The 225835-nt window shown below is 57.4% G+C and carries 210 protein-coding genes, 2 tRNA genes, 2 pseudogenes and 1 riboswitch (2 of these 215 only partly in view); of the genes and pseudogenes, 102 read left to right on the top strand and 112 right to left on the bottom strand.

The annotated features are described in order from the left end of the window. From hemF to DNI29_RS17180, 3 genes are all read right to left on the bottom strand, one after another. Window positions 1-873, bottom strand: partial view of an oxygen-dependent coproporphyrinogen oxidase gene (hemF, locus tag DNI29_RS17190; RefSeq protein WP_110979445.1) — the 5' portion only. 84 nt of this gene lie to the left of the window's left edge; only the first 873 of its 957 coding nucleotides appear in the window; the start codon lies at window positions 871-873; its stop codon lies off the left edge, out of view. Window positions 874-1008: 135 nt separating this feature from the next. Continuing rightward, on the bottom strand, window positions 1009-1839 hold the full coding sequence (locus DNI29_RS17185; protein WP_110979360.1) for a hypothetical protein: 831 nt from the start codon (window positions 1837-1839) through the stop codon (window positions 1009-1011). 101 nt (window positions 1840-1940) lie between these two features. Beyond that, entirely contained in the window at window positions 1941-2474 is a 534-nt protein-coding gene (locus tag DNI29_RS17180) for a GNAT family N-acetyltransferase (protein WP_110979359.1), read from the bottom strand. 166 nt (window positions 2475-2640) lie between these two features. Between DNI29_RS17180 and DNI29_RS17175 the strand changes: the two genes are divergently transcribed. Further along, window positions 2641-4767 (top strand): alpha-ketoacid dehydrogenase subunit alpha/beta, encoded by a 2127-nt coding sequence (locus DNI29_RS17175; protein ID WP_110979358.1) that lies wholly within the window; start codon window positions 2641-2643, stop codon window positions 4765-4767. 83 nt (window positions 4768-4850) lie between these two features. Here the strand turns inward: DNI29_RS17175 and tamL are convergent, their stop codons facing one another. After that, the gene (tamL, locus tag DNI29_RS17170; protein ID WP_123823297.1) at window positions 4851-7526 is read right to left on the bottom strand and encodes a translocation and assembly module lipoprotein TamL; all 2676 of its coding nucleotides are present in this window, start codon (window positions 7524-7526) and stop codon (window positions 4851-4853) included. Here tamL and DNI29_RS17165 point away from each other — a divergent pair. Next, window positions 7517-8272, top strand: coding sequence for a TrmH family RNA methyltransferase (locus DNI29_RS17165; RefSeq protein ID WP_110979356.1), 756 nt, complete (start codon window positions 7517-7519; stop codon window positions 8270-8272). The two genes, tamL and DNI29_RS17165, sit on opposite strands and share 10 nt — an antisense overlap. A gap of 235 nt (window positions 8273-8507) precedes the next feature. On the opposite strand, the gene DNI29_RS17160 is transcribed toward DNI29_RS17165, so the two are convergent. The 7 genes from DNI29_RS17160 to DNI29_RS17130 form a co-directional block, all read right to left on the bottom strand. Next, complete coding sequence (locus DNI29_RS17160) at window positions 8508-9641, bottom strand: porin family protein (RefSeq protein WP_110979355.1); 1134 nt, start codon at window positions 9639-9641, stop codon at window positions 8508-8510. A gap of 26 nt (window positions 9642-9667) precedes the next feature. Further along, the gene (locus DNI29_RS17155; protein ID WP_110979354.1) at window positions 9668-10486 is read right to left on the bottom strand and encodes a hypothetical protein; all 819 of its coding nucleotides are present in this window, start codon (window positions 10484-10486) and stop codon (window positions 9668-9670) included. Next, entirely contained in the window at window positions 10467-11054 is a 588-nt protein-coding gene (locus DNI29_RS17150) for an RNA polymerase sigma factor (protein ID WP_110979353.1), read from the bottom strand. Before DNI29_RS17150 ends, DNI29_RS17155 begins: the two co-directional genes overlap by 20 nt. Before the next feature lie 278 nt (window positions 11055-11332). After that, entirely contained in the window at window positions 11333-11692 is a 360-nt protein-coding gene (locus DNI29_RS17145; protein ID WP_110979352.1) for a CoA-binding protein, read from the bottom strand. Between the two features lie 73 nt (window positions 11693-11765). Continuing rightward, window positions 11766-13346 (bottom strand): NAD(P)/FAD-dependent oxidoreductase, encoded by a 1581-nt coding sequence (locus DNI29_RS17140; protein WP_110979351.1) that lies wholly within the window; start codon window positions 13344-13346, stop codon window positions 11766-11768. Between the two features lie 153 nt (window positions 13347-13499). Further along, window positions 13500-13817: a hypothetical protein gene (locus tag DNI29_RS17135; protein WP_110979350.1), complete on the bottom strand. Its 318-nt coding sequence runs from the start codon at window positions 13815-13817 to the stop codon at window positions 13500-13502. Window positions 13818-13952: 135 nt separating this feature from the next. Then, window positions 13953-14360, bottom strand: a complete 408-nt coding sequence (locus DNI29_RS17130) for an acyl-CoA thioesterase (RefSeq protein WP_110979349.1) — start codon at window positions 14358-14360, stop codon at window positions 13953-13955. 188 nt (window positions 14361-14548) lie between these two features. Further along, window positions 14549-14758, bottom strand: a riboswitch (cobalamin riboswitch). Between the two features lie 97 nt (window positions 14759-14855). Between DNI29_RS17130 and DNI29_RS17125 the strand changes: the two genes are divergently transcribed. Next, a complete protein-coding gene (locus DNI29_RS17125; RefSeq protein ID WP_110979348.1) occupies window positions 14856-16178 on the top strand; it encodes an MFS transporter in 1323 nt (440 codons plus the stop codon). On the opposite strand, the gene DNI29_RS17120 is transcribed toward DNI29_RS17125, so the two are convergent. Beyond that, a complete protein-coding gene (locus DNI29_RS17120; RefSeq protein WP_110979347.1) occupies window positions 16172-16585 on the bottom strand; it encodes a hypothetical protein in 414 nt (137 codons plus the stop codon). The two genes, DNI29_RS17125 and DNI29_RS17120, sit on opposite strands and share 7 nt — an antisense overlap. A gap of 205 nt (window positions 16586-16790) precedes the next feature. Between DNI29_RS17120 and DNI29_RS17115 the strand changes: the two genes are divergently transcribed. Beyond that, the gene (locus tag DNI29_RS17115; RefSeq protein WP_110979346.1) at window positions 16791-17333 is read left to right on the top strand and encodes a DUF2911 domain-containing protein; all 543 of its coding nucleotides are present in this window, start codon (window positions 16791-16793) and stop codon (window positions 17331-17333) included. A gap of 124 nt (window positions 17334-17457) precedes the next feature. Here DNI29_RS17115 and DNI29_RS17110 read toward each other — a convergent pair whose 3' ends face one another. Further along, entirely contained in the window at window positions 17458-18435 is a 978-nt protein-coding gene (locus DNI29_RS17110) for a tryptophan 2,3-dioxygenase family protein (protein ID WP_110979345.1), read from the bottom strand. A gap of 193 nt (window positions 18436-18628) precedes the next feature. Between DNI29_RS17110 and sdaAB the strand changes: the two genes are divergently transcribed. The 6 genes from sdaAB to DNI29_RS17075 all read left to right on the top strand — a co-directional run bounded on the left by sdaAB (window position 18629) and on the right by DNI29_RS17075 (window position 25110). Continuing rightward, the gene (sdaAB, locus tag DNI29_RS17105) at window positions 18629-19309 is read left to right on the top strand and encodes an L-serine ammonia-lyase, iron-sulfur-dependent subunit beta (RefSeq protein ID WP_110979444.1); all 681 of its coding nucleotides are present in this window, start codon (window positions 18629-18631) and stop codon (window positions 19307-19309) included. 148 nt (window positions 19310-19457) lie between these two features. Continuing rightward, window positions 19458-20981 carry a TolC family protein gene (locus DNI29_RS17100; protein ID WP_110979344.1) on the top strand — a complete coding sequence of 508 codons (1524 nt, stop codon included), beginning with the start codon at window positions 19458-19460 and terminating at the stop codon, window positions 20979-20981. Between the two features lie 96 nt (window positions 20982-21077). Next, window positions 21078-22487, top strand: coding sequence for an efflux RND transporter periplasmic adaptor subunit (locus DNI29_RS17095; RefSeq protein ID WP_110979343.1), 1410 nt, complete (start codon window positions 21078-21080; stop codon window positions 22485-22487). Window positions 22488-22727: 240 nt separating this feature from the next. Continuing rightward, window positions 22728-23717: an NAD(P)H-dependent glycerol-3-phosphate dehydrogenase gene (locus DNI29_RS17090; protein ID WP_238388129.1), complete on the top strand. Its 990-nt coding sequence runs from the start codon at window positions 22728-22730 to the stop codon at window positions 23715-23717. A 567-nt stretch (window positions 23718-24284) separates the two neighbouring features. Beyond that, window positions 24285-24680, top strand: coding sequence for a DUF4259 domain-containing protein (locus DNI29_RS17080; protein WP_110979341.1), 396 nt, complete (start codon window positions 24285-24287; stop codon window positions 24678-24680). A gap of 1 nt (window position 24681) precedes the next feature. Beyond that, window positions 24682-25110 (top strand): EamA family transporter, encoded by a 429-nt coding sequence (locus DNI29_RS17075; RefSeq protein WP_110979340.1) that lies wholly within the window; start codon window positions 24682-24684, stop codon window positions 25108-25110. Between the two features lie 87 nt (window positions 25111-25197). Here DNI29_RS17075 and DNI29_RS17070 read toward each other — a convergent pair whose 3' ends face one another. Continuing rightward, entirely contained in the window at window positions 25198-25632 is a 435-nt protein-coding gene (locus DNI29_RS17070; protein ID WP_110979339.1) for a Fur family transcriptional regulator, read from the bottom strand. 569 nt (window positions 25633-26201) lie between these two features. Further along, window positions 26202-28268, bottom strand: a complete 2067-nt coding sequence (locus tag DNI29_RS17065) for a tetratricopeptide repeat-containing sensor histidine kinase (RefSeq protein ID WP_110979338.1) — start codon at window positions 28266-28268, stop codon at window positions 26202-26204. A gap of 228 nt (window positions 28269-28496) precedes the next feature. Here DNI29_RS17065 and DNI29_RS17060 point away from each other — a divergent pair, with 228 nt between their 5' ends. Further along, window positions 28497-28871, top strand: coding sequence for a 4-fold beta flower protein (locus DNI29_RS17060; RefSeq protein ID WP_110979337.1), 375 nt, complete (start codon window positions 28497-28499; stop codon window positions 28869-28871). Window positions 28872-28941: 70 nt separating this feature from the next. Here the strand turns inward: DNI29_RS17060 and DNI29_RS17055 are convergent, their stop codons facing one another. Continuing rightward, entirely contained in the window at window positions 28942-29166 is a 225-nt protein-coding gene (locus DNI29_RS17055) for a hypothetical protein (RefSeq protein ID WP_110979336.1), read from the bottom strand. Window positions 29167-29629: 463 nt separating this feature from the next. On the opposite strand from DNI29_RS17055, the gene DNI29_RS17050 reads away from it, so the two are divergent. Further along, a complete protein-coding gene (locus DNI29_RS17050) occupies window positions 29630-29836 on the top strand; it encodes a hypothetical protein (protein WP_110979335.1) in 207 nt (68 codons plus the stop codon). A gap of 69 nt (window positions 29837-29905) precedes the next feature. Here DNI29_RS17050 and DNI29_RS17045 read toward each other — a convergent pair whose 3' ends face one another. Then, window positions 29906-30343, bottom strand: coding sequence for a VOC family protein (locus DNI29_RS17045; RefSeq protein ID WP_110979334.1), 438 nt, complete (start codon window positions 30341-30343; stop codon window positions 29906-29908). Window positions 30344-30942: 599 nt separating this feature from the next. On the opposite strand from DNI29_RS17045, the gene DNI29_RS17035 reads away from it, so the two are divergent. Next, complete coding sequence (locus tag DNI29_RS17035) at window positions 30943-31182, top strand: hypothetical protein (RefSeq protein ID WP_110979332.1); 240 nt, start codon at window positions 30943-30945, stop codon at window positions 31180-31182. 384 nt (window positions 31183-31566) lie between these two features. Here DNI29_RS17035 and DNI29_RS17030 read toward each other — a convergent pair whose 3' ends face one another. Both DNI29_RS17030 and DNI29_RS25155 read right to left on the bottom strand, forming a co-directional pair. Next, entirely contained in the window at window positions 31567-31974 is a 408-nt protein-coding gene (locus DNI29_RS17030) for a tyrosine-type recombinase/integrase (protein ID WP_110979331.1), read from the bottom strand. A 223-nt stretch (window positions 31975-32197) separates the two neighbouring features. Continuing rightward, window positions 32198-32332 (bottom strand): hypothetical protein, encoded by a 135-nt coding sequence (locus tag DNI29_RS25155; protein WP_262510231.1) that lies wholly within the window; start codon window positions 32330-32332, stop codon window positions 32198-32200. A 215-nt stretch (window positions 32333-32547) separates the two neighbouring features. On the opposite strand from DNI29_RS25155, the gene DNI29_RS17025 reads away from it, so the two are divergent. Continuing rightward, a complete protein-coding gene (locus DNI29_RS17025; RefSeq protein WP_110979330.1) occupies window positions 32548-33165 on the top strand; it encodes a DUF6624 domain-containing protein in 618 nt (205 codons plus the stop codon). A 132-nt stretch (window positions 33166-33297) separates the two neighbouring features. Here DNI29_RS17025 and DNI29_RS17020 read toward each other — a convergent pair whose 3' ends face one another. Then, the gene (locus tag DNI29_RS17020; protein ID WP_110979329.1) at window positions 33298-33636 is read right to left on the bottom strand and encodes a hypothetical protein; all 339 of its coding nucleotides are present in this window, start codon (window positions 33634-33636) and stop codon (window positions 33298-33300) included. 274 nt (window positions 33637-33910) lie between these two features. Between DNI29_RS17020 and DNI29_RS17015 the strand changes: the two genes are divergently transcribed. Genes DNI29_RS17015 through DNI29_RS17005 form a run of 3 tightly spaced genes read left to right on the top strand, consistent with a single transcriptional unit; the run spans window position 33911 to window position 38003 of the window. Then, window positions 33911-35152: an acyltransferase family protein gene (locus DNI29_RS17015; RefSeq protein WP_110979328.1), complete on the top strand. Its 1242-nt coding sequence runs from the start codon at window positions 33911-33913 to the stop codon at window positions 35150-35152. A gap of 33 nt (window positions 35153-35185) precedes the next feature. Continuing rightward, a complete protein-coding gene (locus tag DNI29_RS17010; RefSeq protein WP_110979327.1) occupies window positions 35186-36949 on the top strand; it encodes a class I adenylate-forming enzyme family protein in 1764 nt (587 codons plus the stop codon). Next, window positions 36942-38003: an acyltransferase family protein gene (locus DNI29_RS17005; protein WP_123823296.1), complete on the top strand. Its 1062-nt coding sequence runs from the start codon at window positions 36942-36944 to the stop codon at window positions 38001-38003. Before DNI29_RS17010 ends, DNI29_RS17005 begins: the two co-directional genes overlap by 8 nt. Before the next feature lie 203 nt (window positions 38004-38206). On the opposite strand, the gene DNI29_RS17000 is transcribed toward DNI29_RS17005, so the two are convergent. Next, window positions 38207-38461 (bottom strand): SHOCT domain-containing protein, encoded by a 255-nt coding sequence (locus DNI29_RS17000; RefSeq protein WP_110979325.1) that lies wholly within the window; start codon window positions 38459-38461, stop codon window positions 38207-38209. A 26-nt stretch (window positions 38462-38487) separates the two neighbouring features. Further along, entirely contained in the window at window positions 38488-38829 is a 342-nt protein-coding gene (locus tag DNI29_RS25360) for an SH3 domain-containing protein (protein WP_110979324.1), read from the bottom strand. Between the two features lie 122 nt (window positions 38830-38951). On the opposite strand from DNI29_RS25360, the gene DNI29_RS16990 reads away from it, so the two are divergent. The 8 genes from DNI29_RS16990 to DNI29_RS16965 all read left to right on the top strand — a co-directional run bounded on the left by DNI29_RS16990 (window position 38952) and on the right by DNI29_RS16965 (window position 41902). Then, window positions 38952-39635: a recombinase family protein gene (locus tag DNI29_RS16990; protein ID WP_110979323.1), complete on the top strand. Its 684-nt coding sequence runs from the start codon at window positions 38952-38954 to the stop codon at window positions 39633-39635. 206 nt (window positions 39636-39841) lie between these two features. Further along, window positions 39842-40357 carry a hypothetical protein gene (locus DNI29_RS16985; protein ID WP_110979322.1) on the top strand — a complete coding sequence of 172 codons (516 nt, stop codon included), beginning with the start codon at window positions 39842-39844 and terminating at the stop codon, window positions 40355-40357. After that, window positions 40323-40805, top strand: a complete 483-nt coding sequence (locus DNI29_RS25485; protein WP_498366056.1) for a phage replication initiator YdaU family protein — start codon at window positions 40323-40325, stop codon at window positions 40803-40805. Before DNI29_RS16985 ends, DNI29_RS25485 begins: the two co-directional genes overlap by 35 nt. A 134-nt stretch (window positions 40806-40939) precedes the next feature. After that, the gene (locus DNI29_RS16970; RefSeq protein WP_110979319.1) at window positions 40940-41266 is read left to right on the top strand and encodes a hypothetical protein; all 327 of its coding nucleotides are present in this window, start codon (window positions 40940-40942) and stop codon (window positions 41264-41266) included. A 3-nt stretch (window positions 41267-41269) separates the two neighbouring features. Beyond that, the gene (locus tag DNI29_RS24545) at window positions 41270-41425 is read left to right on the top strand and encodes a hypothetical protein (protein WP_162303650.1); all 156 of its coding nucleotides are present in this window, start codon (window positions 41270-41272) and stop codon (window positions 41423-41425) included. Then, window positions 41422-41586: a hypothetical protein gene (locus DNI29_RS24540; RefSeq protein ID WP_162303649.1), complete on the top strand. Its 165-nt coding sequence runs from the start codon at window positions 41422-41424 to the stop codon at window positions 41584-41586. The genes DNI29_RS24545 and DNI29_RS24540 overlap by 4 nt, the downstream gene beginning before the upstream one ends. After that, complete coding sequence (locus DNI29_RS25150) at window positions 41586-41711, top strand: hypothetical protein (protein ID WP_262510230.1); 126 nt, start codon at window positions 41586-41588, stop codon at window positions 41709-41711. The genes DNI29_RS24540 and DNI29_RS25150 overlap by 1 nt, the downstream gene beginning before the upstream one ends. A gap of 2 nt (window positions 41712-41713) precedes the next feature. Then, window positions 41714-41902 carry a hypothetical protein gene (locus DNI29_RS16965; protein WP_110979318.1) on the top strand — a complete coding sequence of 63 codons (189 nt, stop codon included), beginning with the start codon at window positions 41714-41716 and terminating at the stop codon, window positions 41900-41902. 283 nt (window positions 41903-42185) lie between these two features. Here the strand turns inward: DNI29_RS16965 and DNI29_RS16955 are convergent, their stop codons facing one another. The 4 genes from DNI29_RS16955 to DNI29_RS16940 all read right to left on the bottom strand — a co-directional run bounded on the left by DNI29_RS16955 (window position 42186) and on the right by DNI29_RS16940 (window position 43431). After that, window positions 42186-42521, bottom strand: coding sequence for a hypothetical protein (locus tag DNI29_RS16955; RefSeq protein ID WP_110979317.1), 336 nt, complete (start codon window positions 42519-42521; stop codon window positions 42186-42188). 4 nt (window positions 42522-42525) lie between these two features. Beyond that, window positions 42526-42846: a hypothetical protein gene (locus DNI29_RS16950; RefSeq protein ID WP_110979316.1), complete on the bottom strand. Its 321-nt coding sequence runs from the start codon at window positions 42844-42846 to the stop codon at window positions 42526-42528. A gap of 4 nt (window positions 42847-42850) precedes the next feature. After that, a complete protein-coding gene (locus tag DNI29_RS16945) occupies window positions 42851-43171 on the bottom strand; it encodes a hypothetical protein (RefSeq protein ID WP_110979315.1) in 321 nt (106 codons plus the stop codon). A 62-nt stretch (window positions 43172-43233) separates the two neighbouring features. Next, complete coding sequence (locus tag DNI29_RS16940; RefSeq protein WP_110979314.1) at window positions 43234-43431, bottom strand: hypothetical protein; 198 nt, start codon at window positions 43429-43431, stop codon at window positions 43234-43236. A gap of 67 nt (window positions 43432-43498) precedes the next feature. Between DNI29_RS16940 and DNI29_RS16935 the strand changes: the two genes are divergently transcribed. The 4 genes from DNI29_RS16935 to DNI29_RS16925 are packed head-to-tail and all read left to right on the top strand — an operon-like array spanning window position 43499 to window position 46211. Continuing rightward, on the top strand, window positions 43499-43882 hold the full coding sequence (locus tag DNI29_RS16935; RefSeq protein ID WP_110979313.1) for a hypothetical protein: 384 nt from the start codon (window positions 43499-43501) through the stop codon (window positions 43880-43882). Window positions 43883-43911: 29 nt separating this feature from the next. Next, window positions 43912-44247, top strand: coding sequence for a terminase small subunit-like protein (locus tag DNI29_RS16930; protein WP_110979312.1), 336 nt, complete (start codon window positions 43912-43914; stop codon window positions 44245-44247). A 1-nt stretch (window position 44248) separates the two neighbouring features. Next, window positions 44249-44419, top strand: coding sequence for a terminase small subunit-like protein (locus DNI29_RS24535; protein ID WP_162303648.1), 171 nt, complete (start codon window positions 44249-44251; stop codon window positions 44417-44419). Then, window positions 44412-46211 carry a PBSX family phage terminase large subunit gene (locus DNI29_RS16925; protein ID WP_110979311.1) on the top strand — a complete coding sequence of 600 codons (1800 nt, stop codon included), beginning with the start codon at window positions 44412-44414 and terminating at the stop codon, window positions 46209-46211. Before DNI29_RS24535 ends, DNI29_RS16925 begins: the two co-directional genes overlap by 8 nt. Before the next feature lie 159 nt (window positions 46212-46370). Here the strand turns inward: DNI29_RS16925 and DNI29_RS24530 are convergent, their stop codons facing one another. After that, window positions 46371-46580 (bottom strand): hypothetical protein, encoded by a 210-nt coding sequence (locus DNI29_RS24530; RefSeq protein ID WP_110979310.1) that lies wholly within the window; start codon window positions 46578-46580, stop codon window positions 46371-46373. 32 nt (window positions 46581-46612) lie between these two features. On the opposite strand from DNI29_RS24530, the gene DNI29_RS16915 reads away from it, so the two are divergent. The 9 genes from DNI29_RS16915 (at window position 46613) to DNI29_RS24520 (ending at window position 52744) form a co-directional block, all read left to right on the top strand. Continuing rightward, complete coding sequence (locus tag DNI29_RS16915; RefSeq protein ID WP_110979309.1) at window positions 46613-46816, top strand: hypothetical protein; 204 nt, start codon at window positions 46613-46615, stop codon at window positions 46814-46816. A gap of 173 nt (window positions 46817-46989) precedes the next feature. Beyond that, window positions 46990-47841 (top strand): hypothetical protein, encoded by an 852-nt coding sequence (locus DNI29_RS16910; protein ID WP_110979308.1) that lies wholly within the window; start codon window positions 46990-46992, stop codon window positions 47839-47841. A gap of 2 nt (window positions 47842-47843) precedes the next feature. Next, window positions 47844-48068 (top strand): hypothetical protein, encoded by a 225-nt coding sequence (locus DNI29_RS16905; RefSeq protein ID WP_110979307.1) that lies wholly within the window; start codon window positions 47844-47846, stop codon window positions 48066-48068. Beyond that, window positions 48065-48241, top strand: a complete 177-nt coding sequence (locus DNI29_RS24525) for a hypothetical protein (RefSeq protein ID WP_162303647.1) — start codon at window positions 48065-48067, stop codon at window positions 48239-48241. Before DNI29_RS16905 ends, DNI29_RS24525 begins: the two co-directional genes overlap by 4 nt. A gap of 18 nt (window positions 48242-48259) precedes the next feature. Continuing rightward, complete coding sequence (locus tag DNI29_RS16900) at window positions 48260-49171, top strand: hypothetical protein (protein WP_110979306.1); 912 nt, start codon at window positions 48260-48262, stop codon at window positions 49169-49171. Between the two features lie 144 nt (window positions 49172-49315). Beyond that, window positions 49316-50197 carry a hypothetical protein gene (locus DNI29_RS16895; RefSeq protein WP_110979305.1) on the top strand — a complete coding sequence of 294 codons (882 nt, stop codon included), beginning with the start codon at window positions 49316-49318 and terminating at the stop codon, window positions 50195-50197. A gap of 60 nt (window positions 50198-50257) precedes the next feature. Next, complete coding sequence (locus DNI29_RS16890) at window positions 50258-50974, top strand: phage tail-like protein (RefSeq protein WP_123823295.1); 717 nt, start codon at window positions 50258-50260, stop codon at window positions 50972-50974. Between the two features lie 159 nt (window positions 50975-51133). Continuing rightward, the gene (locus DNI29_RS16885) at window positions 51134-51676 is read left to right on the top strand and encodes a hypothetical protein (RefSeq protein WP_110979303.1); all 543 of its coding nucleotides are present in this window, start codon (window positions 51134-51136) and stop codon (window positions 51674-51676) included. Window positions 51677-52567: 891 nt separating this feature from the next. Continuing rightward, entirely contained in the window at window positions 52568-52744 is a 177-nt protein-coding gene (locus tag DNI29_RS24520) for a hypothetical protein (protein WP_162303646.1), read from the top strand. Between the two features lie 122 nt (window positions 52745-52866). On the opposite strand, the gene DNI29_RS16875 is transcribed toward DNI29_RS24520, so the two are convergent. From DNI29_RS16875 to DNI29_RS16865, 3 genes are all read right to left on the bottom strand, one after another. Then, window positions 52867-52939 (bottom strand) — tRNA-Thr (locus tag DNI29_RS16875). Between the two features lie 157 nt (window positions 52940-53096). Beyond that, window positions 53097-55358 carry a DUF349 domain-containing protein gene (locus tag DNI29_RS16870; RefSeq protein WP_110979301.1) on the bottom strand — a complete coding sequence of 754 codons (2262 nt, stop codon included), beginning with the start codon at window positions 55356-55358 and terminating at the stop codon, window positions 53097-53099. 45 nt (window positions 55359-55403) lie between these two features. After that, on the bottom strand, window positions 55404-55970 hold the full coding sequence (locus DNI29_RS16865) for a YqgE/AlgH family protein (RefSeq protein WP_110979300.1): 567 nt from the start codon (window positions 55968-55970) through the stop codon (window positions 55404-55406). Between the two features lie 262 nt (window positions 55971-56232). Here DNI29_RS16865 and pdxH point away from each other — a divergent pair, with 262 nt between their 5' ends. The 7 genes from pdxH to DNI29_RS16830 all read left to right on the top strand — a co-directional run bounded on the left by pdxH (window position 56233) and on the right by DNI29_RS16830 (window position 63662). Further along, window positions 56233-56883 carry a pyridoxamine 5'-phosphate oxidase gene (pdxH, locus tag DNI29_RS16860; RefSeq protein WP_110979299.1) on the top strand — a complete coding sequence of 217 codons (651 nt, stop codon included), beginning with the start codon at window positions 56233-56235 and terminating at the stop codon, window positions 56881-56883. A 136-nt stretch (window positions 56884-57019) separates the two neighbouring features. Continuing rightward, window positions 57020-58342: a DUF1015 domain-containing protein gene (locus tag DNI29_RS16855; RefSeq protein ID WP_110979298.1), complete on the top strand. Its 1323-nt coding sequence runs from the start codon at window positions 57020-57022 to the stop codon at window positions 58340-58342. Further along, window positions 58323-58946, top strand: a complete 624-nt coding sequence (locus DNI29_RS16850) for a Maf family nucleotide pyrophosphatase (RefSeq protein ID WP_110979297.1) — start codon at window positions 58323-58325, stop codon at window positions 58944-58946. The genes DNI29_RS16855 and DNI29_RS16850 overlap by 20 nt, the downstream gene beginning before the upstream one ends. 122 nt (window positions 58947-59068) lie before the next feature. Continuing rightward, complete coding sequence (locus DNI29_RS16845; protein ID WP_110979296.1) at window positions 59069-59638, top strand: biliverdin-producing heme oxygenase; 570 nt, start codon at window positions 59069-59071, stop codon at window positions 59636-59638. Then, on the top strand, window positions 59617-61932 hold the full coding sequence (locus DNI29_RS16840) for an ATP-binding protein (protein ID WP_110979295.1): 2316 nt from the start codon (window positions 59617-59619) through the stop codon (window positions 61930-61932). Before DNI29_RS16845 ends, DNI29_RS16840 begins: the two co-directional genes overlap by 22 nt. Further along, window positions 61933-62379, top strand: coding sequence for a response regulator (locus DNI29_RS16835; protein WP_110979294.1), 447 nt, complete (start codon window positions 61933-61935; stop codon window positions 62377-62379). 11 nt (window positions 62380-62390) lie between these two features. Further along, entirely contained in the window at window positions 62391-63662 is a 1272-nt protein-coding gene (locus DNI29_RS16830) for a hybrid sensor histidine kinase/response regulator (protein WP_162303645.1), read from the top strand. Here the strand turns inward: DNI29_RS16830 and DNI29_RS16825 are convergent. The 3 genes from DNI29_RS16825 to DNI29_RS25145 all read right to left on the bottom strand — a co-directional run bounded on the left by DNI29_RS16825 (window position 63656) and on the right by DNI29_RS25145 (window position 65623). Further along, window positions 63656-64303: a flavin reductase family protein gene (locus DNI29_RS16825; protein WP_110979292.1), complete on the bottom strand. Its 648-nt coding sequence runs from the start codon at window positions 64301-64303 to the stop codon at window positions 63656-63658. The genes DNI29_RS16830 and DNI29_RS16825 overlap by 7 nt on opposite strands. Before the next feature lie 187 nt (window positions 64304-64490). Continuing rightward, window positions 64491-65063, bottom strand: coding sequence for a fasciclin domain-containing protein (locus DNI29_RS16820; protein WP_110979291.1), 573 nt, complete (start codon window positions 65061-65063; stop codon window positions 64491-64493). Window positions 65064-65491: 428 nt separating this feature from the next. Beyond that, a complete protein-coding gene (locus DNI29_RS25145; RefSeq protein WP_262510229.1) occupies window positions 65492-65623 on the bottom strand; it encodes a hypothetical protein in 132 nt (43 codons plus the stop codon). Window positions 65624-65884: 261 nt separating this feature from the next. Between DNI29_RS25145 and DNI29_RS16815 the strand changes: the two genes are divergently transcribed. The 5 genes from DNI29_RS16815 to DNI29_RS16795 all read left to right on the top strand — a co-directional run bounded on the left by DNI29_RS16815 (window position 65885) and on the right by DNI29_RS16795 (window position 72938). Further along, window positions 65885-66556, top strand: a complete 672-nt coding sequence (locus DNI29_RS16815; protein WP_110979290.1) for an HD domain-containing protein — start codon at window positions 65885-65887, stop codon at window positions 66554-66556. A 16-nt stretch (window positions 66557-66572) separates the two neighbouring features. Beyond that, window positions 66573-66815, top strand: coding sequence for a hypothetical protein (locus DNI29_RS16810; RefSeq protein WP_123823294.1), 243 nt, complete (start codon window positions 66573-66575; stop codon window positions 66813-66815). A 128-nt stretch (window positions 66816-66943) separates the two neighbouring features. Beyond that, window positions 66944-69529: a DNA gyrase subunit A gene (gyrA, locus tag DNI29_RS16805; protein ID WP_110979288.1), complete on the top strand. Its 2586-nt coding sequence runs from the start codon at window positions 66944-66946 to the stop codon at window positions 69527-69529. Between the two features lie 87 nt (window positions 69530-69616). Next, window positions 69617-70759, top strand: coding sequence for a tetratricopeptide repeat protein (locus tag DNI29_RS16800; RefSeq protein WP_110979287.1), 1143 nt, complete (start codon window positions 69617-69619; stop codon window positions 70757-70759). A gap of 1123 nt (window positions 70760-71882) precedes the next feature. Beyond that, complete coding sequence (locus tag DNI29_RS16795; protein WP_110979286.1) at window positions 71883-72938, top strand: hypothetical protein; 1056 nt, start codon at window positions 71883-71885, stop codon at window positions 72936-72938. A gap of 148 nt (window positions 72939-73086) precedes the next feature. On the opposite strand, the gene DNI29_RS16790 is transcribed toward DNI29_RS16795, so the two are convergent. Both DNI29_RS16790 and DNI29_RS16785 read right to left on the bottom strand, forming a co-directional pair. Then, the gene (locus tag DNI29_RS16790) at window positions 73087-74766 is read right to left on the bottom strand and encodes an ArnT family glycosyltransferase (protein ID WP_110979285.1); all 1680 of its coding nucleotides are present in this window, start codon (window positions 74764-74766) and stop codon (window positions 73087-73089) included. Window positions 74767-74842: 76 nt separating this feature from the next. Next, a complete protein-coding gene (locus DNI29_RS16785; protein WP_110979284.1) occupies window positions 74843-75742 on the bottom strand; it encodes a glycerophosphodiester phosphodiesterase in 900 nt (299 codons plus the stop codon). 194 nt (window positions 75743-75936) lie between these two features. On the opposite strand from DNI29_RS16785, the gene DNI29_RS16780 reads away from it, so the two are divergent. Then, entirely contained in the window at window positions 75937-76911 is a 975-nt protein-coding gene (locus tag DNI29_RS16780; RefSeq protein ID WP_110979283.1) for a GDP-mannose 4,6-dehydratase, read from the top strand. Between the two features lie 87 nt (window positions 76912-76998). On the opposite strand, the gene DNI29_RS16775 is transcribed toward DNI29_RS16780, so the two are convergent. From DNI29_RS16775 to hisG, 11 genes are all read right to left on the bottom strand, one after another. After that, window positions 76999-77649 carry a lipid-A-disaccharide synthase N-terminal domain-containing protein gene (locus tag DNI29_RS16775; protein ID WP_110979282.1) on the bottom strand — a complete coding sequence of 217 codons (651 nt, stop codon included), beginning with the start codon at window positions 77647-77649 and terminating at the stop codon, window positions 76999-77001. A 15-nt stretch (window positions 77650-77664) separates the two neighbouring features. Beyond that, entirely contained in the window at window positions 77665-78453 is a 789-nt protein-coding gene (locus DNI29_RS16770) for a glycosyltransferase (RefSeq protein WP_110979281.1), read from the bottom strand. Between the two features lie 101 nt (window positions 78454-78554). Further along, window positions 78555-78833: a hypothetical protein gene (locus DNI29_RS16765; protein ID WP_110979280.1), complete on the bottom strand. Its 279-nt coding sequence runs from the start codon at window positions 78831-78833 to the stop codon at window positions 78555-78557. A 249-nt stretch (window positions 78834-79082) separates the two neighbouring features. Beyond that, entirely contained in the window at window positions 79083-79721 is a 639-nt protein-coding gene (hisIE, locus tag DNI29_RS16760) for a bifunctional phosphoribosyl-AMP cyclohydrolase/phosphoribosyl-ATP diphosphatase HisIE (protein ID WP_110979279.1), read from the bottom strand. Window positions 79722-79869: 148 nt separating this feature from the next. Further along, the gene (gene hisF, locus DNI29_RS16755; protein WP_110979278.1) at window positions 79870-80628 is read right to left on the bottom strand and encodes an imidazole glycerol phosphate synthase subunit HisF; all 759 of its coding nucleotides are present in this window, start codon (window positions 80626-80628) and stop codon (window positions 79870-79872) included. A gap of 95 nt (window positions 80629-80723) precedes the next feature. Continuing rightward, window positions 80724-81440 carry a 1-(5-phosphoribosyl)-5-[(5-phosphoribosylamino)methylideneamino]imidazole-4-carboxamide isomerase gene (hisA, locus tag DNI29_RS16750; protein WP_110979277.1) on the bottom strand — a complete coding sequence of 239 codons (717 nt, stop codon included), beginning with the start codon at window positions 81438-81440 and terminating at the stop codon, window positions 80724-80726. Window positions 81441-81543: 103 nt separating this feature from the next. Further along, a complete protein-coding gene (gene hisH / locus DNI29_RS16745; protein ID WP_110979276.1) occupies window positions 81544-82134 on the bottom strand; it encodes an imidazole glycerol phosphate synthase subunit HisH in 591 nt (196 codons plus the stop codon). 167 nt (window positions 82135-82301) lie between these two features. Then, window positions 82302-83414 (bottom strand): bifunctional histidinol-phosphatase/imidazoleglycerol-phosphate dehydratase HisB, encoded by a 1113-nt coding sequence (gene hisB, locus DNI29_RS16740; RefSeq protein ID WP_110979275.1) that lies wholly within the window; start codon window positions 83412-83414, stop codon window positions 82302-82304. A 62-nt stretch (window positions 83415-83476) separates the two neighbouring features. Then, a complete protein-coding gene (gene hisC / locus DNI29_RS16735; protein WP_110979274.1) occupies window positions 83477-84526 on the bottom strand; it encodes a histidinol-phosphate transaminase in 1050 nt (349 codons plus the stop codon). Between the two features lie 48 nt (window positions 84527-84574). Beyond that, the gene (gene hisD, locus DNI29_RS16730; protein WP_110979273.1) at window positions 84575-85867 is read right to left on the bottom strand and encodes a histidinol dehydrogenase; all 1293 of its coding nucleotides are present in this window, start codon (window positions 85865-85867) and stop codon (window positions 84575-84577) included. A gap of 113 nt (window positions 85868-85980) precedes the next feature. Next, the gene (hisG, locus tag DNI29_RS16725) at window positions 85981-86832 is read right to left on the bottom strand and encodes an ATP phosphoribosyltransferase (protein WP_110979272.1); all 852 of its coding nucleotides are present in this window, start codon (window positions 86830-86832) and stop codon (window positions 85981-85983) included. Between the two features lie 514 nt (window positions 86833-87346). On the opposite strand from hisG, the gene DNI29_RS16720 reads away from it, so the two are divergent. From DNI29_RS16720 to DNI29_RS16705, 4 genes are all read left to right on the top strand, one after another. Beyond that, window positions 87347-88345: a DUF2911 domain-containing protein gene (locus DNI29_RS16720; protein WP_162303644.1), complete on the top strand. Its 999-nt coding sequence runs from the start codon at window positions 87347-87349 to the stop codon at window positions 88343-88345. Between the two features lie 91 nt (window positions 88346-88436). Beyond that, a complete protein-coding gene (locus DNI29_RS16715) occupies window positions 88437-89003 on the top strand; it encodes a Crp/Fnr family transcriptional regulator (RefSeq protein WP_110979270.1) in 567 nt (188 codons plus the stop codon). A gap of 71 nt (window positions 89004-89074) precedes the next feature. Next, a complete protein-coding gene (locus tag DNI29_RS16710) occupies window positions 89075-89905 on the top strand; it encodes a sterol desaturase family protein (RefSeq protein WP_317048759.1) in 831 nt (276 codons plus the stop codon). Next, a complete protein-coding gene (locus DNI29_RS16705; protein WP_110979268.1) occupies window positions 89902-90357 on the top strand; it encodes a hypothetical protein in 456 nt (151 codons plus the stop codon). Before DNI29_RS16710 ends, DNI29_RS16705 begins: the two co-directional genes overlap by 4 nt. Before the next feature lie 8 nt (window positions 90358-90365). Here DNI29_RS16705 and DNI29_RS16700 read toward each other — a convergent pair whose 3' ends face one another. The 6 genes from DNI29_RS16700 to mnmA form a co-directional block, all read right to left on the bottom strand. Further along, window positions 90366-92921, bottom strand: coding sequence for a TonB-dependent receptor (locus DNI29_RS16700; protein WP_110979267.1), 2556 nt, complete (start codon window positions 92919-92921; stop codon window positions 90366-90368). Window positions 92922-92930: 9 nt separating this feature from the next. After that, the gene (gene rpe / locus DNI29_RS16695; RefSeq protein ID WP_110979266.1) at window positions 92931-93614 is read right to left on the bottom strand and encodes a ribulose-phosphate 3-epimerase; all 684 of its coding nucleotides are present in this window, start codon (window positions 93612-93614) and stop codon (window positions 92931-92933) included. A gap of 205 nt (window positions 93615-93819) precedes the next feature. After that, the gene (locus DNI29_RS16690) at window positions 93820-94140 is read right to left on the bottom strand and encodes a hypothetical protein (protein ID WP_123823293.1); all 321 of its coding nucleotides are present in this window, start codon (window positions 94138-94140) and stop codon (window positions 93820-93822) included. A gap of 191 nt (window positions 94141-94331) precedes the next feature. Next, complete coding sequence (locus DNI29_RS16685) at window positions 94332-96038, bottom strand: S8 family serine peptidase (protein WP_110979264.1); 1707 nt, start codon at window positions 96036-96038, stop codon at window positions 94332-94334. A gap of 154 nt (window positions 96039-96192) precedes the next feature. Then, a complete protein-coding gene (locus tag DNI29_RS16680) occupies window positions 96193-96948 on the bottom strand; it encodes a hypothetical protein (protein WP_110979263.1) in 756 nt (251 codons plus the stop codon). A 165-nt stretch (window positions 96949-97113) separates the two neighbouring features. Further along, on the bottom strand, window positions 97114-98268 hold the full coding sequence (gene mnmA, locus DNI29_RS16675) for a tRNA 2-thiouridine(34) synthase MnmA (protein WP_110979262.1): 1155 nt from the start codon (window positions 98266-98268) through the stop codon (window positions 97114-97116). Between the two features lie 317 nt (window positions 98269-98585). Between mnmA and trpF the strand changes: the two genes are divergently transcribed. Further along, a complete protein-coding gene (trpF, locus tag DNI29_RS16670; protein ID WP_110979261.1) occupies window positions 98586-99206 on the top strand; it encodes a phosphoribosylanthranilate isomerase in 621 nt (206 codons plus the stop codon). Window positions 99207-99291: 85 nt separating this feature from the next. On the opposite strand, the gene DNI29_RS16665 is transcribed toward trpF, so the two are convergent. From DNI29_RS16665 to DNI29_RS16620, 9 genes are all read right to left on the bottom strand, one after another. Continuing rightward, window positions 99292-100134, bottom strand: coding sequence for a maleylpyruvate isomerase family mycothiol-dependent enzyme (locus DNI29_RS16665; RefSeq protein WP_110979260.1), 843 nt, complete (start codon window positions 100132-100134; stop codon window positions 99292-99294). Between the two features lie 54 nt (window positions 100135-100188). After that, window positions 100189-100851, bottom strand: a complete 663-nt coding sequence (gene trmB, locus DNI29_RS16660; protein ID WP_110979259.1) for a tRNA (guanosine(46)-N7)-methyltransferase TrmB — start codon at window positions 100849-100851, stop codon at window positions 100189-100191. A gap of 142 nt (window positions 100852-100993) precedes the next feature. After that, window positions 100994-102295 (bottom strand): bifunctional folylpolyglutamate synthase/dihydrofolate synthase, encoded by a 1302-nt coding sequence (locus DNI29_RS16655; RefSeq protein WP_110979258.1) that lies wholly within the window; start codon window positions 102293-102295, stop codon window positions 100994-100996. A gap of 168 nt (window positions 102296-102463) precedes the next feature. Then, window positions 102464-103354, bottom strand: coding sequence for a hypothetical protein (locus DNI29_RS16650; protein WP_123823292.1), 891 nt, complete (start codon window positions 103352-103354; stop codon window positions 102464-102466). Window positions 103355-103518: 164 nt separating this feature from the next. Further along, window positions 103519-103929, bottom strand: a complete 411-nt coding sequence (locus DNI29_RS16645) for an ExbD/TolR family protein (RefSeq protein WP_110979256.1) — start codon at window positions 103927-103929, stop codon at window positions 103519-103521. A 92-nt stretch (window positions 103930-104021) separates the two neighbouring features. Beyond that, window positions 104022-104756 (bottom strand): MotA/TolQ/ExbB proton channel family protein, encoded by a 735-nt coding sequence (locus DNI29_RS16640; protein WP_110979255.1) that lies wholly within the window; start codon window positions 104754-104756, stop codon window positions 104022-104024. Window positions 104757-104866: 110 nt separating this feature from the next. Next, window positions 104867-106129, bottom strand: a complete 1263-nt coding sequence (locus tag DNI29_RS16635; RefSeq protein ID WP_110979254.1) for an HU domain-containing protein — start codon at window positions 106127-106129, stop codon at window positions 104867-104869. A gap of 188 nt (window positions 106130-106317) precedes the next feature. Further along, a complete protein-coding gene (locus tag DNI29_RS16630) occupies window positions 106318-108012 on the bottom strand; it encodes a TonB-dependent receptor (RefSeq protein ID WP_110979253.1) in 1695 nt (564 codons plus the stop codon). 187 nt (window positions 108013-108199) lie between these two features. Next, window positions 108200-111460: a tetratricopeptide repeat protein gene (locus tag DNI29_RS16620; protein ID WP_238388128.1), complete on the bottom strand. Its 3261-nt coding sequence runs from the start codon at window positions 111458-111460 to the stop codon at window positions 108200-108202. Between the two features lie 326 nt (window positions 111461-111786). Between DNI29_RS16620 and DNI29_RS16615 the strand changes: the two genes are divergently transcribed. Next, window positions 111787-112470, top strand: a complete 684-nt coding sequence (locus DNI29_RS16615) for a hypothetical protein (RefSeq protein ID WP_123823291.1) — start codon at window positions 111787-111789, stop codon at window positions 112468-112470. 80 nt (window positions 112471-112550) lie between these two features. Further along, window positions 112551-114245 (top strand): alpha/beta fold hydrolase, encoded by a 1695-nt coding sequence (locus DNI29_RS16610; protein WP_110979251.1) that lies wholly within the window; start codon window positions 112551-112553, stop codon window positions 114243-114245. A gap of 200 nt (window positions 114246-114445) precedes the next feature. Here the strand turns inward: DNI29_RS16610 and DNI29_RS16605 are convergent, their stop codons facing one another. The 4 genes from DNI29_RS16605 to DNI29_RS16590 all read right to left on the bottom strand — a co-directional run bounded on the left by DNI29_RS16605 (window position 114446) and on the right by DNI29_RS16590 (window position 119381). Beyond that, on the bottom strand, window positions 114446-114727 hold the full coding sequence (locus DNI29_RS16605; RefSeq protein ID WP_110979250.1) for a hypothetical protein: 282 nt from the start codon (window positions 114725-114727) through the stop codon (window positions 114446-114448). 155 nt (window positions 114728-114882) lie between these two features. Next, window positions 114883-118236 carry a DEAD/DEAH box helicase gene (locus DNI29_RS16600; RefSeq protein ID WP_110979249.1) on the bottom strand — a complete coding sequence of 1118 codons (3354 nt, stop codon included), beginning with the start codon at window positions 118234-118236 and terminating at the stop codon, window positions 114883-114885. A gap of 212 nt (window positions 118237-118448) precedes the next feature. Then, window positions 118449-118910 carry an RES family NAD+ phosphorylase gene (locus DNI29_RS16595; protein ID WP_110979248.1) on the bottom strand — a complete coding sequence of 154 codons (462 nt, stop codon included), beginning with the start codon at window positions 118908-118910 and terminating at the stop codon, window positions 118449-118451. A gap of 9 nt (window positions 118911-118919) precedes the next feature. After that, complete coding sequence (locus DNI29_RS16590; RefSeq protein ID WP_238388127.1) at window positions 118920-119381, bottom strand: Xre family toxin-antitoxin system antitoxin; 462 nt, start codon at window positions 119379-119381, stop codon at window positions 118920-118922. Between the two features lie 185 nt (window positions 119382-119566). Between DNI29_RS16590 and DNI29_RS16585 the strand changes: the two genes are divergently transcribed. Continuing rightward, window positions 119567-120079 (top strand): hypothetical protein, encoded by a 513-nt coding sequence (locus DNI29_RS16585; protein WP_110979247.1) that lies wholly within the window; start codon window positions 119567-119569, stop codon window positions 120077-120079. Between the two features lie 6 nt (window positions 120080-120085). Here DNI29_RS16585 and holA read toward each other — a convergent pair whose 3' ends face one another. After that, complete coding sequence (gene holA, locus DNI29_RS16580) at window positions 120086-121162, bottom strand: DNA polymerase III subunit delta (RefSeq protein WP_110979246.1); 1077 nt, start codon at window positions 121160-121162, stop codon at window positions 120086-120088. A gap of 232 nt (window positions 121163-121394) precedes the next feature. Between holA and tyrS the strand changes: the two genes are divergently transcribed. Continuing rightward, a complete protein-coding gene (gene tyrS, locus DNI29_RS16575; RefSeq protein ID WP_110979245.1) occupies window positions 121395-122693 on the top strand; it encodes a tyrosine--tRNA ligase in 1299 nt (432 codons plus the stop codon). 328 nt (window positions 122694-123021) lie between these two features. Here tyrS and DNI29_RS25265 read toward each other — a convergent pair. Both DNI29_RS25265 and DNI29_RS16565 read right to left on the bottom strand, forming a co-directional pair. Beyond that, window positions 123022-123195, bottom strand: a pseudogene (locus DNI29_RS25265) (BF3379 family histone-like protein); the annotation flags it as partial. A 241-nt stretch (window positions 123196-123436) separates the two neighbouring features. Continuing rightward, entirely contained in the window at window positions 123437-124687 is a 1251-nt protein-coding gene (locus tag DNI29_RS16565) for an aminotransferase class I/II-fold pyridoxal phosphate-dependent enzyme (protein ID WP_110979243.1), read from the bottom strand. Window positions 124688-125019: 332 nt separating this feature from the next. On the opposite strand from DNI29_RS16565, the gene accC reads away from it, so the two are divergent. Continuing rightward, window positions 125020-126528 (top strand): acetyl-CoA carboxylase biotin carboxylase subunit, encoded by a 1509-nt coding sequence (gene accC / locus DNI29_RS16560; protein WP_110979242.1) that lies wholly within the window; start codon window positions 125020-125022, stop codon window positions 126526-126528. A 655-nt stretch (window positions 126529-127183) separates the two neighbouring features. Here the strand turns inward: accC and DNI29_RS16555 are convergent. Both DNI29_RS16555 and bshB1 read right to left on the bottom strand, forming a co-directional pair. Continuing rightward, on the bottom strand, window positions 127184-127876 hold the full coding sequence (locus DNI29_RS16555) for a membrane-associated protein (protein WP_202910495.1): 693 nt from the start codon (window positions 127874-127876) through the stop codon (window positions 127184-127186). 259 nt (window positions 127877-128135) lie between these two features. Next, entirely contained in the window at window positions 128136-128855 is a 720-nt protein-coding gene (bshB1, locus tag DNI29_RS16550; protein ID WP_110979241.1) for a bacillithiol biosynthesis deacetylase BshB1, read from the bottom strand. A 242-nt stretch (window positions 128856-129097) separates the two neighbouring features. Here bshB1 and DNI29_RS16545 point away from each other — a divergent pair, with 242 nt between their 5' ends. Beyond that, the gene (locus tag DNI29_RS16545) at window positions 129098-130123 is read left to right on the top strand and encodes an aldo/keto reductase (protein WP_110979240.1); all 1026 of its coding nucleotides are present in this window, start codon (window positions 129098-129100) and stop codon (window positions 130121-130123) included. Between the two features lie 108 nt (window positions 130124-130231). Here DNI29_RS16545 and DNI29_RS16540 read toward each other — a convergent pair whose 3' ends face one another. The 7 genes from DNI29_RS16540 to DNI29_RS16510 all read right to left on the bottom strand — a co-directional run bounded on the left by DNI29_RS16540 (window position 130232) and on the right by DNI29_RS16510 (window position 138377). After that, window positions 130232-131383 (bottom strand): peptidoglycan DD-metalloendopeptidase family protein, encoded by a 1152-nt coding sequence (locus DNI29_RS16540; RefSeq protein ID WP_238388126.1) that lies wholly within the window; start codon window positions 131381-131383, stop codon window positions 130232-130234. 134 nt (window positions 131384-131517) lie between these two features. Further along, entirely contained in the window at window positions 131518-132465 is a 948-nt protein-coding gene (gene trxB / locus DNI29_RS16535) for a thioredoxin-disulfide reductase (protein ID WP_110979239.1), read from the bottom strand. 168 nt (window positions 132466-132633) lie between these two features. Then, window positions 132634-133497: a sigma-70 family RNA polymerase sigma factor gene (locus tag DNI29_RS16530; protein WP_022823752.1), complete on the bottom strand. Its 864-nt coding sequence runs from the start codon at window positions 133495-133497 to the stop codon at window positions 132634-132636. 138 nt (window positions 133498-133635) lie between these two features. After that, window positions 133636-135795: a polyribonucleotide nucleotidyltransferase gene (gene pnp / locus DNI29_RS16525; RefSeq protein ID WP_110979238.1), complete on the bottom strand. Its 2160-nt coding sequence runs from the start codon at window positions 135793-135795 to the stop codon at window positions 133636-133638. A gap of 200 nt (window positions 135796-135995) precedes the next feature. Then, window positions 135996-136271, bottom strand: a complete 276-nt coding sequence (gene rpsO / locus DNI29_RS16520; RefSeq protein ID WP_110979237.1) for a 30S ribosomal protein S15 — start codon at window positions 136269-136271, stop codon at window positions 135996-135998. 143 nt (window positions 136272-136414) lie between these two features. Then, the gene (locus DNI29_RS16515) at window positions 136415-137848 is read right to left on the bottom strand and encodes an LptF/LptG family permease (RefSeq protein ID WP_110979236.1); all 1434 of its coding nucleotides are present in this window, start codon (window positions 137846-137848) and stop codon (window positions 136415-136417) included. Between the two features lie 118 nt (window positions 137849-137966). Further along, complete coding sequence (locus DNI29_RS16510; protein WP_110979235.1) at window positions 137967-138377, bottom strand: START-like domain-containing protein; 411 nt, start codon at window positions 138375-138377, stop codon at window positions 137967-137969. 134 nt (window positions 138378-138511) lie between these two features. Here DNI29_RS16510 and DNI29_RS16505 point away from each other — a divergent pair. The 5 genes from DNI29_RS16505 to DNI29_RS16490 all read left to right on the top strand — a co-directional run bounded on the left by DNI29_RS16505 (window position 138512) and on the right by DNI29_RS16490 (window position 140403). Next, a tRNA-Met gene (locus DNI29_RS16505) sits at window positions 138512-138585 on the top strand. A 208-nt stretch (window positions 138586-138793) separates the two neighbouring features. Beyond that, window positions 138794-139231 carry a hypothetical protein gene (locus tag DNI29_RS16500; protein ID WP_110979234.1) on the top strand — a complete coding sequence of 146 codons (438 nt, stop codon included), beginning with the start codon at window positions 138794-138796 and terminating at the stop codon, window positions 139229-139231. Window positions 139232-139387: 156 nt separating this feature from the next. Then, window positions 139388-139522, top strand: coding sequence for a hypothetical protein (locus DNI29_RS25140; RefSeq protein ID WP_262510228.1), 135 nt, complete (start codon window positions 139388-139390; stop codon window positions 139520-139522). A 71-nt stretch (window positions 139523-139593) separates the two neighbouring features. Further along, window positions 139594-139761: a hypothetical protein gene (locus DNI29_RS24515; protein ID WP_162303643.1), complete on the top strand. Its 168-nt coding sequence runs from the start codon at window positions 139594-139596 to the stop codon at window positions 139759-139761. Between the two features lie 189 nt (window positions 139762-139950). Next, entirely contained in the window at window positions 139951-140403 is a 453-nt protein-coding gene (locus DNI29_RS16490) for a hypothetical protein (RefSeq protein ID WP_110979232.1), read from the top strand. Window positions 140404-140570: 167 nt separating this feature from the next. Here DNI29_RS16490 and DNI29_RS16485 read toward each other — a convergent pair whose 3' ends face one another. The 11 genes from DNI29_RS16485 to DNI29_RS16435 form a co-directional block, all read right to left on the bottom strand. Continuing rightward, complete coding sequence (locus DNI29_RS16485) at window positions 140571-140909, bottom strand: recombinase family protein (RefSeq protein ID WP_162303642.1); 339 nt, start codon at window positions 140907-140909, stop codon at window positions 140571-140573. A gap of 417 nt (window positions 140910-141326) precedes the next feature. Next, on the bottom strand, window positions 141327-142361 hold the full coding sequence (locus DNI29_RS16480; protein WP_162303641.1) for a cytochrome-c peroxidase: 1035 nt from the start codon (window positions 142359-142361) through the stop codon (window positions 141327-141329). Window positions 142362-142387: 26 nt separating this feature from the next. Then, window positions 142388-143119 (bottom strand): MbnP family protein, encoded by a 732-nt coding sequence (locus tag DNI29_RS16475; RefSeq protein WP_123823290.1) that lies wholly within the window; start codon window positions 143117-143119, stop codon window positions 142388-142390. A 166-nt stretch (window positions 143120-143285) separates the two neighbouring features. After that, window positions 143286-143747 (bottom strand): hypothetical protein, encoded by a 462-nt coding sequence (locus DNI29_RS16470; protein ID WP_110979228.1) that lies wholly within the window; start codon window positions 143745-143747, stop codon window positions 143286-143288. Between the two features lie 222 nt (window positions 143748-143969). Further along, window positions 143970-144932, bottom strand: a complete 963-nt coding sequence (locus DNI29_RS16465; protein ID WP_110979227.1) for a phosphatidylinositol-specific phospholipase C — start codon at window positions 144930-144932, stop codon at window positions 143970-143972. Window positions 144933-145059: 127 nt separating this feature from the next. Beyond that, on the bottom strand, window positions 145060-146280 hold the full coding sequence (locus DNI29_RS16460) for an alkaline phosphatase (protein ID WP_110979226.1): 1221 nt from the start codon (window positions 146278-146280) through the stop codon (window positions 145060-145062). A 2-nt stretch (window positions 146281-146282) separates the two neighbouring features. After that, window positions 146283-147818 (bottom strand): calcineurin-like phosphoesterase C-terminal domain-containing protein, encoded by a 1536-nt coding sequence (locus DNI29_RS16455; RefSeq protein ID WP_110979225.1) that lies wholly within the window; start codon window positions 147816-147818, stop codon window positions 146283-146285. Continuing rightward, on the bottom strand, window positions 147808-148614 hold the full coding sequence (locus tag DNI29_RS16450; protein WP_110979224.1) for a PI-PLC domain-containing protein: 807 nt from the start codon (window positions 148612-148614) through the stop codon (window positions 147808-147810). Before DNI29_RS16450 ends, DNI29_RS16455 begins: the two co-directional genes overlap by 11 nt. Window positions 148615-148683: 69 nt before the next feature. Then, entirely contained in the window at window positions 148684-150240 is a 1557-nt protein-coding gene (locus DNI29_RS16445; protein WP_110979223.1) for a RagB/SusD family nutrient uptake outer membrane protein, read from the bottom strand. Window positions 150241-150264: 24 nt separating this feature from the next. After that, window positions 150265-153414: a SusC/RagA family TonB-linked outer membrane protein gene (locus DNI29_RS16440; protein ID WP_110979222.1), complete on the bottom strand. Its 3150-nt coding sequence runs from the start codon at window positions 153412-153414 to the stop codon at window positions 150265-150267. Window positions 153415-154120: 706 nt separating this feature from the next. Next, a complete protein-coding gene (locus DNI29_RS16435) occupies window positions 154121-155872 on the bottom strand; it encodes a sensor histidine kinase (RefSeq protein WP_110979221.1) in 1752 nt (583 codons plus the stop codon). A 447-nt stretch (window positions 155873-156319) separates the two neighbouring features. On the opposite strand from DNI29_RS16435, the gene DNI29_RS16430 reads away from it, so the two are divergent. After that, complete coding sequence (locus tag DNI29_RS16430; RefSeq protein ID WP_262510232.1) at window positions 156320-156571, top strand: DMT family transporter; 252 nt, start codon at window positions 156320-156322, stop codon at window positions 156569-156571. Continuing rightward, on the top strand, window positions 156525-156806 hold the full coding sequence (locus tag DNI29_RS25355; RefSeq protein WP_110979220.1) for a GNAT family N-acetyltransferase: 282 nt from the start codon (window positions 156525-156527) through the stop codon (window positions 156804-156806). Before DNI29_RS16430 ends, DNI29_RS25355 begins: the two co-directional genes overlap by 47 nt. 170 nt (window positions 156807-156976) lie before the next feature. On the opposite strand, the gene DNI29_RS16420 is transcribed toward DNI29_RS25355, so the two are convergent. Next, complete coding sequence (locus DNI29_RS16420; RefSeq protein WP_162303639.1) at window positions 156977-157252, bottom strand: hypothetical protein; 276 nt, start codon at window positions 157250-157252, stop codon at window positions 156977-156979. A gap of 271 nt (window positions 157253-157523) precedes the next feature. Between DNI29_RS16420 and DNI29_RS16415 the strand changes: the two genes are divergently transcribed. The 13 genes from DNI29_RS16415 to DNI29_RS16355 all read left to right on the top strand — a co-directional run bounded on the left by DNI29_RS16415 (window position 157524) and on the right by DNI29_RS16355 (window position 169836). Further along, on the top strand, window positions 157524-157712 hold the full coding sequence (locus tag DNI29_RS16415) for a hypothetical protein (protein ID WP_110979218.1): 189 nt from the start codon (window positions 157524-157526) through the stop codon (window positions 157710-157712). Continuing rightward, window positions 157713-158570, top strand: a complete 858-nt coding sequence (locus DNI29_RS16410; protein ID WP_110979217.1) for a UDP-2,3-diacylglucosamine diphosphatase — start codon at window positions 157713-157715, stop codon at window positions 158568-158570. Window positions 158571-158598: 28 nt separating this feature from the next. Next, window positions 158599-159618 carry a glycosyltransferase family protein gene (locus DNI29_RS16405; protein WP_110979216.1) on the top strand — a complete coding sequence of 340 codons (1020 nt, stop codon included), beginning with the start codon at window positions 158599-158601 and terminating at the stop codon, window positions 159616-159618. Between the two features lie 182 nt (window positions 159619-159800). Beyond that, a complete protein-coding gene (locus DNI29_RS16400; RefSeq protein WP_110979215.1) occupies window positions 159801-161246 on the top strand; it encodes a GH1 family beta-glucosidase in 1446 nt (481 codons plus the stop codon). Window positions 161247-161344: 98 nt separating this feature from the next. Next, entirely contained in the window at window positions 161345-163573 is a 2229-nt protein-coding gene (locus DNI29_RS16395) for a choice-of-anchor I family protein (RefSeq protein WP_110979214.1), read from the top strand. A 206-nt stretch (window positions 163574-163779) separates the two neighbouring features. Beyond that, window positions 163780-164340, top strand: a complete 561-nt coding sequence (locus tag DNI29_RS16390) for a Crp/Fnr family transcriptional regulator (protein ID WP_110979440.1) — start codon at window positions 163780-163782, stop codon at window positions 164338-164340. Window positions 164341-164496: 156 nt separating this feature from the next. Next, window positions 164497-164886 (top strand): RidA family protein, encoded by a 390-nt coding sequence (locus tag DNI29_RS16385; protein WP_110979213.1) that lies wholly within the window; start codon window positions 164497-164499, stop codon window positions 164884-164886. Between the two features lie 98 nt (window positions 164887-164984). Beyond that, entirely contained in the window at window positions 164985-165848 is an 864-nt protein-coding gene (locus DNI29_RS16380; RefSeq protein ID WP_110979212.1) for an AraC family transcriptional regulator, read from the top strand. Between the two features lie 81 nt (window positions 165849-165929). Beyond that, window positions 165930-166736 (top strand): inositol monophosphatase family protein, encoded by an 807-nt coding sequence (locus DNI29_RS16375; protein ID WP_110979211.1) that lies wholly within the window; start codon window positions 165930-165932, stop codon window positions 166734-166736. Window positions 166737-166747: 11 nt separating this feature from the next. Then, window positions 166748-167371: an NAD(P)-dependent oxidoreductase gene (locus tag DNI29_RS16370; RefSeq protein ID WP_110979210.1), complete on the top strand. Its 624-nt coding sequence runs from the start codon at window positions 166748-166750 to the stop codon at window positions 167369-167371. Window positions 167372-167451: 80 nt separating this feature from the next. After that, window positions 167452-168021, top strand: a complete 570-nt coding sequence (locus tag DNI29_RS16365) for a Crp/Fnr family transcriptional regulator (protein WP_110979209.1) — start codon at window positions 167452-167454, stop codon at window positions 168019-168021. Between the two features lie 77 nt (window positions 168022-168098). Next, the gene (locus tag DNI29_RS16360) at window positions 168099-168836 is read left to right on the top strand and encodes an SDR family oxidoreductase (RefSeq protein WP_110979208.1); all 738 of its coding nucleotides are present in this window, start codon (window positions 168099-168101) and stop codon (window positions 168834-168836) included. Window positions 168837-168885: 49 nt separating this feature from the next. After that, a complete protein-coding gene (locus tag DNI29_RS16355) occupies window positions 168886-169836 on the top strand; it encodes a quinone oxidoreductase family protein (protein WP_110979207.1) in 951 nt (316 codons plus the stop codon). A gap of 204 nt (window positions 169837-170040) precedes the next feature. Here DNI29_RS16355 and DNI29_RS16350 read toward each other — a convergent pair whose 3' ends face one another. The 3 genes from DNI29_RS16350 to DNI29_RS16340 all read right to left on the bottom strand — a co-directional run bounded on the left by DNI29_RS16350 (window position 170041) and on the right by DNI29_RS16340 (window position 171559). Continuing rightward, window positions 170041-170433 carry a DUF4260 domain-containing protein gene (locus tag DNI29_RS16350; protein ID WP_110979206.1) on the bottom strand — a complete coding sequence of 131 codons (393 nt, stop codon included), beginning with the start codon at window positions 170431-170433 and terminating at the stop codon, window positions 170041-170043. Window positions 170434-170548: 115 nt separating this feature from the next. Further along, window positions 170549-171145, bottom strand: coding sequence for a Crp/Fnr family transcriptional regulator (locus DNI29_RS16345; RefSeq protein ID WP_110979205.1), 597 nt, complete (start codon window positions 171143-171145; stop codon window positions 170549-170551). A 51-nt stretch (window positions 171146-171196) separates the two neighbouring features. Next, a complete protein-coding gene (locus DNI29_RS16340; RefSeq protein ID WP_110979204.1) occupies window positions 171197-171559 on the bottom strand; it encodes a winged helix-turn-helix transcriptional regulator in 363 nt (120 codons plus the stop codon). Window positions 171560-171795: 236 nt separating this feature from the next. Here DNI29_RS16340 and DNI29_RS16335 point away from each other — a divergent pair, with 236 nt between their 5' ends. Next, window positions 171796-172431, top strand: a complete 636-nt coding sequence (locus tag DNI29_RS16335) for an FMN-dependent NADH-azoreductase (protein WP_110979203.1) — start codon at window positions 171796-171798, stop codon at window positions 172429-172431. A gap of 192 nt (window positions 172432-172623) precedes the next feature. Here DNI29_RS16335 and DNI29_RS16330 read toward each other — a convergent pair whose 3' ends face one another. Further along, window positions 172624-174552: a PAS domain-containing sensor histidine kinase gene (locus tag DNI29_RS16330; protein ID WP_110979202.1), complete on the bottom strand. Its 1929-nt coding sequence runs from the start codon at window positions 174550-174552 to the stop codon at window positions 172624-172626. Between the two features lie 290 nt (window positions 174553-174842). Between DNI29_RS16330 and DNI29_RS16325 the strand changes: the two genes are divergently transcribed. The 3 genes from DNI29_RS16325 to DNI29_RS16315 all read left to right on the top strand — a co-directional run bounded on the left by DNI29_RS16325 (window position 174843) and on the right by DNI29_RS16315 (window position 176705). After that, the gene (locus DNI29_RS16325) at window positions 174843-175376 is read left to right on the top strand and encodes a YbhB/YbcL family Raf kinase inhibitor-like protein (protein ID WP_238388124.1); all 534 of its coding nucleotides are present in this window, start codon (window positions 174843-174845) and stop codon (window positions 175374-175376) included. A 214-nt stretch (window positions 175377-175590) separates the two neighbouring features. Further along, complete coding sequence (locus DNI29_RS16320) at window positions 175591-176466, top strand: helix-turn-helix transcriptional regulator (RefSeq protein ID WP_110979200.1); 876 nt, start codon at window positions 175591-175593, stop codon at window positions 176464-176466. Between the two features lie 26 nt (window positions 176467-176492). Next, a complete protein-coding gene (locus tag DNI29_RS16315) occupies window positions 176493-176705 on the top strand; it encodes a hypothetical protein (protein WP_110979199.1) in 213 nt (70 codons plus the stop codon). Window positions 176706-176841: 136 nt separating this feature from the next. On the opposite strand, the gene DNI29_RS16310 is transcribed toward DNI29_RS16315, so the two are convergent. The 4 genes from DNI29_RS16310 to DNI29_RS16295 all read right to left on the bottom strand — a co-directional run bounded on the left by DNI29_RS16310 (window position 176842) and on the right by DNI29_RS16295 (window position 182247). Next, window positions 176842-178461, bottom strand: a complete 1620-nt coding sequence (locus DNI29_RS16310; protein ID WP_110979198.1) for a DHA2 family efflux MFS transporter permease subunit — start codon at window positions 178459-178461, stop codon at window positions 176842-176844. Window positions 178462-178483: 22 nt separating this feature from the next. Next, entirely contained in the window at window positions 178484-179092 is a 609-nt protein-coding gene (locus DNI29_RS16305; protein ID WP_110979197.1) for a hypothetical protein, read from the bottom strand. A 52-nt stretch (window positions 179093-179144) separates the two neighbouring features. Continuing rightward, window positions 179145-180446, bottom strand: a complete 1302-nt coding sequence (locus tag DNI29_RS16300) for an HlyD family secretion protein (protein WP_110979196.1) — start codon at window positions 180444-180446, stop codon at window positions 179145-179147. Window positions 180447-180546: 100 nt separating this feature from the next. Beyond that, complete coding sequence (locus tag DNI29_RS16295; protein WP_162303638.1) at window positions 180547-182247, bottom strand: TolC family protein; 1701 nt, start codon at window positions 182245-182247, stop codon at window positions 180547-180549. Between the two features lie 496 nt (window positions 182248-182743). Here DNI29_RS16295 and DNI29_RS16290 point away from each other — a divergent pair, with 496 nt between their 5' ends. Together DNI29_RS16290 and DNI29_RS16285 are read left to right on the top strand one after the other, a co-directional pair. Beyond that, on the top strand, window positions 182744-185020 hold the full coding sequence (locus DNI29_RS16290; RefSeq protein WP_110979194.1) for a PAS domain-containing sensor histidine kinase: 2277 nt from the start codon (window positions 182744-182746) through the stop codon (window positions 185018-185020). Window positions 185021-185300: 280 nt separating this feature from the next. After that, window positions 185301-187604 carry a GH92 family glycosyl hydrolase gene (locus tag DNI29_RS16285; protein WP_110979193.1) on the top strand — a complete coding sequence of 768 codons (2304 nt, stop codon included), beginning with the start codon at window positions 185301-185303 and terminating at the stop codon, window positions 187602-187604. Between the two features lie 113 nt (window positions 187605-187717). Here DNI29_RS16285 and DNI29_RS16280 read toward each other — a convergent pair whose 3' ends face one another. Both DNI29_RS16280 and DNI29_RS16275 read right to left on the bottom strand, forming a co-directional pair. Next, window positions 187718-188056 (bottom strand): Dabb family protein, encoded by a 339-nt coding sequence (locus DNI29_RS16280; protein WP_110979192.1) that lies wholly within the window; start codon window positions 188054-188056, stop codon window positions 187718-187720. A gap of 243 nt (window positions 188057-188299) precedes the next feature. Next, the gene (locus tag DNI29_RS16275; RefSeq protein WP_110979191.1) at window positions 188300-189373 is read right to left on the bottom strand and encodes a LacI family DNA-binding transcriptional regulator; all 1074 of its coding nucleotides are present in this window, start codon (window positions 189371-189373) and stop codon (window positions 188300-188302) included. Between the two features lie 621 nt (window positions 189374-189994). Here DNI29_RS16275 and nagB point away from each other — a divergent pair. From nagB to DNI29_RS16250, 5 genes are all read left to right on the top strand, one after another. Beyond that, on the top strand, window positions 189995-191911 hold the full coding sequence (gene nagB / locus DNI29_RS16270; RefSeq protein ID WP_110979190.1) for a glucosamine-6-phosphate deaminase: 1917 nt from the start codon (window positions 189995-189997) through the stop codon (window positions 191909-191911). Between the two features lie 93 nt (window positions 191912-192004). Further along, entirely contained in the window at window positions 192005-192940 is a 936-nt protein-coding gene (locus DNI29_RS16265; protein ID WP_110979189.1) for a glycosyl hydrolase family 18 protein, read from the top strand. A gap of 247 nt (window positions 192941-193187) precedes the next feature. Further along, the gene (locus DNI29_RS16260) at window positions 193188-196256 is read left to right on the top strand and encodes a SusC/RagA family TonB-linked outer membrane protein (RefSeq protein WP_110979188.1); all 3069 of its coding nucleotides are present in this window, start codon (window positions 193188-193190) and stop codon (window positions 196254-196256) included. 36 nt (window positions 196257-196292) lie between these two features. Further along, complete coding sequence (locus DNI29_RS16255) at window positions 196293-197870, top strand: SusD/RagB family nutrient-binding outer membrane lipoprotein (protein ID WP_110979187.1); 1578 nt, start codon at window positions 196293-196295, stop codon at window positions 197868-197870. Between the two features lie 134 nt (window positions 197871-198004). Next, entirely contained in the window at window positions 198005-199879 is a 1875-nt protein-coding gene (locus DNI29_RS16250; protein WP_162303637.1) for a beta-N-acetylhexosaminidase, read from the top strand. A gap of 758 nt (window positions 199880-200637) precedes the next feature. Here DNI29_RS16250 and rplT read toward each other — a convergent pair. From rplT to DNI29_RS16210, 8 genes and pseudogenes are all read right to left on the bottom strand, one after another. Beyond that, window positions 200638-200982: a 50S ribosomal protein L20 gene (gene rplT, locus DNI29_RS16245; RefSeq protein WP_110979439.1), complete on the bottom strand. Its 345-nt coding sequence runs from the start codon at window positions 200980-200982 to the stop codon at window positions 200638-200640. 151 nt (window positions 200983-201133) lie between these two features. Then, window positions 201134-201328, bottom strand: coding sequence for a 50S ribosomal protein L35 (gene rpmI, locus DNI29_RS16240; protein WP_110979185.1), 195 nt, complete (start codon window positions 201326-201328; stop codon window positions 201134-201136). A gap of 169 nt (window positions 201329-201497) precedes the next feature. After that, a pseudogene (gene infC / locus DNI29_RS16235) lies at window positions 201498-202055 on the bottom strand (translation initiation factor IF-3); the annotation flags it as partial. A 291-nt stretch (window positions 202056-202346) separates the two neighbouring features. Then, window positions 202347-204290: a threonine--tRNA ligase gene (thrS, locus tag DNI29_RS16230; RefSeq protein ID WP_110979183.1), complete on the bottom strand. Its 1944-nt coding sequence runs from the start codon at window positions 204288-204290 to the stop codon at window positions 202347-202349. 109 nt (window positions 204291-204399) lie between these two features. Continuing rightward, window positions 204400-205527: a tetratricopeptide repeat protein gene (locus DNI29_RS16225; protein ID WP_110979182.1), complete on the bottom strand. Its 1128-nt coding sequence runs from the start codon at window positions 205525-205527 to the stop codon at window positions 204400-204402. Window positions 205528-205598: 71 nt separating this feature from the next. Then, on the bottom strand, window positions 205599-206456 hold the full coding sequence (locus DNI29_RS16220; protein WP_123823288.1) for a tetratricopeptide repeat protein: 858 nt from the start codon (window positions 206454-206456) through the stop codon (window positions 205599-205601). A gap of 170 nt (window positions 206457-206626) precedes the next feature. Further along, window positions 206627-209404 (bottom strand): DNA gyrase/topoisomerase IV subunit A, encoded by a 2778-nt coding sequence (locus DNI29_RS16215; RefSeq protein ID WP_438834630.1) that lies wholly within the window; start codon window positions 209402-209404, stop codon window positions 206627-206629. Window positions 209405-209722: 318 nt separating this feature from the next. Next, window positions 209723-211642, bottom strand: coding sequence for a DNA topoisomerase IV subunit B (locus tag DNI29_RS16210; protein ID WP_110979180.1), 1920 nt, complete (start codon window positions 211640-211642; stop codon window positions 209723-209725). Between the two features lie 192 nt (window positions 211643-211834). On the opposite strand from DNI29_RS16210, the gene DNI29_RS16205 reads away from it, so the two are divergent. The 4 genes from DNI29_RS16205 to DNI29_RS16190 all read left to right on the top strand — a co-directional run bounded on the left by DNI29_RS16205 (window position 211835) and on the right by DNI29_RS16190 (window position 215945). Beyond that, complete coding sequence (locus DNI29_RS16205; RefSeq protein ID WP_110979179.1) at window positions 211835-213019, top strand: AI-2E family transporter; 1185 nt, start codon at window positions 211835-211837, stop codon at window positions 213017-213019. Between the two features lie 212 nt (window positions 213020-213231). After that, window positions 213232-213702, top strand: a complete 471-nt coding sequence (locus DNI29_RS16200) for a ferritin-like domain-containing protein (RefSeq protein WP_110979178.1) — start codon at window positions 213232-213234, stop codon at window positions 213700-213702. Window positions 213703-213874: 172 nt separating this feature from the next. Further along, entirely contained in the window at window positions 213875-215386 is a 1512-nt protein-coding gene (locus DNI29_RS16195) for an exonuclease domain-containing protein (protein ID WP_110979177.1), read from the top strand. A gap of 106 nt (window positions 215387-215492) precedes the next feature. Beyond that, on the top strand, window positions 215493-215945 hold the full coding sequence (locus DNI29_RS16190) for a hypothetical protein (protein WP_110979176.1): 453 nt from the start codon (window positions 215493-215495) through the stop codon (window positions 215943-215945). Window positions 215946-215947: 2 nt separating this feature from the next. On the opposite strand, the gene DNI29_RS16185 is transcribed toward DNI29_RS16190, so the two are convergent. Further along, window positions 215948-216379, bottom strand: coding sequence for a hypothetical protein (locus DNI29_RS16185; RefSeq protein ID WP_110979175.1), 432 nt, complete (start codon window positions 216377-216379; stop codon window positions 215948-215950). A 212-nt stretch (window positions 216380-216591) separates the two neighbouring features. On the opposite strand from DNI29_RS16185, the gene DNI29_RS16180 reads away from it, so the two are divergent. Further along, window positions 216592-216960, top strand: a complete 369-nt coding sequence (locus DNI29_RS16180; protein ID WP_110979174.1) for a hypothetical protein — start codon at window positions 216592-216594, stop codon at window positions 216958-216960. A 37-nt stretch (window positions 216961-216997) separates the two neighbouring features. Here the strand turns inward: DNI29_RS16180 and DNI29_RS16175 are convergent, their stop codons facing one another. After that, a complete protein-coding gene (locus DNI29_RS16175; protein WP_110979173.1) occupies window positions 216998-218533 on the bottom strand; it encodes a hypothetical protein in 1536 nt (511 codons plus the stop codon). Window positions 218534-218751: 218 nt separating this feature from the next. Between DNI29_RS16175 and DNI29_RS16170 the strand changes: the two genes are divergently transcribed. Beyond that, window positions 218752-220347, top strand: coding sequence for a hypothetical protein (locus DNI29_RS16170; RefSeq protein WP_110979172.1), 1596 nt, complete (start codon window positions 218752-218754; stop codon window positions 220345-220347). Window positions 220348-220501: 154 nt separating this feature from the next. Here the strand turns inward: DNI29_RS16170 and DNI29_RS16165 are convergent, their stop codons facing one another. Continuing rightward, window positions 220502-221626: a DNA topoisomerase IB gene (locus tag DNI29_RS16165; protein WP_110979171.1), complete on the bottom strand. Its 1125-nt coding sequence runs from the start codon at window positions 221624-221626 to the stop codon at window positions 220502-220504. A gap of 370 nt (window positions 221627-221996) precedes the next feature. Between DNI29_RS16165 and DNI29_RS16160 the strand changes: the two genes are divergently transcribed. Next, window positions 221997-222806 carry a M48 family metalloprotease gene (locus DNI29_RS16160; protein ID WP_110979170.1) on the top strand — a complete coding sequence of 270 codons (810 nt, stop codon included), beginning with the start codon at window positions 221997-221999 and terminating at the stop codon, window positions 222804-222806. Between the two features lie 145 nt (window positions 222807-222951). Beyond that, a complete protein-coding gene (locus DNI29_RS16155) occupies window positions 222952-224133 on the top strand; it encodes an App1 family protein phosphatidate phosphatase (RefSeq protein ID WP_110979169.1) in 1182 nt (393 codons plus the stop codon). A gap of 191 nt (window positions 224134-224324) precedes the next feature. Here DNI29_RS16155 and DNI29_RS16150 read toward each other — a convergent pair whose 3' ends face one another. Together DNI29_RS16150 and mtgA are read right to left on the bottom strand one after the other, a co-directional pair. Continuing rightward, window positions 224325-224786: a YybH family protein gene (locus tag DNI29_RS16150; protein WP_110979168.1), complete on the bottom strand. Its 462-nt coding sequence runs from the start codon at window positions 224784-224786 to the stop codon at window positions 224325-224327. Window positions 224787-224861: 75 nt separating this feature from the next. Then, a complete protein-coding gene (mtgA, locus tag DNI29_RS16145) occupies window positions 224862-225605 on the bottom strand; it encodes a monofunctional biosynthetic peptidoglycan transglycosylase (RefSeq protein ID WP_110979167.1) in 744 nt (247 codons plus the stop codon). Window positions 225606-225736: 131 nt separating this feature from the next. Between mtgA and DNI29_RS16140 the strand changes: the two genes are divergently transcribed. Continuing rightward, on the top strand, window positions 225737-225835 hold the 5' portion of the coding sequence (locus DNI29_RS16140) for an LON peptidase substrate-binding domain-containing protein (protein WP_110979166.1). It continues 537 nt past the right edge of the window; only the first 99 of its 636 coding nucleotides appear in the window; the start codon lies at window positions 225737-225739; its stop codon lies off the right edge, out of view.

Raw genomic sequence — 225835 nt, 5'->3', positions numbered from 1 at the left:
GGGTTGCAGGTTGTAGTGCCACTCGGCCTGGGGCGGCAGACTCATCAGGATGCTCTCGGTGCGGCCTCCGGTTTCTAGGCCAAAGCGAGTGCCCCGATCGAAGGCCAGATTAAACTCAGCGTAGCGGCCGCGGCGCACCAGCTGCCACTGCTTTTGGGCCTCAGTGTAGGGTAGGGCCGCGTTTTGGCGCATCAGCGTTACGTACGTGCGGCCATACACTTCGCCCACAGCACGCACAAAGGCGAAAAGCTCATCGAAGGAACCCTCCTTACCCACGGCAAGGCGGTCGAAGAACAGCCCTCCAACACCGCGGGTTTCCTGGCGGTGGGGCAGGAAGAAGTACTCATCGGCCCATTGCTTAAAGCGAGGGTAGTAGGTAGCATCGTGCTGGGCACAGACCTCCGCAATCTGCTCATGAAACCAGCGGGCCTGCTCTACATTCACGTAAATAGGAGTTAGGTCCAGCCCGCCTCCAAACCAGGCCTCGCCGTTGGCAGCCTCGAAGTAGCGCACGTTCATGTGGGAAATGGGCACCAGGGGGCTGCGTGGGTGCTGCACCACCGATACACCGGTGGCAAAATAGCTGGGGTCGGGCATGAGCAGCACGCGGGCCGCCTGCTCACTCATGGTGCCTTCCACGGCCGAGAAGTTGACGCCGCCTTTCTCGATAATCCGGCCCCCCGTTAGTACGCGGGAGCGGCCCCCGCCTCCGCTGTGGTGCTGCCAAGCATCTTCCTGGAAGCGGCCCATTCCGTCGGCAGCTTCTAGCTGCTGGCATAGCCAGTCCTGAAACTGGCGCATCCAGTGCTCCACCGTGTCGCGGTGGCGGGGCTGGGTATCCGCAACGGGAAAATCAGAAGGAGAAGTAGTCATGCTGAAGAGTTCAGGCACCAACACGGCACTACAGCGAGCGAACGGAAAGCGCCAGACAGTGCCGCAAAAATTCAAGAGGCGCAAAGGTAAGGGTTCTGTCGGGGGTTGAAACACGTTGGCGAACTGGGTGCTACCTTACCAATGCTGCAGAGCTTTCCGTGCTTCCTCCCCGCTGGTTGCCAGGTGGCTTTTAGCTACCCCAATTTCCTCCAGTTGTTTTGCTGCCTCAACCGATGGTAGCCACATCACGCGGTGGTTGCGCGTAAGCAAGCTGCGGAATAAGGGATAAAACATGGTTCCCATGCCCTCAAAGTTGGTCATGTCAACTAGGATGGGCACGTCGGAGGGCAACGCCTGCACAAACCTGGTTAGGACGGCCTCCTCGTTAGAAGACAAGTTGCCGTAAATTCTAACCTCGTAAGGGTCTGTGCTTGTTACCCGACAGGGAAGACCAAAATCGAAATACTGCTCCAATCGCTCAAAGTACTCCTGCTGCTGTACAGTAGTAAAACTGTGGCGAGCCACCCCTAGAACGGCTTCCACTACCCGATGCTCCCGCGGGTAATTTGCCTTGCGCGGCGACCAGAAATTAACTGTATGATGGGCCTTATCCTGCGCTATCTGGTTTACAACAGTTATACCATCAGTGCCAGTTTGCGGAACTCGCGTCATGGTGAGCACCGCCGCACTATCGAGCGCACCGTAGAACCGTCGCATCTGCTGCTCCGACAAGAACGCACTATCCGCAAAAACAACTGGTTGTAGCGTATCGGTGCGGTTGTATACCGTGAGGTGTATCCGGCCTATGCCCTGCCTGTTAATGCGGACGCTGATTGTGGCCGGCGAAAGAAAAGAAGGATAGAACTTTCCTTGGTAGCTAAAGGAGCGAAAAGGAGGGTTCGTAAAGTATTCTGCCTGTTGAACCTGCGCTTTTTGCTGGGGGGTAGCACTCGCTGCTTCCGCCACCTTTCAGACTTAGTTGAGCAGGATGCTGTACCGAGAAGTAGCGGAAGTAGTAGCTGATACTTCATGGATTGATAAATACTTCTTCCTGAAACTGTGTTTTTCTATTTATACTTTACTAACTCTTTCCTTAACAACAACAGCTCCAGCTGCTGGCGCGGAATGCCAAAGCGAGTATCGGTGGGGAAGGCCGCCGTTTCGCCGGTGCGCCGGAAGCCGTGGCGCTCGTACCAGGCCAGCAGCTCCGCCCGCACCGAAATAACTGAAATCAGGATGCTGGTGCAGCCCAGCTGCCGGGCGTGGGCTTCGGCCGCGGCCAGCAGGTGCTTGCCCAGGCCCTGGGCTTGCTGCATGGGCTCCACGGAGAGCATACCTAGGTAAAGATCGGGCGACTGGTTTTTCAGATAGACGCTGCCCAACAGTTGGCCGGCCGGGTTGCGGGCCAGCAGGAAGGTAGTGCCCGGCGCGTGGAGCAGTTCCCGCAAATCGTCGGGGTCAGTGCGCTGTCCGTCCAGGAGGTGGGCTTCCGTGGTCCAGCCCTGGCGGGAAGCATCGCCGCGGTAGGCGCGGTTTACCAGGGGTAGTAACTCGGGCAGGTCGGCCTCGGTGGCGGCGGAGAGGAGGGGAGCAGGGAGCATGAGGCGAAGGTAAGACGAATAAGAAGATGGAAGAAAAAGTGGGTCCAAGGGAAGCAGAATTGAGGTTTGATGGTTTGTGCCCACAGAAAGTCTTGTGGCCCGCAAGCTCCTACCCCTTACTTACCGCCGAACCCGTAATTTCGCCGGACCAACCCACCCACCATCCATGTTCACGCAACCCGCCCCGACCCTGGAACCCGACTTTGCTACCTCCCGCCCCAACCGCGAAACCCTGCGCCGAGCTTACCAGCTGATGCGCACGGCCGACGAGCTGGCGCGTCTCTACGAAGAAAACAAGGCCGTTACGGCTCGCTACGTGCACGCCACGGCCCGTGGCCACGAGGCCATTCAGCTGGCCGCCGCTTTCCACCTCACGCCCCACGACTACGCTGCTCCTTACTACCGCGATGATGCCTTGCTGCTGGGTATGGGGGTAGCCCCTTACGAGCTGATGCTACAGCTTATGGCGAAGCGCGACGACCCTTTCTCGGGTGGCCGTACGTACTATAGTCACCCCTCGCTGCGGCGGCCAGGGCAGCCTACTATTCCGCACCAAAGCTCGGCCACCGGCATGCAGGCCATTCCGGCCACTGGCGTAGCCCACGGCATTAAGTACCTGGAAGGGCAGGGGCTGACGCCCAAAGGCTCGGGTGCGCCCGTTGCTACCCCCCCGGTACCACCAGTAGTGCTCTGTTCCATCGGCGACGGGGCCATGACCGAAGGCGAAGTGGCCGAAGCCCTGCAGATGGCCGTGCTGCACCAGCTGCCCATTATCTACCTGGTGCAGGACAACGACTGGGGCATTTCAGCTACCAGCCGGGAGATGCGCGCCATGGATGCCTATGAGTTTGCAGCTGGCTTCAAAGGCCTGCACCGTCTGCAGTTCGATGGGGCCGATTTCCTGGCCAGCTACGCTGGTATGCAGCAAGCCACCGAGTACGTGCGCCAGCGGCGCGGCCCGGTGCTGGTGCACGCCAAATGCCCTTTGCTGGGTCACCACACCAGCGGCGTGCGGCGCGAGTGGTACCGCGGCGACAATCTGGCCCAACACACCCTGCAAGACCCGCTGCCCCGCTTTCATCAGCAGCTCCTGGAGCTAGGTTTCGAGGAAGCCGATCTGGAGGAATTGGGCGCCCAGGCCCGTGCCACCGTGCTGGCCGACTATGAGCGCGCCTTGGCTGCCCCCAACCCCGACCCGGCCACCTTTGCCGACCACGAGTTTGCACCCCCGGCCGTAACCGAGGAAACCGGCGAGCGGAGCCCCGCCGGCGCTGATAAAGCGTTGATGGTGGATGCGGCCCTGCACGCCGTGGATGATATCCTGCGTGAGTTTCCAGAGGCTTTGTTCTACGGCCAGGACGTAGGCGGGGAGCTGGGCGGCGTGTTCCGCGAAGCAGCCTTGCTGGCCAAAAAGTACGGCGACGCCCGCGTGTTCAATACGCCCATCCAGGAAGCCTATATTGTGGGCAGCACGGCCGGCATGAGTGCCGTGGGCGCCAAGGCCATTGTCGAAATTCAGTTTGCCGACTACATCTGGCCCGGCCTCAACCAGCTGGTAGAGGAACTGAGCAAATCGTGTTACCTCTCCAACGGCAAGTTCCCGGTGCAAAGCCTGATTCGGGTGCCAGTGGGCGCCTACGGGGGCGGCGGGCCCTACCACTCAGGTTCCGTAGAAAGCACTTTGCTCACCATCCGGGGCATTAAGGTGGTGTACCCCAGCAATGCCGCCGATATGAAAGGCCTATTACGCTCGGCCTTCCTTGACCCCAATCCCGTGGTGCTGCTGGAACACAAAGGCCTGTACTGGAGCAAAGTGCCTGGCACCGAAGACGCCAAAACCATCGAGCCAGCCCCTGGCTACGTTATTCCGCTGGGCAAAGCCGCCGTAGCGCAGCAGGCCGATGCCACCAAGCTGCGCAACGGCGAGACCTGCGTGGTTATCACCTACGGTATGGGCGTGCACTGGGCCAAAACGGCCAGCCGGCAGTTCCCCGGCCAGGTAGAAGTTCTGGACCTGCGTACTCTCAATCCGCTCGACTGGGAAGCTGTGCAGGCCGCCGTGCGCCGCCACGGCAAAGCCCTGGTGCTCACCGAGGAGCCCCTGCTGAATTCATTTGCTGAAAGCTTGGCTGGCCGTATTCAGCGCCACTGCTTCCGCCAGCTTGATGCGCCAGTATTTACGCTGGGCGCCGCCAACCTTCCCGCCATTGCCCTCAACGTGGAGTTGGAAAAGCAGATGCTTCCCAACCCTGAGAAGGTGAGTACTGCCCTGCAGGAATTGCTAGCTTATTAATTCAAAATCAGCTCCTATCATGGAAAGAGCCGCAACACTGCAGTGTTGCGGCTCTTTCCATGATAGGAGCTGATTTTGAATTGTTAGAAGGGGTAGCCGATGCCCAGGTTGAACGCCGTCTGGTCTTCGGCCAGGCTGAACTTACGGATGACCCATTTGCTGTCCGGTGCGGTCGGATCATAGATTTTTGTTGCCACATCGAGGCGCAGAATCAGGAAGGTGAAATCGAAGCGGAAGCCGATGCCCGAGCCTATCGCGAATTTCCGGTAGAAGTTGTTGAAACGGAAAGTAGATTCTCGCTGTCGCTGCTGCTGCTGATCCCGTTGGGTTTGGGTCTGGTTGGGGTCAATAGGCTGATTGCGAATAATCCAGACGTTGCCAAAATCTGTGAACACCGCACCCTTGAGGAAGCTATACACCGGAAACCGAAACTCTAGGTTGCCTTCAAGCAGCAGCTCGCCAGGCTGCTCCAAGTCATAGTCACGTATTTTTTTATCGTTTTCGTCCAGCAGCTCTTGTGAAGGATCATCTGGGTTCAGCTTATACTGGGTGAAAGACCCAACTCCTAGGCGGCGGGGCTTCCAGGCCCGCACGCTGGAGCTACCCCCAGCGAACAGGTACTTATCGTAGGGAATCAGGTAGGACTTGTCAATCTGTTTTGTTACCTCGTTTTGAATGCGCGTAGAGGTAAGCGCCGCCGCTACGCCCCCGGCCAAACGGTACACAAAGTACGTTTCGGGCCCTAGCTTATGATAGCGGCGGTAGTCGGCCGTGAGCTTGGCGAAATCGTAGATTTTCAGCTTATTATTTCTCAGGTTCTCCGGATCATTCTCCAATGTGTTCGGCTGATAAAATCTACGAGTCAAGCCGCCTACCTCCGCGAACAGGCGCAGGTAGCGCGCATCGCGGGTTTCGTTGAAATCGTTAGAGTTGTAGAGGGAGGTAGCGTTAAAGCTGGGAACAAATAAGTTATCGAAGCTGCGGTAGAGCGGAGAGCCCTGGCGGATCAGCAGCTGTTGGAGGTAGCCCGCAAAATCGGGGTCAATCTTAGCCGTGCGAATTACGCTGACATCAAAGGGGGTGAGTACGTACTGGTGAAAGGCCGAGCGTTGCCAGATGTAGTCGAGCGTACCCTCCACGTTCGTGCGGGTGTAGTCCGGGCGCTGCACGTAGGTGTAGGTAGCATTAAAGCGGGTGCGCGGGTTGTATTGGCTTAGGAAACGGCCCGAGCGCCAAGGCAGCAGAAACTGCGGCAGAATCAGGTTCATGTTGGCTCCCAGCTGGGTAGTGAGCTCACTGCGCCTGGTTACATCGCCTACATTGCCCACCACGCTATACTGCCCTTCAAAGCCGGCCCGCACGCCAAACTCCAGCAGCTCGGCCCCGCCAAATACGTTCCGAATCTTGAGCCGGACGTTGCCAAAGGGGCCTACCTGCTGGGCCACGTAGGTGCCTCCAAACTCCGAGGTTTCCTGGAATTTCTTGGCCGGCGAAGCATTAACGGTAGCATCCAGCAGGCCACGAGTGGAGTCAGCTGGTGCTTCGGCCCCGCGCACGCGCCGGTACGTGACGGTATTAAACCGGAACATGTCCAGGTTCGAGAGCTGGCGCTGGGTCAGCTGGGTGTTCGTGACGCTGTAGGCGCTACCGGGACGCACGGCCAGCTTGCGGTCCAGGGTCCGGGTACTGAACTTGTGCTTGTAGGCTAGGTAGTAAACTGAGTCGCGGATGATGGTGTCGCGCTGCTGCCCGAAGCGCACAAGGCCGGCATCGGTAATGAAGCTCACCCGGCGCACCGTATAGAGGCGATGCTGTTCCCCGCGCGTGGGCTTGGAAATGATAGTCCGCAACCGCACGCTGGTGGGCGCAAAGCTGGTATCGGCCTCCAGGGTAATGTATTGCTGACGGAAATCAAAGTAGCCCTGGTTTTTCAGCAGGTCCTCAATCCGGTTGCGTTCGGCTCCAATCTGCTCCTCATCGTACTGGCTACCCACCCGGAGCAGGCTCTGGGGCTGCGAGGCCAGTACCCGCCGCGAAATAGCGGTGTCGGCAATGTCGTAGTCGAGCTGGGAGTAGTGGAAGGCCGGTCCCTCGTGGATACGGTATACCACCGTTACCCGCTGCGAATCGGCGTGGAAAGGCGAGCGAAGGGTAAAGATGCGGAAGGGCGCGAACTGCCGGGTAGGCACGGTATCAGTAGCGGAAACTGTGCTCCGGAAAAAGCCCTTCGATTTCAGAAAAGTACCCAGCTGCTCTACGGAGGTAGCTGTTAGCGACGAATCGTAGATAACCGGAGGCTCACCCAAGCGCATGATGGCGTTGCCCTTGTCGAGAGCCAGCTGGTGGCGCTGCACGTGCCGCTCGCGCTTCGAGAGCAGCTTGCCTACCTCCGCCGAGTCGGTGCCGGCGGTTTTAATCAGCTGGTCAAACTCAGTGCGCTCCTCATCCAGCTTGCGTTGCAGGCGCTCGGGGTTATAAAACGAGCGGCCTAGCTGGTAGATGGCTACCTTTGGCAGCGGAAAGGTGCTGTTGGGCTTTTGCTGGACCAATGCCTGCAGGCGCTCGGCATCGGCCTTTTTGGTGCCTTCTACCTTCACGCGGCTGAGCAGGCGCTGGCCTGGCTTGAGCAGGCGTAGGGGCGAGCAGCTGCTGAGGCTGCCTGCTAGCAAGAGGCTGCCCAGCGCTACACGCGCCACGTTTTTATCTGAAAAAAGGCCCTGGATGGGCCCCTGACCGTTAATTGGCGAATATGGTTTCAAAAGCAGTAGCGAAATACGTGCACGCGCTGCACCTGAAGAAGTACCGAATCCGGCACGGTGCCTTCCTCGTGGAAGGCGGCAAAAGCGTCCGGGAGCTGCTAAGTTCCGGGATTCTAACGGAACGCCTCATCGTTACGTCTGAATTCGGTGAGAAAATCCGGCAGGAAATTCCGGCGGGCCTACCAGTTGATGTCGTATCGGAGGACGAACTGACCCGCCTGGGCACGCTCAGTACCAACAACACAGCCCTGGCCGTGGCCCGCCTACCCCAGGAAAAGCCCCTAACCCCTACGGCTGGACAGCTTTTTCTGGCCCTGGATGAAGTTCGGGACCCCGGCAACGTGGGCACCCTGATCCGACTGGCCGACTGGTACGGGCTGGCTGGCGTAATCTGCTCGGATACCTGCGCCGACCCCTGGGCTCCTAAAACCGTGTCAGCGACTATGGGCTCCTTCACCCGCGTGCCCGTGTGGCAGCGTGAGTTGCCGGCTTGGCTGAGCTCCCTACCCCCCGAACTACCCGTGTATGGCGCCGACCTGCACGGCGACAACGTGCACCGCCTAACCCTTCAGCCTACCGGCGTACTGGTAATGGGTAGCGAAAGCCACGGTCTCACGCCCCCCGTAGAAGCCTGCCTGACCCAGCGCCTGCACATTCCCGGTCGCGGCCAGGCCGAAAGCTTGAACGTAGCTGTTTCGGCGGCTATCCTGCTGGACAACTTCTACCGGCACGTGGTGAATGAGTAAGTGAGTGAAGTGGTGAGTTGCTGTTCAGGCGGTCCTTATGAGGATGCAGGACATTCCGCGTATCAAACAGTGTCAATCCGTCCCGGGCAATGTACTACCCCTTCTAAAGCGACAAGCCCTTACTTCCAGCACGGAAGTAAGGGCTTGTCGCTTATCTAGGCTTGTTACAGAGTGAGGAAAGGTCTCTTCGTGTTGCGTCCTCGCCATGACACTCACCGCCTCACTATTTCACCACTTATTGCAGCAAGGAGATGCCGAAGCTCAGGGTTTGGGCCTGGGGGCCGCGGTTTTCCTTGAACGTGTCGTTGAGGTTGTACTTAGCGAAGAGGTCGATGCGGCGGATGCCGATAGTGCCTTGCAGGCCGTACTGGAAGTCGGCCAGGTTGTAGCTGCCGCGGTCCTTGTCTTTCTTGGTGTTGCCCTCCTCCTCGTACTTGATTTTGGTGTGGGAGCCCAAGCGGTAGCCTACAAACCCGCCGGCACCGATGCGGAAAGCGTCGCGGCCTTTTTTGTTTTTAAAGTCCAGTACGGGCATCAGGGGCAGGTTGATGCTGGAAACAGCCAGCTTGCTCTTTTGCAGCTCTCGGTTGGGGGTTTCCAGGTTCTTGCGGATGATGGTGCGGCCATCTACATCAAAGAACTGGTTGTTTTTGTCCAGCATGTAGTTGTTGAAGGAGAGCTCGGGACCTGTAACCAAGTGGAAAGGCGAACCTTTTTTGCCTACCCGAATATCGTAGTGCCAGTTCAGGCTGAGGTAGCGGGAGCCGATGGGTCGCAGGTCGAAGTTCTCGCCACCCACGGGCGTTTCACGGTTTACCAGCGTGTTCAGGCCCAGGTCAATGTTGAAGTTGCTGCGCACGGCCCGGTTAGCGCGTTGTTCGTCGCGGGCTTTGCGCTGGGCTTGGCGAGCCGAGTCAGAAACGGAGCTGGTCGTGACGGTGATGTGGCCATCTTCCCCTTCTTTCTTTTCCACCACCGATACCCCGAAGGCACGGCCTAGCACTACATCAACGCGTTCTGTTGATTTGGTTTGGGTGCCATTCTCATTGCGTACTGTAATGCGAATCTGCTCGGGTACTTTTTTGCCGGGCTGCTCCTTGGCAGGGTAGAACTCCATGGTCACCTGCTCCGATTTGGAGTTTTTACCGGCCGCCTCAGCCTGGGTTATGTAGGCATCAAGCAGCACCAATAGTGAGTCGAGCTTGTACTGGCGCATCTGCCGGAGCTGGGCTTTATCCTTGACGTAGAGCGTCATGGTGGCCTGGTTGGGGAGCTTCACCAGAATGGTGTCATCGTTGCCGGGGCGCGAGGCAGCCTGCGAGGCCAAACCCATCAGCAGAAAGGCGAGGAGAGCGAAAATGCGTTTCATGATAAAAAGCGCGTAAAGCGGGAGAGTTAGAGTTGGATGGTTTTGGTGAGCGTGCGGCCCGCTACGTGGGCCTGTACCGTCACCGATTCCGGCAGCCCGGCCTCCGTGAGGCTTACCCGCTCGCCCTTCACGGCGTTACGGGCCTGCCGGAGCAGCGAAGTCAGGCGGGGCCGACGAGCCGGCTCAGCAGCCAGCGCGGCGGCTTCCGTACCGGGGCGTACTTCCACCTCAATTGGACCCGTAAGGGCCACGGTAGCGGTGGGCAGCTCCGTTGGGCGGGCTAGCTCCGGATCGGGCGTACGCTCCGGAAGCGTAGCGCGGGCGGGGGTAGTAGCGGTAGGGGCAGGCTGCGTAGCGGCGGGGGCGCTGGCCAGGGCTAGCTGGCGGGGCGCCGGCACCGAAGCCTGGGGCCGGGCGGGCCGGCGGCTCTCCAAAACGGGGTCTGGTTGTACACCCGCAGACCGGGTTTCGGGAGAAGGTGCCGTAGTGGCCACTACGGCGGCTGGCTTATTGGCCTGGGCTTCTGGGAGGCTAGATGAAGAAGCGGGGGTAGGAGTTGCCTGAGGATTAGAAATATTTTCTGTAGAGGCCTTAGGTGCAGAGCGGGCCGTGTTGGCTGCCATTTCGGTGGTGCCAGGGCGGCTGGGGTTGCTACCCGTCAGCACCCACCACGCGCCGCCCAGCAGCGTGAGCAGGGCCACGGCCGCCGCGGCCAGCCACAGCACGGGGCGTTTGCGGCGGGGCTGAATCTCGGCTTCAATTTCGGACCAGAGGAAGGCGGGCGGGGTAGGCGCGTGGCCCTGCAGCCGCTCGCGGAACAGCTTATCAATATCTTCCGGTTGCATACAGTTCTTTCGGGGTGTGGGTGGAGGAGGCCGGCTGGGCTTGGGCGTTGGCTACCGCGAGGCGGCGCTGGAGCATGGCCCGGGCCTTGCTGAGCTGCGACTTACTGGTGCCCTCCGAAATACCGAGCAGCTCGCCGATTTCGGGGTGGGTGTAGCCCTCCAGGGCGTACAGGTTAAAAACGGTCCGGTAGCCGGCCGGCAGCTCAGCCAGCAGGGCCAGCATATCGTCGGCGTTCAGGCGGCTTTCGGCTTCGGCTGGGGTAGCGGGCGTTTCGTAGGTCAAGTCCTCAATGGCCAGATGCAGGGGCTCTTTACGCCGCAGCATGCCCAGGGCTTCATTCACTACAATCCGCCGAATCCAGCCCTCAAAGGAGCCCTCGTGCCGGTACTGATCCAGGGCCCGGAATACTTTGGTGAACCCTACAATCAGGGCTTCTTCCGCGTCTTCGCGCCGCCGCAGATAGCGCATGCACACGGAGAGCATCAGCCCGGCAAACCGCTCATAGAGCAGCTTCTGGGCCCGACTGCTCCCTTGGCGGCAGGCGGCTATGAGGTCAGCATCAGTCACGGAAGGAGGAGTAAGGTTCAGATCAAATCAGGGCGTTTGAGGGGCTAGATGGAAAGCGAGGGGTAGGGGTTGCCTGGGAAGTGAAAAAATGTTCTTGTTACTCCAAAGAAGCTGGAATAATGCTGATAATCAGCAAAGAAAATTGTGTAATTCAGTCCGGCATGTGCAGCTAAAACCCGAAGGCTGTCTGAAATAGATGATTGAAAGCCGTACTGCAAAAAAGCCCCGATACCCAAGGTACCGGGGCTTTAGCTAAAACCGGGGGTAGGGAACCCTACCTAGTAATTACCTACGGAGAGCATGACCAACGTGCAGGCTTCCTCCGTACGAATTCCGCGCTGCTGGGCCAGTTCCTCCAATTCCGGGTTTTCGGTGCCGGGGTTGAAGATAATGCGCTTGGGGTTCAGGTCCAGGATGTAGTCGTACCAGCCGGGCTGGTTTTGCGGACCTACGTAGAGGGTTACGGTGTCAATGCCTTCGGCCGTAGGGCGGTCCGTGTGAATATCGAGGCCGGCTACCTGGCCTTTGCGGATGCCCACGGGCACTACCTCGTGGCCGTGGCTTTTGAGCTGATGAACGGCACGGTAGGCGTAGCGGGAGGGGTTATCGGTGGCCCCCAACACAAGGGTCTTTTTCATAGGAAGGAAGTTTGCCCTTCTTCTCCAGAAGCGGAGCGAAGAAAAGCAGAAGAATGATTTCTCCTTATAACGATTATTTCGCACCGATGGCTGCAAAAGCCGCTTCCGCGCACCGCTCGCCATCCATGGCCGCCGACACGATGCCACCCGCGTAGCCTGCGCCTTCCCCGCACGGGAACAAGCCCTGTACCTCCGGGTGCTGCAAGGTGTCACGGTCGCGGGGGATGCGAACGGGGGAGGAGGTGCGGCTTTCTACCCCCACTATCTGGGCCAGGTTGGTGGCGTAGCCCGGAATTTTGCGGCCGAAGTTCTGGAAACCTTGGCGCAAACGTTCTGCCAGCGCCGGCCCCAATACCTTGTCCATGGGCACCGACACAAGGCCTGGCTGGTAGCTGGTTTCCAGCAGCTCCGGCGACACTTTGCTTTTTAGGAAGTCGCCGAGGCGCTGAGCGGGAGCCAGCTGGGTGTTGCCGGCCAAGCGGCAGGCACGCTGCTCTATTTCCTGCTGAAACTTCAGGCCCGCTAGCGCCCCGTGCTGGCGTACGTCCATGTCTTCCAGCTCCACAGCGGCTACAATGCCGGAGTTGGCAAAGCGCGAGTCGCGGCGACTGGGGCTCATGCCGTTCACTACCACCTCGCCGGGCGAGGTAGCGGCCGGCACAATAAAGCCGCCCGGGCACATGCAGAACGAGAAAACACCGCGCTGCTGGTTTTTCCACTGCGTCTGGTGCACCAGTGAGTACGAGGCCGCCGGCAGCAGGCCCCGGTCCTGGCGGCGGTACTGGGCCTGGTCGATAAGGGCCTGCGGATGCTCTACCCGCACGCCAAGAGCAAACGGCTTGGCCTCAATGAGCACGCCCCGGCGGTGCAGTAGCTCGTAAATGTCGCGGGCAGAGTGGCCAGTAGCCAAAATTACAGCATCAGCTTCCAGAGCCTCGCCGGTAGCCGTTACTACCCCGCGCAGGCGGTTATTTTCCAGAATGAGGTCATCGACTCGGGTATCGAAAAGGACTTCGCCACCAGCCTGGCGCACACTCTCGCGCAGGGCCGCCACTACATAAGGCAGCTTGTTGGTACCGATGTGCGGGTGGGCATCCACCAGAATATCGGGGGTAGCACCGTGCTGCACGAAAATGCGCAAGATGCGCTGAATGTCGCCGCGCTTACTGGAGCGGGTGTATAGTTTGCCATCGGAGTAGGTACCCGCGCCGCCTTCGCCGAAGCAATAGTTGGAATCGGGGTTTACGAGGTGCTCTTTGTTGAGGGCAGCCAGGTCGCGGCGGCGGGTGCGTACGTCTTTGCCACGCTCTACCACAATAGGCTTGATACCTAGCTCAATAGCGCGCAGAGCCGCAAACAAACCGGCCGGACCCGCGCCTACGATCAGCACCGAGCGGCGGGCGCGGCTAACATCAGGGTACTGAAACCAGGGGCCAAATAGGTCAGTAGGCGGGGGCGTCTGATAGATATCGGCCCGCAGGCGAACCAGGGGTTGGCGGCCGCGCGCATCAATGGAGCGCTTGCGCAGATGCACAAAATCGGCCTGGCCGGGCACCATACCGGCGGCGTCTAGCAGGGCCCGGTAGCGCGCTAATTCATCGTAGGCTACCTCCGGCGGGAGCAGTAGCTCAATTTCTTGTTTCTGAGACGACATAAAAGAGGTGAAAGGGAGTTAGCCTTTGAACCGGTAACGGGGTTACGGAGCTGCAAAGATACGCAGCCAAAAACAGCGTCTGGCCTCAGCAGGCCTAATAAAAGACCACTGAAGCCAGACGCGGCTACTTAAAAGCGAGTAAAGCAGCGGAGGTTATTCGCCCTTGGGCTGAGACGAACCGCTTTGCAGACGGGGCCAGAATTTCTCCATGGACTCGTTGAACAAGGTCAGGGCTTGCGTACGCACTTCCCCGGAAGGATGGCGCAGGAGCTGACCCAGCAGATGACGGTACATTTCCGTCGTAATTTCCAGCCCTTTGGCGCTTACAAGGCCGTGGTGGAGTAGGTCGCAGTTAGCGGCCACAGAGTTTGCCATAGAGTCAGTGAGTTCTTCGCGGGCGAGGTCCGCTTCCCGGAACGATTGTTCCAAGCGGGCGTTCATTTCGGGAGTGTAGTGCTGGTCGGTTGCCATATCTGCTCAGATAGGGGAATGGCCTGTCTAACCTGGAACTGGAACAGAAAGGTTCAGTTTCCTAACGGAAAAATCCGAGTCTGTCAGTAACCCGCACAAAGCAAGTTTGTTAAACCAGCAAAAAGTTGTACTCGTCTATACTGCTGCGGTATCGGTCCCGAGGATGCGTACGGGGCGTTTTTGTTCATCAATGGCTACAAACGTAAACAGGCCCGATACGGCCCGGTGACGGTCCTCGGAATACATCTGTTCCACAAACAGCTCCACGCGCACCTTCAGGCTGGTATTGCCAACGTGCTCCACGCGTCCAATCAGCTCTACCAAGGTGCCACCGGGAATGGGGTGGGTAAAGTCCACCTTATCGGAGGAAACAGTTACCATTTTAAGGCGACTGAACCGGGTAGCGGTAATAAACGCTACCTCGTCCATGAGGTGCAAGGTGGTGCCGCCGAATAGGGTGTCGTAGTGGTTGGTGGTATTAGGAAATACAGCTTTGAAGATCCGGGTTTCGGCGTGGCTGATTTTCTCTTCGAGGGTACGCATGGGTAGCAAAAGTGAAAAGTGAATGTCTTTTCGCTTTGGCCGTAGTGCACGGCTCCTTCCCTCAGTTTGGGCCTATATCGGGTTGCTGCGCACCGCCGTTGGCGGGCCCCGGACACACGCATCCCTACCCGCCGCCACCGGCCCCACGCTGCAGAACCCGACAAGGCCCTCAAGTCGCGAAGGAGCCTTATCAACAAGAGCGGCGGGCAGGTCTCCTGACTTGTACCCTGCTTTCCGCCCTTCTCACCCGGTAGGGCAATGGGCTTTATTGGGGAAGCAGATGCTGGCACACGGGGTGCTGGCGGGTAGTTACAGTAGCGCGTCTGTCCGGGAGTTGCACCCGGTTCCCTTTTCATGCTGGCCTGGGTAGGCCGGCAACCTGCCGCTCGTCTGATTGTACTAACAGACAAAGAACGAAAGGCCAAAGGTAGCAGAACCGGCGGCATCCGGGCACTTTCGCTAGTTTGCGGCCTGCTCCATTTCCTGCTGCTTCTTATGCCTCAGCTTCCGCCCGCCGCCCCGCGTACCATGGCCTCCCGCGTCCAATCCATCTTCAGCGGCTCGGTAGGCAACCTGGTAGAATGGTACGACTGGTACGTGTACTCGGCTTTTGCCCTGTATTTCGCGCCGGCTTTCTTTCCGAAAGGCGACCTGACGGCCCAGCTGCTTAACTCAGCAGCCATCTTCGCGGTGGGCTTTCTGATGCGGCCCCTGGGCGGCTGGCTGATGGGAGTGTATGCCGACCGCGCCGGGCGCAAGGCAGCCCTGCTAGCCTCGGTGCTGCTGATGTGCGGCGGCTCCCTGCTGATTGCCCTCACGCCTTCGTACCAGCAGATAGGGGTAGCCGCGCCGGTGCTGCTGGTAGTGGCGCGCCTGCTGCAGGGGTTAAGTGTGGGGGGCGAATACGGTACCTCCGCCACCTACCTCAGCGAAATGGCTGACCAGCGCAACCGCGGCTTCTTTTCCAGCTTTCAGTACGTGACGCTTATTGCGGGCCAGTTGCTGGCGCTGCTGGTACAATTGGGGCTGCAGCAGTGGCTTACTACCCCCGAAATGTACAGCTGGGGCTGGCGGGTGCCCTTTGGCATTGGGGCGGTGGCTGCTTTGGTGGCGCTTTACCTTCGGCGGAGCATGGAGGAAACCGATGCCTTTACCCGCCAGGCTACCCCCTCCGCGGGCCCTAAACCCTCCCAGATGCGCCTGCTGCTTCAGCACCCGCGCGAGGTGCTAACCGTGGTAGGCCTGACACTGGGTGGCACGGTAGTGTTCTACACCTTCACAACCTACGTGCAGAAGTTTCTGGTGAATACAACTGGCTTCACCAAGGATCAGGCTACGCTGGTGTCGTTCGGGGCGCTGGGGGTAGCTATGTTGCTGCAACCCATAGTGGGTGCCATTTCCGACCGGGTAGGGAGGCGGCCGGTGCTGCTGTTTTTCGGGGTAGGCGCCACCTTGCTGACGGTGCCACTGCTCCGGGCCCTGGAGCAGGCCGCAGGGCCCGGCGTAGCCTTTGGGCTGCTGCTGGTGGCCCTGGTTATTGTGAGCGGCTACACCTCCATCAACGCCGTGGTAAAGGCCGAGCTGTTCCCGACGGAAATCCGGGCCCTGGGCGTAGGATTGCCCTACGCCCTGACCGTGGCCATCTTCGGGGGCTCCGCCGAGTACATTGCCCTGCTGGCCAAAGACTACGGCGTGGAGGAATGGTTTTACTGGTACGTGACGGCCTGCGCGGCCTTTTCTCTGCTGGTGTATAGCCGGATGCCCGATACCCGCACTACCTCCCGCCTGCATGAGGAAGAGCAGCGCCGGGGCTACTGAACCGTAAGCGTATCAGTCAGTATTGTGTTATCGAGCTTGAGGAAGTGAAACACGTATTTGCCCGGCGTAGGCGCAGTAAACTTAAAGGAACCGGTGTAGTCAGAGGCTATCTGGGGGCAGCTGCAGCCCTCGTAGCTCACCAAGGGGCTGAGGTAAATATTGTTGCCATTGCGCTGCTCCGTGAGAGACTTGAATTGGCCGCAGCTATTGGCAATCTGGATGGTATAGCGCACCTCTACGGGCGTATTTACCGTGCCGGTTTTGGGGCTGACTACCGCCAGGGTAGGAGCTAGCGCATCAGAGGAGCAGCTAGGCTCTTTGTCATCAAGGCAGCTGGTCAGAAGGGTAGAGGAAAGGAGAGCCGCCAGGGTCAGGCGCAGCGGAGCAGATACTAGAAAACGTGTCATGAATGAAGTGATGCTTGACCCCAAAGATGCAGAAACCCGCCTGGATGGTTGCAAGCCCGTGGCGGCAGAGGCTACTATTTTCGGTACCCAGGTAACCTGTAGTTTACAGTTAAGGTATAATTCTTGCTTTGGGCCATTCTGCCACCGGTTACTACCCCTGCCCAGCCGGTAAAGCCCCTAGCCTCTGTTTTCTTTTCCCACCCGTATGCCCCAGTTTTATCCGCCCGTGCGGTTGTGTTTCCTGCTGACGCTCCTGCTTTTAGTAGTGGCCGCGGCGTGCACGCAAAAGAAAAATCCCGATGAAAAACCGGCCCGCCCAAGCCCAGCGGCGGTAGTAACGGCCACCACAGGCAGAGCCACGTTCCGCATCAGCTATAGCCGCCCTTCCGCCAAGGAGCGCAAAATATTCGGGGGGCTGGTGCCCTATGGGCAGGTGTGGCGCACGGGCGCTAATGAAGCCACTACCTTCTCGGTTGACCAGGATGTGACTGTGCAGGGCAAGCCGCTGCCCGCCGGCAAATATGCCTTGTTCACCATCCCTGGCCCCAAGGAATGGACCATTATTTTCAACAAAACCCCTAACCAGTGGGGCGCCTACGAGTACCAAGAAGCTGATGACGTACTGCGGGTAAAAGCTACCCCCACCACGGCCTTTCAATCCCTGGAGCAGTTTCTCATTACTGCCGATAAGAGCGGCCGCGTTACCCTGGCTTGGGAAAATACCCAGGTAAGCTTTCAGGTGAAATAGATATAAACAAGCCAAATAAGCCCTACAGCACCACGCCTTACTCCTTACTCAGGAGCAACATGGTGCTGTAGGGCTTATTTGTATTTTAGTCTAGTTAAGAAAGCTGCTGGTTTGCGACCGTCGTTTACTCGCCGCCCAGTACGCTTTCTACCCAGCCTTTGCCCCAGTCCTCTAAATCCTGCTCGGTCCAGAGCTGGGGGTAAAAGATGCGGCGCTGAAACTTGGGAGGCAGGTACTGCTTCCAGTTGGTACCTCCGGTAGCGGCAATGGCATCGGGGCGGCGCTCCAGGTAGCGCACCGCCGATTTGTAGTGCATCAGGGGCCAATTCACGTTCACGCACACATCCAGCTGCTTCAGTTGGCGCAGCAGGCGCGGGTGTTCCTGGCCGGTGGGGCCGGGAGGCAGGCGCTGCACCACGGCCCACACGTTGCGCCCCTCAAAATGGCGGGCGTGTTCCAGCAGCTTATCGGCGTACTTCTTTTCGAACTCAACCAGCGTGAGGGCCTTCGCCCCGGTTTCTACCACCGTAGCCCCCGATTTCCAGTAAATGCAGCCCATCAGCTCGTCGTGGGCGGCAGCCTCGCCCAGCAGGCGGCGGCGCTCCTCGGGTACGAGGTTGCTGAGGCTGGTACTGGCCAGCTCAATCATGCGGTACTGTACGCTTTGGAAGCCGGAGGCCGGCATCAGGGCCATTCGGAACTCCAGAAACTGCTGCTTGTCCATGCCGTCCACCATCACATCAAACGAGTCGATCAGGTTTTCGAAGTAACGGTTGATGCGGCCCACACGCAGCACTATTTCGTCTACGGTGGGAGTAGTGAGGTTGCCCAGCTGCTCGTACTCACAGAGGCAAAGCTGGAAATATAGCTCCGTTATCTGATGGTAGATGATGAAAATCTTCTCATCAGGAATATTGGTTAGAGGACGCTGCAGGCTCAGCAGGGCATCCAGCTGGATATAGTCCCAGTAACCCAGGTAGCGGGTATGGTAGAGGCCTTCGAGGTAGGCGGCCAGGTCCTGGTCATCGGCAGAGTAACGCTCTTGCAGGCGGCGCAGCTGGGCCAGCACCGCGGGCGAGAATTCAGATTCCGGAGAGGTCATGGGGTAGGGCGGATGGGTACTACGCTGCAAAGATGGTGAAAAGGTGAGAGGTGAATGATGGCAGGTGGTGGGGTGATTCATAACGGGTAAAGGCCCTTTGCTCCGGCCTAGGATGACGGGCATTTTCACCTGCCATCATTTACCTGTCGCCTCTCACCTCGTCACCATTCACCCCATCACCTATATTTACGCAATGGCAGAGAAATCCAGTATTTTCGACATGATTGGGCCGGTGATGATTGGGCCGAGTTCCTCGCACACGGCCGGGGTAGTGCGCATTGCCCGCGCCGCCATCCGCATCCTGGGCAGCACGCCCACCCATGCAACCATCACCTTTTATAATTCCTTTGCCCGCACCTACGAAGGCCACGGCTCCGACCGCGCCATTGTAGCCGGGCTGCTAGGCATGCCCACAGACGACGTGCGCATCCGCGAGGCCTTCGACCACGCTAAGGAGGCCGGGCTGCAGTACACTTTTCAGGGGGTAGGTAATGCCTCCACCATGCATCCTAACACCATCCGGTTGCAGCTGCGCGATGAGCGTACAGGACAGGCCGTAGAGGTAATCGGGCAGAGTCGGGGTGGGGGCGTTATCCGGATTGTGGAGGTGGATGGCTTCCCCTCAGACTTCTCCGCTTCGCTGCACACGCTCATTATTGATGCCGACGACGTGCCAGGCTCCATTGCCTTCATTGCCTCTGTCATTGCGCATGATGAGTGCAATATTGCCACCATGTTCGTGTCGCGGAAGGGCAAAAACGACGCGGCGCGGCAGTTTATAGAAATCGACTCAGGTTTGCGCGACATCACTCTGGAGTACCTTCGCCAGTTGCGCTGGGTGCACCGGGTAACCTACATTCCTACCATCGACTAAGCACCTGCACGTTCCGGTTAACGGAAAATTTTGCCGGGTTCGTTGATTTTCTACTATCCCGCATTGGCAGACTGATACCTTTGGTGGCCTAGGCCACCGTGCTCAGGCTCGGCGCTAACCCTTCCTATCTGCCCAATCTCCTTTCACTATGAAGCGTTTCTACTGGCTGCTCATGAGTATGTCGGCCGGATTGCTGGCCGGAGCCCCGGTACTGGCCCAAACCCCGGTGCCCACGGCGCCGGCCCAACCGCCGGCCGGTGCGCTGCCCGCAGCTACCCCCACCGGTCCTTGGAGCCTGCAGCGCGCCATCGATTACGCCTTGCAGAACAACCTGACGGTGCGCGGGCAGCAGCTCACCTCGGAGCTCCAGAACGCAACCCTGCGCCAGAGCCGGGCCGCGCTGCTCCCCACGGCCAACCTTTCCGGCACCCAGGCCTGGAACTACGGCACCAGCCTTGACCCGCTGACCAACGACTTCGTAAGTCAGACGATCCGCTCCAATAACTTCTCCGCCAACTCCCAGATTACGCTGTTTTCGGGGTTTCAGCTGCGCAATACCGTGAAGCGCAATGCCCTCGACTCTAAAGCCAGTGTGCTGGATATTGAGCAGGCGCGCAACGATTTGTCGTTGAACGTGGCCTCTGCATTTCTGCAGCTGGTGCTGGCCGAGGAGCTGGTTCGCACCAATGAGGTGCGCCTGAGCAGCACCCGCTCCCAGGTGGAGCGTACTCAGAAACTGCTGCGGGCGGGCTCGGTGCCGGAAAGCAACCTGCTGGATATTCAAGCCCAACAGGCCAGCGACGAGCTGAACGTGATTACGGCTCAGAACCAGCGCAACCTCGCCCGCCTGACCCTGACGCAGCTGCTGAATCTGCCTTCGCCCGCGGGTTTTCAGATTGAGGTGCCGCCCCTGGCTGACCCCGACGACGAGCCCTTGCTGGAAGCCGACCCCGACGGTACCTACCAAACGGCGCAAAGCCTGTTGCCCGAGATTAAGGCCGCCGACCTGCGGGTGCGCTCAGCCCAGTACAGCCTCGATATTGCCCGCGGCGGCTACTACCCCCGTCTGGCCTTTGGAGCCGGTATTTTCACTGGTTTTTCTTCCTCGCGGCTAGCGCGGGTGTTCAGCGGCGACTCCACGGAAGCAGTGCAGATTCCAATATTTCAGCCTGACTTATCGGGGCGGCCCGTACCGTCCCAGTATTTCCTGCTCCAGCCCGGCCAGCCGAACTCCGAGTTTTTGCCCTCCAAATTCTCGAATCAGCTAAAGGACAACTTGGGTAAAAGCCTGCAGTTCTCGCTGCAAATCCCGATTCTGAACGGGCTGCAAACCCGCACCAGCGTGCAGCGTGCTCAAATCAACATTCAGCAGCAGGAGCTGCGGGCCGAGCAAACCCGCCTGACGCTCCGCCAGAGCATTCAGCAGGCCTACGCCGATGCCATTGCGGCCCAGCGCCGCTACCTCTCTTCGCGCCGCCAGGTGGAGGCCCTCACGGCGGCCTACCGCAATGCTGAAATCCGCTTTAATAATGGCCTGCTTAACGGCACGGAGTTCAACATTGCCAAAAACAACCTGACGGCCGCCGAATCGACGATGATTCAGGCCAAGTATGAGTTCATTTTCCGCCGTAAGGTGCTGGATTTCTACCAGGGTCGTCCTATTTCTTTGTAAATGAGCGGATAAGTAGAATGGCTGCAGTGCTTCCCGGAAGCTTCCGCTATTCCCTCCCTCACTCATTCGCTCATTCATCCATTCACTCATTGATTTATGCGAAATAACCGCACCCTGTACATTCTGCTGGCAGTATTGCTGGTACTGATTGGCGGCATCGTGGTGGCGAAAAAACAGGGCTGGATTGGCAAACCAGCCGGCACTGAGGTACTGGCCGCCAAAGCAGCGCCGGCTACCATTGTGGAGAAGGTAAGTGCCTCGGGTAAAGTACAGCCCGAAACCGAAGTGAAAATCTCGCCCGACGTATCCGGCGAAATCACGGAACTGTACGTGGAGGAAGGCGACTCGGTGCAGAAAGGCCAGCTGCTGCTGCGTATTCGCCCCGATAACTACCAAGCTGTGGTGAGCCAGCAGAGCGCTGTAGTGGGCACCCAGCAAGCCAACGTAGCCCAGAGCCAGGCCCGCCTGCAACAATTGATAGCTACCGCTCGCCAGACCGAGCTGACCTATCGCCGCAACGCCTCCCTGTTTAAGCAAAAGGTGATTTCGCAGGCTGATTACGAAGCCAGCAAGGCCGCCTATGATGCCTCGCAGGAAGAAATTAACTCGGCCCGCCAGAACATTCGGGCGGCCCAGAGCAGCGTGCGCAGCGCCCAGGCCGGCCTAGAGGAAGCTCGCAAAAACCTGAATAAAACCACCATTTACGCGCCCGTAAGCGGCACAGTGAGCAAGCTCAACGTGAAAAAGGGCGAGCGGGTAGTAGGTACCTCCCAGATGGCTGGTACCGAAATCATGCGCATTGCCAACCTCAACAACATGGAGGTGCGGGTAAGCGTGAATGAAAACGACATCATCAACGTAGACCTGGGCGACTCAGCTGAGGTAGAAGTGGATTCCTACGCTAGCCAGGAGCAGAAATTCCGGGGTATCGTAACGGCCATTGCCAACACGGCCAAGGATGCCCTCACCGCCGAAGCAGTTACCGAGTTTGAAGTGCGTATCCGCCTGCTGCCGGAGTCCTATCGCAGCCTGACCCGCACTATCAAGGGCCGCACCGTGGTGCCGTTCCGCCCCGGCATGACGGCCTCCGTGGACATTATCACCAACCGCAAAGCTAACGTGCTGAGCGTGCCCCTAGCCGCCGTCACGACCCGCTCCGACAGCGCCCGCACCGCCAATGACGACCAAAAATCGACCCCAACGGTGCGCGTGGGCCGGGGCGGTAGCGGCGGTGCTACCCCCGCGCCAGCCGCCGGCCCCAAGGATGATGTGCAAGAAGTGGTGTTCCTCATTCGCAACGGCAAGGCCATCCTGACGCCCGTAAAAACCGGTATTAGCGACTTCCAGAACATGGAAATCGTGAGCGGTATTCAGGCTGGCGACCAAGTAGTGAGCGGGCCATTCCGGGCCGTATCCAAAACCCTCAAAGACGGCTCCCTCGTTGTTATCAAGGATGTCAAGACGCTTGATAAGGCCGCTCTGAAGGAAGATGGTGGGGGCGAGTAAGCAAACCCGTAGAAAAGTTACTGGCTCAGCTTGAGCCGCTAACCCTTGCCGGAGGGCCGCTCTTGCAGCACGCAGGGGCGGCCTTCCGTTTTTTTTACCTAAGATTGACGTAGCGGTGAAATGATGAAGTGGTGAAATGGTGAGTTGTTTCGTTCGGGCCGCGCTGCCTGAACGACAAATCTACCAACGACGACCACCTCACTATTTCACCATTTCACCACCTTCCCACTTTCCCACCCCTTGGAAAAAATAGCCATGCTTGGCGGCGGCTCCTGGGCCACCGCGCTGACCAAAATTCTCTCTGAAAATGGCAGCCGCGTCCACTGGTGGATGCGCAGCAAGGACGACGTGCAGCACCTGCTGCGCACCCGCCACAATCCGCGCTACCTCTCCTCCGTCGCCCACGACCTGAACCGGGTATTCCCCACCAATGATCTGGAAGATGCTGTGCGCGAAGCCGATTGGCTGGTATTGGCCGTGCCGGCCGCGTTCGTGCAAAGCACCTTGGATAAGCTAGACCGCGACGCACTCAAGCACAAGCGGATTATTTCGGCCATTAAGGGCATGATTCCGGGTAAAAATGTGCTGGTGACGGATTACGTAGCCGAGCGGTTTCGGCTTCCGCACACCCGCCTGGGGGTAGTAGCTGGTCCCTGCCACGCCGAGGAGGTGGCTCTGGAAAAGCAAAGCTACCTCACCATTGGCTCTCCCGACGGTGACTTGGCCGAAGACTTCAGCCGCCTGCTGCGCAACCGCTACGTAAAGGCCAACCCCGCCCAGGACCTGGATGGTATTGAGTACTGCGCCGTGATGAAAAACATCATTGCCCTGACCTGCGGCATTGCCCACGGCCTGGGCTACGGCGACAATTTCCAGGCCGTGCTGGTTAGCAACGCGGTGCAAGAAATCCGCCGCTTCGTGCACGCCGTGAACCCCCAGCCCCGCGACCTGTCGGCCTCCGCCTACCTCGGCGACCTGCTTGTTACGGCCTATTCGCAGTTTTCGCGCAACCGCACCTTCGGCAGCATGGTAGGCCGGGGCTACTCCGTGAAATCGGCCCAACTGGAAATGAACATGATTGCCGAGGGCTACTACGCCGTGAAAAGCATTTATGAGATGAACCGCAAGCTGCAGGTGAACATGCCCATTACGGCGGCCGCCTACCACATCCTCTACGAGAAGATTTCACCCGCTATTGAGGTAGAATTGCTCAAGGAGAAGTTTAAGTAGAATGGAAACAAGGGGTACTGGAGAATCCTGGCGCACAAGCTGGTATTTTGCGTTGGGCGCTGGCTGGTGCGGTTTTCTGTTACTAGCTGGTTCCTGGCTGCTGGCCGGCAAGCCGTATTGGCTGCAGCTTATGGATGGCACGAGCGGATGGACTATTTACCCGCCTTTATCCGCTCTGCCTCAGGCCATTCCAGGAGGAGAAGAAACTGTGCGGAGCTTGCTGGAAACAATAGGGTGCGGTGGTCTCTTTCTGGCGGCGTGGCTGCGAGCATGGTGGCAGCGGCGAACTCAGCAGGCCGTATCGCACAGCCCCTGGTTCAAGTGGTCTTTCCTGTTGTTAGTGCCGATGGTAATCCAGATAGGGGGCATCCTGTACACCGTCCGACTAATACGTGCCGCCGAAGCTGATGTATTGTGGCAAATGCGCAATATGCCGTCTGATACGACTGCTGTGGACTAGTTGCCTGACCCTGGGTCAGAGAAACCTAACGCATTTTGAAGGGGTATAGGAACAATTCAGCGGTTTTTCCGTCTGCTAGCCAACATCTCTCGCCTAACAGTTATCACATGGCCACCTGGGACTACCATAATTTCGACAACGACGCCGCGGCCGACCTGGCCGAGGAATTCCGCAGTAACCCCAACGAAGCGCTACTTTACGAAGTGCTGGCCACCGCCGCCGAGGCCGAGGAAGAGCTGGACGAGGAAGAAGCCAGTCAGGCTCTGGCTGCCGCCGAAATCGTAGCGGCTATCCAAGGGCATCCTACCCCTGATTTTCTGCCGGGCCTTACCCTGGCCGTAAACGGTATGGAAGCCGATGAAGACCTGGCAGAACTGGCTCAGGAAGCGGTAGAGGCCGTGCTAAACAGTTCGGCGCTGCAGGCACGCTGGGCCGAATCGGCAGATTATGAGAACTGGCAGCAGTTGCAGCAGGAACTGCTGGCTCGCTTAGCGGCGGAGTAGTATGCACTGGCTTGTATTAGCCCTGCTTACGGCGTTGTGCCTAGCCTTTTACAACTTCTTTATCAAGCTGGCCGCCGACCATGTTTCAGCGGCGGCAGGCGCGGTGATTCTGCAGTTGGTTGCGGCCGGTTTAGGCGGGCTGTGGCTGATCTGGCTGCGCCTGAAAGGACAGCCTCTGGAGCTAAGCGGTAAGGGCGTAGGCCTGGCTATTGCGGCCGGGCTAGGGGTAGGCCTGGCCGAAATCCTGACGTTTGTGGTGTTTAGCCGGGGTGTGCCCTCCTCGGTAGGTACGCCGGTTATTGTGGGCGGCTCCGTGCTCCTGACGGCCGTCTTAGGGCTGGTAGTATTGCGAGAGGCCCTATCGTGGCCGCAGGCTTTGGGCCTAGTGAGCATTGTGGTAGGCATAGCCTTGCTGGCCCGAGGGCACTAGTAGGGGTAGGCCCATTATATAAAGACAAGCAGGCCCGCCGGACAATCCGGCGGGCCTGCCTCGTTTTCGATGCACGTAGAGGAGTTACTATGCCTCGGTCTGGCACTGCTGGCAAACCCCGGCCAGCAGGTAGTCGCGCGACTCAACCTGAAACCCATGGGGTAGCAGCACGGGCGGAATCGTGACGTGGTCGAGGCAGTAGGTGTGCTGGCATTGGGTGCATTTGAAGTGCACATGGTCGTCGGAGTGGGCGTGCTCGCTGCAGTGGTCAGAGCAGGCCGCGTACCGGATAACATCGGTATTGTCGATAACCCGGTGAATCAGACCTTTCTCCTCGAACGTCTTGAGGGTTCGATAGAGGGTAATCCGGTCCGTATCGGCGCCCAGGGCCTGTTCCAACTCGTGGCTGGTAAGCGCAAAAGGAGAGCCGGTCAGTAGCCGCAGTACCCCACGCCGGACGGGGGTCTGGCGCAGCCCGTGCTGGGCCAGCATAGAAGTAAGGGAATCAGCAGAAGCTTTCATGATACCACAAAGATACTGCGCATTTTGCCGCCTTCAGTGCATACCACATAAACCTGTGGGCTCATAAATGCCCAAAGGCCAGAGCGGGGTAGCTCTAGCCTTCGCGTAGTGGTTGTGGAAAAGGAACGGGAACGGTTTCGGTGAGGAAAGGAAGATGCCCTTATCACCGGAGGGATGTACAAATGTGCTATAGTATGGTGCGTTTGCCAAGGCCAGTTCTCTATCAATTGTGACATGCCTAAAAAGTGATTCTGCTCACTTAGTAGGCAATATTTAAGAGGCTGAGCTGACTTTATGCTAGCCTAATGACCAAGGAAATAAGCAGAAAGTAGCAGGCTTGTGACATAGGCTCCTGTCAATAAAGAAATCTAAGCCGCACTGAACCCGTGTTATGGTAAAACCGCCAGCCCGGCACGCTTGCTTATTGGGGGCCGGTTTGCTCTGGTTAAAGGGGGTAGGAATTTTCAGCAAAGCCACCAAAGCAAGCTTTGTCCAGTGTTGAGAGGGTAGGCATACTTGAGGCTGTAGGTGCCGAGCAGAAAAAACAGCACCCGCAAAAGCGGCCGACATTACGAAGCTGAGTGCACCGGAAGCATCAGGGTCAGAACGTATTCGGTTCCTCGGTTTAGCTCACTGGTGGCTACTAGCTGGCCCCCGAGTCCTTTGGTCACTAAGTCATAGCTCAAGGATAAGCCAAGGTCAGCGGAAACATCGGGCCCGGGGAAGCGCTGAAACAGCACGGCTATAGCTTCGGGTGCAAGCCCCGGGCCATTGTCGCGCACCCGCAGCTCAACAGATTCGCCCGTCCGGTGCGTGTGCAACTCCACCTGCGGAATATAGCCCTCGTCGGGGTCAGCGTCTGCCTGGCGCTGCAGCACGGCCTGCAGTGCTGCGTTGAATATACCGATTAGCGCCCGACCAATATCTTGCCGCACAATCTGAACGGTGCCCACGGCCGGGTCCAGGCGCAGCAGCAGCGCCGCGTTGAAATAGCGGTTCTTGGCCTTTAGGTCGTGGTACGTCAGCCTCATATACTCTTCGGCCAGCGCGTTCAGGTTGGTTGACTGGCGTGGCCCGCTGCCATCCTGCGAGTATTCCAGCATGCCCCGCACAATGGAATCGGCCCGCTGGGCAAACTGTAGGATGCGGGTTTGATTCTGTATTAAATTCTGGAGCAACTCATCCAGCATTTCTTGGTCGTAGGGGCGCCCCAGCAGCTTGCCGACTTCCTGCCGCAGTTCGGCGCACAACTCGGTGCTGCTGGCGGCAAACTTGCGCACGGAACTTACCGGCCCCTGTATTTCGTAGGCTACTCCGGCCATTAGCTCCCCTAATGAAGCCATTTTCTCGCGTAGCACCAGTTGGCTCTGGGCAATTTTCAGCTCCTGCAAGGTGCGGGCCAAGTTGTCGCGCTGAGCCGTCAGCTGGTGGGCCTGGTGGGTTATCTGTTCGTTGAGGCTCTGTAAATGACGGTTGGCACGTTTCTGCTGGCGGTTGCTACGTCCAAGTAATATAGAAGCCAGTAGCAGCACGCCCAGGCCAGCTAGTAGCGCGGCCATGCGCACCTGCTGGGTAAGCTCCTGCCGCTCCCGCTCCAGCTGGCGCAGGCGCTGCTGCTCCCGAAACTCAATCACGTTGAGCTGCTTAACGCGGGTAGGGTCGTAGAGGCTGTCTTGGGCTGTGAGCAGTAGCCGCATGTATTTGAGTGTGCTATCAGGCTGCCGCTGCTGCTCAAATGCTCCGGTAAGCAGCTTGCTGTTGCGCACAATGCCCACCATAAACGGGAGCGAGCGGCCCAACACTAGAGATTTACGAGCGTAGTAAATGCAGGAATCGGGCTGGCGCAGGTTCTGGTACAGCTCGGCCATGTACTGATACGAGCGGCTGGCGCTTCGCCGGTCGTTTTCCGGAACGGCCGCCCGTACGCTCCGCCAGTAGAACGCAAGAGCCGATTGGGGTTTTCCCTGAGCCGCTTCCAGCAGGCCTAACTCGCGTAGCACGTAGGGGGCCGGGTTGCCCCAGCAACTACGGTTTAAGTTGTGAGCCTGGGTAGTAAGCCGCCAGGCTCGCTGCAGAAAAAACGCAGCAGAATCGTAGCGGCGCAGGCCTTCGTAGCTCGCGCCCACGTTGGTAAGCACGCTCACTAGCTGAGAGGTATCCCGGTTGGGTAAGTGCTGATAGAGGCGCCAGGCCCGAAAAAAGTACTGCAAAGCCGGACGGTAGTCATCCAGGGCGAAGTACAGCAGCCCGGTTTGGTTGAGCGTGCGCGCCTGGCCTTCCCGGTCCTGACTGGCCTCGTTAAGGTGCAGAGCCTGCAGATCAATCCGCAAGGCCTGGGGCAGGTTGCCACGCTCACCTAACAGCAAGGCAATACGGGAGAGGCAGCGCCCCTCGCCCTTCCGGTAGCCAATCTGCCGGGCTAAATCCAGTCCTTGCCGGGCATACCACTGCACAGAGTCGAAGCGGGAATAGCGGAAGGTGGCCGCCATATCCGCCAGCAGGAGCACACGGGTTGTATCGGTGGGCGCTTGGCGTAGCGCCAGCCGCAAGGCATGCGTTTGCGGACTTTGAGCCCTCCCAACCGAAATGCCCAGTCCCATCACCACGAACAGCAGCCCCAGTAAGCGTTTTATCATAAGGGGAAGGTACGCAGGGAACCCGGCCCCGAAAAATTACTGAGCCCAGCTCTCATCAGGTGTAGCAGCACCTCGCCACAAAGCAGGGGGTAGAAAAAGCATCATCCATATCTAGCTAGGCCTGCCTATGAGTAGGATGCAATAGAAAATGCTCGTTGGCTGGCTGCTGTCTAAATCCGACAGGAACGGTAGGCTCGTTTATACCGGCATACCCGACGTTGCTACCCCATGATTCCGCTATATACCATGGCCGGTGAGCCGGTTGCGTACGCCGATGATGCGTGCCAAGTCATTTATGATGGCAAAGGTGCCCTAGTGGCTTGGTTTGAACAGAAACTGCTGTATTCAGCCCAAGGCCGATATTTAGGATGGGCACACCAGGGCTGGTTATATGACCGTCACGGCCGGCCCGCTTTGTTTGCCGAGAATGCCATCGGCGGCCCCAGTCGGCCGGCACTTCCCAAGCAACTGCCCACGCTGCCCGCCCGCACCAGACTGGCTCGGCTGCCGCAGCCGCTCCCCCGCCTTCAGCCCCGGCCGGCCCGTCGGAGCCGTACTACCGAATGGTCATCTGTGTCTGGCTTGGCGTATTTTGGCCAGTAGCCGATAGTATTCTTGTGCGGTTAAGGCAAAAAGAGGGGGTAGGACCTTTTTATTTGGGCTGTAAATACGCCTAAATCTCCCATTGAGTAGCCACTTGTAGGAGGGCATCGGCCCCAGGTACGGAGCGCTGCGTTAGCAGGTCCAGGCATTTCCGTTGCAACTGAATATCCTGTACCAACGTCAGCGGGCGTTGCTGTCCGTAGCGCGCCGACATAAGTTGGGCCAGTAGCACGGCAGCGGTGGCAAACTGTTCGTCGTGCAGTGCGGCACGAAAAGCTACTTCGGTATCAGACATGGAGCAATAAGTTGTGATGCTCCACAAAAGGCAAGAAACATACCAAAGTACAACCCATAGGCTGCGTCTATGGGTGTATTGGCCTGGGTGATTAGTTGTTCCAACCAGGTGGGTAATGCTCAACGAGTTGGGCAATCAAGTGAAGAAGTCTTGTAGTATACGCAACACCCTTGGGCGTTGGGCTGATGCTCTGCAAGTGTAGCGGGTTATTTTGGTCACTGCTCGGCTAGGCTGTTTATCAGCCCTTGGTAAGGGGCGCCGGACTTTGCGCCAAGCCATTTCGATGAGTTGACCAACTGCTTGCTTAAACTTGATTGGATAGGACAGCAGAATTGGAGATGTAACCCGCCCTTTTAACAGATAAAAAGAGCCCCTCCGGTGCGGAGGGGCTCTTTACGAAATATAGCTGCGTGTAGCTGAATGCCCGATGGACCCTTTCCGCTGCCCACCGCGTTGCCCCCTTATGTCAAGTTCAAGTAAACGCCCCCGCAAAGCCAGCGAAGAAGCTGTGCCTGCTCTCTCTCATGCCGATCAGCTTCAGGCCCTGCACCAGCGGGAAGCCGGCAAAACGGTCATGTACAAGCACGATGCCTGGGGGCATATGGAAACGCGCTTTGTGCGCACACAGAACGTAGCAGCCTGGGAAGCCAAAGGGTTTCTGAGACGCTAAGCGCTAATAGTTTACCTTATACAAACAGTAAGCCTCTCCGGTGTGGAGGGGCTTTTTTGTTGGTTCTAGTTATTGTGCGGCAGCTTCTGGAGTGGCTGTCTGCTGGGCGCAGGCCATGTCCATATATAGGATATTCCAGAGGTGGCCGTCGAGGTCCTGGAAGTTACGGTCGTACATGAACTCCATTTCGTTTTGCGGCTGCTGCGGCACGGAGTGTCCCCCAGCAGTCAGGGCCGCATCAACGAGGCGGTCTACCTCGGCACGGCTGTCAACCGACACACATAGAATCATTTCGTTGGCCTGGTGCGCATTTACCAGCGGCTTGGCTGTAAACGACTGGAAGAACTCTTCCACCAGTAGCATCACGAAGATGGTGTCGCTAACGACCATACAGGTGCCTCTTTCGTCACTCATCTTCGAATCGAAGCTAAAGCCCAGCTGGGTGAAGAAGGCGACCGAGGCACTGAGGTCTTTGACCGGTAGGTTGATAAAAATGTTAGTTGCCATGTGCGCGATGATTAAGTGGGTACAGGGCAAAAGTATAGGCTAAAACGCTCTGATACGGTCACTGAATGCGACAACCTACAGGGGCGTTTGCGACAAATATTTTAGCAGTTATGAGCCAGCTTGCAGCCGGGGCTGGTATTGCAACGAAGGCAATACGGGGAGTGGGGGCGGACGTGACGGGGCCGGCGTGCACCTGCTGCTACGGGCCAACTAGGAATTTCACGCGGCCGCTAACTGGCTAGACTAATGCGCTACCTTATACTCCTCCTATGCTACCTGCTTCTACTGGATGTGCAGGCCGGCTCCATTAACCCGACGGTGCGGCGGCATGAGCCAAAGCGGCACCAGCTCAGCTACTGGTACGGCAAGCCGCCGGTGGCCCCCCGCACCAAGAAGTGGGGTTGTCGTACCGCTATAACCTTTAACGCATGCGCTACTTATTTCTACTCGCTTCCGTGGCGGTGCTGGGCTGCAAAAGCGTTCAAACCACCATTAACCGATACCGGAAACACGGCCACCACGGCTACGGCTGAGAAGCCTGATGTATGGCAACGGGCGCCGATGCTACTGCTGTAGAAGCCGATAAGCCCTAAGCCCTGGTGCAGGTCGTTACGGGCAACCAGCAACATACATCTGTCAACACGAAGGATGGCCAGAAGGGCGGGACCTCGGCTACGGCACCGCATGCTCAGGCTGCGGCTACCACCGAAAAAGAAAGTTGGCTACGGGCCGTGTTACCCTACGCGGCCGGCGTAGTAGCCTTGGGTCTGCTCTATTCCCTGATACCCCTCGGGCTCAGCGGCTCGGGCTGGCTGCTGGCTCTGCTGCGACGTGGGTGAAGCCGAGAACCAGAAACGAGCTTGCCTCGTATCTTCGGGCCTATACACCTTTTGCCCTATAACCAGAAATATAACCAGAAAGCCCTGGCAGCTAGCACCTGTTGGGGCTTTCACTGTTTTAGCTTCTTGAGGAGTAAACAGGGTAGAAGAGGCTTTTCGAGCAAAAGGGCATACCAAGAAAAAACCCGTTGCAAATCATTGATTTACAACGGGTTTTAAAAACTATGAACCTCCTGTCGGAAGCCTCTATTCTCTGGTCCCTACTGCTATCGTGCTCTGCCACCCCTTAGAAGCCGATTTATACCCGCCTAGTCCCGACTGCAAATAGTAAGGTCTGGTGTCAACCTGCTCCCAAACGGGCACACCAGACGGGCACACCGCTTTCTAGTGTGTCCGTTCTTCTTCCCGCTCCCGTAATTTATCGAAAGCCGTCAGCGTAGAGCTCAGGCGCTCCTTCATGCGGGTCTTGAGGTATTTGCGCGTGGTCGTCAGGCTGGCGTGGCCCACGCTGTCCTGAATGAAGACGATGTCGGTACCGCCCTCGTACTGCAGCGTGACGAAGGTATAGCGGGCCGTGTGGCAACTGACGGCCTGCCACAGGGGAATCGTGTTTTCCAAGCGTTCGGCCCCGCTGCCGCGCACGTGCGTTACTTGGCGCTTGAGGCCAGCGGCCCGGCACAGAGCCTTGAACTGCGCGTTCATGGTCTGGTTGGCTGGTACCGTGAGCTTGCCTTCGTAGCGCTGCCAGTTTTCGTAGGCCACCGGGTCCAGGGCCACGCGGATCTTGCGCAACTGGCGTCACGACGGCCTCTGCTGCTCTCGTCTTAACCGGCGCTGGCTTGAGCAGAGCGGCCAACTGCTCGGGCGTGTAAGTCACGCCGTCGAGCTCGGCTTTCTCCAGCAGGGTGGTGGCCAGCAGTTACAGCTCCGATAGCTTGCGGTTCATCTTGGCGTAGCTAAGCTCGGCCGACTTGATGCGCTGCTTGTCCTCGCGCCAGTTGCCGGGCTGGTAGCTCTAGCCCGTGCCCAGGCGCAGGCGCGATTCGCCTTGCCTGCCCGCGGCCTTGCTGCGGCCCCAGCGGGCATCGAGGTAAATCGGGCGGCGGCCGTCCGAGTAGACTTTGGTATGGAGGTGGAAACGGATGGGCATAGGGGAGGATAGCGGAATGGATAACCAAGGTAGCAAAACGCTAATTAGAGTAGTTAACTACCTTGGGGGCGGTATGTCACAATTCCGGGCAGAGTGGCCTGTACACGACGCACGGGCACCGATATCTTGGGTGCAGCCTTACACTCATATCCTACTTCTTCTTTGTGGGGTGTAGAACAAATCCATAATTGGTACGGATTTGCTAGTTTGCGGGGATGAAAAGACTTGCCGTACTTGCCGCCCTGTGGGGCCTGAACCTGGGGGCCGCGACGGCCCAGACCAACCCGGTGCTGTACCCAAAATTGAGCAAGACGCTGGACAGTCTGGCCTACGTCGACCAGTGGCCCATGCAGCAGATATTCAAGCAGCAGCCCGACAGCGCCGGCCGGCACCTGGTCGAGGTGGAGAAGGAGAACTACGCCCGTCACCAGCCGGTGCTGGAAAAGATCGTGCGGCAGGTCGGATACCCGGGCTTCCGGCAGGTGGGCGAGAAAAGCTCCAACAACTTCTGGCTGCTGGTGCAGCACGCCGACGCGCACCCGGCCTTCCAGCGGCAGGTGCTCAAACTAATGCTGCCCGAGGTGAAGCGCAAGAATGCCAGCGCCGCCAACTACGCCTACCTGATCGACCGGGTAGCCCTGAATGCGGGGCAGCCGTTGGAGTATGGCACGCAGGTGGAGTACAAAGGCCCAGGACTGGGGAAGGCCGTACCCCGGTCATTGCGCGACCCGAAGAACGTGGACAAGCGCCGCGCTGCGATGGGCATGGAGCCGCTGCAGCAGTACCTGGACTGGATGACTTCGTCGCACGAGCAGATGAACAAGCCTAAGTAAGCGGCATTGCAGAAGTAGATACAACCTACAAGCCCTTCTGGTGTGGAGGGGCTTGTAGGTTGATCATATACCCTAGCGCAACCGCTACTTCTACTCTTCTAACTACTGGGCCTATAAGCACACCCTGATTTACTAGAGCCACTTAGCCAGCCAACTCAGCCCTACTACCAGATACGTCAGCACACCTGAGAAAAACAAGAGCACAAAGGTGGTTCTTCCCGCCGGCGGATGAGCCGGGTTACGCCACCGTTGCCAAGCGTGGGAGAGGTAGGCTAATGCCCCGAAGCCGGTAGCTACAAAGAGTATATAGGCGGGAATAACGATGAGAAAGGTGGCCTCACCCTTGCAGCTATGTCTGGTCCGCTCGGCTTGTTCCGCCTGCCACTGGCTGTCGAGCAGCATCCACCCGAGGGTTGCCAAAGCCAGGAGTAGAGCATAGCGGAACTCGGGCAAGGAGGTGAAGGCCTTCATAGAAGCGACGGGTGTGGTTGCCTATAATGCAATGCAGTGCTCGGGAGTAACCTAAAGGGTAGAAATAGACAGCTCCAACTTGTCAAAGGCTGAGGCTGCTGCTCAAGAAAACATAGCTCTACCGCAGCACCCGCCGCTTTTGCTCCTCGAACGCCTGCTCAATCAGCATACCCTGGTAAGGCAGCTGCCACACACCTTACTTAGTCAAGGGTAGAAAGTTACTATTTGAATATACCTATCTTTAGGTTCGAAAAAACCAGTTTTTACAAATTTAATGCCTTCTGTACTATTCAAAGAACGTTACTTCGCGCTGGACGGCCTGCGTGCTGTCATGATGTTACTCGGTGTTGTACTTCACTCTGCTCTGCCGTATGCTACGTGGACCTTTAGTGTATATAGTGCCTACCATGACAGCGCACACACAACCCTGTTGAGTGGGGTTGCCTTTTTAATTCACTTGTTTCGAATGCCCGTTTTTTTTGTAATGGCGGGTTTCTTTGGAGGGCTTACGTGGCATGCGCATGGTGCACGAGGGTTGGTACGAAATCGGTTAAAGCGTGTGTTGCTGCCCTTAGGCGTGAGTTGGGTCGCCCTTTTTCCACTAACGGTTTTATGCGCTGCATTTACCATGCTAGGTGGTCCTAGTGGAGTTACTCGAGTAGTGCAACAACTGCATTCGGGCGCATTGTTGGCTCAAAATAACCTCACTTTGCCTCAGCTCGTGATGCAGCTAGGGCTCATTCATCTGTGGTTCCTGTACTTCCTACTGCTATTTTATGGCGCTATTACCTTACTGGTAATAGGCGTGCGCCGTCTGCCGCAGAAAAGCAAGAACTGGATCGATACTGCTTTTCAATGGGTAGTGGCCCAGCCTGCCGGTGTTCTGCTGCTAGCTGCCGTTACGCTGGCTACCATGCTAGTTATGCGTCCTGCCTATAAGGATGTAACCGGAATAGAAGGCACAAACGCCTTCCTGCCGCCACTGGCCATACCCCTAACCTATTTTGTGTTTTTTGTATTTGGCTGGCTTCTGTTTCGTCACAAGCATCTGCTTACCCGTTTTCGTAACCACGCGTGGTCGTATACTGGCTTCGGTTTGATAACAGCTGGGCTGTACGCCTTTTTAATTGTTTATCCTGTTTCTGTATCGGCTCATTTAGTACAGGTAGCGGTCGCCGCGCCAGCTATCTGGCTGCTATCACTGGGTGTAATAGGGTTGGCTATTCGTTATTTAAGCCAGCCTACTGAGTTGTTTCGATACCTTTCCGAGGCTTCTTACTGGGTGTACCTAGTTCACTTGCCCCTAACTTTATTGCTTCCTGGCCTACTGATAGGGGTGCCTCTTCCCGCACTGCTTAAGTTTATACTGATCTGCGCCAGTACAACGGTCTTTTCCTTACTGACCTATCAGTACTGGGTCCGCACTACCCGCTTGGGCGTCCTGCTAAACGGACGACGTCTGGCTCCTTACGCTTTTTTAGGCCGCTTCAAAAAAATGAACAAACGGCAACTGTAGCGTGAAGGCTACCAGTGCACTTGACACGCCCTCATGCTTACCTTAGGAACGCTTCAATTTAAGCTTAATACCATTCCAGGTATGCTGCATCAGCGTGCCCTAGAATTTCCGGACACCCCCTGCTACTTGTTTCCGGAAAGGGGGCAAACCTGCACTTGGCGCTCCTTATGGCAAGAAGTGAAAGCTGTTGCTGTTGGCTTGAGGCAGCTAGGCATACAACGAGGCGACCGAATTGCCATCTTGATGGAAGGGTGCGCCGAGCAACTCATTTGTATTTATGCCGCCATTGCGGCGGGTGGAGTGGCCGTTCCCCTAAGCACCTATCTCACTAAAGAAGAACTAAGAGGGTGCCTACTGGAGGCTAGGCCGGCTGTCTTTATCATAGGATCGGCTGAACAGCACATTGCATACACTCAACTGCAGGGTGTAGTCGCCGACCGGCCCGGAACGGAAGCTCTGTCAGATACCCATTGGATCCCACACCATGCGTTTGTGCTGGGTAGCGCGGTTGACTCCAGCTCCTTTTTCCGCAACTATAAAACCCTCAAGTCGGAGCCTAAGCCAGAATACCGTCCGGCAATAGATTCGCTTCCTGTGACTGTCCACACCCCAGCCTTCCTGCTTTTCAGCAGTGGTACGACCGGCAAGCCAAAAGGTATTTTGCGGTCAGCCGCTTCCTTTATGGCAAAGAAACCTACTGATGAAATCGTAAAGGCACCGGCTTTTCTTTCATTCTTTGCGCGCAAGGGAAACGTTTATGTAAATCGATTTGCCGGGCTTAGCTTGTTGCCCTTATATCACTTGGCGGGCATTGGGATACTGCTTACCCCACTTCAGGTGTGCAACATACGCCTGGCGATGCTCACCCGGTTCAACCCGGTTCGAGCCTTGCAGTCAATTGCTCAGACAAAAGCTCGTTTTCTGATGGGTACCCCCCATATGCTCCAAGCCATGATGGCTCTGGAGCCGGCTACTACGCAGCTGGAAAGTGTGTTAGGGATAATCTTTGCGTCGGCGGCCGTCAGGCCCCATGTGGTGAAGCAAGCCATACAAAGTTGTAAGAATCTGTATTTCTTCTCCGTCAGTTACGGCTCCACTGAAACTGGGGCAGTAGCAAATGGGACCTGTTTTTTACCCAACAACCGTCATGTAGCGGTATCGTTACTGCTGCGCGTGATGCGACGCTTGAACTATTTGGACGGTGAAATTGCCTTGGAAGCATTTTTCCAAACGACCGCTAGTATAGGTGGGAAGGTTGCCCGACAAGTAGAAGTGGGAATTTTAAGCCCTCATACTGGAGCATGGCTACCAGTAGGGCAGGAGGGCGAAATTCTGGTTCGCAGTCATCGGATTATGCCGTACCAACATACGGGCACTATGGACGCGCAGCAGGAGGAAGGCTGGTTTAAAACCGGTGATTTAGGCTACGTGGATGCACGCAACTGCATTATGATCACTGACCGCTTGAAGCACATCATTTCCAGGGGTGGGGAAAAGATATCTCCGGCGGAGATAGAGAAGATTATGCAACAGCAGCCTGGCATTGAAGAAGCAGTAGTGGTCGGCGTACCCGATGTGCTGTATGGCGAAGTGATAGGAGCGGCATTCACCGAAAAAACGGGAGGCGCCGTCTCTATTGAGGTGCTTCGCGAAACGTTGCAAGCGTCGCTTTCCTCTTTTAAAGTGCCTCAGTATTTCCTCCGGCTGTCCGCACTTCCACTGAATGCGAACGGTAAAATTGCGGTAGCAGAGGTCCGCAGTGAATTGCAGCACATGATTCAAGTGCAACATGCGTAAATATTACCCAGGTATTACCCTGTTTAAATTTGCCGGAGCCGTTATGATCGTGCTGGCGCACATCAAACCATTCCCGTTGAATGCAGTGCTTAACACCTACATTCCGAGCTTTAGCGTGCTCTGCTCTGTCGTTGTGTCGGGCTTCTACGTGATGGCAGGCTTTCTGGCCTGCAAAGGCTGGATGCACGCTGCGCAACCTAAGAAGTACATCCGCCAATATGTGATGTGGATAGGCAGAGTGTATGCACTATTCTGTCTCTTATCATTTTTCACCGATCCGCATTCGGTGGTACGGACTGGCAGTTTTGCCTACCGCAGCCTGCAATTCTATATAGAGCCTTTTTTGGTTGTGGGGCCCTATCGTCAACTATGGTTTATTCCGCCCTTAATAGTAGCAATAGTATTAGGGTATTGGGCCGAAAGAGGCCGCCGGCTGGTGGCTGCCGGAGCACTTGCCCTGCTGGGCTTCCTAGTAGCAGCTAGTGTGATTGGGCCATTACAAATTATAGTCAAACACATGCTGGGCGACCTGACCATCTACCGCTATAAGCATTGGATGCTAGTTCAGATCCTGGTCTATAATTATCTGGCATATGGATTCCCCTTCGTATTTGCGGGCATTTTCATCGCTAAATGGGAGAAACGGTTTGTAGAGCTTAACAAGTGGTGGTTACTAGCGCCAGCCCTGCTCTGGAGCATCGCAGAATTGGCGGTAATCATGGTTCTATACCCCGGAGGGTATCCTCATCAAATGATGCTCGCGCACCTGCCATTGACCCTCTTATTGTTTTATGGCCTGTTGAATGTAACCAGCCAGTGGGTGCAGCCTTATCATGGGTATCTTCGGCGGCTGAGCATAGTTCTGTTTTTTGCGCACTGGCCGCTCATCCATTTCAACGCCTGGCTTTTGGGCTTCCCTCTGACTCTGTTATCGCCCGGACAAACAGTACTGTGCATAGGGTTAACCTTTGGCCAGATAATATTACTCGAAAGAGTCATTGTGTGGCTGCAGCGAAAGTATATACCTAGTAGAGGCATTGCCCTCAACTCATAGGAGGTTCCATTAATTGGAACTACCGGGGCTGTTTTGTTGGGTCTACTGTACACCACCTTTGCTATAGGACGAAAGACTTACTGCAGTTGGGTAGCTATGGAAGGCTAGGCACGTGAGAAACACAGTATAGTATGCTGGCTATTAAGACCACAGCCCCGACCATTGGCCGGGGCTGTGGTCTTAATAGAGAAAGAGGCTCGGTGCTACCGCAACAACCGCCGCTTCTGCTCCTCGAACTCGGTAGTTGAGAGTACACCTTGCTGGTGCAGCTGCTGGAGCTTGAGCAACTCATCCGCTACAGATACAGGACCGCTAGGCTGTTGCACGATGACGGTCGGCTTGGCCGGGCGAAGTAGGCGCCAGATGCCAGCCAAGACCAACACCAATAGTAGGCACATGATGATGAGTAACTTAGTACCACCGATACCACCCATTAATAAGAGTAGGGTTAAGAGCATATGAGAGATTAAGTAAAACGTAATGATTATAGCAGAGCGGCTTTAGTAGAGTCTGACATTGATAGGAAGGACAACTGAATATAGCCCGGTATCCCTGGATACCCTATCACTCTAGTACCCGGAAGCGTGACTTGGCACCAACCGTTAGCCTGTAGCGAGTGGACTTCTACGGTGTCGCCAAGCGTGACCGTGCCTACCACGTGAGAGCTGGTATCGGTCGTGCTGGCCTTTGAATAGACCGGCACATTCGGATGATTCACGGCAGCGACATGCCGTAGCTGATGGCTGGACAGGTAAATGAGCAGCAATGTGATAACGATATTTAGTAGAAAGACCCACCTACAAGGGGCAGCCAGTTCACTTTCCATTCCCCGTTCTCGGAGCGAAGGGGAGAAATACTGAAGGACATTTAAGTTGTTTGGTTAGTGTATCGCCACACACAGTCTCAATCAGGCATTCTCACATAACCCGATTAACAGACGCAAACATAATGGATAATCAGAAAACAGAGTCCCAGCGCGATAAGCTGAATTGCCTATTCAAAGAATACGGCTTGCTGAGCGAAGATGTCCACAAGCACCAGCACTATACCATTATCCGCCGCACCGGTATCGAGAAGATAGCCGCGGCTGTCGGCATCCGCATTACCTACGAAATCTGTGCTGCCCAGGCCGATTACTCGGCCGTGAAGGCCATTGCCAAGAAGCCCGTAGGCCAGAAGTTCACCACTATCGAAACCTTCGGCTCTGCCAGCAAGGACACCAGCCAGAATAAGTATTATCTGGAAATGGCCGAAAAGCGGGCCATGAGCCGGGCCGTGCTTAAGCTCTCGAACCTGTACGCCGCCGGCGCCTACGGGGAAGATGAGGCCGATGACTTTGACCGCAAACGAAATCCGGAGCCGCAGGCCACTGAGCCGCGCCCTACTCCGCCGGCCGCATCCGTGCCCACCGCGCCGGCTTCGCAACCCCAGGTAGTACCCGCTGGTGCCGACCCAAGCAAAGAGGATGAGCCGCTAGAAAAAGCCTACGTGCTGGACTTGCTCAAAGAAGCCAATACGCTCGATGAGCTGCGCAATGTGTGGCAGGGAAAGGCCTGCCCCTGGCAGTTGATACAGATGTACTCTCCGCCAAAGAGGCCCGCAAAAACTACCTCCAGCTCAATTAGCAGCTAGTCGCCTAAGCCTACCCGCCCCGCTGCGACTTGTAGCGGGGCTCTTTCGGCTCTATCTCAACGCATTGTACTTATGGGGGAACATAGTAATCCCGAAATACAAGCCGCCTTCTTACCAAATCCCGTCGCCACACCATGAACGCCGCACCGAACCGCTTCCTACACGCCGATAGCCCCGGCGTTTACCGCTAACCCACCCTGCGCACCATGGACTTCTTCGCCCTTCAAAATCGGTTTTGGCAGCTCGAAGCTGAACAGCCCTTTCCCCCAGCGGCGGCGAAGTTCTATTTCTATTGGCTCAATCGCTTCAACGCAGCCCGCTGGAGCAAGACCCTGCGCCGGTTTACCAAGCAGGTAGCCGCCGACCTGAGCATGGATGAGAAGACGGTTTTCAAAATGGCTGTCTGCCTGCAAGAGCGCGGCCTGCTGCGCTACACGGCAGGTACCCGCCTTCAGTCGGCTATCTGGGAATTATACTCTTCTGAGGAGCTATTCACGAACGACGACCGGAAAACTTCCGGTCGTCAACCGGCTCCAACTCCGCTACTTGACCGGAAAAATTCCGGTCAAGTAGCGGAGTTCGCGCTTCGAACTTCCCACGACGACCGAAATTTTTCCGGTGCCTATAAAGAAGAAGAAGAAAAGAATAGTGCTTTAGGAAAAGAAGAAAACCAAAAAGGGGGCGCGGCTGACGCCGGCCCGCTGGCCGCGAAAAAAAAATGAGGGGGCCTCGTCCAATTCAATTTTTGAGGTAGTCCCTGAAGACCCGACCGCGTCGGCTTCGCACACCAGGGGGGCGGGTGCCGCGCCGCTCCAGTTTCCGGCCTGGGCTACCGATACCTTCCGCGCCGACTGGGATGAGTGGCTCGCCCACCGCCAAAGCAAGCTTGACAAGCTCAAGCCCCTGTCCCAGCAAAAGCTGCACGACAAGCTGGCCGCCTTCGACGAAGGCTTCTGCCACCTACTCTTCGACAAAGCCATCAGCAACGGCTACACCGGCCTGGTCTTCGACGACACGCCGGCCAAGTACGAAGTCTACAAACGCAATCAGTCCACTCCCTATGCCCCTACCGGACATGGAAATCCGCCCCGCTCTGGCCACAAAGCCGAATCCCTCTCCGACCTTGGAGCAACTGTTGATCAGTACTTTGAGAGCAAGTACGGCCATTAGCCTAGCCACCGGACAAGGCGAGCTGGGTAAGATGAAGCTGCTGCTGGTCGATATCCAGTCGGGTCTGACCCGCACCATGGCCTACGCCTCACCGAAGCTGTTTCAGGTGCGCCGCAGCCTGGGGAAAAGAGCTGATGAAGCTGCTGGTTTTCACCCTGAAGGCGTTTCAGGGCTCGCTCAAGGTGAAAGAAGGCATGGAGGCCGCGGACCTGATTGAAACGGCCGAAATGATTTTGGCCAAATACAGCCACGACAGCCTGAAGGATATCATGCTGGCCCTGAAGGAAGCCAAGTGGAACGGCCGCGTTTTCTACAACGCCCTCTCAGGTACCGTGGTCATGGACATTCTCGACAAGTACTTCGCGGTCAAGGCCGTGGAGCTGGAGGCTGAGCACCGGCAGCAGAAGGCTACCCCTGCCCCGGATATGCTCTCGCAGATGCCGGCGGAAATGGCTCAGTAGTTCGTGGCGGCGGTGAAGGAAGCGGCCCCCTCCTTTGAGGAAGAGGCTTACCAGCGCGAGAAGCTGGCTTGGCTGGAGAGCCGCACGGCCGAGCGCAATGCTCTGGAAGAAGCCGAGAAGGCCACACACCAGCAGCTGCCAGCAGCGCCCGCCGCGTGAGAGTCACGTCCCACGAAATCAGGGACCGCCTGCGCACCGAGTCCCTTGCTCGGCTCAGGAAGCTCGAGCGGCTCTACCCCAACGATCAGCAAGCGCTGCCCCTCATCAAAGCCGAAATCAAGGCCCGCAAACAATCCAACAATCCCCATACCGCTACCTGATGAGCACTACCTCCAAACCGCTGTACACCCCTGAATCTGTTGATGAAGCCCTGTTGGTGCTGGAAGATGCCCTTGTCTCCAGCCGTGCGGGGGTACTCCCCATGATGATCTGGAAGCCCTGGTAGACATGGCCGCCCAGAAGCTGCGCCCGGTGCCCACGCCCGGCCATGATGCCAAGGCTGGCGTGCTGCTGGCCCGGAAGCACCCGATTGATCTGCCCTGGATGCAGCCGGTAGTAGCTGCGGGCATTCCCAGCCAGCCGCCCTGTAGCCCGCTAAGCTGTGATGGGTGCGCCGCTTGCCAGAAAGCAGAGTAGTTAGCATGGGCTTACGCACTGCTTCCCGCGTCGATGCCAACCAGCCCGCAGTCGTGAAAGCGCTGCGGGCTGGTTGGCTATTCTATCCTCTACACCTACCAGCTCAAGAACTGCTTCGATCTGCTTGTCGGCTACCGCGGCTGCACCTTCCTCATCGAAGTAAAGGACCCCAGCCAGCCGCCGAGCAAACGCCAGCTCACGGCAGGGGAGGAGCGCTTCCGGGCCCAGTGGCGGGGCTCCCCCTACCACGTCGTGGATACGGTAGAGGAAGCCCTGCGCGTAGTTACGGCTTCGGGGCCTTAATGAAGATGAGGGTGTGCAGCTTCCAACTCTCACTCTGCATTCCTTCCAGGCTCTGTTGTAGCACATAGCCCTGAGCATAGAGCTTAGAGAGAACTTCTTGGTAGCCTGTACCTGCCGCAGCCATGTCTTTTGTACTGATGCCGCTCTCAAACTTGTAATACTCGGGCTGACCAGTACCCCGCACAACGGTGAACTCCAGAATTGCCCTGCTTTCAAAGATGCGCACCACGACCACTGCCGGATCATCTGCCACAGCCATTACTGGATAGCTGCTCAGCACCAGCAGGCAACCCAGCATGAAGAATAGCTTTTTCATAGGGTTACGGCTTTGGGGCCTTGACGAAGAGCAGCGTGGAAGCCGACTCACTTGCATTGAGCCGCTCTTTCAGCACATAGCCCTCCTGCTGGAGCTTCTTCAGGGTGGCGTAGTAAACTTCGTTTACCTGCACCGCTCTCTTCTCTACCGCAAAGTTCGACAGAGAGAGGTCCGTGACCTCGCTTTTCCCTTCTCCTCGAGTAATGATCACTTTAGCCGCATATACATCGATCCGCACCACGGCAATTTCTGGCTCTCCTTGCGCTAAGACTGGTGAGCTGCTCAGCAGCAACAGGAAGCCCACTACATAGGATAGTTTTTTCATCGTGTTAGGGTCTTGGGGCCTTGATGAAGATAAATGTATGGCCAGGATACGGTGCGCTCGCCATACTCTGCAGCACAAAGCCTTGCTCCAGGTAAGAGGCAATGAGCTGTTGATACTTGGCTGTCACCTGCTCAGAGTACTCCTTGTAAGTAAACTTAAACTCTTCCATCACTGGTTTATCTTCTCCACGAGCGGTCGTAATAAAGAGCTTGAGGTTCGACTCCGAAGTGCGCACCACAATCACACTGGGCTTATCTCCCTGTGCCCACGCAGGTGAATTGTTTAACAGCACCAGACACCCCATCACACAGAATAGCTTTTTCATACGCTTTTGGAATAAGGACAACAGATCAGCGGCCTCGCGCCAACTCCGTGCCACGAACTCCGCTACTGCTCGCTCCCGTCGCTCTGTGCCCCTCTCAGAGGCGGATGCTCCAGCTCATCCAACTCATCCAGTTCCTGCACGATGCGCTCTGGATTAAATAAGCCCGTCAACGCCGCCAAGTCTTCCAGCTTGGGCAGGAAGGAAGAATCTTCCTCCATAGCATCCGGCTGTCCTACTCCCTCTTGTTCTTCTAACATCATCCTATAAGCAGTTAAGTACGCCTTCAATATCCGGATTTATTTCTCCAACTACGTCTCCCTGTCTCACATGCCCCGGAACCCTAACGCTGTCTACTTACCCACCTTATCTGTTTCCGAAAACCGTCGCGTCCTGCTATCGAAAGAACTCTGCACCCAGCTCGGCATCAAAGCCGGTCACCAAGTAGACCTGATTCCGCCACCGCGCCGGGGCGGCATGTGGTACCTCGATATCCGGCCCCGTGTGGGCAAGCCGCTTACCTATACCCCCAACACCCGCCCGGCCTTCATCACCACCCACCACATCACCAAAGATGCCATGCACGATGGCACCCAGATACGTAAGCGGGTAAAGCTGCTGCTGGGCCAGGAAGTAGCCGCTACACCTGGGCTGTATCAACTCCAAGAGGTAGTGGGGGTACTGAAAACAAAGGGGTGTACTTTACCGGGATAGCTGCACTACACTGGGAGTAGCTTTGGGCTATGCCCACCTCACCTGGCCCCGTTACGAAGCTCACCCCAGAACTCGCTCAGCGCATCTGGCTGCTGCTGATGGAGGGCATGAGCCTGCGCCGTATTTGCGAGATGAAAGGCCTGCCCGCCAAGGGCACGGTGATGTCCTGGTTGGCCAAGGAGGATGAAGAGAACGGGCCTTACGCCGCATTTCAAGACCAGTACGCGCGTGCGCGAAAGGTGCAGGCCGAAACCCTGGTGGATGAGATCATGGACATAGCCGATGACGGCAGCAATGACTACATGACCATCACCAAGGGGGATAAGGAATACAATGTGGAGGAAGGAGGTAACCAGCCGCTCTAAAATGCGCATCGATGCGCGCAAATGGTACGCCTCGAAGGTGCTGCCTAAGAAATACGGGGAGAAGCTGGCGCTTACGGATGGCGATGGTAAGCCGCTGCCAGTACCCGAGATCTGCATATTCACAGGAGCGCCACCGCTGAGCAATTTAGAAAAGGAGGTGCAGGATGTTTGACGCTGGCCCCCTCTACCTAGCCAACCTAAACGCACCCGAGAAGGTGCTCGTCAACCAAGGCGGCACCAGCAGCGGCAAGACTTATACCATCTGCCAGCTGCTGCTCTGGTTCGCCATCACCATGCCGGGCTTCATGATTACGGTAGTAGGGGAATCCATCCCCAACCTCAAGCGCGGGGCGTATCGGGATATGGAGACCATTCATGCCCGCACGCCGGCACTCAAGCCTTATATCGCTTCTTGGAACCAGACCGAGCGCGTCATCCGCTTCCACAATGGAAGCCTGATTGAGTTCACTAGCTACGAAACGGAGCAGGGTGCCAAGAACGGTAAGCGGGATGTGCTCTTTGTAAACGAGGCCAACGGCATCAGCTATCAGATTTACTGGCAGCTGGCCCAGCGTACTCGCTTCAAGGTGCTACTCGATTACAACCCGACCTCCGAGTTCTGGGCGCACGAGAAGCTGATCGGCAAACCGGGTGTGCGCCTCATTATCTCCGACCACCGGCATAACCTGTGGCTCAGCGAGGCAGAGCATGCCGAAATCGAGTCCATCAAGCAGGAAGATGAGGAGCTATGGCGAGTGTATGCCCGCGGCCTAACCGGCAAGATTGAAGGCATCATCTACCGCAAGACTAGCCTGGTAGATGCCATTCCAGTCGATGCCAAGTTCCTGGCCCGGGGCCTGGACTTTGGCTTTACCAACGACCCGACCACTGCGATAGACCTCTACACGCAAGACGGAGAATTGTGGGTGCAGGAAATGCTCTGGGACACAGGCTTGGAGAATACCGACATCTATCGGGAGTTACTGGCAGTCGATCCCCAAAGCCGCCGCAAGCGCACTGTAGCCGACTCGGCTGAGCCGAAAAGCATCAAGCAACTGCAGGGGCTAGGGCTACCGGTGGAAGCTGCCGCAAAAGGCCCGGACTCTATTCGGGTAGGCATCAGCAGCCTCAAGCGCTACCAGATCAATATCACCCGGGCCAGCACCAACCTGCGCAAGGAATTCAACAGCTACAAGTGGAAGGTGGATAAGGCAACGGGCCTGGCTACCAACGTGCCCATCGACAAGTTCAACCACGGCATGGATGACCTGCGCTGCCCTGGCCACGCTGCCCGCTCTTTCACTGCCCTGTCGCCGCTCGGCTCAACCCTCTATCGTTCGCTAATGCACTATCCTCTTACCCTCACCACCGCTGACGGCGCCGAAGTCATCACCCTGCAGGTGCCGACCTCGTGGATGGACGTGAGCCTGCAGCAGTACATCGACTACCAGTGCTCTGATGAGCCTGCGGTATGCGTGCTCGCAGACATCACCCCGCAGCAGCTAGACAGGCTTGTCTGGACCGATGCCCAGTACCTGATGAACCTGCTGGCCTTCACGGCGGAAACGCCGGAGCCCCCGGTGTCGCTTGATCTGGGTGACCCTGGAGCCGCGACCTACGGGCAGCTGGTGCTGGCCAATCAGTATTTTGAGGAGCACCCGGGCAAGCCCGACATCTGGTATGAGCCCTACATCTATGCCCTCTACCGGTGCCGGGAGGTGTACAGCCGCAATGACCAGGGCAAGGAAGAGATGATGCGGCAGGCCATCCTGCAGGAGCCTGTAGGCCAGTGCCTGAGCGACGTGCTTTTTATGTACGCGGCGTGGCTGACTTCCATCAGCGCCACGCCGCAGACCCCGAAGACGCTGCCGAGCCCGACGATGAAGAGGTCGAAGCCGGGCTGGAGGAGCTTTCTGAGCGGTTTGGGCAAACCCTCACCACGGACGCCCTCGCAAGCAGCTTGAGGCTAAGCTGGGCGCAGGTCTATGAGCTCGATGCCGAGACCGTGTACCGCAAGCTTCGCTTAGAGCAGGCCCGCGCTGCCTACCAAAAGCGCCTCACAGCCATTCGCCGAGAGAAAGTCAAGTAGAGTTCTACAGAATGTATTACCCCAATCAATAGCGTTACGCTTTAGGCTTTTTATCCAACCACTTCTTCAGAGCTACCAGCACTATAATTGGAACATAAATCGGGTAGCCATATACAAGGAAGTAGCTGAACACGGTAAGCAGGCCCCTAAAGCTGGTGATCCGCTCCACTATACCCACAAGAAATAGGATAGCAACCAGCCCTAGCAGCGGGTACACAATCAGAAACCGCAGAAACCGAAGCATGCCCCAAGGTAGCAGCCAACACGAACTAAACTATGACCCACGCCGAAATTGTCGCCTACCTCGAAACCCAGGCCAACATCAACTACAACGCCCCCTTTCCGCAGGCCCACCTGTTTCTGATGCCTTCCCGCCTGAAGGGCAGCAGCATCACCACGCAGGAAGCCATGTGCTTCTACGGCAAGGACGAGCACGAAAACGGCTCCGATGACAGGTACTGGCAATCCGCCCTCAGGTAATCAGATTGATTCGTTTGAGCCTGCAGGCGGGGTAACAGTAGACGTGTACTATCATGCGGCTACTCGCACACTGAGAGAGTATGTGCTTCCCGCTGGTACCAATTTGGTTAACCCGTTGCCGGCCAACCAGCGCCAGCGCGCCGGACGAGCCGATCAGCCAGCGGTGTGAAGGCATGACGCAGGTAAGGTTTTACGCCACGCTGGAGCCGCCCTATGCCCGGTTGGAAACCGTACCCAACAGTGTTGACTGTGGCTACGTGCCTCCCGGCGGTGGTGGCGGTGAAGAGCCCGACCCTGATCCGGACCCAGAGCCCGAGGTAATCTGGGCGGGGCTTTGGGCGCCGGGCGGCATTCCCGTAACTGTTAGCCCCCAAGCAGAAGAAGCCCCTGCCTTCGTGGAAGCCGACCTGTACGCGGGCTTTCCCGAGGGGCACCCGTTGGCTGCCAACAGGCCGCTCACGTTCGTATCGGCCGTGCGGGCAACCGTTGCCCCCTCCGGTGTAGCGACGCTTAACCTAGCACCGTATTTGCGCTCGGAAGTGGGGGCGCTGCTGAGCAGTGGCAGCCGGCGGCTTGACCTGAACAGCCTCACGGCGCAAACCGAAGATGTGTACGTGGGCTACCAGCTCACAATGGGCGGGCAGATTATTGCCCAGGGGTATGCGCTGAACTCGGTACTCAGCACCGAGCAGCTGGTAGCGTATGTTGCCGGACGCAAGCTCAGCCCGTTTGGCAACGTTCTACCACTGTGGCCGGGCTATGAGTACCAGGTATCTCGACTACGGGCAGACTTTACGGTAGAAGCGGTAAAAGGTGGGCCTGGCTTGTCTGGAGGTGGGGCGTACATCTATATGCCCTGCCCTCGCTATGGCTTGCCCGTGGCCTGGCTCTCGCCGGAAGGGGGCTTTGGCTACTGGGTGTTTAGTGGGCAGCCCGTGCACGGCGACGAGGTGGGCGAAGGCCAAGGTACAATGAAGCCCAAACCCAGGAGCTGCGCTACAGCAGCCGGGCAGCCTCGCAGGTAACAGTGGAAGCCTATTCGGGCGTGTTTTCGGAAAAAGCCTTTGTGGAAGGCTTGCGCACCCTGCGCCGCGCTGTGCAGGCCTGGTACCAGCCGGAAGGCCCTGGTACCGAGTGGGTAGCCATTGTGCTGAAGGCCGGGACATTCCCCGCTTACCGCGAAGGGCGCCGGCGCTATGAGGCTACTATTTCGTTCACCGAGGCCCGGCCTCAGCTCGTGCAGGGACAATGAATCAACTTCTTATCAACGGCGTAGCCGTAGGCCTGAGTCCTGATACGGCCCTATTGCCCTCGTTTAAGGCCTCCGACCTGCTCAAGCCCGATACCATCCAGTCGGATTACTCGCCGGAAGTGTCGGTGCCCGGCACCAGCCACAATCATCAGCTACTTGGCCAAGCGGCATGAGATAGTAGCACGAAGCGCATGCCTTACAAGTCGCTAGCAAACGTGACCCTGCTCAGTGAAGGCGTGGAAATCATGCCCCGCGCGCGGTTGATCCTGAAGGGCTACGAGGGCGGCAATTATCAGCTGCAACTGGTAGCCGGCAACAAGCGCTTTGTCGAGGCTTTGGGGGATAAGAAGCTCTCGGAGCTGGACTTTTCGCGCTTCACCCACGCCCGCACCCTGGACAATATTGCCCAGCGGGCTACGACGGCGTGGGCCGAAGCCAATGGCTGGTTTTATGAGCTGCTGGACCGAGGCAAGCCGCTGGATTTGCAAAGCGTTTCGCCTTATGATCTGTGGCCGACGCTCTCGGCCCGTTTGGTGCTGGAGCAACTAGCCACTGAGGCGGGCTTTGTGGTAGAGTATCCGTATAATGGGCCACTGCTTAAGATGTTGATGCCGGCCGTAGAGCCAGCTAGGTACAACGAGGCATTTATCAAGGCTTGTCAACTGCGTGTGGGCTTGGGGCCAGACCACTACGATGATGGAGCGCCAGACAGCAACCGCTCCGATGTAGTGAAAACCATCCCCTTTGATGACTACACGCGCGATATAGGTACTGTGACGCCCATTTCGCCTACAATTCCCGGTATCTATGACCCTGCTACGTATGCCTTCGTTGCCGATCAGGTGATGCAGGTGCAAGTAGAGGCCCGTACCGTCGTGCAGCTGGTGTACTCCAGCATCCATCTGGGCAAAGCGCAGGCCCGGGTAGAGCTGCATGTGAATGGCAAGCGCGTAGTCGAGGGGGCTGCATCCGTAGAAATGAGCGACTTTGAGGATGGGGTAACGAATCCGTTCTCGGTCAGCGTGAATGCGGATAGGCTGCTTAAAGCCGGCGACCGGCTGACGGCCGTGCTGTGCTTAGCGGCGTGGGCTCGGCCCCAATAGACAAGTGGGGCTACCAGATTTTTCAGGATCAGGTGTTTCGGGTAAAGGGGCAAAGCATTACAGTCGATAAGTTCGAGGTGACAGTATTGCCAGAGCAACCACTGGGTGCCGATGTGAACCTCTCGGATTGGCTACCCCCAGGACATGAAGCAGCTCGACTTCTTCAAAGACCTGGTGCAGGTCAGTGGGTTTTCGGTGAAAACCGATGCTTATGAGGACCGCATTACGCTGAGCCCGTCGCGGGCCGTGCTGGATAAGGCAAGGTATGCTCGCGACTGGACTAGCAAACGGGATGCTCCGGACTCGCCCCAAGGCCAGCCCCGTAGTGTGGCCTACCGCTACGGGAGCTTCGGGCAACAGAACCTACTGAAGTGGGCGGAAGATGAGAGCGTGAAGAAAGGCTATGGTGATGGGGTGCTACGCATCGAGGACGAAACCTTGCCCGCTACCTACACCATGGCCACACTGCCGTTTGCTGCTACCGAACGCAGTGCCAGCCTGCCGGGCCTGCTACACGTTGCCTCCTATAAGCTGCGGGAAAACGAAGACCCGTTTGCCGAACCTGAATATGATGAGGGTAGCCCGCGGCCTCGGCTGACGCTGGCCAGTGAGCAAACGCAGCGCTTCACGTTAGAGGAAAGCATGCATCGGCGCACGGTGACCGGCCCCATCAGCTATTTCGGGGAAGCGGAGAAGGGGCTGAGCCTGCATGCGCAGGCATACATCCTGCCCGTGGCCTGGGCGGGCCTGGGAGCGATGCTCACCGAGACGCGCTTTCTGAAAGAGCGGTACCGGCTGAGTGCTCGGGACATTACCGACTTCCTAGCCGAGCCCACTATTCCAGCATGGGATGAGGTACTGCAGGGCTACTTCAGCATCAGCAAGATTTCGGAGTTCACCTCGGTGCGCAGTGTGGAGGTGGAAATGCTGCGGCTGCATCCGTCCTTCCTGATAGCTCCGGAGCCAGGGGCAACAGGGCGCGAATGGTATGAGCAGGAGTTATACACACAGCCCACTACACCTTAGTTCTTTTAAGCTCGTGCGTACATATATGCGTAGTTTTGTCACGGTTATACCTATGCTTTAATGAAACACCTTTACCTAATGGCCGCCTTTACTGGCATTTATCTGCCCTCTCGTGCTCAATCGGTAGAGATTGGCACCACCAACCCAAACCGTAGCGCCGCATTGGACGTCCAGAATACTACCCAAGGGCTGCTACTGCCGCGACTAACGACGGCGCAGATACAGGTTCTTGGAGGAGGTGAACTAGGGCAGCTGGTTTTTAACACTACAACGAATACTGTTTACAGGTATCGAAGCGCTAGCCTTGCCGCTAGTATTGACCAGCCTAGCCAAAATAGCCAAACAACATACTTCGATGGTACCTCGGGGATAAGGCAAAGCTTTACGGCTCCAGCTAATGGGGTGCTGAATAAAGTCACGCTGTATCTCGGCTTAAATACTGGCAGCGCTGTTACCGATGATCTAACCGTACTGGTGTACACGGGTCGTGGAACGGCTGGTATGTTGCTAGGCAGCGTGACACAGGCGGTTAGACTCACGACAGACTACCCCAGCCCCGCCATTACCTTTAGACTTCCGCCAGGCATTGTACTGACAGCCAATCAGGTCTATACATTTGAGGTGAAACGCACCAGTAGTGGGCAACTCGCGGCTATGCAGCAAAACACAAACCCTTATGCAGGTGGCCAAGTTGAAGGTGCTGCACCCGTTTCCCCCGATGATCTACAATTTCGATTAGCCTACACGCAAACGGGTAAATGGGTGCCACTGCATTAAGCAGTAGCCATATGTACGTTATCGGGAGGTAAAACCAAAAGCCCCGGCCTACAGTAGGTCGGGGCTTTTTCGTATCGTTGTGGCTATAGGTGGTTGAGTGCTGAAGGTACGCTTTCTACTCGGCCAGGCTATTTTGTTCTTTCCTTTTGCTGGTTCGCTATGGAATTTCGGTATAAAGCTGTCGAAAAATTTGGCCCATATGATGAAGAGGCATGGGCGAATTACACAGAGTGGAGCAAGCTATTTCATCTGGAAGAAGTTATCTCCATAGACCCTTTACTATGCCCTTCAGTAACAGATTTCGACTATGAGAAAGACGTAGATTATATTGTTTGGGAAGATGACGGCCCAGACGGATATAACAGTCTTCAGTACTTAAAGGAAAAGATAGCAGAAGCAAATCCTACAGATTATCGTGTGCTGGCAATGGTTAAGGAACCTGTGGATGAATGTGAAAAAATCCAATTGCCTAACTTCAATTTCGTAGGATACGATTTAGTAGCAACACAAGGTTATATAAGTGCTCTCACCAATTGTGGAGGATTTGATGAAACGTTTCTGCCAGCCGACCTTAACAAGTATGGACTAATTGAAACATACCAGAAGGCGTACACAATCAAGGACGAACTACTTAAAAACAATCCAAATCAGGAGCATGCAGAATGCTATGTGTGGGCAATTTGGAGTATGAATTCAACTTGAACTCGTTCTGCTAGGGGCGATAACACCCGGTGCGTGGACGCTCCACATTTATCCGTATCTATGCCCTACTCTTTTGAGACATTAATATAAAACTATGCAGGAGCTAAAGGACCTAGCTGAGACAGTAAAGACAAACTTAAAAATATCTTATAACGCCGAAGGAGTAAGGTTTTTAGAGGGGTTCATTGAACGCAACAAGCCGCACATCCCTCAAGAACAATGGGAGGGGCTTATAAACTCTTGTGCTGCCTTCCTTGGGCAGAGTATCATTGAGCAGTATGGTGGTCAGTGAATGAGAGATGACGACGGGCAGGTCGCCGTAGCGTTTGACGATGGAAATAGGGTATACCCATATGCCAAAGTCAGCAAACAGTTTGATAATGGCCTTGAAGACTCGGTTTACTCGTTGTATGCTTGTATTCCTATCGTTTTCAATAGGCCTCCTAAACCTAAGAAGAAGTGGTGGCACTTCTAATTTGTCCTGATCACATATTGGTTGGTGCAGCGCGGGCTACGGGGCTTTTTGCTGCTGGGAAGTTGGGCCCTGGTTTGCTAGCTTCGGGGCTGTGAAGCGCCTACTCTATCTGACTTTTTGCTGGCTTTTTGTGGCAGGACCGAACGCAGGTTTGATCACCCCGTCCGAGTCATGGCGGATGCCGATATCTATCGGGATTTAGTCTACCCTAACATTCCCTATGACCTGGTAAGAGCGGGGGACACCGTAGGATTAGAAGTCGGCATGCCCCATACCGCGGGCTGGACGCCCATCGTGCTACGGAATGGGCACCGAGGATATATTGAAAGCAAGTATCCCCTCGAGAGTGATTGTCTATGGTCTGCGTAAAGTTGCTGTGTAACCTGCTGCACCTCAATGCCTAGATCGGGCTAGTCGTGTTCGAGGGTACGTATCTGGCCACGCGCCTGGGAGAGGAATGTGACTACATTAACCTCTACCACATGGGCAGCTTCTTTGCCGAGCTCTACTATGATGCCGAGATGAACCTGGTGCACAGCTGCCACACCTTCCGCAGCAGCTCCCAGCTGGAAGCATATGCCGAGCTAATTTAATTGCCTGAGCGGTAAACAGGGTAGGGTAGGAGAGGCTTTTTGAGCAAAAGGGCACACTAACGGGCACACCAAGAAAAAACCCGTTGCAAATCATTGATTTACAACGGGTTTTAAATCCTGTGAGCCTCCTGTCGGGATCGAACCAACGACCTACTGATTACAAGTCAGTTGCTCTACCAGCTGAGCTAAGGAGGCATTGAGGTGGCACAAAAGTAGTAGTCTGATCTAAAGTGGCAAAAAAATCTAACAGTATTTTTAGTTGAAATAAAGTAAGTGGCTGAGCCATCGATAAATAAAAAAAGCCCTCAGTCTTCTGCTGAGGGCTTTTTTATTCTTCCGTGATAAATATGGGCTAGCTCCGGATGATGCGAAGTTGCTTTTTCAAGCTGTCAATTCGGCTTTGAGCTTCCGTGATACGGCCTTGATATTCCTCGCGCAATTGGTTGGCATTCTTAGAACGGGCGAAGAACTCCAAGTTGGTTTTTAGAGTGGAAATATCGTTTTCCAGCTCATTGATTTCGCGTCGTAGAGTTTGTTCCTTTTTGTACAGATGCTGCTGAGCATCGGGGCCGGTTTTCAGGCGCTCTATCTGTAGGTTAAAGAGCAAATCAGTGCGCTCAGAGTAGGAGAGGCCCGGTACGGCATCCAGATATTTGCCCATTAGCGCCTGAAACTTCTCTTCGGCCCGATCAGCGTGACGAGTGGCGCCATCAAAGGCGCGCCACCGGCTAATCTGCTCGCGGAAGCCCTCCAGGGTGCCAGGCTGGTCGGCCGAGAGCGAGGCTATTACCTCCGCCACTTGGTTTAAGTGCTGGCTCTGTTCCTGGCTGAGCTGGTGGGCCTGCTGCTCTCGCTGCCGGGTTTCCTCCTTCTTCCGATCAAAGAAAGAGTCGCAAGCGGAGCGGAAGCGGTTCCAGACTTTATCTGACTGCTTTTCGGGTACGCGGCCAATTAACTTCCACTCTTTCTGCAGGCGAATAACGGTTTCCCGTGCTTCCTCCCAGTTTGGGTTTTGCAGTGCAGCTTCGGCCTGCTCGCAAAGCTCAAGCTTGCGCTTAAGATTAGCATTTTTCTCTTCATCAAGGGCCTTGAAGAACTGGTTTTTGCGCTGGAAAAAGCCCTTATAGGCGCTCCAGAACTGTTTGTTCATAGCCTCTGCCTTCTCGCGCGGTACCAGGCCAGCGGCATCCCAGGCTTCCTTTAGCTTCTGTAGCTCATCGGTTTTAGCGCGCCACTCGTTTACGCGCTCTGTCTGGAATTCTGCAAAGGGGCGTAGCTGCTCTAAAAGAGCGGTTTTCTGCTCCAAATTGGCGTTTTCCTGCGTTTGCCGGGCCGTCAGGAATTCCTTTTTACGATCATGGATTTGCTCGGAGGCCTGCAGAAAACGCTGCCATAAGGTTTCGCGTTGCTCGTTCGGAACCGGGCCGATGTGCTTCCACTCTTCGTGCAGCTGGCGCAGCTCTTGCAAGGCCTTATTAATGCTGGACTGCTGCTGCAGGGCTTCTGCCCGGACAATCAGTGCTTCCTTGGCTTCCAGGTTGCGCCGCCGGTCCAGCTCTTTCATTTCGAAGAACAGGCCCCGGTTGTTGTAGTAAATATCCAGCAAGGCGTGGTAGTTATTCCACAGTTCTTGGGCTTCTTTCTGCGGCACTGGCCCCGTGGCCTTCCAGTCATTTTGCAGGGCCTTGATGCGAGCCGAGCTATCCTTGGTTTCGGCTGATTCTACCAGTTGGCGCAGTTGGCCCAGGAGGTATTGCTTGTGTACCAAATTTTTGGCGCGCTGCTCATCCTCATTTTTGGCCTCACGGGCGCGGCTCTCACGGAAATCCTGTAAGGCTTTGGTGAGTTCCTGATGGCCAGCTGGGGTAGCGTAGCTGAACTCTTCGGTTGGCTGCCCACCGTCTGCAAACTGCTGACGGGCGGTAGTCCGGTCAGTTTGCAAAGCTGTTTCGTACTGGCGGTGCAAATCAAATATTTGCTTGCGGTTTTGGCGAGCATCGGACCGCTGCAGCAGGGCGCTCAAATGTGCGGCTTGCTCCGATAAAGTGAGGGTAGCAAAGTCGGTGGCTGGCTGCTCGGGCACGTATTCCTCGTCGTCCTCGGTGGTTGCCGGCGCATCAGAGGAGGTAGGCAACGAGCCCACCGTAGGGGCCTGCTCTAGGGCGGCTTCTACGGTCTCTGTAGGCGCAATGTCTACAACTGGAGTAACATGCGGGGTTTCCGTTTCAGCCGAGGTGGGCTCTTCAGGCTGGCTTTCAGGGGTAGTAGTTTCCGTAGGCGTTGTTGTGCCATAATGGGCCGCCGAGCGGACCTCGCCGGCCGAAGGAGCGGCTTCAGCGGAAACTTCGGGGGTAGGAGCAGGGGGCGAAACGGGCTCAGGAGTAGCCGCTGCCTCAGAGGCGGAAGCCGCTTGTGCAGGAGCTTCCGCCGTTCCGGCCCCAACGGGCTCGTGAGCCGGAGGGGCACTTACTTGCGCCGGCCGTTCCGTAATATCACTGGGGGTAGGCGACTGCCGAGCTTGTATTTCGGCCAGCCGGCGCTCCAGAATGCTCTGAGGCGATTCGGTATCGTTGCCGGAATCGGTGGGGGTAGGGGCGTCTTGTTCGGGTAGCATAGAAGTCAGCAGAAGAACCCCTGTCAGCAGGGGTGCGTGGGGCGCTTAGTTTAGGCGGGGGTCAGTGGGGTAATTTGACAGCACACGGTAGCGGCCGCCTTTTTCGCGCAAAATGGATTGCCAGAAGGCATCCGTGTCCAAAGTAAATACTTTCCCGGCAGCATTGGGATGCACAATCCAGACATTTTCCCGGACCTCTTCGGCCAGTTGCCCGGCCGTCCAGCCGGAGTAGCCTACGTAAAGGCGCACCAGTTCGGGCGAAATGTTGCCGGCCAGTAGATGATCCAGCAAGTGCGTAAACTCGCCGCCCCAGTACACGCCCTGTCCCAAACTCTCGGCTTGGGGTAGCTCCGGCACCTGGTGCAGGTAGTGCAGCGTATCGGGCTGCACGGGCCCGCCAATGCTAAGTGGAATGCGTGCAGCGGGCAGTACATTGCCGCCGGGTAGTTCCAGCACGTCGCCGAGTTGCAGGGTAGCCGGACGGTTCAGCACCAAGCCGAAGGAGCCTTCCTCCTCCGAGTGGCTGCATAGGAGCACCACAGTGCGCTCGAAGTTGGGGTCACCCAGGTACGGCTGGGAGATAAGTAAGCTACCAGGACGAAGACGAGGCATGATACACGGAGGATTGGTGAAGGAGGGCGCGTTGAGGAAACAAAAGCGGGATGGCACCAGGGAAAGATACCTGTTGGCCCGAAAGGCGCGGCTGCCTTCCTGGTAGGAGAAAGTACGCGAAGCAGGGGGGCAGAGGTTCCGCGGCCCGGGCGTATTATGCTACCTTGCGCCCGAAATGGTTGTTTTAGGGTAACTCCGGCTGCTGCAAAGCGGCGGCTATGCCCTTGCCGGCCGTTGTCTTGTGCTCAATTCCTACCCTGCCATGACTGACCAGCAACTGGCCGACCTGCGCCAGACCTACTCGCAGCGTACCCTCACCGAAACCGATGTGCATCCTAATGCTGTGAGCCAGTTTCGGGCCTGGCTGGATGAAGCCATTGCTGCTCAGGTAGAGGAACCCACGGCCATGACCCTAGCCACGGTGAATGAAGCCGGGCAGCCCGCCGCCCGCGTGGTGTTGCTTAAGGGCCTGCCCAACGACGAGGGGTTTCTGTTTTTCACCAACTACGACTCGCGCAAGGGGCAGGAGCTGGCCACCTCGCCGCTGGCGGCTCTGACTTTCTTCTGGCCGGGGTTAGAGCGGCAGGTGCGGGTAGAAGGCCGGGTAGAAAAAGCGCCGGAATCGGTATCCACGGAGTATTTTCAGAGCCGGCCCCGCAGCAGCCAAGTAGGCGCCTGGGCCTCGCCCCAAAGCCAGCCCATCCGGAGCCGCGAGGAACTGGCGGAGCGGGAGCAGGAGGTAGCTAGCCGGTTTGCCGATCAGGAGCCGCTACCCCGGCCCCCACACTGGGGAGGCTACTTACTGCTGCCTCAGCGCGTGGAGTTCTGGCAGGGCCGCCCTTCCCGTCTCCACGACCGGATTGTGTTTGAGCGGGTAGGCCTGGAGTGGCGGCTGAGCCGTTTGGCGCCCTGAGGCAAAGTGTCTGTCAAGAGGGTTAGGGCAGGAAGAAGGGGTAGGGAAAGCACCGTGCCCGCTCTCATCGCCTACCCTCTGGGCGCTACGAAGTCTTCTGCCTCCTGATCTGCTCGTTTGTTTATTCCTTAAAGATTTGGCTGAAATTCAACCTGTGCGGGGCTGGCGCTACAATGCTGCGCTGAGTCTGCAGATTGACGAATACGTTTCGCCCCTGTTCGACGTAGTGTCGCCGAAGCAGCGGGAGGCACTGTACCGCAATCCGTTCAATAGTATCCACTTGTCGGTGCCCCGGGGCGAAAACCCGGGGGAAGCCGCCCGCCAGCGCTTGCGTGAGTGGCAGGAGCAGGGCGTGCTGGTGCAGGACGAGCTGCCGGGCATCTATGCCTACTACCAGTATTTCCGCCTGCCGGGTAGCTCCCGCGAGTATTGCCGCAAAGGCTTCATGTGCCATATCCGGGCCACTGACTGGAGCGAAAACGTGGTTCTGCGCCACGAGAACACCCTGCCAGCTTCCGTGAACGACCGGGCCGAACTGCTGGCCTGCACCGAGTTTCAAACCAGTGCTACCCACGGCCTCTACCGCGACGACGACTTCGAACTGGAGCGCTACCTAGATGAGGCCATGCTAAATCCCCTCTACCAGACGGAGGAAGATTACCAGGGAGCCCGCGACGTGCTGGCCGTAATTCAGGATGTGCGCATCATCCGGCGGTTTCAGCAAGTGTTAGCCGCCCGCGAGGTTATTCTGGCGGATGGTCATCACCGCTACGAAGGCTCTTTGGCGTACCGGCAAGCCCGGCGTGCCGCCGCCGGCGACGGATACACGGGGCAGGAAGCCTGGAACTTCCACCTGATGTACCTGACCAACGCCGCCGCCGATGATTTGCGCATTCTGCCTACCCACCGTCTGCTGCTGGACCTTCCCGGCGACCTGAGCCCTGAAGAGTTGCTGGAGCGCTTGGCTCCTTACTTTACATTGCTACCCCTCGACGACCCGTATGACCTACCCGAGCGCATTGCAGGCAAGCCCTGGGCGTTTGGTCTGTACTTAGGGCAGGGGCAAAGCTACAAGCTCCGGCTGCGGCCCGAAGTGCACGCCCAGCTCGAGTGGGACACCACCCCCGAAGTAAAAGCCCTCGACCTGACGGTGCTACACTATTTCGTGCTGGAAAAAGCGCTGGGCATCGTGGGGCCGGAAGCCCAGCGGCAATGGCCCGGCGTGGCGTACGTGCGCGCCTTTTCCGAGTGCTTAAGTCGGGTGGATCGGGGAGAAGCCCGCGCGGCCCTGATTACCAACGAGGTGACCATGGCCGAGGTGGAGCGCGTATGTCACTCCGGGGCCGTCATGCCCCCTAAGTCCACATTCTTCTATCCTAAAACCATTGGTGGGTTTTTGTTTAGCAGCATCCGCGACGAAGAATCTGCCGCCCCCTTTTATGCCGCTTTCCGCTCCTAACGCTTCCTTGCAGCCTTCCGCCCGCCCTCGGCTAGTGCTGGCTTCCAACTCGCCGCGCCGCCGCCAACTGCTCCTGGATATGGGGCTGGCTTATGAAGTGCGCCTGCGGGAAGTGGATGAAAGCTTTCCGCCCCAGCTGGTGCGGGCAGAAGTAGCCGAATACTTGGCCGCACACAAAGCCGCCGCCTACGCCCCTGACCTAGCCCCGGATGAACTGGTAATTACCGCCGATACCATTGTGTGCCTGGATGATGCCGTGCTGAATAAGCCCGCTGATGCCGCCGAAGCTGTACAGATGCTGCAGCGCCTGCAGGGCCGGGCCCATGAAGTGTACACGGGCGTGTGCCTGCTTCACGGCGACGGCCGCCGGGTGGTCTTCTCTGACCAGACGCGGGTGTACTTCCGTCCGCTTAGCCTGGCGGAAATCGAGCATTATGTTGCTACCTATTCCCCTTTGGACAAAGCCGGCGCCTACGGGGCTCAGGACTGGATTGGCATGGTGGCGGTTACCCGCCTGGAAGGCTCGTACTTCAATGTGATGGGCCTGCCGGTGCACCGGGTATGGGAGGAGCTGGAAAAGTTGGGAGCCGTGGGGGTAGGGTAGTCGGGGTAAAAAAATTTTGGAACGAAAACCTGCACTAACACTGCCGGACGATGCCTGTTGATAGGGCATTTTGCGCAAGAATAGCGTAATTCGTGGTTTCGTTTCCGGCTTCCTCTCCCTGTATGGTTCCTGTTTCTGATAACGCCTCTATTTTGCCCCGCTTGCGCCTCGAAACGCAGCCCTATCACGAAGCGCTGGAACAGAATGCCTTCAACCAGGCCCTGTCGGCCGGTAACGTTACCCCACAGGCTACAGAGTTTTTCCTGAGCAAGCTGTATGGGTTTCTGAAGCCCTACGAGGCCGCTTTGGACGCGTACCCCTTCCCGGCAGAATGGGAGGTAGCCACCCGCCACCGGGCCCACTTAATTGCGCAGGATCTACCCGCGGTAGCCGACCTGCCGCTTTGCCCCGATATGCCGCCGCTACGCACTTGGCCTCAACTGCTGGGCGCCATGTACGTGCTGGAAGGCTCTACGCTGGGCGGACAAGTGATTACCCGGCAACTGGCTAAATCCGGCATTTCAACCCGCACGTACTTTACTGGCTATGCTGAGCGTACGGGCTCCATGTGGAAACAATTCTGTGGGCTGCTGACGGCCGCCGCAACCCACCCCGATGATCAGGCTGAAATCGTGCACTCGGCCGTTGTTACCTTTCAAAAGCTACACGCGTGGATCGAGCAGCCCTATTAAACACCGATGAGCGTCTGATTAATGCGCCCGTTACCCTAACTAACTGCGACCGGGAGCCCATTCATATTCCCGGCTCGGTGCAGCCGTACGGGTTTCTGTTGTGCCTCGCAGAGAGTACGGGCCGCATTGTGCACGCCAGCCAGAACACGGGTGATTTGTTGGGAATGCCGGCCCAACAGCTGCTGGGCGGCGGCCTGGAGCAGTTGCTTAGCTTGGAGCAGGTAGCCGACATCCGTGAGCAGTTTCCTACCCTCACGGAAACTGCCAAGCTGCTGGGTGTCCGCCTCGATCAGGTGCCGGGTCAACCGTTTTACAAGCTGATTCTGCACCGCTTCGACGAGTTGCTGTGGCTGGAGTTTGAGCCCGTAGCTGAAACGGCGACCAGCGTGCTCGATTTACCCTCTCTGAATGTGGCCCTGGGGCAGATGCTGACGGCTACCTCGGTGCTGGAGTTTTGCCAGCGCGCCGCAGATGAGATTCGCTCCATCACGGGCTTCGACCGGGTGCTGATATATCGCTTTGCCGAAGACGCCAGCGGAGAAGTAGTAGCCGAGGCTGTGCGCGAGGATCTGGAGCCTTTCTTGGGACTTCACTATCCGGCTACCGATATTCCGCAGCAGGCCCGGGCTCTCTACCTCAAAAACTGGCTGCGTTTTATTCCGGATGTAGATTACGTGCCTTCGCCGCTCGTGCCCGTGCTGCACCCCACGGCCGCCCGCCCGCCCGACATGACCCACGCCGTGCTGCGCAGCGTGTCGCCCATTCACTTGCAGTACTTGCGCAACATGGGGGTAGCGGCCACCATGACCATCTCCATTATTCAGGAGGGTAAGTTGTGGGGGCTGATGACCTGCCACCACCTTACTCCGCGCCTGATCAGCTATGAACTGCGCGAGCTGTGCCTATTTATTGGCAAAACGTTTTCGGCTCTGCTGGCTACCAAGCAGCAGCACGATGACTATGCCTACCAGCTGCACATCCGTGAAACCCAGGTCCGTTTGTTCGAGCAGATCAGCCGGCAGACCAACTTCATAGAAGGGCTCTACAAGCACACGCCTACCATTCAGGATGTGCTGAACTGTGGCGGGGCAGCCATCTGCTTCGAGGGCTCTACTATTACCCTGGGGGCTACCCCCACTATTAACCAGATTCAGGAACTGACCCAGTGGCTGCAGGAAAACGTGGCGGAAGACGTATTCCACACTAACTCCTACGTGCAGCACAATCCCGCGGGGGTAGCTTTGCGCGGCACGGCCAGCGGCATTCTGGCTATTTCTCTCTCGCAAGACCCCGGAGACTACATCATCTGGTTTCGGCCCGAGTTGGTGCAAACCGTAACGTGGGCTGGCAAAACCCAGAAGGCGGAAGTCATGAAGGATGGGGAGCTGTTCCTCTCGCCCCGACAGTCGTTCGAGGCCTGGCGGCAGCTCGTGGATAATACGTCGGCGCCCTGGCGGCCCCTGGAGCTGGCTGCTGCCGAAGAAATTCGCCTGCACCTCTCCGATGTTCGCCTCAAAATATTCAATGAGCTCCAAACCCGGGCGGCTACCCTGAGCCGGCTCAACTCAGAGCTGGAGCGCAGCAACGATGAACTCGATTCCTTTGCCTACGTGGCCTCCCACGACCTGAAGGAGCCGTTGCGCGGGATTCACAACTACTCCATCTTCTTGCTGGAAGATTACGCTGACCAGCTGGATGCCGAAGGCGTAAACAAGCTGGAAACCCTGGTGCGTCTTAGCCAGCGCATGGAGTCCCTAATTGAGTCATTGCTGCAGCTTTCACGGGTAGGGCGCCAAGAGCTGAGCGTTGAGCGGACAGACCTGAACGGGGTAGTAGCCGAAGTGCTGGAGCTACTGCAACCCCGCTTAGAGCAGCTGCAAACCACCGTTACCATTGCGGAGCCGCTGCCCGTAATGCGGTGCGACAAAGTGCGGGTGCAGGAAATTATTTCCAACCTGCTGACCAACGCCATGCGTTATCATGACGCGCCCGAAGGGCAGGTAACGATTGGGATAGCCCCGGCCGCAACCCGAGGTCCGCGCGGTACTGGGAACCCCCAGGACTACTTTGTGTTATACATGCGCGACAATGGCATCGGAATTGATCCGCGCCATCACCATACCATTTTCCGGATTTTCAAGCGCCTACACGCGCAGGACAAATACGGCGGTGGTACCGGAGCCGGGCTGGCCATTGCTCGCAAAATGGTTGAGCGCCACGACGGCGAATTGTGGGTGGAATCCGTACCAGGTCATGGATCCACCTTTTATTTCTCTCTTTCAAAGCATTTATAAGTGATAACCTCATCTCTCAAGCCCATCCTAGTGGTGGAAGACAGCGTAGAGGATTTTACCGCGCTGGGTCGTGCTTTCCGCAAGCAGGCTCTGGCCAATCCGCTGCTGCGTTGCGAAGATGGCGACCAGGCCCTGGAGTATCTGCAGGGTTATGGAAAACGTGCGGGCTGGCCCCTGACCCTGCCTGCATTTGTGCTGCTTGACCTCAACCTGCCCGGCACCGATGGCCGGACGGTACTTGGAATATTGAAACAGGATCCACAGCTACAGTCGATTCCGGTTATCATTTTCAGTACTTCGTCCAACACCCGCGATATTGAGGAGTGCTACCGGTTGGGCGCCAACAGCTACCTGACCAAGCCTATTGAGTACGCTTCCCTGGAAGAGAAAGCGCGCCTGCTGGTCAACTACTGGCTGGGAACTTCAGAGCTGCCCCCGTTGAGCTAAGGATGAGTGGGGTGAAGAAAATCTTAGTAGTTGACGACAACGAGCAAGACCGCATGCTCTACAAACGCTACCTGCGCAAGTATGCCGGGCAGGAGCCGTTTGAGCTTTATGAAGCATCCTCGGGCGAAGAGGGGGTAGCCGCATTCCGCACCTACCAGCCCGACTGTGTGCTGCTGGACTACAACCTGCCCGATACCGATGGGCTGACCTTACTGCTGGAACTGCAGCAGCAGGCGCCGGCCGATACGCTGTGCGTGGTGATGATTACGGGCGGCGGCAGTGAGCAGCTGGCCGTGCGCGCCCTTAACAATGGCGCCCTTGATTATCTGGTAAAGCAGCAATTTGATCAGGAGCTGCTGAGCAAAACGGTGCTGCACGCCATCGAAAAAAATGAGTGGCGGCAGTACGTGGCCCGGCACCATACCGCGTTGGAGGCCGTAAACCAGCAGCTCCGTGAGTCACTGCAGGAGCTAACGGATGCCCGCCTGCAAATACAGCTATCCAATACGCAGTTGCAGCAAGCCTACCAAGATGTAGAAGCGCGTAACCAGGCTCTGGATTCAGCTAATCAGAAACTGGCCCGCACCAACGCCGATCTGGATAACTTCGTGTACGCCGCTTCCCACGATTTGCGTCAGCCCGTGAATAACTTACAGGGGCTGTTTGATGAACTGCGGCGTTCGGCTACCTTCCATGACCCTGAGCAGGGCTACGTGCTGCGCTTGGTGGATGAATCATTGCGCGACCTCTCTACCACCATTAATGGCTTGGCCGCCGTGGTGCAGGAGGAGCGCCAACCACGGGAACAGTTAGCTGAACCCGTGGACTTGGCCGACTTGACAGCCGACGTGCTTCAGACCCTACGTCCTCAGCTGCTGGAAACCCAGGCCAACGTCTGCAGCGACTTTAAGCCCGCACCGGAGGTAGTACTTGTGCGGTCCAATTTGCGCACTATTCTGCTGAATCTGCTTTCCAATGCGCTAAAGTACCGCCACCCCAACCGGCTGCCGCAGGTAACATTGCAGAGCTGGCCAACTTCCGGGCAAGTGGTACTGCAGGTATCAGATAACGGCTTGGGTATTGATCTGCAGCGCCACGGCTCGGAGTTGTTCAAGCTGTTTCGGCGGTTCCACCACCAGGCAAGTGAGGGCACCGGTGTAGGACTGTTCTTGGTGAACCGGTTGGTTCAGGGCCAGGGGGGCTATATCGAAGTTGACAGCGAGCCAGACCAGGGTACCACTTTTCGGGTATTTCTGCCGAATGAACTTTCGGTGAGCTATTGATCATCCAACGGTAGTTCGGGTACGGGCTGTCCGGGACGGGCATACCCGTACCGGGCTACGGCCGTGGCCGTGTAGTATGTATCGAGGCCGCTCAGGGCTACTGTGTCAGCCGCCGGCAGGTTCAGGGAGCCATCGGGGCGTAGTGCTTCGTCCGGAAGGTAGAGGTGCTGTACGCGGCCAATGAGCAGCACGGTGCCGTTGGCTTCAATGGGTAGCTCCTGAACCAGTTCCAGTCCAATCTGCAACCGACTTTCCTGAACGTAGGGTGCTAAAAAGCCGTCGCGGTACTCGGGCGTGAGTCCGCAGGCGTCGAACTCCGATACCTCGCGCTCAAAGTTGGCCGAGGTGCCGTGTGCTTCCTCAATAATGCCCGTATGCACGTGGTTGAGGGTGTAGTAGCGGGTAGCCCGGATGTTATCATAGGAGTGGCGGGGCACGCTGGGCGGACGCATGACTAGGCCCAGCAAGGCCGGTTGAGAGCCTAAGTGCACAACCGAACTGATAATAGCCAGGTTCGTGCGGCCTTCCGCATCGGTGGTGCCCAGCAGATTAGCCGGCTTAAACCCGGTAATGGCATTGACCAGATTCAGCCGGAAAACCTTTTCCAGGTCGGCAAGATCAGCAGCCGTAAAGTGAGGCATAAAGACTAGGGTTATAAGAGTACCCTTCTATAACCGTCAGGTCTCAAAAAAGTATGAAGCCTTAAGCTCTTTTTTGGATAAAGTGTTTGTGGGAAATTAAATATTCATAAAATAAAAGCCTTCCTGTTCTACTAATTAATATTAGTGGAACAGGAAGGCTTTTATTAATTAAAGTGATGGTGCCTAGTTACGGCATTAATACTTTGTCAATTACGTGAATTACGCCATTGCTTTGAATTACGTCGTAGGTTGAAATAGTGGATATATTTCCTTTCTCATCCTGCAGTACCACGTTTTTTGGGCCGTTCATCATTGCCTTCAGCGTGCCACCACTTACTGTTTTCAGGGTAGCGGTGCCTTTGCCGGCCTTAATGGCTGACATAATCTTGTCCGCCGTCATGTTGCCCGCCACTACGTGGTAAGTCAGGATTTTAGTGAGGGTGGCTTTGTTTTCGGGCTTTACCAGCGTTTCAACGGTGCCAGCTGGCAGGGCGCTGAAAGCAGCGTTAGTAGGGGCGAATACCGTGAAAGGGCCCTTGCCCTGTAAGGTTTCTACCAGGCCTGCGGCCTTCACGGCGGCTACCAGGGTAGTGTGGTCTTTGGAGTTGACGGCGTTTTCAACAATGTTCTTGTTGGGGTACATGGCTTGGCCGCCTACGGATACTGTGCCTGGGGTCAGTTGGGCCTGGGCCATAGCGGAATTGATAGAGGCAATGCCTAGCAGAGCCGCGCCGGCAAAAGAAAGCAGGTGCTTTTTCATGAAATTATGAAAAGAGAAAGGGGTGAGATAAGTAGATTTGTCTGCACTTACGCCCTTGCTCTTTTATTCGGATTTACTTGCTTGTAAAAATAGTTTTATGTAACTGAATAATGCGGTTGTTTTTGCTTGATAAAAAGGTAATTAGTGCTGATTGAACAATGAAATAATATGATCTGATTTATCGCCTTGCAGTCAATTATTAAGTGCTATAAATAATAAAAAGGGTTACTGCTAGCTAGGGGTAGTAAAAGGTAAGCCCGGCAGAGAAAGGGCATAAGTCCGGAACAGGAGCGAGTTGCGGATTTGGCGAAAACCCCTCTATATTTGTCTGCTGGTTTGCTGCAAGGAGGCTGCCACGCCGAAGGCAGCCGGCCTCCGGAAACAAATAACGGGATAAGCCCGTAAGCTTACCCCGTTACCGTGTTCTATCAGTGGCGTTCCAGGATAAAGGAAACCACCGCGCGAACAATTCCTCCTAGAGCAGCTTTGCCGAGCTCGAGGAGGACGCGGGCGAAACCAAGTTGCTCGGTTTTTTCCGCTTTCACACGTACCTTCTTCATTGGAGTCAGAAGTTAGGTGTTTGCCCACCTGCTTCTTGAAACCCCGGTTGCGCCAACAGCCGGGGTTTTCGCTTTTCTAAAGCGACCCGCGTTGGTGAGATGGTGTAACCGTGCGTTTGGGACAAATATACCGGTGGTCGGTTCAGGGCCCGTGCTTCAACTGAGATTTTGCCCGGTCAGAGGGGTAGGGGGGATTCAAAGGCGGCGAGCCACGCAAGATTCCGGTGTACTTTTGCCGGCTCATCTTTACCCCTGTTCCGTATGCTGCCCCCTGAGGTACTTATTGCGCGCACTGCCGACTTTATCCGCGAGAAGTTTCTGCACGAAGGTTCCGGCCACGACTGGGAGCACATCCGTCGGGTGTGGCAAGTGGCCCGGGCCCTGGCCCATCAAACCCCCGAAGCCGATGCCCTGGTGACGGAGCTGGGTGCTCTGCTCCATGATGTGGCCGACTGGAAATTCCACGGCGGCGATGAAGAGGCTGGCCCCCAGGCCGCCCGGGAGTGGTTGGAAAGTCAGCAGACGCCGGAAGCCGTTATTAAGAGGGTAGAAGCCATTATCCGGGAAATTAGCTTTAAGGGCCTCGGAGTGGCTACCCCCATGAGCAGCGTAGAAGGTGAACTGGTGCAGGATGCCGACCGGCTGGACGCCATTGGTGCTATTGGGGTAGCGCGGGCTTTTGCCTACGGCGGCCATAAAAATCGCCCCCTGCACGATCCGGCTGTGCCCCCCGTCCAGCACGAGAGCTTCGCGAGCTATAAGCAGAACACGGCTCCCACCATCAATCATTTCTACGAGAAGCTGCTGCACCTGCGGGAGCGGCTGAATACGCCGGCCGCACGGCGGGTGGCTAAGGAGCGGCACGCCTTTATGGAGCAGTTCCTGGCTCAGTTTCTGCGTGAGTGGGAAGGCCAGGATGTGGAGGAGTTGTAATTCCTATCTTTACCCCATGTCATTTTTACCATCTCTTTCCCGCTGCTTGCTCCCGCTGCTGGTGCTCGTGCTGGCGGTTTCGTGTCGCACCTGTCCCATCGTTTCGTGCCACACCCGCAAGGTGCACTTGCACAACGGTACAAAGTACCGCGGGCAGCCGCTGTTCAAGAAACAGAACCCCGCTATTGGGGAGAAAATCAAGGTGCATAAGCAGGAAACGGGTAAGCATAAAAACGACCGGAGCAAGAGCTTGAAATAGCCGGTAAATCGGGCTTCTAGCTAGGTAAAACGGGTTTTTTTGACTATCTTGCAGGCTTAAAGAAGTTCACTCTCACGGGCCGGCAAGCTCCACTATTCGGGGCTGCTCCGGCCGACTACACTCTCCCTATGGCGGAAGGCGAAAAGATCATTCCGATAAACATTGAAGATGAGATGCGTGGGGCCTACATCGACTACTCGATGTCGGTTATCATCTCCCGGGCTCTACCTGACGTACGCGACGGCCTCAAACCCGTGCACCGCCGTGTACTCTACGGCATGTCGGAACTGGGCGTATCCTACAACAAATCCTATAAGAAGAGTGCCCGTATTGTGGGGGAGGTGCTCGGTAAGTATCACCCCCACGGCGACTCCTCGGTTTACGATACCATGGTGCGCATGGCCCAGGACTGGAGCCTGCGCTACCCCCTCGTGGATGGCCAAGGTAACTTCGGTAGCATCGACGGCGACTCGCCGGCGGCTATGCGTTACACCGAAGCCCGTCTGAAGCGCCTGGCTGATGAAATGCTCGGTGACCTGGACAAAGACACGGTAGATTTCCAGCCCAACTTCGATGACTCCTTGGAGGAGCCGTCGGTGATGCCGGCGAAGTTCCCGAACCTGCTGGTAAACGGTACCACCGGTATTGCGGTGGGTATGGCCACCAACATGGCCCCGCACAACCTGACGGAGGTAGTGGACGGCATTGTGGCCTACCTGGCTAACCCCGACATTACTATTGCCGAGTTGATGGAGCACATCACGGCTCCTGACTTCCCGACCGGCGGTATCATCTACGGCTATGAGGGTGTAAAGCAGGCCTTCGAAACTGGCCGGGGCCGCGTAGTGATGCGGGCTAAAGCGCACTTCGAAACTACGCCTTCAGGTAAGGAGCAAATTGTCGTGACCGAGATTCCCTATATGGTGAACAAGGCCTCGATGATTGAGAAGACGGCCGCACTCATCAATGAGAAGAAAATTGAGGGTATTGCCGACCTGCGCGACGAATCGGACCGCGACGGTATGCGCATCGTGTATGACCTGAAGCGCGACGCTATGCCGACGGTGGTACTGAACAACCTGTTCAAGTACACCCAACTGCAATCGTCGTTCGGGGTTAACAATGTGGCGCTGGTGAAGGGCCGTCCGATGACGCTCAACCTGAAGAATCTGATTCAGTACTTCGTGGAGCACCGGGCCGATGTGGTGGTGCGCCGGACCCGCTATGAGCTGGCCGAAGCCCAGAAGCGTGCGCACATCCTGGAAGGCTTGCTGATTGCCCTCGACCACCTCGATGAGGTGATTGCCCTGATCCGAGCCTCCCGCGACGGTGACGCGGCCCGCATGCAGCTGATCGAGCGATTCTCGCTGAGCGAAGTACAGGCCCGCGCCATCCTGGATATGCGTCTGCAGCGCCTTACGGGTCTGGAGCGCGACAAGCTGGTACAGGAATACAACGAGCTGATGAGCCTGATTGACCATCTGAAGGCCGTACTGGCCTCTGATGAGATGCAGCGCGATATTATCCGTCAGGAGCTTGTTGATATTCGGGAGCGGTACGGTGATGCTCGCCGGACAACCATTGAGTACGCCGGTGGTGACTTCTCGATGGAAGACATGATTGCCGACGAGAGCATGGTAATTACCATCTCCCGCGAAGGTTACATCAAGCGGACTGCCCTCGATGAATACCGGGCGCAGGGTCGGGGAGGGGTAGGAGCCCGCGGGGCTGCCTCCAAGCAGGATGACTTTACTGAGCACCTGTTTGTAGCTACCACTCACGAGTACCTGCTGTTCTTCACGGAGCTGGGCCGCGTATTCTGGCTGAAAGTGTACGAAGTGCCAGAAGGTGGCAAGAACACCAAAGGCCGTCCGATTCAGAACCTGATTGAGATTCCGCGTGAGGACAGCGTGCGTTCCGTACTAAACGTGCGCGGCCTGCGCGACCCGGATTACCTCGACAATACCTTCCTGATGTTCTGCACCGAGCAGGGCACCGTGAAGAAAACACCTCTCGAAGCGTATTCGCGTCCGCGTGCCGCCGGTATCAATGCCATTACGATCAACGAAGGCGACCGACTGCTGGATGTACAGTTGCTCAACGGCAACTCTGAGGTAGTATTGGCCTTGCGCTCTGGTCGGGCCGTACGTTTCCCCGAAGAGAAAGTGCGTTCCATGGGCCGCACGGCTGCCGGGGTACGTGGTATCACGCTGGCCGAGGACATGACCGACGACCGGGTGGTAGGTATGGTGTGCATCGACAAAGACAGCCAGGATGAGCTGCTGGTAGTGTCGGAAAACGGCTACGGTAAGCGTAGCCCGTTAGAAGAGTACCGTATCACCAACCGCGGGGGTAAGGGTGTGCGCGCTATGAAACTGACGGAAAAAACCGGGCAACTGGTAACCATCAAGGCCGTCAGCGACTCCGATGATCTGATGATCATCAACAAGTCCGGTATTACTATTCGTCTGCGGATGAATGAGCTGCGCAGTATTGGCCGGGCAACTCAAGGCGTCCGACTACTGAAAATCAGCCAAGGCGATGAAATATCGTCGGTGGCAAAAGTTGCTGCCGAAGAGAAAGATGTTGAGGCGGAAGAGGCCGAGCTGCAGGGGCTGCTACCCAATGGCAGCCCGGACGGGGAGGGGCAACCCGCTACCCCGGATGCGGGCCTCGACGACCTTACGGACCCAGATTCCATCAGCGCTAATTAACTTGCAACGGCAGAACTCATCGGTGAGTTCTGCCGTTTGCGTTGCAATTCCTTTCACTAACCCTGCTCATTCTTCAGCAAACCTCCCATGAAGAAGATTATTTTGACCCTAGTGGCTGCGGCCGCCCTCCACACGGCTTCGGCTCAAAACTCGGCTGTTACCAACGCTATCCTGTTCCAGAAGCAGGGTACGCTGGATAAAGCGCGCACCGAAATTGATAAAGCCATTACCAACGAAAAAACCCAGGGCAAGGCCAAGACGTGGTATACCCGGGGTGAAATCTATGAAGGCATCTTAGCTAGCCCGATTTACGGTAAGACGGTTCCCGTTGCTGAGGCTACTAAAACGGCTTATGAATCCTATTCGAAAGCTGTAAGCCTGGAAGGCAAAGACAGCGAATATGGCAAAATGGCCACTCAGAAACTGGACGGCCTGTATGGCTTGGCACTGAACTCTGGGGTAGAAAGCTATAACAGCAAGGATTTCGCAAAGGCTATTGAGTCGTACCGCATGGCCCAGCAGATCCGTCCGCAGGATTCAACGGCGTACCTGTACGCTGCCTACGCGGCTGCGGCTAACCAGGACCTCGGTGGCGCAAAGGAAATGTACGCTAAGCTGCAAGGCATTGGCTATAAGTCGCCGCAGATGTACGTTAGCCTGTTGCAAATTGCGCGTCAGGAGAAAGATGATGCTGCTGCTCGGAAAGTTGTGCAGGATGCGCTGGCCGCTTATCCAAACAACAAAAGCTTTATGCTGGAAGACCTCAACATGGAGTTGAGCGCTGGCCGTGGTAAGGAAGCCATCAGCAAAATTGAGCGGGCAATTGCTGCCGATCCGAAGAACTCAAACCTGTATGCCGTGCTTGGTTCGGTATATGACCAGGATAAGCAGCCAGCCAAAGCGCTGGAGGCATACAAGAAAGCAGTAGAAGTAGACCCTAATAACTTCGATGCCAACTTTAACCTGGGGGTTTATAACTACAATAAAGCAGCCGACCTGTACACTCGCGCCAGCAAAATGAGCTTGGCTGAATATCAGAAGTCGGGTAAGAAGTATGAGGCTGATGGCAAGAAGTTCTTCCAGGAGTCTATCCCATATTTCGAGAAGGCTCTGCAGGTTCAGCCAGACGACCGTTCGACTATCTCTTCTTTGCAGAAAGCTTACCTGCGGGTAGGCCGCACTGCTGATTCAGAGAAAATGTCGGCAAAGCTGGAAGCAGCTAAAAAATAACAAGACTGGATCCTGCAGGTAGCAGGGGAGCCACTAAATCAGCCCGGAGAGCACTTCGGGCTGATTATTTAAATAACTACTTAACATAATATAAATTATAAGACAAATGAGTATTTGTGTGTTCGGGCATATTTGCACCCTGCTTTTGGCTGTATAGTTGAGATGCATGGTATCGTAGAAGCACTGGAACGTGATCCACTAGATCTGCATATCACCTATTTGTTGCTCTCGAAGTGTGCACTGAGTTTTCAAGGAATACATAGCACCATTACCATATGTATTAAGTACTTCTTTCCAATCTGTAGATCTTGTGCGCCTTGATTAGTTTAGGTGCAATTGAAGTGTAAATGTTCCAGTTCATTAAACAACGACCTACATCATTTGGCTTGGTCAATCCCTTCGTTCATTGCTTGTAACTGAAGCCAGCCAGAAGCCCGCGATGAAGATTCGATGCGGTTGAAAATATGTTAGCCAGTTTGTTCTAGTCGAGCTTCCGAAAGTATGTAGTACTCAGTTAAGACTAGTTTGCGTGCTTAGCCTAACTAGGCTCGGGGTTTTATAGCGCGTTTTTTAAGCGACTTAAACTGCTGGATCCAGCAACGGAAGGCATTTAGCCTAAGAGCATGTTTTGCATGCTTGTTCAAGGTGTGTACTCCTTTCTTTTGAGTTCTCTCCTCTCCTACTATTTACATTCTTACTCTGATTTGGTGCGGATTCTATGAATTGCAGGGGCTGAAGGCCGGTTTAGTGGGGCTATAAGGCATCTTAAATAGCGAGGGCGTCTTGTGAGGCTTGAGCTGTTGTAGGGCTGCTAGGGCGAGGCTAAACGGATAATTGAAGGACTCCCCTGCTAGATCCCCCTCCCAGGCCCGTTATGTAAGAGGGTAATAAAATTTAAAAGATATAAATCCATACAAGATGATTATAGCTGCACATATAATGGGTGAGTGAGTATGAAAATAGCTAATAAAGTATATAAAAGCACAAAAAGTATAAGAAAGTAATACTTTTATATATTATTTTGTACTTTTAATGCCTTTTATACACTGCTTGAAATAATGTTTATGTCTTATACCTCGTATATTTACTACCCATCTTACCGTCTCTCTTTGCTTTTACCATTATGCCTAAAACCATCGATTACCCCCGCACAAGTTATAGTGGTGCTTGGGAGGTAGCTGAAATTGTAGATGATACTGGAGGAAAGTGCGCCATTGAAACTGCCGCACGCAAACTAAACCGAAAAGTGAGCGGCTCATTCAAAGCTATTATTGGCTCAGCTGTAAAGTTCGGTCTGCTTACCAGCAAACGTGAGTTACTGACGACCACAAACCTGTTCCGACGCATCAAACATGCCTACGACAAACAGGAAGAGAAAATCTACCACCGTGAGGCCTTCCTCCACCCTCCACTATTCACACAGATATGTAGGAAGTTTCGCAATCGGGAGCTTCCAGTCCACATGTTTGACGTTATGCTGATTCGGGAATTCGGCGTAGAGGAAATAAATGCTCAGGGTGTGGCCAAGGCGTTTGTTGATGGAGCAAGAATGGCCGGTATCCTGGATGAGCGCAACGTCATAGTGGATATAGATCAATTAGCAGCTCAACAAACGCCCCGAAGAGAACTTGCCAGCTCTGAGATGCCCTTAAACATATTCCGGGCCGATGCAGCTACCCCTTCTAAGTCTAATGCAGAACGTACAACCACGCAGATACCAGATACCTCCACACCGACGCCTAGTATATCCGGTACTCCTGCCTTTGTACCAACCTCCCGTATTCCCGACGCCGTATCTAGCTTATTCGGCCTCGATACGACAGGAATAGACAGTACTATAAGCAACCAGGCTAACGCACCTATAGGCGACGGAGCAGGACCAGAAGCGGTGTTTATACCTGCTCCTGAGACAAGCATAGAAAAGCCTTCTGTTACTATAAACGCTCCAGCCACTAGCGAACTACCAGTAACCGCGCATACCACCCGTACCGAAGAGGCATCCCACTCAGTCAATAACCAAAACCTACTACCGGTACCACCTCGATCCAACGATTCTCCAGTTTATAGCATTCACATCAGTGGCCCTGGCCTTGATACCCAGCTCTCGGTACAGGAACTGGCTGATCTGGATATCGTGGGGATGTTGCTAGAGAAGATAAGAAGACGTTTAAGTAATTAACCCTACCCCCCTACCTAATATATCAGCCCGTAATAGCTTCCTTTGCTATTACGGGCTGTTTTGTGGTAAATTACTTTTGGTTATTTATTATGTTAATTAGTGATATGCTGTAACTAAATGTAAGCCTGATGGATCATTAAAGTAGCCATCACTTATGAATTGGATCAAGCCGGTAGATAAACCAATAGCCCGACTTACGGTCGCGGCCGAGATAAAAGCTATCTAAAGAGGAAACCCGGACGTGCCCTTCCCACCCCAGAGGTAAGCGCTTGGCCGGCGTGGTGGCACTCACAACCACAACTGACCGATTGAGGGCAGCCAAAGAATCGGGTGATGGGTGCCATATCCGAACCGCCCGCCCGGCAGTCCAGACCTGCTTTACATGAACTGTATCCAGACTGCGCCAGGTGGTCACCGCTGCTACCTGAGGCAATGCACGCACATCATGCATGCGGGACAGTCCAGGTTCCTGCCTCCGAGCTTCCCAGGCGGGGTAGGCAGGCATCAGCAAAAAGATAACCGCCCCTACCCCTACTAGCGTGGTCAATATCAGGGAGCGGGCGTTTCTCTGCCGTATTCCCTGATATATAGCCACGGCGGCCAGGCCCAGGAAAACAACCCCACCCACTACCAACCGAATGGAACCGGCCCCAAACCCGGGCAGATTGGTTTGTAGCATCGCCAACGGCAATCCTAAAAACACTACCCCTAATAGAGCCCCCCAAATGCGCACAATCCAGCCATCAGGGCCAGTAAGGGGTTGTGTGGAGGTTTCCCAATGCCGAAGCATACCGGCCACCAATAAAGCCAGCGGAGGCATTAGGGGGAGCATATACCGCTCCTTCTTCTCAGGAACCAAACTGAGTAGCACCAAGCCTGCTAGGACCCACCCTAACGCAACGGCATACGGAATAAACCGACCCGCTCTAACTTTCGCATACGGCTTAATCAAACTAACCAATGCTACCAGAGCCCACAACCCCGTAAAAGCAAAGAAGGGCCAGTAGTACCACGGGGGTTGCACATGCCGCTCGCCCCAGGAGGAAATTTCGGTTTGTGCTACTTTTAAAGCCACCGGCGCAACTTTCAGCCAGATGTACACTGGCCAGCTTCCTCCAATCAGCAGGGCTACTACCACCGCCATTAGCGTACCCCACCTCTGCTGCTTCAGGTTACGGCGGGGTTCGGGGGCTTGCAGGAGGTAGGCCCCCAGAAAGGGCAACAGCAACGCATAGATGGCCACCGGGCCCTTGCTCAGGATAGAAAGCCCAGCCAGTACCCCTGCCCCCAACAACGGCAGCCACGATCGTTCTGGCCGCTGCCAGCCCCGGACCAGCAGCCACAGGCACCCTACCATCAGACTATTAGCAAAGATGTCCCACTGCCCTTCGCGGCCTGTAGTAAGCACTAGCAGACTACTACCCAACACCAGCGCGGCTAGCCAGGCCGTTCGGCCGGGCGCCTGGGTTTCTGACGTGGCCGTGCGGGTAAGCTCCTGGACCAGCCCCCAGAAGAACAGCACCAGCAGCGTAGCGGCCAGCGCAGCCGGTACCCGCAGCAGTCCCAAATCTTCGGTGGGACCAATGAGCTGCTGCCAAGCGGCTACGGCCCAGGTAGGCAAGGGGGGTTTAGCCAGGCGCAGCTCCCCGTTCATGGTCGGAATTAACCAGGAGCCGCCGGCTACCATTTCACGGGCTGCTACAAAGTTGCGAGCCTCCATCAGACTTACGTCGGGCGCGCTACCGTGCACAAAGAAATTCACCCCACATACTGCCAACACTGCTGCCAGGCGGCCCCACCAGGACTTGCTGGCCGTTGAAATCTGCATATAGACTATTCTGTTCTGTCTGAATTAATAGTTAGAATCCGAAATACGGGATGCTTCTGAGGTTTACTGCAAAAAGTTAGCGGCGACGCAAGGTGGCTTGCAGCCGCCGGACATTATCCACCTGATAGGCATCGGGGCCTACCCCTACCACCCTCCTTACGGCCCGGGCAGAGCGGCCGCCAAATAGCACGACTTGCTTGCCCAGCGCATGCAGCTGCGTAGCGCGCTGAAGGGTAATGTCGTCTTTGTGTAGCACAACGGCCTGCACAGTGGATAAACCATCCAATTCAGCCAGACCAGCATCGAACTCCCCAGTGAACTCATAGCCCAGGGGCACGGCCGGTAACAGTTGGCGCAGATACCGCAGGGTAGCCGGCCGGTTCGTGAGAATCAGGACCCGAGCCGGCGGTACCTGATAGCGCGTCAGGAGTTCTGCCAAGCGTTGGGCCAGCGCCTGACTGCGGGCGGCGTCACCACTGGAACAGGCATCATCTTCGTGCAGATCCAGGTGCAGGTAGGGAAATGTGGGGTACTGGGTCAATTCCCTTAACAGTGTTTCCAAGGTCGTTAGCTGCTCGTGCTGCAGCCAGTCGTGGGGCCAGCCCACCTGGTAGCGCAGCTGCGTAAGCCGGGCGGCCGGAGTCTGACTAACGCACCCCCTCCCATTCGTCATAGAGTTCAGGGTGTGGTCGTGGTAAAGAACCGGAATGCTGTCCTGGCTGAGGCGCACATCGGCTTCCACCCCGTCGGCCCCGTGGCGCAGGGCCCGGCGCAGGCTTCGCAGACTGCTGGGGGGTAGGGAATTGAATAAGTGTACAAAGCCCGAACCCGCGTGCCCTATAACCAGCGGCTGGGGAGGCGCCTGGCCTGGGCCGGGCATAGCCCCAACAACCCCGGGTGGCAGCTGGCTTAGGAGCGCGCCTCCTATCCCCAGTAAGGTCCGCAACCAGGCTACCCCACGCGTACGGTTGTTCATATACCCTTCATCAATACTAGTACTACTTGGTGGCAAGGTGGCAAACAAGACGAAGCCGAACCGGGTAAGGGCCCGCCGCCGGGCCCGACCGCCCTATACGCAACATAACTGTAGAAGGGCATTTCCGGTTACATTTGCGCCCCGCCCTTCCCAAGGGCTTAGCTCTCCTCTTCACTCTCCCCTGCTCTTCACGCATGGCTTCTATTCTGGTTACAGGCTGTGCGGGCTTCATTGGCTCGCACCTTGCCGAGCGGCTGCTCCACGATGGGCACCGCGTGGTAGGCCTGGATAATTTCGACCCCTTCTATGACCGCGCCCGCAAGCAGCAGAATCTGAAGAGCTGCCTCCAGTATCCGCGCTTTACCTTTCATGAAGCCGACCTGCGCCAGGGAATGGATGCGCTGGTTGATGCCCTGCCCGCCGACCCGATAGAAGTAGTGGTACACCTGGCGGCCAAGGCGGGGGTAGGCCCTTCGGTGCGGGAGCCAATTGCCTACCTGGAAAACAATGTGGTCGGGACAACGCACCTGCTGGAATGGATGCGCCTGCGGGATATCCGGAAGCTATTTTTTGCTTCTTCCTCCTCGGTGTACGGCAACACCCCGGAGCGCCCTTTCCGCGAGGATATGAACCTGCTGGCCTCCTGCATTTCGCCCTACGCGGCCTCCAAGCTCAGCGGCGAACAGCTCACCTACACCTACCACCATCTCTACGGGTTAGATGTGCTCAATGCCCGTTTCTTCACCGTATATGGCCCGCGCCAGCGTCCTGACCTGGCCATTCATAAGTTTGTGCGGCTGCTGCGGGCCGGCGAGCCTATTCCGGTATTCGGCGACGGTACCACGGCCCGCGACTATACGTTTGTGCTCGACACGGTAGACGGTATTGCCCGGGGCGTGGCCTACCTGCTGACCCACGACCACGTTTATGAAACAATTAACCTGGGCAACAACCGCCCGGTAGCCTTGCTGGAGCTGATTGAAGCCGTCGGGCAGGCCGTGCACACTACCCCCCAGCTGGCCTTCCAACCCATGCAGGCCGGCGACGTGGACGTCACGTATGCCGACATCAGCAAAGCCCAGCGCCTACTAGGTTATGCCCCCCAAACTACCTTGGCAGACGGGCTACAGGCCTTTGTGCAGTGGATGGACCAAATGGAACGTATCTAACGTCTCCGGTACTCTACCACATCCTATCAAACAACAAAGGCCCGCCAGATACATTCTGGCGGGCCTTTGTTATGCTTTCAGGTGAAGTTAGAGGGTAGGCGTCCGGGCCATGCGGGCTTCCTCCCGGCGCAGCAGCACAATGTTGCGGGCATACACCACCGTGCCGAAGATATTACCGATTAACAGCACCGCATCCCGCCGCAGAATAGCGTAAACGAGAATAAGGACAGAGCCCACGAAGCTAATCAGCCAGAAACTCAGGGGCAACGACGATTCGCCTTTCCGCTCCGAATACAGCCATTGGTACACGAAACGAAGTAGAAAAATGGTTTGTCCTACGGCACCCAGCATCAGCACCCCGCGCGGAATACGGCTGCCCAGCATGGCTCGCAGGCTGAAGTGCTGGTTGCCGGCCACAAACCATCCCAGCATCAGCACCGGAAACACATAAGCCCCCACCCGAAACAAGGGGTTCAGCTTGTTCCACTCGCCTAGTAGCTGCAGGTTGCGGATATAGATGGCGTAGCTGATGAGCTGAGCGGCCAGGATGATGGGGTCGTGGCGCAGGATGCCGTAGACAATCATCAAAAACGAGGAAACCAGACTAATCTGCCAGAACAAGGTAGGCACCAGCACCCGCTTGGCCCGCTCGCTTTGGATCCACTGCAGCACAATCCGGCTGGAAAACAGCAGCTGCGACACCAGCCCAATGCCCAGCGCTAGGGTTTGCGTGCTCATATCCAGGGACCCCACTTAGCGGCTTACGTTACGGAGGCTATCCACCGAAGCTTCTGAGACCGACTGGCGGTGGTGCTCCCCGATTTCATAGTTTTTCCAGCGGGAGCGAATCCAGCGGAACCCAAACGTATCGACCAAGGGCTTCCAGGCCCGGTTCCAGAGGTTGTACTTGGCCGTGCCCGCAAAGCGCGGAAAATGGCGCACCGGCAGCTGCTTTACTTTGCCGCCCTGCAGCTGCACCAGCGCCCCCAGGAAGCGGTGCATGCCGTGAAACAGCGGAATCCGACGGGCATACTCAATCTTGATAATTTTCAGCGGGCAGCCCGTATCCTGAATGCCGTCGTTGATGAGCGTGCGCCGCACCCCGTTGGCAATCTTGGAGGAAAGCTTCTTGACAAACGTATCCTGGCGCTTGGCCCGGATGCCGTTCACCATGTCATACTCCGGGAAAAACGGCAGAAACTCCAGGAAATCCAGTGGGGTGGTTTGAATGTCAGAGTCAATGTAGCCAATCAGGGTGGTGCGGGCGTAGTCAACGCCGGCTTTGATGGCCGTGCTCAGCCCCCGGTTCTGGCTTAGGCTGATAAACTCGTAGTGAGCATCCCGGCCGCACACCTCACGCAGGATAGCCAGGGAGCCGTCGGTGGAGCCATCATTGACGAACAGAACGGTGGTAGCCACGGGCGTTACGGCCAGAAACTTGTCCATCTCCACCACAAACTGCCCCAGGCTTTCTTCTTCGTTATAAACGGGTACCAGCACAGTCAGACTTTGCTGCGCTAAATAGGAGGCATTATCGGGCATACAGGAAGGTATCTGAGGGAAAGGCCTGCAAGGTAACACAGATTTAATGTGTGCTCTTCCCTACGCAAAAGCGCCCTACCGGGTAGATAGGGCGCTTGCAGTTAATTCAGCCGAAGTTGCGACAGTGGCACCGCGTGCCATTTGGCAAACGCCTGCCACTGCCGTCGCCAGTAGGTATATTCGCCCAGCACACAAATCACTTTGTCGCCTTTAAAGTAGATGCGGGTTTTAACCTGCTGGTTTTTCCAGTCTATGGGCCCGGCTTCATCGGGTTCCATATCTTCTACATTCTCCCAGAGAAAGGAGCGGGGCGTTTCGTGTTCCTGGCCTAGCATATCCTGCCAGAGCCGCATAGCGTGGGCAACGGGTGAGGGAAACATACGAGCTGAAAAGTAAATCAAACGGGCGCCAGGCTCCACACAGCAAGCCCGACAGTTCAGCTAATATAGTTATAAAAACTACATTCTAATCAGCTCCAGCCTTACCAAGGCAAAATTATCTTATTTCAGCTATAATACTCTCATACCCCGGCGAAACACGCTACAAGGCGTATCAAAAGTATAGTATATTCCAGTTGGAAGATCAGCCCTACTATACTCATTGTTTAATGGAATAATACAGATACCTGTTTATTCCCGCCGAACTCCCGCCGCAATGGTAGTGTGGCGCTGACGCAGTACCTGCACAATGTCTTCCAACGACAAACCTGAGGCCGTCAGGAGTACCAGCACGTGGTAGAGCAGGTCCGCTGCCTCCCCTTTCAGGCCTTCGAGGTTTCCGCCTACGGCATCAATTACCGTTTCTACGGCCTCCTCTCCTACTTTCTGGGCAATCTTCGGCATTCCCTTGCGCAGCAGCGAAACAGTATAGGACTTGGGGTCTTCGTCGGGGAACTGCTGACGGCGCTGCACCAGCCGCTCCAGCTCCGCAATAAAGCTGACGGCCGGGGCTGGGTAAGCCGTTTGATCGGGCTGCTCGAAGCAGCTGATGGTACCACGGTGGCAGGTTGGCCCGTCCGGTATGGCCCGGATCAGCAAAGCGTCCTGGTCGCAGTCGGGGTGCTGGCTGACCACAGTAAGGTAGTTGCCTGAGGTTTCGCCCTTGGTCCAGAGACGCTGCTTGGAGCGGGAGTAAAAGGTCACGCGGCCCGTTTGCTCGGTAACGCGCTGGGCTTCCTCGTTCTGATAGCCCAGCATCAGCACCTGGCCCGTGTGAGCATCCTGCACAATCACGGGAATCAGCCCGTCGGGCATTTTGGCAAAGTCCATTCGATTAGAAGGAATGAGGTGAAGAGGTACATGGTGACAGGTGAATGGGAAAGAGGGTGACAGGAATACGGGCTGATGGCCTGGTAGGCTAGCCTACCCCTCTTACTACCCGTCACCATGTACTTCCTCACCTCTTCACCTGAAAAAATTACAGCCGCACCGGAATACCATCGGCCCGCAGATGCTCTTTCAGCTCCCGGATGCCAATTTCGCCGAAGTGAAAAATGCTGGCCGCCAGCCCGGCGTCGGCGTGGGCTTGTTGGAATACGTTGGTAAAGTCCTGCTTGGAACCGGCCCCGCCAGAGGCTACCACCGGCACCGACACGGCCCGGCTGACGGCCCCGGTAATATCCAGCGCGAAGCCATCCTTGGTGCCATCGTTGCTCATAGAAGTCAGCAGAATCTCGCCGGCGCCCCGATCAGCCGCCTCCCGACACCACTGCACCGCGTCGCGGCCGGTGTTGTGGGTGCCAGCGCGGGTATAGATTTGCCAGCCATCCGGCTCGTGAAAGCGGGCATCGGCCGCCACCACAATGCACTGCGACCCGAAACGAGCGGCCAACTCGTCAATCAGCTCAGGCCGGGCCAGCGCCGCGGAGTTGATGCTGACCTTGTCGGCCCCGTTCAGCAGCAGGGCTTCCACGTCGGCTACCGTGCCAATGCCGCCGCCTACGGTGAAGGGAATATCCAGCTCACGCGCTACGTCGCGTACCAGCGCCACCAGGGTTGCGCGCTTCTGGTTGGTCGCAGTGATATCCAGGAACACTAGCTCATCGGCGCCTTCGCGGGCGTAGCGGGCGGCCAGGGCCACGGGGTCACCGGCGTCGCGCAGCCCTTCAAACCGGACGCCCTTCACGGTGCGACCATCCTTTACGTCGAGGCAGGGTATAATTCGTTTAGTTAGCATCAGGTGGTTTTGTTTGGGGTAGTGGCTTTCTGGAAGCTGCTACCCCTCCGGTGGGTTCAATGCCCACCGGAGGGGTAGCAACGCACACCAGCGGCTTACAACCAGGGCTGAAGCTCAGCCAGGGTAATGGTGCCTTCATAAATGGCTTTGCCAATGATAGCGCCGTGCATGCCAATTGCCGCCAGCGCTTCCACATCGGCCAGGGTCGTGACGCCGCCACTGGCCACCAGCTGAGCTGCGGGCAGTTGCTCGCGTAGCTCCTGATAGGTAGCCAGAGCGGGGCCCTGCAGCTTGCCATCCTTGCTGACATCGGTGCAGATAAAGGTGCTGGCGCCTGCCGTCAGGTAGTCGGCCACGAACTCACGCAGGGTCCGCTCGCTTTGTTCGGCCCAAGCATTGATGGAAATAAAGTTGGCGCGGAAATCCGCCCCCACAATGATGCGCTCAGCACCGAAGGTGCGCAGCCAACCAGCCACCGTTTCGGGTTCCCGCACGGCAATGCTGCCGGCTGTAATCTGGCCCGCACCTGCCTCAAAGGCCTGGCGCACGGCCTGCTCGCTTTGTAGCCCCCCGCCAAAGTCAATTTCCAGGGCGGTGTGCCGGGCAATGCGCTCCAGCACCGGCAGGTTCACCGGCTGCTTGGCCCGGGCCCCATCGAGGTCTACCAGGTGCAGGCGCTTCACCCCGTTCTGCTCGAAGCGTTGGGCCACGGCCAGGGGGTCGGAGTCGTAAGTAGTCTGCTGGGAGAAGTCGCCCTCGGTGAGGCGTACGCACTGGCCATTGATCAGGTCAATAGCGGGAATGATTTCCATGGGTGTCTGCTAGAATGATGAGGGAAGAAAGCGCCGCGGCACTTAGGGCTGCCGGCAGAGGTAGCAGAATAATCCCCTACCCCTGCCAGCGGCTCCAAGGCTGCTACAGCTTCAGAAAGTTTTCCAGAATCCGCGTCCCGACTGGTCCGCTTTTCTCGGTGTGAAACTGCACGGCGTAGAAGTTCTTGTACTGCACGGCGGCACTAAAGGGCGCGGGATACTCCGCCTGGGCAATGGTGTAGTCGCCTACCGGAGCATAATAGCTGTGCACAAAGTACACGTAGTCTTCTTCGCGCAGTCCTTCAAAGAGTGGGGACCGAAGCACCTGCAGGTTATTCCAGCCCATGTGCGGCACTTTATACTCTGGAGCATTTGGGAAGCGAATCACGTTAAAAGGCAAAATCCCGAGTAGGTCTGTACCGCCACCTTCTTCACTATGCTGACCCAGTAGTTGCATGCCCAGGCAGATGCCGAGGAAGGGTTGGGTAAGGGTAGGCAACAACTCATCGAGGCCCTGAGCCCGCAACTCACGCATGGCCGAGGCCGCTTCTCCTTCGCCCGGAAACAGCACCTTATCAGCACGCCGAATCACTTCGGGCTCCGAGGTCAGGGTAGCCTGTACCCCCAGCCGTTCCAGCGCAAACAACACGGACTGTACGTTGCCGCCTTTGTAATCAATTACTGCTATTTCCATTTGAGGATTTTAGAGCAAATCATGTCTTTATTCATTTGTTTAAACATATGGTGCAACGCTTCCTCTCTTGCATCTCTGACTTGACTTATGAGATATGCCCATACTAGAGACCAGTGGCAAGAGATAAAGAATGAATGCTTTACCATATGTTTAAACAAATGTTTAAACTACAAAACCCCTTTCGTGCTGGGAATCTCCATCCGGCCAGCATCACGTACCAGAGCCATTTTAATGGACTTAGCTACAGCCTTGAAGATGGCTTCTATCTTATGATGTTCGTTCTGACCCTCAGCCTTAATATTCAGGTTGCAACGAGCCGCATCAGAGAAGCTTTTAAAGAAATGGTAAAACATTTCTGTCGGCATATCCCCTATTTTTTCCCGCTTAAACTCCGCCTCCCACACCATCCAGGGGCGGCCGGAAAAGTCGATGGCAGCCTGGGCCAGCACGTCGTCCATGGGGAGCAGGAAACCATACCGCGACAGGCCGCGCTTGTCGCCGAGGGCCTGAGTAAAGGCTTCGCCTAGAGCAATGGCCGTGTCTTCGATGGTGTGGTGCTCATCGATATGCAAATCGCCTTGTACCGAAATTTTCATATCCACGCCCGAGTGCTTGCTGAGCTGATCAAGCATATGATCGAAGAAGCCAAGCCCGGTATGCATCTGCGGACGACCGTTGCCATCGAGGTTTATTTCGATGCTGATTTTGGTTTCGTTCGTGTCGCGTTGTACTACCGCCGTGCGGGCGGGCAACCGCAGGAATTGGTATATTTTTTCCCAGTTGGTAGTCGTCAGAGCAGCGCGGTCGTCGGCCTCCCCTTCCGGCCGGATCAGAATAGACTGGCAACCTAAGTTCTGAGCCAACTCCACATCGGTGAGCCGGTCGCCGATAACGAAGGAGCCGGCCAGGTCGTAGCCGCTGCCTTCCCCAAGGTATTGCTGCAGCATCCCGATGCCGGGCTTGCGGGTCGGGAGGTTTTCGTGCGGGAAGCTCCGGTCGATATGCTCGCGGGCAAACTCCACTCCTTCCGAACGCAGAATGTCGAGCATCATGGTGTGGGCCGGCCAGAAGGTGTCTTCCGGAAAGCTATCGGTGCCCAGCCCATCCTGGTTGCTCACCAATATCAGCTCATAATCCAGCTCGCGGGCAATGCGCGCCAACCCGGTGATGGAGCCCGGCACAAACTGAAATTTTTCCCGGCTCAGCGAGTCAACCTGAAAATCGGTGGGCGGCTCAATGAGGATGGTGCCGTCCCGGTCAATGAAAAGAACTTTCTTCATGATGGAGAAATGCCCCCGCGGGGTCAGGTAAAATCTAAATGTCGTGCTGTCGTCGTGCTGACTTACTCGAACTTCTGGAGAGCTTCCAGCAACTGCTCATTTTCCTGGGGCGAGCCCACGGTGAGGCGGAGCGTGCCAGCGCAGCCGGGCTGGGTAGTGCGGTTGCGCACAATGATGCCCCGGCTTACCAGGAAGTCATACACGGCTGTGGCATCGGGGCGAAAGCGCACCAGCAGAAAGTTGGCATCCGAAGGAAACACGGTTTCCACGATGGGCACGGCCGGCAGGCGCTCAGCCAGCCAGTCGCGGCCCTGCAGCAGTTGCTGGCGCATATCCTCGAAACGAGCCGCGTCGCGCAGGGCCTGCAGGGCGTGCTGCTGCGTAGCCTCCGACACATTATAGGGCGGCTTGATTTTGTTGAGGTAGCCGATGATTTCCGGACTGGCAAAGGCCATGCCCAGGCGCAGGCCCGCCAGGCCCCAGGCCTTGGAGAAGGTCTGCAGAATTACCAGGTTCGGGAACTCCTGCAGGCGCGTGGTCCAGCTCGGAGCCCCCGCGAAATCGGCATAGGCCTCGTCCACTACCACCAGCCCCCGGAAGCCCCGCAGCACTTGCTCGATGGCTTCGGCGTGAAGCAGATTGCCGGTGGGGTTGTTGGGCGAGCACAAAAAAACCAGCTTGGCCTCGGAAGCTACTACCCCCGCCACCGTTTCGGGCGAGAGCTGAAAGTCAGCGGTGAGTGGCAGCCGCTCGATGCGCACGTCATTCAGATTAGCGGCTACCTCATACATACCATAAGTAGGCGGCAGAATCAGAATGCTGTCCTGACCCGGAGTGCAGGTCAGGCGCACCAGCAGGTCAATGGCTTCGTCGGAGCCGTTGCCCAGAAAGATTTGCTCCGTCCGCACACCTTTCAGTGGGGCCAGTTCGGCTTTCACGGCCCGCTGCACGGGGTCGGGGTAGCGGTTGAACCGCTCGGGGCCGGCGCTGCCCAGGCTGTTCTCGTTGGCGTCGAGCATCACATGCGCCTCTCCCTGAAATTCGTCGCGGGCCGAAGAATAGGGTTTCATGGCCCGAATATTGGGCCGCACGAGGCTATTGAGGTTAAACATGAATCTGAAGATTAGGATGACCGCGCCGTTAGCGCGGATTCTGTTCTGTTACTCACCGAGCGACTCCAGCCGCAGCGTGATGGCGCGGGCGTGGGCCCGCAGTCCTTCGGCTTCGGCCATCAGCTCTACTACCGGCCCCACCTGGCGCAACCCTTCAGTGGAAAGCCGCTGGAACGTTATCTTTTTCAAAAACGAATCCAGGGATACCCCGCTATAGTTGCGAGCGTAGCCGTTGGTCGGCAGCGTGTGGTTGGTGCCGGAAGCGTAGTCACCGGCGGCTTCCGGGGTCAGGTGGCCCAGAAATACGGAGCCAGCGCTGGTGACGCCTTCAGCCAGTTGTTCCGGGTTCTGCACGGCCAGAATAAGGTGTTCCGGCGCGTACTGGTTCGAGAAGTAGAGCATTTCCTCTGGGGTGCGGAGCAGAATGGCCCGGCTTTCCTGCAGGGCCTGGGCGGCTACCTCGGCCCGGGGCAACTCCTGTAGTTGGCGGGTTACTTCGGCCTGAGTAGCTTCCAGGATGCTCAAGGAATCTGATAATAGAATTACCTGCGAATCGGGTCCGTGCTCGGCCTGGCTCAACAAATCGGCGGCGACGAATGCGGGGTTCGCCGAGGCGTCGGCAATAACCAGCACTTCCGACGGACCGGCCGGCATGTCAATGGCTACCCCGTAGCGCGTGGCCAACTGCTTGGCCGCCGTCACGTAGCGGTTGCCTGGGCCGAAGATCTTATCAACAGCGGGCACTGAGGCGGTGCCGCCGGTAAGGGCGGCAACAGCTTGGGCGCCGCCGGCTTTAATAATCGTGGTGATGCCCAGCAGCTGCGCCGTGAACAGAATCACTGGGTTCACGGAGCCGTCGCGCTGGGGCGGAGTGCACAATACTACCTCCGGGCAGGCTGCCAACCGAGCCGGGACGCCCAGCATCAATAGGGTGCTGAACAACGGCGCCGTGCCGCCCGGGATGTAAAGGCCCACCCGCTGCACGGGCACCGCCCGGCGCCAGCAGTGTACGCCCGGCATGGTTTCTACCTGTTCTGGCTGCGGCACCTGCGCCTCGTGAAACCCCAAAATGTTTGCATAGGCCTGCCGAATGGCCGCCTGCAGATCGGCCGGGACCTGAGCCGCGGCCGCCGTTAGCTCATCGAGGCTGACGCGCAAGCCGCCCGTTAGGTCGGCGCCATCGAAGCGCTGGGCGTAGTCGAGCAGGGCCGCGTCGCCGCGTTGGCGCACATCCTCAAAAATCTGCTGTACCCGCTGGTCGATGTCCTGAGCCTGCTGGGCAGCGGCCCGCTGCTGCAGGGCGGGCCAGTCCGTTTGGGCGGGGTAGGAAAAGAATTGCATGAAGTTGTCTGGCTGACGTTTGGTAGTGATTTTACAAATGGCCTCAGGCAGGTGGCGGCGCGAGTGTACTCCTATATATAAGGAGTAGCTGCTCGCTGCCTACCCCCGCCGGCTCAGGCAATCATCTTCTCAATCGGCAGCACCAGAATCCCCTCGGCGCCTACGGCTTTCAGCTGCCCGGTAATGTGCCAGAAATCATCCTCATTGATGACCGACTGCACCGACACCCAGCCTTCTTCCGCCAGCTTGGTAACGGTTGGCGACTTGATGCCGGGTAGTAACGCCTTCACCGCATCCAGCGAGGCCACCGGAGCGTTCAGCAGAATGTACTTGTTGCGGCGGGCCCGGCGCACGGCCTGCATCCGGAACTGCAGCTGTTCCAACAACTCCTTTTTCTCGGCACTCAGCTGCTGGTTGGCAATCAGCACGGCTTCGGAGCGAAACACAGTTTCTACCTCCCGTAGCCCGTTGCCCAGCAGCGTAGAACCGCTGCTCACTATATCACAGATAGCCTCGGCCAGGCCAATGCTGGGGGCAATTTCCACCGAGCCGCTAATGGTGTGCAGGTTGGCCGTTACGCCCCGCTCCTGCAGGTAGCTGCCCAAAATCCGGGGGTAGGACGTGGCAATGTTCTTGCCCGCCAGGTCGGCAACGGAGTCGTAGCCGGCGGCGCGGGGCACGGCCAGGCTCAGGCGGCACTTGCTGAAACCCAGCCCTTCGATTTCCAGCTGGGGTAGGCCAGCTTCTACCAGCACGTTTTGCCCCACAATGCCCAAGTCGGCTACGCCATCCTGCACGTAGCCAGGAATATCGTCGTCGCGGAGGTAGAGGATTTCGAGGGGGAAGTTGGTGGCTTCCGTTTTCAGCTTGTACGAGGAGCTGAGGAAGCTGATACCGCACTCCCGAATCAGGTTCAGGGAGTCTTCGCTAAGGCGGCCCGATTTCTGGATAGCCAGACGGAGCATATCGTTAAGTTAAGGGGTGGGACTAAAAACCAGCCATAGGGCAGTTTCTAGTGGTACTTCAATGAAATTCGGGGAGGGAATTTGGACCCAGGTCGTTGGAAAATGGCAATAAGCTGCCGGGGCCACCTGTTTGCGGGGGCCGGGGAACCAAGTGCGGTTCGCCCAACGGGGTCAATATGATGCGTGCATTCCTCTAGAAAGAGGAATGATGCCCGTGATGATGATGGTGCTGCTGCGACGCGCTGGACCCGGCCCGGCGGCCCAAAAAGCGGGCGGCCACAGTACGGCAAGGGGTCAAAAACAACGCGGAGAAAAGCATACGGGGCTGGTAGTAGCGGAACAAATGTACGGGCCAACGGGTAGGATGAAAACTTTTCAGTAAAAATTTTACATGAAAGCCGGACCTTTACGTTCTCCGTGCTTCTGCAACCTGATTTCTGGCATCATTGTTTCAGGAAAATCTGTTCATGAATGCCCGCTTGGGTTTCGCTCCTTCCACCTACTGCTCTTTTGTATGTATCGTGTCCGGCTTCTGGCTCTTCGTCTGGGATTAGGAATCAGCCTGTTTGGGGCCGCTTCTCTGGCGCAGGCCCAAACGGCGGCCCCTACTCCCGCCGCTGCACCTGAACAGCCTACTGCTACCCCTGCTCCGGCTACAAATCCGCCAACCGTTACTAGTCCGGCCCCTACTCCTGCTACCGGCACTCAACCCGTTCAGCTGCCCTTGCCCCAGGCCAGCCCCCGGGCCGCAGTTACCCAAAGCTTTGGCCTTACCGAAGTAACCGTAGACTACCATGCTCCTGCCGTGCGGGGCCGGGCTGTGTGGGGCGGCCTCGTTCCCTACGACCAGATTTGGCGGGCCGGAGCCAATGAAAACACTCTGATTAAGTTTTCGACGCCGGTGCTGCTGCGCGGCCAGACGGTGCCGGCCGGGCAATACTCCTTTTATGTTATGCCTCACCAGGACCGGGACTGGGAGCTGGTGCTCAACCGCGTGACCACCCATTGGGGCGCCGAGGGCTATGACCAGCGCGACGATATCATTCGGGTGCCGGTGATACCCGAAACGGCTCCCTTCCACGAAAACCTGCTATACTGGTTTTCCGACATCAAATCGACCGGGGCTCACCTCAACCTTACCTGGGAAAAGCGCACGCTCACTCTCCCCATCGAGACAGAAGTACACAAGCAAGTGCTCAGCGGCATCGAGCAGGTGCTGCAGCAAAAGCCCGGCGACTGGCAGCTGCTGGCTCAGGCCGCCGATTATCTGGTGCAAAATAACATTGAAGCCGAACGCGCCCTGACGTATATCAACGAGTCCTTACGCCTACAGGATGCGGCCACCAATAACTGGATCAAGGCCCGACTGCTGGCCCAGCAACAGGATTTTGGAACGGCCATTGTGTACGCTCGTAAGGCCATCAAGCTCGGCGACAAGGAAGATAGCGCCTTCAAAAACCAGCTACCCAGCATGCGCATTGCCCTTACGGAGTGGCAGGCCAAGGCGTATTAAAGAGAACCGAACCAAGAATACTCCCTTGCAAAAGCAGCCCTGATGAGGGCTGCTTTTTTGTTGCTTTCCGGAGGAGTCCTTATTTCACAATATGGAGGAGTTTTTAGCGCTTTGTCACGCTATTCAGGCTTTGTCGCCTGGGTTGGAACTAGCCCTGCGCCAGCAGGTACGGCAGGAAACTGTTGCCCAGCGGCAGCTCTTGCTCCAACCCGGCCAGATTGCTCACCGGCTCTACTTTCTGCAGGCCGGCCTAGTGCGGGGTTTCTACCTGAAAGACGGCAAAGAAGTAACCGCTTGGTTTATGCGGGAGGGCGACTTTGTCATCTCCATCTTAAGCTTCTTTTCCCGGCAGCCCTCGCACGAGTACCTGCAGGCCCTGACACCCTGCACGCTGTGGTCGTTGAGCTACGAGCAACTGCAACACCTGTATCAACAGTTTCCGGAGTTCAACTACATCGGCCGCGTACTCACGGAGAAGTACTACGTGCTCAGCGAACAACGGGCTCTACACCTGCGCATGCTCTCGGCCACGGAGCGCTACGAAAAGCTCCTAATCGACTTTCCGGATATTTTTCAGCGTGTTCCCCTTAAGTTATTGGCGTCTCACCTGGGCCTCACCCCCGAAACGCTCAGCCGATTACGCGCTCGTCGTTCTTGATAAATGTCAAGAGTTGCCAGAAGCTGAACCCTCACCTTTGAGCATGGTTTCACCCTCTTATCTGGCACTGTATGTACGCCCACTTTCTCGCCCTATTTTCTGGTAGCTCCGTCCTGTCTTTCGCCCTACCCTCATGGAGTGCACCACCCATGCTGGTTGTTATTTTCGTAGCCTTTGCTTTCTGCTTTGTGCTGGAACGGCTTATTCCGGGCTGGAAGCTCCCATGGGTGCCCACCTGGCCCGTACGGGTGCTGACCGTAAATCTGGCGCAACTGCTGGTGGTCGTCGTGGCCGGGCTGACATGGGAAACTTGGTTTTCGGCTTACTCCATTTTTCACGTATCACGCCACGTTCATCCTGTAGCGGCGGGTTTACTGGCGTACGTCATTGCCACCTTTATTTTCTATTGGTGGCACCGCTGGCGCCACACGCAGGATTTTTTGTGGCTGCACTTTCACCAGATTCATCACAGCCCCCAGCGCATTGAGGTAATTACCTCCTTTTACAAACACCCGCTGGAAATGACGGTTAACTCCCTGATTGGTGGCCTGCTCGTATACACCCTACTTGGGCTGAGCCCGGCGGCCGGGGCGGTTTACACTCTCTGCACTGCGCTGGGTGAGTTTTTCTACCATACCAATGTACGCACGCCCCGCTGGGTAGGCTATATTTTTCAGCGGCCGGAAATGCACCGGGTGCATCATCAGTATCAGCAGCACAGCCATAACTACGGTGACTTGGTAATCTGGGACTGGCTTTTCGGTACTTACCGCAACCCCGCAGAGTTTCAGGCCACTTGCGGCTTCGATGCGGATAAGGAAGAGCAGTTGCTGGCTATGCTCCGTTTTGAGGATGTACACCAGGAAAAGGATCTGAGTCAGCCTACCCCCAACAAGGCATGAATATCCTAACGGCCACCTTGCTTTCGGCTCTTTTGCTGGGTAGCAACGTCCTGCTGGGGTATTATGCTGCGCCGTGGGAAATTCTGCTGACCCCACTTGTCATAGTAGCCGCTACCCTACTCCTGCTTACTGCCCACAGTTCGCGGCCTACCCCCATACTCCGCACGCTACTGCTAGCTGTGCTAATTTGCGGACATGATATAGGGGTGAAGCTCTACGGCGGTGGCAGCCACGATGCGGAAGGCCAGGGGTTGATCCATGCCTTTCTATTTATGGGCCTGTTGCCGGCCTACGGCTTGCTTATCCTGAGAGTAAGTCAGCTGAAAGGTGTAGTGCCTTGGCACACCCGATTGGGGGCCTGCCTGCTGTTTCCGCTGGTGCTGGCAATTCACCTTTTCTTTTTTGGCGAGCTAGGATACGGCCTTTCGAATGATTGCCGGTATGGCTGCTGACAAGCTTTTTAAAACCGGGCAATAATGCGCAGGTTCACGAGGCGGCGCGACAAAAAATTAGGAATGGCGTAAGTACGGCCGTTCAGATCCTGAACGTAGTTGTAGCCAGCCAGGTTATCTGCCCCGAGAATGTTCAGCACTTCCAGACTGGCCCACAAGGATTTCAGCTGCACAGCGCGCCCACCTGCTTCTTCCACGGCCGTGCGCAGGGTCAGCACTTTGGTAAAACCCAAATCCGCACGTTTGTAGCTCCGGGTTAGCTTGCTGGTTCCGCGCAAGTCGGGGTCATCGGGTGGGCTAAAGGGTAGGCCGGTTCCAAATACCAGGTTCACGTAGCCCTTCAGGGAGGGGTTGCCCGGCAGGTTATCCTGCAGAAACACGCCCAAGTTCAGCCGCTGGTCTGAGGGTCGCCGAATATAGCCCTTGGGCTGGCGCCCGATGATGGCCGTCTGGGCTTCGTTATAGATATTAAGGGAGTCGCCGGTCAGGTTTTCGCGGGTCGTGAGTAGGCCTAGGCTGAACCAGGACTCGGTGCCCGGAATAAACTCCCCACTTACGCGGGCATCGAGGCCGGCAGCGTAAGCCTTGGCATTGTTCTGGGCGTAGTAGCGCAGGCGTACATTGTCGATGTCGTAAGGCACTACGTCGGTGAGGTACTTGTAATAAGCCTCGCCGGTGAAGCGGAAGGGTCGTCCCCACTTCGTGAATTGCAGTTCATTGCCTACAATAAAGTGCAGGGAGCGTTGGGCGCGCAACTCCGGGTTCAGGGCACCTTGCTGGGCCTGGGGTGCCCCCGACTGGTAGCGCAACTCCCGATAGAACGGGGGCTGGTAGTACACCCCAGCGGCAGCCTTCCAGGATAGCCGCGGGTTGCGGGCGCTGGTAAAGGCATACTGCACCCGCGGGCTGAAGGTGAGCTGCTGGTTTACCGACCAATGATTCAGCCGGAGCCCGTAGGTCAGGGTTTTCAGCGAATCGAAGCGGTAGGTATGCTGCAGATAGCCTTGCAGACGGGTACTTTCCAGGCGCAGGTCGGATACCAGACGGGTACGCCGGGCATCCAGCACGTAGTCAGCTGAGTCAGTGAAGCTGTACTCGTTGAGCTCGTCCTGAATTCGCTCCCGGCTTGCCTTCAGCCCCCAGCGCACGGCGCTCCGCTCACCGGGAGTCCAGGTGCCGCGGGTTTCCAGGGTAGCAATGCGGGCGGTGAGGTTGTTGCGGGAGTGGTCGAAGCGGGAGCCGGCACCACGGCGGTTTATATCGGAGTTGTAGTCTTCGGATTTTGGGTCGCGGTTGATTTCGGCAATGCTGTAAGCGGCTTCCACGTCGCGGTACTCGAACTCGCGCGAGTAAAGCAGCCCTCCTAGCAACTCTATTTGCAAGTTCGGTCGCAACTGGTGGCGCAGGTTCAGGCCCCCTTGGTAGGTATCATACTGCATCCGTTCCCTACCCCCATAGACAATGTAAAGGCGGGAAAGCTGATTAGCGCCCGTGCTAAAGGTACTTTCTCCACTTTCCGGATTGAAGCGGAAGTCATTGTGGGCAATGGTGTTGAAAATACCCAGGGAAGTCCGGTCAAGGTTGTCCTTCGGCCCCAGGGCCACGGTAATCAGACTTTGTCCGTCGTAGAAGGTAGGGTTGTAGCGGCCCTGCTGCTGTTGCAGGGAGTTGAAGACGTAGGTTGCGTTCTTATAGCGCACCCCGGCCAGGTAGCTGACGCGCTTATTAGGCGAGGCCGCTTCTACGTGGGCCGTGCCGCCAACCAGACTCACCGTAGCCGAAGCGCCAAACTTTACGGGCTGCTTGTACTCAATATTCAGCACCGAGGACAGCTTGTCGCCGAACTTCGGCTGCCAGCCCCCGGTTGAAAACTCGACCCGATTTACCAGATCTGGGTTGATAAAGCTTAGCCCCTCTTGCGTGGCCGCCGTTACCAGAAACGGCCGGTACACCTCGAAGCCGTTGACATACACCAGGTTTTCCTCGTAGTTACCACCCCGCACCGAGTAGGTACTGGTCAGCTCGTTGGTGCTAGCTACCCCCGGTAGGGTTTTGAGCACGGCACTGAAGTCGCCGAAAGGCGAGGGAATTTCCTTGGCTGTGCGAGGCTCCAGCTGGATAATGCTGACTTGCTCGCGGGTGTCGGCGGCATCGGTACGGCCCCGCACAGTTACGTTCCCCAGGGCGCGCGAATCCTCGGCCAGCGTGAAGGTCAGCTCTTGGGTTTCCTGCAGTTCAAGGGGTAGGCGCTGGGTCTGGTAGCCCAGGCGGCGCACCACCAGCACAGGCGCCTTGCCGCTGGCTGGTCGTAGCACACTCAGCACAAACCGGCCCTCATCGTCGGTGTTCGTGCCCCCGGCCATGCCCTCCACTCCTACCGATACCTGCTCCACCGGCCGGCCCGCCGCATCGCGCACGGTACCCCGCACCAGCACCCGCGCCGTTTGCTGAGCCTGCACTACCACCAGAGGGCTGCCCACCAACAGCAGGGTAGCACAAATGGGCAGCGGCCGCAGCAGCAAGGGCAACCACAGACCCGGACGAGAGCGGAAAGGTTTGGGCATTCGGGGGACTTAGTTGTAGTCTTCGGTATTGGTGGTAGCAGCCAACTGTTGCCGCATTTGAGCCAGGGTAGCTACCGGGTCGGGCGAGTTAAAGACAAAGGATCCGGCCACCAGCACATCGGCCCCGGCTTCTACCAGTGCCCCTGCGTTATCGAGCGTCACGCCACCATCCACTTCAATCAAGGCCGCCGAGCCGCTGTCCACGAGCAGTTCCTTCAAGGCCGTTACTTTGCGCAGGGTGTTCGGAATAAACGTTTGCCCCCCGAAACCAGGGTTCACCGACATCACGCACACTAGGTCCAAATCCGCTGCAATTTCTTCGAGCACCCACACCGGCGTGTGCGGGTTCAGGGCTACCCCTGCCCGGCAGCCCAACTGCTTGATCTGCTGTACTACCCGGTGCAGGTGGGGGCAAGCTTCGTAATGCACGGTAATGTTGGCAGCACCGGCGTCGCGGAAGGCACTGAGGTAATGCTGGGGCTCCTCTATCATCAGGTGCACATCAATGGGCTGCTTGGCGTGGCGGTGCACGGCCTGCAGCACCGGCAGGCCAAAGGAAATATTCGGCACGAAGCGCCCGTCCATCACGTCGAAGTGCAGCCAGTCGGCGGCAGAGCCAGCTAGGCGCTCGGTTTCAGATTGCAGATTGCCAAAATCAGCGGCGAGAAGCGAAGGAGCCAGCAATGGGGCCATACGACGGATTGGGTTCATAGCACGAAAGTAGCGGATTGCACGGAGCCGCGAACAAGGCCTGAACCGGATAAACACGGAAATAACATAAACTAGGGGCTGACCAGGCCGAAACTATCGGGCCGAAATCAACATAAACAACGAAGCGCCGGAGCAGCTATTGCTCCGGCGCTTCAGGATTGGGTTATGAAATGAGTAGTGCAAGAGGCTAGCTGGGCTTTTCCCAAGCGCGCCAATCGAGCTTGCCATCCTCAGTTTTGCGCAGAAAAACTGTCTGGTCATCATCCTGGCGCTTCCCAAAGGTAACGTCGCCGCGGCAGTCAAGGCACTTGACAGAGGTGTACTTGAACTTGTCCTGGGCTACCCGGGCGGTCAGGTCCAGGTTATCGGAACCACAGAGGCCGCACTTGGGTACATCCGGGAAGCTTAGCCGGTCATACTCCGACACCACTTCGTGGAAGTTTGGGCCTTGCACCGTGAAGTGAAACTGGCGTCGTCCGATGCGCTTGGAGACCATCATTTGTAACATACTGGAAGAGAATTGGGAAGTGTAAAATAGACCACGGGGTCGTTCTATTCAACAAAGCGGGCAACCGGATAAGTGCCCCTTTGACTAATTAAATTTGCATAAAGCTAACATAAATAGCAAGCTGAAATCTGCCTTTTCAGCCAGCATACTGACTTTCAGAGCCTTTTACTTGGAAATTCTTGCGCGGCAAACTACAGTTTCACAAATCGAACCGAACGCTGCTCCCGTCCGCTACTAATGGTGCAGGTATACACCCCTTTCACCAGCCCTGCTGACTGCAGCCGAACTGCTGCCGCCGACGTAGGCGCTACCCGCTGCTCAGCCACCAGCTTGCCCCGGGAATCATAAATCCGGACCTGCAGCGGGACGGCCTGAAAGCCGGCGGCCAGCTGCAGGTACAGCTCCGTATCGTTGGTTGGATTTGGATAGATAAACAGGTCCTGGCGAGCGGCAGCGGCGGTGGCAGCCAGGGGCGTGCCGGGGTTGGCCAGGTTATAGGCTCGCGCGAAGTTGGGAATACCGTAGCCCAACGCATTATCGGGGGTAGCTGCCTGGGTGCCTGAGCGCTGCAACAGGCTAATAATCTGCTGAGCCGTCAGGGTAGGATTGGCTTGCCAGAAACCAGCCGCCATGCCCGCCAGCACTGGGCACGAGTACGAGGTACCATTCCCACGAGTAACGTTTCCGCTGGGGCTGACAATGGCCGTCTGGAACCCCATAGTAGACAGGTTGGGCTTGATACGACCGTCAGCGGTGGGGCCAAACGAGCTAAAGGAAGCTCGCACCAGCAACGAGTCAACGGCTCCTACAGTGAGGATGGAGTCGGCATCGGCGGGAGCCGTGATGTTGCGCCAGGAGCTATTTCCCTCGTTGCCGGCACTGTTTACTACCAGCATTCCTACCCGGGCAGCTATGGTAGCGGCTCGGGTAGATATGGCCGTACGCCCGTTCAGATCGGCGTAGGTATAGTCCCGGGAAGGGGAATCAAAAGTGTTGTAGCCCAATGAGGAGCTAATAACATCTACCCCGGCGGAATCAGCCTGCTCGGCGGCTAGCAGCCAGTTAACCTCTTCCACCGGATGCTCGGAGTAAATATCCTCCGTAATAAAGAGGTGGTAGCTGGCCTTGGGCGCCGTGCCAATGTATACACCCGACTCGTTGGCTGCCATTGTGGACAGGCAATGGGTACCGTGGTTATTGCGCTGGTACACGGCCGGGGTTTTTTCCACGAAGTTAAATGTGCTAACCAGCCGCTGCTCATTACGCAGCGCCGCAAAGGCCGGAGCCGTATCTACGCCCGGGAAACCGGCATCGAACACAGCAATCTGCATGCCTTCGCCCCGAAAACCAGCGTCGTGCATTTGCACGGCTCCAATCATCTGAGCTTGGGTGTAGGCGATGCCATACTGGCTGCGAGTGCCTTTCGCCTGAGTGGCAGGGGTAGTCCCCCCTTCTACGCGTTTGGGGGGGGTAGGCAGGCTGCGGTTCAAGGTACGGGCAGAGCGCACGAAGGGCAGCGCTTGTACCTGCTGCAGCGTCGCCGAGTCGCAGGCTACGACGGCCGCGTTAAACCAACGGGAGGTGTACCAGAGCTGGGCACCCGGCACGGCCTTCACCTGCTGCACATAGGTAGGGTTCACGGGCAAATCGCGCGGCAACACCGGGATATTCTGGCGCTGCCGCCGCTGCACAGCCCGCGCCGAAAGAAACGTTTGGGGCTGAGCCGTACTGTGGGGCGTGCCGGCCTTGTCCTTGAAATAAATCAGGTGCTTACGCACGGTGCCGGCGGCCGGGGTGGTGGGCCTGGCAGGGTCGGTTTCGTTTGCCGCGGCACCTAGCCCTGTCGCGGTTAAACCAACCGTAAGCACCCAACGGAAATAGAGACGAGATAGAACCATGCGGATGGGATTTTGACTTGGCGGAAGATACAAAGGAAACCTGTAGCTTATCTTTTTCCGGGACCGTTGCACTTGCAGCCCGCAGTGAACAGAACACAAAAAAAGCCGGAGTGAAAACCACTCCGGCCTTGTACGCTTTTGCTGGCGTTACTGACTACTTACCCGAAGCAACCAGCACCTCGCTGCGCGACTGGCCCTGCTGCTTGAAGTCGGGGTTGCAGCCTGCCGCGTCGCAGCGGCTGATAAAGCTGCGCCGCACCCGGTACACTGGCCCAATTCCCTTAGCAAACGTGGTACGCTGTACTACGGCGTAGGCAGCATTTACATCTGTCTCCACGTCATTGATAGTCGTTACAGTTTGCTCGTAGCGGTAAGTTTGGCCGTTACGTGTGACACTGAAGGCCTCGCCTGCCCTAACATAGAAGCGGTTTTCGGCGGGCAGGGTATCGAGTGCATTAAAAGCGTTCAGATTCCATTTACGGTTTGGCTGCACCGGAAACACCAGCTCCACCGTACGGCGGTTGTTGCGCTGCTCCGTTAGGGCCTGGCTGCTTACGGCCACCGTTATTACGGAATCTACCTGCCAAGCATCGGTCGGCAGGGTGCGGCGCGAGCGAACCACGCGGTACACCGCCTGCCCGGTGGCGTCGGTTTCCTGGCCGTTCTCTACCTGCTCCCGGAACTGGAAGCGGCGCACGGTGGGTACGTTGGCCTGGTAGGAGGTGTCGATGACATCATACACCCGGTATCCCCCTGCTTCCAAGGGGTAATAATCCAACCCCTGGTCCGGCAAAGCCTCCGTTTCGTTTTCGCAGCCGGTAAGCCCAGCCGCAGCCACCAACATCAGAAAGGTCAGATAGCTGCCTAGGCGGCCGCTCAGACGGTGCAATAAGGAATACGACTTTTTCATACAAGGTTAATAGAGTCGAAAAATAGTACAGGATTCTGATTCCGATGCTGGCTGGCCGCTGAAACTGCTATTCTTCCCGACCAGTTCCACACTTTGCCTACCCCATTGAAACAAACGGGGCGCAAACTCTCGCTTGCGCCCCTACAATTACCTTAACCACAAGTTTCAGCTTTCGCTCACAGCTACGGCCGCAGCAGAAGGCTCAGGGATTTCGCCAATAGTGTGGCGCTCAATCCAGCCGCCGCCCAGCACATCTTGCCCTTCATAGAAAACAGCGGCCTGACCAGGGGTCACGGCGTGTACGGCTTCCTCGAAGTAGATATAAATCTTGTCGCCCTTCTGCTCCAGAAAAGCCGGGGAGCCGTCGTGGTTGTAGCGGATTTTGGTGATGCTCGGTACCAGCCCACGGCCTTCCAGAGACGCAAACTTGCCCATGTTGAGCTTGCCAACTACCGTGCGGGTGCTCGCCAGATCATCGAAGTTGCCCAGCACGACCCGATTGGTTTCGGGGTCGATGGCCGTAACGTAGGCCGGGAAGCCCAGAGCCACGCCCAGCCCTTTGCGCTGCCCAATGGTGTAGAAGGGGTAGCCTTCGTGCTTGCCCACCACTGTACCGTCGCGCAGCACAAACTCGCCGCCAGCTACGCGCTCCTCCAGGCCCGGTACGCGGCGGCGCAGGAAGCCGCGGTAGTCGTTGTCAGGAATAAAGCAGATTTCGTAGCTCTCGGGCTTGTTCACCAGCTCCGTAAAGCCCCGCTCGCGGGCAAAGTCGTAGATGGCGGTTTTGCGCAGCTGGCCCAGCGGAAACAAAGTACGAGCCAGGCTTTCCTGGGTCACGCCCCACAGCGCGTAGCTCTGGTCCTTATTTTCGTCGATGCCTTTGCTGATGACGTAGCGGCCGTTTTCTTCACGCACCTGAGCATAGTGGCCCGTGGCAATGAACTCGCAGCCCAGCTGGTCGGCCCGGCGGAGCAGCGCGTCCCACTTGATGTGGGTGTTGCAAAGCACGCAGGGATTAGGCGTGCGGCCCGCCAGGTATTCTTCGGTGAAATTGCTGATAACAAAGTCGCCGAACTCGTCGCGGATATCAATGATATAATGCGGGAAGCCCAACTCCACGGCAATCTGCCGGGCATCGTTGATGCTGTCGAGGGAGCAGCAGCCAGTTTCTTTCTTGCTACCACCCGCCGAAGCGTAATCCCAGGTTTTCATGGTCATACCCACCACTTCGTAGCCCTGCTCGTGCAGCAGCACGGCGGCCACGGAGCTGTCGATGCCGCCGCTCATGGCAACCAGCACCCGTCCTTTCGTTGTGTTCATACTGAATCAAATTGCGCCCGAAGCGTGAAAGGTTCCGGCCGAATAGGCAAAGGTACGTCAATTGCCAGTTTTGCTGGTTGCCAGGGCGCGCGTTTCTGCATGAAGCCGATTTTTCGCTTGCCAAAAAGTTATTCCTGCGGAAAAAGGAAAACTCTTTTACCTGCATAACATCATCATTATGAGCTATTTATTCAGTTATCAGACAGCCAGTTCATGATACGCACATAAAAATCCCCGAATATTGCACTCAAATACCGCTACCATCTGCCCGCAGGCTGTAGCCTTTCGATTCTTAAGCCACTGACCTCCCTTTTCGTATGCCTTTGATTGTTCCCGTGATGGTGCGCGGCATTAATAACCTGTCGGATGCCCGGTACTGCGCCGGCATGGGCGCAGATTCGCTCACCTTCCGCCTCGACCCAGCCTTCGCCGACGCCCTCACCCCCGAAACGGTGCAGGAGCTCAGCAGCTGGGTAGCAGGCGTACAGCTCATCGGCGAGTTTGATACCCTTCCCATCGACCAGATTAATGTAGTGGCCCAGCAGTGCGGACTGCACGCGGTGTTGCTTCACCGCCGCCACACTCCTGATGAGCTGGCCGAGCTAGGTATTCCGGCTTTGCGCTTTATCAGCTGGGTTCCGGATATGCTGCCCGAAGACGTAGACCTGCTTCTGCGGGAGCAAGCGCCGCACTACGCTGGCTTCGTTATTGCTACTGCCCCCAATCCGCTACCAAACCCAGCCGAAGTAACCCGCCTCACGGAGCATGCCCGGATGTATAATATCTGGCTGGGTGCTGGCTTCGCGCCTGACAATCTGCGCAACTATGTGGGGTCCGTAAACCCGGCCGGCATTGTGCTGCAGGGCGGCGACGAAATCAAGCCCGGCCTGCGCGACTTTGATGAAATGGAAGCTGTCTTCGAGCAACTAGAAGACTAAGTTTAGCGAGCCATACATACATAAACCGGGGCCCTTCTCTTCGCGGAGAAGGGCCCCGGTTTACGTATAGGGGTGCCAGTACGCCCTAAGCCATTACTGTAAGCAACGAATAAACGGGGTCCGTTAATGGCTGCGGGCCACGTAGCTTCAGGCGCCTTTGGGCTTCGGCGGGGGGTAAGCTTTTAGTGAGCAGCCGCCAGGCTACCTCGCCGGGCAGCTCAACCTCGGCTGCCACGGGGCCCTCGGCGTAGTGTTGCCCCAGGGTCCAGCCCGCCGACGTCCAGAGCAGAAACCATGTATCGCCGCCCTCACCAGAAACGTGAAAGCGTACTACCGTACCCTCCGGCGCCGCCACGGACCGGTAATGATAAGGCAAGGCCTGCAGGCTGGTAGCCAGGAAAGGCCGGTAGAGCGGCGGGCTGAGCAGCGGGGCCTCCTGCCCTACTGCCTGCCGAATTTGCTGCTGATGATGCCACTTCTCGGTGTACTCGCGGGCCACATGAAAGTGGTTGGTTGACTGCGCCTCTCCAGCCCACGCCACCGAAAACATGGCCGGCGCGGCCGGATCCAGCGAGGTCAGAAAGGAGTTGTACTCGGGCCCTACTCCTTCCAGCAGCCCCATCAGCACCGCCGGGCTGAGCCGTTGTCCCACCTGTACCCAGGAGTTGTTCAACTCGTTGAGGTAGCGCACCACGTCGGGGTACTCGCCGCTGGCGGGGCCGGGCCCAGCGAAGTGGCCGTCGCGGAGCATGGAGAGGCTGCGCAGGCTGCCATCGAGCAAGTGCAGGGCTACGTCGCGCACTGTCCAGGCGGGCGCCAGCGTGGGCCGCTCCCAATCGGCCGCAGACAGGCTGCGGAGCATTTCCAGCAGCAGGCGGTCCAACTCCGGGAACAGCGGCAGGGTATCGGGGATAGAAGCAGGTGTCATGCCGCTAAACTAGCAGTTCCGGGCTTTTCTCCTACCCCTCTACCAGGCCGCAACCTAACTCAGCTGAAACTGCAGATACTTGATGGGTACGCCCAGAGTGCGGTATTTCCGCTCAAAGGTCGTCTGTATGTCCTCGGCGTGCGGGAGCAATTCGGGCGTCTCGTAGAGGTCTTTGGTGTGGGCGAGGATGGTAGCACCGGCCCGCTGCTGCAGGGTTTCGAGGGTGAAATCGAACAGCCCTTCGTTATCGGTTTTCAGGTGCACGAGGCCGCCGGGGCGCAGCACCTGCTGGTAGAGGTCCAGGAAGCGCGGGGCCGTGAGGCGGCGCTTAATGTCCCGGTCGCGGGGGCGCGGATCGGGGAAGGTAATCCAGATTTCGTGCAGCTCGCCGGGCGCAAAATGCGTGAGTAAATCGTGGGCGCGAGTGCGCAGGAAACCCACGTTGGTCAGGCCCAGGGCCTCGGCGCGGGTGCTACCCCGCCAGATTCGTTCCCCCTTGATGTCGAGGCCCAGGAAGTTGCGCTCGGGGTAGCGCTCGGCCAGCCCCACAGTGTACTCGCCCTTGCCGCAGCCTACCTCCAGGGTAATGGGGTTGGAGTTGCGAAAGAACTCTTCGTGCCAGCGCCCGCCTAGCTGCTGATACGTGGCTTTACCGGGCTCAATTACATCAGGGCGCTCGGCATTATCGGCGAAGCGCTTCAGTTTTACTCGACTCAAAACGGAGAGATGGTGAAATAGTGAAAGGGTGAGTTTGAGCAGCCGATAGGGGTAGCAACACTCCGCTCGTGCTCAGATTGGGGAAAGCAGCACCGAAAATAGGGCAACCTTCTCGTGCGAAGACGTAGAAGCGCCAGAGCCGCTACAGCTCCTCTATTTCGGCCACCACAAAAGTACTACCCCCAATGAAGACCACATCATCGGGCGCGGCGGCGGCGCGGGCGGCGGCTACGGCAGCCGACACGGGTCCGTACGCCTGGCCGTGCAGTCCCACGGCGGCGGCCCGCTCGGCCAGCTCGGCAGCCGGCAATGCCCGCGGAATAGTAGCCTGGCAGAAATAGTAGGTAGCGTGCTTGGGCAGCAGGCTCAGCATTTTGCTCACGTCCTTGTCATTTACTACCCCCAGCACAATGTGCAACTGCCGCTGCGGCAGCCGCGCCAGCTGCGCGGTGATAAAACGGATACCGGCTTCGTTGTGGCCCGTGTCGCAGACCACCAGGGGCCAGCGGCCCAGGATGGTCCAGCGGCCCCTGAAACCAGTGAGGCGACCCACCTCCCGCAGCCCTTCGCGCACAGCGGCTTCGGGTATCACAAAGCCTTGGCGGCGTAGCTCATCCAGCACGGCCAGCACGCCGGGCAGGTTCAGCCGTTGGTAGTCGCCTACCAGCCCCAGGTCCACATCTTCCAGATAGGGCGCATTCTGGTAGGTCAGGCGTAGGCGTTGGGTGTCGTCCTCGGGGCTAGGCTCCTGCAGCAGTTCGGCGCGGTAGTGGTTGTCGGCAAACAGCAGCGGGGCACCTTCTAGCTGGGCTTTCTGCTCGAACACCGGGGCTACTTCGGGCTGGGTTTGGCTGATGATGGCCGGTACGCCGGGTTTAATAATGCCGGCCTTTTCGCTGGCAATCTGGGGTAGCGTGTTGCCCAGCAGGTTCTGGTGGTCGAAGCTGATATTGGTAATCAGGGACACCAGGGGCCGGATGATATTGGTAGAATCAAGGCGCCCGCCCAGACCAACTTCCACCACGGCAATGTCCACTTGCTGCTCGGCGAAGTAATCGAAGGCCAGCGCCACGCACATTTCAAAGAACGAGGGCTCCACCTGCTCGAAATAGCCGCGCCAGCGCTCCACCCAGGCCACCAGGTAGTCGGGGGCCAGGTCTTGACCATTTATTTTGATGCGCTCGGTAAACTCCTTGAGGTGGGGCGAGGTGTAGAGGCCGACCTTGTAGCCGGCCGCCTGCAGCACGGCCGCCAGTAGGTTCGAGGAACTCCCCTTGCCGTTGGTCCCTGCTATGTGCACGCTCTTAAATTTCTGCTCGGGGTTGCCCGTAGCCGCCGCCAGGGCCTCCGTGCGCTCCAACCCCGGCTTGTACCCCGCTTCCCCTACCCGCTGAAACATGGGCAACTGCTGGTAGAGGTAGTCGAGGGTTTGCTGGTAGGTCATGGGTAGCGAAGCGGATATTCAGGCTGCAAAGGTAAGTGGCTACATCTGCTTTGTGTTTGCCAATAAAAGCACGAAGCGCCGCCCTACGTGGTAGAGCGGCGCTTTCGGTTGTCATTCCGAGCTTAAGCGAGTAACCTATATTCCTTACTTAAGCTCTGGATGAAAAATTTACTGAACGGTAAAGCGGAACGTGTAGAACCCGGTAGCTCCGCCCTCGGCCGAGCTGGTGCGGCGGAACTCCACATTTTCCAGAGCGTCGCGGCAGACCTTTTCCTGAGCTGGCGTCACGTTGCCCGAAACTTTGGTCACGGACTCTACCTCGCCATCGGCGTTAATCTTGATTTTGAAGCGCACGAAGCCGGAGTTGTTGTCCAAGAACTGCGGATTCGGCTTGCTGACCACGGCCCAGCCGGCCATTTCCAGGCCGCCGCTGCCGGGGCTGGTGCCGCGGCCGCCTTTGCCCGGCTCGCCGGAGTAAGCGGTGCCGCCGTACGTACCGCGCGGGTCGCCTTTGTCACCCACGGTGCCGGGGTTGTCGCCGTTGTTGTTGCCGGTGGGTGCGTTGCTGGTGCCGTTTACTCCGTTACCGCCGCCATCGGCGCGGTTGGCGCGGGGCGTAAACACGGCCCGCTGATCCACCTTCGGGCGCGGGGGCTCAGGCTTTACTTCTTCCTTGGGCGCCTCGGCTACTTTTTTCGCGGGCGGCACCGTTACGGGGCTTTCCTCGGCCTCACTGGTGACTACCCGCTGCTCGGTGGGCGGTGTGGGGTCAGGTTGCGCCACGGGCCGGGGCGGCGTGGGGTCGGGCTGCGAGGCCGGCGGACGGCTGTCCTCCCGGTTCTTCGACTCGTTGGCCGGGGCCTGGCTCTGAATGTCGCCGGAGCCTACCTCATCCACCCCGTAGTTGAGCTCTACCCCGTCGCCACCGGCCAGCTCCTCCAGGGGCGGATCGGGGCCTTTGAACACGGTAAAGAAGAACAGAGCAGCCAGCGCCGCATTTATCATCACCGTGCCCAGAAGGGCTTCCCGCCGATGCTCTTCCCGATATTCGGTTGCCATGGGACTTGTCGTTTAAGGGGGCTACCCCGCCGGTTACAGCCGGCTGGCAGCTTCTGGTAATCAATACGCCCCGCTCCGAAAAACGGCAGACGGGGCGCTGTGTTGCTATATGTAACGGCCGAACCCGCCGGGCAGGTTCACGAGCCGCTGGCGGAGGTATCAGCCTACTTACCCGACGCTTGCTGAGCCTGGGTAGCCATCACCATCTTTATCTTGAGGCGGTTGCCTACCTCCAGAATATCCACCAGCTTCTGCACGTTCAGCGAGGCATCCACGCGAAGCACGGCCGTGGGGCTTTCTAGGCCCTGCACGCGGCGGGCCAGTTCGGGCTCCAGCTGATCGGGGGTGATGTTCTGGCGGTCGATGAAGTACTTACCGGCCGCATCCACGGAAACCGTGATGGGCTGCTTCATGGCCTGCTTGCCCGAGCGAGCGTTAGGCAGCATGAGCTTGATGACGTTGGGGTTCACCATGGTCGAGACAATCAGGAAGAACAGCATCAGGAAGAACATGATGTCGTTCATCGAGCTGGTCTCGACGTGGGAGGAAACTTTACGGCGCCGGCTTAAATCCATTGTGAGTTGTCAGTTGCCTGTTATCCGTTGTCCGTTGCCTGTTATTGACTGTCACCACTGCAGGGTATCTTGTGCCGGCAACGGATAACTGATTAGTTGTCCTGAAGAATGTCCATGAACTCGATGGCAGAGTTTTCCATGCGGAACACCATGCGCTCCACCATAATGCTGAGCCAGTGGTAGCCGATGTGGGCCACGATACCCACGATAAGGCCCGCCGCCGAAGTTACCATTTTGGTGTACAGACCGCCCGATATCTGGGCAATGCCGAAGTCGCCGGTGGAGCTGATGGCGTAAAAGATTTTGATTACGCCAATAATCGTACCCACGAAGCCGAGCATGGGCGCAATACCGGCCACAATGCCCAGCACGTTGATGTTCTTCTCGAGGCGGGCAATTTCAATCTTCCCCACGTTTTCCACGCTGGTTTCGATTTCCTTGAGGGGTAGGCCAATGCGGCGGATACCCTTCTCAATCATGCGGGCCAGCGGCGTAGGGTTCTGGGCGCACAGCATTTTGGCTCCCTGCAAATCACCTTTCACCATCAGCCCCCGGATGCCCGGCATAAACGACTCGGGCACGGCGCCGGCCTTGCGGATGGTCAGGTAGCGCTCCAGAATGATGTAGACAGAAACGAAGAAGAGCAGGAACAGCGGCACCATAATCCAGCCCCCGGCCAGAATCAGGTCGATAAGCGAGAGGCCGGGCGCGGCATTGGCGGCCGCGTTGGCAGCGGTAGCAGCCGAGTCGGCAGCGGCGGGCGAAGCGGCGGGAGCCGCGTCGCTGCCTACCTGGAGTTGCAGCAGCAGGGAGAGCAGGTGCGTCATGCGTGGGATACGGTGAGAAGCAAAAGAATAGCTAAAACACCCGAGGCTTATAATGCTTTGCCTGAGCGTTTTAGCTATTCAAAATTTCGAGTTATTGATTCAAGTTCTGGTTAGTAGTTTTTGATCCACAGGTCGCCCATGCGCTTGCGCAGGATGCTGGCCTGGCGGTCAGCCGAAGCCCGGTCGGGATAGTCGGCTACGGACAGCATGTACTGGCGGCTACCGGGCGCGGGCAGAATCACGCGGGCCGGATGACCGAGGCGCACCAGGGCTTGGCGGCCCTTTTCAGCGTTGGCCAGGCTGGTGTACGAGCCCGCTACGATGTAGTAACGGCCCGTCCGGCTTTTAATTGTCGCGGCCGAGGCCCCAGCGGTTGCATTGGTAGCGGCAGCTTTTTCCCAGCCCGGTGCTTTGGGCTTAGCGGCAGGCTTGCCTTTTACGGTTTGTACCGGGGCGCCGGTTACCGTCACGGCGGGCTTAATGGCCGAGGCCGGCACCGTGGCTTTCGCAGCCGGTTTAACTGCCTTGGCGGGGGTAGTAACGGGCTTAGCGGCTGGCTTCAGGGCTACTGCTTTAGGAGCGGCAGCCGGGGTAGCAGCTTTCTCCCACTCGTCGTTGGCAGCGGCTTCGGCGGCCGTGATGGCCGGCGTAGGCGTAGCGGCCAGCTCCGAGGGCTGGGCGGTATTCACCAGGTCTGCCTGCTGGCGCAATACGGGTTTGGTGGCCAAGGCGGGGGTAGCCGCCGGAGCCTCTGCCGTAGTAGCCGACAGCGCGTTCACCCGCAGGGTTTCGGGGAGGTAGCCGAACATATCGGCAAAGATGTAATTGGCCGACAGCACCAGCCCGGCAATAGCCACCGAGCCGATAACCCGGAAGACGCGGGCTGCCCGCGCCGAGCGGTTCGAAGCGAGCAAGGGCGCTGCCACAGGCCGTTCGCGGGCCAGCAGGGCGTCCGTCGCGCGCACGGGGCGCGAAACCAGCTCGGGCAGCCCGAAGCTGGCGTTGAGCAGGTTCTGGCCGCCGGTGTATTCGAAATCCAGACCGCGGCCTGGTGCCCGGCGGAACACGCCTACTCCCTGCAGCTCGGTGCGCTGCCCGGTTTCCAGCTCGGTTTCCATCCGCACCACGGCTTCGCGCACCAGTTGGCGGGCCTGGGCCGTGCTCACGTTCAGCTCCCGGCTCAGGGCATCTACCAGCAGCCCGTCGTTGCGGGTCAGGGACTGGTTGAAAGCTACGCGCTTGGCCGGCGGAGCCAGCGTGTGCCGCACCGGATGAATCTGGGCGGGCGCATAATCGGCAATCAGGCCGCCAAAATCGGGGATGATGACGCAGTCATGGTCCCGGAGCAAGGTGCGGATATGGTCAGATAGCATTCTGGAGGATTAGGCGAGGTGGGAAGAAGTTGAGGCGCAGAGAGGAGGTAACAGCCCAGGCACGGCAAAGGACCTCTTCGCGCCCCCGGAAAGCGTTTCTATGCTTTCGAGGAGCAGAAAAAGGTCCTTGGCTGTACTCAGCAGGCAGCGGGGTTAGCGGTCCATTCCTGCATCAATTTCAGATCAGATTAAAAGTCGTAGGTGACACCGGCCAGAACGTTGATTCCTTTCACGGGGTAGTTGAGGAATCTTTCGTATTTCTTGCCGATGAGGTTGTTGCCCAGAGCAAATATGGACAGATTTTCCATAATGCGGTAATCCCCGCGCAGATTCAGGTCGATGACGGCATCCGTCGGCCGGGAGCCACGGATCTTGTGCGAGAAGCCTGGATCAATGGGAGAAGCGGCCACCAAACCTGTTCCGTAGCTCGAACTATAGGTATACAACTCGGCTCCTAGCAGGAGCTTGTCGTAGAGGTTATACGTGCCGAACAGCACCGACTGGAAGGCCGGGCGGTGAAAGGCTTTGTCCAGCGTTTTCACGTTGTAGCCGTTGTAATCGGCCTTGAAACCGAGGCGAAATTGTTCGGCGGCGTTGTAAATAATTTCGCCGTGCACGTTGATCAGCTGAGTGGCCTTGGGGTCGTACACCAGGTCAAACTTGCTGGAGTCGCGGCGGGAGTTGTTGTAGAAGTACAGGTTCCGGTCGTTAGACAGGGTCACGCGGGCGTTTACCTGCAGGGCCCGGGCCGGGGTAGCATTGAAACCGAAGTAGAGGGTAGGCCCGCGGCGGGTGTCGGCCACGCGCACGTTGGGAGCCAGCCAGGGGTTCTCGGTGGTCAGGTCGTACATCGTCACGCGCTGGATGGCGCCGCCGAGGCCCGCAAAGGCTACGAACTTATCCTCCGTTACGGTGTAGGCGACGCGTACGGCCGGGTAGGCGTTGAACTGCCGGGCCTTGCCAATGGTGTCGCCGGTGTAGCCCAGGGTAGCGCCCACCGACAAAGCCAGCCGGTTCAGGGTCACCTCGTAGGCGGGCGTTACCTGCACGAAGGGCCGGCTCACGGTCAGAGAATCCTTGTGGGACAGGAACGACACGTCGCCGTTGATGCTCACGCGGCTGGTTTCGCCCAGGCGGTAGCCCGAGCGCAGGGTAGCGTACACGTTGCTTTCCCGGGCCTGGTAGTAGTCGCTCCAGTAGTTGAAGCCCAGCCCGAAGTCGTACTGGAAGGCCGCGTCCTGGGCGCGGTTGCGGGCGTACACCTTGATGGCCGCACGCTTAAACACCTGCTTGATGCTGTCCTGGGTAGGCAAATCGGCTACGTTGCGGTTGTAGCCATAGAAGTTGTACCGCTCCCGCCCCAGGTCGATTTTGGCGCCGAGCGCGACGGGGCCGCTGTAGGTTTCCCCGTTGAGGCCCAGGCTGGTTTGGGCCTGGCTGGAGTTCTTCTTGTCAACTGGCCCGCGGGAAGACGATAGGTGCTGGAAGTCGAGGCCGTAGGAGGCTGTTTCGGAGCGGGTGTTGTGCAGGTAGGCCCGGCCGTAGGCCGTGCCGTAGTTGCCCAGGGCGGCCTTGAGGTAGTTGCCCGTGAGCGGGGCCAATTCTTCCTGCCGAATGGTGAGCACCCGCACCGAAGGGTTGAGCTTATCGGCGGGCAGGCGGAAGTCGGGGTAGGTGTAGCCGACAGCCTCGCCGGTTTTGGCCGGGGCTTCAATCTTTACTTTCTCGAAGTTGCGGGTAGCCTCGGGCAGCTCGTTTACCCGCTCCTTCACAATCTCAATTTCGGCGTCCTCAATCTTGCCGCGCGTCTTCTGCGCCCAAGCATCCGTAGCCGGAACGGTGGTAGTCAGCAGGGCCGCGGCGGCCAGTAGTTTATGCTTCATATAGGGTCTTGGGGACTTGGGGGCTGGGGCTAGAATGACGGTCTAAAACGCATTCTTTCTTGCCGCCCCCTCTCCTATTATTTTCTGATGGTAAACGATTTACAACCTGTCACCCGAATACTTGCTTCAGGTGCTTGCCCAGCTACAACCCGGCGCGCAAAGGGCGGACCGGGTTGCACCTGAGCGGTTATTCTTCCTGGGGGGAAGCCGTGGAGTTGGTTGTAGAATCGGTGGGCACGGCGTCGCTCGGCACCAGGGAACTGCGCACCGACGTTTTGCCGGTAGCAGGCTTGGTGGTGGTTTTACCGGTGGCTGGTTTGGTAGCCGGCGTGGTGGCTTTGGGCGCGGCCTTGGGGGTAGCGGGCGGGGTCTTGCCCGGCTGGGTTTTGGGCGCGCTCGAGGCCGGCGTAGCCGCCGGGTCGGCGGGCAGGGCGGCCAGGCGCTGCTTGGCGCCCTCCACGATTTCGGCTACCGGAAATTTGTTGTCGATGATGGAGTTGAGCGTGGCGCGGGCCTGGAAGATTTCGTTCTGCTCCTTGTACACGTCGGCAATCAGCAGGAAGGCCCGGCCCAGCCATAAATCGTAGTTGGCGAAGTCGGAGTTGCTCTTGTAAGCGGCGTCCAGGGCTTCGGGGTATTTCTTCTGCTGATAGAGCGCGCTGGCAATGAGGTACTGGGCTTCGGCCCCGCTTTCATCCTTGGCCGTGTTGGCGGCCGTGGTCAGCTCGCCGATGGCCTGCTCTAGGCTGCCGGCTTTGTAGCTGGCCTTGCCCAGATACAGCAGGGCCAGGTTGGTGGCGTTGAGGGACGCTCCGCCCTGGGCCTGCAGCTCCTGCGCTACCCGACGGGTGCCTTCCAGGTCGCCGGCCTCGTAGTAGCTCTTCATCAGCCCGATGCCCGCGTTGGCTACCTCCCGCTTGTTCTGGGACACTTCGCGCAGACGGCTGTAGTAGCGGGCCGCTTCGGAGTAGTTCTTGTTTTCAAACTCCAGGTCGGCCACCCGGCCCACGGCCCGGTTCACGAACTCGCTTTTGCCTTCCTCTACCACGGCTTTCAAGCGAGGTAGGGCGTCGGCTTTGCGGCCGGTGCGCAGGTAGGCATCGGCCAGGAAGTAGCGGCCGTCGGCTGCCAGGGTGGTGTTGGGGTATTGCTGCAGGTAGCTTTCCAGGCGCGGAATGGCCTGGGCGTACTTCTCCGCCAGGTACAAGGACTTTGCCGCCTCAAACTCCACGCTTTCGGTGGCCTTGCTGTCGGGGTTCTGCTGCTTGAACTGGGCCAGGTACTGATCGAACTCCTCGGTTTTGCCCTGGGCCGACAGGCTTTCCTGCAGGCTGTAGATGGCACTGCCGGCCGCCTTGGTGCGCGGATACTGGCTGAGCACACGCTTGAAGTCCTCGGCGGCCTTTGCGTGCTGCTCCAGGTTCTGGTAGGCCACGCCGCGCTTCTGCAGGGCCTGCGGAATCAGGGGGGAGTTGGGGCGGTTGGTTATTAGGCGGGAGAAGCCCTCCACGGCGGGCTGGAACGAGCCGGCCTCGAAGTCGAGCTGGGCCTGCTGGTACACCGCATCGTCGGCGTAGCGCGAGGTAGGCGAGGTTTTCAGCAAAGTGCTCAGGGTGCTGCTGGCTTCCTCACGCCGGCCCATCAGCCCCAGGGTCACGCTCTTCTGGTAGTAGGCGTAGTCCTTGTCGGCGGCGTTGGCCTGAATGACTTTGTTGTACTGATCCAGCGCCTGCTGGTACTGCTTGGCCACGTAATAGGTGTCGCCCAGGCGCAGGGTCACGTCGTAGTAGTTCGGGTCGGCGGGCTTGGCTACCGGGTCCTGAAGCCAGGCCTGGAACTGCTGACGGGCCCGGTCGTACTGCTTGGTGTTGTAGTAAGCATAACCCAGGCCATAGCGGGCTTTTTGGTCGAAGTCAGTTTCCGAAGCCGAGCCGGTGCGGGCCGTACGCGCGGCGGCGGTGTAGGCCGTAATGGCAGGCTGGTACTGCTGGCCGTAGCTATAGATTTCGCCTTTCAGCACCTGAGCCGCGGCGCGCAGGGCCTCGTCCTGGGGGTACTTCAGGCTCTTATCCAGCACGGGCAGCGCGTCCTGGTAGCGGTTGTTGTTGTAGAGGGTAGCGGCCTGCAGGTAGGCCACGCGCTGGTAGGTAGCGTTGAGCTTGGTGCTCCGCTCGTCGAGGTTATCGAGGTAGTTGAGGGCCTGGGCGTAGTCGGAGGAGTTCAGGAAACTCTCGCTCAGAATGTCGTCGGCGGCCGCCTGGTTTTTGGAGCGTGGGAACCGCTTTGAGAAGTCGCGCAGGGCGGCAATAACTTCCTGGGTGTTGCCCAGCTCGTAGTTTACCTGGGCATACTTCAGGGTCGCGTTTTCGGTGATGACCTTATCGAACGTCACCTTCCGGGCCGCATCGAAGGAGTTCAGCGCCAGCGGCTTCTGGTTGGTTTTCAGGTAGCTCAAACCCAGATGGTAGGCCGCGTTTTGGCCCAGGGAGTCGCGGCGGGCCGCTACTCCCTTCAGGCTACCAATAGCGCCTTTGAAGTCGCCCTGCTTGAAGTTGGCGTACCCGATTTTGTACTGCACCTTAGGGTCGATGTTCTTGCGGCCGGCGGCGTACTTATCGAAGTACTCGGCGGCCTGCTTGAAATCCTCCTTCTGGTAGTAGGCGTCGCCCACCAGCAGCTGAATCTCGTCGGCGCTCTGGGGTGGCGGGGTTTGCTGCAGGGCCTGGGTGCCGTAGGTAATCAGGCCTTCGTAGTCGCCCTCCTTGTAGTAAATCTGCGACATCACGGCCGGCACCACGGGCTTGTAGGCGTCGTTCTGTTCGGCCACGGCCAAGTCCTTGCGGGCCCCGGCGTAGTCGCCGGCGCGGTAGGCCAGGTAGCCGGCGTAGTAGGAGCTGGCGTAGCGGTACTCGCTGGCCCCGGCCTTGTTGCGGTCGAACTGCAGCTTGGCCTTGTCGAACTCCTTCTGAGCGAAATAGGCGTAGCCGAGCTTGAATTCGGCCTCGGCCCGCTGGTCGTCACTGAGGTTGTCGGGCCCTACCTTCTGCAGGTAGTCGATGGCCTTCACATAGTCCTTCTTATCGAAGTAGAACTTGCCCAGCTCGAAATAGGCCTGGGCGGCTTTGGGGTGGGCCGGGTTGTTGGTGGCAAAAGCCAGAATGCGCGACTCCGAATCGGGGTGGAACAGGTACAGGCCCGACACGGCGTAGTAGTACTCGGCATCGGTGGTGCGGCCGGGGGCCAGCTCACCGGTGCGGCGCTGGGTTTGGTCGAGGTAGCGCTGGAAGGCTTGCTGGGCCGCGCCGTACTTGCCGCGGTCGAAGAGCTCGAGGCCTTCCTGGTAGTGGCGTTCGTCGGCGGTGAACACCTGCGTTTGCTGGGCCTGCGCGGCCAGGGGGGCGGCAGCGGAAAGGGAGGCGGCCAGCGCCAGGCGGGGGAATAGTTTCATCAGAAAGCGTTACGCACAAGGGAGGCCGGCGCCGCCAGGGCACCGGGAATCAGCCAAAAGTAGCGAAAAGTTCGGCCGAGGTTGCCCGGAAACGGCCCTTTTTGCCGGTGGTAACGCGGTGCGCGGCCGGTTTGGTGTAGAAAACCCGAGGATTCTGCCGTGCTTGAGGAGTCTGTTTCCTGTATACCTCTATGCAACGGTTCTATTCTGCTTTGTTCGCCGGGCTTACCGGCCTCTGCTTCGTTGGGGCCTCTGCTCCTATTTCTCCTACCCCCGCCTACCCACAAAACCCCGCCATTTCCGATGCGCAGGGCCGGCCCCGGGATATGACCACGTTTTATTTTCCGGCAGCTTTACCATCTGTTGATCAGTTGACGGACAAAATGCAGTATTCGCAGACCGCTTATTGTCAGATGGGGTTGGCATCTGCCTCGGCCAATCTGTTTTTCTTTAAGGCTCCAGTACTATCGAACTATTACCTGGGCAACGATACCTACCGGTTTCTGTGGCTGCGCTCCTTCCACCGGCCCGTACTGCTGACGCTAACTCAGCAGGCCGGCGGCGCCACGTTATGGACCCAGTTTCTCACTAAATCGGCTACAGCGCCCAGGCTTGAGCAAATTCTGTTCGTCCCGCCTACCGCCTCGCAAGCTGAAGCTGCACGACTACAGAGGGAATTCGATGCAAAACGCAAAAACCCAAAGGTGCAGCGCGAACTAGCCGAGCATAACTGTCCAGCGGAGCCGCTACCTCAGCTAGAGACTGTTCATTCTATTACGCCGCGGCAGTGGCAACAGGTCGAACAGCTGCTAGCGACTAGTAGCTTTCAGCAATTGCCGCCTTGCGAGTTATCTCCCGCAACGGATGGGGCTTATTGGGTATTCGAATCCCACCAAGCCAACGGCTACCACATGGTTTTTCGCCATAGCCCAGATAAGCGGGATGGTTTCCGCAAAGCCTGCGAATATCTTATCGAGTTGAGCTCGGCACGCAACGAGGAGCGTTACTAAGCCAAACCGGGCACTTAGGTGGTTCAAGGCAACCTTCCGCCTGCCGGGCGGCTCCCTTAGCCAACTCCCTCCTTCTTTCCATGCGTCTGTTCCCGTACCTGCTCTGCCTGCTGAGTTTAGTTACTACCCCCCATTTACTTGCCCAAACCCTGCTGCAAGGCACCGTGCTGGATGCGCAGACCCAGGTGCCGGTGCCCTTTGCCTCGGTGGGCGTAGTGGGCAAACCCCTAGGGACGGTGGCCGATGAGCAGGGGCGTTTCCAGTTTACTACCCCCACCGACCTAGCCGAACCCGTAGTTGTTTCGTGCGTGGGCTACCAGTCGGCCACCTTGCCCGCAGCCACGCTGCAGGCCACCGGTCAGGTAGTGCGCTTGCGCCCCAGCGGCGTTAGTCTGGCGGCCGTGACGGTGCGGCCGGGCAAGGTGAAAACCAAGACGTTTGGCCGCACCAGCAGCTCCTCGCTGATGGGGGCCAACATGTACACCGAGGCCGGGTTGGTGAGCGATGCCCTGGCCAAAGAGCAGGGCACCATCATCGGCATTGACAAGGATTGCCGTCTGCGCGACTTCAACATGCATGTGGCCTTCAACCGCTTCAAATCCGTGAAGTTCCGGCTAAACCTGTACAGCGTAAAAGCCGGCCTGCCCGACCAGCCCCTGCTCCGCCAAGATGTACGCTTCGACGTGACCCAGCCCCGCGGCTGGGTGCGGGTGGATCTGTCGCCCTACCAGGTGCAGTTGCAGGGCCAGCGGGAGGTAGCCGTAACCATTCAGTGGCTGCAGAGCGAGGCCCAGGAAGGCGCCCCGAAGGCTTTTGGGATATCGGCTGTACCCGCGCCGGGCCATAGCATCCTGACCCGCAACAAAAGCCAAGCGGCCTGGCAGCAACTGAAGGCCAGCTACCTCAGCTTCTACCTCACTGCCGACTCCTACGGTGCCAGCAAATCCGCACCCACTTCCCCTGCTGCCGACTACGAACTACCCGACAGCCTGCGGTATCTGCGCTACCTCGCGGCGCCTACCCTGCCCAATCTTACCAACCACAATCACTACGGCGAAAATGCGCAAGCGGGCCGCTACGTAGCCGTGAAGGGCGGACAGCTGTACTACGAGCGGTACGGGAAGGGTACCCCACTCCTGCTTCTGCACGGCAACGGTCAATCCATTGCCGCCTTCCAGCGGCAGATCGGCGAGCTGGCTCAACACTTCGAGGTTTTTGCCGTGGACACCCGCGCCCAGGGCCGCAGCCAGGACCACACCAGCGCCGACTTCACCTACGACCTGTTTGCGGATGACACGCGCCAGCTACTCGACTCGCTGGGCCTGCGCCAGGTAGATATTCTGGGCTGGAGCGACGGGGGCAACACGGCCCTGACGCTGGCGCTCCGCCACCCCGCGTACGTGCGCCGCCTGGCCGTCATGGGCGCTAACCTGTTTCCCACGCCCGAGGCCATTGAGGCCGATTTCCTAGCGCTTCTGCGCCGGCAGCTGCGGGAAGAACAGCAGCTCCCCACCCCTGATCTGAACCGTACGCGCTTACTGCGCATCCTGCTGCAAGAGCCCCTGCTGACGTTTGCCGAGCTGCAAGGGGTAGCGGCTCCTACCCTGGTCATGGCCGGTCAGCACGACGTAATTCTGGAAGCGCATACCCGGGCCCTGGCGAAGGCCTTGCCCCAAAGCGAGCTAGTCATCTTTCCCAACACCACCCACTACGCTCCCCAAGAGGCCCCGGAGGCATTCAATAAAGCCGTGCTGCGGTTTCTGCAACAACGCTAGCGGCTTATCCAGTCAGACTGCTTGAATAGCGTATAAACAAGGTCATGCTTAATCCAACTACTTCGTGTCATGCTGAGCTTGGCGAAGCATCTCTACCTCTGGCTAACTTCCGCTGTGAGGACGAAGCGGTAGAGATGCTTCGCCAAGCTCAGCATGACACATTCTCTATCTATTACGGTCTGTATAGCCTTGGCGCTGCCCTACACTTGGCGCACCAGCGTCACCTCATCGCGGGTGAAGTCGAAGCGGCTTTTCTCAACGGACGTGCGGCTGACGGCTACACGGGGCGGCTGGAGTTTAGCCTTACGGCCGGCTTCAATCTGGGCCTCGCCGGTAATGTCCAGGGTAGCTACTACCTCCTCATTCAGGCGCAACTCCCACGGGCCGGGCTTCATGGGCCCGTCGAGCCGGCCCACGAGAAAGGTTTCCTTCGGCGACATAACAATGATGTCGAGCACTTGCATGGTGGGGGCTTCGGGCATGGGATGGGATAGGAAAAATAATGGAGAGCGGATAACCGGTAGGGCCAAGTTACGGGCCTGATGCCAAACCAGCTGTCATTCCGAGCGAAGCGAGGAATCTGGGTCAAGCATTAAGAGACTAACCCAGATTCCTCGCTTCGCTCGGAATGACAAGATTACGCAAACAACTCAAGCAGCTCTTGCTTCGAGAGGGTTTTCAGCAGGGCGGCGTCGGTGCGGATGAGGTCCTGGGCCAGCTCGCGCTTGGTTTGCTGGAGCTGCATGATTTTCTCCTCCACGGTGCGCGGGCAGATGAGGCGCACGGCTACTACCTTCTTGGTCTGCCCGATACGGTAGGCGCGGTCGATGGCCTGGTTTTCTACGGCGGGGTTCCACCAGGGATCCACCAAGTACACGTAGTCGGCCTCGGTGAGGTTGAGGCCGGTGCCGCCGGCTTTTAGGCTGATGAGAAACACGCGCACCTGCTCGTTCTGCTGAAACTCCTGCACGGCTGCGGCCCGGTGGCGGGTTTGGCCGGTAAGCTGCTGGTAGGGAATGTCATGTGCTTCCAGCATGGGCCGGATCAGGTCGAGCATGCCCACGAACTGGGAGAAGATGAGGATTTTGTGCTGGGGCGCGTGGTTTTGTAGCTCTTCTAACAGCACTTCCAGCTTGGCCGAGGCCGCGCCGTAATCGGGACCGTCGGTAAGCAAGGCGGGTGAGTTACAGATTTGCCGGAGCCGGGTCAGCCCCTGTAGCAGGTGCATGTGGTCTTTCCCGAGTACGTCTTCGCGGCGGCCTAGCAGCAGGTTACGGTAGTCCTCTTTGCAGGCCTCGTACACCCGGCGCTGCTCGGGGCCCATGTCGCAGTAGAGCACCATTTCGGTTTTGTCGGGCAGCTCGGGGGCTACCTGGGCTTTGGTGCGGCGCAGCACAAAGGGCCGGATTTTCTGCTGCAAGGCCCGGGCTTGGCTGTCATCCTTAAACTTGTCGGTGCGGGTCGCGAAGTGGGCCTTGAAATGGGCCCGGCTGCCCAGCAAGCCCGGACAGGCAAAGGACAGCAGCCCGTAGATGTCGTAGGTATTGTTCTCCAGGGGCGTGCCCGTGAGCACCAGCCGGTTGCGGGCCTGCAGCCGACGCGCCGCCTTGTAGCGCTGCGAGTCGGGGTTTTTAATGGCCTGGGCCTCGTCCAGAATCACATAGTTGAACTGGTAGCTCTGCAGGGCGCGTACGTCGGCTACCAGCGTGCCGTAGGTTGTCAGCACGATATCGTAGCCGTCAAACTCGGTGGCGTGCCTGATCCGGCTGGCTCCGTGTAGGGTATGCACCCGCAGCGTGGGCGCGAACTTCGCTACCTCGGCCTGCCAGTTAAACACCAGGGAAGTGGGCACTACGACTAAACTGGCGGCCCGCTCCCCTTTCTCGCGCTGGAGCAGCAGAAACGCCAGCACTTGCAGGGTTTTGCCTAGGCCCATATCATCGGCCAGGCAGCCCCCAAACTGAAAGGTATCCAGGAAATTCAGCCAGTTCAGCCCTTGGCGCTGGTAGTCACGGAGGGTAGCCTGCAGCCCAGCTGGCACGGGCGCGGCCTGAATGCCGCCAAAATCGGCCAGGGCTGCCCGGTAGTCGGCGAGCTGGGCGCGGGCCTCGGGGGTGAGTTCTTCGGGCTGATACAGCTCTTCCACGGCCGCGAAATTGACAGCGGGAGTGCGGAGCTGCTCCTCCACAACTTCGGCGGCGGCAAAGTAGCGGGTGAACTTATCGAGCCACTCCTGGGGTAGGATGCCGCGGGTGCCGTCGTCGAGGGTGACGTAACGGCGCTGGTTGCGCACGGCCTGGTAGAGCTGGGGCAGGGAGGCCTGCTGCTTGCCGAAGCGCACGCCCAGCTTGGTGTCAAACCAGTTCGTTTCCCGGCTCACCTGCACCGTAATGTGGGCCTTGTGCGGGTTGAGGTTGTTGCCTTTGAGCTGGTTGAAGCCCAGAATGGTGATGCCCTGGGTGCGCCAGTCCTTAAACGCCTCCAGAAACCAGTCCTCATCCAGAAACTGCTTTTTGGGTACGTACAAGGCGTCGAGGTGAAGCTGCTCCTCGAAGTGGGGGTAGTGGCGCATCAAGGCTTTTAATAGCCGGGTTTCGGCCGCCGCGTCGCGGGTCACGGCAAAGGTCTGGCCCAGCGCGTCCGTGTCCTGGAGCTGCTTGCGCGAGAGCACCGACACTTCCCGCTCGCCGTAGCGCATCACGGGCAGCACCTCTACGTGCGCCCCGGCCTCGGAGAGGTAGAGCAGCGGCGTGGGTTCTTCCTGGTACCCGCCCAGAGCCAACTGCTGAGGCGTGGCGGGCCGCACGTAGGTGTAGTGAATGTGGAGCTTGTCTTCAAGGCCGGCTAGCACGTCCTGCTGAAACTCCGGGAACTTGCTTTGGTGCAGCAGCAAGGTGTTGCTGCGCTTCTTGAAAAACTCCACCACCCGCCACACATCTAGGTCATCAAGCAAATATAGGTCGTTGTGCAGGGCCACGAAGTAGTCGTAGCGAATGGTCACATCCTGCAAAGCCAGCAGCTGATCCAGCACGCTGAGCTGGCCCGACACCCGGTAAAACTCGCCCTGCTCGGTCACCAGCAGGCGCAACTCCAGCCGGGCCCGGTGCACCCGCACCGCCGCTACCGACTGGGCCGTAGGCTTCTCGCCCTGAGCAGCCTGGTGGGCATACACGGGTAATTCCAAGGGGTTTTTCACTACCGCCCGCAGCGCCTCAAGAGCCTGGGCGGAGCGCTCCTCTTCGTAATTGTGCTGGAAGCGCGCCAGTCCGGTGTAGAACTTGAGCACCTCGGGGTCCGACACGCTCCAGATGCCATCCAGCGGGTTCAGCACCGTCAGGGGGTTGCGAAGTTTGCCCGCGGCGGTAGTTTCTGCCTCGATGAGTTGCAGCGTCAGGTGGCCGTAGTAGCGGTGGCGAGTCAGCAGTACGGCGCGCGTGGCGGCGGGCTCGGCCGGGAGTAGCTGCCGTTTCTCGGGCAGGAGTTGGCGCACCAGTTCCTGCTTAGTAGCCGCCGTGAGGGGTAGCAGCTCCGGCTGCCGGGGCGTAATACTGGTTTGACCTTCGGTATAGATTAGCTGAAAATGCTCGTCGAGGTTGGGTTGCTGCTCCAGCCCGTAGTCCCGCGCCACGGCCCGGAGCCGACTCTGGCGCAACGGGGCATCGAAGAAAATCCGCAGCTCCCGGCGCTGCACCAGGGCTAGCAGCACCAAGGCCTCGTGCCCACACAACCGCCCAGTGGGCTCCGCGCAGGTGCATTGCACCACCAAGTCCGTATTCTGGTCTACGGTAACCTCAGGCACTACCCCTCCGCCCAGGCTAAACCTCCCGTAGTTTATCCTCAAGTCTTCAGGAAGCACCGCATTCAGGGCCCGGCCCTCCGGCAGTATATCGGCGCCGTGGTGCTGCTCGATGATGGCGCTGGTCAGGTCGGGAATGGTAAGCCCGGGGAAGGTGAACTGATGGTCGTAAGGTAGTTCCGGCGTGTTGGGCATTGCTCCGGCTTCGGTGGTCGGTGTAGAGACGGGACACTTCGCGTCTGGTCGTTGGTGTGGTTAGTTCTTTTGTCATTCCGACGCAGGAGGAATCTGGGTCAAGCCATTGGGAGACTAACCCAGATTCCTCCTGCGTCGGAATGACAGCTATTATCGGTTGTTCTGGCGCTAAGACATGAATACGCGTCTTTACAAATCAGCACCAGTGATTCCTACCCCACATCGGCAGCCTTAATACGGGCGTCAAAGCTGAATTCTTCCCGCCCCACTATCTGAATGCGCTTGAACTCGGGGTGGCGGCTGTTGAGGATGTAGTTATGCTCCTGCGGAATGATGGACGAGGGCACCCGCAGCACCGCCGATTGGCGCGCTGTGTACCAAGCCGCGCCCAGGGGCTGACAGAGGGCGTAGCGGCTGGCTTTTTCCCAGTTTTTAGGCAGTTGGGCGAGGCCGATTTCTTTGATTGCTAAGTCATCGGGCACGTCAATCACCAGCACCCGGAACTGGTCGTTAAGGCCTTCCCCACTCCGGTGCACCACGTTCTCCAGGCAGGCCAAGGCCCGCGACGAAGCCGTATAAATCACGAATTGGTCTTTGTAATTCCAGCGGGCCCGGTAGCCGGAGGCAAACAGGTCATCGGCGTATTTGGCCAGGCAGATGCGGTATACCAGCATACCCCGGGGCTACGATAAGTCGCCGTAGGCAATGCGGGTCAGCTCCTCGGCCACCAAATCAATGCCGCCGCTGGTTTCCAGCAGCCGCAGCGGCACCTCTTGGTCGAGGCCGTGGGCGGGCTTGTCCAGCCACCGCAGAAAAGCCGCCGCCTCCCCGAATACCTCCAGCCCCAGGTTATAGAGGCTGATAATCTTCAGGGTCTTCTCGCTGCTAGCTGCGCTCAGGGTTTTCTTTTCCTGCGAGTATGTGCGCAGGGTTTTTGTGGAAAGCTCGTAGATGGCTTCCAGCTCGTTGGCTTGCAGCTGAAACGCCTCGGCTACCTCAAACGCCGTGGCGGCCGGCACCCCTTTGCGCGCTTCCATTACCAACGTAAACGCATCTTGGCCAGCTTGGCCCCAGGCCGCCCACTTCTTGCGCAGAGCGGCGGGCATGGTAGCGGTAATTTTGGGAGGATGAGCAGCGGCAGCCATAGGTGTGGTAGTTTGACAGGTCGAACTTAGAGAAATTTTTCCGATTAACGCGGAAATTTTTCTTTGGGTTCGATTACGCAGTTCAGCTCTTAAGACACCTTTGAAACATTGCGCTCTTACAAAGCATGTTTAATAACTAATATGTCGATATCTAACTTTGAATAGCTTAACTCAATAATATACCCATGGAAATGACAACCAAAACGTTGTTACTTCTGACGCTTGCTTTCATCTCGTGCAATAGAATATCACCCGCAGGGTTTTGGAGCAATTACAGAGCCGACTTACTAGCGAAGAATATTGGCGACCAAGGCCCTTACGGTGGGCACAAGGCACTTTATTGGAAATCCGACAAGCCATATACTTTCTCAGCAGCTACTATTCTTGACTTTGCAAGTAAGAATGGCTGGGCACTTACTGATAGCGTAGAGTTCAACCAAGATCAGACAAGTCAATGGACCCACAACAACCGGGCAGTTTTTCCATTAACGAGTGCAGGTTTTACTATCCCAGTTTTGAATGACACCCAACTAGAACGCTTTCCAAGGTGGTTTGATGGACCGCTACAGGTGTACAAGTTCAGAACCAGTTGGGTACTGATTGAGCCAGGAACAGATAATTCTACCGAGGGAAATGGTTTTGTTATAATGAACAGAAACAGAACCCAAATGGCAGTTTATCACTCGTGGGGTGAGTGAAAAGTGCTACATCCCTACCACGGCGTGCAGGGGCACGGGATGTAGAATCAGCCACACCAACTCCCGCAGGATTTCGCCGTCGGTCATGGAGCCCGAGTCGATGCCTTTGCTTTGGGCGTCGGCGCGGCGGATGAGGTGGACGATGTCGCGGGTGCGCTCGAAGGAAAAGACTTTCAGGCCAGTTTGGTAGTCGCGGCGGGCGTAGGCGTTGGCGAGGTTCAGGCGCTTCCAGTCGGCTTCGGTGGGGTTGGGCAACTGGTGCAGGGCCAGCAACCGCGAGAAGTAGTTGAACAGCAGCGTCAGGTTCGGGATGAGCGGGTTGTTCTTGGGGTTAGCTTCGAAATAAAGCAGAATGCGGTTGGCCTTGAGCACGTCGCGCCGAATAAGCGCCGACTGCAGCTCGAAGATGTTGTACTCTTTGCTGATGCCCACCATGCGCTGCACCAGGTCCTCGTCAATGATGTGGCCCGGCAGCAGGTTGATGAGCATCTTATCGACCTCGTTCGTGAGCCTACCCAGTTCGGCCCCGATGTACTCGGCCAGCATGTTGGTAGCCTGGGACGTAATCTGCTGGCCCTTTGAGCGCACATAGTTCGTGAGCCAGGGCGCCACCTGGTTGTCGTAGAGCTTTTTGCTGGTGAGCAGCACCGTGCCAGCAGGTGCAGGGTTGTTTTTGTCGCCGGTGAGCAGCTTGCCCAGCTTCTTGCGGGCATCCAGGGTTTTGTGCTTGTAGCAGAAGACCAGCACCGTGCTTTGCAACGGATTTTTGAGGTAGGCCTCCAGAAACGGCCACGCCTTTTCAGCTTCCAAATCGGCCACGGCCTGGGCTTCCTTCACGATAACGACCGAGCGCTCGGCCATCATGGGGAAGCGCTTGGCCTGGTTCAGGATACCGGCCACGTCAGTATCCTTGCCGTAGAGCACCACCTGGTTAAAGCCCTTCTCGTGCTCCTGCAGCACCGTTTTTTCCAGCAGCTCGGCTACCAGATCAATATAGTACGGCTCCTCCCCTTGCAGAAAGTACACGGGCGCAAACTGCCGCTGCTGGAGCTGCTTCAGAATTTCGTCGGCGGTGAGGGTCACGGAGCGAAGGCGTAAAAGAGTGGATGAGTGAAGTGGGCACTGGTTGGCGCTAGGCGTACTGGCAACGGAAGCAACCGGTGATTTTCACTCTCAAAAAGCAAAGGTACTGCTACCTTTGTCCAGTTGTAATAGGCTTCAGCTGGTTTCTCAAGGAGTGCTGGCGGGGCTCACTGGCGGCCTTCGTGGTTTGCCAGGGCCAACTCACGTATTCACTCATTCACCCATTTACTCAGTGGATTTAATAGAAGAACTGCGCTGGCGGGGCATGTTTCACGACATGATGCCGGGTACCGACGAGCACCTGCGCCAGAACGCGCCCATCACCGGCTACATCGGCTTCGATCCTACGGCGCCTTCCCTGCACATCGGCAATCTGGCTACCATTATGCTGCTGGTGCACCTGCAGCGTGCCGGCCACCGGCCCCTGGCCCTGGTGGGCGGCGCCACCGGTATGATTGGCGACCCCTCGGGCAAGTCAGCGGAGCGCAATTTGCTGGATGAAGAGGCCCTGCGCCGCAACCAGGCCGGCATCCGGGCTCAGTTGGAGAAGTTTCTGGTGTTCGACGACTCGCCTACCGGCGCCCGCGTGGTGAACAACTACGACTGGTTCAAGGAGTTTGGCTTCCTGCAGTTCCTGCGTGAGGTAGGCAAGCACCTCACCGTGAACTACATGATGGCTAAGGACTCCGTCAAGCGTCGCATCAGCGGCAACGAAGAGTCGGGCGCCGAGGGTCTGAGCTACACCGAGTTCAGCTACCAGCTGCTGCAGGGCTACGACTTTTACCACCTCTACAAAGAGCTGGGCACCACTCTGCAAATGGGAGCCTCGGACCAGTGGGGCAACATCACCACGGGCACCGAGCTGATCCGGCGCATGTCGGGCGGCGAGGGCAAAGCCTACGCCCTCACCGGCCAGCTCATCACCAAAGCCGACGGCACCAAATACGGCAAGAGCGAAACCGGTACCGTGTGGCTGGATGGCTCCATGACCTCGCCCTACCAGTTCTACCAGTTCTTCCTCAACGCCGCCGACGCCGACGTGCCCCGCCTCATCCGGGTGTTCACGCTCCTACCCCAGGCAGAAATCGAAGCCCTGGAAGCGGAGCACGCTCAGGCCCCCCACCTGCGCACCCTGCAAAAAGCCTTGGCCAAGGACGTCACCATCCGGGTGCACGGCGAAGCAGCCTACGAGGCGGCACTGGCAGCTTCCCAAGTACTCTTCGGGGGTGGCGACCTGGCTACACTTGATGAGGCAACGCTACTGGATGTATTTGCCGGCGTGCCGCGCGTAGAGGTGTCCCGCGATACACTGTCCGAGCAGAACGTTATTGGCCTGCTCAGCGAAGCCACTAACAGCGTCATCTTCCCCTCCAAGGGCGAAGCCAAAAAGATGATCCAACAGGGCGGCGTGAGCCTCAACCGCAGCAAAGCTACCCTAGAGCAGCAGGCCACGGAAGTACCGCTGTTGCTAAACCAGTACATTGTGGCGCAGAAGGGCAAGAAGAATTACTACCTCATAAAGGTAGTATAACCCCTACCCCCTTAAAACACTCAACCCCCTGGTGCCGGCCGGCACTAGGGGGTTGAGTGTTTTAAGGGGGTAGGAAATAATAAGCAAAGAGCCCGACTACAGATAATGGCTCAAGCCAAGCGGCCTTCACTGCTACTGCCTGTAGAAGCAGTTCCTACCCCACCACAAACAGTAAGGCCTCACCAATAGCTGGTGAGGCCTTAGATGAAGCTATTGCTACCGCAGGCTCTGCGGTGCCGAATTACTTCTTTTTAGCAGGAGCAGCTTTCTTAGCGGCCGGAGCGGCAGCTTTCTTAGCCGGAGCAGCTTTGGCCGGAGCAGCCTCACCACCTTCGTTCTTCTTGTTTTGCACCTCGGTGCGGATGGTCTGGGCCATGTTCTTCAGCTCCTGCATGCCCTTGCGCACGCGGGTGCCAGCAGCCGAGTTGTTCTTGTCGTAGAACTTTTCGAAGTCAGCTTCCAGCGACATCACGAGGTCCTTCAGTTGGCTAAAATTGCTCATTTGGGAGGGGTTGTTTGGTGTGGAAAAATGTGTTTAACCGGCCCTAATATACAGGGATTTCAAATACAAGCAAGTTGCCAAGTTTTTTTATCAAAGGCCTTTTCCAGCCTTATAGGGCACTTTTTATAGATGAACTACCTATAACCAAGCTGAACACTCCCCAACCCACCCACAGAATAATCCTAAAACAAAAAGCCAGCCCTCTTACGAGAGCTGGCTTTTGTACTTAGCGAAGCCGTGTTTAGCTCTGCAGGCCGGCAGGCACTTCAGCCTTGGAGTATAGCCCGTTGCGGAGCTTCTCCTGCACGGCCTCAAAGGCCTTAATGGTAGTGGCTACGTCTTCGAGCGTGTGCACTGCCGTTGGGATGATGCGGAGCATAATCACGCCCTTCGGAACTACCGGGTACACCACAATAGAGCAGAAAATACCGTGATTCTCACGCAGATCGAAGGTTACTTGGGTAGCATCGGGGATTTGACCTTCCAGCAGCACCGGCGTTACGGGCGAGGTGGTAGTACCAATGTTGAAGCCTTTTTCGCGCAGACCGCTCTGCAGGGCCCGTACAATGGTCCAGAGGTTTTCCTTCAGCTCGGGGCGAGTACGCAGCAGCTCCAAACGCTTCAAAGCGCCCACTACAAGCGGCATGGGCAGGCTTTTCGCGAAAATCTGGCTGCGCATGTTGTAGCGCAAATATTCAATTACGTTCTCGGGACCAGCTACGAAAGCACCAATGCTGGCCATGGACTTCGCAAACGTCGAAAAATAAAGGTCAATGCCATCTTGCACGCCCTGTTCTTCGCCGGTTCCGGCGCCGGTAGCGCCCATGGTGCCGAAGCCATGAGCATCGTCCACGAACAGGCGGAACTGGTATTTCTCCTTCAGGGCTACTACCCCCTTGAGGTCGCCCTGGTTGCCCGACATGCCGAACACGCCCTCGGTAATTACCAGAATGCCGCCGCCGGTTTCGTCAATGATGCGCTGAGCGCGCTCCAACTGCTTCTCCAAGCTAGCCATATCGTTGTGCACGTACACGAAGCGCTTGCCCGCGTGCAGGCGTACCCCGTCGATAATGCAGGCGTGCGACTCGGCGTCGTACACAATCACGTCGTGGCGGCCTACCATGGCATCAATAATCGATACCACGCCCTGGTAACCGAAGTTGAGCAGCATGCAGTCTGGCTTTTGCACGAACTCGGCCAGCTCATTCTCCAGCTGCTCGTGCAGGTTGGAGTTGCCCGACATCATGCGTGCGCCCATGGGTAGGGCCATGCCATATTCAGCAGCCGCATCGGCGTCGGCTTTACGTACTTCAGGGTGGTTAGCCAGGCCTAAATAGTTATTCAGGCTCCAGGTGAGAACCTCTTTACCGCGGAAAATCATGCGCGGCTTAATCTCACCTTCCAGCTTGGGGAAAGTGAAATAGCCGTGCGCGTAATGTGAATGGCTACCCAGCGGGCCGCGGTTGGCGGCAATCTTCTCAAATAGATCCACGAGGGAACGGGTTGAATGTGAAACGAAAACGAGCGGTTATGCCCAAGGACCTAACGCCCGAGTAATGTACAAAGTTATGGCAATCCGCAAAGGTAGCCGCTTTCGGGCTGCATCCAACCTCCAGGAAAATGCCCGGCAGCGTTTTCTGGTGCGCCCGGAATGGCGTTTCTTTGAGAGTGCAAAGCCAACATCACCTGTCATCCTGACCGGGAGCAAAGGACTTCTACGGCTTCGTTGCCGCCGGAATTACTAACGGTAAGGGTCTTTGCTCCCGCTCAGGATAACAACATATTTGACTTCTCTCCCACCCGCCCACTCGCCTACCCTCTCACATGAAGAAAATCACCAAGCTGCTCGTTGCCAACCGGGGCGAAATTGCGCTGCGCGTGCTGCGCTCGGCCAAGGAAATGGGCCTGCAAACCGTAGCCATTTACTCCGAGGCCGACCGCAACGCCCTGCACGTCCGTTATGCCGATGAGGCCGTGTGCGTAGGCCCGCCGGCCAGCAAAGACAGCTACTTGCGCGGCGACAAAATTCTGGAAGTCTGCCGCCAGCTAGGCGTCGATGCTATTCACCCTGGCTACGGCTTCCTCTCCGAAAACGCCGAGTTTGCCCGCATGGTGAAGGAAGCCGGGCTGATTTTCGTGGGCCCTTCGGCCGAGGCCATGGATATCATGGGCGACAAGCTTTCGGCCAAGCAAGCCGTGAAAGCCTACAACATTCCGCTGGTGCCAGGCCTCGATGAAGCCATTACCGACGTGCAGGAAGCCAAGCAGGTAGCCCAGCAGGTAGGCTTCCCGGTGTTGATCAAGGCTTCGGCTGGCGGCGGCGGTAAGGGCATGCGCCTGGTGCACCAGCCCGAGGAGTTTGAGGAGCAGATGCAGCTGGCGGTAAACGAGGCTACTTCAGCTTTCGGCGACGGGTCAGTTTTTATTGAGAAGTTCGTGACCGGACCGCGCCACATCGAAATTCAGGTGCTGGGCGACGAGCACGGCAACATCGTGCACCTCTTCGAGCGGGAATGCTCTATTCAGCGCCGCCACCAGAAGGTGATTGAGGAAGCGCCTTCGTCGGTGCTCACGCCGGAACTGCGCGCCGAAATGGGCCGCTGCGCCGTGGACGTGGCCCGCGCCTGCAACTACACCGGGGCTGGCACCGTGGAGTTTTTGCTCGATGACCAGCGCAACTTCTACTTCCTGGAGATGAACACCCGCCTGCAGGTAGAGCACCCCGTAACGGAGCAAATCACCGGCCTCGACCTGGTAAAGGAGCAGATCAAGGTAGCCCAGGGCCTACCCCTCGCCTTCCGCCAAGACGACCTACAGATTCAGGGCCACGCCCTGGAGCTGCGCGTGTACGCCGAGGATCCGCAGAACAACTTCCTGCCCGACATCGGGAACCTGACCACCTACGTGCGGCCCCAGGGCCCTGGTGTGCGGGTAGATGATGGCTTTGAGCAGGGCATGGATATCCCGATTTACTACGACCCCATGATTGCCAAGCTCGTCACCTTCGGGGCTACCCGCCAGGAGGCCATCGAGCGGATGCTGCGCGCCATCGACGAGTACCAGATTACGGGCATTGAAACCACCCTGGGCTTCGGCCGCTACGTGCTGCAGCACCCTGCCTTCGTGAGCGGCAACTTCGATACCAACTTCATCAAGGACCACTTCACACCCGAGTCTTTGAAACCCGCTGCCCCGGACGAGGCTACCGCCAAGCTCGCTGCCGTACTCACGGCCATGCTCCTGACGGAAAAGAAAGCGCCGGTAGCAGCTTCGGATGCTCCAGCCACCACTGCTGGCTCAACCTGGAAGCGGAACCGGTTGGGCGTGCGGTAAGCTACTCTATGCCATAGGCAAAAAGAAAGCGCGGCTGCTGTGGCCGCGCTTTCTTTTTGCCTATGCTTTACACCAGAGGCATTTCGTCAGGACAGAGCGAAATACAGCCCAAAGGATAACAGCAGCCTCCGATAAAAGCGACAACGCCCGCCAGAATGCGCAGCTTGGTGATGCCAAGCGCAAAGACCCTACCCCTCCCAGAATCAGCAACCCTAACCCAATCAGGATGATTGTTCAGACACTTTTATAGGAATTGACTTCATGAGCGGGCGCCGTGTTTTGCCGGTGCATGCCAACTCGGCCCTTGGGCAATCTTTTGCCAGCCTTGGCAATGGCAGTTGTGGGCAAAATGAGCCGAGAAAGCTTGTCGGATAGTTTGATAGGTTGGTCGCGGTGACGTAACGAATGAGTGTACCGACAGCAGCTGATTCGCAACGCGGGCTGGGCTGTTCGCCCGTTGTGGCTTGGCATCCTGGGATAGCGCCAGCATCTGCGGCGCCATTGCGTCGCGTTGACTTGGGTTACTGGGGTAAGCGGCGGAAGCAGGAAGTTTCATGTAAGCAGCTCGATTGCAGAAGAGAGCACCGAACACCAGCGCGTAGCCGAGACTCCGCCCAAATAGCAAGAATCTGACTTCTTAGATATAGATGACAGCTTACCGGGCGCGCTGCAATGCAAGGGTGCTTTCAACAGGATGTGCCTTTTGTTTAGGTTGCCTGCCTCCTACCCACTTGCGCAACACCCAATGGGTAGGCAGGTACACAGCAACCAGCAGAGTCAAAAGCCAGCCTACCAAGTAGAGCGGAGCCGGCAGCCAGGTTTGCGGATGCGCGTCGTCGAAGCCGAAGACGTAGTTGATGTTGACAGGAATTTTAGGATCGGCAAGAATGGTTCCGGCCGGTGGCAAGCAGAAGTAGGCCACCAGGCAGAGCGCCCAGGCCAGCAGCGTCCAGGCGGGCAGGGCGCGCCAGTCATACCCCAGGCGCTTAACCAAAAACAGGATCAGGAAGGGCAGCCAGCCATGAAAAAAGGAAAGCCCCCGCAGAAAGAAGGACCGGTTCGGGTCGAACATGTAAGACGTCAGGCCCACCAGATGAAAGCCGAACAGCTCGCCCAGAAAGTCGGCGCACCACAGCACTTGGGGTAACAGAATGCCCACCGCCGCCATGGAGGACGGCAGCCGATGCTCCGTCCACACACTGATAAAGCACAGCAGCAGCGCCACATCGCAGAAATACAGAAAGTTAGTTGGGCCGTAGTTTACCCAATACACCGGCACCATTACGACTAGGAAGGCGCTAAAACTCAGCTTTAGACCCAGGGGCAGAGAGGATTTTACAGTGGTCATACTACGTAAAGAGGTTACCAGATTTCGGGCATTGGCAGGGCCACCCGAGCCCTACCGCGAAACATGGCACCAAGTAGCATATAGCTTCTCCGAAAGCAGCACAAATAGAAAGCCGCATCAGACTTTTGCTTAAGCTCAAAAACAGCTATTTAATAATGTGCAGCTTACTTTACACATAACAATCAGACTTTACATATAACTTACTACACGCGAAAAAAGGAGCCAACCTGATGGATTGGCTCCTTTTTTCTCGCTGCTTTTAAATCAACTCTGTCACGTCCCGCACGCCTAGGGGCCGCTCGCGGGTGAAGCCTTCCCCAAACTCTACCCCAATCAGGTGGCCGAACTCGCGGGCGCGGGCTTCCATGAAATTGCTAAACACGGGCGTAGAAAGGTAGGTGGTGGGCTCGGTGCTAGTGGGGTCATGAAACTGGGTGCGGTAGGCCTGAATGCTTTCCCACTTCTTAGGCCAGTGAGCCGAAATGTCCACCACGAAATCGGCTGGAATTTGGCGGTCCTGGATGTAGTGGAACACTAGCCGGGGGCGCCAGGGCTCCTGAGGTTGCCCATTGTCGCCGAGGGTTTCAATCATGCGCAGGCCCGCAAGAAAGCAGGATTCTGATACGAGTTGGGAGCCGCGGCCATGGTCAGGGTGCCGGTCGTGGATGGCGTTGCAGAGCACGATGTCGGGCTGGTAGCGGCGCAAGGCGGCAATAACGGGCAACTGGTGCTCCCGGTCGTTGCGGAAGAAACCGTCGGGTAAGCCTAGGTTCTCGCGGGCACTCAACCCCAGGATGCGGCTGGCAGCTTCGGCTTCCTGGGCGCGGGTAGCGGGCGTGCCGCGGGTGCCCAGCTCGCCCCGGGTCAGGTCGACAATGCCGATTTTCTTACCAGCCGCGGCAGCGGCCAGCAACGTGCCCGAGCACGACATTTCTACATCATCGGGGTGGGAGCCAACGGCCAGGATATCAAGTTTCATGGAAATAAGGAAGGGTCAAAGAAAATCTGCCGACACTGCGGCCGTCATGACAAGACCAATACGGAGCTGGCAGAGGCGGCAAAAGTACTAGGTTACGGGGCTTTTACGGGGTAGTTCGTCCTTGAGGAGCGGTCCAGAAAAAACCCAAGGGCATGCCCGGGAGTTATTCAACCCGATTTACGACCGGTTCTCCGGCCCACAACTTCCACCAGAGGCGCAATTGCACCCTACCCCCTCATCTTATGGAATACAGACAGCTTGGCCGCTCCGGCTTGCGCATCCCGGTCCTGAGTTTCGGCACGGCCACTTTTGGCGGCGGCAATGAATTTTTTAAAGCCTGGGGCAGCACCCAGGTCGAGGAGGCCCGTCGGCTTATCGACATCTGCCTGGAAGCGGGCGTCACGTTGTTTGATACGGCTAACGTGTACTCCCAAGGCATGTCGGAGGAAATTCTAGGGAAAGCGCTGGAAGGGCGGCGCAGCGAGGTGCTGATTTCCACCAAAGCTACCTTCCCTATGGGCGAAGACCCGAACGGCTACGGCTCCTCCCGGCAGAACTTGGTGCGGGCCTGCGAGGACAGCCTGCGTCGCCTCGGCACCGACCATATCGACATCTACCACATGCACGGCTTCGATTCCCACACCCCTGTGGAGGAGACTTTGCGCGCCCTCGATGACCTGGTGCAGAGCGGCAAGGTGCGTTACATTGCCTGCTCCAACTTTTCAGGCTGGCACCTGATGAAGTCCTTGTCGGTATCGGAGCGTTACGGATGGGCCCGCTACGTGGGTCACCAGGCCTACTACTCCCTGGCCAACCGCGAGTTTGAGTGGGAGCTCCTACCTCTCGGCCTCGACCAAGGGGTAGGCACCATCGTCTGGAGCCCCTTGTCGGCGGGTCTGCTGAGCGGTAAAATCCGCCGCGGCCAGCCCATCCCAGAAAGCAGCCGCCTGGCCCAGGGTGGCGGCCAGGGCCCCAAGGTGCCCGACGAGTTGCTGTTCAACATCATTGATGCCTTAGATGAGGTAGCTGCTGAAACCGGCAAATCAGTAGCTCAAGTAGCCCTGAACTGGCTTCTGCAGCGTCCGACGGTGGTCAACCTCGTCATTGGGGCCCGCAACGAGGAGCAGCTCCGCCAGAACCTGGATGCCGTAGGCTGGAATCTTACACCTGAGCAGGTTGCCAAGCTTGATGCCGCCAGCGACACGCCGCCCATTTACCCCTACTGGCATCAGCGCAGCTTCCCTATGCTGCACCCAAAGCTGGTCTAAAGTATCGGCTAACAACCGCACTGGCTTTGCATCTCGTACCACTCGCACATAAAAAAGCCCCGCCTAGATTAGATCCAGGCGGGGCTTTTTTATGTGCGAATAGCCATTTTATTTAATCCGCAGCGTCCGGCCGGGCCGGAGGGTGCCTACGTTGCCGTTAAGACGGCGCAGTTGACTTTGCGATACGCCATACTTCTCAGCAATTTCCGAGAGTGTATCCCCAGAGCGAATACGGTGCGTGACCGTTCGTCGGGCTTGGGTCGGCTTGCCGCTGCTACTACTACGGGTACCTCCGCTGCCACTGCCGGCGCCTGGTACACTACCCCCTCTGTAACGCAAAGCCTTGCTGTAGTAAGCAAATAGGCTGGAGGTAATCTGGAAGTTGTCCTTGATGAGGCGGTAATCAGGAAAGTCGTATAAGTTTTCCGGGTCAATCGGGTTGCCTTCGTAGCGCACTTCAAAGTGCAGGTGGGAGCCACTGCTACGCCCGGTGTTGCCACCCCGGCCAATCAATTGCCCTGCCTTTACGAACGTGCCCGGTGTTACCAAAGACTTCTGCAAGTGGCCGTACAGGGTTTCGATGCCGTTGTAGTGGCGCACCAGAATGTAGTTGCCGTAACCCGAGCCGTCCCATTTTACAATGCGCACTACTCCATCAAAAGCCGCTTTTACTGAGTCGCCCGTTTCCAGGTCTAGGTCGGTGCCGTAGTGCCAGCGGTACCCCCGGAAACCAAAGTCAGAAGTAATAGGCGTGCGGTTCAGGGGCATTTTGGCGAAGCGCTGCCGCTCCGGCTCTGTCAGCTTCAGATTCAGCGTGTCCTTAATACGGCGGCCGTCCACCCGGTACGGGTTGATGTTATGCGTATCCCAGATGGCATAATAGCCCGCCACCTGAATCCAGCTGGAGTCGATTTGCACCTCCTCCTTCACTTCCACAATATGTTGGCCACCCTCATTAAGCGTGCTGGTATCCTCACTAACGATAGAAAGCTTTTTCGCAGGATTGAAGAAGATGGATTTCGCTGCGTCAGATCCTTCATCAGGCAGCTCCTCCGTTTCAATAAGAATGGTTGTATCGGGCCGCACGTAGCGGATAGTCGGGGATTTGATGCGGAAGAAATCTTTCCGCTTGCCTGCCGAGCCGGCTTTTGCTTTTGGCTCCGGCACTTTCCGCCGCTGGGCCAGCAGCTGGCCGGGCAAGCCAAGAAACAGCCCGATCAGTAGCAGCGGCAGCAGCCAGGGTTTTAAACTATTCAGCAAGAGCAAAAATTTAATGAGTGAATAAGTAAATGAGCCGATGAGTGAAGGAGAGAAGTTGCAGGCTCAACGTTTCACCGTTTCGGCTAGTGTATTGCCTGATCAATTCGCGCCTTCACTCATCTGCTCATTTACTGTTAATGGTCGCCTAGGGCGGCGAGATAACGCTCTGCGTCCAAGGCAGCCATGCAACCCGAGCCGGCGGCCGTTACGGCCTGGCGATACGTAAAGTCCTGCACGTCGCCGCAGGCAAACACGCCATCTACGTTAGTTTTAGCCGTACCCGGAATGGTTTTCAGGTAACCTTGCTCGTCGTGATGGAGGTAGGGCTGAAAGATTTTGGAGTTGGGCTCGTGGCCAATAGCTACGAAGAATCCTTCAACAGCAATGTCGCGGGTAGTGCCGTCCACTACATTCTTTAGGCGGGCGCCTTCTACGCCGTGTTCACCCAAGATTTCGTCGGTTACCGTGTTCCAGAGCACTTCAATTTTGGGGTTATCGAGTACACGCTTCTGCATAATTTTCGAAGCACGCATCTCTCCTTTCCGCACAATCATGTACACCTTGGAGCACAGGTTAGCCAAATAGGTCGCCTCCTCAGCGGCAGTATCGCCGGCACCCACAATGGCAACGTCTTTGCCGCGGTAGAAGAATCCATCGCACACGGCGCAGGCCGATACACCCGAACCGTTCAGGCGCTGCTCGGAGGGTAGGCCTAGCCACTTAGCCGAAGCACCGGTAGCAATAATGACAGTGTCCGCCGTCAGCTCCAGCGTTTCGTCAATGGTCACGCGGTGCGGGTGCCCCGAGAAGTCCACGGCGGTGGCAATGCCGTAGCGAATATCAGTACCGAAGCGGGCAGCCTGCTTTTTCAAATCTTCCATCATCTCCGGCCCCATGATGCCATCGGGGTAGCCGGGAAAGTTCTCCACGTCGTTGGTGATGGTAAGCTGACCGCCAGGTTGCAGGCCCTGGTACATCACAGGCTTTAGGCCTGCCCGTGAAGCATAAATAGCTGCAGTATAGCCTGCTGGACCTGAGCCTATAATCAAACACTTGATGTGTTCCGGGGTGGTAGTCTCCATGAGAAAATAAGGCCCTGACCAAAGGCAGGTGCCATGAGGGTTAAGGTAACGGGATGCAAAGGTAACAGGACTACCCGCCTCAGGGAAGCAATTGGCCCTCTTACCTCCATAGTACAACAAAAAACCCCAACACAAGGCCGGGGTTTTTTAGAGTGGGGTAAAACTAGTCTACCCCAGGTAAGGCTTCAACGCTTTGCTGCGCGAAGTATGGCGCAGGCGGCGAATTGCTTTTTCCTTGATCTGACGAACCCGCTCGCGGGTCAGGTTAAACTTCTCCCCGATTTCCTCCAGCGTGAGCGAGTGCTCTCCGTTCAGGCCGAAATAAAGGGTGATAACGTCAGCTTCGCGCTTGGTGAGCGTGCTCAGGGCGCGCTGCACTTCCTTGCGGAGCGAGTCGTTCATCAGTCCCGTATCAGGCGACTCTTCATCCTCGTTTTCGAGTACGTCGAGCAGGCGGTTTTCTTCACCCTGCACGAAGGGAGCATCCACGGATACGTGGCGACCTGAAATTTTCAGAGTGTCTACAACCTCCGAAGTCGTCAGCTCCAGCACCTCGGCAATTTCTTCAGGCGAGGGCTCCCGCTCGAATTTTTGCTCCAGTTCGGAGAAGGACTTGGAAATCTTGTTCAGCGAGCCTACGCGGTTCAGGGGCAGACGCACAATACGCGACTGTTCGGCCAAGGCCTGCAGAATGGATTGGCGAATCCACCATACAGCGTAGGAGATGAACTTAAAGCCGCGGGTTTCGTCGAAGCGCTTGGCGGCTTTAATCAGGCCGAGGTTGCCCTCGTTGATCAAGTCGCCCAACGACAAACCTTGGTTCTGGTATTGCTTAGCCACCGACACCACGAAGCGCAGGTTAGCTTTGGTCAGTTTTTCCAGCGCCTGCTGGTCACCTTCCTTGATGCGTTGCGCCAGCGTTACCTCCTCATCGGGGGTCAGCAGATCCACCTTGCCAATCTCCTGGAGGTATTTGTCCAGCGACTGACTTTCGCGGTTGGTGATCTGCTTGCTGATTTTTAGCTGTCTCATTGCGGGCGCGTGAGAATTGAGTTATGGTTGCTTGTAAACGTCGTTGTCAAGTCCGATGTACGGAAGATACCCAAACGCGGGTACCGGCATTGATTCTGTGCAACACACCGGTACCCGCGAAAGTTCGGAAAGATTGGGTTACGCGGCGCCGTTCGAGTCGGCGGCGCGCTCGGGCTTAGGCAGAAGCACCTTGCGCGAGAGACGATATTTGCCCGTTTTCTTATCGATATCGAGCAGTTTCACGTCAATCTCCTGTCCTACCTCCAGCACACCGTCTAGCGAAGCCAGACGCTCGTGGGCTACCTCCGAAATGTGCAACAGACCGTCTTTGCCCGGCATGATTTCTACGAAAGCACCGTAGGGCTGAATCGAGCGAACCTTGCCTTTGTACGTCTCGCCTACCTCGGGTACAGCTGCAATAGCACGGATCCGGCCGATGGCTGCCTCCATGTCTTCCTGGTTGGAAGCGAAGATGCTTACGTGGCCTTTCTCGTCCTTTTCCTCGATGATAACCGTAGCATTGGTATCCTTCTGAATCTGCTGGATTACCTTGCCGCCGGGCCCGATTACCGCACCAATGAACTCCTTATCGATGAGCATCTTGTGCGAGCGAGGAGTGTGAGGCTTCAGATCAGCAGCGGGGGCAGCAATGGTCTTGGCCATTTCACCCAAGATGTGCAAACGACCCTCACGGGCTTGGTGCAGCGCCTTGGTCAGAATTTCGTTGCTCAGGCCCTGAATTTTGATGTCCATCTGGCAAGCCACGATGCCCTTCTCAGTGCCGGTTACTTTGAAGTCCATGTCACCGAGGTGGTCTTCGTCACCCAGGATATCCGAAAGCACGGCATAGTCGCCGGTTTCTTTATCCTGCACAAGGCCCATGGCAATACCCGATACAGCCGCACGCAGCTTAATACCAGCATCCATCAGAGCCATCGACGAAGCGCAGACTGTCGCCATCGACGACGAGCCGTTCGACTCCAGAATATCCGACACAACCCGGATGGTATAAGGGTTTTCGTCTTCTGAAGGCAGCACTTTCTTGATAGAGCGCATGGCCAAGTTGCCGTGACCTACCTCCCGGCGACCAGGGCCGCGGTTGGGTTTTACTTCACCGGTCGAGAAGGCCGGGAAGTTGTAGTGCAGCATAAACTTATTGTAGCCCGACACCATGGCCGAGTCCACAATCTGCTCGTCGAGCTTGGTACCTAGGGCTACCGAAGTCAAAGACTGAGTTTCACCGCGGGTGAACAAGGCAGAGCCGTGAGCGCCGGGCAAGTAGTTTACCTCCGACCAAATGGGACGGATTTCCGTCAGCTGACGACCATCGAGGCGAGTACGCTCCTTGATCATCATGTCGCGGATGGCTTTCTTCTCAGCCGAGCCGTAGTAGCGGCCGAACATCTTCATGTCAAGCTCAGGATTTTCTGCCTGCAGCTCTTCTACCAGTGCTTTTTTGATAGCACCGAAGCCCTCTTTACGCCCCGACTTGCTGGTATTACCCGACTTGGCTACTTCGTAGGCCTTCTGGTAAACCGCCTCCGTGATGCGCTGCTTTAGCTCGTCGTTTTCTTCGTACTTGGGATAGTCGCGCTTTACGTGCGACTTCTCTACGGCAGCGGCCAGTTCCTGCTGCACGCGCACTTGCTCCTTAATGGCTTCGTGAGCGTAGGCAATGGCTTCTACCATTTCCTCTTCGCTCACTTCGTCCATCTCCCCTTCTACCATGGCTACTGAGTCTGCCGTGGCTCCTACTATAAGGTCGATGTCAGCGCGCTCGATGTCGGCAGTGAGAGGGTTAATCTGCAGTTTACCGTCGATTCGGGCTACACGCACCTCCGAAATCGGGCCGGCAAACGGAATATCGGAAACCGACAGAGCCGCCGAAGCAGCTAGAGCGGCCAGCGCATCTGGCTGCACGTCCTTGTCGGCAGAAATTAGCGAAATCATCACCTGCACCTCATAGTGATAATCTTTAGGGAACATCGGGCGCAGGATACGGTCTACAAGACGAGAGACCAGTACTTCGTAGTCGGAGAGGCGGCCTTCACGACGCTGGAACGAGCCAGGGATTTTACCGGCACCGCCGAATTTCTCTTGGTAATCTACCGAGAGGGGTAGGAAATCCACGTCGCCCCGGGCGCTAGGTTGTGATACCACCGTAGCCAGCAGCATAGCATCCCCCAATCGCACCACGACGGAGCCGTCAGCGAATTTGGCCAGTTTGCCGGTTTCGATGGAAATCTGCCGCCCATCAGGCAGCGTAATGTGTTTGGTAACCGCGGTGTAATTGGGCATCTTCTAGGGTTGCTTTTTAGAAAGCGTGCAGCGGGCGAGCAGCCATAAAAACAGGGCCGCCAATGGCCCTGCTTTGCTCTGGGGAATGATTCTTCTGGGGGAGTAAACAACGAAACCGGCAGAATAATGCGGCCGGCTTCGGATAAAAAAAGAGCAGGGAACCTCCCCAGTGGAAAGGCTCCCTGCTCCGGAGCGTGAGCTTACTTACGAATGCCCAGTTCCTTGATGATAGCGCGGTAGCGGTTGATGTCGCGGTGCTGGAGGTAATCCAGCATACGACGGCGCTTACCAACGAGCTTCAGCAGACCCAGACGGGTCGAGTAGTCCTTCTTATTCACCTTCAGGTGCTCGGTCAGGTGAGAGATGCGGTGCGTGAACAGCGCAATCTGCGACTCGGCCGAACCGGTGTCGTTAGAGGACTTCTGCAGGCTGTTTTTTTCGAAAATAGCCTGTTTTGCTTCAGTTGTAAGTTGCATCGGCAGATAGGTTTCCCCGTCTTAGATTAAAAATGAGAAAATTCACCCCGCACTTCGGGGTGGCCGCAAAGGTAGGGATTTACTATGAGAAATGGACGGAAAACTGTCGGGCATCTTTTACTCCGCACCTTCTAACGCATTTCTCACACTGACTTCTTATATCCCCGCAAGGGCCAGCGGAACCGGGCGGGCACTAGCTGCCCCCAGTTAAGATCGAACAAGCCGGAGTCGTGGCGAGCTTGGTAGAGGAAGAAGAGGCCAATGGGAAGAAGAACCGCCGTGGCCATCCACATCCCGATTCCAACGGGCATCACCATTTCCCGCCCATACTTCTCTCCCATGATTGACACTACATAGTACACGATAAAGAAGACAATAGACACCAGAATGGGTATTCCAAGGCCTCCTTTCTTGATAATAGCGCCGAGTGGAGCTCCTATCAAAAACATCAACAGAATAGCCGCCGACTGCGTGTACTTCCGAAAGGTTTCTATACGGTAGTTAGCTATATCCTTCGTTGAGTTCGTGAGCCGCTCTGACGAAGAGCCCAAGAAAGATCGCACGTTGCGGGCCCGATTCGCGGCCTGCTGGGTTACATTGAGGTTTACGGGCTGTAGCCGGGTAGCAGGCACCTGCCACTGTGCTACCCGTTGCATGGCACTTTGGCCAGTAGTATCAAACCGCAAGTAGGTGTAGTAGGGATGTAACTGCATCACCAACTGGGAGCGTTCTTTTCGCAGCCGCTGGTGCAGGGAGTCGGTATAGTGATTCAGCTGATTTAGGTTCAGCATCATCTTATTATCCTTGAATAGCTCTGTTTTCGTGCGGGCTAGCCCGAAAGAGGCCAGCGAGAACGTAATCAGGTTGCGGCTGAAGTTCTGACGTATGAAGTTGGCACCGGGCTGATTGTTGGTATTGGGCTGCTCGATGTACATCCGTCCCCGAAACAACTCAAGCCCTAGATACTGCCCGCCATAGAGCGTGGACATCCGTCCGGAATCCGCCAGAATAACCCGCATGGAGCCTGAGCTTTGAGTATGATCATAAATCATAACTCCCTTCAGAATATCCCCGTTTTCGCCCATTTTCTCATTTACCTTGATAGTATAGCCGGGAATACCATTGTAAAATACCCCCTCACGGATATCCAGGGCCAATTTCTGCTGGCGCACATCCCAGAGCAAACTGAATGCTTGTAGGTTTGCCATGGGCACGATGGTATTGTTAAACCACAAGCCAACGCCCGCCAGCAGCAAGCTAAACAGCATCACCGGGCGTAGAATCCGGGTTAGAGAAATGCCTGCCGTTTTGATGGCCGTTAGCTCGTGATGTTCGCCCAGCGTCCCAAAGGTCATTAGGGAGGATAGGAGTACGGCCAGAGGTAGGGAAATAGGAGCCAACAGTACCGCGAAATAGAACAACAGCTGCGCTATTACCCCAAAGCCCAAGTCCTTCCCTACCAGATCATCCATGTACTTAAGCATGTACTGCGTAAGGAAGATGAACTGCACTACCGCGAAGGTGAGCAGAAAAGGCCCGGCGAAGGCACGCAGGATAAGCTTATCGAGTTTTTTCATACATACGTGAAGCCCCTGCAACGCGCAAAGGGCTTCCTGACAAAAGAAAAGGGAGCAAACGGGAAACGAAGATACGGCTCGTTTCGCGTCTGCTCCCCGGCTATAAGCCAAACACTGGCTACCCGCCTACCTGTTCCCGCAGCTTCTGCACTAGGCTGTCCCACATTTCCTGCAACTCAATTGTATCTGTTTCCTCCGAATAATCTACAATTCTTAGGTACACTTCCTGGGTTAGTTGCGATTCATCTACCTGAAAGTCGAGGTAGTTAGCGTCGGGGGTGTGTCGTTTATTTTCATCGAGGAAGACAAAGCGCACAGAGCGGTTTGTACGGTGCGAGGCCATTTCAGCGTAATGGGGCTGATTATCCCAGATGAAGTTGTAGCGCCCTTCGTCAACCCGAACGTCCTGACAAAACCAGTGCGAAAGGCCGGAAGCCGATGCTAGGTAGGGATACAGAATCTTGGGAGAGGCATTAATGGGGTACTCGACCGTAAATCGGTGTTTGAGGCGAGTGGCAGACAGGGGCATAAGCAAAACAGTGTAAAGAATTTAGCAAACCATCTTCCTCGAAAAGCGGCTCAGCTGCCAATATACACGGGTTTTTTTTTGCTTGACACTTGCATTAGAATAAAACTTGTTCCTACATTTGCACCACCAAACAGGGCGGGGTAGCTCAGTTGGTTAGAGCACAGGATTCATAACCCTGAGGTCACGAGTTCAACTCTCGTCCCCGCTACATTTAAAAAACGGCCTCTCCATTGCGGAGAGGCCGTTTTTTGTTGCTTGTTATTTTTTTATCACAGAATTATCACAACTCCATATTTTCGCCTGAACATGAACCCCTCCTATTCGACGCGGATGGCGACATGTTCAAGCGGTGATATATCGACTACCGAATCTGGGATACAGACAAGTAAGCCTTCGTCCACAAGCAGTATACGGGCATGAAAAAGTACACTACCCTGCGGGACGGGCGGAGGGTGTACAAGGGAAATCTGGCTGAAATCCGGCAGTTGCTCCAGAAGGGCTACATGGCTGGCGAGGCACCGACTGTGACGATGGAGCTGGAAGCTATGGAATGGGTTGTGGAACGCAAAGCCGCGCTGGACGTGGGCACAGAGTTCTACAACGTGGCCCTGCGCCGCATTCGAGAGTACTCGCCCTTTGCCACGCTGCCTTTGAAGTTTCTGGCTCTAGCCCACATCACCAACTTTCTCGACCAGCAGAGCAAGCGTGGCATTGAAGCCAAAACGTACAATAACTACCGCAACAGCCTCAACGCCTCATTTAACTACTTAGTTAAGCAGAAACTTCTTGCGCGCAATCCCTGCAAGCACACGGAACTGCGCAAGGTAGAGCTCTCTCCTATCCATGTGCCTTAAACGGAGGCCGAGCGCCAGCGCATCACATCCGAGATTTAGGCGCGCGACGATGAGCAGCAACACCTTAATATAAGCCTAATCTGCTACAGCTTTATTCGTTCAGGCAGTGAGCTGCGCCTGTTACGGGTAAAGGATCTGCAGGAGAGCACGGCGCTGGTGCCTACGGACCGGGCCAAGAACGGCAAAGCCGAACACGTAGCTATCATGCCACAGTTGGCCGCGCTAATCGGAAATTACGGCCTGCGCAACTACCCGTCCGACCACTACATCATCACCAAGGAGCAGAAGTAGGGCCTGGCCCCTAAGCAATAACTGATTTGCCATGCACCACCGCAAAATCCTGGTGGCCGCAGGCCTGAACGATGGAGATTATACTAGTCACGGCTACAGATAAGCATACGGATCCCGTCAACCTATATGGAGTCGTGCGGCGCCACTGCTGGCACGCCCTCGCCGACATTACGGCCACCTATCTGCGCAAGCTGGGTATGTTCGATGATGATCAACTGGCTAAGATGCCAGACTTCTAATCTAAATGTGTAAAACTGGTAAAAGCAGTCCCCACTCAGATTCACTGAAACCTTGAATTTAGGCTGTAAATGCACCTTTTTCATACATATAGGCAGATGTTTATGCTTAGCCCTACATCTACGCTAAGCGAAAGCAACCTTTTTCTGGTGATAAGGCTCCTAGTCGTACACCCCTACTCTTTACTTGTGATGAGAAATATACTGCTATCCCTTCTTTCCCTTGCTACGCTCGTTTCTTGCCAAAAAGAAGACTCGGCAGAGTTGAAAGTTGGCGATTATCCCCAAACCTGGCAATTCGTCAAACTAAAATCCCCTTGGACAAACGTGGTCTTGACGGGCGCTGAGCTTCCTTATCAAGAAAAGTACGTCTTTCAAGCCGATAGCACCTTTATTAAGACGCGCCAAACAGGCAATCAGACAACCCAGGCCAGCGGTACGTTTTCCGTGCGGTCCTACAGCGGTAGGCAGTACACTATTCTCACTTACAGCGCGACCAATGACCTGATTGGCTCTTGTTACTCGACCTCGCTGCGGGAGGATCTCGGCTTAATAGCCACAGATACGCTTCGGAACACATGGGAGGCCTGTGATGGGCCCCGACTCGAATACAAGAGAGTGAAACCATCACCGGTGGTGGATTAGCTAGTGACTCAGTAGGCGCTTGTAGTGTTTGACGGTTCTCTCGCTGATGCCGGTCACTTCTACGATCTAATGCATGGATAGCCCAGTGGCAAGGGATGTCTTTACTTCTCGGAGCTTTTCCTCGTCAACGCCCGAGGGCCGACCTAGGTGCTTGCCCTGAACCTAGGCTAGCTCAATGCCAGCCTAGCGCCGCTGCCCATTGCTCTCCCGATCGAACTCGTTAGAGCCGCAAACACGGTCACGACCATGCTGCCCGCCGACGTACTCCTGTCGATGCCTAAGTCTAGGGAGACAAACCACACATATTTCTTGCTAAAGTCAGCCAACAGTTGAATCACATGGTCTGTGTTGCGGCCCAAGCGCGAGAGCCGGTTCACCGTGACCGTGTCCTCCGGGCGCAGCAGGCAGTTCAGCTTGTCCAGTTCCAAGCGGCTAATACTGGAGCCCAATATTTTCTCCTGAAAGATGCGCTTTACCCCGGAGCCTGCAGCTGCCGAAAGTCTCACTACAGGCTTTGCTCTGTTTTGCCCGGTATATAAGTCAACAGCAGCAATGCTCCGCGATTCAGCCTAAGAGTACCTAAATCCAGTTACCCAATAGATGTGACGGCTCACGGAAAGTCTTATCAAAACATCTCTACCTCCGTATCCAGTCGCGCCGGAGAAAAGCAAAGATACTTTCCTCCGGCGCAGCCTTCGTTTATAAGAGCACTGTAAGATATAGGATAACAGCTACATAGCCTCCCACGATCTAAGGGCACCCATTGCTAATATCAAGGCCATCTTGCTGGCTCTGGCAGTTCCCTTGGTACCTAAAGTTCAGGCCGATGCAATCATCTCCTAGCTGTTGGCCCTTCTTGGCAGCATACTGGAACGCTTCAAGCGCACGATTACGCAACTTACTGATGTTACTCACCTCCTGCCCTACTGAGGTTTGGCTAGCCGTGGATCAGACAGGAAGGACGTGTCGGTGAGTGTCCTTAAAAAGGCCTCAAGATCTTTTTGCTGCTTGGCCGTGAGTGGAATACCCAGTCGGCCATCAGCCTGGCGGAGCTGCGGGTCAAGGGTAGCGGAGGCCACCACTCCGTGGTCGTAATGCGCCAGCACCTGCCCGAGGGTCGCAAACCGTCCATCGTGCATATAAGGGGCTGTGTGGGCTACGTTGCGCAAGCTAGGAACCTTGAATTTGCCCCGGTCGCGCGGAGTATCGGTAATGTGTGCCCGACCGGAATCAGACGCAAAAGAGGCATCCAATCCATTATTGCGGAAAGACTCGTCCGTGAACAGGTCGGTGGCATGACAACCAGCACAGGACTTCCGAAATAGCTGAAGCCCGCGCACCTCTTGGATACTCAGCGTGCCTCCACGCTCCCCATGCACATAATGATCGTAGCGGCTGTTAGCGGAGGTGAGGCTGGCCGTGAATTGTGCGAGGGCCCTTAGAAACTGCTGCGAGGTGATGGGGCCAGCCCCGTAAACGGCTGCAAACCGCTGCGAGTAGGTGGCGTCAGCGTTGAGCTTGACCAGCACGTTGTCCAGCGATTCGTCCATTTCCACCGGGTTGGTCAGGGGAGCCAGCGGCAGCATCTCCAAGTTCGAAACGCCCCCATCCCAGAGCAGGGAGTGGCGCCAGCGCAGGTTTTGCAGCGCTGGTGCATTGCGCACGCCCAAGCGGTTGTTTACGCCGCGGCTAAACGACTGATTGGCTTGAGCAAAGGCCGCTTCCTGCCGATGGCACGATCCACATGAAACGCTGCCGTCGCGGGAGAGTTTAACTTCGTAGAACAGCTGTTTACCCAACTCGAATGCCGCTTGGTTGGGCGGGTTCTGGTTCAGAGCGTACCAGGGGGTAGGAAAGTTGCCGGGCAATGCATTACCTGGCACGGCTTCCGGCGGCTGGGTGGTTGGGCGGCAGGCTATTGTAAGCAGTCCGGCCAGTCCAACTACCAGTAAAACCACGGGGGAAGGCAACAGGGCCGCCACGCTTACTTAACGTAGTCAATGCGAAACATGCCCGCTGCGTAGTTATCGGCTAGCCGAACGGCTTCCCTACCTCCCATTACATCATAAAGCGTGCGAAAATCGATGTTGTCGTTGGGCGTAGGACCGTTAAACATTCCTAACACATCTACTTTCAGGTGCACCTGTAGGTCGTGACTCGCCTGCACTTGCAATGGCGCATTACCAGGTAGGGCGGGAGAAATTGTGCGAATAGTATTGTTGGGCGCCTTAAACCCACCAATATGAAAAATTAGGGCCTTATTACCGGGGGCCTGCTCAGAGCGCCCTTCCAGCTTAGTAAAGATATAGCCTGAGTTCCAGGTCCAGAACATACCATTGCGGGGTTCCAATGCCCCCGCTTGCGCACCAGCCACGTTGCGGGCACTGTCAACGCCAATGGTAAAAGTAAGGCGGGTATACTTGCCGGCGGGCACTTGCTGAAGGGTAACCTGCTGGGAGCTTGCGTCGCTTTCTTTGACAAGGTGGTAGCTCTCCGTTTCCGACCATACCGTCCCGTCGGCCTGGGTGAGCTTGATATTAGAGATATAGTAGTTGAAGGTGTTGACTGTAAAAGGGTTGCCGGCTGCGTTGGTATAGGTTGTTGTCTCAAGATCTAGGGCTTGGTTTCCAACCACATGGTCGAATTCTAAGACAACTTTGCCTGTCGGCGGAGCTAGGACCTCATCCTGTTGCGTGTCCTTACAGGACACAAGCATGCACAAAGCAAAACCAAGCTGGCAGAACCGCGAGGCGGTAGCAAAAGCTTTCATAATTCCAGAAAAAAAGCAACTGACAAAACACTAGAACGCCTCTCTCCTAGCCTTATTCTAAGAAGTTCAGGAGGGGGCTTCGCGCATCTGGTCAAATGCGCGAGGAATGGAGTCAGGCTTTAAGGGCTGGCGGATGAAATATGCTGTGCGCTGAGGAAAAAGCGTAGCATGAGGCCAGATAGCCCGCGAAGGAATCGGCCTTTGCAGGAGCTTCTCGCTTAACTATGGGCAGACGGTAGGCCGGGCAGAGAAGCACCTCGTATTTCAGCTTGGCATAGCCGGCAGCAGGGGCTTTGCTTTCTTGCCGGGCGGCCTTGCGTAGCAGCTTTACTAAGTGGCACTTTCCATTGCAGTGCAGTTGAGGCCTGTTCTTATTGACGCAAAAAAGCCGCGTGATTTGCGCGCGACGGACCTGATAGTCTATTACCTGCAGCTCCCGACTAAAGGTCTGAAGCAGGAAAAGCAAGCACAGAAACCAGGCGAAAAGACGCGTCACAGCAGGAAAACCATCGGGCGGGAAGTATAAATAAAGATAAGCATACTTGGTAAACCAACCCGCCAAGCCCTGTTGCAAACATAGTGGCTACCCCACTACAGAGAGCAATAGAGTCAATCGTAGACCTGCGTCAGCTCACCCAATTCCCAATAAGTCGGTAGGGCCAATCAGGAGAAGTTGCCTTGCATGCAGCGGGCAACCTTGCCGTATACACAAAAAACGCAGAGTAATAAGCGAGGTTATTCGCCTATCACTCTGCGTTCTGATACTATTATTTCTTGGCTTCTGCAGGGCCGGATATTAGAAGTTAGTCTTCACAATCAGGCTGTTGCGGGAAGCCTCAGCAAAATCCATGGGGATGATGCCAAAGCGACCCTTGCCCTGGGCCGTGAAGAAGGTAGTCAGGCGCGGATTGATGTTGTTGGAAACGGTAGTAATGCTGGGGATACCGAACAGACCGGGCTTATAGCCGCTGGCATAGTTAAGAATAAGGCGGTTATTCGTGCTGGCCTTGGCCTCGGTGAGCAGCGTGTTCATCGCCGTCCACTTTGCGTTGTTGTCCGATACTTTGTACTGGTCCTGTACTTTGAGCTGCGCGGCAGACGTATTGATTTCAAACGAGGTGTTGTCGGCCCAGTTAGTGGCATCAACACCCTTCGGAGTGGTAGCGGCATAGCGCCGCAGCAGGACAATCTTGCCGCGCACTTGGCCCAGTGTCGGCACCGATTCGCCTACGTACCACTTATCAGGGTTTTCCTGCAAAAAGGCGTTAAGCGTCTGCTCGAAAGTGCGGGTATTGTTGCTAGGCGTGTGCTCCTCCTTGATGGACATGATAATGCACTCGGTAGGATTAGCACGCAAAAACTCCAGGCAGGCCGCGCGAACATCGGAGAAGTTCAGATTCTGATATACGGCGCCGTGGTGGATAGTAAAGGAATTGTCGATGTGACGGCAACGCACGTCTAGGAAACGTACGCCCGCGTTGAGCTGCTCGCCGATGGTTAGGTTCTGGCACTTAGCCGTACCTGAAATGGACTCAAAGCGGGCACCGGAATCGTGGGTACCCGGAATGCTGAGTTGAGCCAAGGACAAGGTCGCATCAACAGAGCCCATCCAGTTAGCTAAGGTATAAGCGGCCACGGCATCCTGCGAGCTTGTAGCAGTGGCTCCTGCTGGGCTTACTGTTTCTTTTTGGTCGCAGGAAGTGAACAGCAGGCTGGCTGCAATGGTAAGAGGAGCGAGCAGGTTAATGGTTGGTTTCATACGTAGGTAGAAAGAGGGTTTAGGTTGTGAGAAGGGTGCCCAAAACTCTTTCTTTTTGTCCTGTCAGCCGTTAAGAAACAATTACCTATATATTATATAATCACCTTAAAGTCATATTATTACATTGTTAATTATGCTTATCCATGGCCTGTTTGATCCGCTGGTAGATTTCCGTATTCTGGTACATGCCCGTGAACAGCTCGCTGCCATTACCATAGGCAAAGACGGGCACAACCACCGCCGAATGGTGGGTTGTGGTGAAGCGGCCGGCGAGCTTGCCGGTCTGGCTGCTTCCGCCCACCACGCTGTACCCGCCGGTTTCGTGGTCGGCCGTAACGACTACCAGGGTTTCCCCGTTCTGGGCCGCGAACCGGAAGGCCTTGCCTACCTGCTGGTCGAAGTCCAGGACTTCCTGCACGTTGTAGGAGGTGTCGTTGAAGTGCCCCGCATCATCAATCTGGGAGCCTTCCACCATCAGGAAAAAACCCTTCTCGTTTTTGCCGAGCAGCTCCAGGGCTTTGTCAAACCCCAGCTCCATGTAGGCGGCCGTGCGGGTGGGCATGCGGGCCGGGCCATTGTCGGCAAGCAGGGCCACTGCCTTGGGGCTGGTCAGGTTACGGGCCTGCTGGGGGGTAGTGGCCACCTGGTAGCCCTTGGCGCGCCACTGGGCCAGCAGATCTGCCTGGTCCTGGCGCTGGGTAAAGAACTTCAGCCCGCCGCCGTACATGAAGTCGATGGGGGCGTCGAGGTACTTGCGGGCAATACCTTCCAGGTCCTGGCGGTTGGTATGGTTCACGGCGAAGCAGGCGGGCGTAGCATCGGGCAGCTCGCAGGCCACTACCAAACCGGTGGATTTGCCCTGCTCGCGCGCATCCCACATGATGGAGCGAAACGAATGCCCCAGCGAGTCCATACTGATGGCGCCGTTGTAGGTTTTGTGGCCGGTAGCCATGGCCGTGGCGCTGGCCGCCGAATCGGTGATCTTGCCGTACTGGTTGGCCGTGATGGAAAGCCCCGTGGCCTGGGCCTGCTGCAGATAGAGCTGCCCGCGGTTAGCGATTAGACCGCCCGTCACCTGGGCCGGGCCCATCCCGTCCCCGATCAACAGAATAATGTTTTTCAGGGGCTTGCGCGGCCCAGCGTATGGCGTTAGCGTTGGTACCGCGTACGGGTTGCCCGGCCCGTACTCCCGCTTTTCGAGGGGTACTTCAGTCGCCACGGCATCGGGCTGTTGCTTAACGGCCTCAATCACCACGCTACGAGTCGGGGCAGACGCCTGGGGACGGGCGCAGGACAGCAGACCTAGGCCACTTAACAGCAACACGGAAAAAGGAAAGGAAGAGGGCATACTTAGGGCAGCGAAGGAGGGTTAATGGTCAGCACGCGGTAGGCCTGGGCCTGGAGGCCGTAGGGGTCGGTCGCGCGTACTTCGATTTTATGAGTGCCTACCGGCAGATTATCGGGCAGCCGGGCACGCCAGAGGTGGGGGCTCGGCTCGGCCCTCCCCGCCAGGGCGGAGGCTTTGGCCGTGGGATAAATCCGGCGGCGCTGTAACTGATAAATTCGCGCCAAGTAGGGGTCGGGAGCTACTACGGGGTAGGCGGGCTGCCAGGCGCCGTCGTTGAGGCGGAACTCGACGCGGGTTTTGCTGGAGCCGGCAAATACATTGATCAGGGCCACATTCCGCGTGGAGTCGGCGGGCAGGTTCTGGGCCGGGTCCCACTCCGAGTCTTCCGGCGTCCAGACGCTCATCTGGAAGGTAGCTGGGTACTGGGAGGTTTTGTAGGCCAGTTGGTAGTCATTCTGCTCCCCCACCCGCAGCTTCCAGTAGCCTTTGGGCGCGCCGCAGTTCATCAGCGCCGAAGGTATACCGAAGATGTCGTGCTCCCCCTGCCACCAGCTGCCACAGGTGGCGCCTACCACTACTTCCTGCCAGGTCGTCCCGGACGGTTGCGCGTGGTACTCCCGCCGGTTGCGATGCTCATGGGCCGAGATGAAGGCCACGTTAGGGTGCTTGGCCAGCACGCGCAGCAGGTCGGCTTTGTTGACTACCTCGCCCAGGGGAATGTGCATGGCCAGCACGTGCAGCTGCTGGGGGGCAGAGTGCTGCAGGTAGTTGGTCAGGAAAGTTAGCTGCTCCGCCGACACCCGGCCCTCGTACTTCTTCTGGCCCAGGTAGGCCACGTCGTTCAGCACCACAACGTGCGTGCTGCCGTACTGCAGAGCGTAGTACGAAGGACCGAAGTAGCGTTGGTAGGTGGAATCGGCGTAGGCCGCCTGCTGCACCTCGTAGTTCTGGTCGTGGTTGCCGAACACGGCGTACACCGGCTTCCCCAGGGCCTTCAGGCTGGCCTTCGTTTTGGGGTACACGCTCAACTCATCGAAGGTGATGTCGCCTAGGGTGAGGGCAAAGGCGTAGGGGTCGTCGTAGAGCTCCTCGGTTACCAGGTGGTTGAAGTGGTAGAGGTCATCCTGGCTGCCGGCCTGGATATCCCCGAGCAGCACCACGTCGTGGGCATTTTTCTCGGCGGCGGGCCGGAGCGCAAAATCCGCGGTCTGGCGCGGCGCGGCGGTCGGCGGGTAGTACCAGCTGGTGGGCTGCGCGGGGGCGTAGCCGCGGGGCTTCACCACAAAAACCAGCCGGCCGGGCCGGGTGCTCAGGTGGTAGCGCCCCCGGGAGTCGGTGGGCACTAGCTCCACCCCGTTGGACACCAGCACCCCAGCCACCCCCGCTTCGGAAGCTTCCCGCCGGCCGTTGCCGTTCTGGTCAGCGAAGACGGTACCCGACACGGTGCGCGGGATGAAACGGTAGCCGTGTGCTGGGCCCCCGACGGCCAGCAACCCGAGCAACAAGAAGGCGGCGCGACCAACGGAGCTATTGACCATTCATTACTTGCTTAAGCTCTTGTAACTCATCGGCCCCGACCAGCAGACCCGGGTAGTGCAGTAGCTCCCGCCACACCGCCTGCCGTTGGGCGGCGGTGCTGGCTGGCAGGTTCCAGAACCGCACTTTCTGCCCGTTTTTGACAGCCTGTTGGCTAAGCTGCGTTAAGCGGGCGGCCTCGGGGGCCGGTATTTTTCCGGTTCCATCCCAGCGAAAACTCTGCTGCCAGTCCCCGTTCACGGTAGGGATGCTGGCGGCCAACTGGGGCTGCAGATCGGTGAGCTGGCCGTCCAGAAACACCAGCCGGTCCGGGTCGGCCAGCACCTCGGGGCGAGGGTAGCCGCCGGTCAGAATGACGCGCACCCCGCCGGGCGGGGCCTGTCGGGGCGTAATGAGCAAGTCGCGGTACTGGCCTAGCACGCGCCGCAGCTGGGCGTAGGTAGCAGGGCCGGCCGTTTTGAAGTCCACGAACAGCCACAGCTCCGCGGGCCGGGTGTACAACTGGCCCCCAGCGCGCAACTGCCGCAACGGGTCCAGGTAAAGGCTTTGCAGGGTGCGCGCTGGGTTGAGCGCGGCGCGCTCGTGCCCAACCTGCAGGGTAGAGTCCACCAGGAAAATATCGGCCTCCACGCTTTTGAAGCCCAATTGCAAAGCGTCCGTTAACGGATGCGGCCGCCAGTAGTCGTTGTGCGAGTGGCCCTGTTCCAGGGGCGGGGCTGGTTGGAAGCGCGGCGTCTGGGCCTGAACCGGGGCAGCCAGTAGTAGGAAAGCCGCCGCGAAGCGAAGCGAATACAGCATGAAAAGCAACAAGGCCCGCCTCTTCCCCCCCAACCAGCCGGCAGTGGCGTAAGAGACGGGCGCGAGAAATTACCAGCCCTGGTTTTGGGCGATTTTCGAATTGTTCAGGTCGACGGGCGGAATGGGCCACACGTGGTGCACGGTGGGGTTGAACGTGCGGGCGGGCCACACTTCCACCACCTTATAGGTCGAGGCCGGGTTGGACTTGTCGGCGTACTCGCGCCCGCGCTGGGGTTTGGCGTAGGCGGCCTGGGCATCGCCCCAGCGCACGAGGTCGGCGTGACGGTCAGCAAACTCCCCGGCCAGCTCCGAGCGCCGTTCCCGCTTCAGGTCGGCCAGGGTAGCCCCGGTCAGCGGGGGTAGGCCCGCCCGGCGGCGCACCAGGTTAAGCGCCTGGTCGCCGCTTTTGCCCTGCATAATCTGGGCTTCTGCCTGGAGCAGCAGCACCTCGGCGTAGCGCATCAGCGGCACATTCAGGTCGGTGGTGGGCTTGTCGCCGTTGGCGTTCAGGTGCTCCGTGGCCGGGTAGGTGTAGGGCTCCATGTACTTGCTGAACTGAAAGCCGGTCAGCGAATTGGTGGAGGAGTATTTCTGCTTCTGCCCCAGGTAGGTAAACTCGTCGCCGAAGGACAGGATGGTGGCCTCCCGGCGCGGGTCGCCCATCTCAAAGGACTCGTACAGGTCCAGCGTGGGCTGGAAGTAGCCCCAGCCGTTGTACTTGCCCCAGCCCTTGTTTTCGAGCAGCACGCCGGGCAGAATACTGCCGTCCTGCTTGCCCGACACCACCGACCAGATGTACTCGCTCGACCAGTTATTCTGAATGGTGAACACGGAGTGGAAATCCTCCCGGGGCTTGCCGGTGTTGATCAGGGCCCGCCCCGAGCCGGACTTGGTCACGGCCTCGGCGGCCTGCTCGGCCAGGGCCCACTTGCTCTTATCGTACTGGGCCCAGAACACGTAGGTTTTGGCCAGGTAGGCCAGGGCCGCGTCCTTGTGGGCGTGGCCTAGCTCCGCCCCCGAGTAGGCCGTCACCAGCGGCAGCAGCTCGGCGGCCTTTTTCAGGTCCTGCTCCATGAGCTCGTAGTTAGCTACTACGCTGGCGGGCCGGGGGAAGCTGTTCTGGTCCATGTTGTCCACCGTCACCAGGGGCACGCCGGCGCGCTGGTCGCCGTAGCGGGTGGCAATGTGGAAGTAGGAGAAGGCCCGCATGAAGTAGGCCTCGCCCAGCACCCGGTTTTTAAGCTTCTCGTCGATGCTCATGGCCGGCACGTTCTTCAGCACCTCATTGGCCCGGCGGATAACCCGGTAGGAGTAACCGTACATCTTATTGGTGTCGCCCTCGTCGCCGGTGGCCGTGAAGTTGCGCACGTTGGCGGCCGTGGCCCGCACGCGCCCCGTCACCATGTCGTCGGAGGCGTTGATTAGCCAGAAGAACCCCCGCCCGAACATGTCGTCGTTGTTCATGTAGGCGTACAGGGCGTTGGAAGCGGCAATGGCATCCGCATCGGTCTTCCAGAAGTTGGCGTAGGTGATGGTGCCCTGGGGCGTGAGGTCGGTGAAGTCGTCCTGACAGCCGGTGGCAGCGCCCAGCAGCAGGGCAGTGAAAAGAAGCGCGGGGTATTTCATAGGGAAAGAATGACCGTCAGTTACTTAAATGCCCAGGTTCAGGCCCACCGTGAAAGTGCGGGGGACCGGGTAGGTGCCCAAATCCAGGCCCACGCCCCCGATTTCGGGGTCCATGCCGGAGTACTTGGTGAAAGTGACCAGGTTCTCGACGGTGCCGTAGAGGCGCAGGCTGGCCCCAGTGCGCACGCGGCTGCTCCAGGCCGCGGGCAGGGTGTAGCCCACGGTCAGGTTTTTCAGGCGCAGGTAGGAGCCATCCTCCAGGTACCAGTCGGAGGGTAGGCTGAAGTTTTTGTTGGCGTCGTTGAGTGAGAGGCGCGGTATGTCGGAATCAGAGTTCTGAGGCGTCCAGGCATCGAGCACGTGGCGGTCGAGGTTGTAGCCCTGCAGGCCGGCGTTGTAGGTAGCAAACTTGTAGCCGTTGAACAGCTTCACGCCGCTCACGCCCTGCCAGAACATACTCAGGTCGAAACCTTTCCACTGCCCATTGAGCGTCAGGCCATAGGTTTGCTTGGGCATGGCGTTGCCCATGAACACGCGGTCCTTGTCGTCAATGCGGCCGTCGCCGTTGGTGTCCCGGAACTTCAGGTCGCCGGGTTTGGCGCTGGGCTGAATCAGTTTGCCGTCGCCGTTGGTGTAGGCGCTTACCTCTTGCTCAGAGCGGAACAGGCCATCCGTCGGCACCAGGTAGTAGGCGTACAGGGGCTGCCCCACGGCCGAGCGGAAGGGGTACATCTGGGTGCGCACGTTGTCGGTGTGCTGAATAAACTCGCTGCCGTAACCGTCGAGGTCCTGCACCCGGTTTTTCAGCGTAGCCACGTTGCCGTTGATCTGGAAGGCTACCGGCCCCGCCTGGCCGGCATAGCCCAGGCTCAGCTCCCAGCCTTTGTTGAGCACGGTGCCTACGTTGGCCGTGGGTCCTTCCCCTACCCCGCTGCTCGGGTTGGGCGCAATGGGCAGGATCAGCCCGCGGGTAAACTTCTGGAAGTAATCGGCCGTCAAGGTCAGGCGGTTATCCAGCAAACCCACGTCCAGGCCGGCATCAAAGGTCTCGGACCGCTCCCACTTCAGGTCGGGGTTGGACTGCTTGTTGATGTAGTAGCCGTTGCTATAGCCTGGCGTGCTGCCCAGGTAGGACTGGCTTCCCACCAGCGGCACATTGTAGGCGTAGTAGTTCACCGACTGGATGTTGCCGATTTGCCCCCAGGAGGCCCGCAGCTTCAGGGTCTGTATGGCGGGCACCTGGAAGAAGGGCTCCGAAGAGACTTTCCAGGCCCCCGAAACGGCCGGGAAATAGTCGGAGTTGTACTTCAGCAAACGCGACGATTGGTCGCGGCGCAGGCTGCCGGTCAGGAAATACCGGTCGTTGAAGCTGTAGGTCAGGCGGCCGATGGCGGAGGTCAGGGCATCCTGGTATACGTCGCTGGTCGGGCGATCCACGGTTTCCTTAGCGTTGCCAAAGTACTGGTACCAGCTGTCTTCGCGGTCGAAGTTCTGGCTCTTTAGCCAGTAATACTCATAGTTGGTGCGCTGGGCCGAGTACACGGCCGTTAGGTCGAACAAGTGCTTACCCAGGGCTTTCTGGTAGTTCGCTTGGTTGTCCCAGATCCACTTGTCGCGCTGAGTCTGGCTCTGGGTTAAGTAGTTCATAGTGTTGCTGCGCCCGGGCTCGGGCACGCGCGGGTCGAAGCGCTTGTAGGAGTCGCGCTGCAAATCCAGGCTGAAGCTGCTGCGCAACGTCAGCCCCGTGAGCGCGCGGTACTCCACGTACCCGATGCCATTTAGGTTGAACAAGGGGTTATTGATGGAAGGCCGCTCCAGCAGCGCCACCGGATTGTATACGTCGCCGTAGGCGCCGGCATAATTGAACTCGGGAGCTGGAGCCAGCGGGGTCACGCCGCCGTAGCTACCATCGGCGTAGCGGGCCTCGGCTGCCGCGGGCATGAAAATGGCGTTGAGGATGCTGCCGGAATAGGCATTGCTGGTGTTGGTGCCGCGGGCCTTGGTCTGGTTTACGTACAGATTCTGGCCGACGGTAACCTTGTCGCTCAGGTGGTAGTCCGACTTTAGGCGTAGCGAATAGCGCTTCAGGTTCGTGCTGATGAGCAGCCCTTCCCGGTCGTGAAAGCCGAAGGAGGTCAGGAACCGTCCCCGGTCATTGCCGCCGCTCACCGTAGCATTCAGGTTGTAGATGCTGCCCGTGCGGAATATCTCATCAACCCAGTTGGTGCGGGTTACCTGGCCCCACGGATTTTTGGTGGGGTTGTGGGCGTCGGGGCGGCCCATGCCGGCGTTGTCGGCAGCTTGGTTGTACGCGGCGGCCTGCTCAGCTGCGTTCAGGGCTTCGGGGGTTTGATAAGCCGTCTGCCAGCCCCGGTAGGCGTCGATGGTAACGCGCGGAGGGCCATTCTTCCCGCTTTTCGTAGTAACCACGATAACGCCCGAGGAAGCCTGCGCGCCATAAATAGCGGCCGAGGCGGCATCCTTCAGCACGGTAATGCTGGCAATGTCATTGGGGTTAAGCGGCCCGCCGTAGTAGGGCATGCCATCCACCACATACAGGGGCGCTTCGCTGTTCAGGGTGCCGGCTCCCCGGATAACCACCCGAGCCGTAGCGGAAGGGTCGCCCCCGTTCTGCACCACCGTTACCCCCGCCAGGTTGCCCTGCAGCATGTCCTGCACGTTGGTCAGGGGGCGGTTGGCAATCTTCTCGGGGTTAGGCAGGGTAGCTACCGCCGTGGTAATGTTTTCGCGCTTGGCGGTACCGTAGCCAATCACTACTACCTCATCCAAGCCGGTAGCCGACTCTTGCAGGGTCAGCTCGAAGCTGGTCTGTTCTGCTACTTTCAACTCCTGCGTCTGGTAGCCGACAAAAGAAACCACCAGTATTGCTTGCGCTGGGTCAGTTACCGTAAGCTGGAAGCGCCCGTCGTTATCCGTAGCGGTGCCGGTAGTAGTTCCTTTTATCAGAACAGTTACCCCCGGCAGGGGCTCCCCGGCTTTATCAAGTACGCGCCCACTAATTGCCTGATCAACAATGCTGACCGGCTGGGCTCCATCAGTAGTGCGCTCTTCAACCGCTGGCAGAGCAAGCGCCTGGGCGCTCAGTGCGGATAAGGTCAGCGCCAAGACGGCTGCATGCTTGTGATGATTGGCTTTCAATACGTGTGCTGGCATAGGAAGGGGTAGAATGATCAGGAAAGGACAGCCCACCAGCCGGATTTTATTGGCATGGCAAAGCCTAGGCCCGACCGTAGTTGGGTCAGGGTGGTGCGGAATGCAGGAAAGCAGTGGGTGGGAAACGCTTGCTTTTCTAGGAGGACAGCAGGCCCATTATAGTCCTGGGGTCAAGGCACGGATTCGGACGATGTCTTCAGCAGAAGAGTACTTTTGCGCGGCACAAAGGAATGCGCTGCTTGTTGGGATAGTGTTTTCTATAAATTATCTAATTATTACCCCCTGCTCTTTTAAGCTCTGCACGCGTATAACCAAGTTGCTCTATCGCCATGCGCTTTCCTTAACCGCATAGCAGCAGGCTAGCAGTGGCCAATCTGGCACGAGCAGCATCCGTCTTGACTAAGAAGCAAGCCTCGTTCAACCCGGGTACAGCTCACGGCTTTCAAATAAGACTTAGATCTTCACCCTACCTCCACCCAATGGAGGAATCCTATAAGAAATTGCCCCCTGCCGAACAGTAGTACACAGACGTATTGGGGCCTTGCCAGAGCGTTGGAGTGTTGCAGCCTGCTTAGCGCCGGAACCTCAAAATCTTGTATCGGTATTTCACGCCTGCAGATAGTTCTCCAGCTCAGATTTACTGCAGAACTAGACAGCTAGGAAGCTCAACCACAAAGACTGCTTTTGCAGGTGCACGCGCTATTAGTTAAGCTCGGCTATCTGGCTGGTACTCCGGCAACCGCACCGTAAACGTGGTGCCTACCCCCGGTGTGCTGTCTACATCTACCTGGCCACCGCGCTGCTGCACTAGGGTATGAATCATGTGCAAGCCTAGCCCCTCTCCCTGTCCGTCTGCCGTCAGGCGTGTGAAGGGCTGAAACAGCCGCTCCCGGTCACGGGCAAGGTCAATGCCCTGGCCATTGTCCGTAACGGTCAGCACCAGTGCTTGCTCCTGCCACTGGGTCTGTAGGTGAACGATAGGCGGGCGCTCAGGCGAGCGGTACTTGAGTGCATTGTGCACCAGGTTTTTCAGGATGCTTTCCAGATACACGCGGGGGTAGCGAATGGTCGGAGCTGCGTGGAAATCGGCCGTCAACGAGCCTTGTTGTTGGTGGAGAAACTCAGCCAACTGCGCTTGCACACTAGTGTATACCTCCATCCAGGATACTTCCTCGCTCGGGGTAGCCTCCAGTCCGTGCTGTGTGTGCAGCAACTTTAGCAATCCCTGCACCGTGCCGGAAAGGCGTTGCACTTCCTGCTGGAGCATCCCGACGACATGCTCCCTGGCAGGACCAGGAGCTTCCTGCTGATAGACCTCGAGCAAGGCCTCCAAGTTAGTGGCCGGCCCTTTCAGGTCGTGGGCCACAATATGCACGAATGAATCTAACGAGCCGTTCATTTCGCGGAGCATCTGATTCAAGCGTTGTGATTCGTGCGCTGCCCGTGCCCGTGCCAGCGCCCTTCCGGCGTAATCCGCCACCAGGTCGAAAAAGGCCCTGTAGTCTGCATCCAAAGGACGACGGGCACTAAGGCCTACTATAAGCACCGTAGCCGGCCCATTGGCCTCCCCAAGCGGTAAAGGCAACAGCAACGCTTGCTTGGGCGGCTCGGGCCAGGCACCGGTGGGCCAGGACCCAAAATGTTCCTCTAACGAAGCCAGCAGTACGGGCTTAGTCTGCCGTAAGGCCTGGGCCAAGGGCCAGCCGCGCTCAGCTGTTTCACTTAGGGCTACTTTGGCTGGAGCCGTTGGTTCACCGGCTGGCAAACCAAACCAGGCACGTAAGTAAGCGTGGCTGGCACCCGCCTCGTGAGTATACAGAAGCGCAAAGGGGATATCCTCGGTAGCGGTGGAAAGGGCCGCAATAAGGTGCTGAGTAGCTTCTTCTGGCAGTGCCAGCAAGGCCGTTTCGGCCGTAAGGTGACTAAGCAAGGCCAAGCGGCGCTGCTGCAGCACGGTGGTGGTGGTTTCCAGCGCCGTAACAAAGATGCCGCCCACTGCACCCGCCTCGTCGAAAATTGGACTGTGGGAGAAAGTGAAATAAGCCTCTTCCACAAAGCCACGCCGGTTCGGCAGTACCAACCCGTTTTCGAAGTAGGTGGTGTGGCCGGCCAGCACGGAAGTAAAAATATCAAGCAAGAAGGGCCACATCTCACGCCACCAAGGCTCTGCAGGCTGACCTAGGGCCCCTGGGTGCTTGGCTTGCAGGATGGCAGCATAACCATCATTGTAAAAGTGCACTAACTCGGGCCCCCAGTGCACCATCATCGGAAAGCGCGAACCCAGCATAATGCGTACGGCTGTACGCAGACTCTGGGGCCAGCTATGCACTGGTCCGAGCGAGGTAGCCGACCACTCAAACTGGCGAATTCGCTCCCCCATCTCTCCCCCTCCGGGAAACAGCTGCGCCAGTAATTCTGCTTCTGACAGCGACGCTTCTGCTTCGGGCGAGGAAAACATAGTAAACTAAACTAAGGAACAAGGAAAGCGAATTTGGGGAAAGATACGCGGGAAACGCGGCTTTGAGTGAAACGACGCATTACTTCATAACGAGTGATGATGGGCATCTAGCATGCAACGGTTCCGCGGGTACCCCCTGAGTTAAATAGCTTACGAGAATAAAGTCAGGTACATCATTGTACCGCTAGTAATATCTAAAGCCAAGAGTAACACCCCTATACCGGCAAAGCCAAAACACCCTTCGTTTATAGTTTTCTGCGCATGCTGATGCGGGTACCATTGGCACAGCAGCAAAAGAAAAATAACGTAGGGCTATTGTCTGCATTCTGTTTGCTACACACTTTATCTAAACAGGATGCTCTTTTTTCGTAATCCGGCCTCACCGGAGCAGGAAAACGGCAATTCCTCTTGCTTGCTGCACAAATCCATTTCAGCGGCAGATACGAAGTGGTACTTTCCTCGACTAGTAAAGCCCAAATGGCAATTGGCACCCATGCCTTAGGCTGGTACGCCGCCTTTGTCGGCTGTGCCACTCTGAGCTTTGGGTTACTTAATCAGTGCCTAACCCACATACCGTTGGGTACTACGTACGCCGTCTGGACCGGCATTGGGGACCGTTGGCACAGTCGTGGTGGGGTAGTCGTGTTTGGGGATGGAATGCCTTGGCCAGCCCGCGCCTCCTCTTTCCTGTTACCCTAATCGGCTCCGTGCTGGACCTGCGAAAACTAAGTTACAAGCAACCGATGCGCTGGAAATTAAGCGCATAGCCGTGTTGCAGGCCTACCATGGTCAGAAGGTTGGACAACGACTCTATAACCAGGCCATACAGCTGGCCCAGCAAGCGCAGGCAGCGGATGTGTGGTTGGGAGTATGGGAAGAAGACCCACGGGCCATCCGGCTTTACGAAAAGAAAGGCTTCGTTGCCTTCAGGTAAGCACGTATTCACCTTAGGCGAAGATGCGCAAACCGACATTGGGGTGAAGCGTCCGGTACTGAACTGCGGCTCTGCTCATGTAAGCTTTTGAAGAACGCAGACTCACATTGGATTACCACCCTCCATTGCCGCACGAAGCAAAACGGAGCCAATAAGAAGCTAGGTAAGTCCTACGCGACATCCAGGTAACAACCCAGTAGCTCCCACAGCAAGTGCCCTTCCACTACCCGATACTCGGGGTTTGGTCCGGCGGCAATTTGAATCAGGGGGTCTGTTAGGTGCAGCAGCCGCAGCCACTCAGCACCTGGCACCGGTGAAAACATACCGTGTGAGGAGAATTGTGTCCGCAGCATGTGCACAATAACCTGCTGAGCAGGTAGGGAGAAAGCAAGGAACCGCTTGGTGGCGGACTCCTGACTAACAGCTACAGTAGAAGGAGGCAACAAAAGTATCACAGGCAGTACCCACCAGCCATTTCTGAGCGGTAGGCGCTGCAAAGCTACCCTACTGCCGGGCTTACCGCCCGAAAAGCGCATTATCTTTCTATTATCCTACCTAAACTCTGTGCTAGAAAGCCAAATCATCGAAAAGTGCCCACAGTTATTGTAAGCTACACAGCAGCTTGTAGGGCGTCAATACAACACAAGCGTAATGCCTGCTTAACGCCTGATTCATACCTGATTTGGAAATTTGTGGCGAAGCAACTGGTCTGCCGCTATGCATGCTCCTACCCTGATTCCGCTTCTGCGCTGTGTCACCAGTTGGCTGGGCTACGCGTTGTTCCATGTGCTGCTCGTAGTGCTCTATGGGCTGCACTTGGCTCAGGCTTTCCGCTCCCCTTTCCGGGCCAACGAACTGCCTACTGTCTCCTTCCGTCCGCGTTTTTGGCCCCGGCCCACCGCCTAGATGTCCCGCGTTCCAAAACGTCGTCGAGTAGAGGTAGTAGTTATTTCGGATGTACACCTGGGTACCTACGGCTGCCACGCCGCCGAGCTGCTGCGCTACCTACGCAGCGTCCGGCCCAAGGTACTGGTGCTCAACGGCGACATTGTCGATATCTGGCAGTTCAGCAAAAACTACTGGCCGCCAGCTCACATGCGCTTGGTGCGCCACCTGGTAGGGCTGATGGCCAAAGGGACCCGGGTCCACTATCTCACCGGCAACCACGATGAGCTGCTGCGCCGCTTTGCCGGTACCCGCCTCGGAGCCCTGTCTGTAGCCAACAAGCTGGTACTGGAGTTACCCCACGGCAAAACCTGGCTGTTCCACGGCGACGTCTTCGACGTGACCATGCGCCACGCCCGCTGGCTGGCCCGGCTGGGCGCCCACGGCTACGATGCCCTGATTCTGCTTAACCGCTTGGTGAACTTTCTGCTGGCCAAAGCAGGCCGCCCGCGCGTGGCTCTTTCCAAAGCCGTGAAAGACCGGGTAAAAGGAGCCGTGAGCCTGATTGGGGACTTTGAGCAGACAGCCGCCACTATTGCCGCTGATGCCGGCTACCGCTACGTGGCCTGCGGGCACATCCATCAGCCCGCCCTGAAATCTATTAACACCCCGCGCGGCGAGGTAGGGTACCTGAACTCCGGCGACTGGGTAGAAAACCTGACGGCCCTGGAGTACACGACGAGCCAGGGTTGGCAGCTCTACCACTACGCCCTCGACCCGGCCATGCAGTTGCCGCCGGCCCCCGAACCCGACGCGCCCGATGACTCGGATGATGCCCTGCTGGCGGGGCTGCTGGCCGAATTCAATTTATCCCGCTAAGCTTTTTTGCCTCTCTTTTCTTTCCTGCATGCCCCGCATTCTGTACGCCATCCAAGGCACCGGCAACGGCCACCTCAGTCGCGCCCTCGATATTGTGCCTTTGCTGCAAGAGCGCGCCAGCCACCTCGATGTTTTGGTCAGCGGCCCGGCCGCCGACAGCGACCTGCCATTTCCGGTCCGGTACCGATGCCACGGTATGGGCTTTATTTTCGGCAAGAAGGGCGGCATCGATTTTCTGAAAACCTTCTGGCAGCTGAACTCGGCGAGCTTTCTGCGCGAGATGCGCCAGCTGCCAGTGCAGGACTATGATATAGTTATCAGCGACTTTGAGCCGGTCTCGGCCTGGGCTTGCCGCCTGCGCCAGAAGCCGTGCGTGGCCCTGAGCCACCAGAGTGCCGTACTGCACGCTGCTGCCCCCCAGCCGGACCGCCCCGATGTGATTGGCAAATCGGTATTGCGCCACTACGCGCCTGCTACGGCCAGCTACGGCTTCCACTTCGAAGCCTACGCGCCGGGCATCCATACGCCCGTTATCCGCCAGCAGGTGCGCCGACTTACGCCCCGCACTGAGGAGCATTACACCGTTTATTTGCCGGCTTTTGATGAGCCCACCTTGGTGCGGCGTCTGCGCTACCTGAGCCGCACCGTGCGCTGGGAGGTGTTTTCCCGCCATAGCCCCCGCGAAGCGGAATACGGCAATGTGCGGGTGCTTCCAGTGAGCGGCGCCGCCTTCACCGACAGCCTGGCCCGCAGCGCCGGGGTGCTCTGCGGGGCCGGGTTCGAGACGCCCGCGGAAGCCCTGTACCTAGGTAAAAAGCTGCTGGTGATACCCATGAAAAACCAGTACGAGCAATCCTGCAACGCCGCCGCCCTGGCTGCTATGGGCGTGCCCGTGGTCAAAAGCCTGCGGGATAAGCACCTGGCTACCCTGGATCAATGGCTGCGTGAGGGCCGCCCGGTACCGGTGTACTACCCCGATGAAACGGCCCTGATCCTCGACCGGGTCCTGCAGGAGCAAACCAGCTCGGTACCGGCCTTGTTGGCGTAGCAGAGCACTAGGTTTTCCTACCCTCGATATCGAACCGAATTTGCCGTTGCCGGGCGAGGGAGGAATTCCGGGGTAGGCTTCCAGCGCTTAGCCCAGGCCACTCTTGCTACTCAAAAGGGTCACTTAGTTTACTTGAAGAAGAAAGGGTGGCGTGCTGCTGCACCCTCTCCGTATAGCTGCTCATGCCTGCATTACCCGCTGCCTTTTTTCCACTGACCACGCCTACCCCCTACTCCCGCGCCGACTTCGGCCCCGATTTCCGGTGGGGCGTATCCACGGCGGCCTACCAGACGGAGGGCAGCTGGGCAGCCGATGGCAAAGGGCCCAGCATCTGGGACACCTTCGTGCGGGGACGGCGCGCCATCAAGGGCCGCGAAACCGCGGATGTGGCCACGGACTTCTACCGCCGCTGGTCCGCCGACCTGGATTTGATGCAGCACCTGGGCATCCCCGATTTTCGGTTTTCGGCGGCCTGGTCGCGAGTGCTGCCGGCGGGTACCGGCCCGGTCAACGCGCCGGGGCTGGATTTCTACGACCGGCTGGTGGATGGCTGCCTGGCGCGGGGCATTACACCCTGGCTGACGGTCTACCACTGGGACCTGCCCCAGGCTCTGCAGCAGCGCGGGGGCTGGGTTAATCGCGACGTCGTAAGCTGGCTCTCGGACTACGCCCAGGTGCTGGCCCGCCGCCTCGGCGACCGGGTGCAGCACTGGATGGTGCTCAACGAGCCCATGGTATTTACCGGGGCGGGCCACCTGCTGGGCCTGCACGCGCCCGGGCGCCGCGGCCTCGGCTCCTTTCTGGCCGCTACCCACCACGCGTCCCTCGCCCAGGCCGAAGGGGGGCGGGCCCTGCGGGCCACCCTGCCCGCTTCCGCCCAGATTGGCACCACCTTTTCCTGCTCCTACCTCACGCCCTGGCGGCCGGGCCTACCCCGCGACGAGCGAGCCGTGCGCCGCGCTGATGCCGCCCTCAACCGCCTGTTCGTCGAGCCGGCCCTGGGCCTGGGCTACCCCCTGGCCGACCTGCCACTGCTGGGCCGGATAGCGCGCTATATGCAGCCGGGTGATGAGCAGCGCCTGCCCTTTGCCTTTGACTTCTGGGGCGTGCAGAACTATACCCGCGAAGTAGTGCGCCACTCGCCCTATGTACCGCTGTTGTGGGCCAACCTGGTAGGCGCCGCCCGCCGCGGGGTGCCCTACACGCAGATGGGCTGGGAAGTGTACCCCGAAAGCCTGTACCACATGCTCCGGCAGTTTAGCGGCTACCCTAACGCGCCGCGCCTGCTGGTCACGGAAAACGGCGCGGCTTTTCCTGATGAGGTCCGGGGCGGACGGGTTGCCGACGCAGCCCGGCAGGCGTACTTGCAGGCCTGCATCGGGCAGGTACTGCGCGCCCGGCGGGAGGGCGTGCCGGTGGAGGGATACTTTGCCTGGTCCTTTACTGATAACTTCGAGTGGGCCGAAGGTTACGAACCCCGCTTTGGGCTGGTACACGTGGATTACGCCACCCAGCAGCGTACCGTAAAGGACTCGGGCTGGTGGTACCGGCAGTTTCTGGCAGGGTTTGAGGGAAATGTAGGGGTAGCAAGCCACTTCTCTTCGCCCTTATATACCCAAGGAAAGTAGGAAGCCAACTGCCGGGTAGTTTACAATTCTCTAACAGCTAGGTCACGCTGCGGTAATGTACTGCGGGTAGCTTTAGCCCTCATCCTAACCGAGTGCATATGCGCCCTAACCTTTACGCTGTAGTACCTGCCACTGCCCTGCTGCTCAGCCTGATTGCCCGACCCGGCCAGGCCCAGACTACCCCCACCATCAGCCGGCCCAGCGCCACCGTTACGGTTGCCGAAGGAGCAGGAACCGTCAGCCTTTCCTTTACCATTCAAAACCCGGGCACTGCAGCCAGCACCGTGGAGGTAGCGTTGCAGGCCCTGGGTACGGCCACGGCCGGGCAGGACTTCACCTACGCCACTACCCAAACGCTGACGTTTCCGGCCGGCGCTACCGGCCCGCAAACCCTGACCATTCCCATCAGCGACGACGCCCTGGCCGAAGAGGCCGAGTACTTTGTGCTGCGCCTGCAAAACCCCACCAACGCTACCCTCCCGACTGGGGCCACCGACGTGCTGGTTTATCTGCGCGACAACGACACCCCCGCCCCGCGGGCGGCGGGCAACCTGACGCTTACCTTGCTCCAGAGCTACCAGACGGCCGCACCCTTCAGCGGCAACACCCAGGCAAACTCGGCTGAAATAGCGGCCTACGATGCAACGGCCAAGCGCTTGTACGTGGCTAACTCCGTGGGCGGCAAGCTCGACATTGTAAGCCTGGCTACCCCAACGGCCCTGGCCTCGGTGGCCTCCATCGACATCAAGCCCTACGGCAACATCAACTCCGTGGCTGTGCGTAACGGGGTAGTAGCCTGCGCCATTGAAAACACGAATCCGCAGGCTGAGGGCAGCGTGGTGTTTTTCGATCAGAACGGAGCCTTCCTCAAGCAGGTGACCGTAGGGGCCATGCCCGACATGATTACCTTCTCCCCCGACGGGCGCACCGTGCTGACAGCCAACGAGGGCGAGCCCCGCGCCGACTACAGCGTAGACCCCGAAGGCAGCATTTCGGTAGTAGATGTAAGCGGCGGCGTGGCCGGCCTCACCCAGGCCAGCGTCACGACGGTAGGCTTTACCACCTATAACAGCCAGGCGGCCCAGCTGCGGGCCCAGGGCATCCGGGTGTACGGCGGCCGGGCCGGGGCTCCCGCTACCGTGGCCCAGGACTTGGAGCCGGAATACATTGCCCTGAGCGCCGACTCCAAAACGGCCTACGTGACCCTGCAGGAAAACAATGCCATTGCGGTGCTGGACCTGGAAACCAAGCAGATTACGGCCCTGCGCCCGGTGGGCTACAGCGACCTGCGCCAGCCCGGCCACGGTATTGACGCCTCGGACCAGACCACGGATGTGCTCATTGCCAACTGGCCCGTGAAGGGCATGCGTCTGCCCGATGCCCTGGCTAGCTTCGAGGTGGGTGGGGTACCTTACCTGATTACGGCCAACGAAGGCGATGCCCGCGACTACACCGGCTTCAGCGAGCAGGTGCGCCTGGGCACTACCAGCACCAGCTCGCCCTACGTGCTCGACCCTACCGTTTTCCCGAACGCCGCCCTGCTCAAGAACGCCGCCGTACTGGGCCGCCTCAACGTTACCAACCGCCTGGGCGACACCGACGGAGACGGGGACTTTGATGAGATTTACGCCTATGGAGGGCGCTCCTTCAGCATTTACAACGCCACCACGGGGGCCGAAGTGCACGACAGCGGCAACCTACTGGAGCGCCTGACGTCCACCTCTCCTACCTACGGAGACATCTTCAATGCCAGCAATAGCTTTGGGGAAGCGCCCACGCGCAAGAACCGCTCCGACGACAAAGGGCCGGAGCCGGAAGGCGTCACGACTGGCCGTATTGGCAGCAACCTTTATGCCTTCGTATCCTTGGAGCGGGTAGGCGGGGTAGCCGTGTTTAATATAAACAACCCGACCAGCCCAGTGCTGGAGCTGTACGCCAACAACCGCAGCCTCACGGCCGGCACCGGCGACCTGGGCCCCGAGGGTCTGATCTTTATTCCAGCCGCCGACAGCCCAACGGGGCAACCCCTGCTGGTGCTGGCCAACGAAGTCAGCAGCACCCTGGCCGTGTATGCCCTGCAGCCGGCCGTGCCCACCGCCACTCGCGGAAACCGCCCCGCTGCCGAGCCCCTGTTCGCCTACCCCAACCCCAGCCGAGGCCAGAGCGTGCGCCTGAGCCGCCCCGTATCGGGTACGCTGACGGACTTGGCCGGGCGGCCCGTGCGCCAGCTTACGGCCACTGACCGTCTGCTTACCAGCGGGCTAAGCGCCGGCGTGTACCTGCTGCGCGCCTCGGATGGCGCAACAAGCAAAGTAGTAGTTGAGTAAGACGACGTAGTGATAATACAACGCCCCGGTCACAGCTGCCTGTGGCCGGGGCGTTGCATTATATGGGGCTGGGCCGCGTGTGGAGTCAGTTTAGTCAGCACAAGAAGTTACTCAGAGGTGCAGAAGCAAATGGCTGGGCGTTGTAAAACCCCAACCGATTTTTGGGCAGCATGTGTTTCTTTTGAAGCATGCTCTACCCTGACGCTATGCAGCAGCAACTACGTGCCCATCTAGAAAAAATAGTCGCGCTAACCGATGAGGAGTTTGACGTGGTGCTCGCTCACGTTAGAGAAAGACGCTATAAGAAACGTGAGTTCCTGATCCAGGAAGACCAGATGGTATCCGACGCATATTTTGTTGTATCGGGGCTACTGAAGCTGGTGTACACCGATGATTCTGGAAGGCAGCACATTCTATCGTTTGCGATGGAAGACTGGTGGGAAAGTGATTTTCGCGCCTTTTATACCCAAACAGCGGCAACCCTTTCGCTGCAATGCGTGGAGGATACAGCCGTGTTCTGCCTGTCATTGGAAAGCTACCATGCTCTGTGTGCCGACCTCCCGAAGCTGCAACGCTTCTTTTTGCAAAAAGCAACTTTTGGCTCTATTGCGGCCCAACAGCGCATTTTCTCGCTGCTGACCACTAACATTCAGGAGCGCTATGACCAGCTGCTGCAGCAATACCCTGCGCTGGTGCAACGGCTTTCAAAAACGATGCTCGCTTCCTATCTGGGGGTATCACGCGAAACCCTAAGCCGGCTTTCGTAAGGCAACAGGCCGCCCCCAATACTTGTGACGTAGGTCACACCTCGCCTAGTGAATGGCCGCCCACTTTTGCAAAGTCAAGTCCACGCTCCTATAACCAGTGCGTGGGCACCAGCAGCAAGCATGCGGGCTGTTTTACCATTCATCACTGTACAATACATGGAAAAGCGAGTAATTAACCCCTGGCAATGGCAACAGCAACGCGGCTACTCCCAGGCCGTCGAAGTTCGACAGGCAACGGGCACTCTCTATTGTGCCGGGCAGGCCGCCGTCGATGCGGATGGGCACTCCAGCACTGCGGATATGAAAACGCAACTCATGCAGGCCCAGCAGAATTTAGAGCAAGTCATCAGTGCCGCCGGCTATGAATGCCAGCACATCGTCCGGTTAACTATCTACACTACCTCCTCCGCAGAGCTGTTTGAGTGTTTTGAAGTTTTCCAGGATTGGGTGACCCGGCACAACATTCAGACTGCCGCCACCTTGCTGGAAGTACAAGGCTTGTTTGAAACGTTAAAGGTAGAGCTAGAGGCAACGCTCGTGAAGTAAGCGAAGACAGCCGCGCCAACGCACGGCAAGAGATAAGTGCCTTTTCGGGTGGATAGCAGTAGTATTGTCGCTTACTTCGTTTAGCCCCATCATTACCCGTGAAGGCAGCTGTTCCTCCAGTACCGAGCTATCCACTCTCCCCCCTGGCGCGGGCAGGCGTGTTAGTGCGCGCCCTAGCCCTACCTGCCCTCGCCGGTGAGCACCCGCAACAAACTGCTCACCGGGACGCCCACTACCTGCTGGTGTTGCTACAAGCCGGCGAACTGCAACTGACCTTGGATTTCGAGGACCTCACGCTAAGCGGACCAATGTTGGTGCTCATAAGCCCGGGCCAAGTGCACCGGCTGCGTGGGGCAGTAGCTCCCCAGGGCTGGGGCGTCAGCTTTGAACCGGGCTTAGTGGAGGAACAGGCCCGCGACGTGCTGGAGCAGGCGCTGCGCCAGCCGTTGCCGTTAGCCCAACACCCCCGGTTTACGGAGCTAGCCTACCCCCTGCTGGCGCTGTTAGCCAATTGTCAGGCAGATGCGGCTAACGTGCATATGGGCCCTATGCTACAGGCACTGCTGTCAGCTCTGCTCCACTTGGTGGCTGGCCTGTTGGCTCCAGCGGCTACCAGCAGTGGGAGCAGCATAAGCCGGGCCGAGGCCTTGCTCGCTGGCTTCCGGCGGTTGCTGCGTCAGCATTTCACAACCTGGAAGCAGCCTGCCCAGTATGCCGCTGCCCTAGCCGTGACCCCATCCCATCTTAATGATACGGTGAAGGCTTTGAGTGGCTGTTCCGTCAGCACGCACCTGCAGCAGCGCACTATTCTCGAAGCTAAGCGGCTGCTTTATTACTCCGACCAAAGCGTTAAGCAGATTGGCTACGCCTTGGGGTACGATGAGCCTGTTTACTTTGGCAAGCTTTTCAAGAAGCATACTGGTCTGACGCCGCAGCAGTTCCGGCGCACAATCCGCGAATAGGACTATCATTGCCGCCAACAGGCCTACTTTCTAGAGGGAGGATCCCGCTTTCTTTGCCAGCGTACTTCATCCTTCTTCTCTATGCTACCTGCTTCTGACACGGCAACCATCCACGCGGCCATGCGGGCCGCTGGCGACCTGTTTCTGCCCGATTTCCGCCGCCTACCCGTGCCCCAGACCATGGACGAGTTACAGGCACGCCTGGCCAGTATTGAAGCCCGCTGCCTGGCTGCCCTGCAAGAACCGCTGGCGGCAGCCTTCCCCTCTACCCCCTGGCTGGCAGCCGATGAATTTGCCCTCTCAGCCGACCCCACTAACTTACCTGCTGAGTACTGGCTGTGTGATGCCATGGACGGGGCCATCCAGTACGTGCAGCAGTTGCCGGGCTGGACGATTAATCTTGTGCTGATGCAGCAGGGAGAACCTGCCTTTGCGGCCATTTACGACCCACTGGCCCAGGAACTGTTCTGGGCCCAGGCAGGAGCTGGGGCCTTTGTAAACGAAACTCCCCTGCGCCCCAGTACCAAGCAAGAGCCGGGGACTATGGTTGCCGTATTTGAGCACACTCACGGTTTAGACAAGGACATACGCCTGCGCCAGCAGGTAGGACAGAGCCTGGAACAGTTGCTGGGCAGCTACGGCGTGGTGCGCAACTATGGCCCCCACGGCTTACAGTTAGCTTACGTAGGGGCGGGCCGGCTTGATGTGTTTCTGCAGGTGGGCCGCGACCTGGAGAACTGGTTGCCGGGCCTGCTCATTGCCCAGGAGGCCGGGGCCGACCTACTAACGGCCAAGGGTCATCCCTGGCACTGGGCGGCCGATAGCCTGCTTGTTTCCGCGCCGGGCCTGGGGGCGTCCTTCCTGCAGTCACAACCAGCCGCTCAGTAATTCTCCTGAATATGAACCTGACCATCATCGGGGCATCCTCCGGCGTGGGGCTGCTGGCCGTGCAGCAAGCCCTAAGCCAGGGCCACCGCGTCACGACCCTCTCGCGCACCGTTGCTACCTTACCCGAGCATCCTGGACTAACCAAAGTGGTGGGCAGCGCCACAGTAGCGGCGGACCTACGCCGCGTCTTGCCTGGAGCAGAAGCCGTGCTCATCACCGTGGGCACCGCTAAGAAAAATGCTACCCCCCTCTTTACCGACACTGCACGGGCCCTGCTTGAAGCCACTGCTGACATGCCACTGACAGCCCCTGTGTTAGTACTAACGGGTTTCGGGGCGGGAGGCAGCGCGCCCTACCTAAACTGGTGGATGCGCCTGGCTATTCGCTGGTTTATGCAGCCTGAGTACGACAACAAGACGCAGTTGGAAGAGTTGCTAGCCGCTAGTGCTCTGTGCTGGGAAATCGTGCGGCCGGGCATGCTCACCAATGGGCCGCTGGCCCCCTACCAAGTGCTGCCCGACCTAACCCCCAGCATGCAGGTAAGCCGCATCAGCCGGGCCAGTGTAGCTGACTTTATGTTGCGGCAAGCCCAGCAGCCCACTTTGCTTTATCACTACCCTGCTCTCACCGGCTAAGCCGGGTGGTACAACACTTCGCTCGCTCTTTTTTGCCAAATGGCAATTACAGCCTTGTTTGGCCCGCGTAACTTGCCCCAATGGACGAATTTCTTGCGTATATCTTGCAGTTTGGCTCGCTCAACCAGCAGCAATTGAATTTGATTGCCGGTAAAGCTACCCCCTTGTCTCTGCGCAAGGACGCCTACTTGCTGGAGGCCGGGCAGATACCCCGCCAGGTAGGGTTCGTACTCGAAGGCGTGATTCGCATTTGCTACTACAACAACCACGGCGACGAAATTACCCGCAATTTCATCGACGAGCATCACCTGGCCACGGACCTGCGGGCACTTGAGTACGGATTGACTTCAACTGAGTACTTGCAGGCCGTGACCGACTGCCAGCTCCTGGTATTTGCCAAGCGCGACTGGGAAGAACTGGCCCATACCATTGCGGGTTGGAACGACATCATGAACCGGATTACAGCCCAGCACCTACGGGAAAAGCTGGTGCGTATCAGCCCCATGGTAGCTCAGGATGCCACAACTCGCTACCTGGAGTTTCTGGCCAACTACCCCCGGCTGGCTAACCGTATTCCCTTGGCTTATCTGGCCTCCTTTCTGGGCATCACGCAGTCTTCGCTGAGCCGAATACGCAAGCAACTTCGCTAAAGACGCTTTTTGCCAAATGGCAAGTGCCGGCCGTTTTAGCCGCCAGACCTTTGTGGGGTACTTCAATTACCCCAATTATGAAAACCGTCTTGATTACCGGCGCCAACAAAGGCATCGGGTTAGAAACCGCTCGTCAGCTGGCCCAACAGGGCTACCACGTATTTCTGGGTAGCCGCAACTTAGCTAAGGGCCGGTTGGCCGCAACACAACTTCAGACCGAGGGCTTATCCGCAGTGGAAGCCATTGAGCTAGACGTCAGCAACGCCGAATCCGTCCGGGCTGCCCGCGCCGAAATTGGCCGCAAAACCCAGGTACTCGATGCACTCGTCAACAATGCCGCCATCACGGGCGGCATGCCACAAGCAGCCACTGGGGCCAGCGTCGCCACGTTCGAGGACGTATTCAACACCAATGTGTATGGCGTGGTACGGGTTACGCAAACCTTCCTCGATCTGCTGCAACAGTCGCCCCAGCCCCGCATCGTCAATGTCGGCTCCAGCGGCGCCTCATTAACCCTGAACAGCGACCCCACCTGGAAATATTACCACCATAAGGGAGCGGTGTACCCTGCCTCCAAGGCGGCGCTGCATATGTACACCATTGTGCTGGCCTATGAACTGCGCGACACGCCCTTCCGCGTGAATGCCGTGGACCCGGGCTTCACGGCTACCGACTTGAACAACCACCGCGGCACGGGCACCGTGCAGGAAGCCGCCACCCGAATAGCGAAGTACGTGCTGGTAGGCGACGAGGGTCCAACGGGCAAGTTCATCAGCGAAGAGCATACGCCGGGAACGGGTGAAATTCCTTGGTAAGCCCAGAAGCACTACCCCTGAACACACCCTTAAACCACCCCATGCACGCATGCTAGCAGTACAATTTCCTAAGCACGGCGAGGCCGACGTATTGCAATTAGTCGACTTACCCTTGCCTCAGCCAGGAGCGAACGAGGTCTTGATTAAGGTAACAGCCGCCGGAGTCAATTACGCCGACATCTGGCAACGAAGAGGCGGCGGCCCCCGGCCCGTTGCGTTACCCTACGTGCCTGGCTACGAGGTGGCTGGCACCATTGCGGCAGTAGGCAGCGGGGTGTTGCAAGCTCAAGTAGGCCAACGGGTAATGGCCCTGCTGCCCAGCGGTGGGTACGCGGCCTATGTGGTGGCGCCCGCCGCGCAGGTAATTCCTCTGCCCGCCGGGCTGGGTTATGCCCAGGCCACAGCCTTGCTCTCGCAGGGCCCCACGGCGGTAGGGTTGCTTAATACGGGGCATTATGCATCCGTGCTGGTGCTGGCGGCGGCCGGGGGCGTTGGGTCCTTGCTGGTGCAGATAGCCAAAAACCGGGGGCAGCGGGTAATTGCGGCTGTGGGCAATGAAGCTAAAAAGGCGGCGGCACAGGCTAGCGGGGCCGATGCCGTGGTGAGCTACGCCGATGCCGACTGGGTGCAGCAAGTGCGCGCGGCCACAGCTGAGCTGGGCGTGGATGCCTCGTTTGATGCCATAGGCGGCCAGGTGGGGGCACAGGCTCTGCAAGCTCTTAGCATAGGGGGTACTGGCGTAGTGTATGGCGCAGCCAGCGGTGAACCAACCAAGCTGGACGCGCAGCAGCTCATGGGGCAGCGGCAGGCCGTGCGGGGGTACTCGCTCTTCGGCGAAATGGACAAACTTGGTAGCTACATGGAGGAATTGCTGGGCTACTTTCAAGCTGGTAAGCTGCACCTGCCCGTCCAGACCTACCCCGTTGCTGAGGTGCAAGCCGCGCAACAGGCGCTGGAATCCCGTCAAACCCAAGGAAAAGTAGTGCTGCTTTTCGAGTAGCAGCTGCAGTTCAGGCCCGATGGCCCTACCCCATCCATCTTTCCAAACCCTGACAGAACTCACCGACGCTACCACTACAGAAGTAGGTAGCTCGGCATCGAAGCGTTTTGTTGCAAAGGCATACCAAGGTGGCAGACGAGTGCTTTTCCACAGGCTGTGAGCACCCCTGGCAGACTAGCCAACCAGACAATATTCCCCTGGCGACTAAAGTAAGGAAGTAGTTTGGGCGAGTATTGGACGTTGCTCTTCTGTGCCTATATGGTCTAGGTGCGTGTCGCGGAATCCGGTACCGTACTTGAGGCCATAGCCCAGCAGCCGATCAAAGGCGCTGTGAAAGAGCAGTATTGTGCCCGCCAGCAACAGCACAGGCTGAGCCAGCCACCAACCCGCAAGGCCTACCGCCACGGCCAATGCCTTATGGTGGGCGATGTTATAGCAAACGGCTCCTACGCGGGGTCCGGCCAGGTAGCCAACCATGCTCAGATCGGGGAGCAGAAAGGTAGCAGGTAGCACCCACCACGCATAAGGCAGGTAGGCAAAGACGGTCAGGGCAAGCAGGGCTTGGGCTAGCTCTTCCAGTTTCAGCAGGGTTTTCATACGCGGGAGGCAAGAGAGATGAATAAAAATGACTCTTGCAAAAGTCTGCCCGCGCAGTACCAACCAACGATAACAAAAGCTAAGAAATATCAGCGTCAGGTGCCTCCGGCATTGGCTAGGTATTCTTGCCAGAGTTACGCGCTACGCGGCTCCGGATGCGGCTTAGCGAGACGGGCGTAATGCCCAGGTAGTTTGCTATCAGTTGCTGGGGGATGCGTTCCAGAATTTTGGTTTTGCCGCCCGTCAGCAAGGCGCGGTAGCGCTCCTCAGGCGAGAGCAGCAAATGCTCAGTCAGGCGGGCGTCCGTGCCGAGCATGTGGTATTCGGCCACTAGGCGCCCAAACCGCTCGTATACCGGCCGTTCCTCATAGAGCTGACGCAGCCGCGCATAGTCAAATACGACCAACTCCGTGTCGGTAAGGGCCTGAATGCTGAGCTGGCTGGCCTGCCCCGTCAGGCAGCTCGGGTAATCGCCCAACAGGTGATTTTCAAAAAAGAAATAGGTAGTGCGCTCATCCCCGTCGGGGCGGGAGTAATAGAGCCGGCAGCTACCACTGAGTAGCAGCGCTAACTCAGGACGGTACTCGCCCGCTTGCACAAAATGCTCCCCGCGAGCCAGTTGGCGCGGGCGCAGGGCCTCGGCCAGCGGCTGCCAGTCGGCATCCGTGAGCGAGGGAACAAAACGATGGAGGTAGGCGCGTAAGGGGTGCATGGCAATGGAGGGGTAGGGAGCCGTCAGGTAATTGTCAGCAGCGCGACTCGGCTACTCTGATGCCGTACTGCCCGCCGCATCTAAGCGCTGCTGATGCTGCAGGCCCCAGGTTTTCAAAACCTCAATCACAGGGTCAAGTGTGCGCGCATAAGGTAGCGCGTGGTATTCCACGAGTACGGGCGGGCCGGGGTGCACCGTGCGGGCAATAAACTGATGGGCTTCCAAATCCTTTAATTCTTTGGCCAGCACTTTCGTGGAGATGCCCGGCACACTACGCTCCAAACCGCGGAAATGCCGGGTACCGGCATTGAGCGCCACAATGATTTGGAGCTTCCATTTGCCATTAACAACCAGCAAAGCATTGCGCAAGGCCTGCATGGTCAGGACGCATTCAGAAGTTTCGGAAGTAGTCATAAGCAGAAGAAGGAAGGCAATAAAGGGGCCTAGGCCTGATTACGTGCAGGTAATCAGGCTACCAGCACGTAATCTGAAGTGGTAGCAAAGTACGAACAAAGAGACAGCTGATTACTTGAGGTAACCTGAGTGCCAGGCATTATTCCTGGTAGCGCAGTGGGCGGGCAGTTGTCCGTGGCCGACGGGCCAAGGGCAGCCAGCACGCAGTTTATCATCTCTTTACCCCCTACCTTTTTATGCAGATTCTGCACATCATTTCCAGCGCCCGTGGGGCCGAGTCCTACAGCACGCGCCTTAGCCAAGGCATCATCGACAAGCTAACGGCCGCTGACCCCAACAGCACCGTGGTGGTGCGCGATGTAGCCACCCAGCCGTTTCCTCACCTCGAAGAAGCGCATCTGCAAGCCTACTTTGCGCCGGCCGAGGGTCGCTCGCCCGAGCAGCAGCAGGCCGTACGTCATTCTGATGAGGCTATTGCACAAGTCATGGCGGCCGACGTCCTCGTCATTGGGGTGCCCTTCTACAACTTCAATGTTCCCTCCTCCCTGAAGTCGTGGCTTGACCACCTCACAAGGGCAAACATCACGTTCCGCTACACGCCCACCGGCCCGGAAGGACTCATCACGGGTAAGAAGGTGTACCTGGCCGTTGCCAGCGGCGGCATCTACTCCGAGGGGCCCATGCAGCCCTACGATTTTGCTACCCCCTACTTGCGCTGGATGCTCGGTTTCCTGGGCATGACCGACGTGACCGTGGCCCGGGCCGAGGGAGTCAAGTTGCCGGAATATGAACCCACCGCTCTGCAGAAGGGGCTCGACAGTGTAGTTGTGCAAACAAGATCTGCCGAGCCGGCACCGGCAGCTTCCTTCTAAACCGGTTTCCAGCCGCTGCTCTGCCTGAGGCGGGGCAGCGGCTGGAATTAGGTTGCTATCCCCTACCCTTAGGCGAGGAGGTAGGAGCACGCATCTGGCCCAGGATGAAGCGGGCCACTGTGAACCGAGCCAATGGGGTTTTCGGCCAGCCCCCTACCCTGGCATTTAGCTTGTACTTCGGCCCTACTCCTACTATTGCAACGCCCCTACACTGTGCGTTTGCCCTAGTTGAATACGGAAGGTGGCGCCCTCGCCTGGCTGACTTGCTACCTCCACCGTGCCGCCGCTGGCTTCCACAATTCGCTTCACCAGGTACAGCCCTACCCCGCTGCCGGGAGTGTGCGTGTGCAGCCGGCGAAAAAGCTGAAACAGCTCTGCGCCGTACTTGTGCGCATCGAAGCCCAAGCCATTGTCCTGAACCTCCAGCACGAACCGGCCCTGCTCTCCGCGCACCGAAACATGGATGCAGGCCGGCCGCGCCGGATCGGCGTACTTGAGCGAGTTGCCCACGAGGTTAAGCAGGACGGTGCGCAAGTTGGCGCGGGCAAAAGATAGCGCCGGGCGCGCCGCAAAGTCAGTTGTGATGCGCGCCTGAGCTACTTGCACCTGCGGTTCGAGGGTAGCAATTACTTCAGCCGTCAGGTCGGCCAAGGAAACCAGTTCTGCAGGCGCATTGCTTAGCTGCTGAGCTTGGCCCAAGGCGGCCAAATCGTCGATGGTGGTGCTTAGCTGCTGCAAGGCCTCCCGCACCATGGGTACAAGCAACTGTTCCTCAGCGGGGTCGGCAAAGGTGACGCTCCGACGCAACTCCTCCAGCAAGCTAGTCAGGTTGTTGACTGGCTGCTTAAGGTCGTGGCTGGCAGCGTACACAAAATTGTCGAGGTCCTGGTTCGTGCGCATCAACTGCTCATTGGCTTGTTTAAGCTCTGTGATGTCGATGGCTGATCCCACGTAGCCATAAAGCTCACCGTTGGGGTAAAAGCTGGGCGCCCCCTGCGCCAGAAGCCAGCGATACTCACCGTCGTGGCGGCGCATGCGGTGCTCCTGGGCGTACATCGATCGGGTGCTGATAGCCTCTACCAGGGCGCGTTGGGCCTGTTCCAACTCCTCGGCCGGCAGGTAGGCCGACCAGCCCGTGGTAGTATATTCCTCCAGCCCTACCCCCACAAAGTCCAGAAAGGCTTGGTTGGCATACCGGAGAGTTGTATCCGGATTGACGGCCCAGACTTGGTTGGGCGCCGCGTCAGCCATGATGCGGAAGCGAGCTTCGCTCTCACGCACGGCCGCTATGGCTTGCTGCTGGGCAGTGACTTCAAATACGAACGCAAGGATGCCGTTCACCTGGCCATGCTCGTCGCGGCGGGCTTGATAAACAAACGTGAAATAACGGTCTTCCATCACTCCATCACTGGGCCGGGGCATAGGAATAAGCATAGCCTGCTCCTCGTGCGACTGCCCGGTTTCGTACACCTCGCGCAGCATGGCAGCCACGGGGGTACCCTCAAATTCGGGGAGCGCCTCGAAAACGGGTCGCCCCAGAAGGTCGCGGCCGGTTAGCAGCTGCTGGTAGCCGGGGTTAACGAACTCAAACACCAACTCTGGCCCCGCCAGAATGCAGATGCCAGCCGGCGCCTGCTCGAAAATGGTAGTCAACTCCGCCCGCTGCGCTTCGGCCTGTGCCCGGGCCGCCCGCTCGCGTGCCTGGCTCTGGCGAAGAGCCTCCTCTACCACGCTGCGGTCTTGCTCCTGGCTGAAGGAAAAGCTCACCAGCAACTGTTGGCCCACCCGCTGGCCGTTGACGCGGCAGTAGGTGTCGTGGCTGGGACCTTGGTAATTCATCTCGAAGTGACGCGGCTCCGAGGAGTTGTAGGCTTCGCAGTGGAAGGTAAAAGCGGCAAACGGCGCCGGCTCCGGAAATACCTGCCGGAATGTGCCCGTAGGTTGGGCAGGCAGGTTTAGCATGCGTTGGGCCGCCGGGTTGAGGTAGGCAAACGCAAAGTCTACAATTTGCCCGGCCGCGTCAGTCAGGGGCGTATAGCACACCACTCCACTAATAGAAAGCTCAAGCAGCGCCGTTAAAAATGTGTCGGGCGGAGCGGCGTAGGGAAGAGAAGAAACCACGGCAGGCAGCGCTGACAGCGAAGAAAGAGGTGAGAAAAGGTGCGTAGTTAGTTGGGGCTCCTACGCCTTAAGAAGGCGCAAGGTACATAGTTATCAGAGTGAAAGTTAGCGTGCCTCCGCTTTCAACTTGCGGCAGACGTGTAGTCAGTTCCTCTGCACAACTGGCGTTTGAATTGGACTTTTAGCCACACTTTTTGGCCTTTCCGCAATAATTAGCCCGGTTGGGGGCAGGTAGTTTTGTGCTGTTCAAACACAGTTTACCAACAGCATTCACGCAACCCATGAAAACGATGGCAACTACTCTGGCCGCATCTGCATTGCTAAGCACCAGCGCTCTGGCGCAAACCTTCACCCTAAAAAGCCCTGAGCTAGGGGGCCAACTAACCAACAAGCAGTATCTGAACGGAATGGGCTATACGGGCGAAAATCAGTCGCCGGCTCTTACCTGGGAGCATGCCCCTGCCGGCACCCAAAGCTTTGCCGTTACCATCCTGGATCTGGATGCTCCTACCGGCAGTGGCTTCTGGCACTGGGTAGTGTTCAACATCCCCGCCAACGTAACAGAGCTCAAGTCGGGCGCTGGCGACCTGAGCAAGCACCTGATGCCGGCTGGTGCAGTACAGAGCAACACCGACTTCGGTCAGCCCGGCTATGTGGGTGCTGCCCCTACCCCCGGTCCGGCGCACCGCTATCTGATTACTGTGCTGGCCTTGAGCAAAAAGTTGGACTTGGATAAGAATGCTACCCCGGCCTACGTCGCCTTCAATTGCGGCAGTATCACGCTAGGCAAGGCCTCATTGCTGGTCTACGGACAGAAGAAATAATCTCGGGGTAGTATATACCTGGTAGCAAAAAGCGCTTTATTCGTGATGAGGCGCTTGCCACCACCCCATTGCCAAGTTATAACTAGGTTTCCACGCCAGTGGTAAAGAATCTCAGATAGTACCTGCTACCTGATATTCTTTACCACTGGCGTGGCGTTGGTAGCAACTAGAGAGTACCCTAAGCAGTGTGCCTCTGCTATTCAATAAAGCTTCCATGAAACAGTTTCTGTTACCTGATGATATAGTGGCCCGCACAGCCGCGGGCATGGCGCGCCCGGATACCTACCTCATTCCTTATGAAACCAGCTCGAATAGGGAGCGCAGCAAAATCACGATGCGCTACCACTTGTTTAGCTTTTTAACGCAAGGCGAGAAGGTAGTGACGTATCCGACAGCAACGGCGCGCATTGGCCCTGGGCAGTTTCTGCTACTATCCGCGGGCAACTGCTTGATGAGTGAAAAGCTAGCTTCTGCCAACCACTCCTATAAAAGCATGCTGCTCTTTTTCTCGGATGAGGCCTTAACCGCTTTCTTTCTGAAATATCCGAACCTGGAGCGGTTAGAAACTCCCCCTTTTGCCCCGCCCCCCTTCCATGTGTTCAATGCTGATGAGTTTCTGACCAACTTTGTCTGCTCCTTGAAGCTGCTTCTTGGAAACGGCACCGAATGGGACGCCAGTCTACAGCAGCTCAAGCTGGAAGAGCTGTTGCTGTATGTAAGCCGACAGCAGCCCGCAGCCTTATCAGCCCTGAGAGCCAGAGTAAGCGAAACGGCCGAAAACCAACGCATCCGAGAAGTTATGGCCGCTGACCTACCCACCCACATCACGGTGGAGGATCTGGCCTTTCTGTGCCATTCCAGCCTTTCCACATTCAAGCGGCGCTTTGCTAAGCTCTATGGCACCTCTCCTAACCGGTGGCTAACCCAGCAACGGCTAGCCATTGCGGCTCAACTGCTCCGGCAGGGCACACTCAAAACCAGCGACATCTACGATCAGGTAGGATACGAGAGCATGTCCAGCTTTATCCAATCCTTTAAACAAGCGTATGGGATAACGCCCAAAAAGTATCAGATGCAGCAGCCGGTCTAGCAAGTCCGCCCAATACAGACTCGGTTTTGTACCCTTCTGACTCCGGGCTGTATTTCCCTACCCTGGCAAGCATACACTACACGGACCTGCTTTATGACTTCGTGGAACTGCCTGCCGCCGTCACGGACCTGTTGCACACCTCCCCCGTCCAGCGTCTGCGCAGCCTTCACCAGGGCGGAGCAATTGTCCTAGGCAACCCAGCTCTAAACTATACTCACTTTGAGCACCCGGTGGGTTAGATACTACACTTATCCAGCGTTTGGGCAGCAACCTACAAAAAAGTAGCACCTTGGCAAGAAAGCTCAGATTCAGGCTAGCGACATGTAGAAACATAGTAGTTAAGCCTTAAAATGAGTTCACGTAACACAGATGAGCTTATCCGGGGGCAGCTTCTCCATCTTTGCCCGGCTTGTTGGCGCGCATCATAAAAACCAGCGGAAGCGAGAGCAGACACGCAAAACCGAGCAGGTAAAAGGAATCTACATAAGACAGAATGTTGGCTTGCTGCTGCACTGCATCGTAGATGGTAGCTTGTGCGCGTTGGGCGGCATCCACCATGCTACCATCCGCGGCGCTTTGGCTGGTGGTTAAGTTTTGCAAACTGGCTTCGTATTCAGGATTCGAATAGTTGAGGCCATCAATGAGGCGGCTCTGGTGAAACTGAGTGCGCCGCGCAATGAGGGTAGTAATAGCGGCAATGCCGAAACTGCCGCCTAATGACTGCGCTAGGTTGATAAGGGTAGCCGCCTGGTTGGTTTTGTTTTTGGCAATGCCCACGTAGGCAGCTACACTGATGGGGACGAATAGGAAGGCTAAGCCCAAACTCTGGTAAACGCGCGCCTTGGCAACACTGGCAAAATCGATATCCGAGCTAAGAACATGGGCATAATTAAATAAGGCAAAAGCACTGATAACCAAGCCAAACAGAATCATCCAACGGGCTTGTACTTTTCCTGAGAGCAGCCCGACTACGGGCATAAGCAGCAGTACAGCCGCCCCGCCCGGCGAAATAGCTAGCCCACTTTTTACGGCCGTGTACCCCAGCAAATTCTGCAGAAACAAAGGCAGTTGCGTAGAACTGCTGAACAGCACCGCCCCAACAGCAAACATAATAAGCACCGCAGCGGCAAAGTTGCGGTGCCGGAGCAGTTTCAAATCAATAATGGGGTCTTTGGAGCGCAACTCCCATATCACACCTGCTCCCAGCGCAACGGCAGCTACCAAGCTTAGCCCGGTAATAAGTCCTGAAGTAAACCATTCTTCCCGCTCGCCGCGGCTTAGTACGAACTGCAGAGCGCTGAGACCAACGGCCAGTAAACCAAGCCCAACGTAGTCTACATTCAGACCACCGGCCCATTTAGCGGCTTTCTCTTTCACCAGCGCTGGTGGGTCCTGCACCAGAATAGAAACCAGAAAAGCAGTCATCAGGGCTACTGGTACGTTCACAAAAAACACCCAGTTCCAACTAGCGTTATCCACGAGGTAGCCGCCGAGCGTGGGACCGACGGTAGGCGCTACTACCGTGGCTACGCCGTAAGCTGCAAACGCCAGCCCACGCTGTGCCGGCGGAAAGGTATCAGTCAGAATAGCTTGCGCCATGGGCGAGAGCATGCCGCCGCAAAGCCCTTGTACTACCCGCATAAACACCAGAAACCCAATACTCGGTGACAAGCCGCACAGCAACGACGTGCCTCCGTACGCCAGCAAGCAAATTGAAAATAGGCGCTTACGCCCCACCACCGTTGCCAGAAACCCCGCCACTGGTAAGACTACTGCCTTGGCAACCAGCTGCGACGTAACTACCCAGGTTACTTCATCTTCGGCCGCGCTCAGGTTGCCGCCAATCTGCGACAATGCCACTGATACGCTGGTATCGTCGAGCACTTCCATGAACGTAGCCATGGCTACCGTCACCGCGATAATCCATTTAAGGTTACCTCCGTGGCTATTGGTGGCGCTATCGACGGGCTTTTTCAGAGTTTTGGTTGCACTCATGACGTGAACATCAGGGAGGCTGCTATTGCGGCCTAATATGCAGGTGGGTGCGCAGCCGCGTTACGGCTTCCTGGTAGTGGGCCACGAAGTCGGCCAGGATTTCTTCGCGGGTCACACTCTCGATTTCGCGGCCTTCGGTCCAGGTACTCAGTAGCTCGATAGTTTTAGTGCGGGTTGGTTTTTTATCGTCCTTCTGGTCGCCCTGCGCTTCATCACTGTCTGGTTCATCTTGTGATTCCTGCTCCTGACCATCCTTATCGGCATCCTGTTCATCTTCAGTGTTGTTAGCCGGTTTGTCATCCAGCTCGTTTTCTTCAAACCAACAGTGGATATAGGGCGTCACGGTTTCCACGCGGGCTTCGGCCACCACCGCATACTGGAACTCTACGGGCCCTTCCGGACGGTGTACTATCAGGTAGATGCGGTTTTGATCGAGGCCGGTTTCGCAGGTGCGCCCATGCTGGTGCAGGGCCTGAGCAGCCGCTTCCAAAGCCGGGCGCGCGACGTCCGTATAAAAAGTACCTTGCCGGGTCAGATTGTGACTGAATGCCTGATTTTCACGGTCTACCGTGGCGAAGAACTCATTCAGATTCGCCTGCCACTGCTCCGTTACTTTGGGTTGGGTCTCCATATAAGATATAATCAGAGTAGGTAAAACGCCGGTTGCTTGACGCCACCAGGCGTTACTGTCCATTCGAACGCGAGGGGACAGTGCCGTTTCGAGGCGCGACAGGCTTCTCCGCAGGTTCCGCGCTGATATCCACTTCCGGCACCACCGACATACCCGGAGCGAGCAGGTGCAGGTTAGGCTGCCCATCGAAGACAATTTTTACGGGGATGCGCTGCACTACTTTCACGTAGTTGCCGGTGGCATTTTCAGCGGGTAGCAGGCTGAAACGCGCTCCGGTGCCCCGCTGAAAGCTTTCTACCCTTCCCCGAAAGGTTTCACCAGGGTAGGCATCTACTTCTAGCTCCACAGGTTGCCCGGCCCGCATCTTTTCTAACTGGGTTTCCTTGAAATTGGCCGTCACCCATAACTGGCCATAAGTGAGGGCCATGAGCTGCTGGCCCACTGCCACAGTCTGCCCCTCGTCCACGGCCTTGCGCGTGACGCGCCCGGTTTCGGTGGCGTAAATTTTGGTGTACGATAGCTGCAACTGAGCCTGAGCAGCAGCGGCCTGAGCTTCGGCAATTTGAGCCTGGGCCACGCTAATTTGCTCGGCGGCTTGGCGGTAGTCGTTTTCGGCTTGGGTTACGCCGGCACGGGCCTGCCCCTCTTGCGCCCGCGCGGTTTGGGTGCGCTTGCGGGCAGCATCTGCTTGGGCTGCCGTAGTATGGGCTGCCGTTAAGGCTTGGTCGTAGCGCTGGCGCGACACGGCATCGGTTTTGTAGAGCTCGGCATAACGCTGCTCATCGCGGGCATCACGAGACGCTTGGGCTTGAGCGGCCCGCTCTTCGGCTTGGGCCTGCTCCGAAGAGGCAATGGCAGCGGCAAGTTGGGCGCGCTGCTGATCAATTACGCTCCGCCGCGCCGTGGCGGCTCGCGCCGATGCTTCCCGCTGGGCCTGGGCACTACCCACGGCTGCTTGGGCTTGATCGAGGCGAGCTTGGTAGTCCCGCGGGTCCAGTTCCAGCAGTAAAGTACCTGCCTGCACCTGCTGGTTGTCGCGCACATACACGCGGTAGACGGTGCCCGCCGTCCGGGAGCTTACCCGCACGGCGTCACCTTCAATAAAAGCATTGTCCGTGGACTCGTGGGCGCGGGCGTGCAAATAGTAGCGAATGCCAAAAAACAAGGCCGCCAGTAGCAATAGCAGAGCTCCAATTACAAACCATGGCCGCTTGTAAATGGGTGTTTGGGTAGTTTCATCGGGTGCATCGTCGGGATGCTGCTCCACTCGGCGCCCTCGGGCTCTGACATCCGGAGCGTCGGAAGGGTCAGCCAGTTGCCGCCGGGCCGCGGGTTGGGTTGTAGAGTGTGCCATTGGGCGGATAGATAAGGAGAGTGTGGTTAGCGGCTTCCTTGCTTTCGTACGTGGGGGCGGCTGAAGGCAGCCGAACAGTAAGCCTACTTTCTACTTGCTGTTAAAGCCGAAAAGACTGGGCGGTGCCGGTAGCTGCCGCAAAATTGAGCCGTGCCGCACCGTACTGGGCCAGCGCCTGCACCCGTAGGGCCCGGGCATTGGCTAGGCCGGCTTGCGCCTCCAGCACTTCCGTGTTGTCGGCCACCCCGGCCCGAAAGCGTTGCGTGGCAAGTTCCAGCTCGCGGGTAGCCAAGCGAAACTGTTCTTCACTGGCCCGAACTTGCTCGGCTCCTAGGCGCCAACCAACCAAGGCCGTACGCACGTCTTGCTCCACCTGCCCGCGGCTATTACCCAATTCCCATTCAGCTTGCCTCTGCCGACTCAGCGCTGCGTTGATTCGGCCGCGGGTGTAGCCGCCATCAAATACCGGCACGCTCAGCTGTACCCCATATGTGCGGGTAGCGCGGTCATTTCGGAAAGGAGTATTCGCTGATTGGCCATAGTCACCGACAGCATTTACGATGGGGTAGCGAGCGGCAGCGCGGGCTTTGCGGTCAAGGGCCCGCTGCTCAATGGTTTCCTCCGCAATGCGGGTATCTAGACGTGAAGCCAAAGCTTGTTGCACAGCGGCTTCTACCGAGGGTAGGGCGTCGGCTCGAATGGTTAAGGTGTCCGTAAGGTGGGTAGCACTTCCTTGGGGTAAGCCAATAGCGCGCTCCAGGTCGAGGCGGGTTTGCTCGGCGTTGGCTTCGGCCTGCACCACGCGCAGGCGCTCTTGCGCTGCCCGGGATTCGGCGCGTACTAGATCAATGCCATTGGCTACCCCGGCGCGACGCTGCTTCAGGGCAAGCTCTTGCAAGGAGGTAGCCAGTTGGTAATCAGCGCGGGCAGCCTGCACTTCCAGGTTGCTGCGCTGTGCAGTAAGGTAGGCTAATGCCACAAACGTAGCTACTTGCTCACGGGCAAGCTGAGCGGTCAGATCGGCAACTTGCACGGCCGATTTGCTGCTTTTGTATTCGCGCAGCGCGGCCAGGTTGAGAATAGTCTGGGAGAAGTTAAGCCGGGCATCAAATGTATTGAAGGGACCCACAAAGGAAGGAATGGGAGCAGCGCCCCCACCCATACCGCCGCCGCTCATTTCCTCTCCACCGCCTCCGCCTAGCCCTTGCGCCGCCAGGTTGAGCGTGCGGTTTTGCTGGTAGGCAGTGCCCGTGATATTGGGTAGTAGGAAAGAGCGCACTTGCTGTTGCAATGCCCGGGCTTCTTCAGCGCGCTCAGCAGCAAGCAGGGTAGTTAAGTTATTTTCCAGGCCAATGGCAATGGCTTCAGCTAAGTTTAGCTGTTCTGGAGCTACCGCTACTACGCGGGCCGCACCTGTTTGTACCCCTAGGCTGCTCGGGCTACGCAAGCTACCGCCTACCGGAGCCCGCGGCGTGGTGGCCCCCCTCGGCTCACCGAGGGAACCAGCCTCACTTCGGCCTGAAGTTGGGGGTGCGCCTTGGCCTCCAGTGCTGCGCTGCCCTGTTGCACCGCCTGAGTTTGAAGAAGCAGGTAGGCGGGGTTGGGCAGTAGGTGATTGTTCCGTTGATTGCTGCTGGTTGGTTTGCTGCATCTGCTGGCGCCGACGCTGCAATTCTTGCTGCTGTTGCTGGCCGGCTGGGGGCCCTCCAAATCCCTGCTGGCTTCCGCTTTGCGGTTGGGCGTTGCCGGGAGCCGTAGCTGGCTGAGAGCCTTGGGCCCTCACTTCTGAAACGATGAGCATTAACAGACACAGCCCAGTTACGGAAGAAATACTTCGGTATCTGGGGTTGGCAATCACATTCATGAATCGGAACAGGCAGCAGTGGATACTTAGTAAACCAGCGCCCAATGCTAGGGGCTAATAGCACTCAACGATAAGTATTGATTAGCGTTGGTATTAGATCCTGCCTATTCGTAGTTGACTTTACATTTCCCGACTGCACAGGCTCGGTAAAGGGGCATTATGGAACCGTAGAGCGCGCTAATGCATGCCCACTGAATGTGCTCGATTAAAGCCAAGTTGCCTCTGGGCAGGAAGAAGGCTATGCTTCTTGCTCTACGTCTTGGCTAGGGCGTGAAGGGATATTACCTAGCCGTAGATTCGCATTCTCTGAACTGAAAAGAAGCGACGAGTTAAAGCATCTGAACTTTTCGCCGGACCTTTGGGGTATGCACTCTCAGGGCTAGCTCATTTTCGGAGCTCCACCAGCCACCCCGCTTCCTTTTTGCCTGCTCCTATGTCCCCTGCTGCCCCACTTGACAGTCTGACACTGCTTGCTGTCTTTCATGCCTTACCCAGCGCCTACCTCCTACTCTCTCCTGAATACATCATTGAAGAGGTAAGCAATGGCTACTTGGCAGAAACACAAACAGAGCGCGCTCAGCTGCTGGGGTGCTATCTCTTTGACGCCTTTCCTGATAACCCCCAAGCGCAACAGGCGCACGGGGTACGCAACCTGCGGGCGTCGCTGGAGCGGGTCCTGGCTACCGGACTGCCCCATCAGATGGACTTGCAGCACTACGACGTGCCCGACTCACAGCAGCCCGGGCAGTTTCTGGAGCGCTACTGGCTGCCCACCAACACACCCATCTTCGACGCTGAGGGTCGGATTAGCCACCTGCTACACCGCGTGGTCAACGTCACCGAACAGCAGCAGGCTCAGGCTCAGCTAGGGGAAAGTCAGCGCCGCGAACAGGCGGCCCAGGCTCATGCCAACCAGTTGGTGCGAGCAACCATCGATAGCTCGATGGCTATTATTCAGGTGTTTGATGCCGTGCGTGATGAAGCGGGCCGCATCGTGGATTTCCGCTGGACCTTGGTCAATAAGCAAGCGGCGGCTCAGTACAATACCGACTTGGTGGGTCAACGGCTATTGGCCCTCAACCCAGGGGTAGTAGCAACTGGTATTTTCGCGCGTTTTGTGCAGGTAGTGGAAAACGGCCAGCCCCAAGTCTACGAACAGGAGTATCGCCACGAGCAATACAATGGCTGGTTTGAGCAATCGGTGGTGCGCTTGGGCGATGGCGTCGTGAGTACGACCACCGACATCACTGACCGCAAGCGGGCCGAGGAAGCGCTACGGGCCGCGCATGCCCGTACGGTCGACATTCTGGAAAGTACGACGGATGCCTTTTACGCGCTGGATGCCGACTTTAACTTCACCTATGTCAACCAACGGGCAGCCCGGCTCTGGGGGCGCGACCGGGACGAGTTGCTAGGGTGCCACTACTGGACAGAGTTCCCGGCGGCGGTCGGCAGCGAATCTTACAGCCTACACTACCAAGTACAGCAAACCGGCCAGCCCGCGCAATATGAAATTGTCTCTCCACGGCTAGGCACCTGGATCGATGTCAGCATCTATCCCGGGACGGCGGGTAGCCTATCGGTGTTTTTCCGTGACATCACGGCCCGCAAGAACAGCGAGGAAGCCCTGCGCCGCTCAGAGGAACGGCTACGACAGGCCTTTTCCATTGAAACGGTAGGCGTTATTTTCTTCGACTCAGCCGGCCGCATTCACGCGGCCAACCAGGCCTTCCAGCGGCTGAGCGGCTACGTGCCCGCCGCATTTCCGCAGGGCCATGTGCACTGGGATGCGCTGACGCCCCCGGAGTTCCTCGCCATGACGCGTCAGGCGCAGCAAGAATTACTGGCCCACGGTCAGAGTACGCCCTACGAGCAGCAGTGCCAGCGCCCCGATGGTACGCGCTGGTGGGGCTTGTTTGCGGGCAAGCGCTTGAGTGAGGAAGAGTACGTAGCGTTTGTGCTCGACATTACGGAGCGCAAGCAGGCTACCTCTCAGCTTCAGGCTTTCAATGAGCAACTCCAACGCGCCAACACCGACCTCGACAACTTCATTTACACAGCCTCGCACGATTTGCGGGCGCCTATTGCCAACATTGAGGGGTTGTTGCTGGCCCTACAGCGGGAACTGCCCGCAACGGCCTACGTAGACCAGGTGCCGACGGTGCTGGGCCTGATGCAAGATGCCGTTGACCGCTTCAGCCGCACCATCGGGCACCTCACAGATATTTCACGCCTGCAGCAAGAGTACGGGCAGCCCGCCACGCCGGTCCAGGTAGCCCCCGTCGTGCACGAGGTACTGCTGGACCTCGCCCCGTTAATCACGCAAACCGATGCCCAGGTTACTATTACTATACCCGAGCAGGTGTGGCTTACCATCTCAGAAAAAAACTTGCGCTCAGTGGTTTACAACCTGCTCAGCAACGCCCTGAAATACCGCCACCCCAACCGCACGCCCCAAATACGGATCAGCTGCCAGCCTAAAGGCAGCTACCAGGTGCTGGCTGTGCAAGACAACGGCCTGGGGCTGGACCTCACGCAGGGCGACGCAAAGGTATTTGGCATGTTCCAGCGCCTGCACACGCATGTGGAGGGCACAGGTATCGGGCTGTACATGGTGAAGAAAATGCTCGAAAATATCGGTGGACGAATTGAAGTCCAGAGCCAACCAGGCGAGGGCACTACCTTTCACGCCTATTTCCCAGTGCTGTAATAGCACCACGTAGCTAGGCTGGCTTTGGCACTAGGCAGGATGCTGGCTAACCTAACCAGCATAGCTGAGGTCAGAATGGCCTACCCCCTGCGGGATGATGAATCTGGCTGCATTTGCTGGGAGGAGGCGCGTACTTTACCCCTCAACCCCCTAGGCAGTAGTCGAAATGAAGGGTTTATACATATTTCCTTATAAGTAGAAGCCAGTATTACTTACGAATTCTGCTATTTGCCCCTGTACATAACCAGTAATGTAGGACTCAGTATTACGAACCCTTCTTATGAAGCACAGTACCCCCCGACTCATTCGTGTTCTACCCGCTCTGGTTTGTGGTATGGCCGCTTTGGCTGCTTGCACCAGTACCCAGACACTAATGACCAAGAGTCGGAGCGCTAGCCTCACGCATCACGTAGACCCCTACATTGGTACCAGCTTTCATGGCCATGTATTTCTGGGGGCCAACGTGCCGTTTGGAGCCGTCCAGCTCGGGCCGGTAAACATTACGGAAGGCTGGGACTGGTGCTCCGGGTACCATTATTCTGATTCTACCATTGTCGGCTTTGCGCACACTCACCTGAGCGGCACCGGCATCGGCGACCTGGGCGACGTGGCGGTGATGCCCACTACCGGGGTAGTGCGCGTCACCGAAGGCCGGGTCAAGAATCCCGAACGAGGCTTTGTTTCGCTTTTTTCACACAAGGAAGAACAGGCCCGGCCCGGCTACTACGCTGTGCGCCTGAAGCGCTACGACATCCGGGCTGAGTTGACGGCCACTGAGCGGGTAGGCTTTCACCAGTACACTTTTCCAAAATCCGACGCTTCGCACCTGATTTTCGATTTGCAGCAGGGCATCGGCTGGGACCTGGCTACTGATACGCACATTGAGCAGCTAAACGACAGCACCTTGGTTGGGTACCGCAACTCCAAGGGCTGGGCCGTGGATCAGCGCCTCTACTTCGCGGCCGTATTCTCGAAACCCATTCGCAATTTCACCAGTGTGCAGGTGCTGGATACGCTCGGCAACACTACCCCTGCCACTACCGGCAACCGCATCAAGGGCGTGGTATCCTTCGCCACGCAGGCCGGCGAAAAAGTGAAGCTGAAAGTGGGCATCTCCCCCGTGAGCACTGCAGGGGCTCAGGCGAACATCCAGGCTGAAATTCCTCACTGGAACTTTGAGAAAGTAGTGGCGCAGGCTGACGCTGCCTGGAACCAGGAGTTGCAGAAAGTCCGGATCAAGGCCGATGCAACCCGCCTGAAGACCTTCTACACGGGCCTGTACCATACCATGATTGCGCCCTCGGTGTTCAACGACCATAACGGCGACTACCGGGGTACCGACAAGCAGGTGCATAAAAACCCAGGCTTCACGAACCTGACTACCTTCTCCCTCTGGGATACTTACCGGGCGGCGCACCCGCTGTTCACCATCCTGCAGCCTAAGCGCGTTAACGATATGGTTAGCTCTATGCTGGCCATCTATCAGCAGCAGGGCAAGCTGCCCGTGTGGCACCTGATGGGCAACGAAACCAACTGCATGGTAGGCTACAGCGCCGTGCCCGTTGTCGTTGACGCCTACTTTAAGGGCTTTCAGGGTTTTGACGCCGCCCTAGCCTATGAGGCCGTAAAAGCCACTGCCATGGGCGACGAGTTCGGGCTAAAGGCCGTGAAAGAGCTAGGCTTTATTCCGGCCAACAGTGAGGTAGAAAGCGTGTCAAAAGGTCTGGAATACGCTATTGATGACTGGTGCGTCGCACAGATGGCCAAAAAGATGGGTAAAACCGACGACTACGCCTATTTCAGTAAGCGCGCCAAGTACTACCAGAATTACTTTGATAAGCAGGCGGGCTTCATGCGCGGGCGCGTAGGGCAGAATGAGTGGCGCACGCCCTTCGACCCCTTCAAATCAGTGCATATGAAAAGCGACTTCACCGAGGGCAACGCCTGGCAGTACACCTGGCTGGTACCGCAGGACGTGGAGGGCCTGATTAGTATGCTAGGAGGCGAGCAGCGGTTCAGCCAGAAGCTGGATTCGCTGTTTCTGGTAAAGGGCAACATGGGCGAAGAAGCATCCCCCGATATTTCGGGCCTGATAGGCATGTACGCTCATGGCAACGAGCCCGGCCACCACATAACCTATCTGTACAACTACGTGGGCCAGCCCTGGAAAACTGCCGAAAAGGTCCGGTTCATCACCGATAACTTCTACACGGCCAAACCCGATGGTATTATTGGCAACGAAGATGTTGGCCAGATGTCGGCGTGGCACGTCTTTTCCACTCTAGGGTTCTACCCGTTAAACCCGGCCAACGGCGCCTACGTGTTTGGCAGCCCGGCCGTCAAGCAGGCCACTATCCAGCTGGCGGGCGGCAAAACGCTGTCCATTGAGGCCAAAAACAACAGCGCCAAAAACAAATATATTCAGGCCATTACGCTGAACGGCAAAGCCTACACCAAGTCCTATATCACGCACCAGGACCTACTGCAGGGCGGCACGCTCACGTTCCAGATGGGCCCTACCCCTAGCCCCACTTGGGGCGTGGCCCCCGCCGACCGGCCGAAGTCAGTGCTACAGACAGAGTAGGTTGAGGCTCCCGGTAAGCCAGCTGACCTATCACAACTGGAGGAAAACCAACCTCCCTACCCCCCCCTCGATGCCCAATGGCTTGCTGTCACTGGGCATCGAAAGGGAGGGTGCTATCTTTCTTCCTTCGAGCCAATTGAGTCGTAGATTACTACTTTCTCCCAGCAGGAAGCGTATGTGTTCCGGAACTCGTCGTGAATCGGGTGCTGCTGATAATGTTCTTCCTCTTCCGCACTGTCGAAAAAGCAGAGCCAGGAGTAAGTATACGTCCGCTCAATCACCTCACGAGTAGTAGGAGCCGGCGTGCCGATGTGCGCCAGTTTAATCGAGGGAATGGTTTTGAGCAGGTGCAGCCCTTCTAACAATCTGGCTTTATCCGCTTCGCTGGCGCTGGCTGGGGTGTAAAACAATACATGGTGCACAAAGCATTCCGTTGGAAAAGACGCGCTCATAAGTTCAGGATGATGCTGGTTAAAAGTCACTGATTAATTCAAGGTAAGATTAACGATTTAGCGCTTATCTGCCCACAGAGGGTATGTTGTACGAGCCGGTGTAACGGCCTTTCTATATAGCAACCGTCATTGGTAAGCGTATGGCTGTTGCGCATAAGCGGCTTTTAAGCGGATTGCTTCCCCTACCCCATCACTGCCTGCCAAGCCGGTTGCAGGGGTAGCAGCTGGGTGGCAAGGTGCTAATCAAACGTAGTACTGGAGGTTTTCCTTGGTAATAATGTCAAGCGGCAGGTAGGTGACCTGCGCAATTTCCTTCTTGAAAACCAGCTGGTCAGCTAAAGTGCAGATTCCCCGGTAGCCTTGCTGCTTCGGATTCTGATTGATTAGAAAATGAATGATACCCTCCCGCAGAAAATGAATATTCCGCTCCAGTAAATCGTAACCCACCAACCGGACCTCCTCTCGGTGGTAAGCTTGCAGGTAGGGAGCAATTTCGTAGGCCTTGGAGGTACTCACAAAAATTCCTTTCAGGCGGGAGCCTTCCTCATCCAGCAGCTGATTCAGCTGCCGGGCAAACGCCGGCTCGGCGGGGCTTGGCAATTCAATGCTCCGCACTTTGTAGGCAGGGCCCAGACTGCCTTGTTCCGCTGCTTGCTGCGCGAAATAGTCCCGGAACCCTTGCTCCTTCTGCGTCACGTGCAGGGAGTTGGCCAGGTCCTCGGCAATGTGCACCACCAGGAATGTCCCGCCCTCTGCCTGCCCGAGCTGCACCAGCTTGCCGGCCAGAAAACCGCTTTGGTAGGAGTCCTGCCCTACGTAGCTCAGGAAAGGCAGCTCGGCGATGTAGGTATTGAACAGCACATAGGGTATGCGCGCTTGCTGCCAGCGCGGAAAGAATGCCAGAGACTCCCGATAAAACAGCGGCGCAATCAAAATGCCGTCAGGCAGGGCGGCCGTAGCTTGCCCGGCCTGTTCCAGAAAGGAGCTTACCTGGCCCAGGTTGTAGGGGTACATACTCAGGGTTACCCCATAGGGCTTCAGATCCCGGGCGGCTTGCTCAATACCCTCCCAGGGGGCTTGCCAGTACGGATCCAGGGTAGGGTCGGGCTGAATGGCTGCCAGCTGATAGGTACGGTTGGCTCCGAGAGTGCGCGCTATCAGGTTCGGCTCATAGGCTAGTTCCTCCATCATAAGCAGCACCTTCTGGCGCACTGACTCCGAAACCCGGCCTCGGTTGTGCAATACCCGATCAACCGTTCCCACCGAAACGTTTGCCTTTAGCGCAATATCCTTGAGCCGCACTGCTTTATTACCCATACTATATAGTGTTTAGCATTTCTGGGTAGGCCCCCCCAGGCTGAACCCGAACATCAGGAAGACATATGAGAGCCGACCACAGGTGTCTTATTACGAAACGGGAGTCTTTCATTTCTCTCACTTCGCTGGGGTATCGGTGCTGGCCCTTTTTGGCAGATAGTTTCTGCCGGCTGCCCTAACTGGCAGTAGCGCTAGGCTAATTCAATATACACGAAGCCTGTTTCTTTACAATACCCTTTTAGTTTAACAGCGTCCTTTATTTATCCTAACTCATATTTAGGGCGGTTTGAGGCCTGATTTTATAGCATACGTTTGCGTGCGCGGACACACTATGCTTAAAGGAAATTGCGTGTGCGCGCACATTTATATTAGAAACAGCTTGACTTATATATCGCATATCACTATGTTTAAGACATATAGCTGCTGAAGATTCGAAAAGTTCAATTGCGTTGTTAGTCCGCCCGGACAATTAAAAGAGTGCTCACCCCCTGGGTTGCACCGCGCTTTGCTTACGCTTAACTCCGTCCTGTTGCCAGATACTCGCCCTGCTGAGGGCTTTGGCCGGGCGTAGTTTTTCCGCCTTCTTCTTACCTCTTCCACCGTTCCCTTTGCCAGACTACTATGGAAGTATTGAGCTACCCCGAAACCACTTATGAAAAGCTGCCGGTTACCATCTGCGAGCAAGCGCAGGAGGGCGCCGTACAGATTGCCCATGAAATTGCAGACCTTATCAGGCGCAAGCAGCAAAAGGGCAAGCCGGCAGTACTAGGCCTGGCCACGGGCTCCTCACCTATCGGTGTGTATCAAGAGTTGATTCGCCTGCACCGCGAAGAAGGCCTGAGCTTCCGTAACGTCATCACCTTCAATCTGGATGAGTACTACCCCATCCAGCCAGATGCGCTGCAGAGCTACGTGTACTTTATGCATGAGCAGCTGTTCAACCACGTCGACATCCTGCCCGAGAACGTGCACATCCCCGACGGCACCCTACCCATCGACCGGGTGAAGGAGTACTGCCAAGCTTACGAAAAGCAGATTGAGGACGCTGGCGGGCTGGATTTGCAGCTGCTCGGCATTGGGCGCACCGGGCACATCGGCTTCAACGAGCCGGGCTCGGGCCTTACTTCCACTACCCGACTGGTGAAGTTGGATGCCCTCACGATTACGGACGCGGCCAAGGACTTTATTAAGGAAGAATACGTGCCGCTGCGGGCCCTCACAATGGGGGTAGGCACCATCATGAAAGCCCGCCGCATCATTCTGATGGCCTGGGGCGAAGGCAAGGCCAAGATCTTGCAGCAGACCGTAGAAGGCCGGGTTTCGGATGAAGTGCCGGCCTCGTTTCTGCAGCAGCACCCCCACGTGCAGGTAGTAGTAGACCAGTGGGCTGCCCTGGAGCTGACCCGTATCAAAACTCCCTGGCTAGTAGGCATGTGCACCTGGGACGACGCCCTGATTCGGCGGGCGGTTATCTGGCTAAGCCTGAAAATGCACAAGCCTATTCTGAAGCTGACGGATGAGGACTACAAAGACGGCAGCCTGAGTGATTTGCTGGTGGAAGCGGGCAATGCTTACAACCTGAACATCAAGGTATTCAACACTATTCAACACACCATTACCGGCTGGCCGGGAGGCAAGCCCAACTCCAACGATGCCCAGCGGCCGGAGCGAGCCCTGCCAGCCCTGAAAACGTCCCTGATTTTCAGCCCCCACCCCGACGACGACGTAATTTCCATGGGGGGCACTCTGCTGCGCCTCGTCGACCAGGGCCATGATGTGCACGTTGCTTACCAGACCTCGGGCAACATTGCGGTGTTCGATGACGACGCCCGGCGCTACGCCGATTTTGCCTATGATTTCGCGGTTAGACTAGACGCCGACGTAGAGCGGATGCGGCGCGAGCGGGCAGAGGTAGTGGAGTTTCTGCGGGGCAAAAAGCTGGGTGAGGAGGACAGCCCCTTGGTGCAGAACATTAAGGCCCTGATCCGTAAGGGAGAAGCCGAAGCCGCCTGCCGCTTCTGCGGGGTGAAGGACCAGAACGTGCACTTCATGAACATGCCGTTCTACGAAACCGGCCAGGTGAAAAAGAACCCCTTAGGAGAGGCCGATATCCAAGCCGTGGTAGATATCCTGCAGGAAATCAGGCCTCATCAGATTTTTGCGGCCGGCGACCTGCGCGACCCGCACGGTACCCACCGGGTGTGCCTGGATGCCATCTTCGCGGCCCTGGCCCGGCTGAAAGGCCAGGAAGAATGGGTGGAGGACTGCTACCTGTGGCTCTACCGCGGGGCCTGGCAGGAGTGGGATGTGGAGGAAATTGAAATGGCCGTGCCCATCAGTCCGGAAGAACTGCTCCGCAAGCGCAAAGCTATTTTCAAGCACCAGTCGCAAAAAGACAGCGCCGTCTTTCCGGGTAACGACAAGCGTGAATTCTGGCAGCGGGCCGAAGACCGGAACCACGCCACCGCTCGGCTCTACGACCAGTTGGGCCTGACCGAGTATGAGGCCATCGAGGCCTTTGTGCGCTACCGGTTTTAGCCTCAGAATTTTCGCCCCTATGAGGTCCCGTTGATCCGGAGCGGGTGCCCAAGACTTCTGCTGGTATTCACTTAGGTAGCAAACGGCAAGCCTATGAAAGTAACTTGTTTACTGCGTTTTGTGCTAGTAGCCCTGATGCTGGGGCCGGTAGCGGCCTTGGCTCAGTTCCGGGTGGTAGGCTATGTGCCCTCCTGGCGCGGAGAAATCAGCCGCGCCCAGCTGCGCCAGCTCACCCACGTCAACTACGCCTTTCTGCAGCCTAACCCCACTGGCAGCCTGGAGCCAATCCGCAACCCCCAGAAGCTGCGGCAGCTGGTGGCAGCGGCCCACGCGGCCCAGGTGCGGGTGCTGATATCGGTGGGAGGCTGGCACGATGGCGACCACAGTGCCTTCGACTCTATCGGGGCCCGCGCCAGCTACCGTCAGGCGCTGACGACCAACCTACTGCGCTTTGTGGAGGAGTACCAGTTGGATGGAGTAGACATGGATTGGGAGCACCCCGACGCCACCACGGCCCCCGGCTATGCGGCCTTGATGCAGCAGCTCGCTACTGCGCTACAACCCCGGGGTAAGCTCCTGACGGCGGCCGTAGCCGGGGGCAACTGGGCCGGACCAGGCATATTGCCCAGTGTGTTCAAGAATGTTGATTTCCTCAACATCATGGCCTACGACGACACGCCGCCTGACCACTCCACCTACGCGGCTGCTGAGCAAACCCTGGCCTACTGGAAGGGCCGGGGGCTACCAGCCAGCAAAGCCGTGCTGGGTGTACCCTTCTACGGCAAGCCCAGCGGCGAGGCCTTCAGTGCATTGCTGGCCCGCGGCGCCAGCCCTCAGGCCGATCGGTTTCAGGGGGAGGGCTATAACGGACTCCCTACCATCATCAGCAAAACCAATTTTGCTTTTCGTCAGGCCAGCGGCATCATGATCTGGGAGCTAACTCAGGACGCCCCAGGTAGCAACTCCCTGCTCACCGCTATTACCCAGACCCTAGCTAAGCTGGCTGCCCTACCCCCCACCGGGCGCTGAAACCTGCAATCGATTAAGATCAAAAGGCCAGCCGTGCTAAGTTATTGCATTACTTATCAGCATTTTATACAATATCATTATCAGTTTATTAATTATTGATCCTGCTTGGTTTCCACTGCCTTTTGCATCCTCGTCTTTCCTCTTAACCTGATTCTCACGCTCTGACTGTACCCTGACTTCTGCCCCCCTTTTTGCTTTCGGAGCCTGCTTGCCTTGTCGCTTTTTTTCAACCTTCTACCCGACGTTTATGAAAAGATTTACTAGGCTTACCTGGTTGCTTGTGCTGGGTGCCCCTAGCCTTGCCCAGGCTCAAACTGCGCCCATAACCGGACAAGTAACCGACGGCAAGGGCCAGGCTCTGCCCGGGGTGACGGTGCTCGTGCGTGGGGCTCAGCAAGGCACCAGCACCGACGCGGAAGGCCGGTTCTCACTGGAGGCGGCGGAGTCCGCTACGCTGGTATTTTCATCCATCGGCTACGACCAGCAGACTGTTAGTGTGGGCGGTCAGCGCGTTATCAACGTAACGCTGCGCGAAAGCGCCCAGGCCTTGAATGAGGTGGTTGTAACGGCCCTAGGAGTAGCGCGGGAGCGCAAAGCCCTAGGCTACTCCGTGACGGAAATCCAGGGCGAGTCGCTGACCCAGGCGCGGGAAACCAACGTAGCCAACTCACTGGTGGGCAAAGTGGCGGGGCTGAACGTCAACTCCACATCGGGCGGGCCGGGCTCCTCGAGCAACGTTATCATCCGGGGTGCCTCCAGCCTAAACCAGACCAACCAGCCGCTCTACGTCATTAACGGGGTGCCAGTAGAAAGCCAGCCCAGCGGCGGGGCCGGCGCTACCATTGGCAACAGCGGCGGCCAGTACGACAATGCTCCCGACTTCGGCGACCCTATCTCCAACCTTAACCCCGACGATATTGAAAGCATTTCGGTACTAAAAGGGGCGGCGGCCTCGGCTCTGTACGGCTACCGGGCCAAGGCCGGCGTTATTCTGATTACTACCAAAAGCGCCAAGGGCAACGACGGGCTGGAGTTCAACAGCAACTACGTGGCCCAGCAGGTATTTAACCTCACCGACTGGCAGTACGAGTACGGGCAGGGCGCTAACAACATTAAGCCTACCTCGGCTACCATAGCCGCGCAGGCCGGCAACTCCAGTTGGGGTGCCCGCCTCGATGGCTCTCAGGTGGTACAGTTCGATGGCACGCAGCGGCCCTACGTGGCTCAGAAAAACAACATTGATAACTTCTACCGCACGGGAAGCAGCTTTACCAATACGCTGGCCTTCAATAAAAGCTTTACGGGCGGCTCGGTGCGCCTGTCGGCCAGCAACCTAGATAATAAGTCGGTGGTGCCTAACTCCCGGCTCGACCGTCAGACGTTTAATTTCGTGGGTACGTTTGATCCGTTTAAGCGCCTGACCATTGACGCGCGGGCCAACTACATTCTGGAGCAGGCTAAAAACCGGCCCATTCTCTCCGACGGGGCCGGCAACGCCAACTTCAACGTCACCTTTCTACCGACCAGCCTCGACGTGCGCGACCTGAAAGGTCCTAATGGGAACGGCACGGGGGCCGACAGGAACGAGCTGACATTTAACACGGGTAACCCCTTTAATACCAACCCCTACTTTGCGGCCTATCAGTTTGTCAATGATACTCGGCGGGAACGATTGATTTCCTCACTTTCGGCGCGCTACACCCTCGACAACGGCCTATTTCTGCAGGGCCGGGCAGGGCGCGACTCCTACACCGACCGCATCACCAACGTAACGCCTTCGGGCACGGCTTACCGGCCTACGGGCAGCATCACGGAAATAACCTCGCAGTTTACGGACCTCAACGCAGACGTACTGGCCGGCAAGACCTTTACGGTGAGAGAAGCGTTCAGCTTCACGCCCAACTTGGGCGCCAGCTACCGCCGCACCAAGCTGGAAGGCTTCCGCAATTCGGGCGACGACTTTGCCGTGTTCGGCATCAATGCTTTAGGCAACACCCGTACCCGTACTGTTGCTCCTTTGTTCAGCGACCTGGAAGTGCAGTCGGTGTACGGCTCGCTGGATTTGTCTTTCAAGGAGTTTGTATTCCTGACCGCTACCCTGCGGCGCGATTGGTTTTCTACTCTGGCTACGCCGGGCCTCGATAACGACCTGAGCAGCACTTACCCGGCTGTCAGCGGCTCCTTCGTGTTTACGGAGCTGTGGCAGCCTAGCTTTCTTTCGTTCGGCAAGGTGCGGGCGGGCTACTCCAGGGTCGGACAAGCGACGGACCCCTACCGAACCCAGCTCAATTATTCCCTGTCCTCCATTCCGTTGGCGGGCTTTCCCTACGGTGGCCCTTCGGACCCCAATATCCCGAACAGCCGCCTAGTAGCCTCGCAGGCCACAGAGGTAGAGGTAGGCACCGAGTTGGCCTTTGTTGAGAGCAGGGTGCGGCTGGATTTGACCTTCTATAAGAAGAGATCCTCGAAAGAGATTGTAAATACGCCAGCTTCCATCACTTCGGGCTACTCGGGGGCCGTGCTTAACGCGGGCGAACTGGAAAATAAAGGTGTGGAACTACTGCTGACTATTACGCCGGTGCGCACAACTAACTTCACCTGGACTTCCTCCTTTAACACAGCCTACAACAAAAGCACTGTGCTTTCGCTGGCAGCCGGGCAAGAGCAGTCAGTGTATGCTACCTCCCGCTCGGGGGTGGGCTTTGTGGGGCAGCAGGTAGGCAAACCGTTCGGACAAATTCTCGCCTACGACTACCAGCGCGACGAAGAGGGCAACATTGTACTGACGCCTAACGGCGTACCCGCCCGCGGCAACCTCACCTCGTACGGCACCGCCTTCCATCCCTGGACCGGAGGCTGGAGCAACGACTTTACCTTCAAGCGCCTGAGCCTGGGTGTGCTGATTGATGGCAAGTTCGGAGCCAAGATATTCTCCGCTACCGATTACTACGGCACCATCTTCGGCCTGCACAAGCAAACCCTGGAAAACCGGGAAGGCACTTTTGGCCCCAGCAACCTGGACGCAGCTACCTATTACAGCACGCTGGCCAACAACGTTTCTACCCAGTTTGTGCAGGATGCTGGCTTCATTAAGTTGCGGCAGGTAACGCTGGGCTACTCATTTGGCAACTCGCTGCTGGGCGGCAAAATTCAGCGGCTCAACCTGAGCCTGGTGGCCCGCAACCTGTTCTTCCTCCGGCGCTTGGCCGACAATATTGACCCGGAAGGAAGTTATAATGCCTTCTCGCAGGGCCTGGAGCTGGGCGGCGTGCCGCCCTTCCGCACCTACGGCCTCAACCTGAGCGCGAAGTTCTAGGGCCCGCGCCATCCACTCATCCTACTTTCAAGCTCCATGAAACGACTATTTTCTACTTATACTGTACTCGGAGGGGCTGCCCTATTGCTGTTCGGCGGCTGTACCGACAACTTCGACGACATCAACACCAACCCCACCACGTACAGCCAGGCCTCTTTTAATCCGAACTACGTACTGACTCAGACTCAGCTTACGTACACCGGCAGCACCGACTTTGCCTTTGAAACCTGGCGCGGCAACCTCATTTACTGCGCCACCATGATGCAAGGCATGGCTACGGTAATCAGCTACTGGGGCGGCGACAAGTACCTGCTCAATGAGGGCTACACGGCTGCCTACTGGGAAAAGAGCTACAGCGAGCAGGTAAAACCTGTCACCGATCTGGTGGAGTCTACCCGAGGCAAGGATTCCTACAAAAACCTGCACCAGATTGCCCGTCTTATGCGCGTGATGGTAATGCAGCGCCTCACCGACCTTTACGGCGACGTGCCTTACAGCCAGGCTGGCCAGGGGTATTACCAGAACATCATTACGCCTCAGTACGATAAGCAAGAGGCCATCTACGCCGATTTGCTCAAGGAAACAAGCGAGGCCACCGCCGCCCTTGATCCGGCCGCTGACGCGCCAGCAGGCGACGTGTTTTACAAGGGCAATATCGCGCAATGGCAGCGCTTAGGTAACTCCTTGCTGCTCCGCCTGGCCATGCGCCTAACGAAGGTTAATGAGGCCACTGCCCGCACCTACGCCACCCAAGTGCAAGGCAAAACCATGCAAAGCAACGCCGATAACGCCATCGTTCCGCACGACATAGCCGGTGGCCGCGCCACCCAGAACCGAAACAGTCAGGTACTGCTCGGCGACGGGGGCCAGGAGCACTACTACGTGAAATGGTCGAAGACATTCATTGACTACTTGAAAACCAACAACGACCCGCGCCTGTCGAAAATAGCCGTCACCCAGCTCTTCCTCACACCCACCAGTAAAACCCCGAACGCGGCACCAATCTCGGCGCCTGCCGCACAAAAGGGCCTACCCAACGGGAAAGACCTCAGCGGCAGGCCCGCCTATGACGTGTCGGGCGACCCGAGCTACACCACATTCCAGGATTATTCCTCGCCCAGCCCCGGCATGATCAAGCGCAACGGCCCCACCTTCGTCATGACCTATGCCGAAACCGAGCTGTTGCTGGCCGAAGCGGCCCAGCGCTGGGGCCTAGGCAACGCCTCCCAACACTACACCAACGGCGTGACGGCAGCCATGACCTACCTCAGCCAGTACGACCCGACCCTCACCATAACGGAGGCAGAAGCCAGCGCCTACCTCACGGCGAATCCTTATACTGCCGGCCGGGGCCTGGAACAGATCGGCACCCAGTACTGGGCCCTGACCAACACTATGCTGGATTTCTACGAATCCTGGTCAAACTGGCGTCGAACGGGCTTTCCGGACCTGAAGCCAGTGGTGTACCCTAACAATGCTACCAACGGCCAGATTCCGCGCCGCTTCCCGTACCCTACCTCGGAAATCACCAGCAACCCCGATAACTACCGAGTTGCCAGCGGGGCTGTGCCCGGCGGCGACAACCTTACCGGCCGCGTGTGGTGGGATAAGTAAGCACCCATTCGGCTTGCAACCCGCTAGTTTTTAGTTGCCTCATCTTTCCAGAGAACGTCATGCTAAGCTTGTCGAAGTATGACGTTCTTCCTATTTCAATTACGCTACTACCCTTTTCTCCAGCTTCGCTCTTCATGCCCTTCCGATTTTCTCTTCCTACCCGCACTTTTCTCGTAGCATCGGCCATCCTTCTCGGAGGGCGGGTTGCATTGGCCCAGCAAGCGGAAACGCCTGCCCAACGGCTAGGCCTGATTCCTTTACCTCGCGAAGTAAAGACCTCTGCTGGCACCTACTCCCTACCCCAGAAAATCAGCATCTACGCCGTTAGCCCCGATGAGCGCAATGTGGCTGCCCTCTTGCAGGGCCTGCTGGCCTCCCTTGGCAAAACCGCTACCTTAACCACTAGCAGTCAGGCCGCGCATATTAGACTAGTGACGGCCTCGGTAGCGCCCTCCCCCGAGGGTTACCAACTAGCTGTCGGGGCCGAGGGCATCCGGATTACGGCCGCCAGCGGAGCGGGGCTGTTCTACGGTGCCCAGACCCTACTTCAGCTGCTACCCCCGCGGCCGGCCGCAACCACAAGCGTGCCTTACGTGCGCATCGCCGACGAGCCGGCGTTCCGCTGGCGCGGTGCTATGCTCGACGTGAGCCGCCACTTCTTCCCGGTAAGCTTCCTCAAGCGTTACATCGATTTTCTGGCGGCCTACAAGCTTAATACCTTCCACTGGCACCTCACGGACGACCAGGGCTGGCGCATTGAAATCAAGAAGTATCCCAAGCTCACCCAAGTCAGTGCCTTTCGCAAGGAAACCTTGATCGGGGCCCAGCAGCAGTTTAAAAAGCCCGAGGAGTTCAAGTACGATGCTACGCCTTATGGTGGCTTCTACACTCAGGAGCAGATCAAGGACGTGGTGGCCTACGCGAAAAAGCGCTACATCACTGTTGTTCCGGAAATTGAAATGCCCGGTCACTCGGTAGCTATTCTGGCCGCCTACCCCGAACTGGCATGCAAACCCGGCCCCTACGAAACCTGGACCATGTGGGGTGTGAATGAGGATATTGTGTGCCCTACGGAGCCTACCTTCCGTTTTTTTGAGGATGTGCTCACGGAGGTCTGCGCTCTGTTTCCAAGCTCCTACATCCATATTGGCGGCGACGAAGCTCCCAAGACCCGGTGGAAGGAAAGCCCCGCGGTGCAGGATATTATGAAACGCGAAGGCATCACGGACGTGGAGAAAGTGCAGGGCTGGTTTAATCGCCGCATCGAGAAGTTTCTGGCCAGCAAGGGAAAAAAGCTCATTGGCTGGGACGAAATTCTGGATGGAGGCATTCCTGCTAGTGCAGCCGTAATGAGTTGGCGGGGTGAGAAAGGAGGTATTGAGGCAGCTAAAGCAGGTCACGACGTAGTAATGGCCCCTACAACAAACCTGTACATCGATTATGGCCAGAACCCCCAGCCCCACAGCCCCTACGAGCCCCTGATGATTGGCGGCTACATCCCCCTGAGTAAGATATATAACTACAACCCGCTGCCCAAGGAGCTTACCCCAGAGCAGCAGAAGCACATTCTCGGGCCCCAGGCCAACATGTGGACCGAGTACATCACTACCCCGGAAAAGGTGGAATACATGCTATTTCCGCGGCTGCTTGCTGTTTCGGAGGTAGGCTGGACCCCGGCCGCCAGTAAAAGCTACGCCGCGTTTGTGCCGCGCATGAGCCAGCATTTTGCCCGCCTCGATGCTAAAAAAATCAATTACCGCGTGCCCGAGCCCCTAGGCCTAGACAGCACCGGCCTAGCGGCCTCAGGAGAAAAAGCCGTCTTCACACTTCGCTCTCTAGTACCCGGAGCCCAAATCCGCTACACCCTGGACGGCAAGCTGCCCGACGAAACCACCGAGCTCTATACCAAGCCCCTACCTGTGCCCCGTAACCGCCAACTCACGGTGCGTGCCGTCACTATTGCTCCTAACGGCCGCAAAAGCCCACCCGCCGAGCTGCTGGTAAAATAGCGAAAGGATTTATATGTATCAGACGATTCACTTACGTCTGGCTAACTACTACATCCTCATCTGAGCACAACAACATTTTGACGAAGCTATACGGGTAGCTTAGTAAAATTGAACAGGTAACAACGCTAGCATTAATTGATATAAGGAAATCATTAGAGTCCTATCCGCTGTAACAAAGAGAATGCCCCGCATTTGTAACATGCTGCGGGGCATTCTCTTTTACAACGAAACTCAGTTGCCGTGTTATTTACCGGCTGTAGGTTTTGCGTAGCTGTCTTTCGAGAGCCCACTCACTTACAGCTGTCATGCACTCTTCTGTATCGGGATGGAAGAAAAAGCTGAGCGCTCCTCGACGTTTTAGCACCGCTGGATAATACCTGGAGCTTGTCGAAGGCCCTCCTACCCTTGCTTAGCGCTATAACCGGACCTATCAATAAGAAAGATATCGGTAGCCGCAGATAATTCATTCAGACGACATAACATGCTCATAGACCGGTCCGTAAGGAAAACTAACAGATTCTACTTTTCTTCTGATTTATGCGCACGCCTTTTCTGAAGCAACGGCCCCAAGGCCATCACAACACTCCTCGTGAATCAGGTAAGTGGCTTTGGTATATTATCGGATTGCTCACTTTACTTTGGTTGCTTTATACGTGGTTCATAGAGTAACTACTCTTGGAGAATACAAAAGCGCCTGACCAGAGTTGGTCAGGCGCTTTTGTATTCTCCAAGAGATTTTCAGAGAGCTATGGAGCAGCTTACTTAATTTTCTCTACGATGCCTTTGAAGGCTTCAGGGTGGTTCAGAGCCAGGTCAGCTAGAACTTTACGGTTCAGATCGATGCCAGCTTTCTTCAGACCGCCCATAAACTGGGAGTATGACAGGCCGTGCTCACGGGCACCAGCGTTGATACGCTGAATCCAGAGGGCGCGGAACTCGCGCTTCTTAACTTTCCGGTCGCGGTAAGCATACAGCAAACCTTTCTCAACCGCGTTTTTAGCAACGGTCCATACGTTTTTGCGACGGCCATAATAGCCTTTCGCCAAACGCATTACTTTTTTCCGACGGTGGCGCGAGGCCACGTGGTTTACACTTCTTGGCATAACCAGTTTTTTTTGGCGGCCGGCGGCGGGCAAAATGCCGCAGCTTTCGTTTCAGCCGGACGCCTGGTTGATAAATTGTTTTGGTTTTTAGTTGTTAGTCCTTGACTGGCCCCTCACTTTAAGCGGCTACAGACAAAAACTAAAAACCAATTTAGATGGCAAGCATGTCCTTCACGCGGTTCATGTCAGCCGAGCTAACCAGACCAACGTGCGTGAGGGCACGCTTCTGCTTGGTAGTTTTCTTGGTCAGAATGTGGCTTTTGAAGGCGTGCTTGCGCTTCACTTTGCCCGTGCCGGTCAGCGAGAACCGCTTTTTGGCGCCGGACTTGGTTTTTACTTTCGGCATTGTAGTGAAAAAAAAGGTGAAAAAACTGCGGCGGTCGGCTGCCTAGGGCCGGTGCGCCAGCTAAAAAACAGGGAAAAGCCCCTGGGTTAAACTATTCAGCTGCCTTGTCAGCCGGAGCTGGCTTGGCCTCTTTGGGCGCCTCCTTGCCTGCTTCCTTCGGAGCAGGTTTCTTGGCCGGAGCAACTGCTTTCGGCGCCAGATACAGGAACATACGCTTACCCTCCAGCTTAGGCAGTTGCTCTACCTTCGCCAGATCCTCGAGGGCCTGAGCAAACTTGAGCAATAGAATTTCGCCACGCTCTTTGAAGACAATGCTGCGGCCTACAAAGTGTACATAGGCTTTGATCTTAGCACCCTCTTTCAGGAACTCCTGAGCATGCTTGAGCTTGAAGGCAAAGTCGTGGTCATCAGTGTTAGGTCCGAAACGGATTTCCTTGATGACTACTTTCGTTTGCTTGGCCTTCAGTTCGCGGGTCTTCTTCTTTTGCTCGTATTTAAACTTCGAGTAGTCAATTACGCGACACACAGGCGGTACGGCCGTGGGCGAAATTTCCACGAGGTCGAGGTTCTGCTCCTGGGCCATACGACGGGCCTGCTCGATGGAGTAGATGCCCTGCTCAATGTTGTCGCCAACAAGGCGGACTTCCCGGGCCGTAATCTTTTGATTGATTTTAAACGGCTCCTCTACTTGAGCGCGGGGAATATAGCGGCGGTTGGGGGTAGCTATGGCTGGTTCTCCTTAAGGTGAAAATCGGATTTCGGATCGAACTTACAGGACGTTAAAACCTCCTGGCGGGTTCAATCAGCGGGCGAATATCCGTCATTTTTTCTAAACGCTCAAAAATGACTATATAAAATTGCCTGAACTACCTCTCAAAAAACGTTGCTCACAGGTAGTATTGGCACATCTTTATTCTCTACTAACTGCCTCTTTTCAACAACAAAGGGCCCCTCTCCAATGGAAAGAGGCCCTTTGTTGTTGAAAATGTATTGCTAAATGTTTTAAGCTGGCTACAAGTTATTTGCCGTCCATCATATCATTTACTTTCTGCTGAAAGCTGGCAATAAACTCATCAACCGGTATTGACCCTAAGTCGCCCTCACCGTGCCGGCGCACTGAAACGACACCGTTTTCTTGTTCCTTCTCTCCTACGATGAGCATGTAGGGAACCTTGGAAACTTCGGCGTCGCGGATTTTGCGGCCTATTTTCTCGTCGCGGTGGTCCACAGTGCCGCGCAACTCAGAAGCCTGCAGACGGTCATAGATCTGCTGAGCATAGTCGTGGTACTTTTCTGAAATAGGGAGTACCGCAAACTGTTCGGGCGAGAGCCACAGAGGGAAATTACCGCCGCAGTGCTCAATAAGAACCGCCACGAAGCGCTCCAACGAGCCAAAGGGAGCCCTGTGAATCATTACCGGACGCTGACGGGAGTTGTCGGGGGCCACGTATTCCAGTTCAAAGCGTTCGGGCAGGTTGTAGTCAACCTGGATGGTACCCAACTGCCATTTGCGGCCGAGGGCATCACGCACCATAAAGTCAAGCTTGGGACCATAGAAGGCAGCTTCACCCAACTCCGTTACCGTATTGAGGCCTTTCTCAGCAGCAGCCTCCTGAATGGCAGCTTCAGCACGGGCCCAGTTTTCATCGGAACCAATGTACTTGGCCTTGTTTTCAGGGTCGCGCAAGGAAATCTGGGCAGTGAACTCAGGGAAGTCCAAGGCTTTCAACACGTAGAGTACAATGTCGATTACCTTTAGGAACTCCTCCTTCACCTGGTCAGGGCGGCAGAAGATGTGAGCATCGTCTTGGGTAAAGCCGCGCACACGGGTCAGGCCATGCAACTCACCCGATTGCTCATAGCGGTACACCGTACCAAACTCAGCCAAACGGACCGGCAAATCACGGTACGAACGGGGCTTGCTGCGGTAGATTTCGCAGTGGTGAGGGCAGTTCATGGGCTTCAGGAAAAATTCCTCACCCGGGTTTGGCGTTTTTATGGGCTGGAAGGAGTCGGCTCCATACTTCTCGTAGTGGCCCGAGGTTACATACAGCTCTTTGGCGCCGATGTGGGGCGTTACCACGGGTTGGTAGCCGGCCTTCATCTGGGCCCGCCGCAGGAATTGCTCCAGCCGTTCGCGCAGGGCGGTGCCTTTCGGCAGCCATAGGGGTAGGCCGGCCCCTACCTTCTCTGAGAAGGTGAACAGCTCCAGTTCTTTGCCCAGCTTGCGGTGGTCACGGCGCTTGGCTTCCTCCAGCTTCTCAAGGTATTCTGTTAGCTCCTTGGCTTTAGGGAAGGTGATGCCGTAGATGCGCGTAAGCTGCTTGTTCTTCTCATCACCGCGCCAGTAAGCACCGGCTACGTTAAGCAGCTTTACGGCTTTAATAGGGCTAGTATCCGGGATGTGCGGCCCGCGGCAAAGGTCGGTGAAGTCGCCCTGCGTGTAAAAGGTAATGGAACCATCTTCCAGCCGCTCCAGCAGGTCCAGCTTGTAGGGGTCGTTCTTCTCAGTGAAGTAAGCAACGGCGTCGGCTTTGCTTACTGCGCGGCGCTCATACTGGCTTTTCTTTTTGGCCAGCTCCAGCATCTTCTTCTCGATTTCCGGGAAGTCATCGGTGGAGATGGTGCGACCTTCGCCTAGGTCGATATCGTAGTAAAAGCCGTTTTCGATGCTGGGGCCAATGCCCAGCTTTACCCCTGGATACAAGGCTTCGAGGGCCTCTGCCATCAAGTGAGCCGACGAGTGCCAGAAGGTAGATTTGCCTTCTAGGTCGTTCCAGGTCAGGATGGCTACTTCAGCATCCTGTTCAATGGGGCGGTGCAGGTCGCGCACTTCGCCGTTGACGCGCACACCAAGGGCATTGCGGGCAAGGCCTTCGCTAATGCCGGCGGCAACGTCGTAGCCCGTGGCGCCATCTACAAACTGGCGCACCGAACCGTCGGGGAGGGTGATGTTAAGCATAAAATGGGGGTAGTGGCTATACAAGCAGCCGTGAGGCCGCAAGTTAGGAGTTTCTGTTAGCTATGCTGCCCCTACCCTGCCTATCAATGCTAAACCTTGCTTGAGCCTGCTATAGTCCGCTGGCGGGTCGCTCTACCGTAATCGGGTCGATTGCTTCCACAGCCGGGCGCGGCGCTTCTTCCACAACAATGCCTTTAGCCCGGTTACCAACCTTCCAGACTTTGTAGGTCCAATGGCGGTTACCAGGGTTTTCAGCTACCAGCAGTCGGTACTGTTCAGCGGCTTCAGGCCAGCGGCTTAGGCTCTCCAAGCTCTCAGCCAGCATTTGTCGCGCGCCTGCCAGACGCGGTGCCCGACGCAGGGCCCGTTGCAGATGGGGCACAGCATTAGCATATTTTCGGGCTTTAAAGGCAGCTAATGCCAAGCGGTAATCGGCCCGGTAAAACGTTGTATCCAGCTGAACCGTCCGGGCATAGATGCGGGCGGCGCTGTCTGGCAGATTCTGTAACTCAAATTGCCGACCATAGTCATACCAAAGCGGCCCGTAGGTAGGGGCCAGTTTCAGGCCGCGAGCTGCATACTTCGCGGCTTGAGCGGGCTGCCGGAAGGCATTGGAAAGAAACGCAAGCTGGTGTAGCGTCTCGGGTTGGCGTGGGTCGCGGGCCAAGCTAGCCCGCAGGTAATCGAGGGCCTGTACTGTATCCTGCAGCCCTACATAGGCAATACCTTTGTAGAACAGCGCCGCCGCATCATCGGGCTCCTGTTGAAGCGCTCGGTCCAGCTGGTCAAGCGCGTCCTGGTAGCGGCGGGTGGCCAGGTGCATCTCCCCTACCAGTAAATTCAGCTCAGGCGAGGCAAAGCCTCGACGGGCCGCTTCAGTAGTGGCAGCCAGCGCCGATTTTATATATCCGCGGGCCCGCAGCGCCCGGGCTTTCGTGAAGTAGAACTCCCCTGGTGCATCGTCCAGCTCCAGGGCACGGTTAATGTCGCTCAGCGCGGCTTCAGTCTGACCAGCATCCAAACGAAAAGCGGCCCGTCGGGCATAGAGCGAAGCATTTCGCGGTTGGCGCGAGATGGCGCCATCTAGCTCTTCAGCCTGGATTTTAGGACCGCTCTGTACAGTTTTCAGATTCACCATCTTCTCGGGCCGCTCAGCCGGAGCATCGGTGCAGCTACTTAGCCCAGTTGAACCGGCCAACAGCAGCACGAAGAAGTGAAAAGAGGAAAAACGGCGCACAGCAAAAAGGAAAGATCAGGTACAAAGATAGGGTCTGGCACTATCTGCTACATCGGGGCCAATGCTGCCTACTACAATGTCCTGACGTGGCGGCTGATCTGACGGCGTAATTTGCGGTTTAGCTGCTCCAGCATCCGACGGCACCGACGGCTCAGCTCTAACTCATCGGCGGTAACTGGTGTTAGCGCCACGGCTTCTTGCAGCACGGCTACAGCCCGGGTCTGCTGACTGCGGTTGAGATACACCCGTGCTAAGTCATAGGCATACTGAATGCGCTGCGGATCAAGCTCGTGGGCCCGCTGTAGTGCGTCAATGGCGCGGTACGTACTGGCTCCGGAAGGAGTGCCGCCCAGAAATAGTCTGCTGAAAACCCGCTCTAACGGGTTGTAATGGTCAACGCGGTAGTGCCAGCGGCCAAGCAACTGCCAAGCCTCGGCCCATTCCGGACAAAGCTCAACGGCGCGGAACACATGTGGCCGCATGGCGCGGTAAGCGAGCAGACGCCCACGGGCCGTGAGCAGGGTTGCCTGATTCGCTAACGTCAACCCCTCGGCGTAGTGACCTTCGGCCCCGTCGGGCCGTACTACCAGCGCCCGACTGGAATAGAGGCGGGCAGCCGAGAAGTAAGCTGATTTTCGGGTTTCATCGGTGTAGCGCGCGCCAATCCGGACGCTGAGCACGGCAGCCTGCCAGAGAGCATCGTAGGTCGCGGGGGCTTTGCTCAAGGCCAATTCGTATTTCGCCAAGGCTTCCGATTCATGATACTGGCTCTGCAGAGCGCGGGCCTGGGCCATCAGCTCGGCAATGGTGGGGCCAGTTGCCTCGGTCGGGCGGCTGGTCGATGGTGCCTGTTGGGCACTGGCTTCCCTGCCTGCCAGCAGCAGGCTAACCAACACTACCCGCACGAACATTTGACCGGGACGCAACATGATCAGCAAAGGTACTTTTTCAGAGCCGAGAATAGCGAGCAACTGGCCGCGCCCCATAGTACCCTACCCCCTTATTTGCCCGCAACCTCACCCTACCCAGCAAGCCCTACCCCCCATGCATTGAAAAAGGCTGGCCCTCTGGGTCAGCCTTTTTCAATGCAGTACTGTATTTAGAACAGCTTCAGCTGCGACTTAGGAGTTTTAAGCACGGCCTGGGCCTGGGCAACATCGGCTTCCGATATTTCAACGGGACCGGTTAGCTCGGGCAGGGGCTCGTTCTCGTTGGCAGCAGCGTCGGGGGTAGCTGCTGGGCGCGGGATGGTAGCAGGTCCGCGCTTTTTAGCTACTACCCGGCGTTCCGGCTCCGGACCTTCATCAGTGAGCAGCGTTACCGCGTGCACCTTGAAGTAGTTGAGCTTGTTGCCCATAGCTTTCCACCCTTTCACATCGATGAACTCGTGGAGGTGGAACTTCTCGGTTTCCTTATCGGCCTTTTTGTCGCGCTGAAGCTTTACTTCTACCTGAGGCTCGGTATGGCAAGTCGCACATAGCAGCTTCGAACCTTTGGTTTCCGATATGAAGATAAAGCGCTTTTCCAGGGTGCTGGTTTCAATCTTAAACCGTTTAACGAAGTGGGTTTTCGATTCGCCCTCTACATACACGCTGCTGATAACGGTTTCGGGCTCTAGCTTACGGAGCAGCACGATGTTGGGAACATCGGCGTGCCACGCCAAGTCGGGCAGGCGCACTTCGTACGACCCATCCTTGTACACTACCAGCAGGGTATCTTCGGTATCGAAAGTACCGAGGTAGCGGCCGTGACCGGCGTGGTTGAAGCGCCCCACCACCGCATCGAAAAATACTTCGCGCCCGCCCAGAGTTGAGTCGCCCACGGCTTTGCGGGTGATCTTCTTGATGGGCTGCTTGGTCACGATATTACCCATGGAGCCTTTGCCTTTGATAGCCAGCTCGGCGAAATCAAAGTCAAACTGCTTTACCCGGGCTGGAGCTTTGTCGGAAAGCTGCACGCTCACAATCTCCGACTCGGAGTTGGGGTTAGCAGTGAGGTAGAGCGTTTTGGTGCCCTTCGTGCCTTTGGTCAGATCGTAGACTTTGTCGCGGGTGATGCCAGTTACAAGGAAGCGCTTGGCGAAGGCAATACCCGAGGCGCCGTCCTGGTAAATCATATTGTACACCAGCCGGTCGTCGTTCTTGTTGTATACGCCGACGTGCAGGATGTCCTTACCGATGAAGGTCTTCTCGGCAATTTTAGACACCATGAAGGTACCGTCGCGCCGGATGGCGATGATGTCGTCCAAATCAGAGCAGTCGCACACGAACTCGGCCTTCTCGTCTTTCTTGAGCCCAAAGCCCACGAAACCATCTTGGCGGTTCACGTAGAGCTTTTGGTTCGCAATGGCTACTTTTTGGGCCGTTACTACATCAAACGTACGCAGCTGCGTTTTCCGCTCTCGGCCTGCTCCATACTTTTTCAACAAGCCTTCGAAGTACTGGATGGCGTAGCGAACAATGTTGGCCAGATGGTCGGCCACTTCCGCTAGCTCCGTTTCCAGCTTCTGAATGTACTCATCAGCCTTGAAGCCGTCGTACTTAGAGATACGCTTGATGCGGATTTCGGTTAGGCGGGTCAGGTCATCCTCAGTGAGCGGGCGACGCAGCACAATGCGGGTATCATTGGCCTTCTGCTTTTCACCTTCAACGCGCACGAACTTTCTCAGGCCGGCATCAATGGTCTGCAGAATCTCCTCCCAGGTTTCGCATTCCTCAATTTTGCGGTAGATGCGGTTCTCGATGAAGATCTTTTCCAATGAGGCCGAATGCCACTTCTCCTGCAGCTCTTCCTGGCGGATTTCTAGCTCGCGCTCCAGCAGACGCACCGTTTTTTGGGTGCTCAGGCGCAGCATGTCCTCTACCCCCACAAAGCGCGGCTTATCCTCGATAATCACGCAGGTGTTGGGCGAAATGCTGATTTCGCAGTCAGTGAAGGCATAGAGCGCGTCCATGGTGAGGTCCGGCGACACGCCCGCGGGCAAGTGCACCTGAATTTCAACCTCAGCGGCCGTGTTATCGACTACCTTCTTGATCTTGATTTTATTCGCTTCCGAGGCCTTCACGATGCTTTCCATCAGCGCCGTGGTGGTGGTGCCGTAAGGAATGTCGCGAATCACAAGCATAGTCTTATCGACCTTCTCAATGGTAGCGCGCAAGCGGATTTTGGCCCCACGCAGACCGCCATTGTAGTTCGATACGTCGCAGAGGCCACCGGTCGGGAAGTCGGGGAACAACTGAATTTCCCTACCCCGCAGCACGTCGATAGATGCCTTGCACAACTCGCGGAAGTTGTGGGGCATAATCTTGGTGCTTAGACCTACGGCAATGCCTTCTACCCCCTGCGCCAGCAGCAACGGAAACTTTACGGGTAGCGTGGTGGGCTCGCGCTTGCGACCATCGTAGCTCATTTGCCACTCCGTGATGTCAGGATTAAACACCACATCCAGAGCAAATTTGCTCAAGCGAGCTTCAATGTAACGCGCAGCAGCAGCTCCATCCCCCGTCCGGATGTCACCCCAGTTACCCTGGGTTTCAATGAGCAGATCTTTCTGCCCCAGGTTCACGATGGCGTCGCCGATGGAGGCGTCACCGTGGGGGTGATACTGCATGGTCTGGCCGATGACGTTGGCTACTTTGTTGAAGCGGCCATCATCCATCTCATTCATAGCGTGCAGAATGCGGCGCTGCACAGGCTTCAACCCGTCCTCAATGGCGGGCACGGCGCGTTCCAGAATCACGTAGGAAGCATAGTCCAGAAACCAGTTCTGGTACATGCCATTCACCGTGGCTACATCGTGGATGGTTTCGCCGGGAGCGAATTTGGGCTCCTCCTCCGTTTCTTCCGTAACTGGCTCGGGCTCGGTTACGGCGTCCACATCGGCGCCAGACTCAGCCAGCAATAGCTCGCCGGTTTCGCTTACAACCAGTTGGGTAGTATCCTCTTCAGACTCAGAGGGCACAGCAGCATCCGCCGGCGTAGCCGACTCGGCCCCGAACTCAAAGGAGTCGCCGGCCCCGAAGGTGTTCGGCTGCTCGTCCTGGTTCGGGTCGTGGGGGTTCGTCTCTTCTGACACAGTAGGGTGTGGCGCTTGCCACGATTATTGTTCTTGTACCTCTCTCCTGCTCCCAGGGGTAGCAGAAGGTTAAACTCTTCTTTTTAGGCGGCTGAAGCGCGCCCGGCAATTGCTTTGCCGTTAGGCTAAATCGGCTTCCGCTACTTCCTCCATGGGCAGCACGTCGGAAGTCACCAGATCTTTCTCCAAACGCAGGTTTTCAATGATGAATTCCTGACGAGCCGGAGTATTCTTGCCCATGTAGTAATTCAGAACTTGCTGAATAGAGCGGTCGGACTGCAGAATGACAGGCTCCAGTTTGATGTTGTCGCCGATGAATTTGCCGAACTCGTCGGGCGAGATTTCACCCAAGCCTTTGAAGCGGGTCACCTCGGGGTTACGGCCCAGCTTGCGCATGGCAGCCTGCTTTTCCTGCTCATTGTAGCAGTAGATCGTCGTCTTCTTGTTGCGGACACGGAACAGCGGCGTTTCCAGAATGAAAACGTGGCCATTGCGCACCAAATCGGGGAAGAACTGCAGGAAAAAGGTGAGCAGCAATAGCCGAATGTGCATACCATCCACGTCAGCATCAGTGGCAATTACGACCCGGTTATAACGCAGATTTTCAATACCTTCCTCGATATTGAGCGCGTGCTGAAGCAGGTTTAGCTCCTCGTTCTCGTACACTATTTTCTTTTTCAGCCCAAAGCAGTTCAGGGGCTTTCCGCGCAGGGAGAAAACGGCTTCCGTTTCTACGTTACGGCTTTTGGTGATGGAGCCTGAGGCCGAATCACCCTCGGTAATGAAGAGGGTAGTAAGCAGTTCTTTCTCCGCATCCTTTGTTTCGCCCAGGTGCAGGCGGCAGTCGCGGAGTTTACGGTTATGCAGGTTGGCTTTTTTGGCGCGCTGGTTAGCCAGCTTCTTCACGCCCGCCATGTCTTTCCGCTCCCGCTCGCTTTGCTCAATGCGCTTGCGCAGGGCCTCAGCTACCGCCGGATTTTTGTGCAGGTAGTTATCGAGGTGCTCTTTCAGGAAATCGACTACGAAACCGCGCACCGTAGGCCCATCGGGCCCCATGTTGATGGAACCTAGCTTGGTTTTGGTCTGCGATTCGAACACCGGCTCCTGCACGCGCACGGAAATGGCTGCAATAATGGAGCTGCGGATATCGGCGGCATCATACTCTTTCTTGTAGAACTCACGCACGGTTTTCACTACCGCCTCGCGGAAAGCAGCAAGGTGCGTACCGCCCTGGGTAGTGTACTGGCCGTTTACGAAGGAGTAATACTCCTCGCCGTAGTCATTACCGTGGGTCAGGGCTAACTCAATATCCGGACCTTTGAGGTGGATAATGGGGTAGCGCAGGCTCTCAGGGTCAGCTTTGCGGGCCAGCAAATCCAGCAGGCCGTTCTCAGAGTAGTACTTCTGGCCATTGAAGTTAATGGTCAGGCCGGCGTTCAGATAAACGTAATTCCAGATCTGATTTTCCAGGTACTCCGGGATGAAGCGGTAGTTGCGGAAAATAGAATCGTCGGGCTGAAAGGTCATCAGCGTACCGTTGCGCTGGCTGGTTTTCACCGGCTTAGGGTCACTGGTAAGAACACCCTGCGAAAATTCCGCCGACTTCATCATGCCTTCGCGCACGCTCTGCACTAAAAAGTAGTTGCTGAGCGCGTTAACCGCTTTGGTGCCTACCCCGTTTAAGCCCACAGACTTCTGGAACACTTTGGAGTCGTATTTACCGCCCGTGTTAATCTTGCTTACTACCTCTACCACCTTGCCCAGCGGGATGCCGCGCCCGTAGTCCCGTACCTGTACGCGGCTGTCCGAAATCTTAATATCGATGGTGCGGCCATGGCCCATGACGTGCTCATCGATGGAGTTGTCAATCACTTCCTTCACGAGCACGTAAATACCATCATCGTAGCTGGAGCCGTCCCCGAGCTTACCGATGTACATGCCGGGGCGCAGACGGATGTGCTCACGCCAGTCGAGGGAGCGGATGCTGTCTTCGGTGTAGCCGTGGTCGGGGGTAGCGGCGGGTACTTGTTCTTCAGCCATGAAATCGGGTAATCAAATTTGAGGTAAAATAACGCAGAAAATTGGCCTTTTCCGCGTCTTTCTTTCGCTATTCAAGTTAGCAAAATTTCATTTACCAACCCAGCAGCGTGCCGGATTGTTCCCATAAAACCCGACAAAATCTGTCAACACCTTTGCTTTCACTTCCTTTGTTTTACCAATTTCCTTAGCAATATGCTTCCTCCCGTTACCCAACATCATTTGCCTCCTTCGGGCCACAAACCCAATCCGGAGGTGAGGCAGGCCCCGGTAGTTCAATTTGCTTTCCTCATGATTGGGGCAGTGCTGCTGGTGTATTCTCTGCGCGTTTTAGATGATGTGCTGCTACCCTTTGTTTTCTCGGGCATCTTCTCGTTGCTGCTACTACCCATCTGCCGGTGGCTGGAGCTGAAAGGCCTACCCCGGGTACTCGCAATTATTGTGTGCTTGCTGCTGCTGGTGCTGATTGTGGTTGGAGTAGTACTGGGCTTTGGCTCACAGCTAGCCCAGTTCAAAAGCGAGATACCCAAGCTGCAAACTAAAACCATGGAGTTCTTCAACTCGGCTCAGGAGTGGGCACACCAGCGGTTTGGCTACCAGCCTATGAGCATTGAAGAGGTAAAGGACTCGACGCTGAAGGCTCTTAAAAAATCGGGCGGTACGTACCTGGGCACCACACTTAACACTACTACCTCGGCCCTAAGCAACATTCTGCAGGTGTTTATCTACATCTTCTGCTTGCTGCTATACCGTGACCATCTGCGGCAGTTTATGTTCCGCTTTGTGGCGCCTGACAAGCGTACGGCTGTATTGCACACCGTTGATAACATTCAGACGGTGGTGCAGGCCTATATTTCGGGCCTGGTAAAGGTGATTATCATCGTGGCAGTACTCAATGGCATCGGGCTGGTAGCATTGGGGGTAAAATTCGCGGTGTTCTTTGCCATTTTCGCCTCGGTACTGGCCGTCATTCCTTACATCGGCATCATGATCGGGGCCACTATCCCGGCTATTATTACGCTGGTAGAAACGGGCTCCATTGTGCAGGCTGCCCTGGTAATTGGGGTGTTTGTGGTGGTACAGTTTCTGGAGGGCAACTTTATTACCCCCATGATTACCGGCTCACAGGTGAGCATCAACCCGCTGGCTGCTATCCTCGCCCTGATTTTGGGCAATGAGCTATGGGGCACACCAGGCATGATTTTGAGCATTCCTCTGATGGCTGTAATTAAGGTGGTGCTGGACGCTAACAAGGTAACGGAGCCGTGGGGCTTCCTGCTCGGCGACACAGCAGAAGGCGAAAACTCCACAAAAGCCGGTGAAAAGCAACCGGGCTTTATTAGCCGACTTTGGAGTCGCGTGACGGGTAAGGCAACCTAACAGGCCTAGCTATACGGCATCCTTTTGAATCCCCCGTCGGCTTTTACCGGCGGGGGATTCTTTTTTAGCAAGAGGCCAGCGCAAAACTCTGACAACCGAAATTTTATAATCTGGGAAAGGCAACCTGCACAGCCCAGACAGGGTATAAAAGCCCATCTGTCCCCTACTCAAGGACATATAAATCTCTTTCCTTTCATTCAAAATTCTTGATCATGGCCACTATAACCGGCGATACTGCCCGCGCTTACAACGACCTCGTAGAAATCAATAAAACCGCCGCTAAAGGTTACCAGGAAGCTGCCGAAGGTGCTAGCAGCGCTGATCTGAAAGCAAAGTTCAGCCAGTTCAGCCAGCAGCGCGCTCAGTTTGCTTCCGAGCTTTCGCAGCACGCCCAGCAGTATGGCATTAATCCGGAGCAAGGCAATACAGTAGAAGGCTTAGTAGCTGACGCCGCTGCCGCCGTACACCGCGGCTGGATTAACATCAAATCGGCCATTACGGGCCAAGACGACAGCGCCATTCTGGGTGAGTGCGAAACCGGCGATGCCGTGGCACTGCAGTCGTATGAAACGGCTCTGAAAGCTTCTGAGCTGCCTGCCGAAGCCCGCAACGTGCTCCAGAAGCAACACAGCGAAATTCTTTCGGCTAAAAACTGGGTTACCCAGCAGAAAGGCGCCCGCTAGGCTTTCAGCCGACTTTATTACGAAAAGCCCGCCTCATTTGGCGGGCTTTTTTGTTTTCAGGCTTCGCGTAATCGGTATGCGTTAGGAGCTTCCTACCCTATGCAACCTTCCGGGGGCCTATCTTTGTTACCAATAGGATTAGCACATTTGTTTACCTGATTCCGCGCCTCGTTTGTACGCTATCATTGACCTTGAGACTACCGGAGGGCAGCCCGCGCAGGACCGCATTACGGAAATAGCCATTTATATCCACGATGGGGAAAAGGTGGTGGACGAGTTCAGCACCCTGCTGAATCCGGGCCGGCCTATCCCCTTTTTCATCACCCAACTCACCGGCATCACCGATGATATGGTGCGCGACGCACCCAAGTTTCATGAGGTAGCGCGCCGGATTGTGGAAATAACGGAGGGCTGCGTGTTCGTGGCTCACAATGTGCGCTTCGATTATTCCTTTCTGAAAAAGGAGTTTGCGGACCTAGGCTACAACTACTCGCGCAAAACGCTGTGCACTGTGCGCCTGAGCCGCTCCCTTATGCCAGGACAACCTAGCTACAGCCTGGGTAAGCTCTGCCAGAACATCGGAATTCCGCTCAATGACCGGCACCGCGCTACCGGCGACGCCGCTGCTACCGCTATTCTATTTGGGCGGCTGCTCAAGATCAGTCAGCAGGAAGAAGCCCTTCAGGCACCCGGCCTTAGCCCCGCCGAAACGCTGGCGGCGGTAGATGCTAACGCGCCTTCGGGCCGGCGGCCTGCAGCTGCCACTACGGCAGCGCCCACCAAGCAGCCATCAGCCCGCAAGATCAAGGCCGTACAGGAAGCTATTCGCACGGCATTGCTACCCCCCAATATCACCCCGGAGAAAGTAGCTTCCCTACCCCAAGAGGCAGGAGTATACTACTTCCACGATGAGCAGGGAGAAGTTATTTACGTCGGCAAGAGTATCAACATCTATAAGCGGATTCAACAGCACTTTGCCGTCGATTACAAGTCGCGTAAGAGCATCGAGTTCAAGAACTCCATTTCGGATATTACCTGGGAGCTGACGGGCTCGGAGCTGGTAGCGTTGCTCTACGAGTCGCACGAGATAAAGCGGCTGAAACCCCTGTACAACCGGGCGCAGCGCCGCTCAGTGTTTCCGGCTGGCATCTTCCTGCGCACTGATGAGAACGGTTACAAGCACCTCTACTACGGCCGTGCCGATGACCATGCGCAGTCGCACCCACTGATTGCGTTAGGCAACCAGTATAAGGCCAAGGGCTTCCTGTTTCATAAGGTAGCCAAGTTCAACCTGTGTCAGAAGCTTTGCGACCTGTACAAAACCACCGGCTCTTGCTTTGATTATCAGGTACACCGCTGCAAGGGGGCCTGCATCGGGTTGGAACCGGCCGAAGAATATAACCAACGCGTAGAAGCGGCCATTGAGTCGTTTACCTACGAGCATGGCACCTTTGTGATTACCGGTGCCGGTCGCCGCCCAGACGAGAAAAGCATTGTGGTGGTGGAAAACGGGCGCTACTTGGGCTTTGGCTATGTAGATGACACCTTCACGGCCCGCCGCCTACCCGACTTTGTTGACGCTATTACGCGCTACAACGACAATAAAGATGTCCAGCAGATCATTCGGCAGTACCTGCGCACCAAGCACAAAGACAAAGTGAAGGTGTTTAAGAATCCCGCTTAGGTTTACCGTTAACTCGGAGGTAGGCAACTGTTTTTAAGGTTGTATTATATAGCCAAACTGCTATCTTCAGGTAAGCGACCGTTCGCTGTTGGCAACCTGAAGATGTATGGTCAATGTCTACGAATCTTCCTACCTGCTAATACACCACGACCCGGCTAACCGGCTTCTGGAGCTAGAGTGGACACACCCCGTTAGTGGCCAGCAGCTCCGCGACGGATTGACGGCAGGCCTGCAGTATGCCGAGGAGTTGCAGATTAGAGCCTGGATTGGCAATATGAAGAATCTGCAAACTATTGTATTCCCTGACCAGCAGTGGATTTATGAGGAGTGGTTTCCACGCTTCGCCCGGCTGGGAGTACGGCGGCTGGCGGTAGTGGAGCTCGGCGACAGTGGCAGCCGCATAGGCATTGCTCAGATTATGCGCCACACGGAAGGCCTAACCCCATTAGCTACTGCTTACTTCGCTACTGCTGAGGCTGCTCGTGGTTGGGCCCAACACTGGCGCGATGAACCCATGCTACCAAGCACTAGCTTTCCGGCCTATCCGTCGGGCTCCTGAATTTAGGGAGTGGCACTAGCGCGCTGCTGTTGCTGCAGCCACTGTACTGCGTGATTTTCATCGTTGAAGCGGCGCATATAATAGGTTCGGGCGGAGTCCGTTTCTGCAATGCTGAAGGCCGGCATGGCCTCCGTCAGTTGCTGATACATAGGCGAGAGGAGCTGACTGAGAAATACCCGACGACCCATGGTGGCGCTAAGAGACGGAAAAAACTCCGTGAGTCCCCACCGGGTGGTTTCTGCGTCAGCGGGTTGTCGGCGGCGTCCATCCAGCAGCCAATACGGACAGTCGCACTGCTTTGCCGTAGCCAGAATTAATGCATAGCCCGCCCGAGTTTCGTCTCCCGTTACGGGCCGCAGCCACCGAACCACCAAGAAATTCAGGTCGTTGCGATAAGTCAGACTAAGATAGTCAGGAGCGGGAAACGTGAGCATTATGCTGAAGTAGAAACCTCAAGAACAAGATGTATCAGGCAGTTGCAAATGGGCTTTGCTAGCGTAGCTAGTAGTCAATTACCTGATAAAAAATTTGCGAAAAATATCACCTTGATACGTAACCTTCCTGTTTAGGTTTCGTAGCTGGGCTACATATGCATTCATTACCCCCCGCGTTTACCATCCTTTTTCGATCTGATTTACGCGTTTTAGTGATCCGGTGGTTACGCGACGTAACCCAACAAGAACTCCAGCAGGGCTACCTCCAGGCACTCGCCGAAGCCCAGCGCTACGCGGCTTCCTGCTGGTTAGTAGATGCCAGACGGCGAGTGCTGGCCGATGAAAGTATGGTGCACTGGCTGGCTAGCTCCTATCTGCCTACCCTCACTCAACGCCTGCCCTCTCCTATTCAGCTAGCTTGCCTTGTGGCGGCTACCTGGCAATTTAATAGTATGCCGGCTCCCCCCCTGGCTGAACTCGCCCAGCGACCACAACTGCACGAGGGGTACCAACTAAGCCTGTTTGGAGATGAAGGAAAAGCCATGCAGTGGCTAGACTTTAACCGCACGGCTACCTCTTAGTTGTTGACGAAGGCCAATAGGTGTCTACCCTTCTTTCTCAGTATAACCGGTGACGCAGCAACCAGCCGGCTCCGTTGAACTCATCGGCGCGCGGCTGGTATTTTTCCACATCCGTTTTGCCTACCCGCAAGGTATTACCATCTTGATTATCGTAAATGGTCAGGCGGTTGCGGTGCTGATTGGGGGTAGGTGTGGTTTCCAGCAAATCCTGCCCGGCACCATCGTAAATCCCGATTTTAAAGCGAGGGTCTAGGTTGCCGCGCAGTTCAAACGCATCATTTCCGCCCAACCCGAACAGTTTTATAGAACGGGTTTCGGGGCTGCTGAAGGTGCGCTCATGCAGGAGGGTGGTGCCCTGGGGTGTGAGGCGGTACACCTGCACCCGCACCTTACGGGGCGCTACAGCTTCTAACACAAACCGCTCAGCCTCATCGGTGCCCGGCAGCTCTACATCCTGATTGAGAAGTGTATAAAACTTTGCTGCTACGGCGGGCAGTTGCTCCCGGCGGCTGCGCAGCTTCCGGGCAAACTCGTCGGCGGCCAACTGCTGCACTTCTGGGGGCCACACCGCTAGGGACCTTGCAATTACGGCGTCAGACAGGGAGCTGCGCAAAGAGTCGGCAATCTGCTGAAAGTCCTGCTGGGTCAGGTAGGGCAGCAACGATTTGTCCATGGGGCGGGCGGCCTTATTGAGGCCCTCCACATCCGCGAGGCGTATTTTCTCGTGAAAGCTCTGGTAGTTTGTTTTCACCCACCCAATCATGTGGGTCAGCAGGCCATCGTCAAACTTAAAGAATGCATGGTCACGGTCGCGGGGAATTGCACGGTACACTGTACCGCCAGCCACCGCCGGGAAGCTGGCCCAGCGCCACTGGTCTTCGCGGCGGCTCCAATCGCCGAGCCACATATCAAACAGGCGGCTGCGCAGGTACTGCCGAGCGTCTACTTGGTACTGTGAGCTGGCCATAAGGTTGGTAAAGGCCTGCCGGGAGCTTACTACCTGGCTGGAGAATCCAAAACTTCCCACCGCACGCTGGTCGCCCTCGGGCCGCTCTTCAAACAGATATAATGCGTTAGCGAAACCTTCCCGAAACTCGCCTAAAGCCGGATCGTCGGCCACGTACACCAGGCGCGGATTGGTATGATAGATGCCGGCTGCCTTAGCCAGGGGTGGCACAATGTAGGCTCCGTACGGGTGAATTACGCTAGTCTGGTCCTTCATTAGGCGGCCTACCGGGCCATTCTGTAGGCTTTCGGGCAGGGCCTTGGTAGCATCTTTATCCACGGAGCGCAACACGTATTGCACGCCGTTGCGGTCTACCAGCCGCAGGTTTTTAGTTTGAAAAGAGCCGCCTTCCCGGACTGGTGTCAGACCACCCGGCACAGCAGTGCGCAGGTTAAACACGGGTACCGTAACCGGCAACGACCATAGCGCCCGGTAGTGGGTGCCCCAGAAAAAGCGGTACAACGCGCCTCGCTCGTACTGAGGTCCGGCCGCCACCAGCACGGTAGAATCGGGGCGGATGGTGGCAACGGCTGGAGCTGGGCGTTGTGCCGGGGCCGAGCACGACATTAGCAATAACCCAGAAACTACCGCTGCCGACCTGCGAGCCGGCAGAAACACACGAGGAAAGAAGGGCACGGAACCTAAAATTACAATCGAAGAAATGCCGGCCGTTCTCGGACCGCCGCCCTTATAGCGCAAACCGAGCGGTAGCGGTTGTACTGCGGAGCATGTACTTTTCTGCGGGAGTTGCGTTCAAGGAGCCTAGCCGCGTCTTTTCGCCCTTCATGAATCTTCGTTACTCCAGTCTTCTGCTGCTTTTCGCCGCCGCGGCCTGCGGCCGGGAAACCTACTTCCAGCCCGATGCCCGGGTTGATTTCACCACGCCCCTGCCAGCGGCCGCCGACAGCGCCCGGGTAACTGCCGGGCGACATTACCACCGGGGGCCGCTGGGCCGCCTGCTGCTGGGCACCCACCACCGGCCCAGTTGGGTGCAGCCTGTAACCCTACCCATACTCAAGCCCCAAAGCGTAGTACCTGGCGGGGTGAAGTTCAGCAAGATGGGTGGCGGCTTCCAGACCACGAGCGTAACGCTGGTTACGCCTTCGGGCCGCAACTACGCCCTGCGCACCATCGACAAAGATCCGTACCGCACCCTACCCAAAGTATTGCGCCAAGGCTTTGTGCTGACGGCAGTGCGCGATGCTACTTCGGCGGGCATGCCTTACGGAGCCTTTGTGGTGCCGCCCTTGGCCGAAGCCGCTGGCGTGCCGCACACCACCCCGCGCCCTTTCTACATCAGGGCCGATGAGGTAGGGCTGGGAGATGCCTCGGAACGGTTTCAGGGCAAAGTGGTGATGCTGGAAGAAAAATTCGAGGGCAAGCAGAATATCTTCGGACCTGTTGCGGGGGCCACGGAGCTGGAAGAGTCAGATGATGTGCTGGCCGAGCTGTACGCTACCCCCGGCCATAAGCTCGACGGAGAGGCTTTTCTGCGGGCCCGCCTGCTGGACATCTGGCTGGGCGACTGGGACCGACATGAGGGGCAATGGAGCTGGGCCGCCTACCCCCAGCCGGCCGGCCAAACCCTCTGGCGGCCCGTGCCCCAGGATCGGGACCAGGTGTTTTTCCGGTTTGATGATGGCATTATTCCGTGGGTTATCAGCAAGCTGGTAAGCAAGTTCCGGACCTTCGGGCCACGCTACCAAAGCACCGAAGGCTACACCCGCAACGCCAGCTTTATTGATGAGCGGGCCCTGGCCGAAGTAAGCCAGCCTGCCTACCGCCGTACTGCCCTCGATTTGCAAACCCGCCTCACCGATGAGGTTATTGCACGAGCCGTGCGCCAGGGCTTGCCGGCCGAGGTATATCGTAAGCAAGGTCCGCAGCTGGAGAAAGCTCTCCGCGCCCGCCGGGCTAACTTACCCCAGGTAGCCGACGAATTTTATGCCTTGAAGGCCCGCCAAGTGGTAGTAGCCGGCACCGATCAGAATGAGCGTTTCGTGGTAGAGCGCCGCTCCGATACAGCTACCGTAGTATCGGTGTATCAAATTCCGGGCAAAGAGGGCCAGACAAAGCCGCTGCTGCTCTATCAGCGCAGCTTCAATCCGGCCAATACGCGCACAGTCGTGCTGCATGGCCTGCAGGGCAAGGACGAGTTTATTGTATCGGGCCAGGTGCGCCGTTCACCCTTCTTGGACATCTACGGTGGCCCCGGCTCCGACCTAGTGCAGGATTCGTCGCGCGTGGGTGGCTGGCGCAAGCGTACCCGCTTCTATGACACGCGCCGCAACAACGAGCTAGGAATCGGCCCCGAACTCAAGAACCGCACCGAACACAGCGTTAAACCGCACGCCTTCGACCGTGACGGTTCAGGCAGATAAATGCACAACACGAGGGCAGCGACGCTATTCTACCAGCACCCCACCCCTATAAATGAGACAAGTCCTTGATGCCCACACGTCAAGGGCTTGTCTCATTTATAGGGGGTAGGATGGCCGAGAAGAATAACCTCGGTTCCGCGCTATGACCCTTTGCTTACTGTTTAGCCGCTTCCAGCTCCTGCAGCATTTCCAGCACCATGTGCTCGGTGGGAGTTAGCAGGTCGTTTTCGTTGGGGTCAGCGTCGTGGCGGCGCAGGTAGTCGATGAGCTGATTGGAGTTGAACAGCTCTACTACCTGCGGATGGATGTAGTATTTGGAGCACACGCTTGGCGTATTGCCCAGGTTCTCGGCCACATCTTTTAAAGCTCGTTTCAAAGACTTGGGCTTCGGAAACTCCGGCTCTTCGTCGATTACCCGTTCTAGGGCCTCCACCATTTTCACGGTGCCACCCCAGGTGCGGAAGTCCTTGGCCGAAAGGTTCATGCCGGTTACTTCGTGCAGGTAGTCGTTCACGTCGCCCGATTCCAGCTCTTCGCGGTGCCCGTCAGGGGCGTAGTACTGAAACAGGTGCTGGCCAGGTATTTCCTTGCATTTCTGCACCAGACGGGCCAGCTTCCGGTCGTGGATGGTGAGGTCGTGGGCTACCCCCTTCTTGCCCACAAAGCTGAAGCGCACATCGGCCCCGCTCACCTGCACATGCTTGTCGCGCAGGGTAGTAAGGCCATAGGTTTTGTTCTTTTTGGCGTACTCCTTATTCCCAATGCGAATAAAGGACTGGTCCATGAGGGTCAAGACCAGCGCAATTACCTTGCGCTTATCCAGTGCGGGACGGCCTAGGTCTTTATGTAGCTGCATCCTCAGCTCGGCCAGCTTTTCGCCGAAGGCCCGCAGGCGGCTGAATTTGGTGAGGGCGCGGGCTTGGTCCCAGGCCGCGTGGTAGAGGTACTGCTTGCGGCCCTTGGCGTCGCGGCCGGTTACCTGCAGATGGCTGTTGGGTGAGGGTGAAATCCAGACCTCCGTCCAGGCCGGCGGAATCACGAAGCTGCGGATGCGCTCCAGCGTCTTTTCATCTTCCACGGGTTCGCCTTTAGCCGTGAGGTAGCGAAACTCACCCGTGGCAGTAGCTTCGCGGGTCAGGCCGGGCTTGGTATCGGTGAGGTAGCGCAGCCCAGCCAACTCGGCTTGGCGAGCAGGGTCTTTGTAGAGAATATGAGCTTCTTCCAGAGGCTCCAGCTTCTTTTTGCGGGTTTTCGGGCGGGCGGTGGTAGTAACAGACATAGTTCAGGTTCAAAAGCCGCTGGCTACACTAGCGGGCGGTTTCCTCTCTACGCAAGCTGCCCCTGAAACGATGAGGCTACTGTGGCCTTTACCCCTCCGGCTACGGTGCCGCTGCTGCCTACCCCCTTGCCTGACCGAAATGGCAGGGCAAACCGGCGGCGGACTGCTTTTCACTTTTAGCAGAAAGCCAGGTTGCTGATACACATTCTTTCCAACTGATACTCCGCAGTATACCCTCTAAAACTAGCTTTAAACCGCGTAGAAGCAACATCTTGTTTGAAAAAGCCGTTAGGAGCCTGCCTGTTCTGGCACTGTTTTTTCTATAGGGCTGGCACCGACACTCTTTCTTACATCCTTTCTTTCGCGTTTTATGCGTCGTTTTTTGCTCAAACCCTGGCTGCTTCTCGGCCTTATAGTTTCTCTTGGCACCGTTTCTTCCTGCTCGAAAGATGGCGACGGGGTTCTGCTGTTTTCGGTGGAAGATGATAAAGCCCTCGGCGAAAAAGTAGCCGCTGAAACCGACTCGACGTTCCGCGCCAAGGGCCAGCTGCTGGAAGCTGGCAGTAACCCTACCGCCTATGCCGCCCTGGGCCGCATTGTTACCCGCGTCCTCGATAATGGCAAGCTGCAGTACCGCAACGACTTCCCCTGGGACGTTAAAATCATCAAGGATGACCAGGTGCAGAACGCCTTTGCTACCCCCGGCGGGCACATCTACGTGTACTCAGGCCTGATTAAGTACCTCGACAACGAAACCGAGCTGGCTGGCGTGCTGGGCCACGAAATTGCCCACGCCGACCGTCGCCACACTTCCCGCCAGCTTCAGAACCAGTACGGCATCAGTGTGCTGCTGAGTTTGCTGCTGGGTGAAAATGAGAACACGCTGGTTGACGTAGCCGCCAGCCTGGGTCAGCTCAAGTTCAGCCGCGACTACGAAACGGAGGCCGATGCGTACTCGGTAGAATACCTGAACGGTACCAACTACTACGCCTGCGACGGAGCCGCCGGCTTCTTCATCAAGGCTGAAAAGGAAGGGCAGGCTGCTACCCCCGAGTTCTTGAGCACCCACCCCAACCCTGGCTCCCGCATTCAGAACATCCAAAGTAAAGCCGACCAGATGGGCTGCCGCAACCGCACGGCCAACAGCAACGATTTCAACACGCTGAAAAGCGCTTTGTAATCAGTATCCGCCATTTAAAACAGGCTCCTGGCTTAGGTCGGGAGCCTGTTTTGTTTTCTGGGCAAAGCAAAATTCCTACCCCCGCGCAACATGCAAAGGCCCAGCTTGCGTAAGGAAGGCTTCGTTTCTGCTTTCTTTACGCCCGATGCCTCTACTCGACAAACTCAGCAGCTGGGCCGAACGGGCTGATGACGCCCTGACGCGCGCCCGCGCCCGCCTGGGCCTGCTTCATCCGCTCCAGCTGCTTTCGTACCGTAGCTACGGTACTCCTAACCGCCTTTATGTGAAGGGCCGCCTACTTACGGACAAAGGTATCGGCGAGCCGGACCCAACTGACTCGCGCTGGCACAACCTGCTGAACATGTACCGCCGCTTCGACAGCAACGAAATCAGCGGGGCCCAACTGCAGGTACGCCCCGCCGATGGTTCCGAGCACTTGGTAGTAACGGATGAGGAAGGCTACTTCACCCTCAACCTGGAGCCCAAGCTGCTCCCGGAGCCCGTCGATTTTCTGTGGTACCCCGTGGACGTGCTACTCCAGCAGGCCCCCGCGCCCTTCCCTACCCCCGAAAAGCTCGACACAAAAGCCATGGTGCTGATTCCGCCGGCCGACGCGGAGTACGGCATTATTTCCGACCTCGACGACACGGTAATTCAGACCTCGGCCACGGATTTGCTGCGCATGGCCCGCACGGTGCTGCTGCGCAATGCCCGCTCCCGCCTCCCCTTTAAAGGGGTAGCCGAGTTCTACCGGCAGTTGCAGGTGGGGCGTAATGGCAAGCGCAATAATCCCTTCTTCTACGTCAGCAGCTCGCCCTGGAACCTGTATGATTTGCTGGAAGACTTCCTGAACCTGAATGATATTCCGCCCGGACCCCTGCTGCTGCGCGATATGGCCCTGAAGCGCAAGCAAAGCACCGATGCCTCGGAGCACCATGGCCACAAGCTCAAGGAAATCGACAACCTGCTGCTGACCTACCCAACCCTACCCTTCGTACTCATCGGCGACTCAGGCCAGGAAGATGCCAACATTTACCGCGAGGTAGTACGCCGCCACCCCGGCCGCATCCTGGCCATCTACATCCGCGACGTAAATCGTCCCGACCGCGCTGCACTGGTTGAGCAAGTCTCTGAAGAACTTCGCTCCGACAAAGTGGAAATGCTGCTGGTGCAGGATACAGTGGAGGCGGCCCAGCATGCCGCCGCTACCGGTCTGATCTTCCAGGAAGCTATTCCGGCTGTGGAGCAGGAAAAGAAAAAAGATGAATCGGCGGACGACGATACCGAGCTAGACGGAGAAGGTACCGGCGAGCCGGTTATGAAGTAGTAGTGGGTGTGCGGTCATGGCCAGCAGTGCGCTGCTATCCGTCCTCTTTATTCGATAAGTCTAGATAACGCGACAAGCCTTTACCTCCAGCACGGAAGTAAAGGCTTGTCGCGTTTCAGAGGGTAGCACATTGGGGGCAGGACGGATGGCGAGCCACTGCTCGCCATGACTCCGGTTCATCTTTTCACCGCTTAACTGGAATGGTCGGCTATTATTACCCATTTCCCGGCAATGCGGCGCCACACCAGCAGGAAATGCCCTTGCAGGTCGCCAGCAGTGAGGCGGGCCAAGTGCCAGCGCCCGATAACATGGGCGGCATCGGAGCTGAGTAGCTGAATGCGGAGGTTAGTGAAGTCGAGCTGGCCCATAGTGGCCGCATTGGGGTAGCTGCGGCGGTAGTTGTCGAGGGTAGGCTGCCAGCCATACGTAAGGCCGCTTTTCCCAATAAACACCAGAGAATCATTCTGCCAATAGCCCTGCATGAAGGCCGCCACGTCGCCGCGGTTCCAAGCGGCGGTTTGAGTAGCCAGCACCTGGGCTATGTCGCGGCGGGCCGTGGCTGCATCAGCGGCTGACGGTGCATGTGGAGTGGAAGAGGTGCGGCAGGCGCTGAGCAGCACCGGAATGGCAAGAAGCAGGAAGAAACGTTTCATGCCCGGAAGATAGAAGCCAAAACCAAAGCCTGGTTCCTACCCCCTATCAGCAACCCAACCTTAGCTGGCCACGCCCTATTTTTCCATCAGTTCGCGCACGTAGGCAGTACCGCCTAGTCGGCGCATGTTGCGCATTACGCGCTTTTGCTTGGCGCGGGCCTGCGGACCCGGATTGCCGGCCCTGAACCGCAACGGATTAGGCAGCACACCCGCCAGCAACGCCGCTTCGGCTGGCGTCAGCTTCTTGGCTGATTTGTGGAAGTATTGCTGAGAAGCCGCTTCGGCCCCGAAAATACAGTCGCCCATTTCGGCCACATTCATGTACATCTCCATGATGCGGCGCTTGTCCCAGAGTAACTCAATCAGCAAGGTAAAGTAAGCTTCAGCTCCCTTGCGCACGTAGCTCCGCCCCGACCATAAGAACACGTTCTTAGCAACCTGCTGCGAAATTGTGCTACCCCCACGAAGTTGCTTGCCCCCACTCAGGTTCGATTTGGCAGCTTTCAGTAGTGCGTCGCCATCGAAACCGTGGTGAATCAGGAAGCGCTGGTCTTCGGCGGCCACTAGCGCCAGCGGCAGGTGGGGCGAAACCTCATCCAAGGTTTTGAAGTCGTAATTGATGCGGCGGTCTTGCTCCCGGATACCGTGGTAGCCCATTCCTACGGGCGCGTGGGCGCGGCGGTCCAGCATCAGCCAGGTGGCCGGCGGGCTTACCCAGCGGTAAATCAGCACCCAGGCAATGGTAGTCAGAAACAGCGCGGCAACCACTTGCAAGGCAATCCGCCCGGCGCGGCGGGCCGTTTTCCGGTAATCAGTCACGAAGTAAGCACCTAACGTAAAGGGAAAAGCTGAAGCTTGGGCTTCGGGGCAAAAGTAGCAGATTTTAGGGCCCAGGCACGCCCTGCTGCTGGTTGCCGTATCTATTTCACTTGCTTTCCGGTTATTACCCTATGACACGTACGCTGGCCTTATTCCCACTTAACCTGGTAGCTTTTCCAGGGGAGAAACTCAACCTGCACATTTTTGAGCCGCGCTACCGGCAGCTCATT

It is taken from the genome of Hymenobacter sediminis (genome assembly GCF_003231285.1).
GTDB lineage: Bacteria > Bacteroidota > Bacteroidia > Cytophagales > Hymenobacteraceae > Hymenobacter > Hymenobacter sediminis.
The sequence above is the reverse complement of the archived record's forward strand: the minus strand, read 5'-3'. Positions and strand labels throughout refer to the sequence as shown.

What these genes read in the sequence shown, in the direction of transcription:
- DNI29_RS16795 (WP_110979286.1), top strand. Translation starts at nt 71,883, where the DNA reads ATGCCTAAAACCATCGATTACCCCCGCACAAGTTATAGTGGTGCTTGG.
- DNI29_RS16445 (WP_110979223.1), bottom strand. Translation starts at nt 150,240, where the DNA reads ATGAAATACCCCGCGCTTCTTTTCACTGCCCTGCTGCTGGGCGCTGCC.
- DNI29_RS16870 (WP_110979301.1), bottom strand. Translation starts at nt 55,358, where the DNA reads ATGCTACCCGAACAAGACGCCCCTACCCCCACCGATTCCGGCAACGAT.
- DNI29_RS17095 (WP_110979343.1), top strand. Translation starts at nt 21,078, where the DNA reads ATGCGAAATAACCGCACCCTGTACATTCTGCTGGCAGTATTGCTGGTA.
- pdxH (WP_110979299.1), top strand. Translation starts at nt 56,233, where the DNA reads ATGACTGACCAGCAACTGGCCGACCTGCGCCAGACCTACTCGCAGCGT.
- DNI29_RS16375 (WP_110979211.1), top strand. Translation starts at nt 165,930, where the DNA reads ATGCTACCTGCTTCTGACACGGCAACCATCCACGCGGCCATGCGGGCC.
- DNI29_RS16930 (WP_110979312.1), top strand. Translation starts at nt 43,912, where the DNA reads ATGCCCACCTCACCTGGCCCCGTTACGAAGCTCACCCCAGAACTCGCT.
- DNI29_RS16665 (WP_110979260.1), bottom strand. Translation starts at nt 100,134, where the DNA reads ATGACACCTGCTTCTATCCCCGATACCCTGCCGCTGTTCCCGGAGTTG.
- accC (WP_110979242.1), top strand. Translation starts at nt 125,020, where the DNA reads ATGAAGAAAATCACCAAGCTGCTCGTTGCCAACCGGGGCGAAATTGCG.
- DNI29_RS16410 (WP_110979217.1), top strand. Translation starts at nt 157,713, where the DNA reads ATGTCCCGCGTTCCAAAACGTCGTCGAGTAGAGGTAGTAGTTATTTCG.
- DNI29_RS16220 (WP_123823288.1), bottom strand. Translation starts at nt 206,456, where the DNA reads ATGTTGCGTCCCGGTCAAATGTTCGTGCGGGTAGTGTTGGTTAGCCTG.
- DNI29_RS16645 (WP_110979256.1), bottom strand. Translation starts at nt 103,929, where the DNA reads ATGGATTTAAGCCGGCGCCGTAAAGTTTCCTCCCACGTCGAGACCAGC.
- DNI29_RS25360 (WP_110979324.1), bottom strand. Translation starts at nt 38,829, where the DNA reads ATGGAAAGTGAACTGGCTGCCCCTTGTAGGTGGGTCTTTCTACTAAAT.
- DNI29_RS16785 (WP_110979284.1), bottom strand. Translation starts at nt 75,742, where the DNA reads ATGAACAACCGTACGCGTGGGGTAGCCTGGTTGCGGACCTTACTGGGG.
- DNI29_RS16255 (WP_110979187.1), top strand. Translation starts at nt 196,293, where the DNA reads ATGAAACGACTATTTTCTACTTATACTGTACTCGGAGGGGCTGCCCTA.
- DNI29_RS16165 (WP_110979171.1), bottom strand. Translation starts at nt 221,626, where the DNA reads ATGTCTGTTACTACCACCGCCCGCCCGAAAACCCGCAAAAAGAAGCTG.
- DNI29_RS16435 (WP_110979221.1), bottom strand. Translation starts at nt 155,872, where the DNA reads ATGTTTTCCTCGCCCGAAGCAGAAGCGTCGCTGTCAGAAGCAGAATTA.
- DNI29_RS16450 (WP_110979224.1), bottom strand. Translation starts at nt 148,614, where the DNA reads ATGCTGTATTCGCTTCGCTTCGCGGCGGCTTTCCTACTACTGGCTGCC.
- DNI29_RS16955 (WP_110979317.1), bottom strand. Translation starts at nt 42,521, where the DNA reads ATGAAAAAGCTATTCTTCATGCTGGGTTGCCTGCTGGTGCTGAGCAGC.
- DNI29_RS16590 (WP_238388127.1), bottom strand. Translation starts at nt 119,381, where the DNA reads ATGGCTGCCGCTGCTCATCCTCCCAAAATTACCGCTACCATGCCCGCC.
- bshB1 (WP_110979241.1), bottom strand. Translation starts at nt 128,855, where the DNA reads ATGAAACTTGATATCCTGGCCGTTGGCTCCCACCCCGATGATGTAGAA.
- DNI29_RS16850 (WP_110979297.1), top strand. Translation starts at nt 58,323, where the DNA reads ATGCCGCTTTCCGCTCCTAACGCTTCCTTGCAGCCTTCCGCCCGCCCT.
- sdaAB (WP_110979444.1), top strand. Translation starts at nt 18,629, where the DNA reads ATGGCAGAGAAATCCAGTATTTTCGACATGATTGGGCCGGTGATGATT.
- DNI29_RS16275 (WP_110979191.1), bottom strand. Translation starts at nt 189,373, where the DNA reads ATGGGTAATAAAGCAGTGCGGCTCAAGGATATTGCGCTAAAGGCAAAC.
- DNI29_RS16250 (WP_162303637.1), top strand. Translation starts at nt 198,005, where the DNA reads ATGCCCTTCCGATTTTCTCTTCCTACCCGCACTTTTCTCGTAGCATCG.
- DNI29_RS17120 (WP_110979347.1), bottom strand. Translation starts at nt 16,585, where the DNA reads ATGACACGTTTTCTAGTATCTGCTCCGCTGCGCCTGACCCTGGCGGCT.
- DNI29_RS16915 (WP_110979309.1), top strand. Translation starts at nt 46,613, where the DNA reads ATGACCCACGCCGAAATTGTCGCCTACCTCGAAACCCAGGCCAACATC.
- DNI29_RS24535 (WP_162303648.1), top strand. Translation starts at nt 44,249, where the DNA reads ATGCGCATCGATGCGCGCAAATGGTACGCCTCGAAGGTGCTGCCTAAG.
- DNI29_RS17015 (WP_110979328.1), top strand. Translation starts at nt 33,911, where the DNA reads ATGCCTTCTGTACTATTCAAAGAACGTTACTTCGCGCTGGACGGCCTG.
- DNI29_RS24515 (WP_162303643.1), top strand. Translation starts at nt 139,594, where the DNA reads ATGGAGATTATACTAGTCACGGCTACAGATAAGCATACGGATCCCGTC.
- DNI29_RS16890 (WP_123823295.1), top strand. Translation starts at nt 50,258, where the DNA reads ATGAAACACCTTTACCTAATGGCCGCCTTTACTGGCATTTATCTGCCC.
- DNI29_RS17055 (WP_110979336.1), bottom strand. Translation starts at nt 29,166, where the DNA reads ATGTCTGATACCGAAGTAGCTTTTCGTGCCGCACTGCACGACGAACAG.
- DNI29_RS16200 (WP_110979178.1), top strand. Translation starts at nt 213,232, where the DNA reads ATGGCCACTATAACCGGCGATACTGCCCGCGCTTACAACGACCTCGTA.
- DNI29_RS17145 (WP_110979352.1), bottom strand. Translation starts at nt 11,692, where the DNA reads ATGAAAAAGACCCTTGTGTTGGGGGCCACCGATAACCCCTCCCGCTAC.
- DNI29_RS16475 (WP_123823290.1), bottom strand. Translation starts at nt 143,119, where the DNA reads ATGCTTGTGTCCTGTAAGGACACGCAACAGGATGAGGTCCTAGCTCCG.
- DNI29_RS17125 (WP_110979348.1), top strand. Translation starts at nt 14,856, where the DNA reads ATGCCTCAGCTTCCGCCCGCCGCCCCGCGTACCATGGCCTCCCGCGTC.
- DNI29_RS16385 (WP_110979213.1), top strand. Translation starts at nt 164,497, where the DNA reads ATGGAAAAGCGAGTAATTAACCCCTGGCAATGGCAACAGCAACGCGGC.
- trpF (WP_110979261.1), top strand. Translation starts at nt 98,586, where the DNA reads ATGCCTTTGATTGTTCCCGTGATGGTGCGCGGCATTAATAACCTGTCG.
- DNI29_RS17100 (WP_110979344.1), top strand. Translation starts at nt 19,458, where the DNA reads ATGAAGCGTTTCTACTGGCTGCTCATGAGTATGTCGGCCGGATTGCTG.
- DNI29_RS17110 (WP_110979345.1), bottom strand. Translation starts at nt 18,435, where the DNA reads ATGACCTCTCCGGAATCTGAATTCTCGCCCGCGGTGCTGGCCCAGCTG.
- DNI29_RS25355 (WP_110979220.1), top strand. Translation starts at nt 156,525, where the DNA reads ATGGAATGCCTTGGCCAGCCCGCGCCTCCTCTTTCCTGTTACCCTAAT.
- DNI29_RS16775 (WP_110979282.1), bottom strand. Translation starts at nt 77,649, where the DNA reads ATGAGCACGCAAACCCTAGCGCTGGGCATTGGGCTGGTGTCGCAGCTG.
- rpsO (WP_110979237.1), bottom strand. Translation starts at nt 136,271, where the DNA reads ATGCAACTTACAACTGAAGCAAAACAGGCTATTTTCGAAAAAAACAGC.
- DNI29_RS16765 (WP_110979280.1), bottom strand. Translation starts at nt 78,833, where the DNA reads ATGTTTCCCTCACCCGTTGCCCACGCTATGCGGCTCTGGCAGGATATG.
- DNI29_RS16205 (WP_110979179.1), top strand. Translation starts at nt 211,835, where the DNA reads ATGCTTCCTCCCGTTACCCAACATCATTTGCCTCCTTCGGGCCACAAA.
- DNI29_RS24530 (WP_110979310.1), bottom strand. Translation starts at nt 46,580, where the DNA reads ATGCTTCGGTTTCTGCGGTTTCTGATTGTGTACCCGCTGCTAGGGCTG.
- DNI29_RS17045 (WP_110979334.1), bottom strand. Translation starts at nt 30,343, where the DNA reads ATGGCAACTAACATTTTTATCAACCTACCGGTCAAAGACCTCAGTGCC.
- rpmI (WP_110979185.1), bottom strand. Translation starts at nt 201,328, where the DNA reads ATGCCGAAAGTAAAAACCAAGTCCGGCGCCAAAAAGCGGTTCTCGCTG.
- DNI29_RS16815 (WP_110979290.1), top strand. Translation starts at nt 65,885, where the DNA reads ATGCTGCCCCCTGAGGTACTTATTGCGCGCACTGCCGACTTTATCCGC.
- DNI29_RS16175 (WP_110979173.1), bottom strand. Translation starts at nt 218,533, where the DNA reads ATGTCGTGCTCGGCCCCGGCACAACGCCCAGCTCCAGCCGTTGCCACC.
- DNI29_RS16305 (WP_110979197.1), bottom strand. Translation starts at nt 179,092, where the DNA reads ATGGAGACCCAACCCAAAGTAACGGAGCAGTGGCAGGCGAATCTGAAT.
- hisF (WP_110979278.1), bottom strand. Translation starts at nt 80,628, where the DNA reads ATGCTAACTAAACGAATTATACCCTGCCTCGACGTAAAGGATGGTCGC.
- DNI29_RS17175 (WP_110979358.1), top strand. Translation starts at nt 2,641, where the DNA reads ATGTTCACGCAACCCGCCCCGACCCTGGAACCCGACTTTGCTACCTCC.
- DNI29_RS16595 (WP_110979248.1), bottom strand. Translation starts at nt 118,910, where the DNA reads ATGCTGGTATACCGCATCTGCCTGGCCAAATACGCCGATGACCTGTTT.
- DNI29_RS16190 (WP_110979176.1), top strand. Translation starts at nt 215,493, where the DNA reads ATGGTCAATGTCTACGAATCTTCCTACCTGCTAATACACCACGACCCG.
- DNI29_RS16620 (WP_238388128.1), bottom strand. Translation starts at nt 111,460, where the DNA reads ATGAAACTATTCCCCCGCCTGGCGCTGGCCGCCTCCCTTTCCGCTGCC.
- DNI29_RS16155 (WP_110979169.1), top strand. Translation starts at nt 222,952, where the DNA reads ATGCCTCTACTCGACAAACTCAGCAGCTGGGCCGAACGGGCTGATGAC.
- DNI29_RS16940 (WP_110979314.1), bottom strand. Translation starts at nt 43,431, where the DNA reads ATGATGTTAGAAGAACAAGAGGGAGTAGGACAGCCGGATGCTATGGAG.
- pnp (WP_110979238.1), bottom strand. Translation starts at nt 135,795, where the DNA reads ATGCCCAATTACACCGCGGTTACCAAACACATTACGCTGCCTGATGGG.
- DNI29_RS16530 (WP_022823752.1), bottom strand. Translation starts at nt 133,497, where the DNA reads ATGAGACAGCTAAAAATCAGCAAGCAGATCACCAACCGCGAAAGTCAG.
- DNI29_RS16370 (WP_110979210.1), top strand. Translation starts at nt 166,748, where the DNA reads ATGAACCTGACCATCATCGGGGCATCCTCCGGCGTGGGGCTGCTGGCC.
- DNI29_RS24525 (WP_162303647.1), top strand. Translation starts at nt 48,065, where the DNA reads ATGAATCAACTTCTTATCAACGGCGTAGCCGTAGGCCTGAGTCCTGAT.
- DNI29_RS16935 (WP_110979313.1), top strand. Translation starts at nt 43,499, where the DNA reads ATGCCCCGGAACCCTAACGCTGTCTACTTACCCACCTTATCTGTTTCC.
- DNI29_RS17050 (WP_110979335.1), top strand. Translation starts at nt 29,630, where the DNA reads ATGTCAAGTTCAAGTAAACGCCCCCGCAAAGCCAGCGAAGAAGCTGTG.
- DNI29_RS17140 (WP_110979351.1), bottom strand. Translation starts at nt 13,346, where the DNA reads ATGTCGTCTCAGAAACAAGAAATTGAGCTACTGCTCCCGCCGGAGGTA.
- DNI29_RS16925 (WP_110979311.1), top strand. Translation starts at nt 44,412, where the DNA reads ATGTTTGACGCTGGCCCCCTCTACCTAGCCAACCTAAACGCACCCGAG.
- hisH (WP_110979276.1), bottom strand. Translation starts at nt 82,134, where the DNA reads ATGGAAATAGCAGTAATTGATTACAAAGGCGGCAACGTACAGTCCGTG.
- DNI29_RS16260 (WP_110979188.1), top strand. Translation starts at nt 193,188, where the DNA reads ATGAAAAGATTTACTAGGCTTACCTGGTTGCTTGTGCTGGGTGCCCCT.
- DNI29_RS16210 (WP_110979180.1), bottom strand. Translation starts at nt 211,642, where the DNA reads ATGGCTGAAGAACAAGTACCCGCCGCTACCCCCGACCACGGCTACACC.
- DNI29_RS17165 (WP_110979356.1), top strand. Translation starts at nt 7,517, where the DNA reads ATGGTTTCAAAAGCAGTAGCGAAATACGTGCACGCGCTGCACCTGAAG.
- DNI29_RS16320 (WP_110979200.1), top strand. Translation starts at nt 175,591, where the DNA reads ATGAAACAGTTTCTGTTACCTGATGATATAGTGGCCCGCACAGCCGCG.
- DNI29_RS16690 (WP_123823293.1), bottom strand. Translation starts at nt 94,140, where the DNA reads ATGTTACAAATGATGGTCTCCAAGCGCATCGGACGACGCCAGTTTCAC.
- DNI29_RS17070 (WP_110979339.1), bottom strand. Translation starts at nt 25,632, where the DNA reads ATGAAAGCTTCTGCTGATTCCCTTACTTCTATGCTGGCCCAGCACGGG.
- hisB (WP_110979275.1), bottom strand. Translation starts at nt 83,414, where the DNA reads ATGAAGAAAGTTCTTTTCATTGACCGGGACGGCACCATCCTCATTGAG.
- hisA (WP_110979277.1), bottom strand. Translation starts at nt 81,440, where the DNA reads ATGGAAATCATTCCCGCTATTGACCTGATCAATGGCCAGTGCGTACGC.
- DNI29_RS16965 (WP_110979318.1), top strand. Translation starts at nt 41,714, where the DNA reads ATGGCCGCCCAGAAGCTGCGCCCGGTGCCCACGCCCGGCCATGATGCC.
- DNI29_RS17155 (WP_110979354.1), bottom strand. Translation starts at nt 10,486, where the DNA reads ATGCAACCGGAAGATATTGATAAGCTGTTCCGCGAGCGGCTGCAGGGC.
- DNI29_RS16440 (WP_110979222.1), bottom strand. Translation starts at nt 153,414, where the DNA reads ATGCCAGCACACGTATTGAAAGCCAATCATCACAAGCATGCAGCCGTC.
- DNI29_RS17025 (WP_110979330.1), top strand. Translation starts at nt 32,548, where the DNA reads ATGAAAAGACTTGCCGTACTTGCCGCCCTGTGGGGCCTGAACCTGGGG.
- DNI29_RS16365 (WP_110979209.1), top strand. Translation starts at nt 167,452, where the DNA reads ATGGACGAATTTCTTGCGTATATCTTGCAGTTTGGCTCGCTCAACCAG.
- DNI29_RS17060 (WP_110979337.1), top strand. Translation starts at nt 28,497, where the DNA reads ATGATTCCGCTATATACCATGGCCGGTGAGCCGGTTGCGTACGCCGAT.
- DNI29_RS16170 (WP_110979172.1), top strand. Translation starts at nt 218,752, where the DNA reads ATGAATCTTCGTTACTCCAGTCTTCTGCTGCTTTTCGCCGCCGCGGCC.
- hisIE (WP_110979279.1), bottom strand. Translation starts at nt 79,721, where the DNA reads ATGGACTTTGCCAAAATGCCCGACGGGCTGATTCCCGTGATTGTGCAG.
- DNI29_RS25155 (WP_262510231.1), bottom strand. Translation starts at nt 32,332, where the DNA reads ATGCCCATCCGTTTCCACCTCCATACCAAAGTCTACTCGGACGGCCGC.
- DNI29_RS16350 (WP_110979206.1), bottom strand. Translation starts at nt 170,433, where the DNA reads ATGAAAACCCTGCTGAAACTGGAAGAGCTAGCCCAAGCCCTGCTTGCC.
- DNI29_RS17080 (WP_110979341.1), top strand. Translation starts at nt 24,285, where the DNA reads ATGGCCACCTGGGACTACCATAATTTCGACAACGACGCCGCGGCCGAC.
- DNI29_RS17000 (WP_110979325.1), bottom strand. Translation starts at nt 38,461, where the DNA reads ATGCTCTTAACCCTACTCTTATTAATGGGTGGTATCGGTGGTACTAAG.
- DNI29_RS16310 (WP_110979198.1), bottom strand. Translation starts at nt 178,461, where the DNA reads ATGAGTGCAACCAAAACTCTGAAAAAGCCCGTCGATAGCGCCACCAAT.
- DNI29_RS17130 (WP_110979349.1), bottom strand. Translation starts at nt 14,360, where the DNA reads ATGCGTACCCTCGAAGAGAAAATCAGCCACGCCGAAACCCGGATCTTC.
- DNI29_RS16770 (WP_110979281.1), bottom strand. Translation starts at nt 78,453, where the DNA reads ATGCCCGATAATGCCTCCTATTTAGCGCAGCAAAGTCTGACTGTGCTG.
- DNI29_RS16790 (WP_110979285.1), bottom strand. Translation starts at nt 74,766, where the DNA reads ATGCAGATTTCAACGGCCAGCAAGTCCTGGTGGGGCCGCCTGGCAGCA.
- DNI29_RS16700 (WP_110979267.1), bottom strand. Translation starts at nt 92,921, where the DNA reads ATGCCCAAACCTTTCCGCTCTCGTCCGGGTCTGTGGTTGCCCTTGCTG.
- DNI29_RS16600 (WP_110979249.1), bottom strand. Translation starts at nt 118,236, where the DNA reads ATGCCCAACACGCCGGAACTACCTTACGACCATCAGTTCACCTTCCCC.
- DNI29_RS16825 (WP_110979292.1), bottom strand. Translation starts at nt 64,303, where the DNA reads ATGCCTCACTTTACGGCTGCTGATCTTGCCGACCTGGAAAAGGTTTTC.
- DNI29_RS16635 (WP_110979254.1), bottom strand. Translation starts at nt 106,129, where the DNA reads ATGCTATCTGACCATATCCGCACCTTGCTCCGGGACCATGACTGCGTC.
- DNI29_RS16885 (WP_110979303.1), top strand. Translation starts at nt 51,134, where the DNA reads ATGGAATTTCGGTATAAAGCTGTCGAAAAATTTGGCCCATATGATGAA.
- DNI29_RS16500 (WP_110979234.1), top strand. Translation starts at nt 138,794, where the DNA reads ATGAAAAAGTACACTACCCTGCGGGACGGGCGGAGGGTGTACAAGGGA.
- DNI29_RS16615 (WP_123823291.1), top strand. Translation starts at nt 111,787, where the DNA reads ATGACCACGTTTTATTTTCCGGCAGCTTTACCATCTGTTGATCAGTTG.
- DNI29_RS16970 (WP_110979319.1), top strand. Translation starts at nt 40,940, where the DNA reads ATGAAGCTGCTGGTTTTCACCCTGAAGGCGTTTCAGGGCTCGCTCAAG.
- DNI29_RS16335 (WP_110979203.1), top strand. Translation starts at nt 171,796, where the DNA reads ATGCAGATTCTGCACATCATTTCCAGCGCCCGTGGGGCCGAGTCCTAC.
- DNI29_RS17075 (WP_110979340.1), top strand. Translation starts at nt 24,682, where the DNA reads ATGCACTGGCTTGTATTAGCCCTGCTTACGGCGTTGTGCCTAGCCTTT.
- DNI29_RS17010 (WP_110979327.1), top strand. Translation starts at nt 35,186, where the DNA reads ATGCTTACCTTAGGAACGCTTCAATTTAAGCTTAATACCATTCCAGGT.
- gyrA (WP_110979288.1), top strand. Translation starts at nt 66,944, where the DNA reads ATGGCGGAAGGCGAAAAGATCATTCCGATAAACATTGAAGATGAGATG.
- DNI29_RS16160 (WP_110979170.1), top strand. Translation starts at nt 221,997, where the DNA reads ATGCGTCGTTTTTTGCTCAAACCCTGGCTGCTTCTCGGCCTTATAGTT.
- DNI29_RS16985 (WP_110979322.1), top strand. Translation starts at nt 39,842, where the DNA reads ATGGACTTCTTCGCCCTTCAAAATCGGTTTTGGCAGCTCGAAGCTGAA.
- DNI29_RS17115 (WP_110979346.1), top strand. Translation starts at nt 16,791, where the DNA reads ATGCCCCAGTTTTATCCGCCCGTGCGGTTGTGTTTCCTGCTGACGCTC.
- DNI29_RS16545 (WP_110979240.1), top strand. Translation starts at nt 129,098, where the DNA reads ATGGAATACAGACAGCTTGGCCGCTCCGGCTTGCGCATCCCGGTCCTG.
- DNI29_RS16300 (WP_110979196.1), bottom strand. Translation starts at nt 180,446, where the DNA reads ATGGCACACTCTACAACCCAACCCGCGGCCCGGCGGCAACTGGCTGAC.
- DNI29_RS16490 (WP_110979232.1), top strand. Translation starts at nt 139,951, where the DNA reads ATGAGAAATATACTGCTATCCCTTCTTTCCCTTGCTACGCTCGTTTCT.
- DNI29_RS16355 (WP_110979207.1), top strand. Translation starts at nt 168,886, where the DNA reads ATGCTAGCAGTACAATTTCCTAAGCACGGCGAGGCCGACGTATTGCAA.
- DNI29_RS25145 (WP_262510229.1), bottom strand. Translation starts at nt 65,623, where the DNA reads ATGAAGAAGGTACGTGTGAAAGCGGAAAAAACCGAGCAACTTGGTTTC.
- DNI29_RS16280 (WP_110979192.1), bottom strand. Translation starts at nt 188,056, where the DNA reads ATGAGCGCGTCTTTTCCAACGGAATGCTTTGTGCACCATGTATTGTTT.
- DNI29_RS16710 (WP_317048759.1), top strand. Translation starts at nt 89,075, where the DNA reads ATGTACGCCCACTTTCTCGCCCTATTTTCTGGTAGCTCCGTCCTGTCT.
- DNI29_RS17135 (WP_110979350.1), bottom strand. Translation starts at nt 13,817, where the DNA reads ATGGCAACCGACCAGCACTACACTCCCGAAATGAACGCCCGCTTGGAA.
- hisC (WP_110979274.1), bottom strand. Translation starts at nt 84,526, where the DNA reads ATGTTTAACCTCAATAGCCTCGTGCGGCCCAATATTCGGGCCATGAAA.
- DNI29_RS16640 (WP_110979255.1), bottom strand. Translation starts at nt 104,756, where the DNA reads ATGACGCACCTGCTCTCCCTGCTGCTGCAACTCCAGGTAGGCAGCGAC.
- DNI29_RS16345 (WP_110979205.1), bottom strand. Translation starts at nt 171,145, where the DNA reads ATGCACCCCTTACGCGCCTACCTCCATCGTTTTGTTCCCTCGCTCACG.
- DNI29_RS16415 (WP_110979218.1), top strand. Translation starts at nt 157,524, where the DNA reads ATGCATGCTCCTACCCTGATTCCGCTTCTGCGCTGTGTCACCAGTTGG.
- DNI29_RS16820 (WP_110979291.1), bottom strand. Translation starts at nt 65,063, where the DNA reads ATGAAAAAGCACCTGCTTTCTTTTGCCGGCGCGGCTCTGCTAGGCATT.
- DNI29_RS16510 (WP_110979235.1), bottom strand. Translation starts at nt 138,377, where the DNA reads ATGCCCCTGTCTGCCACTCGCCTCAAACACCGATTTACGGTCGAGTAC.
- DNI29_RS16610 (WP_110979251.1), top strand. Translation starts at nt 112,551, where the DNA reads ATGCGTCTGTTCCCGTACCTGCTCTGCCTGCTGAGTTTAGTTACTACC.
- trxB (WP_110979239.1), bottom strand. Translation starts at nt 132,465, where the DNA reads ATGGAGACTACCACCCCGGAACACATCAAGTGTTTGATTATAGGCTCA.
- DNI29_RS16685 (WP_110979264.1), bottom strand. Translation starts at nt 96,038, where the DNA reads ATGGTTCTATCTCGTCTCTATTTCCGTTGGGTGCTTACGGTTGGTTTA.
- DNI29_RS16395 (WP_110979214.1), top strand. Translation starts at nt 161,345, where the DNA reads ATGCGCCCTAACCTTTACGCTGTAGTACCTGCCACTGCCCTGCTGCTC.
- DNI29_RS16680 (WP_110979263.1), bottom strand. Translation starts at nt 96,948, where the DNA reads ATGAAAAAGTCGTATTCCTTATTGCACCGTCTGAGCGGCCGCCTAGGC.
- DNI29_RS16715 (WP_110979270.1), top strand. Translation starts at nt 88,437, where the DNA reads ATGGAGGAGTTTTTAGCGCTTTGTCACGCTATTCAGGCTTTGTCGCCT.
- DNI29_RS16865 (WP_110979300.1), bottom strand. Translation starts at nt 55,970, where the DNA reads ATGCCTCGTCTTCGTCCTGGTAGCTTACTTATCTCCCAGCCGTACCTG.
- hisG (WP_110979272.1), bottom strand. Translation starts at nt 86,832, where the DNA reads ATGCTCCGTCTGGCTATCCAGAAATCGGGCCGCCTTAGCGAAGACTCC.
- DNI29_RS16900 (WP_110979306.1), top strand. Translation starts at nt 48,260, where the DNA reads ATGCCTTACAAGTCGCTAGCAAACGTGACCCTGCTCAGTGAAGGCGTG.
- thrS (WP_110979183.1), bottom strand. Translation starts at nt 204,290, where the DNA reads ATGCTTAACATCACCCTCCCCGACGGTTCGGTGCGCCAGTTTGTAGAT.
- DNI29_RS16400 (WP_110979215.1), top strand. Translation starts at nt 159,801, where the DNA reads ATGCCTGCATTACCCGCTGCCTTTTTTCCACTGACCACGCCTACCCCC.
- DNI29_RS16265 (WP_110979189.1), top strand. Translation starts at nt 192,005, where the DNA reads ATGAAAGTAACTTGTTTACTGCGTTTTGTGCTAGTAGCCCTGATGCTG.
- DNI29_RS16800 (WP_110979287.1), top strand. Translation starts at nt 69,617, where the DNA reads ATGAAGAAGATTATTTTGACCCTAGTGGCTGCGGCCGCCCTCCACACG.
- DNI29_RS16455 (WP_110979225.1), bottom strand. Translation starts at nt 147,818, where the DNA reads ATGGTCAATAGCTCCGTTGGTCGCGCCGCCTTCTTGTTGCTCGGGTTG.
- DNI29_RS16555 (WP_202910495.1), bottom strand. Translation starts at nt 127,876, where the DNA reads ATGACCACTGTAAAATCCTCTCTGCCCCTGGGTCTAAAGCTGAGTTTT.
- DNI29_RS16295 (WP_162303638.1), bottom strand. Translation starts at nt 182,247, where the DNA reads ATGCTCATCGTTTCAGAAGTGAGGGCCCAAGGCTCTCAGCCAGCTACG.
- DNI29_RS16780 (WP_110979283.1), top strand. Translation starts at nt 75,937, where the DNA reads ATGGCTTCTATTCTGGTTACAGGCTGTGCGGGCTTCATTGGCTCGCAC.
- DNI29_RS16630 (WP_110979253.1), bottom strand. Translation starts at nt 108,012, where the DNA reads ATGAAGCATAAACTACTGGCCGCCGCGGCCCTGCTGACTACCACCGTT.
- DNI29_RS16845 (WP_110979296.1), top strand. Translation starts at nt 59,069, where the DNA reads ATGGTTCCTGTTTCTGATAACGCCTCTATTTTGCCCCGCTTGCGCCTC.
- DNI29_RS16405 (WP_110979216.1), top strand. Translation starts at nt 158,599, where the DNA reads ATGCCCCGCATTCTGTACGCCATCCAAGGCACCGGCAACGGCCACCTC.
- DNI29_RS16515 (WP_110979236.1), bottom strand. Translation starts at nt 137,848, where the DNA reads ATGAAAAAACTCGATAAGCTTATCCTGCGTGCCTTCGCCGGGCCTTTT.
- DNI29_RS16150 (WP_110979168.1), bottom strand. Translation starts at nt 224,786, where the DNA reads ATGAAACGTTTCTTCCTGCTTCTTGCCATTCCGGTGCTGCTCAGCGCC.
- DNI29_RS16290 (WP_110979194.1), top strand. Translation starts at nt 182,744, where the DNA reads ATGTCCCCTGCTGCCCCACTTGACAGTCTGACACTGCTTGCTGTCTTT.
- DNI29_RS16585 (WP_110979247.1), top strand. Translation starts at nt 119,567, where the DNA reads ATGGAAATGACAACCAAAACGTTGTTACTTCTGACGCTTGCTTTCATC.
- DNI29_RS25150 (WP_262510230.1), top strand. Translation starts at nt 41,586, where the DNA reads ATGAGCACTACCTCCAAACCGCTGTACACCCCTGAATCTGTTGATGAA.
- DNI29_RS16285 (WP_110979193.1), top strand. Translation starts at nt 185,301, where the DNA reads ATGAAGCACAGTACCCCCCGACTCATTCGTGTTCTACCCGCTCTGGTT.
- DNI29_RS16650 (WP_123823292.1), bottom strand. Translation starts at nt 103,354, where the DNA reads ATGGCAACCGAATATCGGGAAGAGCATCGGCGGGAAGCCCTTCTGGGC.
- DNI29_RS16325 (WP_238388124.1), top strand. Translation starts at nt 174,843, where the DNA reads ATGGCAACTACTCTGGCCGCATCTGCATTGCTAAGCACCAGCGCTCTG.
- DNI29_RS16340 (WP_110979204.1), bottom strand. Translation starts at nt 171,559, where the DNA reads ATGACTACTTCCGAAACTTCTGAATGCGTCCTGACCATGCAGGCCTTG.
- DNI29_RS16705 (WP_110979268.1), top strand. Translation starts at nt 89,902, where the DNA reads ATGAATATCCTAACGGCCACCTTGCTTTCGGCTCTTTTGCTGGGTAGC.
- mnmA (WP_110979262.1), bottom strand. Translation starts at nt 98,268, where the DNA reads ATGAACACAACGAAAGGACGGGTGCTGGTTGCCATGAGCGGCGGCATC.
- DNI29_RS16720 (WP_162303644.1), top strand. Translation starts at nt 87,347, where the DNA reads ATGTATCGTGTCCGGCTTCTGGCTCTTCGTCTGGGATTAGGAATCAGC.
- DNI29_RS17020 (WP_110979329.1), bottom strand. Translation starts at nt 33,636, where the DNA reads ATGAAGGCCTTCACCTCCTTGCCCGAGTTCCGCTATGCTCTACTCCTG.
- DNI29_RS16460 (WP_110979226.1), bottom strand. Translation starts at nt 146,280, where the DNA reads ATGCCCTCTTCCTTTCCTTTTTCCGTGTTGCTGTTAAGTGGCCTAGGT.
- DNI29_RS16360 (WP_110979208.1), top strand. Translation starts at nt 168,099, where the DNA reads ATGAAAACCGTCTTGATTACCGGCGCCAACAAAGGCATCGGGTTAGAA.
- DNI29_RS17065 (WP_110979338.1), bottom strand. Translation starts at nt 28,268, where the DNA reads ATGATAAAACGCTTACTGGGGCTGCTGTTCGTGGTGATGGGACTGGGC.
- DNI29_RS16910 (WP_110979308.1), top strand. Translation starts at nt 46,990, where the DNA reads ATGACGCAGGTAAGGTTTTACGCCACGCTGGAGCCGCCCTATGCCCGG.
- DNI29_RS16185 (WP_110979175.1), bottom strand. Translation starts at nt 216,379, where the DNA reads ATGCTCACGTTTCCCGCTCCTGACTATCTTAGTCTGACTTATCGCAAC.
- DNI29_RS16810 (WP_123823294.1), top strand. Translation starts at nt 66,573, where the DNA reads ATGTCATTTTTACCATCTCTTTCCCGCTGCTTGCTCCCGCTGCTGGTG.
- DNI29_RS17160 (WP_110979355.1), bottom strand. Translation starts at nt 9,641, where the DNA reads ATGAAACGCATTTTCGCTCTCCTCGCCTTTCTGCTGATGGGTTTGGCC.
- rplT (WP_110979439.1), bottom strand. Translation starts at nt 200,982, where the DNA reads ATGCCAAGAAGTGTAAACCACGTGGCCTCGCGCCACCGTCGGAAAAAA.
- DNI29_RS16945 (WP_110979315.1), bottom strand. Translation starts at nt 43,171, where the DNA reads ATGAAAAAGCTATTCTGTGTGATGGGGTGTCTGGTGCTGTTAAACAAT.
- DNI29_RS16990 (WP_110979323.1), top strand. Translation starts at nt 38,952, where the DNA reads ATGGATAATCAGAAAACAGAGTCCCAGCGCGATAAGCTGAATTGCCTA.
- hisD (WP_110979273.1), bottom strand. Translation starts at nt 85,867, where the DNA reads ATGCAATTCTTTTCCTACCCCGCCCAAACGGACTGGCCCGCCCTGCAG.
- DNI29_RS17005 (WP_123823296.1), top strand. Translation starts at nt 36,942, where the DNA reads ATGCGTAAATATTACCCAGGTATTACCCTGTTTAAATTTGCCGGAGCC.
- DNI29_RS16655 (WP_110979258.1), bottom strand. Translation starts at nt 102,295, where the DNA reads ATGACCTACCAGCAAACCCTCGACTACCTCTACCAGCAGTTGCCCATG.
- nagB (WP_110979190.1), top strand. Translation starts at nt 189,995, where the DNA reads ATGGAAGTATTGAGCTACCCCGAAACCACTTATGAAAAGCTGCCGGTT.
- DNI29_RS17180 (WP_110979359.1), bottom strand. Translation starts at nt 2,474, where the DNA reads ATGCTCCCTGCTCCCCTCCTCTCCGCCGCCACCGAGGCCGACCTGCCC.
- DNI29_RS16950 (WP_110979316.1), bottom strand. Translation starts at nt 42,846, where the DNA reads ATGAAAAAACTATCCTATGTAGTGGGCTTCCTGTTGCTGCTGAGCAGC.
- DNI29_RS16390 (WP_110979440.1), top strand. Translation starts at nt 163,780, where the DNA reads ATGCAGCAGCAACTACGTGCCCATCTAGAAAAAATAGTCGCGCTAACC.
- rpe (WP_110979266.1), bottom strand. Translation starts at nt 93,614, where the DNA reads ATGGCCCCATTGCTGGCTCCTTCGCTTCTCGCCGCTGATTTTGGCAAT.
- DNI29_RS16605 (WP_110979250.1), bottom strand. Translation starts at nt 114,727, where the DNA reads ATGCCCGAAGCCCCCACCATGCAAGTGCTCGACATCATTGTTATGTCG.
- DNI29_RS16465 (WP_110979227.1), bottom strand. Translation starts at nt 144,932, where the DNA reads ATGAAACCAACCATTAACCTGCTCGCTCCTCTTACCATTGCAGCCAGC.
- DNI29_RS16895 (WP_110979305.1), top strand. Translation starts at nt 49,316, where the DNA reads ATGAAGCAGCTCGACTTCTTCAAAGACCTGGTGCAGGTCAGTGGGTTT.